The sequence below is a fragment of the Stenotrophomonas maltophilia genome (genome assembly GCF_900186865.1).
GTDB classification, from domain to species: domain Bacteria; phylum Pseudomonadota; class Gammaproteobacteria; order Xanthomonadales; family Xanthomonadaceae; genus Stenotrophomonas; species Stenotrophomonas maltophilia.
Genome location: NZ_LT906480.1, coordinates 1407498 through 1635401, shown reverse-complemented (window position 1 = coordinate 1635401; position 227904 = coordinate 1407498). Strand labels below are relative to the sequence as shown.

General features: G+C 64.1%; 209 protein-coding genes, 1 tRNA gene and 6 pseudogenes (1 of these 216 cut by a window edge). 79 read left to right on the top strand and 137 right to left on the bottom strand.

The genetic code is table 11. The features are described from left to right. Positions 1–94, top strand: the end of a protein-coding gene (locus tag CKW06_RS07865; protein ID WP_005408703.1) for an RNA-binding S4 domain-containing protein. It extends 128 nt beyond the left edge of the window; the window shows 94 of its 222 coding nt (coding positions 129–222); its start codon lies beyond the left edge, outside the window; it ends in the stop codon at positions 92–94. 11 nt (positions 95–105) lie between these two features. Here CKW06_RS07865 and ubiM read toward each other — a convergent pair whose 3' ends face one another. From ubiM to CKW06_RS07835, 6 genes are all read right to left on the bottom strand, one after another. Beyond that, entirely contained in the window at positions 106–1284 is a 1179-nt protein-coding gene (gene ubiM, locus CKW06_RS07860) for a 5-demethoxyubiquinol-8 5-hydroxylase UbiM (RefSeq protein WP_024956276.1), read from the bottom strand. Positions 1285–1363: 79 nt separating this feature from the next. Beyond that, positions 1364–1753 carry an MAPEG family protein gene (locus tag CKW06_RS07855; protein ID WP_005408701.1) on the bottom strand — a complete coding sequence of 130 codons (390 nt, stop codon included), beginning with the start codon at positions 1751–1753 and terminating at the stop codon, positions 1364–1366. 42 nt (positions 1754–1795) lie between these two features. Continuing rightward, positions 1796–1969 carry a hypothetical protein gene (locus CKW06_RS07850; RefSeq protein ID WP_197570734.1) on the bottom strand — a complete coding sequence of 58 codons (174 nt, stop codon included), beginning with the start codon at positions 1967–1969 and terminating at the stop codon, positions 1796–1798. Between the two features lies 1 nt (position 1970). Further along, positions 1971–2405, bottom strand: coding sequence for an SMI1/KNR4 family protein (locus CKW06_RS07845; RefSeq protein WP_224119399.1), 435 nt, complete (start codon positions 2403–2405; stop codon positions 1971–1973). A 24-nt stretch (positions 2406–2429) separates the two neighbouring features. Then, the gene (locus CKW06_RS07840; protein ID WP_005408699.1) at positions 2430–2975 is read right to left on the bottom strand and encodes a DUF4019 domain-containing protein; all 546 of its coding nucleotides are present in this window, start codon (positions 2973–2975) and stop codon (positions 2430–2432) included. 58 nt (positions 2976–3033) lie between these two features. Continuing rightward, positions 3034–4197, bottom strand: coding sequence for a COG3904 family protein (locus tag CKW06_RS07835; RefSeq protein ID WP_024956279.1), 1164 nt, complete (start codon positions 4195–4197; stop codon positions 3034–3036). Between the two features lie 582 nt (positions 4198–4779). Here CKW06_RS07835 and CKW06_RS07825 point away from each other — a divergent pair. The 3 genes from CKW06_RS07825 (at position 4780) to CKW06_RS07815 (ending at position 8416) form a co-directional block, all read left to right on the top strand. Further along, entirely contained in the window at positions 4780–6258 is a 1479-nt protein-coding gene (locus CKW06_RS07825; protein ID WP_024958165.1) for a DNA-3-methyladenine glycosylase 2 family protein, read from the top strand. Continuing rightward, positions 6255–6746 (top strand): methylated-DNA--[protein]-cysteine S-methyltransferase, encoded by a 492-nt coding sequence (locus CKW06_RS07820; protein WP_005412705.1) that lies wholly within the window; start codon positions 6255–6257, stop codon positions 6744–6746. The genes CKW06_RS07825 and CKW06_RS07820 overlap by 4 nt, the downstream gene beginning before the upstream one ends. Before the next feature lie 419 nt (positions 6747–7165). After that, positions 7166–8416: an alkaline phosphatase family protein gene (locus CKW06_RS07815; protein WP_024958164.1), complete on the top strand. Its 1251-nt coding sequence runs from the start codon at positions 7166–7168 to the stop codon at positions 8414–8416. A gap of 100 nt (positions 8417–8516) precedes the next feature. Here CKW06_RS07815 and CKW06_RS07810 read toward each other — a convergent pair whose 3' ends face one another. Both CKW06_RS07810 and CKW06_RS07805 read right to left on the bottom strand, forming a co-directional pair. After that, positions 8517–8696, bottom strand: coding sequence for a 30S ribosomal protein THX (locus CKW06_RS07810; RefSeq protein ID WP_004150462.1), 180 nt, complete (start codon positions 8694–8696; stop codon positions 8517–8519). 110 nt (positions 8697–8806) lie between these two features. Then, entirely contained in the window at positions 8807–9220 is a 414-nt protein-coding gene (locus CKW06_RS07805) for a MerC domain-containing protein (protein ID WP_008264835.1), read from the bottom strand. A gap of 135 nt (positions 9221–9355) precedes the next feature. Between CKW06_RS07805 and CKW06_RS07800 the strand changes: the two genes are divergently transcribed. The 4 genes from CKW06_RS07800 to CKW06_RS07785 all read left to right on the top strand — a co-directional run bounded on the left by CKW06_RS07800 (position 9356) and on the right by CKW06_RS07785 (position 15168). Next, the gene (locus CKW06_RS07800; RefSeq protein ID WP_024958163.1) at positions 9356–11563 is read left to right on the top strand and encodes a TonB-dependent receptor; all 2208 of its coding nucleotides are present in this window, start codon (positions 9356–9358) and stop codon (positions 11561–11563) included. A gap of 200 nt (positions 11564–11763) precedes the next feature. After that, complete coding sequence (locus tag CKW06_RS07795; RefSeq protein ID WP_019659167.1) at positions 11764–12330, top strand: TetR/AcrR family transcriptional regulator; 567 nt, start codon at positions 11764–11766, stop codon at positions 12328–12330. Then, the gene (locus CKW06_RS07790) at positions 12330–14003 is read left to right on the top strand and encodes an MFS transporter (RefSeq protein WP_024958162.1); all 1674 of its coding nucleotides are present in this window, start codon (positions 12330–12332) and stop codon (positions 14001–14003) included. The genes CKW06_RS07795 and CKW06_RS07790 overlap by 1 nt, the downstream gene beginning before the upstream one ends. A 10-nt stretch (positions 14004–14013) precedes the next feature. Beyond that, positions 14014–15168, top strand: coding sequence for an HlyD family secretion protein (locus tag CKW06_RS07785; RefSeq protein WP_024958161.1), 1155 nt, complete (start codon positions 14014–14016; stop codon positions 15166–15168). Between the two features lie 153 nt (positions 15169–15321). On the opposite strand, the gene CKW06_RS07780 is transcribed toward CKW06_RS07785, so the two are convergent. From CKW06_RS07780 to creB, 7 genes are all read right to left on the bottom strand, one after another. Continuing rightward, positions 15322–15813, bottom strand: coding sequence for a Fur family transcriptional regulator (locus CKW06_RS07780; RefSeq protein WP_004150412.1), 492 nt, complete (start codon positions 15811–15813; stop codon positions 15322–15324). 34 nt (positions 15814–15847) lie between these two features. Next, positions 15848–17251, bottom strand: a complete 1404-nt coding sequence (gene gltX / locus CKW06_RS07775) for a glutamate--tRNA ligase (RefSeq protein WP_024958160.1) — start codon at positions 17249–17251, stop codon at positions 15848–15850. A 153-nt stretch (positions 17252–17404) separates the two neighbouring features. Next, positions 17405–18982 carry a M20/M25/M40 family metallo-hydrolase gene (locus tag CKW06_RS07770; RefSeq protein WP_032964382.1) on the bottom strand — a complete coding sequence of 526 codons (1578 nt, stop codon included), beginning with the start codon at positions 18980–18982 and terminating at the stop codon, positions 17405–17407. Positions 18983–19151: 169 nt separating this feature from the next. Beyond that, positions 19152–19562, bottom strand: a complete 411-nt coding sequence (locus CKW06_RS07765; RefSeq protein WP_012479575.1) for a hypothetical protein — start codon at positions 19560–19562, stop codon at positions 19152–19154. Between the two features lie 10 nt (positions 19563–19572). Next, positions 19573–20892 (bottom strand): cell envelope integrity protein CreD, encoded by a 1320-nt coding sequence (gene creD, locus CKW06_RS07760; protein WP_005408686.1) that lies wholly within the window; start codon positions 20890–20892, stop codon positions 19573–19575. 81 nt (positions 20893–20973) lie between these two features. Then, positions 20974–22434, bottom strand: coding sequence for a two-component system sensor histidine kinase CreC (gene creC / locus CKW06_RS07755; RefSeq protein ID WP_024958158.1), 1461 nt, complete (start codon positions 22432–22434; stop codon positions 20974–20976). Between the two features lie 3 nt (positions 22435–22437). Beyond that, positions 22438–23163 carry a two-component system response regulator CreB gene (gene creB, locus CKW06_RS07750; RefSeq protein WP_005408684.1) on the bottom strand — a complete coding sequence of 242 codons (726 nt, stop codon included), beginning with the start codon at positions 23161–23163 and terminating at the stop codon, positions 22438–22440. 35 nt (positions 23164–23198) lie between these two features. On the opposite strand from creB, the gene CKW06_RS07745 reads away from it, so the two are divergent. From CKW06_RS07745 to CKW06_RS07730, 4 genes are all read left to right on the top strand, one after another. Further along, positions 23199–24056 (top strand): 23S rRNA (adenine(2030)-N(6))-methyltransferase RlmJ, encoded by an 858-nt coding sequence (locus CKW06_RS07745; RefSeq protein ID WP_024958156.1) that lies wholly within the window; start codon positions 23199–23201, stop codon positions 24054–24056. 95 nt (positions 24057–24151) lie between these two features. Then, positions 24152–24697: a GNAT family N-acetyltransferase gene (locus CKW06_RS07740; RefSeq protein WP_004150340.1), complete on the top strand. Its 546-nt coding sequence runs from the start codon at positions 24152–24154 to the stop codon at positions 24695–24697. 149 nt (positions 24698–24846) lie between these two features. Continuing rightward, positions 24847–28311, top strand: a complete 3465-nt coding sequence (gene mfd, locus CKW06_RS07735) for a transcription-repair coupling factor (RefSeq protein ID WP_005412695.1) — start codon at positions 24847–24849, stop codon at positions 28309–28311. Between the two features lie 44 nt (positions 28312–28355). After that, on the top strand, positions 28356–28973 hold the full coding sequence (locus CKW06_RS07730) for an HD-GYP domain-containing protein (protein ID WP_038645763.1): 618 nt from the start codon (positions 28356–28358) through the stop codon (positions 28971–28973). A gap of 276 nt (positions 28974–29249) precedes the next feature. Here the strand turns inward: CKW06_RS07730 and CKW06_RS07725 are convergent, their stop codons facing one another. Both CKW06_RS07725 and gpmA read right to left on the bottom strand, forming a co-directional pair. Next, positions 29250–31343, bottom strand: coding sequence for a M13 family metallopeptidase (locus CKW06_RS07725; RefSeq protein WP_038645760.1), 2094 nt, complete (start codon positions 31341–31343; stop codon positions 29250–29252). A 161-nt stretch (positions 31344–31504) separates the two neighbouring features. Further along, positions 31505–32254, bottom strand: a complete 750-nt coding sequence (gpmA, locus tag CKW06_RS07720) for a 2,3-diphosphoglycerate-dependent phosphoglycerate mutase (RefSeq protein WP_005408679.1) — start codon at positions 32252–32254, stop codon at positions 31505–31507. A gap of 94 nt (positions 32255–32348) precedes the next feature. Between gpmA and nfi the strand changes: the two genes are divergently transcribed. Continuing rightward, positions 32349–33023, top strand: coding sequence for a deoxyribonuclease V (nfi, locus tag CKW06_RS07715; protein ID WP_024958448.1), 675 nt, complete (start codon positions 32349–32351; stop codon positions 33021–33023). Between the two features lie 597 nt (positions 33024–33620). On the opposite strand, the gene CKW06_RS07710 is transcribed toward nfi, so the two are convergent. After that, positions 33621–34601 carry a cation diffusion facilitator family transporter gene (locus CKW06_RS07710; protein WP_038645755.1) on the bottom strand — a complete coding sequence of 327 codons (981 nt, stop codon included), beginning with the start codon at positions 34599–34601 and terminating at the stop codon, positions 33621–33623. Positions 34602–34822: 221 nt separating this feature from the next. Here CKW06_RS07710 and CKW06_RS07705 point away from each other — a divergent pair, with 221 nt between their 5' ends. Continuing rightward, positions 34823–35749, top strand: coding sequence for a hypothetical protein (locus CKW06_RS07705; RefSeq protein WP_005408676.1), 927 nt, complete (start codon positions 34823–34825; stop codon positions 35747–35749). Between the two features lie 45 nt (positions 35750–35794). Here the strand turns inward: CKW06_RS07705 and CKW06_RS07700 are convergent, their stop codons facing one another. Next, positions 35795–38044: a TonB-dependent siderophore receptor gene (locus CKW06_RS07700; protein WP_038645752.1), complete on the bottom strand. Its 2250-nt coding sequence runs from the start codon at positions 38042–38044 to the stop codon at positions 35795–35797. Between the two features lie 286 nt (positions 38045–38330). Here CKW06_RS07700 and CKW06_RS07695 point away from each other — a divergent pair, with 286 nt between their 5' ends. Beyond that, the gene (locus CKW06_RS07695; RefSeq protein WP_038646471.1) at positions 38331–39746 is read left to right on the top strand and encodes a GGDEF domain-containing protein; all 1416 of its coding nucleotides are present in this window, start codon (positions 38331–38333) and stop codon (positions 39744–39746) included. A gap of 95 nt (positions 39747–39841) precedes the next feature. Here CKW06_RS07695 and CKW06_RS07690 read toward each other — a convergent pair whose 3' ends face one another. Next, on the bottom strand, positions 39842–41059 hold the full coding sequence (locus CKW06_RS07690; RefSeq protein WP_038646467.1) for an MFS transporter: 1218 nt from the start codon (positions 41057–41059) through the stop codon (positions 39842–39844). A gap of 78 nt (positions 41060–41137) precedes the next feature. Here CKW06_RS07690 and CKW06_RS07685 point away from each other — a divergent pair, with 78 nt between their 5' ends. The 15 genes from CKW06_RS07685 (at position 41138) to map (ending at position 53778) form a co-directional block, all read left to right on the top strand. Beyond that, positions 41138–41587 carry a winged helix-turn-helix transcriptional regulator gene (locus CKW06_RS07685; RefSeq protein WP_038645749.1) on the top strand — a complete coding sequence of 150 codons (450 nt, stop codon included), beginning with the start codon at positions 41138–41140 and terminating at the stop codon, positions 41585–41587. A 73-nt stretch (positions 41588–41660) separates the two neighbouring features. Beyond that, on the top strand, positions 41661–42788 hold the full coding sequence (locus CKW06_RS07680) for a metallophosphoesterase (RefSeq protein ID WP_038645746.1): 1128 nt from the start codon (positions 41661–41663) through the stop codon (positions 42786–42788). A 131-nt stretch (positions 42789–42919) separates the two neighbouring features. Beyond that, positions 42920–43603 (top strand): response regulator, encoded by a 684-nt coding sequence (locus CKW06_RS07675; RefSeq protein ID WP_038645743.1) that lies wholly within the window; start codon positions 42920–42922, stop codon positions 43601–43603. Then, the gene (locus tag CKW06_RS07670; protein WP_005412674.1) at positions 43600–44979 is read left to right on the top strand and encodes a sensor histidine kinase; all 1380 of its coding nucleotides are present in this window, start codon (positions 43600–43602) and stop codon (positions 44977–44979) included. The genes CKW06_RS07675 and CKW06_RS07670 overlap by 4 nt, the downstream gene beginning before the upstream one ends. Before the next feature lie 79 nt (positions 44980–45058). Continuing rightward, positions 45059–45895 (top strand): alpha/beta hydrolase, encoded by an 837-nt coding sequence (locus tag CKW06_RS07665; protein ID WP_010483180.1) that lies wholly within the window; start codon positions 45059–45061, stop codon positions 45893–45895. 1 nt (position 45896) lies between these two features. Continuing rightward, a complete protein-coding gene (locus CKW06_RS07660) occupies positions 45897–46256 on the top strand; it encodes an EamA family transporter (RefSeq protein WP_038645740.1) in 360 nt (119 codons plus the stop codon). Beyond that, positions 46253–46651, top strand: coding sequence for a DMT family transporter (locus CKW06_RS07655; protein ID WP_005408666.1), 399 nt, complete (start codon positions 46253–46255; stop codon positions 46649–46651). The genes CKW06_RS07660 and CKW06_RS07655 overlap by 4 nt, the downstream gene beginning before the upstream one ends. A 10-nt stretch (positions 46652–46661) precedes the next feature. Next, on the top strand, positions 46662–47864 hold the full coding sequence (locus CKW06_RS07650) for a DegT/DnrJ/EryC1/StrS family aminotransferase (RefSeq protein ID WP_038645737.1): 1203 nt from the start codon (positions 46662–46664) through the stop codon (positions 47862–47864). A 174-nt stretch (positions 47865–48038) separates the two neighbouring features. Beyond that, positions 48039–48755 carry an MtnX-like HAD-IB family phosphatase gene (locus CKW06_RS07645; RefSeq protein WP_038645735.1) on the top strand — a complete coding sequence of 239 codons (717 nt, stop codon included), beginning with the start codon at positions 48039–48041 and terminating at the stop codon, positions 48753–48755. Positions 48756–48818: 63 nt separating this feature from the next. Continuing rightward, complete coding sequence (locus CKW06_RS07640) at positions 48819–50219, top strand: aspartate aminotransferase family protein (RefSeq protein ID WP_005408663.1); 1401 nt, start codon at positions 48819–48821, stop codon at positions 50217–50219. 29 nt (positions 50220–50248) lie between these two features. Continuing rightward, entirely contained in the window at positions 50249–51313 is a 1065-nt protein-coding gene (locus CKW06_RS07635) for a GNAT family N-acetyltransferase (protein ID WP_024958236.1), read from the top strand. 2 nt (positions 51314–51315) lie between these two features. After that, positions 51316–52200 carry a hypothetical protein gene (locus CKW06_RS07630; RefSeq protein WP_024958235.1) on the top strand — a complete coding sequence of 295 codons (885 nt, stop codon included), beginning with the start codon at positions 51316–51318 and terminating at the stop codon, positions 52198–52200. A gap of 145 nt (positions 52201–52345) precedes the next feature. Further along, positions 52346–52705: a bleomycin resistance protein gene (locus CKW06_RS07625; RefSeq protein WP_024958234.1), complete on the top strand. Its 360-nt coding sequence runs from the start codon at positions 52346–52348 to the stop codon at positions 52703–52705. A 67-nt stretch (positions 52706–52772) separates the two neighbouring features. Beyond that, a complete protein-coding gene (locus CKW06_RS07620) occupies positions 52773–52985 on the top strand; it encodes a ParD-like family protein (protein WP_005412680.1) in 213 nt (70 codons plus the stop codon). Between the two features lie 10 nt (positions 52986–52995). Then, complete coding sequence (gene map / locus CKW06_RS07615) at positions 52996–53778, top strand: type I methionyl aminopeptidase (protein ID WP_024958233.1); 783 nt, start codon at positions 52996–52998, stop codon at positions 53776–53778. Here map and CKW06_RS07610 read toward each other — a convergent pair. Then, entirely contained in the window at positions 53775–54389 is a 615-nt protein-coding gene (locus tag CKW06_RS07610) for a LysE/ArgO family amino acid transporter (protein WP_024958232.1), read from the bottom strand. The genes map and CKW06_RS07610 overlap by 4 nt on opposite strands. A 106-nt stretch (positions 54390–54495) precedes the next feature. Here CKW06_RS07610 and CKW06_RS07605 point away from each other — a divergent pair, with 106 nt between their 5' ends. The 5 genes from CKW06_RS07605 (at position 54496) to CKW06_RS07585 (ending at position 60173) form a co-directional block, all read left to right on the top strand. Beyond that, positions 54496–55392, top strand: coding sequence for a LysR family transcriptional regulator ArgP (locus CKW06_RS07605; RefSeq protein WP_024958231.1), 897 nt, complete (start codon positions 54496–54498; stop codon positions 55390–55392). 78 nt (positions 55393–55470) lie between these two features. Next, positions 55471–56871, top strand: a complete 1401-nt coding sequence (locus CKW06_RS07600; RefSeq protein ID WP_024958230.1) for a TolC family protein — start codon at positions 55471–55473, stop codon at positions 56869–56871. After that, the gene (locus tag CKW06_RS07595; RefSeq protein ID WP_038645731.1) at positions 56864–57877 is read left to right on the top strand and encodes an HlyD family secretion protein; all 1014 of its coding nucleotides are present in this window, start codon (positions 56864–56866) and stop codon (positions 57875–57877) included. The genes CKW06_RS07600 and CKW06_RS07595 overlap by 8 nt, the downstream gene beginning before the upstream one ends. Continuing rightward, the gene (locus tag CKW06_RS07590; RefSeq protein ID WP_024958499.1) at positions 57862–59049 is read left to right on the top strand and encodes an ABC transporter permease; all 1188 of its coding nucleotides are present in this window, start codon (positions 57862–57864) and stop codon (positions 59047–59049) included. The genes CKW06_RS07595 and CKW06_RS07590 overlap by 16 nt, the downstream gene beginning before the upstream one ends. Then, positions 59046–60173: an ABC transporter permease gene (locus CKW06_RS07585; protein ID WP_012479548.1), complete on the top strand. Its 1128-nt coding sequence runs from the start codon at positions 59046–59048 to the stop codon at positions 60171–60173. Before CKW06_RS07590 ends, CKW06_RS07585 begins: the two co-directional genes overlap by 4 nt. A 128-nt stretch (positions 60174–60301) precedes the next feature. Here CKW06_RS07585 and CKW06_RS07580 read toward each other — a convergent pair whose 3' ends face one another. The 12 genes and pseudogenes from CKW06_RS07580 to CKW06_RS07520 form a co-directional block, all read right to left on the bottom strand. Further along, complete coding sequence (locus CKW06_RS07580; protein WP_024958500.1) at positions 60302–60670, bottom strand: glycine zipper 2TM domain-containing protein; 369 nt, start codon at positions 60668–60670, stop codon at positions 60302–60304. Between the two features lie 166 nt (positions 60671–60836). Then, positions 60837–63059, bottom strand: a complete 2223-nt coding sequence (locus CKW06_RS07575; protein ID WP_024958501.1) for a methyl-accepting chemotaxis protein — start codon at positions 63057–63059, stop codon at positions 60837–60839. 210 nt (positions 63060–63269) lie between these two features. Next, a complete protein-coding gene (locus CKW06_RS07570) occupies positions 63270–63644 on the bottom strand; it encodes a hypothetical protein (RefSeq protein WP_219625513.1) in 375 nt (124 codons plus the stop codon). 80 nt (positions 63645–63724) lie between these two features. Beyond that, complete coding sequence (locus CKW06_RS07565) at positions 63725–64069, bottom strand: DUF596 domain-containing protein (RefSeq protein ID WP_024958502.1); 345 nt, start codon at positions 64067–64069, stop codon at positions 63725–63727. Continuing rightward, on the bottom strand, positions 64066–64479 hold the full coding sequence (locus CKW06_RS23550; RefSeq protein ID WP_141097972.1) for a hypothetical protein: 414 nt from the start codon (positions 64477–64479) through the stop codon (positions 64066–64068). Before CKW06_RS23550 ends, CKW06_RS07565 begins: the two co-directional genes overlap by 4 nt. Beyond that, positions 64460–66313, bottom strand: a pseudogene (locus tag CKW06_RS07560) (hemagglutinin repeat-containing protein); the annotation flags it as partial. The gene CKW06_RS23550 and the pseudogene CKW06_RS07560, both read right to left, overlap by 20 nt. 921 nt (positions 66314–67234) lie before the next feature. Next, positions 67235–67768, bottom strand: a complete 534-nt coding sequence (locus CKW06_RS07550; RefSeq protein ID WP_224119396.1) for a hypothetical protein — start codon at positions 67766–67768, stop codon at positions 67235–67237. A gap of 12 nt (positions 67769–67780) precedes the next feature. Beyond that, positions 67781–68128, bottom strand: a complete 348-nt coding sequence (locus tag CKW06_RS07545; protein ID WP_223846381.1) for a DUF596 domain-containing protein — start codon at positions 68126–68128, stop codon at positions 67781–67783. Between the two features lie 167 nt (positions 68129–68295). After that, entirely contained in the window at positions 68296–68868 is a 573-nt protein-coding gene (locus CKW06_RS07540) for a hypothetical protein (protein ID WP_143568566.1), read from the bottom strand. Positions 68869–69435: 567 nt separating this feature from the next. Further along, the gene (locus CKW06_RS07535) at positions 69436–69879 is read right to left on the bottom strand and encodes a hypothetical protein (protein WP_157740192.1); all 444 of its coding nucleotides are present in this window, start codon (positions 69877–69879) and stop codon (positions 69436–69438) included. A gap of 483 nt (positions 69880–70362) precedes the next feature. Then, positions 70363–82656, bottom strand: a complete 12294-nt coding sequence (locus CKW06_RS07525) for a hemagglutinin repeat-containing protein (protein WP_024958505.1) — start codon at positions 82654–82656, stop codon at positions 70363–70365. Between the two features lie 21 nt (positions 82657–82677). Beyond that, positions 82678–84355: pseudogene (locus tag CKW06_RS07520) on the bottom strand (ShlB/FhaC/HecB family hemolysin secretion/activation protein). A gap of 364 nt (positions 84356–84719) precedes the next feature. Here CKW06_RS07520 and CKW06_RS07515 point away from each other — a divergent pair. After that, a complete protein-coding gene (locus CKW06_RS07515) occupies positions 84720–85112 on the top strand; it encodes a barstar family protein (protein WP_024958506.1) in 393 nt (130 codons plus the stop codon). 371 nt (positions 85113–85483) lie between these two features. Here the strand turns inward: CKW06_RS07515 and CKW06_RS07510 are convergent, their stop codons facing one another. Continuing rightward, positions 85484–86266: a M15 family metallopeptidase gene (locus CKW06_RS07510; RefSeq protein ID WP_024958507.1), complete on the bottom strand. Its 783-nt coding sequence runs from the start codon at positions 86264–86266 to the stop codon at positions 85484–85486. Between the two features lie 253 nt (positions 86267–86519). On the opposite strand from CKW06_RS07510, the gene CKW06_RS07505 reads away from it, so the two are divergent. Then, positions 86520–88193, top strand: a complete 1674-nt coding sequence (locus CKW06_RS07505) for a hypothetical protein (protein WP_050426977.1) — start codon at positions 86520–86522, stop codon at positions 88191–88193. A 301-nt stretch (positions 88194–88494) separates the two neighbouring features. Then, on the top strand, positions 88495–88671 hold the full coding sequence (locus CKW06_RS23545) for a hypothetical protein (RefSeq protein ID WP_154699829.1): 177 nt from the start codon (positions 88495–88497) through the stop codon (positions 88669–88671). A gap of 114 nt (positions 88672–88785) precedes the next feature. On the opposite strand, the gene CKW06_RS07500 is transcribed toward CKW06_RS23545, so the two are convergent. Beyond that, positions 88786–89448: a hypothetical protein gene (locus tag CKW06_RS07500; RefSeq protein ID WP_143568535.1), complete on the bottom strand. Its 663-nt coding sequence runs from the start codon at positions 89446–89448 to the stop codon at positions 88786–88788. A 259-nt stretch (positions 89449–89707) separates the two neighbouring features. On the opposite strand from CKW06_RS07500, the pseudogene CKW06_RS23905 reads away from it, so the two are divergent. Continuing rightward, a pseudogene (locus tag CKW06_RS23905) lies at positions 89708–89881 on the top strand (GIY-YIG nuclease family protein); the annotation flags it as partial. A gap of 272 nt (positions 89882–90153) precedes the next feature. Here the strand turns inward: CKW06_RS23905 and mobF (CKW06_RS07490) are convergent. The 11 genes from mobF (CKW06_RS07490) to CKW06_RS07440 form a co-directional block, all read right to left on the bottom strand. After that, positions 90154–92988, bottom strand: coding sequence for a MobF family relaxase (mobF, locus tag CKW06_RS07490; protein ID WP_038645720.1), 2835 nt, complete (start codon positions 92986–92988; stop codon positions 90154–90156). 64 nt (positions 92989–93052) lie between these two features. Next, positions 93053–94924, bottom strand: coding sequence for a helicase HerA-like domain-containing protein (locus CKW06_RS07485; RefSeq protein ID WP_038645718.1), 1872 nt, complete (start codon positions 94922–94924; stop codon positions 93053–93055). Continuing rightward, complete coding sequence (locus CKW06_RS07480) at positions 94902–95660, bottom strand: ankyrin repeat domain-containing protein (RefSeq protein ID WP_231910902.1); 759 nt, start codon at positions 95658–95660, stop codon at positions 94902–94904. The genes CKW06_RS07485 and CKW06_RS07480 overlap by 23 nt, the downstream gene beginning before the upstream one ends. Positions 95661–95773: 113 nt before the next feature. Then, positions 95774–95860 (bottom strand) — tRNA-Tyr (locus CKW06_RS07475). Positions 95861–96011: 151 nt separating this feature from the next. After that, on the bottom strand, positions 96012–96215 hold the full coding sequence (locus tag CKW06_RS07470) for a hypothetical protein (RefSeq protein WP_024958846.1): 204 nt from the start codon (positions 96213–96215) through the stop codon (positions 96012–96014). Between the two features lie 137 nt (positions 96216–96352). Beyond that, complete coding sequence (locus CKW06_RS07465) at positions 96353–96877, bottom strand: hypothetical protein (RefSeq protein WP_024958845.1); 525 nt, start codon at positions 96875–96877, stop codon at positions 96353–96355. 87 nt (positions 96878–96964) lie between these two features. Further along, positions 96965–99958 (bottom strand): TraM recognition domain-containing protein, encoded by a 2994-nt coding sequence (locus CKW06_RS07460; protein WP_038645714.1) that lies wholly within the window; start codon positions 99956–99958, stop codon positions 96965–96967. Between the two features lie 23 nt (positions 99959–99981). Continuing rightward, positions 99982–100314 (bottom strand): hypothetical protein, encoded by a 333-nt coding sequence (locus CKW06_RS07455; RefSeq protein ID WP_012480689.1) that lies wholly within the window; start codon positions 100312–100314, stop codon positions 99982–99984. A 65-nt stretch (positions 100315–100379) separates the two neighbouring features. Beyond that, positions 100380–101567: a hypothetical protein gene (locus CKW06_RS07450; RefSeq protein ID WP_024958874.1), complete on the bottom strand. Its 1188-nt coding sequence runs from the start codon at positions 101565–101567 to the stop codon at positions 100380–100382. Between the two features lie 61 nt (positions 101568–101628). After that, entirely contained in the window at positions 101629–102264 is a 636-nt protein-coding gene (locus tag CKW06_RS07445) for a hypothetical protein (protein WP_038645709.1), read from the bottom strand. Between the two features lie 28 nt (positions 102265–102292). Beyond that, the gene (locus tag CKW06_RS07440) at positions 102293–102694 is read right to left on the bottom strand and encodes a hypothetical protein (RefSeq protein WP_024958672.1); all 402 of its coding nucleotides are present in this window, start codon (positions 102692–102694) and stop codon (positions 102293–102295) included. 766 nt (positions 102695–103460) lie between these two features. On the opposite strand from CKW06_RS07440, the gene CKW06_RS07435 reads away from it, so the two are divergent. From CKW06_RS07435 to CKW06_RS23540, 3 genes are all read left to right on the top strand, one after another. Continuing rightward, positions 103461–104552 carry an HNH endonuclease gene (locus CKW06_RS07435; RefSeq protein WP_024958775.1) on the top strand — a complete coding sequence of 364 codons (1092 nt, stop codon included), beginning with the start codon at positions 103461–103463 and terminating at the stop codon, positions 104550–104552. 5 nt (positions 104553–104557) lie between these two features. Then, on the top strand, positions 104558–105454 hold the full coding sequence (locus CKW06_RS07430) for an HNH endonuclease (RefSeq protein ID WP_032964850.1): 897 nt from the start codon (positions 104558–104560) through the stop codon (positions 105452–105454). A 118-nt stretch (positions 105455–105572) separates the two neighbouring features. After that, on the top strand, positions 105573–105719 hold the full coding sequence (locus CKW06_RS23540; protein WP_154699830.1) for a hypothetical protein: 147 nt from the start codon (positions 105573–105575) through the stop codon (positions 105717–105719). Between the two features lie 40 nt (positions 105720–105759). Here CKW06_RS23540 and CKW06_RS07425 read toward each other — a convergent pair whose 3' ends face one another. The 5 genes from CKW06_RS07425 to CKW06_RS23535 form a co-directional block, all read right to left on the bottom strand. Then, positions 105760–106866: a hypothetical protein gene (locus CKW06_RS07425; protein ID WP_231910899.1), complete on the bottom strand. Its 1107-nt coding sequence runs from the start codon at positions 106864–106866 to the stop codon at positions 105760–105762. A gap of 2 nt (positions 106867–106868) precedes the next feature. Continuing rightward, complete coding sequence (locus CKW06_RS07420; RefSeq protein ID WP_024958778.1) at positions 106869–107477, bottom strand: hypothetical protein; 609 nt, start codon at positions 107475–107477, stop codon at positions 106869–106871. Further along, positions 107474–108070 carry a ParA family protein gene (locus CKW06_RS07415; protein WP_024958779.1) on the bottom strand — a complete coding sequence of 199 codons (597 nt, stop codon included), beginning with the start codon at positions 108068–108070 and terminating at the stop codon, positions 107474–107476. The genes CKW06_RS07420 and CKW06_RS07415 overlap by 4 nt, the downstream gene beginning before the upstream one ends. Positions 108071–108184: 114 nt before the next feature. Further along, the gene (locus CKW06_RS07410; protein ID WP_024958780.1) at positions 108185–108649 is read right to left on the bottom strand and encodes a hypothetical protein; all 465 of its coding nucleotides are present in this window, start codon (positions 108647–108649) and stop codon (positions 108185–108187) included. Then, positions 108640–108813, bottom strand: a complete 174-nt coding sequence (locus tag CKW06_RS23535; protein ID WP_006375368.1) for a hypothetical protein — start codon at positions 108811–108813, stop codon at positions 108640–108642. Before CKW06_RS23535 ends, CKW06_RS07410 begins: the two co-directional genes overlap by 10 nt. A 166-nt stretch (positions 108814–108979) precedes the next feature. Here CKW06_RS23535 and CKW06_RS23795 point away from each other — a divergent pair, with 166 nt between their 5' ends. Continuing rightward, positions 108980–110767, top strand: coding sequence for a type 4 pilus major pilin (locus tag CKW06_RS23795; protein WP_076738323.1), 1788 nt, complete (start codon positions 108980–108982; stop codon positions 110765–110767). A 162-nt stretch (positions 110768–110929) separates the two neighbouring features. On the opposite strand, the gene CKW06_RS07400 is transcribed toward CKW06_RS23795, so the two are convergent. The 13 genes from CKW06_RS07400 to CKW06_RS07340 form a co-directional block, all read right to left on the bottom strand. Next, positions 110930–111691 carry an AbiU2 domain-containing protein gene (locus tag CKW06_RS07400; protein WP_024956683.1) on the bottom strand — a complete coding sequence of 254 codons (762 nt, stop codon included), beginning with the start codon at positions 111689–111691 and terminating at the stop codon, positions 110930–110932. Continuing rightward, on the bottom strand, positions 111688–112602 hold the full coding sequence (locus CKW06_RS07395; protein WP_024956684.1) for a hypothetical protein: 915 nt from the start codon (positions 112600–112602) through the stop codon (positions 111688–111690). The genes CKW06_RS07400 and CKW06_RS07395 overlap by 4 nt, the downstream gene beginning before the upstream one ends. An 87-nt stretch (positions 112603–112689) precedes the next feature. Further along, positions 112690–113130, bottom strand: coding sequence for a DUF6573 family protein (locus tag CKW06_RS07390; protein WP_024956685.1), 441 nt, complete (start codon positions 113128–113130; stop codon positions 112690–112692). A 260-nt stretch (positions 113131–113390) separates the two neighbouring features. Then, entirely contained in the window at positions 113391–113864 is a 474-nt protein-coding gene (locus tag CKW06_RS07385) for a hypothetical protein (RefSeq protein ID WP_024956686.1), read from the bottom strand. A gap of 25 nt (positions 113865–113889) precedes the next feature. Further along, the gene (locus tag CKW06_RS07380; RefSeq protein WP_024956687.1) at positions 113890–114144 is read right to left on the bottom strand and encodes a hypothetical protein; all 255 of its coding nucleotides are present in this window, start codon (positions 114142–114144) and stop codon (positions 113890–113892) included. A 359-nt stretch (positions 114145–114503) separates the two neighbouring features. Beyond that, positions 114504–114992 carry an ankyrin repeat domain-containing protein gene (locus CKW06_RS23530; protein WP_012480707.1) on the bottom strand — a complete coding sequence of 163 codons (489 nt, stop codon included), beginning with the start codon at positions 114990–114992 and terminating at the stop codon, positions 114504–114506. Further along, a complete protein-coding gene (locus CKW06_RS07370; protein WP_143568534.1) occupies positions 114985–115344 on the bottom strand; it encodes a hypothetical protein in 360 nt (119 codons plus the stop codon). The genes CKW06_RS23530 and CKW06_RS07370 overlap by 8 nt, the downstream gene beginning before the upstream one ends. A 13-nt stretch (positions 115345–115357) precedes the next feature. Continuing rightward, positions 115358–115579: a hypothetical protein gene (locus tag CKW06_RS07365; protein ID WP_024956690.1), complete on the bottom strand. Its 222-nt coding sequence runs from the start codon at positions 115577–115579 to the stop codon at positions 115358–115360. A gap of 38 nt (positions 115580–115617) precedes the next feature. After that, positions 115618–116115 (bottom strand): hypothetical protein, encoded by a 498-nt coding sequence (locus CKW06_RS07360; RefSeq protein ID WP_024956691.1) that lies wholly within the window; start codon positions 116113–116115, stop codon positions 115618–115620. A gap of 309 nt (positions 116116–116424) precedes the next feature. After that, positions 116425–116829: a hypothetical protein gene (locus CKW06_RS07355; RefSeq protein WP_024956692.1), complete on the bottom strand. Its 405-nt coding sequence runs from the start codon at positions 116827–116829 to the stop codon at positions 116425–116427. Between the two features lie 292 nt (positions 116830–117121). Beyond that, complete coding sequence (locus tag CKW06_RS07350) at positions 117122–117604, bottom strand: hypothetical protein (protein WP_024956693.1); 483 nt, start codon at positions 117602–117604, stop codon at positions 117122–117124. A gap of 59 nt (positions 117605–117663) precedes the next feature. After that, positions 117664–118026 (bottom strand): hypothetical protein, encoded by a 363-nt coding sequence (locus CKW06_RS07345; RefSeq protein WP_024956694.1) that lies wholly within the window; start codon positions 118024–118026, stop codon positions 117664–117666. Continuing rightward, positions 118023–118622: a hypothetical protein gene (locus CKW06_RS07340; RefSeq protein WP_231910895.1), complete on the bottom strand. Its 600-nt coding sequence runs from the start codon at positions 118620–118622 to the stop codon at positions 118023–118025. Before CKW06_RS07340 ends, CKW06_RS07345 begins: the two co-directional genes overlap by 4 nt. Positions 118623–119119: 497 nt before the next feature. Here CKW06_RS07340 and CKW06_RS24110 point away from each other — a divergent pair, with 497 nt between their 5' ends. After that, on the top strand, positions 119120–119404 hold the full coding sequence (locus CKW06_RS24110; protein ID WP_024956696.1) for a helix-turn-helix domain-containing protein: 285 nt from the start codon (positions 119120–119122) through the stop codon (positions 119402–119404). 389 nt (positions 119405–119793) lie between these two features. Here CKW06_RS24110 and CKW06_RS07330 read toward each other — a convergent pair whose 3' ends face one another. The 14 genes from CKW06_RS07330 to CKW06_RS07270 form a co-directional block, all read right to left on the bottom strand. Further along, positions 119794–120582 (bottom strand): DUF6988 family protein, encoded by a 789-nt coding sequence (locus tag CKW06_RS07330; protein ID WP_024956697.1) that lies wholly within the window; start codon positions 120580–120582, stop codon positions 119794–119796. After that, positions 120579–122057, bottom strand: a complete 1479-nt coding sequence (locus CKW06_RS07325; protein ID WP_024956698.1) for a competence protein CoiA family protein — start codon at positions 122055–122057, stop codon at positions 120579–120581. The genes CKW06_RS07330 and CKW06_RS07325 overlap by 4 nt, the downstream gene beginning before the upstream one ends. Before the next feature lie 100 nt (positions 122058–122157). Then, entirely contained in the window at positions 122158–122865 is a 708-nt protein-coding gene (locus tag CKW06_RS07320) for an HNH endonuclease (RefSeq protein WP_024956699.1), read from the bottom strand. A gap of 47 nt (positions 122866–122912) precedes the next feature. Continuing rightward, positions 122913–123056, bottom strand: coding sequence for a ribbon-helix-helix domain-containing protein (locus CKW06_RS24170; protein WP_108724046.1), 144 nt, complete (start codon positions 123054–123056; stop codon positions 122913–122915). 20 nt (positions 123057–123076) lie between these two features. Then, on the bottom strand, positions 123077–123274 hold the full coding sequence (locus tag CKW06_RS07315; RefSeq protein WP_024956700.1) for a hypothetical protein: 198 nt from the start codon (positions 123272–123274) through the stop codon (positions 123077–123079). Further along, positions 123271–123459 (bottom strand): hypothetical protein, encoded by a 189-nt coding sequence (locus CKW06_RS07310; RefSeq protein WP_024956701.1) that lies wholly within the window; start codon positions 123457–123459, stop codon positions 123271–123273. Before CKW06_RS07310 ends, CKW06_RS07315 begins: the two co-directional genes overlap by 4 nt. After that, on the bottom strand, positions 123440–123808 hold the full coding sequence (locus CKW06_RS07305) for a hypothetical protein (RefSeq protein ID WP_024956702.1): 369 nt from the start codon (positions 123806–123808) through the stop codon (positions 123440–123442). Before CKW06_RS07305 ends, CKW06_RS07310 begins: the two co-directional genes overlap by 20 nt. Before the next feature lie 222 nt (positions 123809–124030). Next, positions 124031–124603: a hypothetical protein gene (locus CKW06_RS07300; protein ID WP_024956703.1), complete on the bottom strand. Its 573-nt coding sequence runs from the start codon at positions 124601–124603 to the stop codon at positions 124031–124033. Positions 124604–124621: 18 nt separating this feature from the next. After that, a protein-coding gene (locus CKW06_RS07295) for an IS3-like element ISStma5 family transposase (protein WP_087944427.1) occupies positions 124622–125778 on the bottom strand; the annotation gives its coding sequence in 2 pieces (ribosomal slippage) (positions 124622–125538 and positions 125538–125778; 1158 coding nt in all). Positions 125779–125850: 72 nt separating this feature from the next. Then, a complete protein-coding gene (locus tag CKW06_RS07290; protein ID WP_024956704.1) occupies positions 125851–129048 on the bottom strand; it encodes an efflux RND transporter permease subunit in 3198 nt (1065 codons plus the stop codon). A gap of 8 nt (positions 129049–129056) precedes the next feature. Further along, entirely contained in the window at positions 129057–130007 is a 951-nt protein-coding gene (locus CKW06_RS07285) for an efflux RND transporter periplasmic adaptor subunit (RefSeq protein WP_024956705.1), read from the bottom strand. After that, entirely contained in the window at positions 130004–131281 is a 1278-nt protein-coding gene (locus tag CKW06_RS07280; RefSeq protein WP_024956706.1) for a TolC family protein, read from the bottom strand. The genes CKW06_RS07285 and CKW06_RS07280 overlap by 4 nt, the downstream gene beginning before the upstream one ends. An 87-nt stretch (positions 131282–131368) precedes the next feature. After that, positions 131369–131725, bottom strand: coding sequence for a hypothetical protein (locus CKW06_RS07275; RefSeq protein ID WP_024956707.1), 357 nt, complete (start codon positions 131723–131725; stop codon positions 131369–131371). Next, positions 131722–132339, bottom strand: coding sequence for a cation efflux transmembrane domain-containing protein (locus CKW06_RS07270; protein ID WP_024956708.1), 618 nt, complete (start codon positions 132337–132339; stop codon positions 131722–131724). Before CKW06_RS07270 ends, CKW06_RS07275 begins: the two co-directional genes overlap by 4 nt. Positions 132340–132444: 105 nt before the next feature. Here CKW06_RS07270 and CKW06_RS07265 point away from each other — a divergent pair, with 105 nt between their 5' ends. From CKW06_RS07265 to CKW06_RS07255, 3 genes are read left to right on the top strand one after another with little or no spacing between them, the layout of a single operon-like run. Then, a complete protein-coding gene (locus CKW06_RS07265; protein ID WP_014159616.1) occupies positions 132445–132858 on the top strand; it encodes a MerR family transcriptional regulator in 414 nt (137 codons plus the stop codon). Further along, positions 132855–134126: a site-specific integrase gene (locus tag CKW06_RS07260; RefSeq protein ID WP_024956709.1), complete on the top strand. Its 1272-nt coding sequence runs from the start codon at positions 132855–132857 to the stop codon at positions 134124–134126. Before CKW06_RS07265 ends, CKW06_RS07260 begins: the two co-directional genes overlap by 4 nt. 24 nt (positions 134127–134150) lie before the next feature. After that, positions 134151–137144 carry a Tn3 family transposase gene (locus tag CKW06_RS07255; RefSeq protein ID WP_024956710.1) on the top strand — a complete coding sequence of 998 codons (2994 nt, stop codon included), beginning with the start codon at positions 134151–134153 and terminating at the stop codon, positions 137142–137144. 100 nt (positions 137145–137244) lie between these two features. Here CKW06_RS07255 and CKW06_RS07250 read toward each other — a convergent pair whose 3' ends face one another. Then, positions 137245–137538 carry a helix-turn-helix domain-containing protein gene (locus tag CKW06_RS07250; RefSeq protein ID WP_005304583.1) on the bottom strand — a complete coding sequence of 98 codons (294 nt, stop codon included), beginning with the start codon at positions 137536–137538 and terminating at the stop codon, positions 137245–137247. 298 nt (positions 137539–137836) lie between these two features. On the opposite strand from CKW06_RS07250, the gene CKW06_RS07245 reads away from it, so the two are divergent. From CKW06_RS07245 to CKW06_RS07195, 9 genes are all read left to right on the top strand, one after another. Further along, positions 137837–138187 carry a DUF2958 domain-containing protein gene (locus tag CKW06_RS07245; protein WP_024956711.1) on the top strand — a complete coding sequence of 117 codons (351 nt, stop codon included), beginning with the start codon at positions 137837–137839 and terminating at the stop codon, positions 138185–138187. Positions 138188–138525: 338 nt separating this feature from the next. Then, on the top strand, positions 138526–139323 hold the full coding sequence (locus CKW06_RS07240; protein WP_024956712.1) for a DUF2285 domain-containing protein: 798 nt from the start codon (positions 138526–138528) through the stop codon (positions 139321–139323). Between the two features lie 75 nt (positions 139324–139398). Further along, positions 139399–139683: a helix-turn-helix transcriptional regulator gene (locus tag CKW06_RS07235; protein WP_024956713.1), complete on the top strand. Its 285-nt coding sequence runs from the start codon at positions 139399–139401 to the stop codon at positions 139681–139683. A 14-nt stretch (positions 139684–139697) separates the two neighbouring features. Beyond that, positions 139698–140567 (top strand): replication initiator protein A, encoded by an 870-nt coding sequence (locus CKW06_RS07230; RefSeq protein WP_024956714.1) that lies wholly within the window; start codon positions 139698–139700, stop codon positions 140565–140567. 265 nt (positions 140568–140832) lie between these two features. Then, entirely contained in the window at positions 140833–141471 is a 639-nt protein-coding gene (parA, locus tag CKW06_RS07220) for a ParA family partition ATPase (RefSeq protein WP_024956715.1), read from the top strand. Further along, complete coding sequence (locus CKW06_RS07215; protein WP_032963389.1) at positions 141468–141731, top strand: hypothetical protein; 264 nt, start codon at positions 141468–141470, stop codon at positions 141729–141731. Before parA ends, CKW06_RS07215 begins: the two co-directional genes overlap by 4 nt. Continuing rightward, on the top strand, positions 141728–142276 hold the full coding sequence (locus tag CKW06_RS07210; RefSeq protein WP_024956717.1) for a DUF2840 domain-containing protein: 549 nt from the start codon (positions 141728–141730) through the stop codon (positions 142274–142276). Before CKW06_RS07215 ends, CKW06_RS07210 begins: the two co-directional genes overlap by 4 nt. Beyond that, the gene (locus CKW06_RS07205; protein WP_024956718.1) at positions 142273–142872 is read left to right on the top strand and encodes a S26 family signal peptidase; all 600 of its coding nucleotides are present in this window, start codon (positions 142273–142275) and stop codon (positions 142870–142872) included. The genes CKW06_RS07210 and CKW06_RS07205 overlap by 4 nt, the downstream gene beginning before the upstream one ends. A 448-nt stretch (positions 142873–143320) precedes the next feature. Continuing rightward, positions 143321–145309: a relaxase/mobilization nuclease domain-containing protein gene (locus CKW06_RS07195; protein ID WP_024956719.1), complete on the top strand. Its 1989-nt coding sequence runs from the start codon at positions 143321–143323 to the stop codon at positions 145307–145309. 46 nt (positions 145310–145355) lie between these two features. Here CKW06_RS07195 and CKW06_RS23520 read toward each other — a convergent pair whose 3' ends face one another. After that, positions 145356–145550, bottom strand: a complete 195-nt coding sequence (locus CKW06_RS23520) for a hypothetical protein (protein ID WP_024956720.1) — start codon at positions 145548–145550, stop codon at positions 145356–145358. A gap of 89 nt (positions 145551–145639) precedes the next feature. On the opposite strand from CKW06_RS23520, the gene CKW06_RS07190 reads away from it, so the two are divergent. After that, positions 145640–145954 carry a hypothetical protein gene (locus CKW06_RS07190; RefSeq protein ID WP_143568593.1) on the top strand — a complete coding sequence of 105 codons (315 nt, stop codon included), beginning with the start codon at positions 145640–145642 and terminating at the stop codon, positions 145952–145954. A 275-nt stretch (positions 145955–146229) separates the two neighbouring features. After that, positions 146230–146868: a TetR/AcrR family transcriptional regulator gene (locus tag CKW06_RS07185; RefSeq protein WP_050426940.1), complete on the top strand. Its 639-nt coding sequence runs from the start codon at positions 146230–146232 to the stop codon at positions 146866–146868. 123 nt (positions 146869–146991) lie between these two features. Here the strand turns inward: CKW06_RS07185 and CKW06_RS07180 are convergent. The 3 genes and pseudogenes from CKW06_RS07180 to CKW06_RS07170 all read right to left on the bottom strand — a co-directional run. Beyond that, a protein-coding gene (locus CKW06_RS07180) for an IS3-like element ISStma9 family transposase (RefSeq protein ID WP_095052040.1) occupies positions 146992–148133 on the bottom strand; the annotation gives its coding sequence in 2 pieces (ribosomal slippage) (positions 146992–147896 and positions 147896–148133; 1143 coding nt in all). Positions 148134–148243: 110 nt separating this feature from the next. Further along, the gene (locus CKW06_RS23515; RefSeq protein WP_125892011.1) at positions 148244–148675 is read right to left on the bottom strand and encodes a hypothetical protein; all 432 of its coding nucleotides are present in this window, start codon (positions 148673–148675) and stop codon (positions 148244–148246) included. Between the two features lie 228 nt (positions 148676–148903). Further along, positions 148904–149125, bottom strand: a pseudogene (locus tag CKW06_RS07170) (transposase); the annotation flags it as partial. 46 nt (positions 149126–149171) lie between these two features. Here CKW06_RS07170 and CKW06_RS07165 point away from each other — a divergent pair. Beyond that, entirely contained in the window at positions 149172–150185 is a 1014-nt protein-coding gene (locus CKW06_RS07165) for a hypothetical protein (RefSeq protein ID WP_024956725.1), read from the top strand. 210 nt (positions 150186–150395) lie between these two features. Here the strand turns inward: CKW06_RS07165 and CKW06_RS07160 are convergent, their stop codons facing one another. The 5 genes from CKW06_RS07160 to CKW06_RS07135 form a co-directional block, all read right to left on the bottom strand. Beyond that, complete coding sequence (locus tag CKW06_RS07160; protein ID WP_006375896.1) at positions 150396–150752, bottom strand: hypothetical protein; 357 nt, start codon at positions 150750–150752, stop codon at positions 150396–150398. A gap of 119 nt (positions 150753–150871) precedes the next feature. Further along, a complete protein-coding gene (locus tag CKW06_RS07155; RefSeq protein ID WP_024956726.1) occupies positions 150872–151351 on the bottom strand; it encodes a hypothetical protein in 480 nt (159 codons plus the stop codon). Beyond that, positions 151348–151686, bottom strand: a complete 339-nt coding sequence (locus CKW06_RS07150; RefSeq protein ID WP_024956727.1) for a hypothetical protein — start codon at positions 151684–151686, stop codon at positions 151348–151350. The genes CKW06_RS07155 and CKW06_RS07150 overlap by 4 nt, the downstream gene beginning before the upstream one ends. Positions 151687–151984: 298 nt before the next feature. Further along, the gene (locus tag CKW06_RS07140; protein WP_024956729.1) at positions 151985–152317 is read right to left on the bottom strand and encodes a hypothetical protein; all 333 of its coding nucleotides are present in this window, start codon (positions 152315–152317) and stop codon (positions 151985–151987) included. Beyond that, positions 152317–152868, bottom strand: a complete 552-nt coding sequence (locus CKW06_RS07135; protein WP_024956730.1) for an outer membrane lipoprotein — start codon at positions 152866–152868, stop codon at positions 152317–152319. The genes CKW06_RS07140 and CKW06_RS07135 overlap by 1 nt, the downstream gene beginning before the upstream one ends. Positions 152869–153073: 205 nt before the next feature. Between CKW06_RS07135 and CKW06_RS07130 the strand changes: the two genes are divergently transcribed. Both CKW06_RS07130 and CKW06_RS07125 read left to right on the top strand, forming a co-directional pair. Then, complete coding sequence (locus tag CKW06_RS07130; protein ID WP_006375898.1) at positions 153074–153352, top strand: hypothetical protein; 279 nt, start codon at positions 153074–153076, stop codon at positions 153350–153352. 419 nt (positions 153353–153771) lie between these two features. Continuing rightward, entirely contained in the window at positions 153772–154491 is a 720-nt protein-coding gene (locus tag CKW06_RS07125) for a hypothetical protein (RefSeq protein WP_024956731.1), read from the top strand. Between the two features lie 77 nt (positions 154492–154568). Here CKW06_RS07125 and CKW06_RS07120 read toward each other — a convergent pair whose 3' ends face one another. The 11 genes from CKW06_RS07120 to CKW06_RS07070 form a co-directional block, all read right to left on the bottom strand. Then, a complete protein-coding gene (locus tag CKW06_RS07120; protein ID WP_006375900.1) occupies positions 154569–155594 on the bottom strand; it encodes an ArdC family protein in 1026 nt (341 codons plus the stop codon). A gap of 68 nt (positions 155595–155662) precedes the next feature. After that, positions 155663–155878, bottom strand: a complete 216-nt coding sequence (locus tag CKW06_RS07115) for a hypothetical protein (RefSeq protein WP_024956732.1) — start codon at positions 155876–155878, stop codon at positions 155663–155665. Between the two features lie 118 nt (positions 155879–155996). Next, the gene (locus tag CKW06_RS07110; protein WP_032963370.1) at positions 155997–157928 is read right to left on the bottom strand and encodes a DNA primase family protein; all 1932 of its coding nucleotides are present in this window, start codon (positions 157926–157928) and stop codon (positions 155997–155999) included. A 69-nt stretch (positions 157929–157997) separates the two neighbouring features. Then, complete coding sequence (locus CKW06_RS07105; RefSeq protein WP_141098938.1) at positions 157998–158180, bottom strand: ribbon-helix-helix protein, CopG family; 183 nt, start codon at positions 158178–158180, stop codon at positions 157998–158000. A 490-nt stretch (positions 158181–158670) separates the two neighbouring features. Continuing rightward, complete coding sequence (locus tag CKW06_RS07100; RefSeq protein ID WP_006375902.1) at positions 158671–158934, bottom strand: hypothetical protein; 264 nt, start codon at positions 158932–158934, stop codon at positions 158671–158673. A gap of 9 nt (positions 158935–158943) precedes the next feature. Continuing rightward, positions 158944–159195 (bottom strand): hypothetical protein, encoded by a 252-nt coding sequence (locus tag CKW06_RS07095; RefSeq protein ID WP_006375905.1) that lies wholly within the window; start codon positions 159193–159195, stop codon positions 158944–158946. Beyond that, the gene (locus CKW06_RS07090; RefSeq protein ID WP_024956735.1) at positions 159188–159844 is read right to left on the bottom strand and encodes a DNA N-6-adenine-methyltransferase; all 657 of its coding nucleotides are present in this window, start codon (positions 159842–159844) and stop codon (positions 159188–159190) included. The genes CKW06_RS07095 and CKW06_RS07090 overlap by 8 nt, the downstream gene beginning before the upstream one ends. Positions 159845–160079: 235 nt before the next feature. Continuing rightward, positions 160080–160313, bottom strand: a complete 234-nt coding sequence (locus CKW06_RS07085) for a hypothetical protein (RefSeq protein WP_024956736.1) — start codon at positions 160311–160313, stop codon at positions 160080–160082. Positions 160314–160483: 170 nt separating this feature from the next. Continuing rightward, positions 160484–161062, bottom strand: coding sequence for a hypothetical protein (locus CKW06_RS07080; protein WP_024956737.1), 579 nt, complete (start codon positions 161060–161062; stop codon positions 160484–160486). Then, positions 161059–161835: a helix-turn-helix transcriptional regulator gene (locus CKW06_RS07075; RefSeq protein ID WP_024956738.1), complete on the bottom strand. Its 777-nt coding sequence runs from the start codon at positions 161833–161835 to the stop codon at positions 161059–161061. Before CKW06_RS07075 ends, CKW06_RS07080 begins: the two co-directional genes overlap by 4 nt. A gap of 19 nt (positions 161836–161854) precedes the next feature. Beyond that, on the bottom strand, positions 161855–163582 hold the full coding sequence (locus tag CKW06_RS07070) for a tyrosine-type recombinase/integrase (protein ID WP_024956739.1): 1728 nt from the start codon (positions 163580–163582) through the stop codon (positions 161855–161857). A 177-nt stretch (positions 163583–163759) separates the two neighbouring features. On the opposite strand from CKW06_RS07070, the gene mutS reads away from it, so the two are divergent. The 4 genes from mutS (at position 163760) to CKW06_RS07050 (ending at position 170867) form a co-directional block, all read left to right on the top strand. Beyond that, complete coding sequence (gene mutS, locus CKW06_RS07065) at positions 163760–166375, top strand: DNA mismatch repair protein MutS (RefSeq protein ID WP_024956740.1); 2616 nt, start codon at positions 163760–163762, stop codon at positions 166373–166375. 199 nt (positions 166376–166574) lie between these two features. After that, positions 166575–168332 (top strand): hypothetical protein, encoded by a 1758-nt coding sequence (locus CKW06_RS07060; protein ID WP_024956741.1) that lies wholly within the window; start codon positions 166575–166577, stop codon positions 168330–168332. A 180-nt stretch (positions 168333–168512) separates the two neighbouring features. After that, a complete protein-coding gene (locus CKW06_RS07055) occupies positions 168513–170156 on the top strand; it encodes a catalase (RefSeq protein ID WP_005408605.1) in 1644 nt (547 codons plus the stop codon). A gap of 108 nt (positions 170157–170264) precedes the next feature. After that, on the top strand, positions 170265–170867 hold the full coding sequence (locus tag CKW06_RS07050) for a DUF937 domain-containing protein (protein WP_005408604.1): 603 nt from the start codon (positions 170265–170267) through the stop codon (positions 170865–170867). Positions 170868–170905: 38 nt separating this feature from the next. On the opposite strand, the gene CKW06_RS07045 is transcribed toward CKW06_RS07050, so the two are convergent. Together CKW06_RS07045 and CKW06_RS07040 are read right to left on the bottom strand one after the other, a co-directional pair. After that, positions 170906–171313, bottom strand: coding sequence for an RNA-binding S4 domain-containing protein (locus tag CKW06_RS07045; protein ID WP_024956742.1), 408 nt, complete (start codon positions 171311–171313; stop codon positions 170906–170908). Between the two features lie 9 nt (positions 171314–171322). Further along, a complete protein-coding gene (locus CKW06_RS07040) occupies positions 171323–171562 on the bottom strand; it encodes a hypothetical protein (RefSeq protein ID WP_024956743.1) in 240 nt (79 codons plus the stop codon). 62 nt (positions 171563–171624) lie between these two features. Here CKW06_RS07040 and CKW06_RS07035 point away from each other — a divergent pair, with 62 nt between their 5' ends. Further along, entirely contained in the window at positions 171625–173085 is a 1461-nt protein-coding gene (locus tag CKW06_RS07035; RefSeq protein WP_024956744.1) for an MATE family efflux transporter, read from the top strand. Positions 173086–173202: 117 nt separating this feature from the next. Here the strand turns inward: CKW06_RS07035 and CKW06_RS07030 are convergent, their stop codons facing one another. From CKW06_RS07030 to ffh, 10 genes and pseudogenes are all read right to left on the bottom strand, one after another. Continuing rightward, positions 173203–173610: a DUF1801 domain-containing protein gene (locus CKW06_RS07030; protein ID WP_024956745.1), complete on the bottom strand. Its 408-nt coding sequence runs from the start codon at positions 173608–173610 to the stop codon at positions 173203–173205. 38 nt (positions 173611–173648) lie between these two features. Further along, positions 173649–174084: pseudogene (locus tag CKW06_RS07025) on the bottom strand (DUF1801 domain-containing protein). A gap of 79 nt (positions 174085–174163) precedes the next feature. Continuing rightward, on the bottom strand, positions 174164–174544 hold the full coding sequence (locus CKW06_RS07020) for a DUF6404 family protein (RefSeq protein ID WP_024956746.1): 381 nt from the start codon (positions 174542–174544) through the stop codon (positions 174164–174166). Between the two features lie 82 nt (positions 174545–174626). Further along, entirely contained in the window at positions 174627–175028 is a 402-nt protein-coding gene (rplS, locus tag CKW06_RS07015; RefSeq protein ID WP_005408597.1) for a 50S ribosomal protein L19, read from the bottom strand. A 154-nt stretch (positions 175029–175182) separates the two neighbouring features. Next, entirely contained in the window at positions 175183–175941 is a 759-nt protein-coding gene (trmD, locus tag CKW06_RS07010) for a tRNA (guanosine(37)-N1)-methyltransferase TrmD (RefSeq protein ID WP_024956747.1), read from the bottom strand. An 8-nt stretch (positions 175942–175949) separates the two neighbouring features. Then, on the bottom strand, positions 175950–176462 hold the full coding sequence (gene rimM, locus CKW06_RS07005) for a ribosome maturation factor RimM (RefSeq protein WP_005408595.1): 513 nt from the start codon (positions 176460–176462) through the stop codon (positions 175950–175952). Positions 176463–176506: 44 nt separating this feature from the next. Beyond that, positions 176507–176767 (bottom strand): 30S ribosomal protein S16, encoded by a 261-nt coding sequence (gene rpsP / locus CKW06_RS07000; protein ID WP_005408594.1) that lies wholly within the window; start codon positions 176765–176767, stop codon positions 176507–176509. A gap of 98 nt (positions 176768–176865) precedes the next feature. Next, positions 176866–177678, bottom strand: a complete 813-nt coding sequence (locus CKW06_RS06995) for an aminotransferase class IV family protein (RefSeq protein WP_024956748.1) — start codon at positions 177676–177678, stop codon at positions 176866–176868. Continuing rightward, positions 177675–178751, bottom strand: a complete 1077-nt coding sequence (locus tag CKW06_RS06990) for an NAD(P)H-dependent flavin oxidoreductase (RefSeq protein WP_012479529.1) — start codon at positions 178749–178751, stop codon at positions 177675–177677. The genes CKW06_RS06995 and CKW06_RS06990 overlap by 4 nt, the downstream gene beginning before the upstream one ends. A gap of 91 nt (positions 178752–178842) precedes the next feature. Further along, positions 178843–180219, bottom strand: a complete 1377-nt coding sequence (gene ffh, locus CKW06_RS06985) for a signal recognition particle protein (protein ID WP_005408591.1) — start codon at positions 180217–180219, stop codon at positions 178843–178845. A gap of 122 nt (positions 180220–180341) precedes the next feature. On the opposite strand from ffh, the gene CKW06_RS06980 reads away from it, so the two are divergent. Beyond that, complete coding sequence (locus tag CKW06_RS06980; RefSeq protein WP_024956749.1) at positions 180342–181136, top strand: cytochrome C assembly family protein; 795 nt, start codon at positions 180342–180344, stop codon at positions 181134–181136. A gap of 99 nt (positions 181137–181235) precedes the next feature. On the opposite strand, the gene CKW06_RS06975 is transcribed toward CKW06_RS06980, so the two are convergent. The 4 genes from CKW06_RS06975 to radA form a co-directional block, all read right to left on the bottom strand. After that, a complete protein-coding gene (locus CKW06_RS06975; RefSeq protein WP_024956750.1) occupies positions 181236–181700 on the bottom strand; it encodes a YqhG/Tai3 family protein in 465 nt (154 codons plus the stop codon). A gap of 92 nt (positions 181701–181792) precedes the next feature. Continuing rightward, positions 181793–184099, bottom strand: a complete 2307-nt coding sequence (locus CKW06_RS06970; RefSeq protein WP_038645677.1) for a tetratricopeptide repeat protein — start codon at positions 184097–184099, stop codon at positions 181793–181795. 48 nt (positions 184100–184147) lie between these two features. Next, positions 184148–186004, bottom strand: a complete 1857-nt coding sequence (locus CKW06_RS06965; protein WP_024958884.1) for an ATP-binding protein — start codon at positions 186002–186004, stop codon at positions 184148–184150. 121 nt (positions 186005–186125) lie between these two features. Then, complete coding sequence (gene radA, locus CKW06_RS06960) at positions 186126–187502, bottom strand: DNA repair protein RadA (protein ID WP_005408586.1); 1377 nt, start codon at positions 187500–187502, stop codon at positions 186126–186128. A gap of 150 nt (positions 187503–187652) precedes the next feature. Here radA and CKW06_RS06955 point away from each other — a divergent pair, with 150 nt between their 5' ends. After that, positions 187653–189710: a putative bifunctional diguanylate cyclase/phosphodiesterase gene (locus CKW06_RS06955; RefSeq protein ID WP_038645674.1), complete on the top strand. Its 2058-nt coding sequence runs from the start codon at positions 187653–187655 to the stop codon at positions 189708–189710. 495 nt (positions 189711–190205) lie between these two features. Here the strand turns inward: CKW06_RS06955 and cyoD are convergent, their stop codons facing one another. From cyoD to cyoA, 4 genes are read right to left on the bottom strand one after another with little or no spacing between them, the layout of a single operon-like run. Beyond that, positions 190206–190547 (bottom strand): cytochrome o ubiquinol oxidase subunit IV, encoded by a 342-nt coding sequence (cyoD, locus tag CKW06_RS06950; RefSeq protein ID WP_005408584.1) that lies wholly within the window; start codon positions 190545–190547, stop codon positions 190206–190208. Further along, a complete protein-coding gene (gene cyoC, locus CKW06_RS06945) occupies positions 190547–191185 on the bottom strand; it encodes a cytochrome o ubiquinol oxidase subunit III (protein WP_005408583.1) in 639 nt (212 codons plus the stop codon). Before cyoC ends, cyoD begins: the two co-directional genes overlap by 1 nt. Next, positions 191182–193179, bottom strand: a complete 1998-nt coding sequence (gene cyoB / locus CKW06_RS06940) for a cytochrome o ubiquinol oxidase subunit I (protein ID WP_005408582.1) — start codon at positions 193177–193179, stop codon at positions 191182–191184. The genes cyoC and cyoB overlap by 4 nt, the downstream gene beginning before the upstream one ends. A gap of 2 nt (positions 193180–193181) precedes the next feature. Continuing rightward, complete coding sequence (gene cyoA, locus CKW06_RS06935; RefSeq protein ID WP_005408581.1) at positions 193182–194222, bottom strand: ubiquinol oxidase subunit II; 1041 nt, start codon at positions 194220–194222, stop codon at positions 193182–193184. Positions 194223–194575: 353 nt separating this feature from the next. Between cyoA and CKW06_RS06930 the strand changes: the two genes are divergently transcribed. The 3 genes and pseudogenes from CKW06_RS06930 to CKW06_RS06920 all read left to right on the top strand — a co-directional run bounded on the left by CKW06_RS06930 (position 194576) and on the right by CKW06_RS06920 (position 195921). Next, complete coding sequence (locus CKW06_RS06930) at positions 194576–195187, top strand: GyrI-like domain-containing protein (RefSeq protein ID WP_024957470.1); 612 nt, start codon at positions 194576–194578, stop codon at positions 195185–195187. Between the two features lie 40 nt (positions 195188–195227). Continuing rightward, positions 195228–195571, top strand: a pseudogene (locus CKW06_RS06925) (hypothetical protein). A 23-nt stretch (positions 195572–195594) separates the two neighbouring features. Further along, positions 195595–195921: a hypothetical protein gene (locus tag CKW06_RS06920; RefSeq protein ID WP_005412640.1), complete on the top strand. Its 327-nt coding sequence runs from the start codon at positions 195595–195597 to the stop codon at positions 195919–195921. A 26-nt stretch (positions 195922–195947) separates the two neighbouring features. On the opposite strand, the gene CKW06_RS06915 is transcribed toward CKW06_RS06920, so the two are convergent. Genes CKW06_RS06915 through CKW06_RS23900 form a run of 3 tightly spaced genes read right to left on the bottom strand, consistent with a single transcriptional unit; the run spans position 195948 to position 197855 of the window. Continuing rightward, entirely contained in the window at positions 195948–196544 is a 597-nt protein-coding gene (locus CKW06_RS06915; protein ID WP_224119353.1) for a hypothetical protein, read from the bottom strand. Beyond that, entirely contained in the window at positions 196545–196904 is a 360-nt protein-coding gene (locus CKW06_RS06910; RefSeq protein ID WP_024957469.1) for a TonB family protein, read from the bottom strand. Then, entirely contained in the window at positions 196905–197855 is a 951-nt protein-coding gene (locus CKW06_RS23900) for an RHS repeat domain-containing protein (RefSeq protein WP_024957468.1), read from the bottom strand. Positions 197856–198724: 869 nt separating this feature from the next. Here CKW06_RS23900 and CKW06_RS06900 point away from each other — a divergent pair. Beyond that, positions 198725–201517: an NACHT domain-containing protein gene (locus tag CKW06_RS06900; protein ID WP_143578645.1), complete on the top strand. Its 2793-nt coding sequence runs from the start codon at positions 198725–198727 to the stop codon at positions 201515–201517. A gap of 1047 nt (positions 201518–202564) precedes the next feature. Here CKW06_RS06900 and CKW06_RS06895 read toward each other — a convergent pair. Together CKW06_RS06895 and CKW06_RS06890 are read right to left on the bottom strand one after the other, a co-directional pair. Then, the gene (locus tag CKW06_RS06895; RefSeq protein WP_038645669.1) at positions 202565–203638 is read right to left on the bottom strand and encodes a bZIP transcription factor; all 1074 of its coding nucleotides are present in this window, start codon (positions 203636–203638) and stop codon (positions 202565–202567) included. A gap of 302 nt (positions 203639–203940) precedes the next feature. Beyond that, entirely contained in the window at positions 203941–204393 is a 453-nt protein-coding gene (locus CKW06_RS06890; RefSeq protein ID WP_024957465.1) for a hypothetical protein, read from the bottom strand. 115 nt (positions 204394–204508) lie between these two features. On the opposite strand from CKW06_RS06890, the gene CKW06_RS06885 reads away from it, so the two are divergent. Further along, the gene (locus CKW06_RS06885; protein ID WP_024957464.1) at positions 204509–205006 is read left to right on the top strand and encodes a MarR family winged helix-turn-helix transcriptional regulator; all 498 of its coding nucleotides are present in this window, start codon (positions 204509–204511) and stop codon (positions 205004–205006) included. 407 nt (positions 205007–205413) lie between these two features. Here the strand turns inward: CKW06_RS06885 and CKW06_RS23510 are convergent, their stop codons facing one another. Both CKW06_RS23510 and CKW06_RS06880 read right to left on the bottom strand, forming a co-directional pair. Further along, positions 205414–205755: a hypothetical protein gene (locus CKW06_RS23510; RefSeq protein WP_143568531.1), complete on the bottom strand. Its 342-nt coding sequence runs from the start codon at positions 205753–205755 to the stop codon at positions 205414–205416. A gap of 40 nt (positions 205756–205795) precedes the next feature. Then, positions 205796–206329, bottom strand: a complete 534-nt coding sequence (locus CKW06_RS06880; RefSeq protein ID WP_024957463.1) for a hypothetical protein — start codon at positions 206327–206329, stop codon at positions 205796–205798. Positions 206330–206415: 86 nt separating this feature from the next. On the opposite strand from CKW06_RS06880, the gene CKW06_RS06875 reads away from it, so the two are divergent. Beyond that, the gene (locus tag CKW06_RS06875) at positions 206416–206820 is read left to right on the top strand and encodes a helix-turn-helix domain-containing protein (RefSeq protein ID WP_231910894.1); all 405 of its coding nucleotides are present in this window, start codon (positions 206416–206418) and stop codon (positions 206818–206820) included. A gap of 5 nt (positions 206821–206825) precedes the next feature. On the opposite strand, the gene CKW06_RS06870 is transcribed toward CKW06_RS06875, so the two are convergent. Further along, positions 206826–208028, bottom strand: coding sequence for a site-specific integrase (locus CKW06_RS06870; protein WP_024957461.1), 1203 nt, complete (start codon positions 208026–208028; stop codon positions 206826–206828). A gap of 204 nt (positions 208029–208232) precedes the next feature. Between CKW06_RS06870 and CKW06_RS06865 the strand changes: the two genes are divergently transcribed. The 5 genes from CKW06_RS06865 (at position 208233) to CKW06_RS06845 (ending at position 214039) form a co-directional block, all read left to right on the top strand. Beyond that, positions 208233–208967 carry a hypothetical protein gene (locus CKW06_RS06865; protein WP_143568530.1) on the top strand — a complete coding sequence of 245 codons (735 nt, stop codon included), beginning with the start codon at positions 208233–208235 and terminating at the stop codon, positions 208965–208967. Positions 208968–209331: 364 nt separating this feature from the next. Next, positions 209332–210588: a tyrosine-type recombinase/integrase gene (locus CKW06_RS06860; protein WP_024957459.1), complete on the top strand. Its 1257-nt coding sequence runs from the start codon at positions 209332–209334 to the stop codon at positions 210586–210588. A gap of 192 nt (positions 210589–210780) precedes the next feature. Next, positions 210781–211542 (top strand): M15 family metallopeptidase, encoded by a 762-nt coding sequence (locus tag CKW06_RS06855; RefSeq protein ID WP_024957458.1) that lies wholly within the window; start codon positions 210781–210783, stop codon positions 211540–211542. Positions 211543–211607: 65 nt separating this feature from the next. Continuing rightward, the gene (locus tag CKW06_RS06850; protein WP_130519067.1) at positions 211608–213425 is read left to right on the top strand and encodes a YadA-like family protein; all 1818 of its coding nucleotides are present in this window, start codon (positions 211608–211610) and stop codon (positions 213423–213425) included. Between the two features lie 131 nt (positions 213426–213556). Continuing rightward, entirely contained in the window at positions 213557–214039 is a 483-nt protein-coding gene (locus CKW06_RS06845) for a GIY-YIG nuclease family protein (protein WP_024957456.1), read from the top strand. Positions 214040–214134: 95 nt separating this feature from the next. Here the strand turns inward: CKW06_RS06845 and mobF (CKW06_RS06840) are convergent, their stop codons facing one another. The 10 genes from mobF (CKW06_RS06840) to CKW06_RS06800 all read right to left on the bottom strand — a co-directional run bounded on the left by mobF (CKW06_RS06840) (position 214135) and on the right by CKW06_RS06800 (position 227009). Next, positions 214135–217062 (bottom strand): MobF family relaxase, encoded by a 2928-nt coding sequence (gene mobF, locus CKW06_RS06840; RefSeq protein WP_136191679.1) that lies wholly within the window; start codon positions 217060–217062, stop codon positions 214135–214137. A 62-nt stretch (positions 217063–217124) separates the two neighbouring features. Beyond that, the gene (locus tag CKW06_RS06835; RefSeq protein ID WP_024957454.1) at positions 217125–219035 is read right to left on the bottom strand and encodes a type IV secretion system DNA-binding domain-containing protein; all 1911 of its coding nucleotides are present in this window, start codon (positions 219033–219035) and stop codon (positions 217125–217127) included. After that, positions 219013–220032 carry an ankyrin repeat domain-containing protein gene (locus CKW06_RS06830; RefSeq protein ID WP_136191680.1) on the bottom strand — a complete coding sequence of 340 codons (1020 nt, stop codon included), beginning with the start codon at positions 220030–220032 and terminating at the stop codon, positions 219013–219015. Before CKW06_RS06830 ends, CKW06_RS06835 begins: the two co-directional genes overlap by 23 nt. Before the next feature lie 195 nt (positions 220033–220227). Further along, on the bottom strand, positions 220228–220350 hold the full coding sequence (locus tag CKW06_RS24075; RefSeq protein ID WP_255211731.1) for a hypothetical protein: 123 nt from the start codon (positions 220348–220350) through the stop codon (positions 220228–220230). A 260-nt stretch (positions 220351–220610) separates the two neighbouring features. Next, positions 220611–221141 carry a hypothetical protein gene (locus CKW06_RS06825; RefSeq protein WP_024957452.1) on the bottom strand — a complete coding sequence of 177 codons (531 nt, stop codon included), beginning with the start codon at positions 221139–221141 and terminating at the stop codon, positions 220611–220613. 85 nt (positions 221142–221226) lie between these two features. Beyond that, entirely contained in the window at positions 221227–224241 is a 3015-nt protein-coding gene (locus CKW06_RS06820; RefSeq protein ID WP_024957451.1) for a TraM recognition domain-containing protein, read from the bottom strand. A gap of 2 nt (positions 224242–224243) precedes the next feature. After that, positions 224244–224738 (bottom strand): hypothetical protein, encoded by a 495-nt coding sequence (locus CKW06_RS06815; RefSeq protein ID WP_024957450.1) that lies wholly within the window; start codon positions 224736–224738, stop codon positions 224244–224246. A gap of 64 nt (positions 224739–224802) precedes the next feature. Beyond that, positions 224803–225951, bottom strand: a complete 1149-nt coding sequence (locus CKW06_RS06810) for a hypothetical protein (protein ID WP_024957449.1) — start codon at positions 225949–225951, stop codon at positions 224803–224805. Between the two features lie 66 nt (positions 225952–226017). Beyond that, positions 226018–226635: a hypothetical protein gene (locus CKW06_RS06805; protein WP_024957448.1), complete on the bottom strand. Its 618-nt coding sequence runs from the start codon at positions 226633–226635 to the stop codon at positions 226018–226020. A gap of 35 nt (positions 226636–226670) precedes the next feature. Then, positions 226671–227009: a hypothetical protein gene (locus CKW06_RS06800; protein WP_136191681.1), complete on the bottom strand. Its 339-nt coding sequence runs from the start codon at positions 227007–227009 to the stop codon at positions 226671–226673. Positions 227010–227904: the final 895 nt, after the last annotated feature.

The window sequence follows — 227904 nt, the reverse complement described above, 5'->3', positions numbered from 1 at the left end:
CGGCGAAGTCGAACTGCGCAAGGCCTGCAAGATCCGCGCAGGCCAGGTGGTCGAGTTCGCCGACAGCCAGATCCGGGTGCTGGCCGCCGGCTGATGTGAGGCTGTTCAGGCTACGCGCTGGGTCAGGTGCGAAGCAATCAGCTGCCTGAACGGTGCCACGCCCTGCGCCAGGCGCAGGCCGGCCGCCCGCAGCAGCCGCGCCGGGCGGCGATCGTCGGTGTACAGGCTGGCGATCGCATTGGTGGCCTCGTACAGCGGCCGCGACGCCAGCCGATGACCCCGCTGGTAGCTGGCCAGCATGCCGGCGGCGGCAATGTCGGCACCGCGACGCTGCTGCGCGACGATGCCCTGCGCCAGCCGCTGTGCACTGGCCAGGCCCAGGTTGAAGCCATGCGCGGTGACCGGGTGCATGCCGACGGCGGCATCGCCGATCAGCGCCGAACGCTCGCCAACAAAACGGTGCGCGTACACACCTACCAGCGGATACGCCTGCGGCGTGGCCACCGGCTGCATCCGGCCCAGCCGATGTTCGAAGCAAGCACTGATGGCCTCGCCGAAGGCCACCTCGTCCATCGCCAGCAGCGCCTCGATCTGCCGCGGCGGCAGCGTGATCACCGCCGATGCCTGGCCCTCGTTGAGCGGCAGCAGCGCCATCGTGCGGCCGTAGCCGAACCATTCCCAGGCAGTGTGGCGATGGTCGCGCTCGACCTGCATGCGGCACACCAGCATCGACTTGCCGAAGTCGCGCATCTGCGCACCGATGCCGAGCATGCGGCGGGTGGCGGAGAAGCGGCTGTCAGCGGCCACCAGCAGCCGCGCATGCAGTTGGCTGCCGTCATCGAGTTTGACCACATGGCCCTGTGCATCGGCTTGCACGCCCTGCACCTTGCGCCCGTCGAACAGTTCCACGCCGTCCTGGCCCTGCACCGCATCCCATGCGGCACGGCGGATCAGATGGTTGGGTACCAGCCAGCCCAGCGGCTGGCCGTCGACCTGACTGCTGGCGAAGGTCAGCGCGAACGGCGAGCCGCCGTTCATCACCTTGGCATCGCGCAGTTCAGCGACTTCGGCCTGCGGCAGGCGCTGCCACAGACCCAGCTGCTCCATGCTCTGCCGTGAGGCATGGGTCAGCGCGATCTCGCGGCCATCGAAGGCGGCTTCGGCCAGGGCCTGGCGCGGTTGAACTTCGACCAGCCCGACCTGCAGCCCGCTGCCGGCCAGCGCGCGCGCGAAGCACAGACCTGCCGGTCCGGCGCCGACCACCACCACGTCCATCCTGCGCATGCGCGCCTCCTGCCGTTGATTCAGTCCGCGCCAGCATAGCGCCGCGCACCTGAGCGGCCTTGATCTGGATCAGGCCGACTTACAGAAGTGCGAACACCAGCGCCAGGATCGACAGCAGCGACACCAGCCACACCAGGCTCCGCACGTAGGGCACGCCTGCGGCGTACAGGGGCAGATAGACCACACGCGCCCAGAAGTAGGCCTGCGCCGCCAGTGCAGTGGTGTCGTTGCCGCGACCGGCCACGACCACCGCGATGGCGGCGGCGGCGAAGAACGGGAACGTCTCCAGGAAGTTGGCCTGCGCACGCTGCAGGCGCCCGGCCAGCGCGCTGACCGGCTTTGCGTCGCCATCGCGTGCCGAGGCATTCCACTTCATCCCGCGCTCGCGGGTGACCACGGTGGAGGTGGCGAAGATGTAAACGAAGCCGAGCACGGTCGACCAGGCCAGCATTGTCAGTTCAGTTGCCATTTGCTCATCCACGGGGCATCAGGTTGATCGGACGATCCTCAATTACTTCGATTCATTACGCAGACTGCTGATAATTCGATTCCAGTAGCGCACAGCCTCAAAATGCTGCTGTCTCGTCAACCACGTTTTATTCTCAGGACAGACCGGATCACCGCCAAGGATAACGGGCTTGATCTCAAACAATTCCATGCCCTTGGGGCGCGAATGCTTGTTCAAGTCAACCATCCTGTTCTGCCAGCTGAGCGAACAGATCGGGAATGTCCCTCGCCACCAAGATCGCATGCTGACGATCCATACCTATGAAAGGAACCCGAACCACCGGCATTGCCACATCCGATGTGTCAAACCCATACCCCTCGCCTCCGCCGTTGGAAGCGAACCAAAATATTCCCGGGGCATATGTCCCGACCTCATATTCACGGTTGAAATCGACTACTTCTTCGACTCTCCAGAAAATGATGTAGCCATCGCCAATGAATCCTTCACCACCATCGTGGGCCTTGAAGAATTCAATGTAACTTTCAGGGAGCGCAAATCCCACGCGCGTTGACAGACCATCGACCGCCGAAGCGGCAGCCGGGCCATTAAGCTGCCCTTCGGTCAGATGATATTGCGTCGTTGTTTTCCCAAGCATCTCTGCAAATGGCTCCACCAATGAATTACCTGCTACCGATCCTCAGGGTGCCGACGCACGCAGGCTGTAACCGGCCAGGCGCCACACCTGGTCCTCGTCGAAACGGAACGAGACCAGCTCGCGCACCGGCTGCGCGCTGTTGGCGAAACGGGTCGGGAAACTGACGTTGATGTACAGCCCTTCCGGCACCGCGGCACCTGCGCTGTACTTGACCCGGGTGATGGTGGGCTGGCCACGCCCGGCCAGCGCACCCAGGCGCGTGCGCTCGGTGGTCAGCTGGCTGACGAATGCGGCCTTCGGTACTGCACGGCGCGCGACGGCGGAGGCGCCATCCCACAGTTCGCCGGCGCGGTTGGCATCGACCAGCTGCGCGGCTTTCAGTGCAGCAGCGCCCATCTCGGCATCCTGTTTCTGCACCTGGGCCTGCTGTGCAGCGGTCAACGCCGGGGCACCGGCGGTGGCTGGCTTCGCAGCCGCTGGCGAGGCCGGGGCCGGGCGTGCCGGAGCCGGTGCCGGCGTGGCCGGCGCAGGTGCCTGCGCCAATGCGGTCAGGGGCAGCAGGGACAGCAGCAGGAGCACGCGCTTCATGGACACCGCCGGTTTTCTGGAGAGAACCGCAGTCTACGCCAGCGCGGTGACTATGCCGTCAGCGTGCCGGGGCGTTGCCCTCCACCGCTGCCGCATCAGCCTGCGCGGCGGGCGCGGCGGTGTTCACTGGCGCCTGTTCGGCCACCGGCGGCGGCTCCGACGGTGCCGGTGGCAGCGTTGCCACATCGATCTCCGACAGTGGGCTTTCTTCCGGGCACACCGCATCCGGGAAACCGAAGCGCTGCTTCAGTGCCTGGCCGCAGCTGTTGATCGATTCCATGTCGGCGCCTTCGCGCTTGCACTGCTGGTCGAAGGCAATCAGGAACGCGTCCTTGCGTTGCACGAAGTCGTCACCACAGGCCCGCATCTGCTTGATCCGTTCCAGATCGTCCTGCACCGCGTTGGTGCCGTCCAGGCCGTACTGGCGCAGCTCATCCTGCGTCAGCAGGCGCAGGCTGCGGTTGGGCACGGTCATCATCAGATCGGCCACACCCACCGCCACGCCGTTGCGCTGCAGGTAGTCCTTCACGTTGTCGTAGACCTCGTGCAGCTCGCGGTTGAGTTCCGCGCGCGAGGTGGCCTTGGAGCTGATCCGCATCATGCGGTGGATGCCGACCTTGCCCGACAGCAGGCGGTTGTCACCGGCAGCCAGCACGAACACGCAGGCGCTGTGGCAGATCGAGCCCTCGCGCACCCAGATCGTCCAGCCCGATTCACCGATGCTGTCGCCGGCGACGATCGCCGATTCCACCTGGCCGCCGCTGGAATCCAGGTCGAGGATGCGCTTGTGGATCTTCTGCTCGTCAGCGACCACGGCCAACCGCCACATCATCTCGGCAAAGCCCGGATTGATCTTGCCGGCGTAACGCACGCGCATCAGGCCACGTTCGGCGCACGGCGCCAGTGCCTGGGTGATCTGTTCGCGCTGCAGGCCCTCCAGCTCGACGCCATCGCCCGCCTCACCGGCGTACTCGGTACTGCAGCTGACCCAGGCGCGGCCATTCTCCAACTGCGCCTGCGGCCACGGCCGATCCGCCCGGCTGCGCGGCGGCGCCGGCGGTGGTGGTGCATCGGCGGCATTGATCGACACCATGTTCTCACCATCGCTGGCCGGCGCCCGCGCGGCCTTGTCGGCGGCGGTGACATTGCCCGGATTCTCCAGCTGGCTGCAGCCCGCCAGGGCCAGGCACAACAGGGGCAACCAGCAGAGTTTGGCGGACATCGGGCAACCGGTCTTCACGTGAGCAAGAGCCACAGTCTACCCGTCCGGGGCACGCATTCAGCGCGTGGCACTGAACCCCTTCTGACCCTTGGGAAAAGCGTGTCGACCAAGGTCGACACCCACCAACAGCCGCGCAGAACGCCGTCCCGACAGTTCGCAGGAACCTGTCGAAGGCGGGGTGGGTCCGGTTGCAGGGGCGTGAGCGCCATGGGCCCGAGGCATGCCTCGGGCGGGTTGGGCAGGACGCCCAACCCCGGTCTTGCCGTGTGCGCAGGACAGCGCACACGAGCAAGCGGCGACCGAGCTTACATGGGTGAGGGCGCTTTGCTTGCGAAGCACTGCTTCGCAAGCGCCCGAACGCACAGCCGCCAGCGGCTGGGCCGGGCCCCGGAGGGGTACTTGCAGCGTCCCCTGCAACCGGACCCACCCCGCCCTGCCGCAGGAAACCAGCTTCTGCTGTTGCCGTTGCCGGCCAGCGGCCGGCACTACCACGGGGGCAGGGCGCAGCCCGGCCTGGCCCCCTTCAGCATCCATGTCCGAATGTGGCGAGTATCCCTACCCGCACACGCCTAGACTGGCGCCATGGACACCGCCCTCGCCCTCGACACCGCCGCCTGCGACCGCGCCCGCCTGGCCCGTGACGCACGCTTCGACGGCGTTTTCTTCACCGCCGTGCGCAGCACCGGCATCTATTGCCGCCCCGTCTGCCCGGCGCCGCCGCCGAAGCCACGCAACATCACCTACTATCCGACCGCTGCCGCGGCCGCTGCTGCCGGCTACAGGCCGTGCCTGCGCTGCCGCCCCGAACTGGCACCGCAGGCCCAGCAGGCACTGGCCGGGCAAACCGTGCAGCGCGCCCTCGCCATCATCCACGGCGGCTTCCTGCAGGAGCAGCCCGTTGCAGACCTCGCGCAGAAGATCGGCCTCAGCGCGCGCCAGCTGCAGCGCCTGTTCGTCGAACATCTCGGCGCAACACCCGGACAGATCCATGCCACCCACCGCCTGCTGCTGGCCAAGCAACTGCTGACCGAAACCACGCTGCCGGTGACCGATGTTGCGCTGGCCGCCGGCTACAACAGTCTGCGCCGCTTCAATACCGCCTTCCTGCAGGGCTGCGGCATGGCACCGACGGCGCTGCGTCGCCAGCACCAGCCGCTGGCCGCCGATGACGGCGGCCTGGTACTGCGGCTCGTGTACCGCCCACCGTTGGACTTCCCGCGAATGCTGGCCTTCCTGCGCAAGCGCAGCCTGCCTGGCATCGAACTGATCGGCGAAGACAGCTACCAGCGCGTGCTCGGCACACCCGAGCGCCCCACCCTGCTGCGCGTCACCGCCGACCCGAAGCGCCCGGAACTGCGTCTGCAGCTGGGTGCGGTCGACCCGCGCCTGATCCCCGACATCGTGCGCCGTGTGCGTCGTGTGTTCGATCTGGACGCCGACCTGCAACAGGTGCACGCCGCGCTGGGCGAAGAACCCTTGCTGGCACGCGGCATCGCCGAACGCCCGGGGCTGCGCGTTCCGGGCGGCTGGGATGGCTTCGAGGTCGGCGTACGCGCCGTGCTCGGCCAGCAGGTCAGCGTCGCCGCCGCCACCACCTTTGCGCGGCGTCTGGTGGATGCGTATGGGGCGCATCTGCCGGGCATGCCGTCCGAGTTCGATCGCCAGTTCCCAGCGCCCGAGGTGCTGGCCGAGGCGCCGCTGGAATCGATCGGCCTGCCGCGCAGCCGCGCCGCCACGGTGCGTGCGCTGGCCGCTGCATGTGCCAGCGGCCAGCTCGACTTCGGACCCGGGCAGGCCCTGGAAGACTTTGTTGCGCGCTGCGTGGCATTGCCCGGCATCGGCCCGTGGACCGCGCAGTACATCGCCCTGCGCGGGCTCGGCCAGCCCGATGCCTTCCCCGCCGGCGACCTGGTGCTGCAGCAGGTGCTCGGCCACGCACATGGCCAGCGCCTGAGCGAACGTGCAACTGAAGCGCGCTCGCAACCGTGGCGTCCGTGGCGCGCCTACGCCGTGCTGCACCTGTGGCACTTGTCCGGCACGTTCGTTGGAGAACCGACATGACCCTGTTGTTTGATCGTTTCGACAGCCCGATCGGCGTACTGACCATCGCCGGTGACGAACGTGGCCTGTCACACGTGCTTTTCCCCGAAAACCGCCATCCGGCACGCGGACGCGATGACTGGCACTACGCACCGGATGCGCTGCCGGAAGCACGCGAACAGCTGCTGCAGTTCCTGCACGGCGAGCGCAACAGCTTCGACCTTGTGCTGGCGCCACGTGGCACGCCGTTCCAGCTGCGGGTGTGGCAGGCGCTGGCACTGATTCCGTTCGGCCAGACCTGGAGTTACCTGCAGCTGGCGCAGCACCTCGGCCAGCCCAGTGCGACCCGCGCGGTCGGCGCGGCCAACGGGCGCAATCCGCTGCCGATCATCCTGCCCTGCCATCGCGTGATCGGCAGCAACGGCGCATTGACCGGTTTCGGCGGCGGGCTGGAAACCAAGGCCGCGCTGCTGCGGCTGGAACAACGCCAGGCCCCGCTGTTCGGCTGAGAGGGCTGGCCGGGCTGCGCCCGGCACCCGCAGAGGCTAGAGCAACAGCAACAGCGGGCTTCCTGCGGGGAGGCAGGGTGGGTCCAGTTGCAGGGGACGCTGCAAGTACGTCCCTGTAAGCTCGGTCGCGCCATCCATGGCGCTCACGCCCCTGCAACCGGACCCACCCAGCCTTCGACAGGTTCCGGCGATCTGTCCGGACGTCATTCTGCGCAACTGTTGGTAGGTGTCGACCTTGGTCGACACGGTAGATCCACGCCATGCGTGGATGGAATCATCAGGGACATGTCTGGAGAAAGCCCCCTTCCTGTTGAAGGGGGCGCGCCGACAGGCGCGGCGATAAGGAAAAATGCGCGGACACGGGGCGCGATAGCGCGCCGTGTCTTGGGCGCGTCATTGCGCGGGCTTATCATGCGCGGATGACTTCCGTACGCCTGACCTGCGCGCTGGCGCTGCTGCTGCCATTGGCCGCCTGCACCACCGCGCCCGCCCCTTCCGCCTCCGTTCCCGGTTCCGCCGCTGCGGCTTCGCCTCCGAAGCTGCTGCTGATCTCCATCGACGGCCTGCGCGCCGATGCGCTGGACCGTGGGCTCACTCCGAACCTGCAGCGACTGATCGACGGCGGCGTGCGTGCACGCTGGATGACGCCGTCCTATCCGTCGCTGACCTTCCCCAACCACTACACCATCGTCACCGGCCTGCGTCCGGACCACCACGGCATCGTCAACAACAGCATGGACGATGCAACCCTGGGCCGTTTCGAACTGAGCAACCGTGACGCGGTCACCACCAGCGGCTGGTGGGGTGGCGAACCGATCTGGGTCAGTGCCGAGAACGCTGGCGTACGTTCGGCCACCACGGCGTGGCCGGGCAGTGAGTCTGAAATCCGCGGCGTGCGCCCCAGCAAGTGGCGCGTATACGACGGCAAGGAACCGCTGGAGCAGCGGGCCGGCATCGTGCTCGACTGGCTGGCGCGGACCGATGCTGATGCACCGCGCCTCACCACGCTGTACATGGAACACGTGGACAAGGCCGGCCACAACTACGGCCCCGGGTCGAAGCAGTACGCCGACGCCATCGTGCGCGCCGACCAGATCGTCGGCCAGGTGCTCGACGGGCTGCAGCAGCGCGATCTGGCCAAGACCACCAACGTGATCGTCGTGTCCGACCACGGCATGGCCAGCGTCGCCGACGGCAACGTGATCGCCACCGAGTCGATGGCCGACCCGGCCATTGCACGCAATATCAGCCAGGGCCAGTCAGTGGGTTTTGCGCCGGTCGCCGGCCGCGAAGCGGAAGCCGAACGCGCCCTGCTCGGACGCCACGCGCATTACGAATGCTGGAAGAAGGAGAACCTGCCGGCACGCTGGCACTACGGCACGCATCCGCGGGTTCCGGCCATCGTCTGTGTCATGGATGAAGGCTGGGATGCCCTGCACCAGGAGAAGATCGCCAAGCGTGCGAAGCAGGATCGAGGTTCGCATGGCTACGACAACGCACTGCCTTCCATGCGCGCAGTGTTCGTGGCCGGCGGCCCGTCGTTCCGCCAGGGCCTGGTGATCGATGGCTTCGACAACGTCGATGTCTATCCGCTGCTGGCCCACCTGCTGCAGGTACCGGCCGCGCCGAACGATGGCAATCCGGAAACGCTGAAGAAGACACTGCGCTGATGCGGTTGTAGAGCCGAACCCACGCTCGGCTCACCGGACAGGCATAAAAAAACGCGGCGCCAGGCGCCGCGTTTTTCATTGAACCGGTCGTTCGACCGGATCAGGCCTTGGCGACGGCCTTCTTCGCCACAGCCTTCTTCGCCGGAGCCTTGGCCACGGTCTTCTTGGCAACCGGAGCGGCGGCGCCTACGGCGACCTTGCTGGCGGTGTGCGAACGGGCGTTGCCATAGCTGGCGTTGTAGCGCTTGCCCTTGGCGGTCTTGCGGTCACCCTTACCCATGTCTTCAACTCCTCAAATGTGAAATCTGGTTACCCCGTACTGACACGGGTTCGGCGGGGCCGCCTTGCTGGGCGCCCCCGCGCACGATCGAAAATCCTATCACGGAGCGCCTAGTGCGCGCAGCTGGCGTCGTGCACGTGACCGTGGTTGAGGCGCAGGTTGACCAGATGGGCCACACCCACCAGCAGGCCACCGATGGTCATCACCACCGCGTGCGGCACCGCATTGTGGTGCAGCGGGTCATACAGCACGCCGGCCCACAATGCGACCAGGCCGGGAATCAGGAAGCCCAGCGCACGCAGCGCACCGTGCCGGCGGTAGCCCCAGACCAGGCTGAACAACCCCAGCAGGGTCACGAACACCACCAGCGCCTGTTCCACGCCGTCGCTCAGCCAGAACGACAGACCCAATGAAGGCGCTGCGGCCAGCAGCACCGGGATCACCGCGCAGTGCACCGCGCACAGCATCGAACCAGTGGCGCCGAAACGGTCGAGCAGGTGGCGCAGGCGTGAGGACAGGGACATGACTTCCAGCAGGGTCGGCGAATCGTTATGGAATAATATAACATCCCTCTCCGACCCGCACGGTTTCCCTCCCCCTGTCCCATCGACGGGATTCGTGCGCCCCGCGATTGATACATTGTAACAAAGGACCCGTCCATGCCCGCCCATACCCCACGGCTCAAGCCGCATTCCCTGGCCCTGGCGCTCGCCGCCCTGCTGCCGTCCGTCGCCTTTGCAGCCGGCCAGGACACCGCCCATCGTGACCGCCACCTGACCGAGCTGTCGTCGGTGCAGGTCACCGCGTCGCCATTGCAGGGTGATGCCGAATCGCTGGCACGCCCGGTGGAGGTGCTGGCCGGTGAACGCCTGGACGAGCAGAAGGCCGGCACCCTCGGCGATACCGTGGCCAAGCTGCCCGGCGTGCAGAGCACCTTCTTCGGCCCCGGCGTCGGCCGCCCGATCATCCGTGGCCAGGAAGGCCCGCGCGTGGCCGTGCTGTCCAACGGCATGGGCAACATGGATGCGTCCACGGTCAGCGCCGACCACGCCACCAGCATCGAACCGTTCCTGGCCGACCAGATCGAAGTACTGAAGGGCCCGGCCACGCTGCTGTTCGGCAGCGGCGCCATTGGTGGTGCGGTCAATGTGGTCGACGGGCGCATCGCGCGCGAGCTGCCTGAGCGGCCGCTCAGCGGTCGTGCCGAACTGCGCGGCAATTCGGTGAACAACGAGCGCAGCGGCATGTTCCGCCTCGATGGCGTCAGCGGCAACGTCGTACTGCATGTGGATGGCCTGGTCCGCAACGGCGACGACTACCGCATTCCCGGTTACGCGGTGATCGACAGCCTGGAAGACCACCACGACGACCACGACCATGACCACGCGGGCGAGGAAGGCGAAGAACCGCGCCGCGGCCGCCTCGACAACAGTTCGATCCGCACACGCGCCGGTGGCGTCGGCGCAACGTGGCTGGGCGACGGTGGCTACTTCGGCGTGTCGGCCAGCACCTACCGCACCAACTATGGCATTCCCAATGGCGCGCACGTGCACGCCGACGGTGATGATCATGGCCATGACCACGGTCACGACCATGGTGATGAAGAGGAAGGCGGCGACGAGCATGACGTGCGCATCGACATGGTGCAGAACCGCTTCGAGACCAAGGCCGGCATCTACAACCCGGTCTCGTTCCTGAAGAACATCAACGCACGCGTGGCCTACACCGACTACGAGCACGTAGAGCTGGAGGCCGGTACGCCGTCGACCCGCTTCACCAACCGCGGCATCGAAGCGCGCCTGGAAGCGGTGCAGCAGCAGATCGGCGGCTGGGACGGCGCCTTCGGCCTGCAGTTCGGCAACAGTGATTTCGGTGCCAAGGGCGAAGAGGCGTTCGTTCCGGATACAGGCACGAAGAACATCGGCCTGTTCGTACTGCAGGAAAAGCAGTTCGGCCCGTTCAAGCTGGAACTGGGCGGCCGCCACGACCAGGTCAAGCTGGACCCGACCGGTGACTACCGCCGCCGCACCTTCGGTGCCACCAACCTGTCTGCCGCTGGTATCTGGAAGCTCAACGATGCCGTTGACCTGCGCATCGGCGTGGACAGCTCCGAGCGAGCACCGACCAACGAAGAGCTGTATGCCGCCGGCGCGCACATCGCCACCCGTTCGCTGGAAATCGGCGACGCCAACCTGAAGACCGAGCGCGGCCAGCGCGTGGAACTGGGTATCCACACCCACAGCGAGCGCCTGGACTTCTCTGCGTCGGTCTACCAGACCAGGTTCAAGGACTTCATCTACCTGGCCGACACCGGCATCACCGAGGGCCTGCCGGTGCGCACCTGGACGCAGCAGGACGCGGTGTTCCGCGGTGCCGAGGCCGAAGCGCTGGTGCACCTGTTCGAGGGCGGCGCCGGTGACTGGGATCTGCGCCTGTTCGGCGACTACGTGAGGGCCAAGCTGGATGGCAGCGGCAGCCGCAACCTGGACATCGCCGTGCCGCATGGCGACCACAACCACAACTACACGGTGGAACTGGCCAACACCGGCTATCTGCCGCGTATCGCACCGGCCCGCGTCGGCGCCGACCTGCGCTGGTCGAAGGACGGCTGGCGCGCTTCGGTCGGTGCGGTGCGCTACAGCCGCCAGAAGGACGTCGCCCAGAACGAAGCCCCGAGCGACGGCTACACTCTGGTCGACGCGCATCTGGCCTACCGCTGGGATCGCAACGCCAGCAACAGCTACGAGGTGTTCCTGGATGGCAGCAACCTGACCAACCGCGAAGTGCGTCCGCATACCTCGCTGCTGCGCGACTACTCGCCGCTGCCAGGCCGTGGTGTCGCATTCGGCATCCGCGCGTTCTTCTGATCGCACACGGCGGGGTCGCAGCCCTTCTCGAAGGAAAGGGCTCTGACCCCCACGCCATTCCACGGGGGCCTTCGGGCCCCCGTTTTCATTTCGACCCAAGCCATCACACATTCGTCACAAAGATGTGCGTACCACAACAAGCGGACAATCCCGTCACCCAATGTCTCGCCAATCGGACACTTCTGTCCGAAAATAATTCCATGACTGCCCAACGTGCCGATGCTGCTGCCCGCCGTGCCCTCATCCTCGATGCCGCCGATCATGTGTTCGGCCAACACGGTGTCACCGCCCCGCTGGACCTGGTGGTCGAACGCGCCCAGGTAGGCCGCGCCACCCTGTACCGCAACTTCCCCGACCGCACCGCGCTGATCCAGGCGCTGCTGCAGCGCACGGTCGACCGCATCCGGCGCCAGGTCGAGCAGCTCGGCGACCGCGACGACGCCCTGTTCGAGGTGTTCGAAGGCATGGCCCAGCGCATCATTGATTCGCCGGCATTGGCCGATTACTGGCGTGCGGTCGATTCGGACGTGCCGTCCATGCGCGCCGCGCGCGAGACCGTGCGCGACCTGCTGGAGGAACCGATCGCGCGCGCCAAGGCCGCCGGGCTGTGCCGTGCCGACCTGGAAAAGACGGATATTTCACTGATCTCGGGCATGCTGGGTGCGGCCCTGCGCGGCAAGACCCGCGACGAGCGCGCCCAGTTGGCCGGGCGTGCCCTGCAGCTGCTGCGTGGGGGTCTCCAGGGAGCTGCCAGCGAGGCCCGTTGATGGTCCAGCCGTATCTGAAGCCGGTTCCGGATTGGGAGGAGCACGAAAAGCCGACCATGCCCGGTTCGGCATCGATGCCCTGGCACCCGCCGTATCGGCGCGCGGCCTATGCGCTGGTATCACTGCTGGTGGCGATCACCGGCGGCCTCGGCAATGCGCTGGTTACCGCCAACCTCCCGTTCCTGCAGGGCCAGCTGGCACTGACCCCGACCCAGGGCAGCTGGCTGGTGGCGGCCTATGCCATGGTGAATGTCACCGCCAACCTGTTGGCCTTCAAGTTCCGCCAGCAGTACGGCATCCGCCTGTTCGCCGAGATCGGGCTGGGCCTGTACGCGGCGCTGGCGGTGCTGCACCTGTTCGTCGGCAGCTTCGAGACCACGATGCTGACCCGCGCCGCCAGCGGCTTCGCGGGTGCGGCCTGTTCGACACTGGGCACGCTGTACATGCTGCAGGCGCTGCCGCGCCGCTTTACCGGCAACCTGCTGGTGGTCGGCGTCGGCCTTTCGCAGCTGGCGGTGCCGATCGCCTGGATCGTTTCGCCAGGCCTGGTGGATACCGGCCAATGGCACCAGCTGTATTCGTTTGAAGCCGGGCTGGCGCTGTGTGCGTTTGCCGCCGTGGTGGTGTTGAAGCTGCCGCCCGGCATCCAGGTGAAGGCGTTCGAACCGCTGGACTTCCTCACCTTTGCCCTGCTTGCACCGGCCGTCGCGCTGCTGGTGATCGTGCTGGCGCAGGGCTACACCCGCTGGTGGCTCAACACGCCGTGGCTGGGCTGGGCCCTGGTCGCCTCGATCGTGCTGTCCACCACCGCCTTCATCATCGAGCACTACCGGCGCAATCCGCTGCTGCAGACACGCTGGCTGGCCAGCCTGCCCGTACTGCATTTCATCGTCGGCGCCTTCCTGATCCGCTTCCTGACCACCGAGCAGTCCTACGGCGTGGTCAACCTGATGCGCACGCTCGGCATGGGCCCTGATCAGTTGCGGCCGCTGTTCGTGGTGATTCTTGCCGGCGTGATCACCGGTATCGCCGGCACTGCACTGACTTTCGGGCCCAAACGGCTGATCCCGCAGCTGCTGATGGCGATCCTGCTGCTGGGCGCCGCCGCGTTCTTCGACCAGCACCGCACCAGCATGGATCGGCGGCACGACTTCTACGCCAGCCAGTTCCTGGCCTCGGTCGGTGCCGGCATGTTCATGGGCCCGTTGATCATGCTCGGCATTTCCGCCGCGCTGAAACAGGGCGTGGACCACATGATCACCTTCCTGGTGACGCTGTCGATCACGCAGACGCTGGGCGGCCTGGCCGGCTCGGCGGTGCTGGGCACCTTCCAGCTGCATCGCGAGCAGTTGTATTCCAGCGCGCTGACCAGCCAGCTCGACCCGGCCGATCCGGTGGTGGCACAGCGCCTGCGCGTCCAACAGCAGCTGTACAGCGCCCAGATCACCGATCCGGTGCTGCGCAGCGCGCAGGGCAGCGCGCAGTTGGCGCAGACGACGCGCCGCGAAGCCAACGTACGCGGCTTCAATGATGTGTTCACGCTGAGCGGTTGGTTGGCCATCGGCTTCCTGTGCTGGTTGCTGCTGCTGTCGCTGCGCACCGCCGTGCTCAAGCAATGGCGCAAGCGCCACCCCACTTCCCCCGCTGTGGCCACGCCGGCCGCGCCCCGCTGAGTTCTCGACCATGCCTCCCGTCCCGCCCCGACCCGACGACGCCGACAACGTAACCCCACCGCCGCCGACCGACGCGGCGCCTGCCCCTACGCCGGTAGAACCCGCTGTCGCGCCGAAGTACCTCAAGCCCAGCGCGCGCAGCGTGGTGGTGATGGTGGTGGTGGCCCTGCTGGGCATTGCGCTGATCCTGCGCGCCTGGCACCTGTGGCCGTTCACCAGCAGCGTGATGGTGACCGACAACGCGTATGTACGCGGACAGATCACGGTGATGGCGCCACAGGTCAACGGCTATGTAACCGAGGTGCTGGTGAAGGACTTCCAGCACGTGAAGGAAGGCGAGCCGCTGCTGCGCATCGATGACCGCATCTATGCGCAGCGGGTCGCCCAGGCGCAGGCGACGCTGGACAGCGCACGCGCGGCCCTGGCCAACTCGGACCAGTCGCAGGCGCAGAACCGTGCACAGATTGCCTCCGCCCGCGCCACATTGTCGGCCGGGCAGGCGGAGCTGCAACGCTCACGCAACGAGACCAAGCGCTACGAAGAGCTGGCCGCGCAGCAGCTGGTATCGATCAACGACCGCGACAAGTTCCGCACCACCCAGGCCTCGGCACAGGCCAGCGTGCAGCAGTCGCAGGCGCAGATCCGCATCGCCGAGGAAACGCTGGTATCGACCCAGGTGGCGCGAAAGAGCCTGGAGGCCCAGGTGGAAAGCGCGCAGGCGCAGCTGGAACTGGCGCGCATCGATCTGGCCAACACGGTGATCCACGCGCCGCGCGACGGCCAGATCAGCGAAGCCAGCGTACGCGTGGGCCAGTACGTTGCCGCCGGTTCGCAGCTGCTGTTCCTGGTACCTGACACGCTGTGGGTGGTGGCCAACTACAAGGAAGGCCAGACGTGGGGGATGGCGATCGGCCAGCCGGCCACGTTCTCGGTGGACGCGTTCCAAGGCCAGGTGCTGCGGGGCCGCGTGCAGGAGATCGCGCCCGCCACCGGGTCGGAATTCAGCGTGCTGCGCCCGGACAATGCCAGCGGCAACTTCACCAAGGTGGTGCAGCGGCTGCCGGTGCGGATATCGATCAACAAAGGCCAGAAGCTGGCCGCGCAGCTGCGCCCCGGCATGTCGGTGATCGTGCGGGTGGATACGGCAAGCAAGCCCATGGACTAGGGCGCGACCCTGCAGGACTCGGCTGGGTAGAGACGGCTGGGTAGAGTCGACTGTTAGTCGACTATCGCGCAGCGCGGGGTGCTCGTGGGCTTCACGGAAGAGCAGTCGACTAACAGTCGACTCTACCGCCGACCGACTCTACCGCCGACACGATCAACCCGCGCAGCGCGCGCAGAGGCCATGCACTTCCAGGGTCTGCGCCTGCGGCTGGAAACCCAGCTCCTTGGCGCGCTTCTCCAGCTGGGTGACGATCTCGCGGTCTTCCAGCTCCACCGCGCTGTGGCAGCTGTTGCAGATCAGGAACGGCACCGAATGCGCGGCGCTGCTGGGATGGTGGCAGGCCACGAAGGCATTCACCGATTCCAGCTTGTGCACGAAGCCATTGGCCATCAGGAAGTCGAGGGCGCGGTACACGGTGGGCGGGGCATCAGCACCCACGCCCTTGCCGTTGCGCACCCACTCCAGCAGCTCGTAGGCCTTGACCGGCTTGCCGGCCTCGGCGATCAGCTTCAGCACGTTGGCGCGGATCGGGGTCAGGCGCAGCCCGCGTTCGCGCGAGACGCGCTCGACCACCGCCACGAAGTCCGATGCGTCGTGGACGTGGTGGTGCGGGGCGGTACAGGCAGTGGCGGTCTTGGCGGGCATGCGTGTTCTCCGGTTCGGGCCTGGCAAGGATGCCTCAGGCCGTTGCTACCTTGGTGATGGCCACATCGATGCGTTTCAAGGCCTGCTCGCGGCCGGCCAGGTAAACGGTATGGGAAATGTCAGGACTGACCTGGGTGCCGGTGATGGCCACGCGCAGCGGCTGGGCGACCTTGCCCATGCCGATTTCCAGCGCTGCGGCCGCCTCGTGCAGGGCGACGCCCACCGACTCGGCGGTCCATTCCGGCAGGGCGGCCAGCAGCTCGCGGGCCTTGCCCAGCGCCACCTCGGCACCGGCCTTGAAGTGCTTGGCCACCGCTGCTTCGTCGTACTCGGTCAGCGGCTGGTACCAGACCACGGCCTTCTCGGCCATTTCCTTCAGGGTCTGCACGCGTTCACGCAGGGCGATCACCACGTCCTCCGGGGCCGGGCCAGCGGCCACGTCCAGGCCCAGCTTCTGCAGCTGGTAGACCAGGTGCGGCACGATCGCGGACACGTCCTCGGTCTTCAGGAAGTGCTGGTTGACCCAGCCCAGCTTGGCCATGTCCAGGCGCGAGGCCTTGGAATTGCAGTCCTTCACGTCGAACAGATCGATCAGTTCCTGGCGGCTGAACAGCTCCTGGTCACCGTGCGACCAGCCCAGGCGGGCCAGGTAGCTCAGCAGCGCGTCCGGCAGGTAGCCGGCGTCCTTGTACTGCATCACGTCGGCCGCGCCGGTGCGCTTGGACAGCTTGGCGCCCTGCTCGTCCAGGATCATCGGCATGTGGCCGAACTTCGGCACCGGCGCGCCGATGCCTTCGTACAGGTTGATCTGGCGCGGGGTGTTGTTGATGTGGTCGTCGCCGCGGATGACCTCGGTGATGCCCATGTCCCAGTCGTCCACCACCACCGCGAAGTTGTAGGTGGGGTAGCCGTCCGGGCGGAAGATGACCATGTCATCCAGCTCGCTGTTGGCGATCTCGATACGGCCCTTGATCAGGTCGTCGAACACCACCGTGCCTTCCAGCGGGTTCTTGAAGCGGATGACGCGGTTCGGATCATCCCTGCGCGGCAGGCCCAGGTCACGCGCGGCACCGTTGTAGCGCGGCTTCTCCTGCCTGGCCATGGCAGCCTCGCGCATCGCGTCCAGCTCTTCGCGGGTCTCGTATGCGTAATACGCCTTGCCGTCGGCCACCAGCTGTTCGGCCACTTCCAGGTAACGGGCGACGCGGTCGGTCTGGTAGATCGGGCCTTCGTCATAGTCCAGGCCCAGCCACTCCATCGCCTCCAGGATCGCGTCGATCGCGCCCTGGGTGCTGCGTTCACGGTCGGTGTCCTCGATGCGCAGCACGAACTCGCCGCCACGGTGGCGGGCCTCCAGCCAGCAGTACAGCGCAGTGCGGGCACCACCGATGTGCAGGTAGCCGGTGGGACTGGGGGCGAAGCGGGTGCGGCAGGTCATGGACGGCTCGAGGAACGGGAATCCCCCGATTTTACCAGCCCTCCGCCCCCGACGGAAAAAGGGGACGGAGGGGATTAAGTCGCGATTGCCCAGCCTGGGGCGCTGCACCCGGGAAACGGAGGGGAGAAACGACTTAATCCCCTCCGTCCCCTTTTACGGTTCCACCTTGCGCGGGAACGGCTGCTCGCGCATCGCGGCGTTGTAGGCGAACGAGGCGACGATGGCTGCGGCCTGCTTGAGGTCCTCCGGTTCGGCGTGGTCCCAGGTGTCCAGGTGGCTGTGGTGGACATTGGTGAAGTAGTCCAGCCGGTCCTGGATGAACTGGAAGCCCGGCAGGCCGATGCGGTCGAAGCTGATGTGGTCGGTGCTGCCGGTGTTGCGGGTGGCCACGGTGGTGGCGCCCACGTCATGGAACGGCGCCAGCCAGGCTTCGAAGATCGGCATCGCCGCCAGGTTTTCCTGCGCATAGATGCCGCGGAAGCGGCCCGAGCCGTTGTCCATGTTGAAGTAGACCTGGAACTTGCCGTAATCGCGGGTCTTCTGCAGCGCGCCGGTGGGCTCGCGCAGCGAGGCCGGCAGCGCCTTCTGCGCCGGGTCGGTGGGTTCCGGGAAACGACCGAAGTGCTTGGCCACATAGGCCTGCGAGCCGATCAGGCCCTGTTCCTCGCCGCTCCACAGCGCCACGCGGATGGTGCGCCTGGGCTTGGCGCCGGTGGCCTTGAGGATGCGCATCGCCTCCATCATCACCGCCACGCCAGCCGCGTTGTCGGCCGCACCGGTACCGCTGTGCCAGGAATCCAGGTGCGCGCCGATCATCACCACTTCATCGGGCTTGCTGCTGCCACGGATCTCGGCCAGCGTGTTGTAACCGGGCTGGTCGGCCTCATCGGTGAAGCGTGCTGCCACATCCACGCGCAGGCGCACCGTCTGCTTGGCCTCCAGCGCGCGCACCAGCGGATTGAAGTGCTCGCTGATCATCGCCAGCTCGGGGATGCCCACCGACTCACCGGCCTTGCGCGAACCACCACCGGCAACCCGGATGATGCCGTTGTCCCAGCTGCTGATGCTGATCGAGGCCAGCGCGCCCTCTTCCACGAAGAACGCATTGACCTTGGTCGCCAGCTGCTGGCGTTCCTGATACTCCTTGACCCGCTTGGCACGCTCGGCGGTGGCGTCCTTGTCCTTGGGCAGGGTGAACTCCTGCAGGCCTTCCAGCGAGGTGGCGTCGTGGCGATGCGAATCCGCCTCGGTGCCGCGCTTGTACTCGCGCGCCTCGTCCAGCAGCAGGATCTTGCCGCGCAGCTTGCCGCGGTACTTCTCGATGTCTTCGGGCTTCTTGATCTCGACCTGGACCAGCTCGCCTTCAACCGGCCCCTTGGTGCCCGGCGTCCAGGCCTTGGGCAGTGCATGCAGCGGCTGCACGCGGTCGCCCAGCATCTCCACGCTCGCCGAAGTGAACTCCCAGCCGCGCCCGAAGTCGTCGAAGGCCTCGTCGTGGACGTTGTCCAGCTTCCATTCGTTGAACTTGCCGCGGGTCCAGGCGTTGGCGCGACCCATGGCCGGCGAGTTGGTCAGGCGCGGCCCGATGCGCTCGGTGAGATAGCTGAAGGTGTCCATCACCTGCGAACGGTGGAAGGCCTCCTGGCGGATGCGGCTGACCATGTCCAGGTCCACCGTCTCGCGCTGCTGCGCTCCTGCATTGCCACCCATCGCCAGCGCTGCGGCCAGCATGCCCCACTTCAACACATCGCACCCCTGCCCTTCGGCTCGATCATCAACTCGTCGAGTCTAGCCAGCGGGGGCGCGGGGATACCGTCCCATCGGTCATGGGCGGGAGCGTGCGAACCAAGGTTCGCACCCACAACAGTAGATCCACGCCATGCGTGGATGAACAGCCCAATCACCCGCTCCATCCCAACCACAACTGTGCCCGTTCCGGCAGCAGCAGCAACCAGTGCCGCCGGTCGATGCTGCTGCAGCCGTACACCGCCGCGTGTGCCGGCCAGTCATCCGGAAGGCCACCGATACCGATCTCGGCCAGCGCCTCCGCCCCGGCCTTCCATGGCCGGTAGCGCGGCACCCGGCCAGCCACCGCGCCGCGTCCCTGCCGCGCGCCCTGCAGCCAGCGCAATCCCTGCCCCTGCAATCCTTCGCAGGTCACCGCCGCCAGCTGGAAGCGGACCAGGCCGGGGGCGATCCGCGCCCCCGGCAGGGCCGCCAGCACGCCATGTGCCTGCAGCAGTGCATCCACTTCCAGCAGGGCCGGAATGCCCTGCCGTGCCCGTTGCCGCAATCCCTGGCGCCAGCCCATGGCCTGCTCCTTACTTCAGTTCCGCGCCGAGCGCGTACCAGTCGACCCGGCGGGTCACCCACATCGCCAGCGCCAGGATCACGAACAGCAGCAGCGAACCCATCAACAGCGCGTTGTTCTCCGACACCAGCAGGCCATACAGCGCGCCGTACAGCACGGTCAGCAGCGCAGCGAAGCCAAGGCCGCGCTTCCAGTGGCCCAGCACATTGGCCAGGTACACCGCCTGCAGGCCAATACAGGCCACGGCCGAGACCAGGTAAGCCTTCCAGAACGCGATGTGCTCGGACAGGCTGATCAGCAGCAGGAAGAAGATCGCCAGCGCCAGGCCCACCATCAGGTACTGCAACGGGTGGATGCGCAGCGACTTGATCAGCTCGAACAGGATGAAGCCGACGAAGGTGAGCAGCACGAACAGCACGCCGTATTTCGAGGCACGGTCGGCCTGGGTGTAGGTATCGACCGGATCGACCAGCGACACCGTCACCGCCTGCGATTCGACCGCACCATCATTGCGCAGCTGGCGCTGGGCATCGGAGGCCAGCGAGGACACCGCCCAGCGTGCATCGAAGCCCTGCGCATCAACGCGGCGTTCGTTGGGCAGGAACGCGCCGCTGAACGACGGATGCGGCCAGCTCGAACGCAGCGCGATGTGGGTGTCATCGCCCAACGGCACCACCGACAGCATGCGGCTGCCATCCAGGCGCAGCTCCAGTTCAACCGTGCTGGCAGCCAGCGTGCCGCCCTGATCCGCAGCGAAACCGGCCACCGGTGCGTGCAGGCCTCGCCCCACCTCGCTGGCCGCGCCAACGCCCGGCAGCAACCGCAGCTGCTTGCCATCCACGCGCAGGTTCGGCGTACCCACCAGGCCACGCACATCGGATACACCAACCGCGACATACGGCTGGCCGTAGCTGCGGCCGGCCTTCACCGGATAGTCGTCTGCGGCGAAGGTCGCCTTCATCTGGCCGTTCCAGCTGTACACCGGTACCTTGAACAGGCCGACTTCGCGCTGGCTCGGCAGCATCTCGCCGCCCACCTCCAGCGACGCCGGCATCTGCAGCCAGTGCCCCTCGGTGACCTGTATCTCGGTCTTCTTGACGCCCAGCGGGTCGACCAGTTCAACCTGCTTGCGTTCCACCCATGGCACCACCCGCACCGGGCCCACCAGCTGCTGTGCACCGGCGCGGCTGTCGGCCACCCGCGAGAACGCCTCGTCGCGGTACGCACTGCGTTCGTTGATGACCCCGCGGATCATGGTCAGCGGCACCAGCAGCAGCAGGATCAGCCCGCCGACAATGGCGAACCTCAGCAGCATCTTCAGGGATTTCATGGTCCATCCTCGTTGGAGAGGGCTGCAGGATGGACCGCGGTGGTGAGCAGGGTTTGTGGCGAATTTGAAGCGAGTGTGAAGTCAGCGGCGAGGGCGCTGGCCCGGCGCGCCCAACGGCAGCCACAGGCTGGCCACGGTGCCGCCGCCCTCGCGGACGTCGACACTGGCGCGCCCATCGTGCAGGCGCGCGACTTCCTGCACGAATGGCAGGCCCAGGCCGGAACTGCGCCGCCCGCTGCCGGGCCGCGCCAGCGAATAGAAGCGTTCGAACACCCGTTCGCGCGCATAGTCCGGGATGCCGGCGCCGCGGTCGGCCACCTGCAGGCGCACGCCCTTTCCATCCACCTCGGCCTGCAGCGCGATCTCCGCGCCGGACGGCGAGAAGGCAATCGCGTTGTCGATCAGGTTGTGCAGCGCCTGCCGCAGCAGGTAGCCGTCGCCCTGCACCCGCAGGTCGGGCACGTTGCCGATGTGGACCCGCACACCGGCCGCCTGCGCGCGCACCTGCGCGGCCGCGGCCGCATCGGCCAGCAATGCCGGCAATGCAATCGGGTCGCGGGTCTGCAGCCAGCCGTGCTGTTCCACTTCGGCCAGCGCCAGCAGCTTGTCGATGGTCTCGGTCAGCCGTTCCTGCTGATCGACAATGCTGCGCGCGAAATGCACGCGGTCCGCTTCGGGCAGCGGCTCCTGCAGCAGTTCGGCGGCACCGCGGATCGCCGCCAGCGGGCTCTTCATCTCGTGCGTCAGCGACTGCACGTACTGCTCGACGTAGGCCTTGCCTTCGAGCTTGCGGCGCATCGTTTCCAGCGCCTGGCCGAGATCGCCGATCTCGTCGCGACGGCGCCGTGGTGGTGGCACCGGTTCGCCCGCGCTGACCGCGCGTGCATAGCGGCTGAGCTGGCCGAGGCCAGTGGTCAGCCACATCGTCACCAGCACGCCGACCAGCGCCGACAATCCGATGAGCCAGGCACCGCGCTCGATGATGGCGCGCTGGCTGGCAGCGATGAACGGATCGATGCTGCGGTTGGGCTGGGCCAGGCTGAGCACGCCGATCAGGGTGCGGCCATCGGCCGGGTCGTATACCGGCGCCGCCACATGCATCACCGTATCGCCTTCCTCGCCCGGAATCTCGGGGCTGGAACGGGCACCGTACTCGCCACGCAGGGTGCGGTAGACATCATTCCAGCGCGAATTGTCGCGGCCAAGGTCACGGCCCAGCGAGTCGTAGATGACGATGCCCTTGGCATCGGTGATGGTCACCCGGTAATCCAGCGAGCGCTTCGGGAAACGCCAGACCATTGCCTTCAGGTCGCGCTGCCGTGCCTTGGCCAGGTTGCGGGTGAAGCTGCCGCTGCCGATGGTGCCGTCCTTGACGTCGGCGGCGGCCATCTCGGCCAGCACGTTGGCCGCATCGACCAGGGTCGATTCCATCGCCTGGCGCACACCCGGCTTCACTTCGTTGACGAACACGCGCATCACGAAGAAGGCCGCGATGCCGGTGATCAGGAAGAAGCCCAGGAACAGCTTCAGCACCAGGCGCATCGGCTAGACCTCCAGCGCGTAGCCAAGGCCACGGTGGGTGCGGATCGGGTCGTCGCTGGCACCGGCCGCGCGCAGCTTGGCACGCAGCGTCTTTACATGGGTATCGACGGTGCGGTCGGCACTGTCGGCGCTGCTGTCCCAGCCACGGTCCATCAGCTGGGCACGGCTGAGGATGGCACCGGGTCGCTGCAGCAGCGCCTCCAGCAGCGCGTACTCGTAGCGGGTCAGGTCCAGTGCCTGGCCACGGAAGCGGATGCGCCGGCCTTCGCGGTCGATGGCGAACGCGCCATGTTCCTGCCAGCCTGCATCGGCGCTGGGCGCTGCGATGACCGGCGCCGCACGGCGCAGGCGTGCACGCACCCGCGCCACCAGCTCGCGCGGCGAGAACGGCTTGGTCATGTAGTCGTCGGCGCCCAGCTCCAGGCCGAGCACGCGGTCCACTTCATCATTGCGGGCGGTCAGGAAGATCACCGGCAGCTGCGCCGCCGGCCCGGGCTGCGCGCGCAGGCGCCGGCACACCTCGAAACCGCCCAGGTCGGGCAGGCCCACGTCCAGCACCACCACGTCGATATCCCCGGCCTGCAGCCGCTGCAGCGCCTCCCCGCCCAGCAGGCAGTGGCTGGCGGCATAGCCCTCGCTGCGCAGCGCATAGAGCACGGTTTCGGCGATGGCGGCTTCGTCCTCGACTACCAGGACATGGGCAACGGGAGCTGTCATGGCGCGCAGCATAGCCGCTGCGGCCGCCGCCCCGTACACTGCCGCCCATGAACTATCGCCACGCCTTCCATGCCGGCAACCACGCCGATGTGCTCAAGCACATCGTGCAGCTGGCCCTGATCGACAGCTTCAAGCGCAAGGACAGCCCGTTCTTCGTGCTCGACACCCACGGCGGTGCCGGCCGCTACCTGCTGGCCAGCGAAGAGAGCCGCAAGACCCTGGAGGCCGAATCCGGGATCATGCGGCTGATGGCCCAGCCCAAGCTGCCGGAGGTGGTCGAGCGCTACCTGAAGGCGGTCCAGGCCGACAACCCGGTCGGCGCGCTGACCAACTACCCGGGCTCGCCGCTGCTGAGCGCACAGGCGATGCGCGCGCAGGACCGGATGGCGGTCTGCGAGCTGCAGGAAGCCGAAACGGCCACGCTGAAGGCCCTGTTCGCCCATGACAGCCGCGTCGATGTGCGCGCTGGCGATGGCTATGCCCTGCTGCGCTCGCTGCTGCCGCCGAAGTTCAACGGCAGCAAGATCGGTCGTGGCCTGGTGCTGATCGATCCGCCGTACGAGGCGCAGGACGCCGAATACCAGGCCGTTCTGGCCGCCCTGGCCGAGACCCTGGCACGCTGGCCGCAGGCCACCTGTGCGGTCTGGTTCCCGATCAAGCAGCGCCGCACCATTCTGCATTTCCTGCGCAAGGCCACTGCCCTGCCGGTCAAGTCGGCGATGACGATCGAGTTCCTGGTGCGCCCGGACGACTCGCCGCTGCGCCTCAACGGCAGCGGCATGCTGCTGCTCAACCCGCCGTGGCAGTTCGACCGGGTGGTCGGCCCGGCCCTGCCGGCGCTGCGCCAGCACCTGGGCGAACCGGGGGCCAGCACCCGCCTGGATTGGCTCAAAGCCCCCGAATAACGGCCTTCACGAGGCTGTACCGCCGTGAGCCTTTCGTTCACGGAATGCAGCCCCGGTGATGCCACAATCGATGGACCACCAAGGAATCACCCGGTATGGCCACTCGCAACCGCATGCCGCCCTGGCATGAGATCTTCAAGGCTCCCAGCGGCCACGAGCTGCTGATCCGCCCCATCCGCCCGGAAGACGGCGCACCGCTGCAAGCGGCGTTCAGCCTGTTCGGGCCGGAAGAAATCCGTGATCGTTTCCTGCAGGCGGTGACCGAGCTGTCGCCGGAAACCACCCAGCGCCTGACGCACCCCAATCCCAAGACCGAGATCACCCTGGTCGCAGCCGAATCCCTGCCCGCTGGCGAAGCGGTGGTCGGCGCGGTCGCCCGGGCCTCGATCATCCCTGGTACCCGTGAAGCCGAGTACGCGATCCTGATCAGCCGCTTCCTCATTGGCCAGGGCCTGGGCCGGCAGCTGATGCGCAAGCTGGTGAAGTGGGGCCGCGGCAAGTACCTCGACCGCCTGTACGGCGACGTTGCCGCCGAGAACGAGCCGATGAAGCAGCTGGCCGCCTCGCTGGGCTTCAAGCCGGTGCCGCACCCGACCGGTGCCGAAGGCCTGGTGCGGATGGTGCTGGAGCTGGACAACTGACGGATGCGCCGGGCTTTGCCCGGTGATGCATTCGGGTAGTGCCGGCCGCTGGCCGGCATTGCGTTACACCAACGGCACATGAGGCTGCCGGCAAATGGCCGGCACGACCCACCGGGCTTCGATCGGGCTTCTGCTAAAATCCGGGGTCCATGTCGCGTACCTCATACCCCGCCCCGCCGCTGCCGCGCGCCGGCCAGCTCCGCGCCTGGTGGCGCGCCCCCGCCTCGCCGACCGCCCTGGCCTGGTACCTGGCCCAGGCCGCGCGTGCGCATGACGCCCCGCTGCTGGTGATCGCCCGTGACAACCACGGTGCCAACCAGCTCGAAGCCGACCTGCAGACCCTGCTTGGCGGTGACCCGGCCCTGCCGGTGGTCGCCTTCCCGGACTGGGAAACCCTGCCGTACGACCGCTTCAGCCCGCATCCGGACATCATCTCGCAGCGCTTGTCCGCCCTGCACCGCCTGCCGGCGCTGAAGCGCGGCCTGGTGATCGTGCCGGTGCAGACCCTGCTGCAGCAGCTGGCCCCGCGCAGCTATGTGATCGGTGGCAGCTTCGACCTGAAAGTGGGCCAGCGCCTGGACCTGGAAGCCGAGAAGCGTCGCCTGGAAAGCGCCGGCTACCGCAACGTGCCGCAGGTGATGGACCCGGGTGACTTCGCGGTGCGCGGCGGCCTGCTCGACGTGTTCCCGATGGGCGCCGACGAGCCGCTGCGGGTAGAACTACTGGACGAGGACATCGACTCGATCCGTGCCTTCGATCCGGAAAGCCAGCGTTCGCTGGACAAGGTCGAGGCGGTGCACATGCTGCCTGGCCGCGAAGTGCCGATGGACGAGGCCAGCATCGCACGCGTGCTGGCCACGCTGCGCGAGCGTTTCGATGTGGATACCCGGCGCAGTTCGCTGTACCAGGATCTGAAGTCCGGGCTGGCCCCGGCCGGCGTCGAGTACTACCTGCCGCTGTTCTTCGAACGCACCGCAACCCTGTTCGACTACCTGCCCGACGGCAGCCTGCCGGTGGTCTGTACCGGTGCGTATGAAGCGTCCGTCGCGTTCTGGGCGCAGACCGCGGACCGCTATGAGCAGCGCCGCCATGATGTGGAGCGCCCGCTGCTGCCGCCTTCGGCGTTGTACCTGTCGCCGGAGCTGCTGCGCGAGCGCCTGAACGATGCCCCGCGCATCGAGGTGTGGTCGGCTGACCACGCGCGCATCGCCGATGCCCATGCGCTGGGTGACCAGCCGCTGCCGCCGCTGCCGGTGGCCGCGCGCGAGGCCCCCGCTGGCGACGCGCTGAAATCCTTCCTCGGCCACTATCCGGGCCGGGTACTGATCGCCGCCGATTCGCCCGGACGTCGCGAGGCCCTGCTGGAAGTGCTGCAGGCCGCCGAGCTGAAGCCGCCGGTGGTGGCCGACCTGCCCAGCTTCCTCGCCGACGATGCGCGCTTCGCGATCGCGGTGGCACCGCTGGAAGATGGCTTCGCACTGGACGATCCGCGCATCGCGGTGCTGACCGAGCGCCAGCTGTTCCCCGAGCGCGCCGGCAGCACCCGCCGCACGCGTCGTGCCGGCCGCGAGCCGGAAGCGATCATCCGCGACCTCGGCGAACTGACCGAGGGTGCACCGATCGTGCACGAGGACCATGGTGTCGGCCGCTACCGTGGCCTGATCGCGATGGACGTCGGCGGCATGCCCGGCGAGTTCCTCGAAATCGAATACGCCAAGGGCGACCGCCTGTATGTGCCGGTCGCCCAGCTGCACCTGATCAGCCGCTACTCCGGCGCTTCAGCGGAAACCGCGCCGCTGCATTCGCTCGGTGGCGAACAGTGGAGCAAGGCCAAGCGCAAGGCCGCCGAAAAGGTTCGCGACGTCGCTGCCGAACTGCTGGAGATCCAGGCCCGTCGCCAGGCGCGTGCCGGCCTGGCACTGCAGGTGGACCGTGCGATGTACGAGCCGTTCGCAGCCGGATTCCCGTTCGAGGAAACCCCCGATCAGCTGGCCGCCATCGACGCCACCCTGCGCGACCTCGCCAGCAGCCAGCCGATGGACCGTGTGGTCTGCGGCGACGTCGGTTTCGGCAAGACCGAGGTGGCGGTGCGTGCGGCATTCGCCGCCGCCAGTGCCGGCAAGCAGGTGGCCGTGCTGGTGCCGACCACGCTGCTGGCCGAACAGCATTACCGCAACTTCCGCGACCGCTTCGCCGATTACCCGCTGAAGGTCGAGGTGCTGTCGCGCTTCAAGAGCACCAAGGAGATCAAGGCCGAGCTGGAAAAGGTCGCTGCCGGCACCATCGACGTCATCGTCGGCACCCATCGCCTGCTGCAGCCCGACGTGAAGTTCAAGGACCTGGGCATGGTCATCGTCGACGAAGAGCAGCGTTTCGGCGTGCGCCAGAAGGAAGCCCTGAAGGCGCTGCGCGCCAACGTGCACCTGCTGACCCTGACCGCCACGCCGATCCCGCGCACCTTGAACATGGCCATGGCCGGCCTGCGCGACCTGTCGATCATCGCCACGCCGCCGCCGAACCGGCTGGCGGTGCAGACCTTCATCACCCAGTGGGACAACGCGCTGCTGCGCGAAGCCTTCCAGCGCGAGCTGGCACGTGGCGGCCAGCTGTACTTCCTGCACAACGACGTGGAAAGCATCGGCCGCATGCAGCGCGAGCTGTCCGAGCTGGTGCCGGAAGCGCGCATCGGCATCGCCCACGGGCAGATGCCCGAGCGCGAGCTGGAAAAGGTGATGCTGGACTTCCAGAAGCAGCGCTTCAACGTGCTGCTGTCGACCACGATCATCGAATCGGGCATCGACATCCCCAACGCCAACACCATCATCATCAACCGCGCCGACCGCTTCGGCCTGGCCCAGCTGCACCAGCTGCGTGGGCGCGTGGGCCGTTCGCACCACCGTGCCTACGCCTACCTGATCACCCCCGACCGCCGCGCGATCACCCCCGACGCTGAGAAGCGCCTGGAAGCGATCGCCTCGATGGACGAGTTGGGCGCCGGCTTCACCCTGGCCACGCACGATCTGGAGATCCGCGGTGCCGGCGAACTGCTCGGCGAGGACCAGAGCGGGCAGATGGCCGAGGTCGGCTTCAGCCTGTACACCGAGCTACTGGAGCGCGCGGTACGCAGCATCAAGCAGGGCAAGCTGCCCGACCTGGATGCCGGCGAGGAAGTGCGTGGTGCCGAGGTCGAACTGCATGTGCCGGCATTGATCCCGGAAGACTACCTGCCGGACGTGCATACCCGCCTGACCCTGTACAAGCGTATTTCCAGCGCGCGCGACAGCGATGCGCTGCGCGAACTGCAGGTGGAGATGATCGATCGCTTCGGCCTGCTGCCGGATGCGGCCAAGCACCTGTTCGCCATCGCCGAGCTGAAGCTGAAAGCCAACGCGCTGGGCATCCGCAAGCTGGACCTGGGCGAGAACGGTGGCCGCATCGTGTTCGAGTCCAAGCCGAACATCGATCCGATGGCGGTGATCCAGCTGATCCAGAAACAGCCAAACCTCTATGCCATGGAAGGGCCCGACAAGCTTCGCATCAAGCATCCGCTGCCGTTGCCGGAGGACCGCTTCAACGCGGCCCGCGCCCTTCTGACCACCCTCGCCCCGGGTTGATCGCCCCCGAACACCCCGCACCGGTCCCCACCCGGTGCGGGCGGATGACCATGTTTCCTGACGCCGTACCCGCCCCCGACCTGCTGCATGCACAGGCCTGCCTGATCGATGCCCTCTCGATGTCGCTGCAGATGCGCGACGCTTATACCCGCCACCATTGCGACCGCGTTGGCCTGCTCGCGCAGCGCCTGGCCACGCACTGCGATCTGGATGACGAGGCCAGTGCGCAGATCGGTCTGGCCGCGCGCTTCCATGACATCGGCAAGATCGGCATTCCCGATGAGGTGCTGCTGGCCCCGCGCCGGCATACCGATGAGGAGCGCGCGATCATGCGCGAGCATCCGGTGCGCGGTGAACACATCTTCCTGGCCACCGGCCGCAGCGATGCGGCACCGGTTGCGCGGCTGATCCGCGCCCATCACGAGGCGTTCGATGGCAGTGGCTATCCCGATGGGCTGCGCGGCGAGAGCATTCCGTTGGGCTCGCGCATCGTCACCGTTGCTGATGCCTACGATGCCATGACCAGCGTGCGCCCCTACCGCGCGGCGATGGAACGCGAGACTGCGTTGCGCATCATCGAGGAGCAGTCCGGTGGACTGATCGATCCCTACGTGCTGCAGCGCTTTCATCGCATGCTGGCACGGGAGCCCGAGCTGGCGTAGCTGCCTGCCGCCGGGCATGAACTGACGCGCCCGCCGACGCACCTGTAGAGTCGACCGTTGGTCGACTGCTCTTCGTCCAGATCGCCAAAATCCCGCCGATGCACCTGTAGAGTCGACCGCTGGTCGACTGCTCTTCGTACTGATCGCGAAAATCCCCCGCTGCGCGCGATAGTCGACTAACAGCCGACTCTACCAGTCCGCTCCTCGCTACCGGTCTGGAAGACAAAAGGCCCGGCGTTCGCCGGGCCTTTCGCATCACGCATCACGTGCGATCGATTACCAGATCACCACGCGCTTGTCGTCGGCACGCACCATCGCATCGCCGGTCTTGCACTGGAATGCAGCGGCATAGGACGGCATGTTCGACGGTGCACCGTTGGCACGGAAGTTGGCCGGCGCATGCGGGTCGGTGTTCAGGCGGACGCGCAGCTCACCATCGGTGAAGTTGCGGCGCCACACGGTGGCCCAGTTCATGAAGAAGCGCTGGTCCTGGCTGTGGCCATCAACCTCGACATTCGCCTTCGGGTCTTCCTTCAGCGCCATCTGCAGCGCGTCGTAGGCCACGGTCAGGCCGCCCAGGTCGCCGATGTTCTCGCCCAGGGTCAGCTTGCCCTTCACAAACACGCCCGGCACCGACTCATAGCCATCGAACTGTGCGACCAGCTGGTCGGTACGCTCGGTGAAGGCCTTGCGGTCGGCGTCGGTCCACCAGTTGTCGAAGTTGCCGTTGGCGGCGAACTGGCTGCCCGAGTCGTCGTAGCCGTGCATCATCTCGTGGCCGATGACCGCACCGATGCCACCGTAGTTCAACGCCGGATCGGCCTTGGCGTCGAAGAACGGCGCCTGCAGGATCGCCGCCGGGAACACGATCTCGTTCTTGGTGGCGTTGTAGTACGCGTTGACGGTCTGCGGGGTCATGCCCCACTCGGTCTTGTCCACCGGCTTGCCGATCTTGTCCAGCATGTAGCGGTAGTTGAACGCACGTGCCGCCTGCATGTTGCCCAGGTAGCTGTCACCGTTGGTCTGCAGGCCGGTCCACTCACGCCACTTGTCCGGGTAACCGATCTTCGGGGTGAAGCTGGCCCACTTTTCCAGCGCCTTCTTCTTGGTTTCTTCGCCCATCCACGGCAGCTGCTCCAGGCGCGCCTTCAGCGCCTGCGACAGGTTCTCCACCAGGTGCTGCATGGCCACCTTCGACTCGGCCGGGAACACGGCGTCGACGTACAGCTGGCCAAGGGCTTCACCCATGCCACCGTTGACCGACTCCAGCACGCGCTTCCAGCGCGGCTGCATTTCCTGCTGGCCGCGCAGGGTCTTGCCATAGAACTCGAAGTTGGCCTTCTCGAACTGGCTGCTCAGGTACGGCGAGGCGTCGTCGATGGTGTGGAAGCGCAGGTAGGCCTGCCAGGTGCTGGCCGGCACATCGGCCAGCATCTTGTCCATTTCACCGAAGAAGCCCGGCTGGGCCAGCGAGAACTTCTGTGCGGCCGGCACTTTCAGGGTGTCGAACAGCGCGGTCCAGCTGAAGTTCGGGGTCAGCTTGTCGGCGTCTGCGGCGCTGAGCGGGTTGTAGCGCTTGGCCGGGTCACGCATTTCGATGCGCGACATCGAGGCCTTGGCCAGGCGGGTTTCAAAGGCCATCACGGCCTTGGCCTGCTCGGCGGCCTGCGCGGCGTCCACGCCGGACAGGGTCAGCACCTGCGCGATGTAGGCCACGTAGGCGTCGCGGATCTTGGCCTGCGCATCGTCGAAGTAGTAGCCCTTCTCCGGCAGGCCCAGGCCGCCCTGGCCGACGTAGGCGATGACGTTGGCCGAATCCTTGTAATCAGCATTGGCAAACAGCGAGAACAGCACGCCCTTGCCCTCGGCCTGGCTGTCGCGCAGGTACTGGGTGATGGCGGCGGTATCGTTCAGCGCGGTGATCTTGTCCAGCTGCGGCTGCAGCGGCGCGAGGCCGGCGGCTTCGATCTTGGCTTCGTCATTGCCGGTCTTCCAGATGTCACCGATCTTGGCTTCCACCGAGCCGGCCTTGGCCTGGCTGGCGGCGGCCTGCTGCACCAGCGCGTGCTGCACTTCCAGCGAGCGCTCGCGCAGGATCTCGAAGCTGCCCCAGGTGGTCTGGTCACCCGGCACCGGGTTGGCCTTCAGCCACTTGCTGTTGACGAAGCCATTGAGGTCGGTACAGGCCGAGATGGCCGGATCGAGGTCGGCGCTGTTGAGCGAGATCAGCGGCGTCTTGATCTGCGACAGGTCGAAGGCCGGTTTGGCGTCGGCACCGGCCGCCGGTGCGGTTTCGTTCTTGCCACAGGCCGCCAGCGAGGCAGCGATGGCGATGGTCAGGCCCAGCGGGACCAGGTTGCGGACGTTCATGAGGCTCTCCTGCGGGTAATTTCACAGGGTAGCCGGGGAGGCCCACGACAGGGACCGGCCAAAGGTCACAGGGGGAACGCCCGTGGTCGCAAGCGGGTGTGTGCGGACCGTTGGTCCGCACACACCCAGCAGAAGAATACCCACCAACGGTGGGTATCTACTTATTTCGCCTTGCCCTGGTTGGCCACGGCTTCGGCGGCCTTGCGCGCCGCTTCCGGGTCGCCCAGATAGCGGAACGACTGCACCGTCAGGTCGTCGTTCAGTTCGAACAGCAGCGGGATGCCGGTCGGGATGTTCAGCTCGAGGATTTCCTCGCGCGAGACATTGTTGAGGTACTTGTACAGCGCGCGCAGCGAGTTGCCGTGGGCGGTGACCAGCACGGTCTTGCCGTCCTTCAGCTGCGGCGCGATCGCGTCGTGCCAGTACGGCAGCACGCGATCCAGGGTGGTGGCCAGCGACTCGGTGCCCGGCAGCGCGTTGCGGTCCAGACCGGCGTAACGGCGGTCATGGATCGGGTGGCCCGGATCTTCCAGTTCCATCGGCGGCGGCGGGATGTCGTACGAACGACGCCAGACCTTGACCTGCTCTTCGCCGTGCTTGGCCGCGGTCTCGGCCTTGTCCAGCCCCTGCAGGCCGCCGTAGTGCCGCTCGTTGAGGCGCCAGGACTTGTTCACCGGCAGCCAGTCCTGCTCCAGCTCGGCCAGCGCACCCTGCAGGGTGTGGATGGCACGCTTGAGCACGGAGGTGTGGGCGACGTCGAACTGCAGGCCTTCCTCGCGCATCAGGCGACCGGCGGCGGCCGCTTCCCGGCGTCCCTGCTCGGTCAGGTCGACATCGACCCAGCCGGTGAAGCGGTTGTCCAGGTTCCACTGGCTCTGGCCATGGCGCAACAGTACGAGTTTACGGGTCACTGCAGGGTCTCCAACGCGAGGAAAGGCAGGCCGCCATTGTAGCCCCGGCGGCCGCTCACCGTGCCGTGGCGCCGCGCATGCGATGCTGCAGCCAATGAATACGGTGATCGACCCCGGGCGCTGGGAAGGCAGCGTCACCGCTGCCCGCGCGCAGCAGACCCAGCTTGCCAGCCGCGTGGAGCGCCAGGACCGCCTGCCCAACGACGTGCGCTGGCTGGCCGGGCTGGATGTGGGCTTTGAGGACAACGGTGCCACCACCCGCGCCGCAGCGGTCCTGCTGGATGCGAAGACATTGCAGCCCGTGGCGCAGGAAATAGCGCGCATTCCCACGGTGATGCCGTACATCCCCGGCCTGCTCAGCTTCCGCGAGTTGCCAGCTCTGCTGGCCGCACTGGCGCTGCTGCCACGCACGCCGGAACTGGTGTTCGTCGATGGCCACGGCATCAGCCATCCGCGCCGGCTGGGCGTGGCCGCGCATCTGGGCGTGGTCACCGACCTGCCGAGCATCGGCGTGGCCAAGTCGAAACTGGTCGGCCGCTTCGTCGAACCGGGCGCCGAAGCAGGCGCGCATACGCCATTGATGGACGGTGACGAGCAGCTCGGCTGGGTGCTGCGCAGCAAGGTGCGCTGCAAGCCGCTGTTCGTGGCCGGCGGCCATCGGGTCAGTGCCGATACCGCGCTGGCCTGGGTGCAGCGCACGCTGCACGGTTACCGGCTGCCGGAGCCGACCCGGCTGGCGGATCGGCTGGCCTCGCGACGGGACGAATGACCTTCGCTGTTCTCGACGGATGCAACCTGCGCGGTCGTGTCGGGACGACAGGGTAGAGTCGATCGTCAGTCGACTATCACGCACAGCGCGGGCTTCGTCGCAGCCTCGCTGCGAGAGCAGTCGACTGACAGTCGACTCTACCAAGGCGGTCCCACCCCGCTGGTTTCGTAGCAGACTCTGCATGGCGGCCTCCTGCCGGAACCCACCCATCTGGCCTCGCGACAGGGTAGAGTCGACTGTCAGTCGACTAACGCGCGCAGCGCGGGCTTCGTCGCAGCCTCGCCGGAGAGCAGTCGACTAACAGTCGACTCTACCAAGGCGGTTTCGCCCCGTCGGTTTCGTAGCGGACTCTGCATGGCGGCCTCCTGCCGGAACCGACCCACCTGGCCTCGCGACAGGGTAGAGTCGACTGACAGTCGACTAACGCGCGCAGCGCGGGCTTCGTCGCAGCCCCGCCGGAGAGCAGTCGACTAACAGTCGACTCTACCAAGCCGGTTTCGCCCGGTCGGTTTCGCCCGGTCGGTTTCGCCCGGTCGGTTTCGCCCGGTCGGTTTCGCCCGGCCGGTTTCACCCGATCCGCGTGACGGCATATCCCATTCAACGATGCACGTGACCGCGATGGCCCTGCGCGTCCTCGTCGTGGTCATGACCTTCATGGCCCTCATGCTCGCCGCCCTTCACCGGCGCCGGCTCACCACAGGCTTCGCCGCAGTGGTCCGCTTCAAGCTGCAGTGTCACGTGCTCGATGCCGAAGTCATCGTGCAGGCGCCCGCTCAGCTCACGGCGCAGCGCATCGGCATCGGTGCCGTCGCGCGTAACGACATGCGCGGTCAGCGCCGGCGTGCTGGAGGCCAGCGCCCACACGTGCAGGTCATGCACGTCCATTACCGCGGCGTGGCTGGACAGGCTGTCGCGCACCTTGGCCACGTCCATGCCCTTGGGCACGCCTTCCAGCAGCACGTTGATCGCCTCGCGCATCAGCACCCAGGTGCGCGGCAACACCCACAGGCCGATCAGCACCGCCAGGATCGCATCGATCGGCTTCCAGCCGGTGAACTGGATCAGCACCGCACCCGCAATCACCGCCACCGAGCCGAGCATGTCCGCCCACACTTCCAGGTAGGCTCCCTTCACGTTGAGACTCTCGCCGCTGCCGGCCTGCAGCAGGCGCATCGAGATCAGGTTGATGACCAGGCCGGCCGAGGCGATCACCAGCATGCCGGTGGAGGCGATCTCCTGCGGCTTGCTGAAGCGCCCGACGGCTTCCCACAGGATGTAGCCGGCAACCACGAACAGCATCGCGCCGTTGATCATTGCGCCCAGCGCTTCCAGGCGCGCATAGCCGTAGGTGCGACGCGCATCCGGCGGGCGCCGGCTCAGCCGCACCGCGACCAGCGCGATCATCAGGGCCAGCGCGTCGGTGGCCATGTGTGCCGCGTCGGACAACAGCGCCAGGCTGTTGGTCCAGAACGCGCCCACCACTTCGACGACGAGGAAGGTGGAGGTCAGGCCGAGCGCCCACCACAAGGGTTTCTCGTGGCGGATCTCGGATGGCAGGTGATCGTGGTCGTGGCCCATGGCAACAGCTCCTTTGCGATGGAGGCAGGCTACGCCGGCGACCGTGGGGAAACTATCACGGTGTTTATAACATTGCAGACTGCACGTCGCGGCTCGCCGCAGCTTGCGCCCGTGCCGGGCCACACTATGATGACCACATCCCCTCTGGATGGGGAACGGGCAGCCGGATCGCTTCGGCGTTGCGGCCCGCAATGGACACCCAAGCACAAGGAATCCGGAACATGTGGACTACCAAGACCCCCTGGGTCGCCGTCGCCGTGGCCTGCGCGCTGGGCACGGCCGCAAGCGCCTCGGCCAAGACCTGCCAGCAGAATTTCCAGGCGGTAGGCGATCCCCGCAATGGCCAGTTCTTCACTTCCGAAGTCACCCTCCCCGGCCTGAAGCCCCGCAGCGCCCTGGGCCAGCTGCGCAAGGCAGCGCTTGATGAGGGCAACAACTTCGTCAGCGGAGATGTCATCACCGAGACCGAAGGCCAGATGTACGTGCTGCAGACCGACACCAAGATGCCGCTGGTCAGCATCATCACCGCCTCCAATGGCGGCAACGTGGTGGTCGGCACCAAGCTGTCACGCGGGCAGACCGCCAAGGAAGAGGACGCACGCAGCGCGCTGTGTGGCTGGCTGGACAAGCTCAAGACCGGCCCCGAAGGCGAGGCGATCGCAGAAGCCGTGCGTGTCTCCAGCGGTTTCGACAAGCCGATCCAGGCCACTGCGGTCGGCATGTCCACCGAAATGGGCAAGGACGCCAAGCGGCTGCAGCGGGAAATCAACACCGCACCGCTCAGGGCGCTGTTCTCCGGCACCAGCACCCCGCCGGATACCGATGCGATGTACCAGCCGTTGCTCGTCAAGTATTTCGGCCGTCGTTTCATCATCGATGGCCAGGTGTATACCGCCCAGCCCAACCGCTTTGCCAAGACCTTCGAGGTGGGCTATCTGGTCACCAAGATGAAGGGCATCGGTGGCATCGGCGGACGCCAGTCGAACGACGACAACAATGCCAACTTCACCGTGCACTGTGCGCTGGCGCCGGATCAGATGGCGCTGGGCGCCACCCTGCGCGAGAACGACTGGGTGAAACTGGAAGGCGTGGTCGACAAGATGGACACCGGTGGCGTCCACCTGCGCGATTGCCGGCAGGTGAAGTAGCCTTCAGGCTGCGCCGGGGAACGCCCCGGCGCAGGCCTCATCGGGTCAGAACCCGAAGCGCAGGCTGGCCCAGTACGCGCGGCCCGGCTCGTTGTAGGTCGCCGCGCCGGCATCGCTGCTGTTGGCCTCGCGGAACAGGCGCTTGTCGGCCAGGTTGTTCACGCCGAAGCCGAAGCTGACCGTCTCGGTCACCCTGTAGCGCGCGCTCACGCCCCAGATGTTGTACGCACCGCGATCCTGCAGTGCGATCGATGGGTCGCAGGTGCCGGTGCAGCGCGGATCATTGTTGATGTTGGTAGTGGCCGGCTTCTGCTTGCCGTAGAACGTGCCGGTCAGCAGCAGCGACAGCTTGTCGGTGGCCTGCCAGTCCAGCATCGTGTTGACGGTGTACTTCGGAATCACCGACAGCGGCTGGCCGGTGCGCTTGTTCTCGTTCTCCACCATGTAGGTGAAGTTGTTGCTCCACTTCAGGCGGTTGCCCTGCTCGCCCAGCAGCGGGATCACCAGGTTGCCTTCCAGCCCCTGCACGATCGCCTTCGGCGCGTTCTCCCAGCGGAAGATGCGGCCCCTGGTGTCGGCAGTCAGGCCGATCTGGGTGTAGCCGGCCTGGATCTTGTCCTTGTAGTCGTTATGGAAGTACGTCAACGATGCCTGCCAGCCACTCTGCGGTGCCCACTCGATGCCGAGTTCCTTGTTCAGGCTGGTTTCCGCCTTCAGGTCCGCATTGCCGCGCATGTAGCAGCCGGCGCCCAGGCTCGGCAGTGCATTCGGGCAGCCATTGCCACGGGTGTAATACAGATAGTCCGGATTCGACTGGTACAGGTTCGGCGCCTTGAACGCCCGGGCGATGCCGCCCTTCACCACCCAGTCGCCGTTGATGCGGAACTGCGCGTTGAGGCTGGGGCTGGTGTTGTTGCCGAACTGGCTGTGGTGGTCGAAGCGCAGGCCCGGGGTAACGATCCAGCGCTCACCCAGGTAGATGTTGTCTTCGACGAACACGGCGGTGGTCTGCGCATCGGCCTTGCCCCGCGCACGATCGGCCGACAGCCCCGGGATGCCGCCGCCGCTGCTGCTGGACTGGCTCATCGAGTACGGGTCGGTCAGGCGGCTGTCCAGGTATTCAAAGCCAAGCGTCCAGATGTTCTCGGCGCCGCCCAGCGTGGTCGGGAAACTCACTTCGCCATCCAGCTGGTAGTTGCGCAGGCGCGAGGTCGACCAGTCGGTGCCGTTGAAGCTGCCCTCCGGGCCACCGGCCAGGCCTTCGTTGATGCGCGAGTTGTTGACCGCCTCCACCGCGGCCGTCACCCGCGAGGTCACATCGCCCCAGCGGCCACGATGGGTGATCGCGCCGGTGTTGCGGTACATGCGGTTGGTCTCCGCTTCGCCCTCGGCCAGTGCCGCCAGGTCAACGCCGGTCGATGTACCGGTGGTGCTGACCGCGCGGTCGCCAGCGTAGATGTTGCCCTGGCGGCTGGTGCCGGCTTCGAACTCCACCACCTGGTTGGCAGTCACGTCCCAGCGCAGCAGCGCGTTGATGTCGCGGTTCTTGACGCCCTCGCGGCCGGCCGGCGGCACCGCGTTGGGGTTGGTAGCGTACTGGCGGTTGAGCTCCAGCGAGTCCGCGTCGGTCTTGTTGAGATTGCCGTACAGGCGGAACGACAGGGTGTCGGTCATCGGCCCGCTCAACTGCAGGCCGACGCGCTCGCTGCCGCCTTCGGCGCTGTGCTCGGGCACCAGGCCATACAGGTCGACCGCACCGGTCAGGTCGCCGGTCGGGCGCTTGGTGATGATGTTGACCACGCCGCCAGACGCACCCGAGCCGTAGCGTGCCGCCGCCGGGCCGCGCAGCACTTCGATGCGCTCGATCATTTCCGCCGGCACCCAGTTGGTGTCACCGCGGGTATTGCGCTCACCACTGCGCCCCATGCGCACGGCATCGCGTGCGCCGATGCGCTTGCCATCGACCAGGATCAGGGTGTTTTCCGGGCCCATGCCACGCAGGTCGATCTGGCGGTTGTTGCCGTACTGGCCCGAGGCACTGTTGCCGGTCAGGTTCACGCCCGGCATGGTCCGCAGCAGCTCGGCGATGTCGTTGGCCGGCGGGCGCCGGGCGATGTCCTCGGCGGTGATGGTCGAGGTACCCAGTGCCTGGCGCGCGATCTGCGAGGCGGTGACGTGCACCGTGTCGATATCGGTGGCGTCGGTTTCGGCCTGGGCGGTCAGGGCGCTGCCCGCCAGCAGGACGGCAACGGCAAGCGCCAGCGGGCGCGGCGAAAGGACAACGGCAGGAGACATGATCAGGACCTTCTGGCAGGGCTACGGGGCCTCTGGCAAAGGGCTTGAGGCAACGACGAGGGGGAGGCGGAGCAGTCCTGCAGGCACCTGCAGCCCGTTCCGTGCGCGCATTCTCCCATTAATGCGATTGATTCTCAAATGCGTTCACTCATTGCCGCAGCGGCGCCGCTGTGGTTTGCGCACCGTGCAATCCTGCACCGCGCGTAAACTGGCCGGCTAACCCGCCATCAACCGTATGCCGCCGCGGCCGATACCCGTGGTTTGCCGTACGCAGTCAGAGATCGACGTGGAACCACCCCAATTGGACGATGCCAGCCAGCCGCTGGCCGAGGCCTGGCAGCACTGCCTGCTCCAGGCCGGCCCTGCCGCCACCGCGCTGCTCAAGGCCGCTGCCACCGATGCCCCACCCGCGCTGGCCCAGCGCTTTTACGAAGTGCTGCTGCAGGACGGGCGTGCACGCCGCTTCCTGTCCCACGACCAGGTCAAGCAGCGCCTGCAGCCGGCCATGCAGCGCTGGCTGGTGCAACTGCTGACCACCGACGCCTCCGGCATCGCCACCACCGTCGCCTCGCAGCGGGTGATCGGCGACGTACACGCACGGGTCGGCATCCCGGTCGACCTGGTCACCCGCGGTGCGCGCGTGCTCAAGCACGAGCTGTTCGTGCGCCTGCGCGACGACGCGCCCGACAGCGCGACCGCGTTCGCCGCCATCGACTGCCTCAGCGCGATCATGGACATCGCCATGGAAGGCATGACCCTGGCCTACACCCATGCGCGCGATCGCTCCACCCGTGCCGACGCCGCCTACCGGCTGTTCTCGCTGGTACAGAACGTCGGTACCGAACGCGAGCGCCAGCGCGCACTGCTGCTGGACTGGGAGAACGCCCTGCTCTACGCACTCGCCGGCCACGTGCAGGCCAGCGACAACGCCAGCCTGGCCACCTCGGAGTTCGGCCTGTGGTTCACCCATAAGGGCATCCCCAGCTTCGGCGAAAGCAGCGAAACGCAGCAGGTGGGCCAGTTGATGGCCCGTATTGACGGCCACCTGCAGCGCGCCAGCGGCGATGCACCGGCGCAGCGACTGGCGGTACTGCCGGCCATCCGCGAGGACCTGGCCGCCATCCGCACCCTGATGACACTGCTGTTCGAGCGCATCGGCGAACTGGATGCCGGCAGCGACGCGCTGACCAACCTGCTCAACCGTCGCTTCCTGCCCACCGTGCTGCGCCGGGAAATCGAGCTGGCCACGCGCAACCGCACACCGTTCTCGCTGCTGCTGCTCGACCTGGATCACTTCAAGGCAATCAACGACGGCCACGGCCACGATGCCGGCGACCGCGCGTTGCAGCATGTGGCCGGCCTGCTCGGCCAGCTCACGCGTGGCAGCGACTACCTGTTCCGCTATGGCGGCGAAGAATTCGTGGTGGTGCTGGTGGCGGCCAGCGAATCACAGGCGACCGTGATCGCCGAGAGCCTGCGCCGGCAGATCGCACAGTCGCCGGTAGCGCTGGCCAATGGCCAGGTGCTGGAACTGACCGCCAGCATCGGCGTGGCCGGTCACGATGGTCATCCGGATTACGAGCGGCTGATGGCACGTGCCGACGCCGCGATGTACGAGGCCAAGCGCAGCGGCCGCAACCGCGTGGTGGTGGCCAGCGAGGCATTGCAGGAAGCCCCCGGGCGGCGTGCGCTGCAGCGATGACGGCAGGACAGGTAGAGTCGACCGCTGGTCGACTATCGCGCGCAGCGCGGGATTTTTCGCACGCGGGGCGAAGAGCGGTCGACTGACAGTCGACTCTACCGACAGCCGGCTCGATCGATACGCCGCCCAGCCGCTGCTTTCACCGCACCCACCCGCCACGCTGCCCACCACAGCAGCGCCAGCAACGCGATGCCTGCCCCCAGCAGGCACACGGCAGGCCAGCCATGCCGCACCTGCATCCAAGGCCCCGCCGCCGCGCCTGCACCACTGCCCAGCGCATAGAACAGCATGTACAACGCCACCAGGCGCCCATGCTGTTCTGCCGGTGCACGCAGCAACAATGCCTGGTTCGAGACATGTAGTGCCTGGCCGCCCAGGTCGAGCACGACCACACCCAGCAGCAGCAAGGACAGCGACTGCGGCAGGCCCAGCAGCGGCCACCACGCGACCAGCAGCAACAACAGCGCGCCGAGGCTGACCCGATGCGCGAAACCACGGTCCATCCAGTGTCCGACCCGCGCCGCCATCAGCGCACCGACCACGCCGGCCAGGCCGAGCGCGCCGATGGCTGCGGTTGACCAGTGCAGCGGCGGTGCCGACAGCGGCAAGGGTGCCGCCGCCCAGAACACATTGAGGCCGGCAAACAGCAGCAATGCCAGCGGCCCGCGCTCGCGCAGCGTTCGATCGCGGCGCAGCATGCCCTGCATCGAGCCCAGCAGCTCGCGCCAGCGTGGAGGGACCGACGGCACCGGTACTGCGGGCAGGCGCCGCCACAGCAGCGCAGCCAACGCTGCCATCACCACCGCTGACAGCAGGTAGACCCTCTGCCAGCCAAAGGCCGCCGCCACCGTACCGGACACCACGCGCGCCAGCAGCAGGCCGATGAACACGCCGCCCTGCACCACACCGACCACGCGACCGCGCTGCTCGGGCGGTGCCAGCATGGCGGTATAGGCAATCAGGCCCTGGGTCAGCGCGGTGCCCAACAGGCCTGCCAGCAGCATGCCCGACAACAGCCAGCTCGCCGTGCGTGACGCCGCCAGCCACAACAGGGCCAGCACCAGCGCGATCAACTGCAGCCGCAGCAGGCGTCGCCGGTCGCCGCGGTCCGCCAGCGGCAGCAGGCCAAGCAACGCCAGCACGCTGCCGGCCTGGGTGGCAGCCAGCACTGCGCCGGCCACGGCCCGGTCCATCGCAAAGGCGCGTGCAAGCTGATCCAGCAGCGGCTGCGCGTAGTAGACGTTGGCGACGCTGGCGCCGGCGGCAGCCGCAAGCAGGACCAGCAGCGGGCGGGGAAGCGATATGGCACTCATCATATGGTTGCAATTTGAAACCAGATGCAGGCTATCGCCATTGGTTTTAAACTGCAACCACATTCGGAGATACCCAGCATGCACGCCGACAGCCCCTGCCCTGTAGCCCGCAGTGCCGACCTGCTCGGTGACCGCTGGGCATTGCTGGTGATCCGCGACGCCTTCGACGGCATCACCCGCTTCGGTGATTTCCAGCGCAGCCTCGGCGCGGCGCGCAACATCCTCAGCGACCGCCTGCGCCGGCTGGTCGAGGCCGGCATCCTGCAGCTGCAGCCGGCCTCCGATGGATCGGCCTACCAGGAGTACGTGCTCACCGCCGCAGGCCTGGAACTGTTCCCGCTGCTGGTCGCACTTCGCCAGTGGGGAGAGCGCCATCGCTTCGGTGCAGGTGAAGCCCATTCACAGCTGATCGAACTGGCGACGCGGCGGCCGCTGCCCTACATGCAGCCGCGCGGGCGCGACAGCCAGCCGCTTCAGCCCACCGCCACCCGCGTGCGCAAGCTCAGGGACGACGAGCGCGACACCTGATCCGCCCATTCGCGCACACCGACGAACGCCCTCGCCGGTTAGCATCGGGTCTTTCCGCCGCCGGATGCCCCCGATGTCGCGCTATCGCCCCTCCCTGCTGACCGCCCTGCTGTTGCCGTTGCTGGCCTGCGCCACAGCAACCACGCAGGCCCGCGAGGTTGCCGCGCCCGCCGACCACGTGCAGGCCGATGGCCCCTATGTGTTCCGCCAGGGCAACCAGCTGCAGGCCAAATGGATCTGCGACAACAAGGTCGAGTCGCACACGCTTGCCACGCAGGCCGCAGGCACCGACATCGCCCCGCGTTGCGGCTACGAACACAGCATGCATGTGGCTGCCCCGAACGCGCCTTCGGTTTCCGTGCTGCCGGCCGTGCCGCGCATCGTCGCGCTGTCCGACATCCATGGCCAGTACGGGCTGCTGGTGCGCCTGCTGCGCGCCCACCAGGTCATCGACGCACAGGACCGCTGGGCGCTGGGCAAGGACACCCTGGTCATCGCCGGCGATGTGTTCGACCGCGGCCCGCAGGTGACCGAAGCGTTCTGGCTGCTGTATGGCCTGCAGCAGCAGGCGGCCGCCGCCGGTGGCGCAGTGCACTTCGTGCTCGGCAACCACGAGACCATGGTGCTGTACGACGACCTGCGCTACGTCAACCCGAAGTACCTGCGCAGCGCCCAGCTGCTCGGCCGCAGCTACCCGCAGCTGTACGGTGCCGATTCGGTGATCGGGCAGTGGCTGCGCACCCGCCCGGTGCTGCTGAAGATCGGCGACACCCTGTTCCTGCACGGCGGCATTTCGCCCGAGGCGGTGCAGCTGGCGCTGGACCCGGCACGCACCAACGCGGCCTATCAGGCCTCGCTGGGCCTGCCCAAGGCCGAAGTGAAGGCCGACCCGGCCACCGCACCGCTGTATGACGGCAAGACCAGCCCGATCTGGTACCGCGGCTATTTCGATGGCCGCCTCGACACCGCGGGTGTGCAGGCTGTGCTCGACCGCCTGCAGCTCAAGCGCATCGTGGTTGGCCATACCTCGATGCCGCACGTCAGCAGCTTCCACGGCGACCGCGTGATCGCCATCGACAGCAGCATCAAGAACGGCGAGAACGGCGAACTGCTGTTCATCGAGGGTGGCAAGCTCAGCCGTGGCCTGCTGGATGGTTCGCGGGTGCCGCTGGCGCTCGGTGAGCCGGGCCTGCAGGACTGAATGGAGAGACAGCGCGACGGTGCCGGGAGGTGCCGGCGCGCTCCACCTGCAGCCGGTTTGCGGCTACCCTCGGCAGCCGAGAGGCCCACCCCGTCCATCCGGTGGGCCTGACCGTTACAGGAGCCCCGCGCATGCGCGTTCTGATTGCTGAAGACGACCCGGATATCGCCTCCGGCCTGTGCGCCTCGCTGCGCCGGCAGGGGCACGTGGTCGACCACGTCGACAACGGTGCGCACGCCGATGCTGCACTGGGCTCGACGCAGTACGCGCTGCTGGTACTGGACCTGGGGCTGCCGCAGCTGGATGGCCGCGACGTGCTGCAGCGCCTGCGCCAGCGCGGTGATGGCCTCGCAGTGCTGGTGGTGACCGCCCGTGACGGCCTGGCCGAGCGCGTGCGTGTGCTCGACCTGGGTGCCGATGACTACCTGGTCAAGCCGTTCGCGCTGGACGAGTTCGAAGCGCGCGTGCGCGCCCAGCTGCGCCGGGTCACCAGCAATGGCAACCCGGACCTGCGCATCGGCCGCCTTCGCATCGACCTGGCCGGGCATCGGGTGTGGATCGACGACCAGTCTCTGGAACTGACCGCACGCGAATTCGGCCTGCTGTCGGCGCTGGCGGTTCGCGCCGAGCGCATCGTGTCGCGCGCGCAACTGGTGGAAGCGCTGTGCGACTGGGGCCAGGATCTCACCGACAACGGCCTGGACATCGCCCTGCACCGCCTGCGCCGCAAGCTGCAACCCGGCGGCATGGGCATCCGCACCGTGCGCGGGCTGGGCTACATGCTGGAAGACGCGCAGGACGAAAGCGCCTCGTGATCAGTGGACCACCCAGCCTGCGTCGGCGCCTGCTCGCCTTTCTGGCGCTGCCGATGCTGGGCCTGCTCACCTTCAACACGATCCTGGCCTATTACGTTGCGCTGGACTATTCCAACCGCATCCACGACCGCAACCTGATCGACGACACGCATTCGTTCGCGCAGATGCTGAGCACCATGCCGGTGACCAGCGACCTGTCTCCGCAGGCACGCTTCCTGATCGAGTACGACCCCGACGGCCATCGCTACTTCAACGTCGACAGCAGCCGCATGGGTACCCTCAGCGGCAATGCAGACTTCAGCCCGTACGCCCCTTCACAGGACTGCACCGGCGTGCATCCGGCGCTGTACGACGGCAACCTCAATGGCCAGCAGGTGCGCATGGCCACCGTCTGCACGCAGGCGATGAACGATCCACAGGACCAGCTGGCGGTGACCGTGGCCGAGAGCATGGCCGACCGCCGACAGCGTGCGCGCGAGATCCTGATGATCATCATCCCGCTGATGACCATGCTGGCGCTGGGCACTGCCGCGCTGGTCTGGTTCGGCGTGACCTACGGCCTGCGCATCCTGACCCCGCTGAGGACCCGCCTGGCGCAGCGCCGCGGCGAGCTGGCACCGATCTCCGATGCCGATGTACCGGAGGAGATCCAGCCACTGATCAGCACCATCGACGATCTGTTTGCCCGCCAGGCGGAAATGATCACGTTGCAGAACCGCTTCATCGCCGATGCCGCGCACCAGCTGCGTTCGCCGCTGGCCGGCATGGCCCTGCACGTGGACCAGGCGCTGGCACACGGTGACCCCGATACGGTGCGCGAGGCGCTGCAGCACATCCGCCGGCTCAACCAGCGCACGGCCCGGGTCAGCACCCAGCTGCTGGCGCTGAGCCGGGCGCAGACCGTGCCCGATACCGTGGAGGCACTGGATCTGTGCGAGCTGGTGCCGCAGTGGGTCGGCATGCGCGTACCGGAGGCGATCCGCGATGGCATCGATCTGGGCTACCGCGGCAGCCCCCATCCGCTGCGTGTACTCGGCAACGGCGCCATGCTGCAGGAGGCGCTGGACAACCTGATCGACAATGCCCTGCGTTATGCCGGCCGCAATGCAACCGTCACGGTAGGCGTGCACGCGTTGGACGACAATGATGTCGAACTGTATGTGGAAGACAACGGCCCTGGCGTGCCCGACGACGTGATGCCACGGCTGGGCGAGCGCTTCTTCCGGGCGCCGGGCACCGCTGCCAGCGGCACCGGCCTCGGCCTGGCCATCGCGCACGAGGCGGTGGAGCACTTCGGCGGCCGCCTGAGCTTCCTGAACCGCCCCGGTGGCGGACTGAAGGTCGCCATCACGCTGCCGCTGCTGAAGGCGCCCTGACCCGGCCCGGGGCGCTGAAAGGCTGGCGAAAATCGCGCTTGCGATCCTGCCATCCCCACTGCCGTCCCGGAGCCGCCAGGTGACCGAATCGCACGACTTCTTCCTCCCCGGTGGCCCACAGGGCGTGCTGCTGGTCCATGGACTGACCGGCACTCCGGCGGAAATGCGCATGCTGGGCAAAGGGCTGAACAACGCCGGTTTCACCGTGCACGGCGTGCAGCTGCCCGGCCATTGCGGCAGCGTGGATGACCTGCTGGCGACCACCTGGGAACAGTGGTACCAGGGCGTGGAAGATGCCGCGGCAACCCTGCGCGGCAAGGTTGACCAGCTGTTCGTCGGTGGCCTGTCGATGGGCGCGGTGCTGTCACTGGCGCTTGCTGCACGTCGCCCCGAGTGGGTGTCCGGGGTCGGCGTATACGGCGCCACTTTCCGCTATGACGGCTGGAACATCCCCGCCGTGGCCCGCTTCTCGTTCCTGCTGCCGTGGTTCAAGCGCTTCAACATCGGCCGCGACCGCATGTTCATGGAAGAACCGCCGTACGGCCTGCGCGACGAGCGCCTGCGCGCGCAGGTCAGCGCCGCCATGCTGTCCGGCGACAGCGCCGCCGCCGGCCTGCCGGGCAATCCCTGGCATGCGCTGGCCGAGATGCGTGCGCTGAGCAACTGGACCCGCCGCCACCTGCACCAGGTCACCGCACCGTGCCTGGTGATGCACGCCCGCGAAGACGATGTGGCCAGCATGGGCAACGCTGAGCTGGTGATGTCGCGGGTCAGCGGCCCGAAGGAACTGGTGGTGCTGGAAGACAGCTACCACATGATCACCATCGATCGCGAACGCCGCGATGTGATCCGTCGCAGCGCGCGCTTTTTCACCGAGATCGGTGAACGCACGGGCGTGCTCAAGGCGGTGGCCTGAGATGGGGGCACTCGCCACCCTGCTGTGGCTGGCCAATGTGGTACTCGATACCGGTGGCCAGCTCGCCTTCAAGGCCGCCGCCAGCGATCCGCAGGAAGGCGAAGGACTGCAACGCTGGAAACACATGCTCAGCCGCCCTTGGCTGTGGATCGGCATCGCCTGCTACGTGCTCGAGTTCGTGGCCTGGATTGCGTTCCTGTCGCTGGTGCCGCTGTCCAAGGGCGTGCTGCTGGGCTCGATCAACATCGTTGCGTTGATGATCGCCGGTCGTTTCCTGTTCCGCGAGAAGCTCACGCCGCTGCGGGTGACTGGCATGCTGCTGGTCACCGCAGGCGTGGCGATGGTGGGGGCCGGCTCATGAGGCGCCTGTATGTGATCGGTTTCCCGCTGCTGATGGCCTTCGACACGCTGGCCCAGCTGTGCTTCAAGTACGCCGGTGACGCCGCGCTGCCGGTCGAGGCCAACACCGCCTGGCTGCTGCGCGTGCTGTCGCAGCCGTGGGTGTACGGCGCCATCCTCGGCTACGTGGGTGCGTTCTTCACCTGGATGAGCCTGCTGCGCCATGCGCCGATCGGCCCCGCGTTTGCCGCATCACACCTGGAAGTGATCAGCGTGCTGCTGCTGTCGGCGTGGCTGTTGAACGAGCCACTGACCCTGCACCATCTGCTCGGTGCGGTACTGATCGTGGCCGGCATCGTCTGCCTCGGCCGCGCTGAAGCGGACGACCCGCACAGTCCCGCCGAAAGCGCGTCGTGAGCGGGCTGCGATGAGCCTGTTCGCGCGCGAACTGCCACCTACCGCTGGCCTGCCGATTCAGGCCAGCGATTTCCTGCCCGGAGGTGGCGACCTGCGCGAAGTCCTGGCCAGCCAGCTCGGCACACCGCCACTGCAGCTGACCTGTTCCGGCACGCATGCACTGCTGATCGCGCTGCGTACGCTGCGCAAGCGCGCGCCAAGGCGCGACACCGTGATCATGCCGGCCTATACCTGCCCGCTGGTGCCGATCGCGGTGCACAGCCTGGGCCTGCGCGTGCAACTCTGCGATACCCGTCGTGGCCACTTCGACTTTGATCCCGGCCAGCTCAGGCGTCTGGCCGATGCGCGCACGCTGGCGATCCTGCCGACCCACCTGGGCGGGCGCATCGCCGATGTCGAACTGGCCTGCGAAGTCGCCCGCAACGCCGGCGCCTGGGTGATCGAGGACGCCGCACAGGCACTCGGCGCACGGGTCGGCAACAGCAGTGTCGGCCTGCGTGGCGATATCGGATTCTTCAGCCTGGCTGCCGGCAAGGGCCTGAGCCTGCATGAAGGCGGCCTGCTGGTCAGCCGTGACGACGAACTGCGTGCTGGGCTGGCCGAACATGCCGTCCAGCACGTTCGCTCCAGCCTGCACTGGGAGCTGCTGCGCAGCGTGCAGTTGATCGGCCTTGCTGCCTGCTATCGCCCTTCGCTGCTGTCGCTGGTGTATGGCAATCCATTGCGCAGTGCGCTTCAACGCGACGATCTGGAAGAAGCGGTCGGTGACATTTTCCCGCTTGATATACCGCAGCACCGGGTCAGCCACTGGCGGCAGAACATCGGCGCGCATGCCGCGCGGCGCTTGCCGGCGTTCCTGCAGGCCGGTCGCCTGCGTGCGTTGCAGCTGCGCGTGCAGCTGGCACAGCTGCCAGCCGTAGAAGTGGTCGACGGCCTCGCCGGTAGCGGTGGCACCTGGCCACTGCTGATGCTGCTGCTGCCCAGCCAGCGCGCCCGCGATGCCGTACTGAAGGACCTGTGGCCACGTGGTCTCGGCGCCAGCCGCATGTTCATCCATGCCCTGCCCGGCTACGCGTACCTGCGCGGCATCGTGCCGCAGGACGACATGCCCAATGCACGCGACTTCGCCGCACGCATGCTGACCCTTGGCAACAGCGCCTGGGAGACCCGCGAAGAGACTGCCGAAATACTGCAGGTCCTGGCCCGCGCCTGACCCGAACGTGCACGCGTGGCCTGCCCTCCGCGCATTCATCCGTGCACCTTCCTGAACGTTTTCCCAGCCTGTCAGAAGAGCCTTTCAACAGGAAAGGAACGAGAAAGGCGGCCTGCCTACATTGAGCCTGCCCCGGCATCGGGCCGGGCGTTTCTTTCATCGACGGACCTGCCCATGCACTGGAGCATCCTGTGTGACTTCGACGGCACCATCAGCCTCGAAGATGTCATCGACTCGCTGCTGGAAAAGTACGGCCAGCCGGGCTGGCAGGAACTGGAAGACCAGTGGAAAGCGGGAAAGATCGGCTCGCGTAAATGCATGCAGGGCCAGGTGCGGCTGCTGAAGCTGGACCCGGCCACGCTCGACGCGCACCTGGACCAGGTACAGATCGACCCGGGCTTCGCCGCCTTTGTCAGCCGTGCCGAACAGCTGGGCCTGCCGCTGCGCATCGTCAGTGACGGCCTGGACTATGCGATCCACCGCATCCTGGCCAACCACGGCCTGTCGCAGCTGCCGGTGGTGGCCAACCACCTGCGCTGGTGCGAAGACCATTGGGAACTGGAGTCGCCCTACCAGGCCGAAGGCTGCCGCAGTGGCACCTGCAAGTGCACCTGCGCCGCGCAGGCGCGCGCCAACGAAGCACCGCGCGTGCTGATGATCGGTGACGGCAGCTCGGATTTCTGCGTGTCCGAAGACGCCGACTTCGTGTTCGCCAAGCGCCGCCTGATTACCCATTGCACGAATGCCGGCATCGAGCATGCCGCCATCGAAACCTTCCACGATGCAGTCGCACTGTTGCCGCGCCTGCTCGATGGCAGCCTGCTGCAGCCACGTCGCATCGACGCCCGCCCGCAGCCCGCCGCACTGCCCCCGCTGCTGGCCACCGCCTGAGTACTCCCTCCAAGCACGCTCCCCCGTCGCCCCTTTCGAACGTCCTTCACGGAACCGAACTGCATGAACATTTTTGACAAGAACGCCGACGCCGCTGCCTCCGACGCGCAGCTGCTGGCCGACGAAGCCCGCTACAGCTCCTTCGGCGATACCGTCCACTACGTCGACCCGCCGAAGATCTTCCAGCGCGGCGAAGGCAGCTACATGTTCGACGGTGCGGGCGTGCCCTACCTCGATCTGCAGATGTGGTACTCGGCCTGCAACTTCGGCTACAGCAACAAGCGCCTGAATGACGCGCTGAAGGACCAGATCGACACCCTGCCGCAGGTCGCCAGCCAATACCTGCATCCGACCCGCGTGCAGCTGGCCAAGACCATTGCCGTGGACATGCACGAAAAGTTCGGCCTCGACGGTCGCGTGCATTTCAATGTCGGCGGCGCGCAGGCCATTGAAGACTCGCTGAAGATCGTGCGCAACGCGCGCGGCGGCAAGAGCCTGATGTTCGCCTTCGAAGGCGGCTACCACGGCCGCACCCTGGGTGCCTCGTCGATCACCTCCAGCTACCGCTACCGCCGCCGCTACGGCCACTTCGGCGAGCGCGCGATGTTCATCCCGTTCCCGTACCCCTTCCGTCGCCCGAAGGGCATGACCCCGGACGAGTATTCCGACCACTGCGTGTGGCAGTTCGAGCGCCTTTTCGAAAGCGAGTACAACGGCGTGTGGGACCCCAAGGTCGGCCAGGCCGAGTACGCCGCGTTCTACGTCGAGCCGATCCAGGGCACCGGCGGCTACGTCATTCCGCCGCGCAACTTCTTCACCGGCCTCAAGCGCGTGCTGGACAAGTACGGCATCCTGATGGTGGTCGATGAGATCCAGATGGGCTTCTGGCGTACCGGCAAGCTGTGGTCGATCGAGCATTTCGGCGTGACCCCGGACGTGCTGGTGTTCGGCAAGGCGCTGACCAACGGCCTGAACCCGCTGTCGGGCCTGTGGGCACGCGAAGAGCTGATCAACCCGACCGTGTTCCCGCCGGGTTCCACCCACTCCACCTTCAACTCCAACCCGCTGGGCACCCGCCTGGGCCTGGAAGTGTTGAAGCTGGGCAAGGAAATGGACTACGAGCGCACCGTACCGGAAAAGGGCGCGTACTTCCTCGACGGCCTGCGTGGACTGCAGAAGCGCCACCCGGAAATCGGCGACGTCGACGGCCTGGGCCTGGCCCTGCGCGCCGAAATCTGCCAGGCCGACGGCTACACCCCGAACAAGGAACTGCTGGACCGCATGGTCGACATCGGCCTGGCCGGTGACCTCCTGCACGACGGCAAGCGCATGGGCCTCGTGCTCGACGTGGGTGGCTGGTACAAGAACGTGATCACCTTCGCGCCGTCGCTGGACATCAGCTACGAAGAGATCGACCTGGCGATCACCCTGCTCGACCAGGCGCTGACCAAGGCCAAGGGCTGAGGCTGGATGCGCTGCCGGTTCCCGTGCCGATGGAGATGACGTCACGCGCATCCAGCACCGCGCTGGAACCGGCCGCGCTGCTGGAGGGTTTCCTGGCCCACCCGCCGCTCGGATTCGAGGCAGGCCGCCTTCCCAGTGGCCTGCCGACCTTCCGTGCGCCGCTGGACCTGACCACCACGATGGACGACGCGCTGCGCAGCAAGCTGCTCGGCCTGCCGCTGTCGCGCCTGTGGCGGCCATGGATCACCTGGAAGACCCGTTTCGTCGGTGCCACCAGCACCGAGTACACCCCGCTGCCGGCGCACGTGGCGCCGGAGGCGCTGGCCGAGGACGTGACGCGTCACGCGATCGGCGATACCCGGCTGCTGGTGGTCAAGGACCTGGCCATCGATTCACCGCTGCTGGACGACGCGGCCAACGCGCACAGCGCGGCGTTCCTGCAGGCCTTGCTGGCGCGCGGCTTCGTTGAACTGGAAGGCATGCCGCTTGCCTGGGTGGCGATCGATTTCGATTCGCTCGATGGCTACCTCGGCCGCCTGTCGCCCTCGCGCCGCAAGAACATCCGGCGCAAGCTCCGTTCGCGTGATGACCTGCAGATCGACTGCATCGCCACCGGCGATCCGGCCCTCGCCGACCCACGGCTGCAGGCCGAGCTGTATGCGCTGTACCTGGGCGTGTATGCGCAGAGCGCGGTGCATTTCGACCAGCTCGACCTGACCTATTTCCAGTACCTGCTGGCCGACAGCCAGGGCCAGGGACGAATGTTCCTGTACCGCCACCAAGGTCAGCTGATCGGCTGGAACCTGTGCTACATCCACGCCGGAAAGCTGGTGGACAAGTACATCGGTCTGGCCTACCCGCAGTCACGCGAGCACAACCTGTACGCGGTGAGCTGGATGCACAACCTCGAGTACGCGCTGCTGCACGGCCTGAGCCACTACGTGGCCGGCTGGACCGACTCGCGGATCAAGGCCGAACTGGGCGCCCGCTTCACCTCCACCCGGCACGCGATCCACGCACGCTCCCCGCTGCTGCGTGCCGCCCTGCGCCGCCTGGCCCCGTACCTGCAGGGCGAACCTGATGGAGGCGGTTGAACATGCCGTTGCGTTCTCCGTTGATCCTCGACCTGGACGGTGGCGTGCTGCCGCTGCCCCAGGCGCAGACCCTGGCCTTGCCGCAGTGGCACGACCCGCTGCGCTTCGCCTGCAGCAATGCCACCCTGCACCGTTTCGCCGCCGAAGTGCTGGCGCCGCTGCCCGCGCAGCTCGGCACCGTGATGCTGGGCAGTGGCGACTTCCATCATCTCAGCCTGCCGCTGTTGTGCCGCATGCGCACACAGGCGCCGTTCCAGCTGGTAGTGCTGGACAACCATCCGGACAACATGCGTTTTCCGTTCGGCGTGCATTGTGGCTCATGGGTGAATGCAGCCAGCAAGCTGCCGCAGATCTCGCACATCCATGTGCTCGGCATTACCTCCAGCGACATCGGCCTCGGCCATGCCTGGGAGAACCACTGGCGCCCGCTGCTGGGCGGTCGCTTGACGTACTGGTGCATGGACGTGGATGTCAGCTGGGGCCATCGCCTCGGCATGGGCCACGCGTTCCGCCGCTTCGAGCACCCCGAAGCGCTGGTGGCCGCGTTCGCTGCCGAACAGGCCAAGTCGCCGCAGCCGGCCTACCTGTCGATCGACAAGGACGTGTTCGCCGAGGACGTCGCGCGCAGCAACTGGGACCAGGGCCGATTCCAGCTGGAAGACGCACTGGTGGTGATCGAGGCGCTGCGTGCCGGCGGCCTGGTCGGCAGTGACATCACCGGGGAAGTGTCGCTGGCCAACTACCAGAGCCGCTTCAAGCGCTGGTTGTCGTCGCTGGATGGCCAACCGGACATCAGCGCCGAAGATCTTCCTGCCTGGCAGGCGCGTCACCAGCAGGTGAACCGCGAACTGCTGGCGGCAATCGCCGCCGTACCGACGGCCTGCTGACCGCGCCGGTAATGCCGGCCGCAGGCCGGCGTGGCTCCGGTAGTGCCGGCCGCTGGCCGGCAATGCCAACCAAGGTTGGCACCTACCAGACCAATGCCGGCCAGCGGCCGGCACTACACTGGACTCCCGTCCCGGAGCCCTCGCCATGCCCCAGACCGTCATCCCGCAACTGCGCATGCGCCACGCCGACACCACCCTGCCGTTCTACGTGCAGGGGCTGGGCTTCGTGGTCGACTGGGAACATCGCTTCGAACCCGGCTTCCCACTGTTCGCCCAGCTCACCCGCGACGGCCAGACGATCTTCCTTACCGAACACAGCGGCGACTGCGAGGTCGGCGGCGCGGTGTACTTCATCGTTGACGACGTCGACAGCCTGCACCGCGCCTTCGGTGCCGCCAACGTCCCAATCGAGCAGCCCCCGCATGACACCGAATGGGGCAGCCGCGAAATGCTGCTGCGCGACCCGGATGGCAACCGGCTGCGCTTCGCCACCCACACGGACTGAATGACGCTGGCTTGAGATGGATATACGAAACATTTACGATTCGTATATTCATACTTCGAGGCCATCCATGGGCATCGTCAACATCGATGACACCCTGCACGACCAGCTGCGCCGTGCCTGCACCGTCTCCAGCCGCTCGATCAATGCCCAGGCCAACTTCTGGATCCGGGTCGGCATGCTCTGCGAGCTGAACCCCACGCTGAGCTTCCAGGACATCGTCGCCAGCGAGCTGCGCGCGGCCGGTGTGCAGCCGCCGCTGCTGCCCCCGGGCCAGGTCTGAGCCGATGGGCATCATCAAGCGCCCCGACGAGATCGTGCTGATGGCCGAATCGGGTCGCCTGCTGGCCCAGGTGTTCGCCGCACTCGACCAGCTGCCGCTGCAGGGCCGCAGCACGATGGAGGTCAACGATTTCGTCGAACGCATGATCGTCGATGAACTGCAGGCGAGGCCGGCCAGCAAGGGCCAGTACGGCTTTCCCTACGTGCTCAATACCTCGATCGACAACGTGATCTGCCACGGCGTTCCCAGCACCACCGACGTGCTGCGCAACGGCCAGATCGTCAACCTCGACATCACCCTGGAGAAGAACGGCTACATCGCCGACTCCAGCACCACCTACCTGGTCGGTGAGGTCGACTACGCCGCGCGCCGGCTGGTGCAGACCGCCTACCAGGCGATGTGGAAAGGCATCGCTGCGGTCCGCCCCGGCTCGCGCCTGGGTGACATCGGCCACGCCATCGCCCGCCACGCGCGCAGCCACGGCTACAGCGTGGTGAAGGAGTACTGCGGCCACGGCATCGGCCAGGAGATGCACGAGGAACCGCAGATCCTGCACTACGGCCATCCCAACACCGGCATGGTGCTGGAAGAAGGCATGGTGTTCACCATCGAGCCGATGCTCAACCAGGGCAAGCCGGCCATCCGCCAGCAGCCGGACGAATGGCCGGTCTACACCCGCGACGGCAAGCTGTCGGCGCAGTTCGAGCATACCGTCGCGGTCACCGGCAGCGGCGTGCGCGTGCTGACCCTGCGCCCGGGCGAAACACCGTTGTGCGCGGTGGATGCCGCCTAGAGCGGGCGCAACAGCAACAGCATGGCAAGGCAGAGCATGAACATCGCCACGCCGGCATCCAGCACCCGCCACGCAGACGGCCTGCGGAACACCGGCTGCAACAGGCGCGCGCCATAGCCCAGCGTGCAGAACCAGGCCACGCTGGCGAGGCAGGCACCCGCGGCGAAGGCCCAGCGCAGATCGCCCGGATAGCGCGTGGACAGGCTGCCCAGCAACACCACCGTATCCAGGTAAACGTGCGGATTGAGCAGAGTGAAGGCCAGACAGGTCAGCAGCACCTGCCGTCGATCGCCACCGTCCACGTCACCCGCCGCCAGTGCGCTGCCACCGCGCCACGCACGCATCCCGGCCTGCAGGCCATACCAGAGCAGGAAGACCGCACCACCGATGCGCAGCACCTGCAGCAGCAGCGGCCACTGCAGCACCAGCGCGCCCATGCCGCCCACGCCGGCCAGGATCAACGCGATATCCGCGCCGGCGCAGGCCAGCACCACCCTGCCCACATGACGTTGTTGCAGGCCCTGGCGCAGCACGAAGGCATTCTGTGCGCCGATGGCGATGATCAGGCCGGCGCCCGCGAAGAGGCCGGCGACGGTAGCGGCAATCCACATCGGGACAGGCCAGGCAGCGAGGGGACGCGCAGGGTGCGGCCAACAGCGTTGTTTAGACAAACTGATTTTTCTTTATCCTGCGCAGGAAAACTGAAGAGGCACCGGCATGGACCTGGTACACCCGCAACTGGCCGCGTTTGCCGCGGTGCTGGAGGAAGGCAGCTTCGAGGCTGCGGCACGCCGCCTGTCGATCAGTCCATCAGCACTGTCGCAGCGGATCAAGGCTCTGGAAGACCGGCTCGGGCAGGTGCTGGTGGTGCGCCAGGCGCCGTGCCGCCCCACCGCCGCCGGTGAGGCGCTGCTGCGCCGGGTGCGACCGATGCAGGCGCTGGAAGCCGAGGCATTGGCCGAGCTGCTACCCGAGCGTGGCAGCAGCGACGCTGCGCGCACCCCGATCCCGCTGGCGGTCAATGATGATTCGCTCGATACGTGGTTCGTGCCGGCCATCGCCGACCTGCACCAGCGCCATGGCTACCTGTTCGACCTGCGCATGGACGACCAGGACCACACCCTGCGGTTGCTGCGCGACGGCAGCGTGGCGGGTGCGGTCACCGCCGAAAGCCAGCCGGTGAAGGGCTGCAACGTGCACCCGCTCGGCGCCATGCGCTACCAAGCGATTGCTTCGCCCGGCTTCGCCCGCCAGTACTTCAGCGATGGCATGGACGCCACGGCGCTGGCACGCGCGCCGATGCTGGTGTTCAACCGCAAAGATGAACTGCAGTGGCGCTTCGTGCGTCGCCTGACCCGCGCGCGGCTGCAGCCGCCGCTACACTACCTGCCCTCCTCCACCGGTTTCGTCGAAGCCGCCGCGTGCGGACTTGGCTGGGGCCTGGCCCCGGAAACCCTGGCCGCGCCCGCTGTGCGCGCCGGCCGCGTGGTGGTACTGGAACCCCGCCGCTGGTTCGATGTGCCGTTGTACTGGCAGCATGCCGCCGTGCGCTCAAGCACGCTGCAGCGCATCACCCAGGCGCTGCGTACTGCGGCCAGCGGCACCCTTCGTTGAGGAAAGACCGATGACCGCAGACCCGGGCTTCACACGATGCGCACTACCGTTTGCGCACTTCTTTACCACTGGGACGGCATGGGCGTGATCGGCCGACGTACAAGGATGCACCGCGCGAAAGTTGCGTTGACCCTGGCAGCCTGCCTGCCGCTTGCGGCGGCAGCGCAGAGCAGTGCCGATGCACCCGCACTGGACTGGGAACAGGCGCGGCAACGCCTGGAGCAGGTCTCCGATGCGCTGGCCGCTGCCGATGCAGCCGTTCGCAACAAGCAGGACCTGCAGGACGCCACCCGGCTGCTGCGCCTGCCGGAGATCACCGGCGAAGTGCGCCGCCTGCAGTTCCAGAAGACGCTCACTCTGCCGCTGGGCTCACTGGCGCCGGTGGCTGAAGCCTTCGGAATCGATTCGCCGCTGTCGTTCACCGAGCGCGACTGGCGCACCCGTCCAGTGGTCACCGCGGTGCTGCCGCTGTACACCGGCGGCGTGATTCCGGCCGCGCAGCGTGCGGCCAGTGCCGCCCACGAACAGGCCAGCGCCGAGCGCGAAGCACAACGTCAATCGCTGACCGTGCAGCTGGCCCAGGCCTACTTCGGGCAGCGCCTGGCCGAGCAGGCGGTGGACGTGCGCCGTGACGTGCGCGATGGCCTCAACCGCCACCTGTCCGATGCAGAGAAGCTGGAACGCGAGGGTTTCGCCACCCGCGCCCAGCGCCTGCAGGCCACCGTGGCCCGCGACAAGGCCGAGCGCGAATACCAGAAGACGGTGAACGACCTGGCAACGCTGAAGGCCGCGCTGGCCACGCTGCTGCGCAGTGGTGGCGAGGTGCAGCCGGTTTCGCCGCTGTTCGTGCAGCGCGTGCCGCTGGAACCGGTGGCCAGCTTCGAGCGTACTGCGCAGGCGCGCCAGCCGCAGATCGCACGCCTGCGGGCCATGGTGGCGCAGGCCGAACAGGGCGTGCGCGTGCAGCAGGCCAAGCTGAAACCGCAGATCTTTGCCTTCGGCCAGTACGACTTCCGCCGCCGCGACGAAATGCTGACCGATCCGGACTGGGCGTTCGGTATCGGCCTGAAGTACACCTTCCTGTCGCCGAACTCGCGGCCGGCACAGATCAGCGCCGCGCGCGCGCAGCTGGACCAGGCCGAAGCGGGCCTGCGCGAGGCCGAGAACCAGGTCGCGCTGGGCGTGCGCAAGGCATGGAACGAACTGGAGACCGCGCGCCAGCAGTACGTGCTGCTCGACAGCAGCATCACCCAGGCACAGGAAAACCTGCGCCTGCAGGAGCTGGCGTTCCGCGAGGGCCAGGCCACCTCGCTGGATGTGATCGACGCGCGGCTCGGCCTCGGCGGTGCCCGTGTAGAGCGCGCACAGGCCGCCTACCAATACGATATTGCGCTGGCGCAGTTGCTGGAGGTCAGTGGACAGATGGACCGTTTTGAAGAATTCCGGCGCCGTGCGGACGAGGTGATCGACCATGAGTGATGTGCTGCACGACGATGCGACAACACCCCCGGCCAAGCGCCGCCTGGGCCCGATCCTGGTAGTGGCGCTGCTGGTCGCGGTGGTGCTCGGCCTGTGGCTGGCCTGGCGCAGCCCGGCCGACCAGATCCAGGGCATGGCCGACGCGGACACCATCAACGTGGCCGCCAAGATCACCGCCCGCGTGGCGGAGTTGAAGGTGCGCGAGGGCGACCGCGTGCAGCCCGGGCAGGTGCTGTTCCTGCTCGACAGCCCCGAAGTGACCGCCAAGGAACAGCAGGCCCACGGCGCGTTGGCCGCCGCACAGGCGGTGGCCGACAAGGCCGACGAAGGCGCGCGCAGCGAAGACATCCGCGCCGCCGAAGCGAACTGGAAGCGCGCCGAAGCCGGTGCGACGCTGGCCGAAGCCACCTACCAGCGCGTGCAGAACCTGTTCAACGAAGGGGTGATGACCCGGCAGAAGCGCGATGAAGCGCATGCCCAGGCCACCAGTTCGCGCGAACTGGCCCGTGCCGCGCGCGCGCAGTACGACATGGCGTTGGCCGGCGCACGCGAGCAGGACAAGCGTGCCGCGCAGGGCCAGGTGCAGCAGGCGCAGGGCGCGGTGGCCGAAGTCAACGCCGCGCGTGCCGAAGTCGAAGGACGCGCGCCGGTGGCGGGCGAGATCAACAAGCGCATGGCCGACCCGGGCGAGCTGGTGCCGGCCGGCTACCCGGTATTCACCCTGGTCGACATTGATCGCATGTGGGTGGCGATGAACCTGCGCGAATCGCAGATGCAGGGCCTGAAGGTCGGCAGCAAGCTGCGGGGCAGCGTGCCGGCGCTTGGCCAGGAAGGCGAGTTCGAGGTCTATTTCATCAATCCGGCCGGTGACTATGCGACCTGGCGGACCACCCGCCAGTCGTCCGGCTACGACGTCCGCAGCTTCGAGGTGCGGGTGCGCCCGGTACGCCGCATCGAGGGCTTCCGCCCCGGCATGAGCGTGCTGTTCGCATGGCCCCAGCACTGAGCCCGGACCGCAACGGCTTCGCTGCTTCGTGGCGGCGCGAGCTGCAGTCGCTGCGCGGCAACCGTGCCGACCTGCTGCTGGTCACCGTGCTGCCCCTGCTGATGCTGGCGGTGATGGCGTGGATGTTCTCGCCGTCGGTGATGCGCGACATCCCCATTGCCGTGGTCGACCTCGACCACAGCAGTGACAGCCGCCTGCTGCTGCGCATGCTCGATGCCAGCCCCGGCGTACGCATCGCCAGCCAGCCGGCGGACCTGGAGGACGCGCGTTCGCAGCTGCGCAGGCTGGACGTGTTTGCCATCGTACTGGTGCCGCGCGATGTCACCCGGCAAGCGCTGCGTGGACGCCAGGGCACGGTGTTCGCCTATTACAACGCCACCTACATGACCACCGGCCAATCTGCGTCGCGCGATATCGGCGACGCAGTCTCGGCCTGGAACGCACGCCTGCTGCGCGAACGCATCGGCCTGCAGGTCGGCCCCGGCAAGCTGCGTGCGGCACCGATCGCGGTGCAGTCGGACATCCTGTACAACCCTGCGCGCAGCTACGAGTTGTTCCTGCTGCCGCTGATCTTCCCAGCCGTGCTGTCGCTGGTACTGGCACTTGCGGTGGCCGGCAGCCTCGGCCGCGAGATCCGCGACGGCACCCTGCCCGCCTGGCTGGATCGAACGCCGTGGTCGGCGATTGCCGGCAAGGTCGCGCCGTACATCCTGCTGTTTTCGCTGTATGGCGCGCTCGGCATCGGTTACCTGGCCTGGCTGCGCGGCGATGGTGTGGCCGGCAGCGTGCTCCTGCTGCTGCTCGCACAGCCACTGTTCTACCTGGCCACGGCCGCCTACGCGTTGTTCTTCGTCGGCGTCACCCGCGACATGGGTACCGCGCTGTCCGCGGTCGGCCTCAGCATCGGCACCGCACTGGCGTTCTCCAGCGCTACCTTCCCGGTGCTGGATGGCCCCCTGTTCACCCGCATCTGGCATCAGCTGCTGCCACTCAGCGCCTACATCAAGCTGCAAACCCAGCAGCAGTTCATCGGTTCGCCGCTGCAGGTTTCGGTGTGGCCGTTGGCCACATTGCTGCTGATGGCGGTGGTGGCAGGAGGCATTGGCGGCCTGCGCCTGATCGTCTTTGCGCGTACGCCGGAAGCCGCGCAGCCTGAGGGAGCCGACGCATGAGCGCACTGTGGCGCAGCCTGCGGCAGACCCTGATGGCGGTGCTGTGCGACCGCTACGCGATCGTTGTGATGGTCGGCGCGGTGATCCTGTATTCGTTCTTCTACCCGGCCGCGTACCGTCACCAGGTGGCCGGCAACCTGCCGGTGCTGGTGGTGGACGAAGACCACAGCGCGACCAGCCGCGAGCTGCTGCGCAAGCTCGATGCGCTCCGCGTTGCACGCGTGGTCGGGCAACCGGCGGACATCGACAGTGCGCGTCAGCAGCTGGAAGCCGGCCATGCCGAAGGCATCGTGCTGATCCCGGCCAACCTGGAGCGCGACATCCTGCGCGGCCACCCGGCCAAGCTGGTGCTGCTCGGCAACGGCGCCTACCTGGGCCGTGCCAGCTGGGTGCTGGGCAGCGTGGCCGACGCACTGGGCGCGTTCGGGCGTGACGCCGTGGTCGGCCAGGCCGCCTTCATGGGCGCGCCACAGGCGCCGCCGGTCACCCTGGTGCAGCGCCCGCTGTACAACACACAGGAAGGCTATGGCAGCGCCATCGTGCCCGGCGTGGCCGAGCTGATCGTGCACCAGACCCTGCTGATGGGCATCGGCGTGCTGCTCGGTGGTCGTCGTCTTGCACTCGGCCGGCGCCTGCGCTTCGACCTCCCGACCCTGGCCGGCATGGCGATGGGCTTCGGCCTGATCGGCCTGTTCGGCCTGTTCTGGTACGCCGGGTTCACCGCCTGGGTGCAGGACTATCCGCGCGGCGGAAACCCACTGGGCCAGCTGCTGGGCGGCACCCTGTTCATCGCCGCTACCGTGGTTTTCGGCCTGTTCGTCGGCAGCTTCTTCCGCACCCGCGAACGCGCCTTCCAGTACATCATCGCCACCTCGATCCCGCTGTTCTTCCTGGCCAACCTGTCGTGGCCGGCAGTGATGACGCCGCAACCGCTGGTCTGGCTGGCGCAGCTGCTGCCTACCACCTCCGGCATCAACCTGATGGTGCGGCTGAACCAGATGGACGCCAGCCTGGCCGACGTCAGCCACGAACTGATCACCCTCACCGTCCTGCTGCTGCTCTACGGCAGCCTCGCCACCTGGCGCCTCCTCGCAGAAAAGGGGACGGAGGGGATTAAGTCGTAAACGGCCGGTTTGGGGGATTGCGACTTAATTCCCTCCGTCCCCTTTTTCCTGCAACGAAGAACGCCGGCGTGGGGCCGGCGTTCGGGTACTGCGGTGTGGAAGGGGAAACGGGGACTTTCGGCGATCGATCAGCGATAGACGCGTTCGCAGCGACGTTCAACCACGCGGTCACCGTTCTTCTGCTGCTGGTTGCCTTGGATCTGGCGGCCGGCCGCACCACCGGCCACGGCGCCGGCCACGGTTGCAAGCTTCTTGCCGTTACCGCCGCCCACCTGGTTGCCCAGCAGGCCGCCGATCACTGCGCCGGTAGCGGTACCCGTGATGCGGTTCGGATCGCGCGAGTTGCGCTGCACTTCCACGTTCTTGCAGACCACGCGGCTGCCGTCATTGAACTTGCGTCCCTCATCGCGCGGCCCATACATCTGCGCACCGGCCACCGACGAAGCCGCCAGCAGCGTGCCCAGCACAAGCAATCGGGTCGAGGTCTTCATGGCCATCTCCTGAGTTCCGGTATGGCGCAAGTGTCCACCTGCGGTTGGCAACCGGAAGTGAAATGCGCGTGTCCGCCGCCTCATCGGCCATCGCGCGTTCAGGAAGAGAATCCGCGCCCATCACGATCAGCCATCGTGATGGGCGCCGTCTCCCTACCGGCGTGCTGCCTTGCTAGAACTCTTCCCAGCCACCCGCATTGGCAGCCAACGTCGGCTCGATGCGCGGTGACAGCACCGCCGGGCGTCTCACCGGCGTGACCGAGGCCGCTACCGCCGCAAGCGCGCGCGGGACCGATACGGCTGCCGCGGCTGCACCGGTGCGGAACACCGACACCGCTTCGGCCAGCAGGTTGCCCTGCTCCTCCATGGAGCGTGCCGCCGCGCTGGCTTCTTCCACCAGCGCCGCATTCTGCTGCGTGGTCTCGTCCATCTGCACCACCGCCTGGTTCACCTGTTCGATACCCGAGCTCTGCTCCTGCGAGGCGGCAGAGATATCCGCCATGATGTCGGTCACGCGCTGCACCGAGGCCACGATCTCGCCCATCGTGGTGCCGGCCTGACGAACCAGCGCCGATCCATCGGCGACCTTGCCGACCGAATCCTCGATCAGGCCCTTGATCTCCTTGGCCGCACCGGCCGAGCGCTGCGCCAGCGTGCGCACCTCACTGGCCACCACCGCAAAGCCCCTGCCCTGCTCGCCGGCACGAGCAGCTTCCACCGCCGCGTTCAAGGCCAGGATGTTGGTCTGGAACGCGATGCCGTCGATGACGCTGATGATCTCGGCGATCTTCTTCGACGAGGCTTCGATGGCCGACATGGTAGTGACCACCTGGCCGACCACCTCGCCGCCCTGTGAGGCGACGCCATGCGCACCGATGGCAAGCTGGTTGGCCTGGCGTGCGTGCTCGGCGTTCTGTTTCACGGTGGAGGTCAGTTCCTCCATCGACGCAGCCGTCTCTTCCAGGTTCGCCGCCTGCTGCTCGGTGCGCCGCGACAGATCGGTGTTGCCCGAAGCGATCTCGCCTGCCGCCAGGTTGATGCTGGACGCGCTGGACTGGATACGGCCGACAATCTGCTTGAGCTGATCGACGGTGGCGTTGCAGTCATCACGCATGCGGGCGAACACGCCGTGGAAGTCGCCCTGCATGCGTACAGTGAGGTCACCGCGCGAGATCGCCTGCAGCAGGGTCGACACCTGCACCAGGTTCTCGTCGGTGGTCTGCATCAGGCGATTGAGCCCGGCCACCATGTCGCGGAAATCATAGGCGAAGCGATCTTCATCGCCGCGCAGGCTGAAGTCGCCGGCGGCTGCGGCCGTCGCCAGGCGGCGGATCTCACCGTTGATCGCCGACAGGCTGGTCTTGGTTTCGTCCATGGCCTGGGTGATTGCGGCCTTCTCGCCCGGCAACGGATCCATGTCCACTGACAGATCACCGCGGGCGTAATGCTTCATTACTTCGATCAGCCGGTTCTGCACCTGCACATGCGAGCCGACCAGCGCATTGGTCTCGTGCACCATGCGCCCGTAGTCGCCAGGAAAAGCACTCTCGTCCATGCGATAGCTGAGGCTGCCCGCGTCGTGCTGGCGGGCCAGCTCGCCCTGCGCCGCCATCACCGACTGCAACTGCGCCTGCATGCGCTGCATCGACCTGAGCAGCTGCGTCACCTCATCGTTGCCGGACGCGTCGATGCTGTTGTCCAGCCGCCCGTTGGCGATGCCGTCGGCCAGCTTCACCGCACCTTCCCGCGGGCGGGTCAGGCTGCGGGTGATGGCCCACGCGGCCAGCGAGCCCAGTAGCAGGCTCAACGCGCCGAACACGATCGACAACGTGCCGGTCCAGGATTCGGTTGAACGGTATTCCTCGCGACTGCGCTCGGTCAGTGTCTCCTGATGCCGCAGCAGGGTCGAGATCGCCTCATTCCATGCGGTGGCCAAGCCGTGCTCGGCGAGCAGTTCCTTGGCCGCGCCGTTGAAATCACCGGCCTTCATGCGCTCGTGCAGATGCTGGGTGGAGGCGTCGGTGGCCTTGCGTGCCGCGTCGATTTTCGCCACCAGGGCATCACCAGTGGCGTCGCGTGGAATCTTGATGTACTTGGCCCAGATACCGTCGTAGGTCTGCGACAGCTCCTGCGCCTTCTGATAATCCTTGTCGAAATCCTCACCGCGCTTGATCACCATCAGCCGGCGATGCATCAGCACCGCGTTGTTGGTATCCAGCATGTCGTTCAACAGCCGCATCTTCACCATGTTGACGTCCACCACTTTCTCGAACTGGGCGGACTTCAGGTGGTTTCCGTACAGCACGAGGCCAACGATGGCCACGATGAACAGCAGCAGCAAACCGAACCCGGCACCCAGCCGGGATCCCACTCGAAGGTTGCGTAAGGCGAGCATCTCAATTCCCTTGATCATGGCCGTATGATCGATGGCGGCGCAGGCAGGGGAAACTTTATGGGTCGATATTATTATATCGATCTAAAACTGTGGAACTGTGCAGACAGGTGTGAAATCAGAAAACCCACGAACGCGTTATATCCATAAGGTATATCGCCATGTGTACCGAGAATGGGATCAGGCCCGGGCCTGCCGCCCCGGCATCCAGCATTACGGAGCAGCAGGCCCCGGGAAGACCAGATCCTTCCCGAGCCTTGCCGCATGGACGCTCTCGAACTGGAAGGAGAGCACAAACCGGAACCCGCACGTCGCGGCGTAGAGCTTGATGAAGCGGCAGATTTCCCCCCAGGCGCTTTCAAACCCGCTCGCACGGAAATGAAACGAGCCGAGCAGGCCCACCTGCCACTCGGCTTCAATCCCTTCCGCTACGACAGCTTCCGGTGGGTCGACGATGCTGAATCCGAAGCCGGTGTTGGATGCTGGAAGAGATCCACGCAGGCCGTCGGCACCGTCGGAGTACGGCCTGGATCGAGTCCAGAGCGCGCAGCACAAAACCCAGATCGGCACCGGCTTCGACTCAAGCAAGCTTCATCAAAGCTCGGTGTCGTTACAAGCCCTGACCCATTCGTCAGGATCATCGGGCGCCACCGACATGAATCGGACTACTACGTCCACTGTTCACGGCCATCTGCGCCGATCCAAACCAGACCCGCCGGAGCATCGGTCAAGAACCAGAGGCCGAATCCATCGATATCATCTTCGCCAGGATTTTCGGGCCAAGCGTTTGAGATTAGCGTCAGCTGCTCCCTCCAGTCGCCTTGCAAGAACACCCCGTCCGTTGCAAGCCTCACTTTCCCTTCCCTCAACAAACGACCCATCAACTCGAAGAACGCGTCTTTTCTTTCGGAGATCCCAACACCTCCCATTTCCATCGTCATGTGCTGCCAGACGGCACCCATTGATAACCCAAACGAAGAAGTCACCACTGCACAATGAATCCCGTCTTTCATTTGAACTTCACCTCTACTCGCTTTCCATTATTTATGGATTTATCCTGCACATCAATTGTCCAACTAGCACCAGTCTTCTGCGCGCTCGTTGAAAAATCTCTAAGAGTTATCTTTGCACCAGAGCTCGTGGTTGCCGTATAAAGAAGACCCTTTCCAGGTACGACCTTCGCGACAGGCATGCGATCAGTTCCAGTCAGCTGTCTGAAATACAGCATGACATCGGATGTGCTTGCACCAATATAAACCGGAGCACCCGTACTGACTTGAGCATCGGCCTTCAAGACCTTTGAACCAAGATTAAGCTGAAAATCCTTAGGATCCAATGACTTGCTATTGTATTGGTGTGCGAGGTCATCAATTCGCTTTTGCGAGTACGCCTGAAGAACGGATTCAGGTTGTTTGAGAGACAAATCGGGCAGTTCCCGGCTTGGGCGCCCAGCCATCCATCTGCCCGCCCGCACCACCACTGATGCTGCCGGAGCTGGCCGTATAGTCCATGTGGTTCTGCAGGTCGGTGAATGTCAGCGAGCCCGCAGTCAGTTCACTGTCGCCTGCATTAGTGCTGGCAATCGCCCCGCCCACCAGATTCACGTGGCCGGCATCCACGCGATAGCCACCGTTTCCTGCAAACAAGCCGCTCTGCTGGCCGACGCCCTGGTAGTTGCCCTCGGCCTTGCCTGCGCTGGCGTAGCCATCGGCGTTCCACGCGTTGCCGAAGGCCACCTGCACGCGGCCGCCCACCTGGCTGTTCCTGGACATGCTCTCGGCAATGTCCTGCAGCGATTCGATGGTCAGCGTGCCGCCGGTCTTGACGTCGATGCGGTCAGCCGTGGCGGTCGCGCCGCGCAACGTGGTGTCACCCTCGGCCTTCAGCGAGATGTTCTGGCCGGTCAGCGTGGTGTTCTGCCAGGTATTGCTGTCCGAGTTCGCCTTGCTGCTGCCCACGCTGGCTTCGGCATACACATACACGCCCGTCTGCGCCCCCACCACAACGCCAACGCCCACTTCGGCGCCGGCATTGCCGCTCTTGCTGCGGTCTGCCACGTGCGCCTTGCCTGCTTCCAGCAGAATGTCGCCGGCCGAATCCAGGCTGAGGGTGTTGCCTGCACTCAGGTTGCCCTGCACCACATGGATGTCGCCCTGGGTGCTGGTGAGGTTGACGTTGCCGCCGCCCTGGATGATGGAGCCACGCGAAACCATGCTGCTGCCATCTGCACTGCTGTTGGCGGTCTTGAAGCCGATGCCTGCTTCAGCACGGAACAGTTCGCCACTGCCGCCACGGCCGGACAGTGCCGAGATCGCACTGGCTGCCTGATCCGCGTTGGCGCCCGCTGCCATGCCCTGCATCTTCTGCAGGCGATCATCGGACTGACGGGCCGCGTCCACGTTGTTGATCAGGTCGATCAACGGCGACTTCACCCGCGCGAACACGCCGATCTTCAGGTCCTTGTCGCTCTGCGAGTAGTGGCCGCTTTCGTCGGCGGTCAAAAGCTCGATCTCGGCAGCGGTGATGTTCACGTCCTTGGTCGCCACCACGTTGCTGGCGGTCTGCGTGTACTTGCCGCCAGCCGTCAGGTTTACGCTGCCGCCCAGGCTGCCGATGCTGCTGGCCACCTGTGACACCTGCGCGCTGTCGTCCTGGTGCTGCTCGCGGTGCCAGCCGGAGAACTTCTCGGTATCCGATATCTGTACCGTGCCGATCGCCTTGCTGTCCGACGTATTGGCGTTGCTGACCGTATCCTGCCCGCTGCGGACCCGCGGATCACCGGCCGCACGGATGTTCACGTCCTTCTCGGCGGCGATGTTGGCTGCGGTCAGGCTGATGTTGCCCTCGGTGGTGGCCATGCGCACGCCGCCGCCGACCGACAGCTGCGTGCCAGTGATGGTGTCACTGCTACCGCTGCCCTGGCTCTGCGAGTTGTTGGTACCGAACGGTAGGCCGCTGGTGTTGTTGGCAAAGCCCCAGCCCTTGCCGCGGCTGCTGCTGTCGCTGCGCTCGGTGTTGTGGGCCACGTCGAACACGATGTCCTTGGTGGCCAGCAGCACAGCGTTGCCCTCGGCCGACATCTGCGTGCCCTGGCTGAGGATCGAGCCGCCGTTGGCAATCAACGTGAGATCGCCGCCTGCAGCCAACTGGCTGACGCGGGCATCACTGGTCGAATGGCTCTGTTCGCTGTTGGTGCGCTGGCTGCCGGCAGTCACCACGGTCGAAGTGGTGGCCGCGCGCAGGCCGGAGGCTGCGCCATATATTCATAAGGTATATCGCCACGTGAAGCGAGGTGAAATCAGGCTAGGAGCTGCGACCGGGTTGTCGGGCGTTACGGGCAGCAGGCCCCGGGAAGACCAGATTCTTCCCGAGCCTTGCTGCATAGGTACTCTCGAACTGGAAGGAGAGCACAAAGCGGAACCCGCACGTCACGGCGTAGCACTTGATGAAGCACACAGGACTCCATCTGAGGTCGTACCTACTTCTTGCTCATACGCGGCTTGCGGCTTGCTGCATCCAGCCACTGTCAAATGGCCCACCCTGTATCAGTGCCGACCCATGCTCCTGCTGTTTCACCAGATAAAAACCGTCGCGTGCATCAAGGCATCACAGGCGCCTCCACGGAAATTGACTCCCAAGATGGAGCAATTGAATTCTCCTCAAGATAGGTTTCAAGATCCCGGAACGGAGAAACGCCGATGTCACTCAAAGAAAACCATACAGCATCACATTCGTCGCAGACAAAAATCTGAACCGCACTCTCCTTGACGCGAGCCTCAAGTATCTCACCTTGCTCGCAACGCGGACAAATCACGAAACACCTCACTGTACGGGATACGCAGATATTATTTTATTGGCGCCAGGCTTAACAATAATTCTTATGTTCTTCTCGCCGGCAACGCCAATCACTCGCCCATTGGGACGATGAACGCCCCCGGATCTCCAGGCACCGCACGCCCTTCATCCTCCAAGCCTCGTCGATAAGAGAGATCAACTTGGATCTATCCTCAACGAAAACCGAATGCGTGGCCTTTGCGGGGTTTTGAACCGTATGTGCCAATATGTACCTGATACGATTTCCATGTATAGAGCCCATCCCGTAGCATCCCGGCCATTGAGGTGCGCTTGCCTGTCAAGCGCGGCTTTTCACGAACTCAATGCAACGACCAGAAACACCCTCAAGCCACAACGCAGATTGCAGTCACGACCTGCTCCGGCTCATCCTCGAGCGGCACACCCCAACCGGAAATTTCGAGGACCCCGTAATCACCTCCGCTACAGAACCACTCCTCCGCCTCATCGAAATGCAACTCGGTAAAAACAAGAAAATCAGAAACCAGACTACCCAGGCCAATTGATCCTGCCGCAAGTCCACGATAGGACTTACGTGCAACAACATCCCACGGCATCCCCAATGCGTAAACCTTGAGCGCCCGCACAACCCAGCCCTCGATCGTAATAGAGAGCGCAGCCATGTCACCAGCGCGATCACCGCCAGGCAGGGAGAACAGAAGCCCGCCATTTCCATGCTCGTCAGGACCATACCTTTCCAGACGAAGATCAGGCCCGCCCTCAAACCTGTAAAGCCGAGCATCCGCGTCAATCAGATATGCAGCGATAACCGCGTCCAGATCATCGTATGCCGCATGCAGCGGTATAGCCGCCATGGCTAAGCCAGGAACAATCGACGCATCCCACTCAATGGAATTCACATCGCTGCTAATTCACGTCCAACAAAGCTCACCATTATCAAGAACCCATACAATTCCTGCGGGAGCTGCAATCAGGAACCAAAGGCACAGATCAGATTCCAACTCTTCCCTGGTCGACGGCCAAGCCCTCCGAAGAAGCTCGACCTGCTCTAGATTTGAACCATCTAAAAGCCGACCGTCAGACGCCAATTTAGCCTTTCCGGATTCCAGAATATCAAGCATAATTTCGAGAAAAATATCCCGCTGCGCGGCAAAATCGACTGAAGACCCCGCAAGGGCACCATTTAACGCCTGCCACATTGACACCATGGAATACCCAAAGGAGTGCTCCACGACATAATTAGTGTATCCTTCGGTCACTTGAACTTCATCTCCACCGCACCGCCATTATTAATTGATGGATGAACAACATCCACCGTCCATTTTGCGCCAGTTTTTCCCGCAGATGATGAAAACGCTCGCAGGCGAATTATCAAGCCATTTGGCCGCTGAATTACATAAAGCTCACCCTTACATCGCCCAAAACCCTACGCCCTGACCTTTCCAACCGACCCCACCCACTCAACCCAGACAGAGGAATCATTCAGACAACCGGAATCACTTAGAGGCGACATGAGGCGTCCAACAACTTCGAACAGCTGGAGATCCTCACCAGATCGATCAAGAATCCCTTCGAGGAATACCATCATCACCGAGAATGCATCCAGCAACGCCAAGTGTCCATCCGATAGATTTACTTGCGCTCTACAAAATTCAGAATTAAGAGCACTCCCAGCGGTGGTGGCCTCTGCATATGCGTCGCGCCAGTCATCCCACATTACCGGGTCGTTAGGCAAGCCATTCGCCCACAAAAATGAGCCCGCCGAAGATAATAGATCAACGAGAGTATCCTTCCCGCCCCCCCTCTCTACATACTTCTGCAGGAAAGCGCACATCAACACATATGCAGCCTGAACGGAAACTTCCCCGAAACCTCTCATATCGCTCATACTCATCACGCCGCCCTCTTCTGAACTGGCTCTTGTCCGCACTTCCTTCCGCGACGTCCGGGATGCTTTGGGTCCGCCACGCTCTGTAGCCAGCTCTGCTACTTCCTTCAACACATTCTTTCTGCTGCTCGTGCAGCAGCGCTGCCGCCAGCATACGCAGCAGTCGCGATGCCGACCACGGTCATGAATCCTGCATCGAATGCGTCGACACCGACCACCTCGAGGCCGGTCACGGGATTTGTCCCTGTCCATATACCCAAGGTTTGCCCAAGCCCGATCAACGAACTCGCGAGAATTCAAGGACTGGCTCCGCTCCCCGGGATGAACCACCCCATGAATGCAGAATTATCCATTGCAACCTCTGCAAACAGATGCAAGGCACCCGACTGAGTTAGCCTCACCCCAGGTTGCGTAACGACTACGGACTGGACATCTTCCCATACCTCTGCCAACAACAACTTTCGATCGCCCCCATCGCAAATGGAAAAAATACCGCCTAGACATCTAGCTCAATAGCGAACTCATTTCAGCCAGAAGGCGGCAGACAAGACCGACTCCTGATTGGACACCAAACCCCAAACCATACCATTTATTTCCACACCCACATTTCACTCAAAAGATAACGAATAAATCTCGAGGAAAGCCAAACTCCAGGCGTGCGAAACAACACCACCCCACTCATGCACTCAGCACCGCCTTTACTCGCCCCAAGTCGCGCAAGAAATCTACGAGCTCGGCTCCACTCAGCGCCTGAGAGGCATTCCCGACGCTGTCGTCCGCACAACTTCTTGCAAACTGAAATGGAATCTCATCCTCAGCTTCATAAAGCAACAAAGCCCCCCCCCTATCCAATATGCAAGCAAGAAGCGCAGTTAGCGCAAAAATATCTTCCTCGGGAAAATTCTCCAACTTCAACTCTAGAGAAGAATGTGCAAATAGAATAGCCTGACCAAAATCATAACCCAACTTATCCATACCCTCCTCTACATCAGAGCTTACAGACTCACGTAATCCCCATAACCCCAACGTTTCATCATCACTTCCTGCTATAAACATATAGCTGCCGTCGGCCTTGCTTGCACTGGTGTGACCGTCGGCATTCCGCGCGGTGCCGGGCGACACCTGTACATACGGATCGCCCCCCCCCCGCCCGATAGCAAAGCAATCGGGCCGAGTGCCAGCAGTTCGGAAACCAGAAGGCGAGTGCTGTTCATGGGCAGATTGCCACCATGGACCATTGTCACGATTCGACACCGCTTTTAACAGACGCCTCCGGTCCGCCCGATGCGTCGACGCGCGACGGAAGCACAGATCAACAGACCATTTTCTGAGAAGCGTCGAGGTGGCAGACTAGTCAGAGGCAATGACTCTTAAGAATCAGCCCAGAAAGAAAGACCAAGGAAATACCTAGCACTAAGCGTCATCACCGAAATAGAACAGCACACACTTCCCTCCATCTTTCCCAACCAAGCTTATCGGCCGAACGGTATCACCACCATCAACTGAAATCTCTACATACATGCCTTGATCCTCAAAAGTCATAAGCTCCTCAATTAAGTCCTTGATCGTCTTACCACGAACTACCCAAGAAGACCCACTCAAAGTTCACCCCCCTATCCTTTTCAAACTGGAATCAAACGTACCAAGCCGGGTATCCCGGCTACCTAGCGCCTTCACCGATTTCGCTGCCTTCCAAGCACCACCATTATGGCCATCCACATCCCTTGAAATAAATATCTTTCCATTAGTAAAGACAAGCTCACCATCGTGAGCAGTCTCCTTTACACGCCTAAAGCCCAAAGCCGTGGCAGCAGCAGTCGCTTCCTTATTCGTTGCATAGACTGGCCCAGACGTCGCTCGCGGCAGTGCTTCGGAACTGCCCGCCTTCGCCCCCTTCCCGAAGCCTCCGCTCCCTTCGATTATGGTAACAGCGCCATATTTTCGAAGCAGTACCTTCGCAAGTCCAAGCCCCAGCTCAGCTGACGATTCCTTCGAGAAGAGGCCGTACTGATCGATCGTCCTGTCAAGATTTCCGGTCCACTCCGCCAGTGCAGCTACAGTGTGTTCCTGAGGCAGGATATAGACCGGCTGGATCCCCCCGTTCTCAAATATCAGCTCACGATAGGCACGTCCATTCATGGAGTGGGCAAACGAAGAAAGCGCCTCGCTGCTGCGGCCAAGATCATCGAACAGCCCAAGCTCTCCGGGCCACGAGCCATACTTGTAGGAAACGGCCGCATTCACAAACGCCTGACACGCAGGGCTCGCCGAGTTCGCTGTACAAACCGAGAGCAGCTCATAGTCCATTCGCTCTGACAGTTGCTTGGCAACGTCACGCACCATCTTCTGGCATGACGTGTCGCTGCCGCACTCGTCGAGTTGCTGCTTCATTACTCGAGCCTGATCCTCGGCAAGGAAGTTGTTCTCAACCGAATTCTTGGCGATCCCTGCATTCAACGCGATCCCAGCCAGATCCTGCCCTGACAAGCCACCCGCCAGTGCACCCACCGCCTGCGACAGCGCCAGCACCATCTCCTTCTGTTCCTGGCTCAGCCTGGAAGGATCTCCCCCGGTCAACGTATTGGTCAGCACCTTCGCAGCCAACTCGCCGCCTGCCGCCGAAACGGCACCGGTCCCCGCATTGCCACCATTGGCTTCGGCTAGCAGCGCACCCAGCACCGCATGCGACAGCAATTGCAGCGTCGCGTTCGGGTCACTGCCATGGTTCGGGTCAAGTGTGCTGCCGATGAAGTAGGCGGCATATGGCGCCAGTGCATTGGAGGCGACCTGACCGGCACCTTGCCCCGCTACGCCTCCCACAAGCGCGGTCGTCACCGCGTTCAATGCACGGTTGTAATCGCCGCCCGTGCCCCACTTCTTGGCATTTTCGTAGGCTGGGCTGTTTGCCGTCAGCACCGCATCGCGTTGTTCCGCACTCAGCGCGTTGAACGCCTTCTTCTGTTCCGTTGACAGGCCGTCGTAGTACGCCTGGGTTGCCTTGTTGCTCTGATAGGCCTGCACATCCACGGCGACCTGCTTGCTGGTGGCAAGCACCGTGCTGGCTGCGTTCGCCATCGCCTGTTGATCGGCCAGCAACTTGTTGGCATCAGGCATCGTGTCCAGTGCACGGTGTGCAGCGGCTGCATCGGTGTTGACACCCAGCTCGGCCGCCGTGGTCTTCCTGCCGCCAATGGTGATGTTGCCCTCGGTCAGCGTCGCACGCGTGCTGGAGCTGTCGCTGCCGCTCTCATGCATGGGCAGCCCGCCCCCCATTGAGACACCCGTCGGCCCCTCCAACTTGCCCGTCACGATGCTCGTGCCGATGCCCTTCAGCTGCTCGCCGGCCCCCACGCCCTTGCCGGCCGGTCCCTTGCCCCCGTTGCCGAAGCCCCCACTGATGCTCCCCGACGTGGCCTTGTAGTCCATATGGTTCTGCAGGTCGGTGAAGGTCAGCGAATCAGCAGTCAGTTCACTGTTGCCCGCATTCGTGCTGGCGATCGCGCCGCCCACCAGGTTCACCTGGCCGGCATCGACGTGGTAACCGCCATTGCCGGCAAACAGGCCGCTCTGCTGGCCAACGCCCTGATAGCTACCGTTGGCCTTGCCTCCGCTGGCGTAGCCGTCGGCATTCCACGCGGTGCCGAACGACACCTGCACGCGGCCACCCACCTGGCTGTTCTTGGACATGCTCTCGGCGATGTCCTGCAGCGATTCGACGGTCAGCGTGCCACCGGTCTTCACGTCGATGCGGTCGGCGGTGGCGGTCGCGCCACGGAGAGTGGTATCGCCCTCGGCCTTCATCGAGATGTTCTTGCCGGTCAGCGTGGTGTTCTGCCAGGTGCTGCTCTCGGCGTTGGACTTGCTGCTGCCGACGCTGGCTTCGGCGTAAACGTACACGCCGGTCTGCGCGCCCACTGCAACGCCCACGCCGACTTCGGCGCCGGCATTGCTGCTCTTGCTGCGGTCGGCCACATGCGCCTTGCCCGCTTCCAGCAGGATGTCACCGGCCGAATCCAGACTGAGCGTGTTGCCCGCGCTCAGATTGCCCTGCACCACGTGGATGTCGCCCTGGGTGCTGGTCAGGTTGACGTTGCCGCCCCCCTGGATGGTGGAGCCGCGCGAGACCTGGCTGCTGCCATCGGCACTGCTGCTGGAGGTCTTGAAGCCAACGCCGGCCTCGGCACTGAGCAGTGCCCCGCCTCCGCCCTTGCCGGCCATGCTGGAGATGGCACTGGCAGCCTGATAGGCATTGGCACCAGCAGCAAGCCCCTGCATCTTCTGCAGGCGGTCGTCGGACTTGCGGGCGGCGTCGACGTTGTTGAGCAGATCGATCAACGGCGATTTCACCCGCGCGAAGGCACCGATCTTCAAGTCCTTGTCGCTCTGCGAGTAGTGACCGCTTTCGTCAGCGGTCAGCAGCTCGATCTCGGCGGCAGTGATGTTCACGTCCTTGGCCGCCACCACATTGCTGGCGCTCTGCGTGTACTTGCCACCGGCGGTGAGATTGACGTTGCCGCCGAGACTGCCAACGGTGCTGGCCACCTGCGAAACCTGCGCGCTGTCATCGCGATGCTGCTCGCGATGCCAGCCGGAGAACTTCTCGGTATCGGCGATCTGCACGGTGCCGATCGCCTTGCTGTCCGAGCGGTTGGCATTGCTGACCGTGTCCTGCCCGCTACGGATCGTCAGGTCGCCCGCAGCGCGGATGCTGACGTCCTTTTCCGCCGCGATGTTGGCGGCGGTCAGGTGGATATCGCCCTCGGTGGTGGCCATGCGTACACCACCACCCACCGACAGCTGTGTGCCGGTGATGGTGTCGCTCTGGCCGGCGCCCTCGCCGCGCGAATTGTTGGTGCCAAACGGCAGACCGGCGGAGTTGGTGGCGATACCCCAGCCCTTGCCACGGCTGTCGCTGTCACTGCGCTCGGTGTTGTGCGCGACATCGAACACGATGTCCTTGGTGGCCAGCAGGACAGCATTGCCCTCGGCCGTCATCTGCGCACCCTGGCTGGTGATCGAGCCGCCGTTGGCAATCAGCGAGAGATTGCCGCCTGCATTGAGGTTGCTGACCCGCGCGTCACTGGTGGAGTGGCTCTGGTTGCTGTTGGAGCGCTGGCTGCCGGCCGTGATCGCCGGCAGCACTGCCGCCGACACGCCGGCCGCGACACCTTCAGCGGTACGCGTGATCCGGCCCATCATCGTGCCGCTGTCGGCCATGCCTTCGGTGGCGTTGTCGCGTGCGGTGCGGTACGCCTTGGCCGGGTCATAGGTGACGCCCACCGAGAACCCGCTGGACTTGCTCGACTGGCTGGCCTGGGTGTCCACCGTGTCCTGGCGGGCAATCAGGTTGATGTCCTTGCCGACCAGGGTTAGGTCCTTGCCTGCTGCCACGTCGGACGCGGCGATCGTCAGCTGGTTGCCTGCGTTGATCAGCACGCTGCCTTCGCGTGAGGCGATGGCCGAGCCGACCTGGGTGGTCGACTGCTCGGCAGAACTGCTGCTGTTCTTCGAGCTGCCGTAGCCGATCGAAGCGGTTCCATTGGAGAAGCCACCGGTGAAGCCGGACTTCTTCCTGCTCTCGCTGGACTCGCTGCTGTGATGGTCCTCCGCAGAAGTGATCAGCACATTGTTGCCCGCACCGAGGACCACTGTGCCGGTGGCGTCAACCACCGCGCCTACGGTGGTCAGATCGCGGCCGGCGGTGACGCTCACGCTCTCGCCCATCAAGCCGGTGCCAATGGCGTAGCTGTCGTTGCTCTCGGCGTGGCGGGTGGTGGTGGTGCTCGACAGGGTTTTCTTTTTCTTGTCGTAGCTGTCCAGGCTGAAGTCATGCGTTTCGTTGGCCGAAAGCAGGTTGAGGTCGCGACCGGCCGCCACGCTGAGCGTGCCATCCGAGCTGGCGACCTGGGTGGCGTTCAGATTGACGTCGCGGCCTGCGGTGAGCAAAACGTTGTCACTTGCCTGCAACTGACTTCCACGCACGGTCTCGTCGGACCGGGTGACCTGCCGCGAACTACGCTTGCTGGCTACGGCGCTGTCGAAACTACTGCTGTCCACCAACGCCAGGCTGTTGATGTCCCCGCCGGCCCGCAGCGCCATGCCACCGTCGGCCTTAACCTGGGCCCCGGCCAGCGTGATGTCCTTTCCTGCCGAAAGCACCACGTCACCGCCGCCCTGCACCGACGACACGGCGTGGGTGGTCTGGCTGCCGCGCTGATGGTTTCGATCATCGAAAGTCGCATCCTGGCGCTGATCCAGCGTCAGCGCTCCGAGCTCGATGTTGCCGCCGGCCACAAGCTGGGTGATGCCCTCCTTTCCGGCGTTGTGGATCTGCGCCGCCTTCAAGCTGATGTCGCCACCCGCCGCGACTGACAATGCACCATCACCACTTGGGTTGGTCACATACAATCCGGCAACCCGATCAATGCGGTTGGTCTCGTACTGGTAGGTGCCACCGCCCCGCTGTGTCTCCACCGTGGAGGCCACCGTGACATTGCCCGCGGCCTTGACCGACAGCGCATCGGTGGCCGTCACGGCGGCACCGGCAACGCGGATGTCCTTGTCCGACGACAGCCCGACATACTGGCCGGAAATGCTGCCGCCAAGGTGCTCGATGTTGCCTGCATCGATGGTCACCAGCTTGCGGCCGGCGATGTTGCCGGTGTTGACCAGGCCATTGCCCAGCTTGATGTCGACATTGGCGCCGGCCAGCAGTGCACCCTGCCCGTCCAGATCGCCCGGGCGCAGGCGCAGGTAGACCTGCGGCACCAGCGCGGTGGTGGTGCTGCCATCGGCCAGGGTGACGGTCTGCTCGACCAGCCAGACGATGTCGCTGGTCAGCTGTGCCATCTGCGCTTCGGTCAGCGCCACGCCGGGCCGCAGGCCCCATTCGCTGGCGACCGTGGCACCGGCCTCCAGCAGAGCACGGTACTGCGCCTCGTCACTGGCGTAGCCGTCGAGGAAGCGGCGACCGGTCAACTGGCCGATCTGCTCACGCACCATCTTCTGCTCGTAGTACCCATCACCCAGCCGCTTCTGCACGGTATCGGGCGAGTAGCCCATCTGGCCCAGCAGGTGGTCCGAGCTCAGCCAGGTCTTGTGGTCGGTAAAGCGCGGATCGGTCTCGACCAGGTAGTGACCACCGTTGGGATTGACGTTGAACAGGCTGGCGCTCGGCGCGCGCGTGTCCGGTGCGCCCATCGCGATGCGATCCGGCGATCCGCCACTGGCCGCGACTACGCGCGGCCCGGACGTGCCGGTGTTGCCGCTCACGCCGCCGACGTTGCCGCCCTGCTGGGTACCGGCGGCATCGGCCGCCTGTGCCAGCGCGCGTTCGGCACCGGTGCCGGTGGACTGGCCGGGCCCCTGCGCACTGCCATGGCCCGACCCATCCGGCAGCGCCTTGGGCCTCTGCACGTTGAGGTTGGCCATGGCCGAACCGTTCTGCACGTTCGGTGCGTTGCGCCCCTGGTTGAGGTTGCTCAGGTCACCGACATCGATGCTCAACGTGCCGTTGGCGGTAATCTGGCCCCCCAGCTGGCCGATCTTTTCGGAGATGGGCTCGGCGGTCCATTGCGTTCGGGTGCCGTCGTAGGCGATGGAGGTGTTGTTGAAGGTATGCGTGCGGAACAATTCGAGACCGACGTTACTGACACGGCTGTCGGCGCCGTGACCGACGATCTGCAGATTGCCGCCCGCAGCAATCTGCGCGTAGCGGTTGTTCAGCTCGTCCACCGACAGGCGCATGTTGCCGCCGGAACGGATCACCGCATCGGCACCGGCACCGGGCTGCAGCTGGTCCTCATGGGCCACGTGGTGAGCAACGCGCTTTTCTTCATTGAGGCCGTGTTCCTGCGTGTGCTGGCGGCGACCGACGATGGTCGCATCGGGATTGCTCAACGACGCCGGGGTGATGAACTGGATGCAGGTAGTGCTGCAGGTACCGTAGGCGCTGGAGAACGTCAGGCGGTCGTTCTGGTAGGTGAACTTCTCCTTCGACTTCAGCACGTCGAACGGATCGCCGCCCGGCACCTGGTCCGGATTGGCGGCGGTACCCTTGCTCACGTAATAGATCGTGACGGTACCGGTGACCGGATCCATGCGCCAGCGCTCACCGCGCACGTCATAGCCCAATCCACCAGAGCCGAAGAAGAAGCGCGAGGTGTTCGCGGTCAGGCGAACCACCGCCTTGCCCAGGCGGGTGCCGTCCGGAGCGATGTAGGGCTCGTCCTGCAGCACGTCTTCCGGCGCGATGTAATAGAACTCCCAGGCCTTGTAATTGCTGGTATCGCTGACCGTGCCTGCGGTGTTCTTCGAGTTCTTCTGCCATGCCGCCACCATCATGTTGACGGTAGTGTCGATGGTCTTGACCTGGGTCGGGGCGATCGCCACATTCTCGCGGATGTTGTTGACCACCTGCGCATCGATGGACAGGTTGCCACTCACATCGATGACCGAGCTGATGTTGTCGATCCGCCCGGCAATGCCGCTGGCGATCCGGTCGGCGCCGAGCGCGCCACCGATGGCCGCATCACCGCCGCTGTAGATCAGGCCCTTGCCGGTGTTCTGCAGTTCGCGCACACCCAGGTCCAGCCGCTCGCGTGCGGCCACGGTGCCGACGCGGGTGGCACCACCGGCCTCTTCGGCGCGGTTCTTCAGCACGCTGGTGGAGATCGCCACGTGGTCACCGTAGATGCGCCCGGTGCCGAGATTGTCGATCTCGCCGGCCTCCAGGTGCGTCAGCGCGCCATCGATCAGGCCGCGGTTGGTCAGCTGGCCACGGGCATTGAGGTGGGTCGTACCCTGGCTGGAGATCTCACCCGAGGCTGCGTTGGTGATGTTCTGGGCGTTGAGGTCGAGGTTGCCACCGCGCACGACACCCTGGTTGTCGAGGTCGCCGGACAGGTTCAGCGACAGCGTGCCGTTGGCGATCCATTCGCCACGATGGCGCATGCCCTGCTGCAGGGTAAGGCCGAGGTCACGCTGCGCATGCACTTGGCCGTCTTCGCTGAGCACACGTGCCACCAGGGTCTGGCTGCCATCAGCGCGCAGCAGGCCACCGCTGTTGGCGACGTTGTCCGCCTGGCTGTCCAGGTTGCCGCCGGTGCTGATCATGCCGCCGGTGTTCTGCAGCTGGCCGTTGATCTGCAGCCGCGCACTGCCATCGGTGACGACCTGGCCCTGGCTGTTGTCCAGCCACTGTGCACCGAACTGCAGCTGGCCCGCCTGCAGCCCACGCGTGCCGTCGCCGCCACGGGTGTTGCGGTTGTCCACGCTGGCGGCCGTGAGGGTCAACCGCTGGCCGGCCGCGATCGCGCCGGCGGCGTTGTCCAGGTGCCCGTCCAGGGTCAGGTCGAGGTTGCGTCCGGCCTGCACGCGACCACCGGCATTGGCCAGGCTCGCCGCCTGCAGCGAAAGATCCGCAGCGCTGGCAAGTGTTCCACCGGCACTGTTGTCGACGCGGGCCAGCAGCAAACGCGCATCGCCTTGTGCATTGACTGCGCCGCCACGGTTGTCCAGCACACCGCCTTCCAGCTGCAGCTTCCCGGCCGCCAGCAGCCCACCGCTGCCGGCCGTGAAACGGTTGTCGATGTCCTGCCCAGCCGTGTTGATGGTCAGGTCGGCCGCCGACTGCACGCGACCGCCCTGGTTGTCCAGAACGCCACTGCGCACACTCAGCGCGCCCTTCTGTGTACCCAGCGTGCCGGCGCGGTTGTCCAGCCGCTGGCCGCGGGTATCGATGTCCAGCTGGCCACCCAGCAGCGTGCCCCGCTGGTTGTCCAGGCCGTTACCCTGCAGCTGCAGCCGTTCGGCGGCCTGCATCGCGCCGTCGCTGTTGTCCACGCCTGCCGCCGTGGTCACCGTCAGGTCCTTGCCAGCGACCAGGGCGCCGTGGCGGTTGTCGAGACTGCCGGCGTCCAGGGTCACCGTGCCGGTGCTGGACAGCAGGCCCTGTTCGCCATTGTCGAGACGACCGTCAACGCCCAGCACCAGCGTGCTGCCGCCCGCGTGCACTGTGCCACCCTGGTTACCAAGGCTGGCCGCGGTGACTGTGCCGGCACCGCCGAGCAGGATCCGGCCCTTCTGGTTGTCCAGCGCCTGGCCGATCGCCAGCGTGGAGTGCCCGGTGCCTGCGCCCTGCAGCGTGCCCTGCGCATTGTTCAGCTGCTGCGCGATGACATCCAGCGCGCCATTGCTGGCGAGTGAACCGCCGCGATTGTCCAGCATACCCTGTACGCGCAGGCGCAGCGCATCTTCACCGGTTGCGGTGAGCGTGCCACCGGCGGTGGTCAGGGTGCCGGCGCTGATGGCGACGCGACGCGCCGAGGTGGTCGCTCCACTCAGATCGAGCGAGGCGCCATCCAGCACGAAGCTGCCGTTGCTGAGCATGCTGCCGCCCTTGCCCAGCAGGGCCTGCGCCGAGACCTGCAGCTGGCCACTGCCGGCGTGCTGGATCCTGCCTGCACTGTTGTCCAGCGTCCGGGCCAGCAGGGTCAGGTCGCCATTGCTGGCCAGCGTGCCACCGGCATTGCCCAGCGCCGTCGCCTTGACGCGACTGGCGCCTTCGCCGCTGGCAATAATGCGGCCACCGGCGTTGTCGAGCGTGGTGGCCTCCAGGTCGAGGCGATCGGCGCCCAGCGTCGCGTCACGATGATCCATGTCGTCGGCGCGCAAGGTCAGTGTGGCCGAGGAGACCAGCGTGCCCTTGCTGCCGTCCAGGCGGCCGGTGGTGATGTCCAGGCCCTGGTTGCCGGCCTGGCGGATACTGCCGCCACTGTTGTCCAGCCGTGCGGCGGCGATCGTCAGGCGGTTGGCGTTGCTGGCGATCGTGCCTTCGTGATTGTCCAGCGCACCGACGATCTGCAACGTGCTGTCGGCCGTTCCGGCGCCGCTGAGCGTGCCCGTGCGGTTGATCAGTTCACCGGCCTGCACATCCAGTGCCCCGTTGCCGGCGATCGTGCCGCCACTGTTGTCCACGCCCTGCGCCACGTGCAGCCGCAGCGCGTCGTTGCCGGTCGCGCTGAGGTTGCCGCCGGTGTTGTCCAAGCGCTGCGCATCGATGGCAATGCGCTCTGCCTGGGTAGTGCTGCCGGCCCCCAGCAGCAGGTCGCCGCCCTCAAGTTCCAGCGCCGACTGGCTGAGGACGCGGCCGCCCGCACCCTGCAGGCTGTCGGCGCGGATCTGCAACGTACCGTCGCCGGCGTGTTCGATTGCACCGCTGCGGTTGTCCAGGCTTGCCGCCTGCAGCCGCAGATCACCGGTACCGGCCAGGCGGCCGCCGTTGCTGTTGTCCAAGCGCTCTCGGGCCTGCACCTGCAGCGCGCCGCTGCCTGCCGCCAGCACCTTGCCGCCCTGGTTGACCAGGCTGCCAACCTGCAGCTGCACCTGGCCATTGCCGGAGATGCCGCCGCCGCTGTTATCCAGCGTGTCGCGCACCGTCAGCGCCACGCCCTGCGTTCCGGCCGACTGCAGCGTGCCCTTCTGGTTGTCGATGCGACCGGCGTCGATGCGCAGGCCGCCGTTGCCGACGATCTGGCCGCCCTGGTTGTCGAGCGCCTCGCGCACGTCCAGTGCCAGCTCCGAGATACCCTGCGAGACGATCTGGCCCTGGCGGTTGCGCAGCACATCGGCGTGGATCTGCACACTCTGCGCCGACGTCGTACCGCCGCTCACATCCAGCTCGCCGCCGGACAGCACCAGTGCACCGTTGCTGAGCAGGCGCCCCTCGCTGCCATGCAGCGTATCGGCCTGCACGTTCAAGCTCCCAGTGCCAGCCTGCTGCACCAGGCCCTTGCTGTTGTCCAGCGTGGTCGCGGCCACTATCAGGTCGCCGTTGCCGGCCAACGTGCCACCTGCGCCGTTGTCCAGGTTCGACGCCTTCACCGAACTGGCACCGGTTCCGAGCGACAGCAGGCTGCCGCCGCGGTTGTCCAGCATGCCAGCCACGATGTCGAATCCCGCCGCACTGAGCGCACCGTTGCGCAGGTCGGCGCTGCCAGTCGTCCAGTGCAGGCGCCCCACCGTGCTCAGCCGTCCACCGGGACCAGCCCAGTCACCCGTGTCCAGCGTGAGGCCACCCTCACCGGCATGTTCAATGCGGCCATCGGCATTGCCGACCTGGCCTGCTTGCAGCGCCAACTGCGCGGCGTTGGTGGCCAGCAGGCCGCCGTCATTGTTGAACAGACCCTGCACCGTCCACGACGATGCCGCCTTGCCGGCGTGCCGCAGTTCACCCCCGCGGTTGTCGAGCGACTGCGCATCCAGCCGCAGGCCGCCGGCTACGCTCAGCGCACCCTTCTGGTTCGACAACAGGCCCACATGCAACGCGGCATCGCCATGCACCTGCAGCGTGCCGCCATCATTGCGCAGCTCGCCCCCAGCCTGCAGCGCGCTCACTCCCAGGCGACCGCCGCTGTTGTCGAGTCCGGCACGTGCGACGAGCGATACCGCACCACCATTGGCGATGCTGCCGCCGTCATTGTCCAGCATGCCGGCGATGGCGATCAGGCCCTCGGCCATCGGTACCACTGGCGAGGTCGGCGTGCCGGTCGAGCCGCCGCCGGTTCCCGGCGTTCCTCCGCCGCTGCCCGGCGACGTGCCGCCCCCTGGGCCACCGCCGTTGCCACCGGACGCGACGGCATCCAGCGCACCCAGCAGACCGTTGCTGCGGTTGCGGGCCGCTTCGGCCTTGAGCGCCAGCGCCTGCACACCAGTCTGTTCAATGGTGCCGCCATGGTTGCGCAGGCCCTGCGCCTCGACCTGCAGGCGCTGTGCGTTGAGCTTGCCGCCGCTGTTGTCCAGCGTGCCGCCGGTGGTGATCGCAACCTCGCGCGTGGCGGCGATGGTGCCGGCATTTGCAAGATCACCGTGCACCTGCAAGCGCACGTTCTGCAGCGACTGCAGTGCGCCGGTGTTTTCCAGGCGGCCGTCCACCGTCACCACCAGCTCACCGACCTGCGCGCCGATGCTGCCGGCATTGCGCACGCCCACACCGTGCTCGTTGCCGACCAGCCAGATCTTGTTGGCGAACATGCCGCCGAGAGCGCCCACGTCCAGCGCGAAGGTCGGTGCCTCGCCGTTGGCCGGGATCAGGCTGGCCTGGCTGTGGTCGGCATTGACCACGGTGTTGCCCAGCGTGGCCTGCAACTGGTTGGCCCAGATGCCGGCGTTGACCTTCAGTGACCGGGTGATCAGGTCGGTGTAGTCAGCGCGGCTGGTGTCCAGACCCTCTCCATCGATCTGGATCGCACCACCGGTGACGCGGTAGCCCTCCAGTGCCCCAGCACCCGTGAACATCGGCGTGCCGGTGGTCAGGGTCACGCGGCTGGCGTTGAGGAAGCCGCCGCCGTTGACCTGGATGCCGGCCGGGTTGGCGATGATCACCTCGGCGCGCTGCCCGGCCACTTCCACGTAGCCGTTGAGCCGGCTGGCCGGACCGTTCACTTCATTGAGGATGACCCGCGCACTGCCGGTGGCAAGCCACGGATTGCCCTGCACCCAGCCCCCCAGCTGCGTCTGCACCTGGCCGCGGGCGTTGTTGAGGATGACGCCCTCGCGTCCGACATCGAACTGCGAATAGCGGTTGCGCGACACACCCGCCGCCGACGGCGTGGTGATGTTCACCATCGGCACACCATTGGGGGCCGTCACCATCGTCGGCCGTTCACGGCCCGGCGCATTGGGATCGGAAATGATGCGCGCATCGGACTGCGCCAGTGCAGGGGTTACCATGCTGACCCAGCCCAGTGAGCACATCAGTGCGAAGCCCAGCGGCGACAGCGCGGCGCTCTGCCGGCCCGGCACATGGCCGACCAGGCCACCGCCACCCTTCACCAGCTCCGACGCCACCTGCCAGACGCGCAGCGCGCGGTTGAAAACCAGACGATAGATAGTGTTCATGTCACGTGTCCTTGTGGCAGATCAGTAGCGCCAGGCCAGGCTGAAGCCGAATGTGGTGTAGTCGGTGGGGAAATGGGCGGGCTTGTGCAGTGCCGAACCGACGAAGCCATCCCAGGAAAGCTGCTGCCAGCCGCCGCGCAGGCCCAGCGCCATGCCCGCCAGGTCACGGCCGGACTGCCACTGCGCGGATGGGCCGCCGATGCGGCCGTAGTCGGCGGCGACGTAGAACTCCTGGCCACCGCCGATGCCCAGCGAAAGATCGTTGCGCAGCGACCAGCCGCGCTCACCGCTGAGCGAGCTTTCACCATCGAAACCGCGCACGGTATAGCGGCCGCCGATGGCGAAGCGGTCCTGTGGCGAGAGCGGCGTGCGGTTCCACTGCGCCCGCCATGCGGCGGTGTAGCGCAGGCGCTGCCTGCCCAGCTGGAACGGCACGCTGAACTGCGCGTCGGCGGTGATCAGCTTCATCCGCGAGGTCCCTTCCAGCGGCAGCGTCGGATCCCACTGCTGCGCCATCTCTTCTGGCGAGCGCAAGGCGTGGAAGGCCCCCGTGCCACGCCGGTAGGCCACGCTGGCATCGAGCGTGGCGTTGCCGATGAACTGCTTGTGGGTCAGGCCCAGTTCCCAGCCCGCGGTGCGGCGGCGCTGTACTTCGATCTCGGTATCGTCGATGTAGTTCTTCGACTCTCGCTGCCAGCCGCGCGCGTAGGCGCTGAACTTGACCTTGGCATTGCGCAGCAACAGCCGGTCTACCCGCGCTTCGGCGTTTTGGCTGCGGCCGCTGTAGTCATAGCTTTCAAAGGCACCCACCACGTTCTGGCTGTAGTCGAAAGCGCTGGCGGTGGCACCGAACAGCCAATACCCGTAGGGCACGTCGTAGTGCGCGGTCCAGCTGTTGGTGTCCTTGCCTCGGCCATTGAACACGCCACGGCCGGCGCTGATGTAGAACAGCTCGTTCAGGCCCAGCGGATTGTCCAATGACAGCGTGGCATTGGCCTGCAGCTTGCCGGTGCCGCGGCTGCCGGCATCGTCCAGGGTGACGCTGGCGCGCACCGGTGAGCGCTGCGTCCAGTCGATCTGCAGGTCGCTCTGGCCTGGCGCCGCGCCCTCGCCGTCGGCCGGCGCGATCTTGATGTCGGCGCTGACGGTGGGCACGCGCTGCAGGTTCTCCAGCCCCTTGCTCGATGTCGCGCAGGTTGAGCAGGCCGCCGCTGCGGATCGGCAGTGCATTGGCGAGGGCCGGATGCCGTCCCTGCGGGTCGGAGAACACGGCCTCGCGGAACCGGCCTGGCACCACCGACAACGTCAGCGTGCCCTGGTTGAGGTCCTGCGGTGCCGACAGCACCCGCGTGGTGACATAGCCGCGGGCGATGATCGCGTTCTGCACGCGCTTCATCACCACGTTGATGCCTTCGGTCCCCAGGCAACGGCCTGTGGCCGGATCGTCGACCGGGTCGGCAGCCGCCAGTGCCCAGCCGAAGCGCTGGCTGTCCTCGCCTTCCAGCACGATGCGATCGATGCGCACGCAGGGGCGCTCCTGCGCCGGCAGGCGGTCGCCCTCCTTCTGCGCGTTCTGCTCCAGGCGGACGTCGGGGCGTTGTTCCTGCTGCTCGCGCAGCACGCGTTCGCGTTCCTTTTGCCTCAGCAGTTCCTGCGCGGCTGGATCACCGGTCTGCTGGGCGGCAACACCGAAGGTCATGCCAAGCAACACCACCCACCCACCACCACGGCACGCCTGTCGTGCCTGCTTCTTCCCTGACCGCACAGTGTTTTCCTGATATTGATGCAGGCCGTCAGGCGCTCTGTCCGGAAAAGGACAATGCATCGACGTGCCGGCTTGATTCGGGTCTGCCGACGCACAGGCGACAGCACGCCGCTACGCGAAGCGCAGAAAGGCGCAAAGGGTATCGGCCGCCTCAGAAACTTCTATAGGAAAGATTGCAAATTCAGTCGACTGCGGGGCAACACACCGCAAACGCCCGGGACGCTGCGCGTTCGGGCCATGGTGCGAACCCTGGTCCTACAGCACGCCAGCTTTCGCCTGCTGACGCTACAGTCGCCGCATGACCATCGTCCTACAGATTGAAGGCGCCGCCATCAATGACATCCCCAGCCTGTACGCGGAGATCAACCGCGTGTTCATGGCCGGCGAGAACTGGCAGCTCGGGCCAAGCCTGGACGCCCTGGATGACCTGCTGCATGGCGGCTATGGGGTGTTGGCCGGCCACGACCGGGCCACGGTGATCTGGGGTGATATCGAGCACAGCCGCGCCGCACTGGGACGAACTACCACATGTCAGTGGCTCCAGTCCAAGCTGGAAGCCCCGGGCACCTTCAATACGCGGACCATTGCGCTCCAGCTGGACGCCCTGCAACGAGGCCTGGGCCAGACCTACTTCGAGATCGTAATGGAGATCTTCGCAAGCCACCGGCAGATCACCCTGGTTCCGGCCTGACTGTGTGCCCCGCACGGGCAATGCCCACCAACCGCAGCGGCGCCCACCGGCCCCAGCAGTTACCATGGACGGCCCTGTACCCGCTCCGCTGCCGCTGCCGCCCGGCGCGGCCGGACGCCCTGATCCACGAGTCCCATGTCCAAAGACAAGTCCGCCGAGCACACCCCGCTGATGAAGCAGTAGCGGCGTGCGACTCTTTGGCAGAATCAATTTATTGATTTACAACAGATTGCCAGAGCCTCATCGGATCGTTCGTGGATTTGGCTACCCTTTGGCGACCTACGCAACCCCCTATTGAAAGACTTTTTGCGCAGCCCCTAATGCCGACTGCGGCAGCCTCGGAGCCATGAGCGGAGGAAGCCACTCATGCGCTATGACGGCCAAAAAACGTCGCTTGCCGGGCACTGAAACGACGCTTCCGACCGCGTGCTTTGCACGCCCACCAATCCCCCCATCGGGGCGCTCGCCACGGACAGGCTCCAGTCCCACCGCCGGGCGCACATCCAGCCCTCGCAGGGCGTGGCCGGCGTGATCGCCAGCGGCATCAGCCCGGGCCACATCGGCGCCAAGGGGACCACCGGTTCGGGCACCACCTCGGCCACCAACATGGGCTGGCCGGCGCGGTAGGACCGGATCGCCACCAGGCACTCGCTGCGCATCTCGACGTGGGGCATGTCCTGGAATCTCTTCCAAGCGCCACCCCACCTCAAACCCGCCTGCTGGGCCAGCTCACCGAAGCGCTGGTAGCCCTGCCGCACCTGCTCGTCCCTCAGGTCCCAAGAAGGGCGCCCGCGCTTGTAGATGACCATATCCGCCGCCCAGCCGTGGTTGTGGCAGCTGCTGCCAGGCCCTACTTGGGTCACGCCCTTCTGGCTGGCGAGCAACGCAGCCTGGCGCTGTTCAGAGCGGTAACCCTCCATCAGGCGCAGGTCGTAGCCCTCGCCCTTCATTTGCAAAGCGATCCGTTCCAGTGTTGAGCGAAGCTCGGGCTGGACACCGTCCCACTGCGGGGCGTCCTTGTGGCGGTGGAACAGGCGTTTGAAAAACCCTGGCTTCTTCCCGTGGACCTCAACGGAATCGGTGGCTGGCACGTGAGCGTGGACCAAGATGGGGGCGCTGACCAATGCGAGCGCGAGCAACAAGCGTTGAAACATGAGTAGGCCTCCTTACTCACATGAGCGATACATCCATGCAAGCGGAGAATCGAAAACGCGCAAGGGGGCTTGCGGAATCTTTTCCCTGACGTAGAAGAACAGGGGTGGGGAAAAGTCGGCCCCACCGCTTCCCGGCTCAACGGTCCTCCTGCCGTTGCGCCGGGAAGTTTCGTTGGGGGGGCTTGCGCATTCCAGGATCTGATCTATTCGTGAGTGCACACACTCACTCAATTCAGAGCCAGGAGGCCACCCTATGAAACGCTCCCTCATCCACTGCGCTTGGTTGGCAGTCCTTGTAGCGGGTTTAGCAAATGCTCAAACCCAAGTTGGCAACAACGCCACTGCCACAGACTCTGAAGGCACCTCCGCCGGTGACGACTCGACCGCCTACAACAATTGCGTCGCAGTGGGAAAGGGCTCCCTCGCTGGAAGTCCCAATGCAGCATTCGGCGACTGCATCGCAGTGGGAGCGGACAGTGTCGTTGGAACTGGTTCGATTGGCTTCGGAACTCGGGTTCGAGCCCTCGCCGGCGGCGTCATTGTTATTGGAAACGACGCGTTCGCGCCTGCTGGCGCGGTGAGCGGCACGGTCGTCGTTGGCCACAACAGCAACGGAGACAACGCAACCATCATTGGCAGCAACAGCCAAGTCAACGGCAACCCCTCCAATAGCAATGAAGGAGGGGTTGGCGTAGGCAAGAACATTCGAGCTACTGGCGCAGGCACTGTGGTAGTGGGCGATGGCGGCCGAGCTCTCAATTCCAATCATTTGGGGGCCAAGGCCGCGACAACCGCGCTGGGAGCCTTCACCAACGCCGACGCTGATGGCTGCGTAGCCCTCGGCGCTACCAGCGACTGCGGCCGCGAAGCCAACACCGTCTCCGTGGGTAACGCTACGCTTAAGCGCCGTGTGTCCAACGTGGCCGACGGCCTCTACGACACAGACGCTGCGACAGTCGGGCAATTAAATCCTATTGCTGGTGCACTGGGGGCCGGTGCACGTTACGTCAATGGACAATTCATCGCTCCGACGTATGTTATGCAGAGCGGCAACACTTACCACACGGTTGCTGACGCGCTCTACGACATCGACGGACGACTTCACACCATTGAGAACAACCCCGGCGGCGGCCAAGGTCCAGCAGGCTCCGATGGTGCCAGTGCCTACCAAGTGGCCGTGAACAATGGCTACCAGGGCAATGAGCGCGAATGGTTGGCGTCGCTGAAGGGAGATAAAGGCGAGCCAGGCCCGGCAGGATCGGACGGACAAAGCGGAACACCAGGGCCAGCAGGCCCCCAAGGTCCGGCTGGACAAGATGGAGAGGACGGCAAGGATGGCGGTGGCAGCTCTGCGGTGGCCGGGGCCAACATCGAGGTCACGGACAACGGGGACGGCACCCAAACCGTTGCCTTGAAAGACACCATTGAGCTTTCCGAGCAGGGCTCGGTCCAAGTGGCCAAGGCCATCCACAACAGCGACGGCTTCACTGTCCAAGGCGGCCCATCGGTCACCCGATCCGGGATCAACGCCGGCAACCAGCGGGTAACTGGGGTGGCTGCAGGGGCGATCGCTCCTGGGTCCACGGACGCGATCAACGGTGGCCAATTGTGGGACTACCAGCGGCAGCAAGACGACCGCTGGAACCTGACGGACCGCCGTTTCCGCCAGCTCGACAAGCGGGTGAGCGGTGTCTGCGCCATGGCCCAAGCCAACGCCCAGATGGCCACCTCAACGTCGGCCATCCATGGGGAGAACCGCAACCGCCTGGCCGTGGGCGTCGGTGGCTGCAGCGGCCAAGCCGCCATTTCCATCGGCTACACCCGCGACGTGACCACCCCACGCGGATCCCCATCGGCTTTCTCGATCGGGGTTTCCCGCAGCGGACAGGACACGGCCGTGGGCGCAGCCTGGGCCATCGGTTGGTAACGAATCTCAGCGGCGAAAAGGAGGTGATCGTATCTCGGCAAGGGCCCTTCGGGGCCCTTGTTCGCGAACTCCAAGCACAAAAACAATTCAAATACAATTGTTTTCGTTGAAAATCTTCCTCTTTCGCCGTATAATCGCCTCATCCGAATTTGTGGACAGTTCCGGGTGCAAGTCCTGGGTTGTCGCAATGGTCGTAACGTCGTTTGCCATCGCTCTGAAAGCCCTCAGACGATGGGTGGTTAACCTAAAGGCAAAGGAAGAAGTCAAATGTGTTGATAAAAAAAATTACAAGGAACCAAAAATGAAAAAGAAGAATGTTGTAAGCAAGGCAATTGAAAGCTTCAAGAGCACGATTTATCGCTTAAAGAAGCATCCGCTTGGTGTCGCTATCGGCGTGGCACACGAAGTGGTGTATCAGACGACCATTGCGGTAGCGGCTAGCCAGCTGCCCACCGCACACCCGGTGAACGCGCGTTGAGCCACGCTCCCCGTTGACCGATATGAAAAGCCCGGGCCCAGCCCGGGCTTTTTCTTTGGAACGCTGCTGCTATCGCCAGCCCCTCCGCTCCAGAAGAGCCGAAACCACCCAAACCTAGCCCCGTCCTTTCTCCGTTGCCACGAACGCACCATCGGAATGAAGGACCGCGAACGTATTCCCCTGGACGTGCTCTGGCCAAACCTGTCCCGGCAGGCCCACGAACTCCAGCGGGAGGTTCGCCTCTTGGTCTGGCTCGAACCCAGCGAACGGGTCAAAGCTCTGCGGCTGCCGGTCTTCGAACTGAAAGTCCCTGTTCCAGACCATTGCAAAGGCCAGCGGATAGGCCTTCAGGACATAGATCGCCGAACTGCCTTTCCCGCCCAAGATGCCCAGCCCGAAGTCGCGAAGAACCGTTCTCCCGCTGTAGGGATACACCCAGTAGTGAAGCCGAACCTGGCGTAGAAGATCTGACCGGTCATCGAACAGGTGCTGGCTGTGGCGTTCGTCGTAGCGATTCAAGCCCACCGATGACATGTGGCCCAGAACTCCCCTTGCCACAAGCTGCGGCTGGATGCGGATGCTCTGGTAGTAGGTGACCTTGCTTCGATCACGCAAGATCTCCGTCACCTGCCGGCTCATCGATACAAGCGCCTTGTCGTATCGAGAAAGCACCGAGCCGTTGCAGGTCCGGCAGATGCTCCTGAAGCAAACGCCATTGGGCATCTTGTGCGACCGCGGCTTCTTCTCTCCACTGATTGCATCGGCGACGCTGGACACCCTCAGAGCGATGCCTTGAGCCCACGCCTTGGGTGGCACGTGATTTTCGGTCAGGTCGGTTTCCAGCCCGCATATGTTGCAACGTCCCTTGGATGGTCCAACCGGAAACTTAAAGGTCACTTGCCAGCCCCATGCTTGCCATGAACTGCGAAGAGATTACACGCAAGCGACGCGTGGCCTCTAACGTCCTTCGCAGCAGGCTTGCCAACTTCAAATTCTGATCTATTCGTGAGTGGGTCGTTTTACTCACGGAGAGACCATGACCCATCGCCACAACCTGGGACGCAGCGAGAAGTATCACGCCCTGCCCCGCACCCTTTACGCCCTGCTGTTCGACGACGGGGGCTGTTACATCGGCCAAAGCTCGAACCCGCAGCAGCGGGAGAAGCAGCACCGCTCCCCCAAAGGCGGCTGGCACCGTCCCTTCCGGTTCCATGCGCTGGAGGTGGTGACAGCCACCCGGGCGGAAACCGAGGCGTATGAGCAGGCGTGGCGGGTGAAGGCCTCCCGGGAGGGATGGCGCATCTACGCCAAGCCACCGCCGTTGGTGGGCCAACCCGCACCGGCGGGCCACGGCCCACGTGCGCGGGTTGGCCCACCAACGGCGGTGGCAGCTGGGAACACCGGTGAAAGCCCCCTCCGAACGCGTGGGGTGGTGGCCATGGGTAGTGGTGGTGATCAGCGTGTTGGCGCTGGCCCGATGCGTCACCGGGTAAGCCTCATCTCGCGCCGTTCCGCGTTCGAGATTGGCACCTCGGTTTCGGATTTCAACCCGGCCAGCAGCGCTTCCACTTCTTGGACCAGGTTGCGCACCGGGTCCGCCTGCTTGCTGGACAGTCCCACGCTCAGCGCCATTTCCTTGTGCCGTTCGGTGCCCAGCCGCTCGGCCATGCGATCCATCATCTCGTCGGTCGTAAACATGCGGTAGCTGCCTTTGGTGAGGCGAGTGAACGCCACCAACGCCGACTGCTGGTCGAGCATTCCCATGTTCGTGGCCAAGTGGTAAACCTCGGATTTCCCCTGCCCCTGCGCCTTGTGAACGGTCATGGCATACCGGTGGGCCAAGGCGTTGTGCTCGCTGGTGTTGAACTCCAGGATGCGTCCTTCTTCATTCGGGTTCGAAGAGTCGATGCGCACCACCAGGTCGTAGCCACCGGATTTGTCCTTCCGAATACTCTCCACCGTGCCCTCGGTGCCGTTGATGACACCCAAGTCGTTGTTGGTCGCCGTGAACATCACACGGTCGCGGCGGGAGAGCGTCAGGTCTTCCCATTGGCCTTTCACGATCGATCGGAAGGTGAACTCCTCTTTGTCCAGCACGCCTTGCTCCTGGAGCCCCGTTCGGATGCCCGTGGTAAGCGCTTTGACTTCAGAGCGCGTGTGGGCCAAGACCAGCTTCTCGTCCATGGGCGTCCTGTCTTTCAAGTAATCCTCCACCAACGCTTTGATGGCCTGGCTTTCCGTGCCAAAGTCGTCGATGCAGTTGCGTTGCTTGAGGTTGTTCAGGATATCTTCGCCCATATCGAATGTGCCTTTGCGGCTGCGGTGTCCGCGGCGCATGTCCTTGACCTCTCCCTCGTCATCCCGCTCGTAGAAGCTGTTGGCGGTGACCAGGTCATCAGCGTTCCTCTGCCGGCGGATTTCGGTCAGTTTCTTGTCCCCCAAGGCCATCTTCGCCAGCTCAAAGCCGTTGCCCGCAGCGATGGGCTGAAGCTGGTCACTGTCTCCCTGCATGACAAGCTTGGCGCCCACCCCCTGGCAGTAGGTCATGAGCTTCAAGGTGTCATCGGTGGCCACCATGCCGGCTTCATCGAGCACCACCACAACGTTCTTCGTCAGAGCAACCTTGCCCTGCCGGAGCTGGGAAAAGAACTTTGCAACCGACATGCAGGGCATTCCGGACTCTTCTTCTAGCTTGGCCGCGGCTTTACCCGACACGGCCAAGCCCATCAACTGCTTTCCTTCGGCTTCGAAGCACTGTTTGTAGACCTCGGCCACGGTGGTCTTGCCGGTGCCGGCCAACCCCGACATGACCCCCACACCGGCCGTGCCGTAGGTGAGGTGACCGATGGCGGCTTTCTGCTCCTCTGTGAGGGTAAAGCCCTTGCGCTTCTCGTAAGCGGCGATCTCCCGATCCACGGTGGAGCGGAACAGCTTGAGGTCCGTCTCGTTCTCCCGCTCTTTCGAGCGGCGGATGATCTCGGCCTCCCATTCGACCATCCAGGTGGCGCAGAAGCGATCCTCCCGGTGCTTGCGCGCCAACCGAACGCCCCGGTCGTCTTCGTGGAGGTATTCGGCTTTCACGCGCACCAGATCGTCCTGCTCGGTGAACTCATTCACCATCCTGAGGATTTCTTCTGAATTTTTTTGTCCTGCGAACTCCATCCCCAACTCCCGGACCAGGTCATGCTCGCAGAACATCGCCTCGTTTTCGTGCATGCGCTGCAAAACCTCGTCAAACGTATGCGGGTCCAGGTGTTGGCCTTTCGTCTGCTTGAGCGACTGGGTGGTGGGAACCAGCTCCGGGTGCTCTTTAGCGATGTTGGCGAAGGTTTGCTGCCAGTCCTTGACGACCTGCTCGAAGGGCGGTTCTTCCTTTTTTTTGCGGGTGGCCTTGCAGGCCTCGTCGTGGCTGGCGTTGGGGTGTTCCTTGACGTAGTCCAGGATTTCTTGGCGGCGGGTCTTCGTCTGAAGCACCAGCTCCCGGTCGATGCCGGCAATCGTGGTGAGAGTCTGGCCCGTTTCGTGCCCCATCACGTCCACCTCGCGTTCCCGCTGAATCCCATAGCCCAGCGCTTTCATCGCGGCGTAGAGCTCGACTTTGTAAAGGTGATCCGCGGCGTGCCGGTGACGGTAGATTTCGATGGCGTCGAAGGTGCCCCACTGACCGTCCTCGCCCATCGAGATCCCGTAGACCAGGTGATGGGTGTGCAGGTCGGGTTCCACGTTCCGGTTGCTGACATGATCGGCGGCTGTCCATACCAATCCCGCCGTGCCTATAACGTCTACGCCTCCTTGTCCGCGCCGGGTCTCCACTTTGCTTTCGATGTAGCGCATGGCCACGGCGCAGGCCTGGCGGTGGGCCTCCAGGATGGCCAGCTTCTCGCGATCATCCGCCAGCGCAAACGCCACGCTCACGTCCCCCGGGGCGGAGATGGTCAGATCAAACCCGACCCGATGGCCGCCCTCCCACTTCTCCATTGGCTTGCCATCGTCGTCCAGTCGCACGTTGCCCATGCGATCCGTCTTGATGACCAATTGGGGCTCCTCTCCCGCGTTTTTGCACAACGGCCTTCCGGTGGGTGAAAAGCCCTTGCCCAGCAACTCCATCACCCTTCGGGTGACCGGTTGATCTTCCAGGTCGAGTTCGGCGGCGAGCTTGCCGCCCCAATTGAGCGTCTGCCGCGGATCGGGACCGCTGCCGGCGTAATAGGCCACGGCGCTGTCGATGGCCAGGCGCTCGGTGGCCAGCATGTAGTCGAACATGTTTCCGTTGTTCTTGTTGTGGCCGCGGGCATCGATGCGGGTGCAATTGATCATGGGGCTCCCTTAAAGAACGTTGACTGTTCCAAGGTCCCAGAAAACGGAGAGTTGGCAAGGCCGATCACCGCTTGAAAAGCGCGTCGATTTCCTCGGGTGTCATGGTCAGCACCCGCTGGACCGTGTCGATGCCTTCTGCGGTGGTTGGGAAGGCCAACGCGTCACCGGTCAAAGGGGGCAATTCAGCTTCTCCCACCACACCGGCCGGCTTGGTGGTCCACGCGGCGGCCACCTGCCCTTCGCGAACCGTTGGATGGCTCCTGCCGGGCCACGTCAGCAACAGCACGTCCCCGCCCATTTGGACGATCGCCTCGATGCCCCACTTCTCGGAACCGTAGCGATTGCCTTTGCGGAAACCCAACCGGTCGGTGAGCTCACCGCTGGAAACCAACGCGCGGCTCTCTTCGTGAATCTGGGCCTTGTCTTCGTGCCCACGCCAGGCGATTCTCCGCTTGCCGAGCTGGCTGGCCAGCTTGTCCCGGGTCGCCCCCATCTGCACTTGGCACACCACGTGGGTGCCCACCAGCGATGAGAAGGCCTGGGCGGTCTTGTCCCCATAAACCAACTCAATCTGGGAGTGATCCTGGACCGCCATGATGGCCACCACGCCTTTGCTGCGTCCCAACGCCAACAAGGGATCGATGTTCAAGCGCCCGGCGCTGGTCAGCTCGTCGAACACGAAGTAGAGCCCACGCCCGCCCTCGTTGTCCGGCAAACCTGGCCCAATGAGATCTGGCACGGCCACGTTGATCATGGCGGCGATGTAGGCCTTCGTCAGGGTTGGGTCGGGTCCGGATTGAACGATGACCTGCTTGCGCCCGGTGTAGTCGTCCCGTATCCACTCGGTCATCGAGAAACGGCGCTTGCCAACCTTGGGCCATGCGGTGGCCAGGTCGTCGATGAGGCGGGTGAAGCCCCCGAGGGAAGACAGCACGCTGGACGTGGTTTGGCTCTCCGGATCACGCACCAGTGCGGCGCCGCGGGGGTAATGCGGGCGCATGCCTGCGGCCATCTCTGCAGCCGGGCGGCGCACCAAGGCCGCCAGATCGGGCCACCCCCACTGGCCAGGCCGGGTGTTCTGGAGTTCGCGCACGCACCCGATCAACAGGTCTTGCGCGGCCATCGTCCAGAACTTGGCGTTCCCGTCGCCCTCCGGGATGATCGAGGCAGCAAACGCCGCCGCCTGGGTCGGGGTCCGCACGTCGGCGGCGACGTCCCACACGTGGGAGCGCGCATCGAAGGGCGACACGATGATGGGCCTTTTAAAGATCGACGTGAAGTCGCCTTTGATGTCGTAAAGGAACAACTTTGCGCTCTTCAGTCGCGTTAGCTGTTCCAGGATGTGCTTGAGGATGACACTCTTGCCCGACCCCACCGAACCGGTGATCAAGACGTGGCGCGCCCAGTGCTTTTTTGACAGCAACAGATCGGGGTGGAGGGACAGGGCGAAGGGATCCGCCTCGGCGTCTTTAGGGGCTATCGAGCGGTGCCGGGCTTCGTCCACGGCCTCCTTTCCTTCCAATAGCCGCGGTCCGGACAGGTGCCAAGTGTTGCTCACCGGCTCAGCTGCCTTGAGGAACATGCGAAGGCCAAGGCCCACCGCCAGCAGAAGCGACACCCCGATCCGGGACCACGTCGCCACTGGGTGGTGGTAGGACACCAGTTCGATGAACTCCCGTGCCGGAGCCCGAGCCGAGATGCCGACGGTCAGGAAGTGGTAGGCGGTCACCAGTCCGCCTTTTAAGGCATCGGCAAAACGGATGAGCGAGCCATCGGGATTCGGCAAGAGCCAGGCAACGCCCATGCTCCCCACGTAGGCCAAGCCAAAAACGAATGCACCGGCAAGAACGGCGCGGTGCCAGTATCGGACCGGCTGGGAAGGCGCAACGCTGCCGGGCACGTCGCCCAGGGCATCAAAGGGCTTGGGTTTGCTCATGTCGGTGCATGCGCGTCGGGGGCCGCCCTCGCCACCCTGGCTGCTCTGGATTGGCGCCGTGGGCCATCAGGTGGAGGCAGGCCCGGGCGTGCTTGTGAAGGGCGGCAAGGTGGAGCGGTGCCCACCCGTGGGCGTTGAGGGCCGCCACGTCGGAGCCCGCTTCAACCAGAGGCGTGACCAGCGAGGCGTGACCAAACCGGGCCGCGTGGTGCAGGGGCGTGTTGCCGCTGGCATCGGGCAGCCGGGCGTCCGCTCCCATGCCGATGCAGGCCAGCAGTGCTGCTTCGTGGCCCGCCCGGGACGCCCCCACGAGCCAGCCCTGCCACGGTGCGTTCTCCCGCAACCGGTTTGCATCGGACTTCCGTGCCCGCGCTTCCTCCACCGCCATCGCCATGCCTTGGAAGAGCGAGGCGTGCTCTGCCATGGACAACCCAGCCACCCTCTCTGCCAAGGTGCTGTAAACCATCGGCTCGTCACGGTCTGCCAAGCGCCTCCCGTAAGCACGCACCAGGTCCCGGGTGGAGGCCCGCGTGGGCGCGTCGAACCCCAGGCGATACAAGCCCCAGCGCAGGTCCACTTGGGGTGCATCATCGTGCTCCCGCTGGCGCACCTGCCAAACCAGATCGCCCAACCGACCCTCAACAGGGGCAACGCTCAGTGCGTGGGCGCGCGCCAACACTTGCGAATCGTGAAGGCCTTTGGATGCGCCGGGTTCGCGAGCGAGCGCGGCCGCCAAGGCCTCCGCTCGTTGGAGGTCCAGGGGACGCAAAAGGCGCAACAGGGATTCTTGAGTGTCCATCCCCATGGTTGTAGCGTTGAATCGCTGGCCGTCAAGCCAACACGCAGAAATGGTGGGTCAGGCAGGACTTGAACCTGCAGGGGAGTGAACCAGCAGTTTTACAGACTGCCCCGGCTTCGTTACCGGACTACTGACCCGAACGCTAAACGCTGTCGGGTGGGCCAAAGACGATCCAGCCCAACATGTAGAAAATCAGCGCGGGGTAGAACCAGAAATCAAACCCATCCCAGTCAAACCGGCGCCAACGCTTCCTGCACCTTGCACGCAGCTTGAGCCAGCGCCGGCTGCTCACCGGAAGGAACTCTGGACCACCACCCCGATGGTCACAAAGCCCGCCACCGCCATGGCCACCACTTTGAGCAGAACCGGAATGGCCGGGGGGTAGACGAGAACAGCCGCTGCGAAGGCCGCGGTCAGCAGGAACAAGCCGGTCAGCAGTGGAACCGCGTTTTCGAAAGCGAAGTCTTTGAGGGCATTGAACAACGTGGACATGGCGGCTCTCCTTTTGGTTTTATGAGTAGGTCTACCTACTCTTTACAAAACCAGTAAAGCACCATCAAACTGGACGTCAAGACGCAAAAATGCCCGATTCTGCGAAGAACCGGGCAGATTTGAACATCGGTGAAAAATTACTGTCGGAAGACGTTCGGTTGGGCCTGCTTCTGGTGCTTCTCCCAATTGTAATTGGCAGCGTAGTCCTTCATGAAAGCCGCCTCCTTCAACGAACTGCGGGCGTAATCGGCGTATCCCAGGCGCCCAGGTCCGTTCTCCATCCGCTGCTCACGGGTCAACATGGGAGGGGTCTCCTCCCGCTGGGCCCCGCGTTGCTGCCGCCACTGCGCAACGGTCGCATGAACCACCTGCTCGTGCTTGTCGTCCGGCTTTGCATCACGAACGGCTTTGTCGGCCTCCTGGATCTTTGCCTGGAGCGCGGCGATCTGATCGGGCGAGGCCTTCTCTGCCCACTCCAGAACGCGCTGTCGGCGTTGCTCGATGGCGTCTTGGTCTTGGGCCACGTTCTGCTCGAAGTCCGCCCGTGCCGCGCTGTCCTTCTGGGGCGGTGGGCGATCGCCCAGAAGCCGCTCGTTGCGCTGCGCCTGGAGTGCTCGCAGCTCGGTCATTTCTTCGATGGGTTGGGAAGGGGTGTCGCTCATGTTTGTTTCCTCCGCTGGGGTGAATGGGTTCATCGTTGATCAATCCGTGGGTTTGGCAAGGGGGGCGAGCCCCCTTGCCTATCCGCATCAATCCGCATCGGGCAGCAGCTCCGCCAAGTCGATTCGCTTGATGCCGGCACGGTTCAGCGCCACGATGGCGTGACCACGGGGCTCAAGAAGGGCGGAGTATTCTTCCTGCAGGAAGAGCGGCTGCACCTCGCGCTTGCCCCCGGTGGGCATGTCAATGTCGCGCGCGATCTCGTCTTGGCCCAGCGTGTCCTCCGACCCAATCCGCCAGCGGCGCCCCGTCACGGCGTCGATGCGCGAGGCCGTCAACCGCCCGGCCCCTTCCATTCGCATCTTGTCGTAGGCGGACGCGTAGGCATGATCCGGGTCGTTGAGCACGGAGTGGCGCCAATTGTTCATGCCGCCTTGGTAGTCGATGCCCCGGGTGCGCTGTTTGAACGTGGTCAACGTTGCCTGTCCGAACCGCTTTTCCAGGTATTCGTGGGTGTTGTGCGAGCACTTCAGCGCGATCACCGATTGCATCGTGTTGGCCATCAGCTCCGCCTCGTTGACTGACCCAAAGGCGTTGACCAAGCTTTCAAACCCTTGCGTTGCAAGCACGGGCATCAACCCCAGCGAGCGCGAAACGGAGAACAGGTTGATGTCATCGGCCGTCAACAACAGGTGGGCCTCGTCCATCATCAACATCACCTCGGTTTGCCCAGGCAACGCTTCGCGCCACTTTTCGCCGAATGCACCACGCGCCTTGATTCCGTTCATGACCCGCTGTTTGAGCAGGCGCATCATCATTTCACCCGCTTCACCGAATTGGGTCGGGGGCAAGAAGAGGCCTACCATGGCTCCATAGAGCGCGTCGGACACATCCACCTCGCCCGTCTCAATCGAATGCCAAGGCATGTCCGTCTTGCTGTCACGCAGCTTTTCGCCTCGCAAGAGCTTCTCCAGCAGCCCTCGTGAGTTGAGCGTGAACGATTGCCTCTGTTCCGGATGCATCGCGGGAATCTCCAGGAACGCCCATTCCAGCGAGCTCTGCAGCTGAGACATGGGACGGAAGAGATCCGGGTGGATGGTCTGCGGAGCGCTCTCTTGACGAAGGCGGTGCTGTTGCAGGTAGGCCGCGTAGGCCAGGCGCCCTTCTTCGTCATGGCTCGTGTCCGCCTCTTCCAGGCCCAAGTATTTCACCACCTCCATCAGCTTTGCATTGGCACGAGGCGCGGGGCTGGCGGGAATCACGCGTTCCACAATGGACAACAACTTGGCGTGGTGGAATGGCGTGTATTGCCATTGCCTGTCGTCGCTCACAGGGATTCGATGGATGGCGATCTGTTCGGCGATCCGCTCGAGCAATGCCTCAGTCTCGGCCACGTCCTCGTCCAGCTTGCGCTGTTTGACCAGCTCAAGCTCCGCATCCAACTGTGCACGCTCCAGCCCTTCCAGCTTGGCCGAACACCAAGACCTGTAAGCCATCTCGTGATCCACTAGCGCACGAAGAATGATGCCGGTGTGGTAAAGGAACGCATCGCCACCATCCGTCCAAAGCTTGGATTTCTCGTCCACGCGCCCACCCGATGCGCCGCGCAATGCCCGGACGATTTGATCTGGCGCCAACCCTTCGTATGGCGCCACCCGCATCCCGGGTTTGACGACGATATCGAACAATCCCTCCAAGTCCGAGATGATCGCCCCGTCTTTGCCGTCGGCGATGAGCGCGCCACCGCCGGCAAGCTTCTGCTGCTTCAAGCGCTCCCTTGCATCTGCGTGGCCTGGCGCCACACATGCCATCGCCAACGCGGCTCTACGGAACCGACGAGCGATGGGTCTCAGCGCGGCGAAGGATTTGCCAGATCCGATGGCTCCGAATACCAGCAGGCCCTGCTGACAATCCCTCCACGAGAACATCATCACGGTGCCCAGGTCGGGCGAGTAGCCATAGCCCTTGTCGGAAAGGTGTCCCGTGGCGCGCCCAATGGTGATCAGCGGGGTCTTGTCCCGCAGGGCCGCCTCGGCTTGCTGTTCACGGGCCTTGACGTGTGAGTTGATCAACGCCCCCTGGGTGGCCAGGTTGTTGTCGTTGTTCTGCAGGTAGAGCCGGGCGGCGTTCTGGACAAAGTTGCCTTCGGCGTATTGCATCGCATACATGCACGCCAGCACGTAAGGTGCCGCCTCGCCCAAGCCAAACGGCAGGACCTTGGCGACAACCAAGGTGGCAAAGATGAGCCCCACCCACTTCATCGCTTGAATGAAGCGCGCGGCCGTCCCGCCGATGACGCCCCGGTGGGGGTGCGAGGCCGCGGACACAAAGCAAACCACAAACAGGATGCCCACAAAGCCAAAGGCCAAGCCAAGGGCCCACCAAAGATAGGTCTTGGCCATCTGGGCATACACAGCCATGCCGCCGGCTTGCATTGCCACCTCGGTGCCGCCCTTGCTGTCTCCAACTATGAACTGAAGCGCCATTGGAACCCACTGCAAAAGCACCAGGGCCTTCAGTGCCTCCTTCATGCCCTCGCCTTGCTTGAGGGCAATGAAGTAAGGAATGGTCAGCAACAGAGCTGCCCAGCCTGCCCAGCCGATGAGGCTCACTAGGAAGGTCGCCAGAACGCCGATCACGGGGAAGGCAAGATACATCAAGGGAGTGGCCAGGCTGTCGCCGCCCTGCCCCATGTCGTTGCCCTGCAGGAAGCCCTCGGCACGCCGTCCAAGCTTCGTCGTGATGATCCGCGATTGGGTGTCCCGCAAATCTTCCGGAACCTTCGGCCACCACTCCTGGAATTCGTCCTCGTTGCGTCCGTCGGGCACCTTGAACACCTGGGCGTTCTCGTCCCAGACCGCGCCGCACTCCAGCGCGAAATCCCGGTCAGCCTCTGGCACATCGAGCTCTCGACTGCGAACGCGATCGGTCACGTCAAAGCGCCCCACGAGGTTTTCATACTCCTCGTGGGATTTGACGATGATTTCTTCCTTCACGCTCGAAGGCTCGCCGCTCTTCCGGCGGAACTTGCGCCCCAGGCCGCTCGTCCAGTCAAGCACGTTGAACAAACTGATTGCTGCCATCTCTGTCTCCCTCCTCTGTCAAATCAACGAAGCCAATGCGCCAAGACGGCAAGCACCAAGCAAAGCGGCGCGCACGCCAGAAAGCCCGCTTTGGCCACCCAGCGCTCTGCGACCTGCTCAACCTTGCTCGCGTAGAGCCGATCCTTGGTCCATGCGTCATACGCGGCGTCGTCTCTGACCGGCGGTCTGCGATCGGCGCGTAGGTAGTAGAAAGTGCGGCGGACGCCTTCGCTCAGGTGGCCCATGCCAAACGATTCAGGGCTGCCGAGGAACAAGCGCCCGTGCAGGTTCAGCCACTTTGATCCGAAGTGAAGTTTTCCGGGTTCCCGGTATTGCGTGAACAGCCACTTGAACATGCTTCCCCCTTATTCGTGAGTAGGTCACTTCTTTCTAGATCGAATCCGCGGATGCGCAAGGGGGATCAGTCGATCCCCGACTTCTTCGCCCAAGCGTCCAGGTCTGCATTGGCTTTTTGCTGCCAGTCGTTCCGCGGTTCGGCGGCGGGTGCGGGTGCCTTCCTCGGCAACGGGGCGGTTGCACGTTTCGGCGAAGGCTTGGGCTGGGTCGCAATCGGAGCTGACGCTTTCACATCGGGAGTGGCGACCGGATCTGGCTTCTCTATCGCAGGTTCTGGCTCGGCCCGCTCTGGAAGCACTGCTGGAGCAGGCACAACCACGGGGGCTTCCACTACCTCGGGCAACTGCTCGGGAGCGGCTGGAGTGGCGACCGGTGCCACGGGCTGCGGTGTGCTCGGCGGCACCTGATCGCTCTTCCCAAGTAAGAAGTAGATCGCCCCCACGACCAATGCCACCGCCACTACGCCGGCCAAGACCCAGGGCCAACGAGAGCGGGGCGTGGAATGCAGTGACGCTTGCGCTGCCTCTGGAGCCTGGGCGTCGGGTGAGGGGCCAAGCTCCTCTGCGGCAGTGGCGGCCAACTTTCCCTGCCCTGTCGAAACGTCATCGGTCACCTGCGGCTCTTTGACAGCATCTGCTGGCTGATACGAAGGGGCGTCCGCCTCCGGTGCAAATCTGGCGGCTTCCACGACAGGCCGCTGTTCCGTCACTCCTGGCTCAAGATTCGTTTCGCTCACGCCAACCGCTTCGGCTTCGACGGCAATTGCCGCTGGCTCCCGGGCGGACAACGCATCGACCAGGTCCTCGGCTGCCATTTCGGCGAAGGGTGCTTTGCCCTCCCCCACCTCCCCATCAACAAGCACAAGGTCCTGAGCCATTCCGTCAACCACGAGAGAACCCGCGTCCTCTCCCTTCAAAGACTTTGTCGCCACCTCGGCTTCGGTCGGCTGGACGGTGGGGCCAGACTCGGCTTCTGTTGCCTGAACTCTTTCCTCTGCGCTTCTTGCCCGCTTGGCGTCTACGGTCGCCTTGACCTCCTTCGCCTTCTCTGCAGCGGCAGCAACGCCCTTCTGGGTCAACTCGGCAGTGCGCCTGCTGATCACCCCGGCCCAGTGACTGGCAGCTTTCAGGTTTTCTTTCATGCCGTCGGAAACCAACCGCTCTTCCTGCGTGGGCGAAGCGGTCGGGGTTGCGTTGGCACGCTTCAGCAATTCTTCGCGCTTGCGTTGCTGGATTCTTTCTTCTGGGGTCATGTGGGCTCCTGGGAATGGGGGAAGGAAGCCCGGGCATCGCAAGACACCCGGGCAATTGGCGTCAGCGGACGTCAGGCACCGGGGTAACGACGATCACGGGCTCACCGCTGCCGCAGCGGTCGTCCACCGTGACCTTGGACAGCGCGCCACGCTTGGCCAGCTCCACGATGGGCACTTGGCAGGCGGCCTTGTCGGCTCCTTGGAACACCACCGTCAACCCGTTGCTGGACTTGTTCAACAGACCCGCGAACTTGTCGAGGAAGGCCCGAGTGTCGCTGTCCAAACGCTTCATGTCGGTGGGGTTGTAGTTCAAGCGCAACGAATCCAGGACGGCTTCCTGCTTGCCCTCCACGGTTTCGGTCTTGGTCACCACTTCGGCCCTCATGCCAGCCGCACGGGCGGCGTCGGCGGCCTGCTCGGCGTGCTCCCGCTGCTGCGTCACGTAAGACGCCGAAGCGCCCACTGCGGCACCCGCGGCGCAAGCGCCCAAGGCCTTGTCTTTCTTGCCCGTGAGCAAGGCGATGGCTCCGCCGGCCACGCAACCGATACCACCGGCTTTGAACAGACGCTTCTTGTCGGCCTTGGGCTTGCTATCGTCCTCCGCGGCATGGACCGCATCAGGGGCGGCCTGGGCGGAAACGTGAAGCGGCATGAACGCCGCCAGGCAGATAGTGAGAGGAACGGAAAAACGTTTCATGGGATGGATCTCCTGCTGTTGGGGAAAGTTAGGTGCGTGGAGCAGTCATGGGTCCGGTTGCGGGCACCTTGGCCGCACCAGAGCCTTTGGGAGAGGGTTGCGAGAGGGCCGCCGTCACGACCTTGCGAAGCGCTTCTTCGTAGCGCTGAATGGCGCTGTCCTGATCCGCCTTCGTTTCGTCTCGCAGCCGCCGCAGGTCTTCCTGGAGCGCACTGCGAAACAGCGCGTTCTCTTCCCGCAGATCGTCGATGAGGCGCTCCAGCTGAGCGTTGGCGTTCTCCAACACGCTCACCACTGACGTGGCGGTGTTGTGTCGCTCCAGCGCCTCTCGCATGTAAGCGCTGAACCCACTGCCCGATTCACGGGCAAGCCGCTGAGCAAGTTTCAGTTGCCGAGGGTCGAGGTTTACGTTTTGACGAACGAACGCCATCGGTCGAGTAACTCCGTTTCGGGATTACTCCACCGATACCGCGAATCTCGGAGTTGGCAAGGCCCCACGTCAGGAGCCTGAAAAACATGGGCCAAACGAGCTAACAAGCACTGACACTGTCTCCATTCGGTGGTGACATGGTCAGGCCTTGATTGCATTGAGGTTTCGGCTGGCGTTACAGCGATTCTTGGGCGAAAAACGCACTCCCACTTCAGTGCGTCATGTGTATGACGACTCTGGGGAACCGTCCGGGCTCCTGCTTCTCTGCCACTGCCGACAATGCTTCTACCCACGTTGGGCTCTTGCAGTTGCTTTTCGGCGGCCCCTTGCGTGTTGCCCCAGCTGCGCTATTGGTGGTCTACGCCCCCTCGCCCCACAGGACCGCCGCCCACGCCATGCTCACGCTACGCTCCCGCTCTTCCCCCCCTCACGCCCACCGATGCCCCACCCCGGGAATCCGTGCAAAGTTTCTCAGCCCACCCTTTCGCATTGCCCCGGATCCCCAGGACAGGTTGCCCTCGCCCACCCGCCGCACCACCCCACGACACCCAAGCCACGTTGGTTTTAGTCAAACGTGTGCAATGCCCTTGGATACACCGACACCGTGTTTTCCGAATCGCAAGTGGGTAGCCAAAGAACCCTTGGAAGGAAAGCGCGGAGCCCTCGCCCCATTTCGTTTTAGTCAAACAAGGGTGCGCGCCATGGCCGTCATTCACCGCCATTGGCCCATCAATGATCCACCTGCTTTCGTTTCAGGAGCGCTCCCATGACCGCCGCTGACGTGGACGCGTTTGCCCGCCGCGTGCTGGCCTTCCATGCCGCCCGTGGGCCTGCCACCCCACGCTGGGCGCTGGACGTGGCCCGCCGCTCTGAGAACCCCGCGTGCGCTTTCTGCACCGCCCCTTTGAACGTGGATCATCGCCATTCGTGGGGGCTTTCACCCCTCGTTCCGTTGAACCAGGGCGGCCCGGCGGACACCGAAAATCTGCTCATGGCCTGCAAACGCTGCATCGTTGAACGCGGCAGCCGAGACCTGTTGGCCTGGCCCGAGTTGAGCCAACGGTTGCCCCCAGCCATGCTGGATGCCCTGCTGGCCGACCGGCTGTTTGTCCTGCAGCGCTCCGACAACCACCTGGTCGAGGTGGGGCGCTTTGCGAAGCCGGCCACCGTCCTTGCCCAGCTTCAAGAGCGCTGGAAACAACCCCGGTTCGTCGTTCACGCCGAACGGCATGCGGACGGCTGGATGCTGGGCTGGCCACTGGCCCAGCGTGCCCATCTGACGCGAAACGACTTGGCCGCGCTCTTGCGCAACGTGCACCGGGGCGAATGGCTGGAACACCCCGAGGTGGCGGCCTTCCGGTTGACCGAGGATGTTTTTCAATCGGCGGTGTGGCAACTGATCGCCCTCCACGCCTTGGTCATCCCCCTGCCTCTGGGCACTGACACTCCTTCCGACCGCTCCTTTGAGAACCGGTGGATGGCCCGGTATCCAAGCCTGCGCCAGATCCAACTGCGGCGACAGGGCACGCACGAAGCACCCTGGCCCAGCCAAGGCGAAGACCACGTCCCCGCATACAGCGACAAGCCCAACGCGGTTCGCATGCGAACCCAGCGCCAAGCCGCGCGTGAGGGGGAAACGAAAGCCCGGTGGTTGGAAGCAAGGCGGCGTTTGGCGAAGCGAGACGCGGGCGTGGCAAGTGGGACGCTGAGGGCATGGTTGCCCGGGGAGCGGGCCGCGCTGCAGGCCGACGTGGACGATCTGGCGGCGGCGTGGTTGAAAGCCCGTAAGCGACAGTCGAAAGGGCGCCCGGACACCAAGGATCCCTTACCATTGAGGCAAGCTCAGACAATCAATTGACCGACATGGACGAAAAGGATCAGGACAAGGAAAGCGACGGTAAGGCTAACCGGAGCCGGCCGAAGCCTCAGCGGCGAAAGAAGAAGTGGAAGGAGCAATTCAACAAGCCTTTCAGCAGCCTGTTCACCATTCGCGATAACGAAGATGGAAACCCGCCGGAGCTGGAGGAATACCTGGTTCGTCAACACCTGCAAAAAGGGCTGAGCCACCTCCGGATGAGCAGCCGTGATGTTAGGTCAGCGCTAAAGGTCTTGAGCTTGGGCGAGCTGAACCAACTTTGGAGCATGCGCGAAAAGAAACTCAAGTATGTGGAGGACGCCGCCCTTCTGTTGGCGCACATCCGGCACCGGTCCGGGATTGACCTTCAGTTGCGCCCGGCATCGGAGCTTTTCAGTCACGATGTGATCCAAGCCCTTCAGGGCGTCCTTGAGGAGAGCGGGCGATTAAGGCTAGAAAAGCCACTGCCGCCGGCTCCTGATGCTGTCGCAGCAGAGGGAAAGCGAATGGAGCAGGTCCTCCGGGTGATCCGAGAGGGCCAGGCCGAGTTTCGCAAGCGCCTAGTCGCTCACTATGGAGCGGTGTGCATGGTCACCGGGACCGCCCTGGCCAGCGTTATCGACGCCGCTCACATCGTCCCTTACAACGGAGCTTCCACCAACGCTCTGAACAACGGCCTATTGCTACGAAAGGACATCCACGCGCTGTTCGATGCAGGCCTGTTGACCATCGGGCCGGACCTGGTCGTTTACGTCAGCGCGGGGGTGGACGATCCGTTCTACCGTTCGTTGGACGGAAAGGAGCTCACGCTGGACGCCCCAGCCAAGATGTCCAAGGAGGCGCTGAGAAAGAGGCTGAATGGGCACGAGTCATCCGAGTTGAGCAACACGTCCCTACTGAAGTGAAACCCTGTCTTGGCCCTGATGTCTCAGGAGCTGATCAAACTCCCAAGATTTCTAACCAACTGTCCTGGCTCTCCCTTCTAGGCTGACCGCTCACCCAGCCTCCTGGAAGGAGAACACAATGAGCAACAGCAAGAAGACCCCAATGACACAGGCCGCCCAGCGACGCATCCAAAGCGCGGTGGATCGCCAACCCAACCCCTCTCCTCAACAACGTGCGTTCAAGGCCAAAGCAGCCTCAGTTGTTGCGAAGCGGAACGGCAAGTGAGCTATGGCGGCTTTACCTCGAAGTGAGGGGAGCCGCTTCATCACCTGCTTTGCGAGAACTGGGACCAGTAGGGTTGGACCCATGGGGTCTTCACCCGCCCCTGGTTGCACAGAGCGTTCCACCATTGGTTGTAGCGCTCACCGGCCAGCATTACTGCCTCCACACCCTGCTCTTCCACCCGTCCCCAAGCTTGGGCAGCGACATAGAGACGTCGCATCGTCCATGACACGTCTTTCCCCGTAGAGTGTCCGACGTGCGCGATCACCGATAGCACATCCTCTTCCCGAAGCGCTTTGGTTCCATTGCGCCAACGCACCACCCAGGACTGGCCACCGGATTCGGGCGGGCCGCCCATGAGCACGTCCTCAATCTCTCGGACCTTCGGCAAGCTCTCTGGCAGGTCACGCCCGGCCGCAGCAAGCGCCAGGGCGTAATAGATGTCCAAAAGTCGGTGCTGAACCCGCTTCCTCGCCCCACTCCCAGGCGCATCAATCAACAGTGCCACCAAGCTGTTGATCTCACCCGCGTTAGCCATCAGAGGAGTGGTGAGGTCGTGATCCATCTGAGCCAATAGCAGGAGCAACGCATCCAAGCCTGGATCCAGCCGGCTATCCGGCTGCATAGCTCCCGCGGGCAGTCCAACCACTTCTGCTGCCGCTTTGACCACTGCCGCTGACATACTGTCCCTGGACAACCGCCCATGCAGGACGTCGGCGGAAACCTCGTCGAATGCAACCGCCAGTGCTTCCAGCCTATCTCCGCCTGCGATACCAAGCGTGTGGTGGAAGAAGTTACACGGGGGGAGCGTTGGATGTTCGGACAGAGCGCGTGCACCTCGCTCCATCGCACGGGCTTGGCGCTCCGCACACTCCGGTATCAGCTCAGCGTGGCTTTGCCGGACGTAAGCAACCAGGCCATCACAGACCTGCTGCCGCTTCTTAGGCCTGCGCGGAATCCCAGCCTCCCAAGTTTTGGCGGACACCTTAAAAATCTTGATTAACCGATCGGAAAGCGTGCGCTTGTCTGCCCAGATTCCCGTCGAGTGAAGCAGCCAACCGGTCAGCGGTTGAGCCGTCATGCCTGGGACGCGCCAGATTTTGGCCCAAATGGCGTGCTCTTCATCAGCAGTCAGAGGGCCAAGTGCCACGCTCAGTAGATCTTTCCGTTCTTGCTCATCCCCAGATTCCGCACCGCCACCCTGGCGGCCTTGCGGTCCTCCGCGTGTTCGTCCTCGGGCGAGCTCACGATCAACAGCGTCTTGTCCTTAATGAGCGACGCGGCCGCGTAGTCGGCCAACGCCACCATGGCGGTGGTCAACGCGACTTCACTGCCGGCGTCTTCCGAATCGTCGAAGCCGAACAGCTTGGCGATGTTCTCGCGGAGCTTTGGCGGGATCGTCACCATGGCCCGGTGGTGGCGCAGCCCGTCTTCCCGACGGCGGTAGTCGTGGAGGGTCACCGATCGGGGCATGACCATGTGAACCCGCTTGCCTCCCACGTTGCCTGCCTTCTGGCTGTCGTCGTAGTCAAAGTAGGACTTGCGCTCCGGGTAGTCGCCCGGCCCCAGCAACAAATGCTCCGGGATGTGGGCAACAGGCAGACTGTCCGCTTTGCTGGCGCGGCGGGGCTTGGCATGGGTCACGTCCTTGACGTCCTCCAAGGTGCGCTTGCCGGCCTTCTTCGTAGCAGCCTTCTTGGCAGGAGCTTTGCGAGTGGCCATGGGTAGGTCTGGAAGGGAAACCAAGGGAAGCTCCATCATGCCGCAGCCCTCCGGCCTGCACCAGCGGCCAAGGTATCGCGCACCCGGACAGCCAGGGCGTGAATCTCCTCCTGGGCCACCCGGGCCCAGCGGCCGTTGGCGTCGAACACGGTCTTTCCCTCCTCGTAGCAGTCCGCAAACAACGCTCGGTCCCGCACCAGGACGGCGCCCGACATCTTGGGGTGCTCCAGGCGGCGGCGATGGGCTGCCCGCTTCTCGTTGGCCCGGTTGGCGATGGGCAGGTAACGCTTTCCCTTCTTTTCAAGAACATCCACGGTTCGCAGAAAGATGAGAAAGCTGGCCCCATCGAGCAACGTGGGCACCAGGTAGAGATCAGCCTCGGGGATCACTTCGTTGTCCGGCAGGCGTGGTGGAGTGTCGGTGATCTCCACGTCGAAGCCAGGGGAGCGCGAGCGCCCGACACTGAACGGTGTTTCGTCCGACAGTGAGGCAAACGCACAGGCTCCGCCTTGGGGGTCCCGGTCGTTGACCAACACACGCAGGCTGGGGTCACGGGCATAGCACCCGGCAAGATTCAGGGCCAGCGTCGTGCGGCCGACGCCACCCTTGAGTGAGAAGTTGCACAGTCGCATAGGGCATCCTTTCGTGAGTAGATAGGGGTTCCCTCCGAATCTACCCCGACGCCGCCATTGCGCAAGTGCATGTTTTTGCAACCCTTTCGGGCCGTTCAGCCCTTGGATTCTTTTCTATTCTTCCAGCGAGGCGACTGGACGACGGCCGTCCCACCGAATCGTGTGGGCGGTGTTTGACGCAGAGCAATGCAGATCGAACGGTTGAGAGGCCATCCATGCTTTGACAGACGGCGGCGCAGCCCCATGCAGCGCTTCAATGATCGTCCAGCGTTGCTTTGCCGGGCCGAACTCCGCAAACACGTCCGCCCCGGCTTCGGCCAGCATTCCGGCCATCTTGTCGTAGCACTGCCGTTCGTGCAGGTCATCCTGGTTTACGTGCCACGCCATGCAAGCGACGTGGAAAGCGGTTATTCCGTTGGGCCCCACCGGGTGGTCCAAGGACGGGAAAGCCGTCAGGCCCCTCCAAGCCTTCAGACGTGCCTCGTGGATGGCCGCAATGGTTCTTTTCAAAGCCTGTGGGTTGCGGTGTTCGATGGCCTCCAGAAGCCGTTGAGCGCGCCGATCGGTGGTCATTTCCATTTCAGCTCCTTGCGCAGTTGGCGCTCGAAGTGGCGTTGCTGGCGCGCCAGCCGGGCTTGCCGGCGAAGCTTGCCTTCGGGCAGGAACGCGGGAGCCGTGGGTGGGATGTGCGCGAAGGGAAGGCCAGCAATGGGGCGGGCCGAGCGGGTGGGGCTTTCAATCATGGCGGCGGTCTCTTGGGTTATTTAAAGCGGATTTCGTGAGTAGGTCGCCCCACTCCCTTAACCCCATGCAACCAGACCACCACGCAATGTCAAGATGAAAAATCCAACTTTTTTTTGACTAAAAACAGGGGCTTGCGGAATCCAAGGTGCATCGCATGCTGAATGCATGACGCACACGACCCGCCCCCGCTGTTCGCCTACCCTCACCCGCCTTTCCAAAGGCGTGCGCAGCGCGCTGGGCTTCACCCTCACCGAGGCCTTGCTGGCGCTGGGCGTTGTGACCGCCGCCACGGGCACGATGTTCCTGTTCTTCGGGCAGGTCGATGCAAAGGCCAAGCTGGCCAGCGAAACGCGCAACCTGCGCGAGCTATCCCGACGCATCGAGAGCAGTTTTGGGATGGTGGGGACATTCCGCGGGGTGAGCACCACGGCCATAGTGGTCGATGGTTTGGCCCCTGATTCCCAGCTCGGCGCCGGGGAAAGCGTCTTGACCAACGCGTGGGGCGGCGCGGTGAACGTCCAGCCCTACACCGTCGAACGCTTCGGGGATTCGTTCTCCGTCAGCTACGCCGGCCTTCCTCGTCAAGCGTGCGTGGCCCTGGTCGCGGCCAACGCGGGCGGGGTGTGGGACGCGCAGGTGTCGGACGTGTCGGTGATTCGAAACACCGGCGGCCAGCTCGACGTGGGGTTGCTGGGTAGCACGTGTGCGGACAAATCGCGCGTGGTCTTCGTCTACCACAGCGGATTGTTGGGGGGCGAATGGACCGGATCGCCGCTGGTGTTGCCCCCCGTCACCCCCTCGGTCACGCCTCCCGTTTCTCCACCCGTGGGAAGCCCCGTAGGACCCGTGGGACCGGTCGCGCCTTCCCCGCCGGTGTCGCCCCCAACCGCCCCGCCACCAAGCGTTCCTCCCATGACGCCCCCACCAGTCACTCCGCCCGCTCCCCCGGTGAGCGTGACGCCTCCGGCCCCGCCCACTTCACCGCCGGTCACGCCGCCGCCGACAAGCACGGTGCCGCCGTGTCAGGAGTGGAGCGAGAACCGAACCATCAACTGCCCATTGGGCCAAGTGGGCCAGGTGTTCCAGAGCCGCCGTCACCACTGCGGAACCGATCCGAGCGTTTACGAGGCGTGGGCTGGCTCGACGACGGCCGGCAGTTGGACCACGACCAACAGCACCTGCACGCCGTGCCCTGCTCCCGAGACCCGCAACGTGGGATGCCCTGCAGGTCAGTTTGGCTCGATCGGCCAGCGGCGGACCTTCTCATGCACGGGCACCGGTTCGTGGGACGCTTGGACGCAAACCAACACCACCTGCGCGGCTTGCCCAGCGCCTTTCCCACAAGCGGAAACCCAGTGGGTCACCACGGCGGCCGCTTGCCCGGCGGGCCAGAGTGGATCGCACACGTGGCAGGCCGAGCAGCGGCGGACGAGGATCGGCTCTTACAACTGCCCGGCCACCACGTGGTCGCTGCCAAGCTCGACGTTCACCACTTGGACAAATTGGGCGGAGACGGGGGTTCGTCGCAACGAGGCCAATACATGCACCCCCAACGCACCACCTCCGACGTTTCCCGAATACACCGGGCGATCTTGGCATTCGTGGGGAGACGGAGGGCACTACGGCTGGGCGATCTTCTGCAACGCTCCCCGGACCCTGGCCGAGCTTCAAGCCACCTCGTTGGCATGCACTTGGCAATACGAAACGAACGACACCCCCACGTTTACGCCAGAGCCACCTAGCGTGACCCGCCCAACACCGGCTTTGGAAGCCTGTGTCTACGCGCTGCGCGCCAACTTAACTCCGATGCCAGGTTACGGCTTCGTCAACCACCCCGGCACCGCGGTTTGGCCGGCGGCTTGCTCGTGCAGCGTCGTGGGTCCAGGCGCACGGTTCTACTGGCAAGACCTGGGAGCGAGCGACTGGGTGGGCTTTGAATTCAAATGCCCCTGACGGCAAAGAAGGCGGGGGGCATCCCTCACGTTCGAAGTGGCAAAGCTTCGGATCTCCAAAACCGACCGGAGGCAATGCCCTCGCACCAAGCGTGCTTTTCAGAAGGCAGGTGGCTTGGCCACCTGCGGCGGCTTCTGGGCTCTTCGCTGTTGTGCCTCGAAGTCAAACCCCAGCCAAGGTTTTCCACATCGCCTTGCCCTGGGCTTCGTGAACCGATGCGTATTGCTGTGGATCCCAGCTGGTCCCGGTCAGCAGCAGCCCCAGCTCTGCCACGATGGCCTGACAGCGATCGCCAAAAGCCAAGACCTCATTGAAGGTCAACCCAAGCGTGTTGATGTCAAACGCGCCAGGCTCCTCGTCCAGCTTGCGCATTTCCAGGTGGGCGTGGTGCTTGTCCCGTAGGGTCTTGATTTTCGCTGCCACGGGATCAGCCGAAAGGATCACCATTTCATTGGAGACCTTTTCCCAGCCATTATCGAAGCGCGAGTAATTTTCGTCCCGATCGCTCTGTCTGAACTTCTCCTGGAAAACAGCCGAGCTTTCGGGCGGCAGGTCACTGATCGGTTCGTCGTGGAAGTGATCGAACATGCGCCCATAGCGCTCCCGGTAGTGCTCCTTGATGGCTGGATCTGCTTGCAGCTTTCTCCACAGGTTGGTCAGGCTACCCGACCTGAGATCGTTGTCCAGAAAAAGCCGTGACTGATCGCGCACCAGGTCTTGCCCAAGAAGCGGAGCCAAGTGGTTCCAGGCATTGGCACCCGGCGTCTTGTCCAGCTTGGCTTTGAGCCCTGCCTGGATCGCGGGGTCTTGAATGAGTGGGGACAAAATGTGCCGGCGCTCGTCGAGGATGTGGCACTCCTGCGTGAGCACCCGAACGAATCCATCGATTTGGCGAATACGTTGTTCCAGTTCCTCAGGCTTCATTCTTGCTCCGCCTCCAGCGGCACCTGCTGGAACCGCACCTGCAGCCGCTTGATGAGCGCCCGGGTTTCCTTGTTGGGCGCACGCGTGCAGACCAAGATCGCCTCCCCGTTGGGCACGTGGCGGATGGCTTTCTGTTCGGCCCGGACAATGGCGCGGTATTTCACCACTTGGTAGACGCCGCGCTGGAGTTCGTCCTCGCTGCACCGGCTGGTCTTCACCTCCACGGCCAGACGCTGCTTGCCGTTGTCGAAGTGGGCATCCAGTCGGTCGCCGGAGCTCAAGAGCTTCTCGTTCGTGCCCGCAGTGAAATCGCCGTAATCCATGAAGTCTTCCGGATGGTTGGCCACCCAGTGCTTGAGGGCTTGGTGTTCGGCGCTCTCTGGGCCGCCTCCCTGCTGGACCTTGGGGAGCGGGATGACGCGCTGCGCCTCGTTCTGAGGCTTCTCTCCAGCATCAGGCTCCACAACGGGGGCGCCCAAGGCGCGGGCAACCCTGTCCCAGTGTGGGTAAGTGAAGACATCCTGCTTGGCTTCTTCAAACAGCGCCTTGCGATCTTCTTCGGTCGCCATGGGCTTGCCATCGAAATACGCCGGAACGATGGTCACCGCCCCATCGCCCGGAACTCCCTTGTTCTTGTTGATCACGATGGTATGCAAGGGAGGAATGGGTTCCCCCCATTTTTTGCTCAACCATTCGATGGCCTGCGCCACCCCACCCGCCACCCGTCCGTAGTTCAGAACATGCTTGATGGAGTGGCCGTTGCGGTCGTGGAGCTCACGGGCCAGGTCGGTGTAGGTGTGATCGTCGCCCTCCTGGGCCCACCGGAGGAGAATGGGCAACGCGTCGGGCACCAGCGGCCCCAGCTTCTCGCTCTGCGCCAACGGAATCAGTTTCCAGCTGAACTTTTCCATCCCCTACCCCTCCCTTGTCGTCCCGCCATGGTAGCGGCGGGACCAGCACGGGAAAACGATGAGGGCCGGTTTCCCGGCCCCCCTTTCTCAATCCTCGTCGGGCAGCATGATGGTGACCACCGGCTCCAGGGCGTCCCCGGGCCCACACAGTGCTTTCAAGGTGACAAGGCGATGGGTCGACCGCGTCAGGCCAGACCCGGCCTCCGGGTGGGCTTCGTTCGACAACCAGTCGCCGGCATCGGGCAGAGCCACGTGGAGCTGATAGTGGATCTCCGAACCCTCGCCCTGTTGCCGCTTGATGGCCACGTGGAGCATGAAAAGCACATCCCAGAGCCGGCCGTCCACCGACTGGCCGCGCAGTTCCAACCCTCTGGGCACTTCGACGTAGCGTGCCCACGCAGCGCGGGTGATGGCCACGGGCAACTTGAAACCGGCTTCTTTGGCCACGTCGGACACGTCCACCAGGACGCCGTCGTCGATCGCCTGGGCCCGGGTGTAGGAATGGATGAGATCAGAAGGTTCGAACATGCGCAGTTCCTCTTGTCAGTGATGGCCCGCCCAGGGCATCCGGTCGGGATGTCCTGGAATGGGGAACCCACTGCCCCACCGACAGGCACGGTCAAGGGAGGAAATGGAAGGGCTGGCGCGGCCCGCAGCGCAGCGAGGACACGGGCCCTGGAATGTCCCTTGACCGGAGAAGCTGGGCGATGGGGCGGCGCGCAGCGCACAAAGCTTTGAGAGCGTGCCGCGTTCGGCACACCGATTCAGGGTTGAACTTGGGAATGCCGTCACGCCTGGGTGCAGGTCACAGGGACCCGGTCCATCCACGCGCTCTGTCCTGCCGATGCTTGAGCGGTGAGCGGGCCCAAACCTCGGATGAAGCGAAGAGACGCAAGTTGGACATCGTCTTGGGGCCAATACGGGCCATCCGGCGAGAACACGAAGTGGTCCCCTTGAAGGGCCCCACAGGTGGTGCAGTGATGGGCCAGGTAGGTTTGCCCTGACGTTCGAGTAGTGGCGAAACGAAGCCAGGGCGCGTGGCCCGCCACGAAAGCGACAGTGTCCTCGTCCAAACGCTCGATGTAGCGCAACACGGCACCCTCCCCCTGATCCACCAGACCCTCGTCGTCGTGCTCCTCGAACGAGGGCACCCAGATCGCGGCGGTGGGGGTCGGGGCGTGGCAGAAATGGCACTCGGTGTGGCCGAGCAGCAGGCCGTAGGCCGGAGCCTGAAGGGTGGATGGAGGGGCAGCGTGGGTCATGAAGCCATTTTGCCCTGCCTGGGTGTCAGCCGGTGAGACGAGCCTGCGTTGAATCATGGGTGTTTCGGAGCGTGCCCCGCTGTGAACCCAGCCACGCCATTTGCTTGTATTCGTCTTTGCTGAGCAACTTGGACACTCCCAGCCACTGCACCAGGTGGTAGTGCGCAATCGTTCGTGGGTAGCGCTGAATCCCCTCGTGCAACAGTTTTGGCAGGTAACACACAGAACCATCGCGGCGCTCGTATGCGTAATAGCGGTGGCGGGCGGCACGCGTGGTCATGGCGTTTCCCTCAGTGCGCCCAAAGGGCACGATCGATGCAGCGTTCAAGGCGCTGGGCCAACCTAACGCTGAAAGGAAGGGCGATGGGGGCAGCGATGGCGAGAAGAGAAAGGGTCATGTCGGCGGTTCCAGTCGGTGGGTAGAGCGTTGCGTTCTTCCTGATCCCAACGTAGACCGCCCTGGAAATTTGTCCACGGTTGTAGTGGACAGAATCTTGACAAAAAGTAAAAACTGCGGAGCTAAGGCCGCAGTTATTCCTAACATCCCTTCTCGCGCCGAAGGCGTCACCTGCTCTTTTCCACCGCTGCTTCTACAGATGCCGGCGCGCAGCGACCGGTGGCGGCGTTGGGCCGTTGGCTCTACAGCCTTGCCCGCTTTGCACTGACACTTCCCCGGGCTGCCCATGCATGCTCCAGGTGGACCGCGCGTTGTTCGGCTTCCACCGTGGCCACCACGTGCGGCATCGCCGCCTTCAGCGATGGCGTGTTCCAGAACGGGCTGCCCCGGTGAGGGTTGCCGCCCAGCCGCAACAGCAGCAACGCCGTCTGTTCAAGTCGGCTGCGCTCGTCGGCGTCGTCGCTCAGCTGGTAGTCCGCCGCCAGCTTTTCCAGCGGGCGCTCGCACCAGTGGTTCCTCTCTTGAGGGTGCGCACCAGCTTGCAGGAGGGCTTCGACGATGCGGGGCCAGGCAAGTGCGGAATGGAGCGCGGGACCTTCGTTGAGGCGCCACGCGTTGGGGTTGGCGCCCTGCCGCAGGGCCTGTAGAGCGCCGAAAAGGCTTCCCTCGACGCACGCGTGAATCAGCTCAGCGCTCGGACTTCCTGGCGGTGGTGGGTGGCGGTCAGCCATGGCGGCTGCCCCGAACCTGGTTCCGAATGAGATGTCCTTGGACGTAGTCTCGGATGATCTGGCGCACCGCTTCTGCGGTGGAAATCCCAGCGTTCACCGCGCCCTGCTCCACCGCCTCCAAGACGCTGCGCTGCAGCGGAAGGTAGGCCAGCCGCACGTCCCGTTCCCCACCCAGCCGACGCTTGCTCAGTGGGTAAGGTTTGGCGGCATACATGGCGAGCACTTGGCGCACGGCCTCGTTTCGGGTGACCTGCGCGCGCGCGGCGGCCGCCTGCAAGCGCTCCAAATCACGGGAGTAGCCCCGGGAGGACGGAAGGGTGACAAGTTTTGGGGAAGGGACAGGTTGAAGCACGTCGCGCTCCGGCTTAGGACGCCGCGTCCAACGGCTTGGCAGCCGCCTCTCGGACCACCGCGATGGCACGCCAACGGTTGATCGCAGCGCCGGCGAAATACAAGGCGTCCACCAGTTCTTGCGCGGCCCCCTTCTCAAGCAGGGCCCGGTTGCAGGAGGCGAACCCTGCAAGGATTCCGTAGCGGTCCGCGTCGTCTTTGGCTTTGTTCATGGCTTCCGCAATTTGAACGTTCATGTCGAATCTCCTGATTTTTACTGGTGGGTGATCGGCGGTTACAGGCGCACGCGCTGACGGGGAGCTCCGAGAACAGCCGCCGGAGCTTCGCTGTGCGCCTCTTGCCGTCGGTTCCAGACCTGCCCACCGATGACCATGCTCGGACCGCCTACAGCAGGAAGGACCTGCGAAAGCCTGGCTTGTTTCGCCGCGGCGTTGATCGCACGCACGGTGCCCTCTTCCATGCCTTTGGCTTCGTAGATAACCTGCGCCTCCAGGTGATCCCGCGCTTCGTCCACAAGGGCGGCAAGGGTTCGACCGAACTTCGACTTTGGTCCTTGGTTGCGAGCATCGGCGTCCCAACGCTCGATCACTTCGAACGTCTTCTCATGACGATGGCCAGACTTGTTGAGTTCTTGGAGCACCGCTTCGGCGTCTTTCACGTTGAAGCGAATGGCGGAGAGCTTCACCGGGTGCGCGTAGCCACCGCCACTCGAAGCCGATTGCGTGATGGCGACCGCTTGGTTGCCGTCGCTGACGAGGTGATGAATTTTCATGTCGATTTCCTTGATGGTTTTCGGAAGGCGCGATTGCCTATCCACAAATTCAAGGTAGATCGCCCCATGATTTTGTCCACTGCTTGAGTGGACAAAACTTTGACTAAAAGCAAAAACTGCGGAACTAAGGCCGCAGTTATTCCTAACATCACTTCTCGAGCCGAAGGCGTCACATACCATTCTTCCATCGCCGCTTTTCAGAAACCTGCGCGAAGCGACCGGCGGTTGGTTTTTTGCACAAAAAAGGCCCCTCGCGGGGCCTCAAAGGACATGAATTGTTCTTACGCGATCAGTTTTTGTCAGCACGCCTTACTCCGCGCACTCCACGCCGATCCATTCTTCATCGAACCATTCGTCCAGCGTCGCCAGGTCCTTGACCTTGCAATTGGTGCCGTAATCCGACCCTTCCATGTCGAACACCACCTCATAAAGGAGCTGCCCGTCCTCTTGGCGCTCCACGTTGACGGAGACGGTTTGGTCAGCCAACAGCTCGTCGTCTTCGCATCCCAGCTCTGCCGAATTGCGGTTCAGCAGGAAAGCCAGCAATGCGTCCTCAGCGGAAGACTGGAACGCGGGATAGAGATAGCCCGCCGCGCCGGTCGAAAAGGTATACCCAGACAACTGGTCAAACAAAGTGCTGGCAGCGGCATGCGCAGCTTCGTGAGCTTCCTTGATGGTGATGGTGTCGTTTGTGATGAGCATCGCGTGGTTCATGGCGAGATCCTTGTTTGTCGGTTGGCACGATTGCCTTCCCATGTATCCAAGGTAGATCACCATGAAAATTTGTCCACGGTTTCGGTGGACAAAATCTTGACTAAAAGTAAAAACTGCGGGGCTAAGGCCGCAGTTTTTCCTAACATCACTTCTCGCGCCGAAGGCGTCATCTGCTCTTTTCCCACCACCGCTTTTACAGAAGCCGGCGCGAAGCGACCGGCGGTGGCTCTGGGCTTTGTTCTTTGAAAAAAAAAGGCCCCCTCGCGGGGGCCCCAAAGGACATGGACTGATCTTACAGGCTGGTGGAGCGCCAGAGCTTGCCTGCGATGCCACCCACGATTAGCGCCACGGGCATGAGCGCCGTCAGAGCCATCGGGGGCACGGAGGTGAAGAAGTTTCGCTCGCCCTCTTCCAGGCCCGGGTAGAGCAGGCCCACGGCAACGCTGACCAGCTGCAGGGCAACGACGAAGAGCAAGCCCACCAGGGCGCCCTTTCCAAAGCCACCTTTGCGCGGCGAAACCGGGAGCCCGCTGGCCCTTGCCGCGCGCACGCGGGCCGCGCGCCAGTTCAACACGTAGAGCAGGAGCAGCAAGAGCAGCACGGCTGCCCCACCAGCGGCCGCCAGGCCGGCCTCCCAGCCGTAGCCCATGTTCTCGCCGATCTCTTGGGCTCCGGCAAGAAACAGCAGGCCTGCACCACCGAGGATGACGGTGCCCGGTGCCAGCAAGCCCCACTGCATGTGACCGCCGGGGGTGTGGTGAGCGTTGTAAGACATGGGACCTCCTTGAAGTGGTGTTCCCTCAATGCATAGCGCGATTCCGCGCCTTGGCAAGGTCAGCCCTTCTTCTGGGCTCCGACCGGCACCCAGCCTGTGGGTTGCTTCTCAAAGATGAAGTCGTAAGCCGACGGCACGGGAACGGGATCGGGCTTCAACTGCTGCCCGCCCTGGAACCCGACCACGTCCAGCGTTCCACCGGTCACGCACGTGGCCCGCTGGGGACCACTGGAGGTGCAATCCGCGGTGAGGTCTTTCCAACCTCGAACCTCGATTCGTTGGCCCATTTCGCTAGAGAGGTTGGCATTGGCATGCGCCTCGTAAGCTTGGGCAACTTGTTCAACGGTGGGCAAATCCGCCTTACTGCTGCAGGCGGCCAACCCTGCGGTGATCAGGGTGAGGGAAACGAGGGTTGCTTTCATGCCGGAGCTCCTTGCGTATGGGTTAAATCAACGTCGATGGTTTCGTCGCGGTATCCGAGCCGAACCCTCTCTATCGTCACGTCCATCTTCGGCACCGTGCTGTCCACCCAGACCCGGTTGACGGAGAACACCACCAGATCGTCTCGGTAGCTGCGACCTTGTCGCGCCAGGTTGGCAGCCTCTTGGGCGTCCATTCGGACCAGCAGGTGGAAGCGGCCGGCGTTCGGTGGGCTGGACACCCCCGTGGAGGTGCGGTGAACCCACGGCACAAAGCCCTTGCCGGTGACGCTTTGTCCCGCCGCGGACACCTGAGGCATCGGGATGAACCCTTCCAGCACCCCACGGTCGGCCCGATAGGCGACATCGCCCAGGGCTTGGAACGTGGGACGAACGGCAAACCGTCGGATGGCCTTGAAGCGCTGCAGGCGCGCGTCGAAGGCCGGGCCATAACGGCGCTCGATGGCAGCCGGATCATTGCCTGAGACCCCGTTGGCGCCGTGGGCCTTCGTGTCCATCAGCCACCACTGCCTCAGGCACCATTGGCGTTTGTCGGCGTCGATGCGATAGGACGAATGGGCCATGGCGAGCAGCTGCATGTCGCAAGTGTCCACGCCGCCGCCACCCACAGCCGTCACCCCGGCCCGCAGGTGCTGAGCCCCTTCCAAGACGTCCTGATCCAGGTCCCAGTAGGTCCCGGTCGGCTCAAGGTAAGGGCTCCGCGACCTATCGCTGACCACCTTGGGCGTGCCTTGGATGGCTCGGCCGATTTGGCGAAGCAGATCCGATCCAGTCCCCGATTGCGCCTGCGCTCCAGCCGCCGCAGTCAGGGCAAACGCCCCGGTCAGCACGGCCCTTCTAACTCCCTTCATGGAACCCCCTGTTCCCACCAATGGATTTGGGATCTTGCAGCCAACTTACGCGACACGTAGAGTCTACCCGGGGCGTAGCCTCTGGGTCATCCTGTCCGCATGCCTGCATTGCATCCGTTCAGCCCGTGACCGCCGCCCCGCCCGCTCCCCGAGCCGTGGTGGCCGCGCGTCTGCGCCAAGCCCGCGTCCTGCGGGGCTTGAGCCAACGCGAAGTCGGAGTGCGGATGGGGATGGACAAGGACACGGCGTCGGCCCGAATCTCTCGGTATGAATCCGAGGGCATGTCGATCAGCTTGGAAGCCCTCTTCGAGCTGGCCCAAGCCTTGGAGGTGCCCCCAGCCTATCTTTTGGCGACCAGCCCAGCGATGGCCGATGCGATCTTGGCTTTGGGCGAGCAGAGCGCGGCTCAGCAGGAACGGTTTGCCGAACTGCTGGGCGTTTTGGGTGAGCTGTCGGCGAAGAAGCGCAACGCACTCATCGAAAAAGTGTTGTCGCCCACCAAGGACTAGGGCATCGGCGAACAAGGACGAATCGACCCCATGTGGACATGGATCACCAACCTTTGGCGCGGCAAGCGGACGGAGCCCACCCGGTCCCCTGTTGCCATGACGACGCTGATCGAACTGAACATGCTGGAGCTCAACGCAGCGGAGGCCAGCAGCCGCGCTGCACTGGCCCCACCGGGGCATGAAGCAGCACTCCTTGAGAGATTCAAGGCATCGGCCCAGCTTGTCCTTATCGAAAAGCCTCCGTCCGACGCAGCAGACTCAACCTGGGAATCCCTTGGTCAGAAGGCACGCCGCCTAAACCGAGGATTCGCAGACCTCCGATTGCAACTCTCCCCGCCAGCGATCGTTGGTGGGGATACAGAGCCGCGCGACAATGCGCGTCCGGTCCTTTAAGGCGGCCAGGCCAGCTCTTCCATGCGAGCTTTCCTCCGTTGCATGTAGTGCAACATTCCGCTGGCGCACTGCTCAACAACGGGGCTTTCCTCAAAGGCCCCAACCCCAACCGCTGTCAGTGCTGCAATGACGCACAAGTTGGTGGTGGCCACCGCGTTGACGGTGGTCTGAAAAAGAATGGCTGCCGGCACGTGCGCCCCGATCTGCCCATTGGGATCTTGATACATCACCCGAATGGCCTTCCCGCCATGGACCAGTCCGCACAGAGGGTCCCACGAATTGGTCACCGTCCGAGCCAGCTTCTGAGGCTCATCGTCCTGCCCGATGCGTGCAATGGCCTGCTCCACGTCCGCGGCCAGGTCTTTGAGGGCAATAGCCACCCACTTTCCTTTCTCGTTCTTCTTTCGGGGGCCGCGATCTTCCTGGAGAAAGTCCTCCAGCTGTTCGTCGTCGGCAAGGAACTGGACAAACACCGCCCGCAGGAATTGCTCAATCTGGGAGCGGTGCATCGCCAAGGCCACCGCTGGAAGATCGATGGGATGGGTCTCCAGGAGGAACAGCAACGCACGGCCGTAGTCCATCGATGCCCTCAACAGCTGGAAGGTCACCCGGTGGCGCTCACTGCCGGCGGGGACAGTGATGCGGGCCATGCAGGACATGTTCGATTCCAGGCTGGCCTTGGCCTCTCTGGCCTCCTGTGCGATGTCCAACGCCGTGGGCTGGCGCTTGGCAGCACGAGCGTCCAGCGCCGATTGGATCCCGTGGCTCAACCGGTCTTCCTTCATGCCATCGCCTCTTGGGGTTTCTTTGCCTGCTGACGCGGCTGCAAGGCATCTGTCGCCACCTGCCTGGGATCGGCCAACCACAAAAGCGCCACCTCGGGGAACAGCCGGAGCATGAGGGGATCCCAGGACCGGTGGGGCGCAAAGGTGGTCTCCCCCCGGGCCAAACTGGTGAGCACGCCTTTCATCTTTGCCTGGAGCTTTCCGGTGCGATCTTGGGACACGACCGTCTTCAATTGGTGGTGTGCACGGAGCATGCAACGGTAGAACCACAAGCTCTTGGGCCAGATTTTGTGGGCGTGGTGGCCCAGCTCGGCCAGCGTTTCAAAGCCGATGCCCATCGGGCGCCCTTCGCCGTGCTTGATCGAATAGCCAATCACCAGCAGTCGGTCCAAATCGGGGGCTTCCTTGGCATAAGCCGGCAGCGTGATCCCCACCGGGGAGAACAAGCGGCGCAAGTCTTCCCAACGGCGATCGCGCTCCTTGTAGTCGGTGATCTCTCCCCGCAGCAGGGCCACGTAGAAGGTTTCGAAAGCCTCTCGCCGATGGCTCCAGACCTGCTCCTCCTGCCAAGCCATTCGGTCCTTTTCTGCTTGGGCTTTGTGCCCTTCGTAGTCGAAGGCGTAGGCCCGAGGGATGCCCCGGCTACACGTGTCGAACGTGAGATCGTCGAAGCAAACCTCCCGCCGCACCTCTACGTCGCGGATCGTGCCGCCCTCCCGGCGCGGCTCCAGCCAAACGCCTTCCAAGCAGAAGCGGCCCTCGCGCTGGGAGCGGGCCACGGTGGCGGGGGTGACGCGAAACGCGTTGCGGTTGTTGGCGAAAAACAGATCGTCTTCGGACAGTCGGAACTGGTCCAGATCCAGGTCCTTGAAGAGCCACAGCATGCGCCCCCCGTTCTTTCGGTAATGCCGCATCCGCTCGGCGATGACGTGAACGAAGGTGGTGGAGAGTTGGATCTCGATGGCCCACCGCTGGCCGTCCCGCTGCGTCTGCACGTCGGGCTGGCGCCACTTCACGCCCTCGATGTCCCACCAGCGTTCTTCCAGCTTGGTCTCCTGGAAAGACGGATCAGCGTCCAGGCTGTCCCTCACCCACTCCTTGAACGCCTTGTGGAGCGCGCCCTCCTTACACAGCCCAAACCGGCGTGCCAGGATGGCTTGGGGCGAATGCCCCTTGCGCCCGGTGCAGGTTTCGCGGTGGCGAGCCGTGAGGTGATCGAAGTAGAAGCGGAACTCGGTTCGGGCGCGGATGGCTTTGGACCTCACGCCCATGGCGTCCTTGCAATAGGGGCACTTGAACCGAGGTGCGCCGTCGAGCACCTCCAGTTCGGCCGCCAGCCGCCCATCCCGGACGACCTCTCCGTAATCCCGGCCTTCCATGAAGGCCTCCAACGTCAAGCACTCGCCGCCGTCCCGATCCCAGACCAAATCGTGGGATCGCTTCGCAGCTGGCACGTAAAGGACGGTTTTCTCCATGGAACTACTTTAGTCAGAACCTGTCTCGCCAGATGAGACGCTGATCCGAAAGGCATTGGCATCAATACATCAACGCCGGCAGGGGAACAGCAACCCAGGGTCAATCGTCGCCAGCATCCACCACTACCTCAACCACCAAGCGAAAAGCGTGCGCTGCTCGGTTCCGGTGGATACGCAACAATTGACGGCGTCTCGCCAGCGTTGCTTGCCCGAGCGCCTCCCGAACGAAATCGTCCCCATGCAGATCCGATTTGCGCGAGTTGCAACTCACACATGCCAACACGATGTTGGAGATGAAGTGGCTCCCCCCGTGATGCAAAGACACGTAGTGATCCTCGTGGCAACTGGTGGGCTCGCCTGGGCCGTTTACGGCACCACCCGGTCCCTCGAGGGATCTGTAGCAGTAGTAGCAGCGACGCTCCTGGAGTGCCAGCAGCGTCCTAATCTGCTCTGCGGTGCGCGAGCCCGGCGCCGCCTTCGACTTCAGGGCCCGGTGAAACGATGTTCGTCGACGTGTCTCTCGGACGCGGACTTTCCAATGTGCATGAAAGGTATCCAAGGGCAAGAGCACCTCCAGATCGGAGGACTGGAAGAAACGGCGAGCACCTGCTTTGCACGCCTCGTGAATGCTCCAATCCTCCAGCGTTCCGTTGCAGCGTGCGCATCGCCCATGTTGGGCAAAAAACTGCCTCAGCTCGTTGCTGATCCCAAAACGTGCATTGAGGTCCACACGCTGAAACCGGCAACCGATCATGCCGTCGGAAAAGACCTGATCTCCCAGGCGTTCATAGGGATAGCGACGGACCATGCCCCACCCCGCCTTTGTCAGACACCCGAGAATGGTGCCCGCTTTCCCTACCGGCTGCCAGCAGAGGTCGCCCGTGGCTGGTCCAGACCTTCTCGCAGCAACAGCCGCACCAACTCGCTGACGTGAACCCCCTCCCGGTCAGCCACCTGCTCCAACAGGTCTTTCAGCTCCTGTGGCACGCGAACGGCCATCTGCACGTAAGGTGGCCGGCTCACGTGGACAGCCTCGCCAGGGTGAGCACCCACGCCAACGCCAAACCGGCCAGGATTTGGGCACGCAAACGGTAACGCACACGAAGCGCCCCGCTGGCGTGCCGTGCATTGACCCAGAAGATGCCAGCCAGGCCCAACACGGTGGCCAGGAACGCTGCAGCCAACATGGCGGCCAACACCGCGCCCACGGTGGTCATGCCAGCGCCCCGGCCATGGTGGCCAGGACGAACCACTGTCCAGCGATGAGGGCGTAGCCAATGAGCAATCCCTCCAAGCCCGCCCAGCGCTGGCCCGGGGTGCACAGCAGCGCCGCGCTGTCGTTGAGCAAGGACCACCCGGAGAGGATGGACAGCCACTCAAAATCAATGGTCGTAGCGGTCATAGATCGAGCCCTCCCCTCCAGCGGAATTGATGGTGGAGGGCAACATGACCTCCTCGTTTTTCACGCGTCCGAACACGCTGGCAAACACGTCCAACAGCGAGGTGCTTTGGGCCGCGTCCCGTTCGGCCTGGCGCGCATACTCGTCCAACCCAGACGGGAAAACCTGGCGTGCGCCGTTGACGGCGCCGCGCAATCCGCTGGCGTTGGGCATGCTCGCCCCAAAGGTGCGGTTCCACGTATCGGAAAACCGGTCCAAGCCGTCCATGCCCATAAACAGCAATCGCGCCAGCATCAGGACAACCACGGCGTTGACGACAAGCCGCTTCGTCAGTCTGAATCCAATGAACATGTTCCCCCCTTTCGTTTCGTTGGTCGGTGTCAGACGCACGCATCGCGAACGTCATACGTTTGGGATACACCGACACGCGAAACCCACAAGGGGGTTATTTTGACTAAAGCTAAAAATTGGGAGAAAAGCCCGATCACGCTGCAGGCGCGGCTGCACTTGCCCGTCAGCCGGCGCTCGACTGGGGCATTGCTTTGAACGGTTCGACTGACGAAATTGGCAGGGCTAAATCGGGCCCAAGTCTTTGACCACCGCCTGGCCAGGCTTCAAAAAGCCCAATAGCAACCGTCCGCCGGCGACGGTCCGCCTCATGCTGGCGTTGAGGTATCGAGCCTGGAGCTGCGCTGCCACCAGCAGGTCCTGGGTGGCCATGCTGGGCGGCCGCTCCCTGAGCGGATCGCCGGGCGACGCCAGCTGTCCTCCTATGGGCTGGACAACCGCTGGAACGGTCAAGTCGTGCTTGGCATAGGCCGTGGCCATCATCCGGCCGTTCTTGGGCGACCAACCACCCAAGACCAACTCCGTGGTGCAGTGTTCCGCCGGCAACCCAGCCTCGGCAACGGCCTTCATGTAGTTGGGCCAAAGCTGATCGATCACGAGCCCGAGCTCAGCACTCAGTTGCTCCATCGTGAAATCGGCCCGAAAACTTGCCTCCAGGCACAGTTGGTAGATGCGAAGGAAGAACTGGGCTGACCCACGGGTCGCCAGCAACAGTTGGTGCTGGGGAATGAGGAGCAGTTTGGCTCCCGCCGAAGCTTGTCCGCTGTGCGCGTTTTCGGCCCATGTGTCCACGGTCACAACCAGCTGGTTGGGGTTCTACCCCGAAATCACGGACGGTTGTAAAAGGGCTGAGAACTTCTGGTCTTGCCTGGCGACCCTTCGTCGCATCCTCGGGTTGTGGAACCGCTCGATGTATTCGAACACATCCGCCCTCGCGGCATCGAGCGTTGGGTAGGTCATGCGGTAGACCCGCTCGCGCTTGAGCAGGCCGAAGAAGCCTTCGCACGCGGCGTTGTCACCGCAGTGGCCCACCGCGCTCATCGAGCACACCAAGCCGTTGGCCGCCAGGTAACGCTGGTAGTCGCCGCTTCGGAACTGGCTGCCACGGTCGGAGTGCAGGATCAGTGGATGGCTGCCTTGGCGCTGCCAGACCGCCATCTGCACGGCCCTGATCACCATCTGACGATCCTGACGATGATGCATTGACCACCCCACCACCCGCTGGTCAAACAGGTCCAGCACGATGCACAGATACAGCTTGCCTTGCCGGGTCTTGAGCTCGGTGATGTCGGTGACCCACCTGGTCTCCGGCTCCAACGCGGTGAAGTCCCGCTCCAGCAGGTTGCGCACACCCGGCGGCGTCAGCGCCGGCTTGCCGCGCTGGCCTCGCCGCTTCGGTCGCGGCCAACCCTGCAGGCCATCGGTCGCCATCAGACGCGCCACCCGGTTCAGGCTCGCCGTCTCGCCTTCCTCGGCAAGGTCTTCATGCATCCGGCCGGCGCCCAATGTGCCCCGGCTGTCCTCATGCAACTCACGGATCCGGCCGAGCAAGCGCTGGTTGTCGCGCTCCCGGGCACTGGGCAAGCGCTTACTCCAGTCGTAGTAACCGCTGGCCGAGACCCGCAGGCAACGACACATCAGTCGCACTGGAAACTCATCGCGGCAACGTTCGATCACCTGATACCTCAGGATGATCCCTTGGCAAAGAACGTCGCCGCTTCTCGCAAAAAATCCCGCTCCTTCTTCACCCGGGCCAGCTCGCGCTTGAGCCGCGCCAGTTCCTCGTCCCGGGGCGTCCCGGTGCCACCGAAGGCCACCTGGCCCCGGCTCTGGGCCTCCCGCTTCCAGCGGGTCAGCAATGCATCCCGGATCCCCAGCTCCCGGGCCACCTGGGCACAGCTGACGCCCGGCTGGCTGGCCTGCTCAACCGCACCGCGCTTGAACTCGGTGCTGAACTTCCTTCGCTTCGACATGAACACTCCTCATGGCCTTGATCGGCCTTCTCGTAAGTGTCCGTGAAAACGGGGGTGAACCCTTGAGCTCGTTCATGGTGCCGAAGACTCCAAAGCAGTGCTGCCGGCGCGGGGAGCGCGGTCGCGATGCAGCCAACGATAAAGCACCGGCAGCACCAACAAGGTCAATGCGGTGGATGAGACGATGCCGCCGATGACGACGGTGGCCAGCGGCCGCTGCACCTCCGAGCCAGCACCGACATTCAAGGCCATGGGCAGGAACCCAAGCGAGGCTACCAGGGCGGTCATCAGCACCGGCCGCAGCCGGCCAAGGGCGCCGTCGCGTACCGCCTCGTCCAGCGGATCACCCTGTTCGCGCAAGCGGCGAATGAACGCGATCATGACCAGGCCGTTGAGTACGGCCACGCCCGACAGTGCGATGAAGCCCACGCCGGCCGAGATCGACAGCGGAATCCCGCGCAGGGCCAGCGCCAGCACACCGCCGGTCAGCGCCAGTGGCACACCACTGAACACGATGGTCGCGTCCTTGGCCGAACCGAAGGCCATGAACAGCAGGGCGAAGATCAACGCCAGCGTCACCGGAACGACCACCCCCAGGCGTTGGGTGGCCGAGATCAGCTGCTCGAAAGTGCCGCCGTAATCGATCCAGTAGCCCTCTGGAAGCGTGACATCTTGGCCGATGCGCGTGCGCAACTCGCCGACGAACCCGCCCAGATCGCGTTCCCGCACGTTGGCGGTGATCACCACGCGCCGCTTACCGTTTTCGCGATTGATCTGATTGGGCCCGCGTTCCACCTGGATCTTCGCCACTTCCCGCAGTGGCACCGTACGAGGCCCTCCATTGGCGCCGGCGGCCAGACGGCTGGACTCGTCGACACTGGTGCTTGCCGGCAGCGGAATCGGCAAATCTGCCAGCACGGCCGGGTCTTGGCGCTGCGATTCGGGCAGGCGCACCACCAGGTCGAAGCGACGGTCCCCTTCAATCAACTGGCCTGCGACACTGCCGCCAATGGCGGTGGCCACCGTTTCCTGCACATCGCCCGGGTTCAGGCCATACCGTGCCAATGCCGCCGGATCCGGCGTGATGGTCAGCAGCGGCAGGCCCGAGACCTGCTCGGCCTTGACGTCTTCGGCGCCGGGGACGCTGCGCATGACCCGCTCGACCCGGCTGGCCAGGCGCGTCAGCTGGTCCAGGTTGTCACCGTAGACCTTGACCGCCACATCCGAACGGACGCCGGAGATCAACTCGTTGGTGCGCATCTGGATGGGCTGGGTGAACTCGTAGTTGCTGCCCGGGATTTCCTTGGCCGCCTCCTCCAGCTCTTCCACCAGCTCGGCCTTGGGCTTGCGCGGATCGGGCCACTGGTCGCGGGGCTTGAGCATCAGGAAGGTGTCGGCCATCGATGGCGGCATTGGGTCGGTGGCCACCTCGGCGGTGCCGATCTTGGAGAAGATGTTGGCTACCTCCGGGAACTGGGCCAAGCGCTTCTCCAGCGTTTCCTGCATGGCGACCGACTGCTCCAGGCTGGTGCCGGGAATACGCATGGGCTGCAAGGTGATGTCGCCTTCATCCAGGCTCGGCACGAACTCCGAGCCCAGGCGGGTGGCCAGCACGCCACAGCCCACCACCAGCACGGCCGCGCCGGCCAGCACCACCACGCGCCGACGCAGCGCCCAATCCAGCAGCGGCCTATAGCGGGCCCGCGACCAGCGCATCAGGCGGTTGTCGTGCTCAGCCACGCGGCCGCGCAGGAAGGTGGCGATCGCTGCCGGCACAAAGGTCAGCGACAACACCATGGCACCGGTAAGGGCCAGCACCACCGTGATCGCCATCGGGTGGAACATTTTTCCTTCCACCCCGGACAGCGCGAAGATCGGCAGGTAGACCGCCGCGATGATGCCCAGGCCAAACAGGCTGGGACGGATCACCTCGGCGGTGGCCGAGGCGGTCAGGTCATAGCGCTCTTCATCGTTGAGCTGGCGGCCCAGCGCGTGCTGCGCCTCCCCGAACCGGCGCAGACAGTTCTCGATGATGATCACCGCCCCGTCCACGATCAGGCCGAAGTCCAGCGCACCCAGACTCATCAGGTTGCCCGATACGCCGCCACGGACCATGCCGATGATGGTGAACAGCATCGCCAGCGGAATCACTGCGGCGGTGATCAGCGAAGCGCGCACATTGCCCAGCAGCAGGAACAGCACCACCACCACCAGCAGCGCGCCCTCGATCAGGTTCTTGGACACCGTGCTGATCGTGCGGTCCACCAGCGCGGTGCGGTCATACACGGCCTTTGCATGCACGCCCGGGGGCAAGCTGGCGTTGGCGGCGTCCAGCTTGGCCGCAGCCGCTTGGGAGACCTCCCGGCTGTTGGCGCCGAACAGCATGAAGGCGGTGCCGACCACGACCTCATGGCCGTTCTGGGTGGCCGCGCCCGTGCGCAGCTCCTTGCCTTCCCCGACGCTGGCCACATCGCGCACCCGAATGGGCACGCCATCGCGCCGGTCCAGCACGATGTTGCCGATCGCCTCCAGATTGGCCAGCTGGCCGGGCACGCGCACCAGGAACTGCTGGCCGTTGCGCTCGATGTAGCCGGCGCCGATGTTCTGGTTATTGCGCATGACCGCGGCGACCACGTCGTTCAACGTGAAGCCCAGCGCCACCAACTGGGCCGGGTCGGGGGTGATGTGGATCTGCCGCTCAAAGCCGCCGATGGTGTTGACCTCGGTGACGCCGGGCGTGGTGCGCAGCTGCGGCCGGATCACCCAGTCCTGCAGGGTGCGCAGATCCGTGGCCGTGTACGGGGTGCCGTCGGGCTTGCGAGCGTTGGGCTCGGCCTCCACGGTGTACATGAAGATCTCGCCCAGTCCGGTGGAGATAGGCCCCATTTCCGGGTCCAATCCTTCGGGCAGCTGGGAAGCGATTTGCTGCAGGCGCTCGGCGACCTGCTGGCGGGCAAAGTACAGGTCGGTGCCGTCCTTGAACACGACAGTGACTTGGGAGAGCCCGTAGCGTGACAGTGAGCGGCTGTAGTCCAGCTTGGGCAGGCCGGCCATGGCCGTTTCGATGGCAAAGGTGACCCGTTGCTCGGCCTCCAGCGGTGAGTAACCCGGGGCCTGGGTGTTGATCTGGACCTGGACGTTGGTGATGTCCGGCGTGGCGTCGATTGAGAGGTGACGGTAGCTCCACACGCCCAGCGCAACAAGCGCAGCGGTGAACACCAGCGTCAGCCAGCGATGGCGGATGGACAGCCCAATGAGGCGTTCGAGCATGGCGGGCCTCAATGGTCTTCTTCGACGGTGGATTTTTCGATGTCGGCCTTGATCAGGAAGCTCTGGGCCACCACCACCTGTTCACCGGCCTTGAGCCCTTCCAGCACTTCGGCGCGCTCAGCGTCGCGGCGCCCCAGCTTGACCGACCGGGTGTGGTAGGTCTCTCCCTGCTGCACGTAGACCACGTCCTGGTCTTCTGCGGTCTGCAGCGCGGTGATCGGCACCACCAGTGCCGCCGACTGGCGATCCACGGTGACCCGCGCCTTGACCGCCGAACCCGGCCGCCACAGGCCATCGGTGTTGGCCACGGTGGCGCGCGCAATGGTGCTTTGGCTGGCCGTGGCGGTGCCGGGCAGGACGCGCTCCAAGGTGGTCTGCGCGGTGACGCCATCGCTCAAGCGGGTGACCGTCACCGGTACGCCGGCACCGATGTGCTGGACGTCGGCCCCAAAGATGTGCAGGTCCACCCACAGGGTGGACAGGTCGGCGACCTCGAACAGTGGCGCGCCCTCAGCAGCCGCCATGCCCACAGCGGCCGTACGCGCCATGACCACGCCACTGATCGGCGCGGTGACGGTATAGGTGGTCAGGCTCAGATTGCTCTCTACCGTGGCCAGTGCCTGGCCGGCCCGTACCTGATCGCCCACGCCGGCTCGCACGGAGCGGACCGGTCCGGGGAAGCGTGCAGTGACCTGCGCGATGCGCCCATCGATGGGGGTGAGCAGCCCTTGCACCTCATGCTCGTCAGCAATCTCACCGGGGCCTGCCGGCGCGACCTGGATACCCGCCGCCTGCGCCGCCTTGGCGGCAATCTTGGTTTCCAGCGGCGCTTCCTCGTGCTCGCCGTGCTCTTCGCCCTCAGCGGCGGCGCCGCCCTCAGAGGCTTCGTTGGGGGTCGACGCGTTGCAGGCGGCCAGCATCAGGGCCATGCCCAGTGCGGTCCAGGAAAAGCGATTCATGGGGTCTCTCCGGTGGAAGCGGCCGCCGGCGGCGTGACAAGCGCCTGGCCGGTCAGTCGTTGAATTTCGATCAGGGCGCGCTGCGCATCCAAGGCGACGTCAAGCTGCTGCTGGGCCATGGCCGTGCGTTCGGATTGCAACTGTGCCCATTCCAGATAGCTGATCGCGCCGGCGCGATAGGCCCGCTCGGCAGCCTGCTCGGCCCGGGCCAACTTCGGCAGTACGTCTCCTTGCAGCCGCGCCACCTCGGCCTGCGCCACGGTGTAGCGGCCATGGGCCTCGACCAGCGTGGAGTACAGCGACAGGCCCTTGGCCTCGCGCTCGATCGTCAGGACCTCCAGCTCGGCTTCGCCGGCGCGGATCTCTGGCTGTGCGCGGCTGCGGCTGCCCAGCGGTATGGACATGCTAGCGACCAGTGCAGTGTCGTCGGTCTCCTGCAGGCGGCGCACGCCGAGCTGCCAGGACAGGTCCGGTGAGGCCGCTGAACGTGCCAGCTGCAGTCGTGCCTGCGCGATCCGTCGGGCGTCGGCAAACTGCGCCAGTTCCGGAGTCCGCTCCAGCTCATCGGCCAGCGTCTGCATGGAGGCGATCGCCGGCAGGGCCATCGGATCGGCCGGAGCCACCTCGAAGGTGGGAGTACGTTCGCCCCACAGCGCGGCCAGATGCTGACGGGCGGCCAATCGCTGTTGCTCGGCCCGATCACGCGTCAGCTCGGCCCGCGCCAGCGCTGCCTGCGCGGTGAGCAGCACCGATTCGGGTGAAGCGCCGGCCTGCAGGCGTTGCCGGGCAGCGGCCACGGTTCGCTGGCGCTGGCCAACATCCATGTCCGCCAGGCTGTGTTGCCGGTCGGCACCGACAACGGCCAAATAGCGCTGCGCCGTCTCGGCGAGCAAGTCCAGCCGCCCGGTCTCGCGCTGCACGGCCAGTGCATCAATCCGGCTTTGGGCCAAGGTGCGCCGGGCGTCGAGCTTGCCGCCGCGCTCCAGCACCGAGCTCAGGCTCAAGGTCAACTCGGCGCTGTCCAGACCGCGGGCCGCGCCAGTGCCCAACGCATTTTCGACCTCGGCACCGAGCGTCCACGGTGGGCGCTGCACCGCCTGGTCGCGCTCGGCAGCGAGCACGGTGGCCCGCGCATCGACCAAGCGCAGCTCGGGGTGGGTTTGGGCCACGCGCGCGAACGCGTCGTCCAAGGTCATCAGTTCGGCCGCTGCCGCCGGCGTTGTCGCCGCAGTCAGCAGCAGCCATGCGGCCAAGGCCGCCAATCGCACATGCATGGAAGTACTCCGAAGGGTTTCGACATCAACAAACGATCACCAACCGCGCACAGCAGCAGGTCGCTAGGCCGGCGCTGCCGGCGGAGATCACCCTGCGATCGGAGGCCGGAACGGCGCGACCGGCTGCTCGTGCGGATACGGGACCGTGTTGACGTGCATCACCGACAAATGCCGGCCGATGTCCGCAACGGACAGCAGGATCTCAGGGGGCTGTGCGGCTTGGCTGCAGCACAGCGCCAGCTGGTGAAGCCGGTGCAAGGCGGCGCCGATGCCACGCTCAGGTGCTGGTGCGACCACTGCCGGCCCATGGGCGGCAATGGTCGGATGGATGTGAACGTGCAGTTCGCTCGCCAGACCCAAGACCGGCTGGACTAGCAAACCCATCGCCAGCTGCGCCAGCAGCAGCCAGCGTAGGCCCGTCCGCAGCCGGCCACGGGCGGTCATGCAGGGGTCTTGCGCGCGTCGGCACGTGCCCGGCGGGCATCACCCAGGATCTCGAAGGCTTCCTTGATCACATACAGACCGATCAGGGCGCCGATCACGAAATCCGGGTACGGGCTAGCCAACCACCACACCAACAGGCCGGCCAGGATCACCCCAACATTGGCCACCACATCGGCGCGGGTGAACAACCAGGTCGCCCGCAGGTGCACCTCGCCGGACTTCAGCGGCGCCAGCATGCGCAGCACCGTCACGTTGACCACCAGCGACAGCAGGGCGGTGCCAATCATCCAGCCGCTGACCGGCTCGGCACCGAACATTACGCGGCGGCCGACCTCGGCCAACACGCCCACACCCAGCACAAGCAGCACGCTGCCGCTGACCCACGCGGCATTGGCCTTGAAGCGCGCCGTGCGCCCGATAGCGACCAGGCCAATGGCATAGGCGGTGGCATCGGACAGCATGTCCAGAGCGTCGGCCAGTAGGCCAGTGGAATGGGCAATCCAGCCGGCGATGCCGCCGATCACGGCCATCGCCGCGTTCAATGCTAAGGCGATCCAAAGGACGCGCTGCTCCTGCGCATTCTTGGCCTCGTGGTGGCAGCCACAATCACTCATCGGAACATCTCCATTCGCAAGGAAGCCGGGCCCGGGCGGGACGCTGGCATGACACAGCCGGTGAGGGTAAAGTCCGTAGCTACTACGGAGTCAAGCGTACTACGAATGAAAATCAGTGAGGCTGCCGACGCCAGTGGGTGCCATCTGGAGACCATCCGCTATTACGAGCGGATCGGCCTGCTGCCGCGCCCGGGGCGCTCGGGCAATGGCTACCGGGTCTATGGCCCGGCCGACATCGAGCGACTGCGCTTCATTGCGCGCGGCCGGGACCTGGGCTTCAGCCTGGAGGAGGTCCGCAGCCTGCTGCAGTTGGCGGGCGATGAAGAGCTTTCATGCGGGGACGTGGATCGGCTGGCCCGCAGCCATCTGACCGACGTGCGGGCGCGCATGGCCGACCTGCAGCGCATGGCAAGCGAGCTGGAACGGGTGATTGCCAGTTGCCACGGCGGGCAGCGGGCTGAATGCACCATCCTGTCAACGCTGCGGCAGCCGGCCTCGGTGGAGGCCACGCGCCAGTGACCGAACTGGACCGCTACCTCGATGCGGCCACGCGCCAGAACACGGTGCGCAGCTATGCGTCGGCGCTGCGGCACTTTGAAGTCGAGTGGCAAGGACACCTCCCAGCGACACCGGACAGCGTGGCCCGCTACCTGGCCGCGTATGCGCAGACCCTGGCCACCAGCACCCTTCGCCACCGGCTGGCCGCCATTGCCTCTTGGCACCGCGACCACGGCTTTGTCGACCCGACCCGGTCGCCGCTGGTGCGCAAGGTGCTCAAAGGCATCCAGACCCTGCACTCGGGCCAGGTCAAGCAAGCCGCGCCGCTGCAGATTCGGCGGCTGGTCGAGCTCGATGACTGGTTGGCTGCCGCGATCGCTGCGGCGCATGCCCGGGGCGATGGAGCGGCAGCGCTTCGCCACCAACGGGACCGAGCGCTGGTGCTGCTCGGATTCTGGCGTGGCTTTCGCGGCGATGAACTGCTGCGGCTGGAAGTGGCCCATCTCACGCTGGTGCCGGGACAGGGGATGACCTGCTTCCTGCCGCGCAGCAAGGGCGATAGGCAGGCCGCCGGCGTCACCTACAAAGTGCCAGCGTTGTCGCGGCTGTGTCCGGTGGAGGCGACCCAGACGTGGCTGCAGGCGGCCGACCTGCACGAAGGGCCGGTGTTTCGGGCGGTTAACCAATGGGGCCAGGTGAGCGCCGAGGGCCTGCATCCCAACAGTTTGGTGCGCTTGCTGCGCGAGTTGCTGGCCAGTGCCGGGTTTGCCGATGCTGGGCTCCACAGCAGCCACTCGCTGCGCCGCGGGTTTGCCAGCTGGGCCAACGACCAAGGCTGGGATATGAAGGCGCTGATGGAGTACGTGGGCTGGCGCGATGTGCACTCGGCCATGCGTTACCTGGACGGGCGTGACCCGTTCGCCCGGGATCGCATTGAAGCGAGCCTGCCCAGCCCAACCGCGCCAGCTCCGACGATGGTGCTGCCGGCGCCCGAGGGCAAATCTGCCCTGCAGCTGCGCCTACGCCTGGTGCTGACCCCGTTTGCCCGCGCCGGCCGCGGCGCGGCCAGGGCCCGAGGCCGGATCGAAGAGATCTGCTTGGCCCCGTTCCAGGCTATGCGCCTGAACACCGCCAGCAGCGAGTACCGGTTGACTGTTCCCACCGATCCCGACCGGGATCTGGATGAAATCCTGGCCACGTTGCTCGATGACATGCACCGCATGGCCGATACGCACCAGTGTTTCCTGGAAGCGTCACTCAGTACAGACGACGGCCGGCACTGGGACTGATTCCCCTCACAACCTCCGGATCCAATGGCTACCCTTCACGAGACCGCTTACCCGCGACTGAAGCCTGATCCCACCGCCAAGGAACTGGAGGAGGTCTATACCCCTACCGCAGCTGAAATCGCCTTTGCCAAGCAGCTGACTGCCCAGCCGGGTCCGCAGCTGGCGGTACTGATCCATCTCAAGCTCTTCCAACGCTTAGGCTACTTCACGCTGTTGGCGGAGGTGCCTGAGCGGATCCGGCAGCACATCGCCAAGGCCGCACGTCTCGGCCGGGTGCTGGCCTCCGACCAGCTCGAACGCTATGACGTCTCCGGCAGCAAGCGCCGGCATATGCCACAACTTCGGAAGTTCATTGGGGTACGTCCCTTGGACAAGTCGGGGCTGGCTTGGCTGGATACGGTGGCCACCGCCGCAGCCCAGACCAAGCACACCATCCCAGACATCGTGAACGTCCTGCTTGAAGAGCTGGTGCACCATCGCTACGAACTGCCTGGCTTCCGCACCCTGGAGCTGGCCGCCATCGGTGCCCGCGAGCGGGTCAATTTGGGGTACTACCGCAGCATCAGCCATGCACTGACGCCTGCCACGCGCACGCTCATTGATGAACTGCTGCGCGCACCGGAAGGGTCCAGGTTCACCGGCTGGCACTCGCTCAAGCGCGAGCCTGGCCGCCCGACCAACAAGGAGGTCCGGTTCTATCTGCAGCACATCCGCATGCTGCAGCAGTTGGCCGAGCAACTGCCTCCCATCGATGTGCCGGTGCCCAAGCTCAAGCAATTCCGTGCAATGGCTCGTGCGTACGACGCCAGCGAGTTGGCCGAATTGGCTCCGGACAAGCGCTATGCGTTGGCCACCATCTTCATTCGCGCCCAGCATGCCAAGACGCTGGATGACGCAGCCGAGCTGTTCATCAAGCAGGTGCGCGGGCTGGAGAACACGGCCCAGCAAAAGCTGCTGGCCTACCAGCTCGAACATGCCAAGCGGGCCGACTTCCTGATCGGCCAGCTCAAGGAAATCCTGCAGGCCTATCAGCTCGACGGCAGCGATAGTCAGCGCGTGGATGCCATCGATAACAGTCTGGAAGCGGAAGTGTCGACCTTGTTGGCCGAATGCGAAGAACATATGGCATACGCAGGAAAGAACTATCTGCCTTTCATGCTGCAACCCTACGGCGCGGTCAGGCCGCTGCTGTTCAATGGGCTGGAGCTGATGAACTTGCGGGCAACCAGCCACGATGCCGGCATGGAGCCGTTGATTGCAGCGGTGCTGTCGCTGCGCAACCAACGCCGTGAGCTGATCGAGGTCGCATCCCTCGGCCTGGACCCGGAAAAGGACTTCGATTGGATGTCCAAGCTCTGGCGTCAGCACGTGTTTGGCAAGCGGGCCAGCGCGGCAGGCGCCGGCTGGATGCACCGTAAGTACTTCGAGCTGGCCGTGCTGGTGCAGGTCAAGGACGAACTGAAGTCGGGAGATCTCTTCATCCCGAGCAGCGAACGATTTGACGACTACCGCGAGCAGCTGGTCGATGAAGCCACCTTGGCCCAGGAACTGGAAGCCTATGGCCAGGTGTCAGGCTTGCCCACCGACGCTGCGACTTTCGTGGCCGGGTTGCGCGCACAACTGACCGACTTGGCCGACGAAGTTGACGAGCGTTTCCCCGAGAATGTTCATGCGGACATTCTGGAAGGACGCCTGGTACTGCGGAAGGGGCAACGCGCCGAGGTCTCAAGCGCCATTGCCACCGTGGACCGCCTCATCGCCGAACGGCTCCCGGAGTCCAGCATCGTCGATGTCCTGATCGACGCCAGCCAATGGCTGGATCTGCACCGATTCTTCCGTCCGATCGCCGGCACCGAGAGCCAGGTTGAAGATCTCCCTCGACGGGTGATCACCACGCTGTTTTGCTATGGCTGCAACTTGGGTCCGACGCAGACGGCGCGGTCGATCAAGGGCTTCAGCCGTCGCCAGGTCGCTTGGCTCAACCTCAAATACGTGACCGAAGATGTCCTTGAGAAGGCCATCGTGGAGGTCATCAATACCTACAACAAATTTGACCTGCCGGGCTATTGGGGCAGCGGCAAGAGCGCGTCAGCAGATGGCACCAAGTGGAGCGTGTACGAGGACAACCTGCTGTCGGAGTACCACATCCGCTACGGCGGCTACGGCGGCATCGGCTACTACCATGTGTCCGACAAATACGTGGCGCTGTTCAGCCACTTCATTCCCTGTGGCGTGCACGAGGGCATCTACATCCTCGATGGCCTGCTGGCCAACACGTCCGACATCCAGCCCGAGATCGTCCATGGCGACACGCAGGCCCAAAGCTATCCGGTCTTCGGTTTGGCCCACATGCTGGGCATCCAGCTGATGCCCAGGATACGAAACATCAAGGATCTCACATTCTTCCGGCCTGAACCTGGCAGGACCTATAAGAACATCCAGGCACTGTTCGGAGACAGCATCGACTGGCAACTGATCGCCACCCATCTCCACGACATGCTGCGGGTAGTGATCTCGATCCGATTGGGGAAGATCACCGCGTCCTCGATCCTGCGCCGGCTGGGCACCTACAGCCGGAAGAACAAGCTGTACTTCGCCTTCCGGGAACTTGGCAAGGCCGTCCGACCGCTGTTCTTGCTGCGCTACATCGATGACAACGAGATTCGGAAAACGATCCATGCTGCGACCAACAAGAGCGAGGAGTACAACGGCTTCGTAAAATGGGTGTTCTTTGGCAGCCAGGGGATCATTGCTGAGAACGTCCAACACGAGCAGCGCAAGATCATCAAGTACAGCCAGCTGGTCGCTAACATGATCATCCTCCACAACGTAGAAGGCATGAGCCGGACCTTGGCTGAGATGCGGAAGGAGGGAGTTGAACTGACGCCCGAGATCCTGGCCGGACTGTCGCCGTTTCGGACCAGCCACATCAACCGCTTCGGCGACTACCATCTCGACCTTGATAGGGAAGTGGCGCCGCTGAGCTATACAGCGAAAGTCCTTGAACAGGCCCCATAGACGGGGAGATGCGCTATCGGGACAAGGCAATTATCATTGCGTTTCAATCGCTTAGGTGGTTTTTGGCCCTGTACGTAACGATTCCCTGCCGACCCTCAGCCTACGTCTCGGACACGGACGCGAGCTGGCTTTCCGTCGCGGCCATCAGCACGGCGGTACTGCAACTAAGCGCGCTGGCGATCTTGAAGATGATCGCCAGCGTGGGCATGTGCTCGCCACGCTCGACCTTGCCCATATGGGAACGCTCGATGCCAGCTAGGTTGGCCAGCGATTCCTGCGCAATCCCGCGTTCCATCCGCAGCGCACGCACCGCCGCGCCGAAGGCTTGCGCCAGCTCGGCATCGAAGGTGGTGGCACCGGCCGGTCGGCCGGGTTGAACGGATCGCTTCTGCATGGACAGAAGCGTCCAGTCGCGGGACAATTAAAACCACGTTATCTTTAACTCATGGCAGTAATTTAGTCCGCTTCCGTGCTTTTGCTGAAATCCGCAACTGCGGATTTCACCGGAACCGGGGAGTCGCATCCGTGTCTTTCCTGACCTGCGTAATTCCGCTTCTGCGTTTCCGTGCATGTACGCATTCGATGGCTTGCGCCTTCGTGCTTTCCCGCCAAAGCACGCATCCGCTTCGGCGGTTCCGCGCTTCGATGGAAAATCGTATCCGTGCATCCTCGGATGCGTGGGGATTCGGGCCATGACCCAGCCGCTCGTCACCGCTGAACAGCGGGCGCAACTGCTCGCCGTCGGCGCGGCACGCGCCGCTGACCGGGGCATCGACCCGATGCCGGCGGTGCGACTGTTCACCCCTGACGCGCACGCCACCTGGCTGCTGGCCGCGCTCGACCCGGCCGATGGCGATACGGCATGGGGACTGATCGACCTGGGAATAGGCATGCCCGGCCTGGGCCATGTGAAGCTGTCCGATCTGGCGTCCATCGTTGGGCCGCACCAGCAACCGGTGATGCGCGATCGCTACTTCCAGCCGGCGCGGCCGCTGTCGGAGTACCTGCGGCTGGCCGAGGAAAACGGCTCGATCACCGACTAACCAACCCCCAGCCAACGACAGCGCATTCTGACTATTTCAGTCTTACCCAAGACCTGATTGGTCTGAATCCACACTCTTGCACCGAAGTGGTGCGCTTCTGATGCAAACAGTCATGATCTTTGGCGCGGGCTGCTGCACGGTGCTTCATGCTGCGCGCCATTTTCGTGGCGGCGCAGCCGTCGCATTCAGACGATTTCCGCAATGCCCTGGAGCGAATCAGTCTTGACACCAGCAGTTACAGCTTATCCCGATTTCGATGACGACTTGATGGCGACTCGATAGCTCCCGCACGGCGGAATCCGTGGCGACGTTCCTGCTGAATGACAGGAGGCTGCGTCATGGCTGACCCGAGCGCCGAACACTGGTATCCGACCGCCGCGTATCTCTACACGCTGCACCTCGACGGCCCCGCGCTGGCGTGGGAATACCTGCGTCGCCACCCCGACTACCGCCGCGACTGGCTGCGCCGGCGCCGCCGGCCAGAGGCCGCCGGGCGCTGGGGACTGCGCCTGCTGGAAGATCCCGCCCTGGATGCGCGCGACGCGCATCCGGCCTGGTTCCCCGATCACGATGCGGTGGTGCAGCTCTACCCGGACGCCGACCCGCCACCCGACGCGGTGGCCTTCGCGTTCTGGCGCCTCCCCGGCCAGAAGCACCTGATCCACGATGGCAAGCGCCTGGTGCTGCTGACACGCTGGCCGGGCTGCTGCCTGCGGCTGGTGATCGCTCCCGGCCTGGCCGACGGCATGGCTTACGCCTATGCCATTCGCGCCTGCGCCGCATCCTGCGGACGCTATCAGGCGCTGGCGGCCGAACTGGACAAGCTGGCCGCCGCTGGCGATGCAGCGCCGGCGGGAACGGCACGGTCGCGGCCGACACCCACTGCGCTGCTGGAGTTGAACACGCTCCAGGCGCTCGATGGCACCCTTGCGGGCGCATCCCTGCGCGACGTGGCCGAAGGGCTGTTCGGCGTCGATGCCGTCGCCGACGACTGGTACGCCGACAGCGCCTTGCGCGCCCGCGTTCGCCGGCTGGTACGCCGGGGCGATGCGCTGATGCGCGGCGGCTACCGCCGCCTTGCACAGCTTCCGCCCGTTGCACAGGGACGCGCTGCATCCCCTGCAAAACGTCCCTGAGCAGGAAGCCTTGCTTTCTTGAAAGTGCCTCTATCCGGCCGCGTGGTGTGGCCGGGCTTGATGGAGGTACATCCCATGCGACCCGCTCCCTTGCGGCCTGCCGCCGCTGCTGTCGCTGCGCCCGTGCAGCCCCAACGCTACCTGACCAACGACGAAGCCGCCGAATACTTGCGGCTGTCGCCGCGCACGCTGGAGAAACAGCGCGTGATGGGCGGCGGCCCGAAGTTCCGCAAGTTCGGCCGCCGCGTCATGTACGCGGTGGCCGACCTCGATGCCTGGGCCGACCAGCGCAGCTACGAGGCCACGTCCGACCCGGAATATGCCGAGCGTCATGCGGGCGACTACCGTGATGGCCGCTGATCGTCGGCTCGCCGGTGGCCATCGTCATGTCCAGCCCATCGCTGCCACCGGGGCAGCGATCGCAGCAGCGGGAACAGCTCGACCTGTTCCGTGCGCTACCGGGCGACGGCATGGCGCCGCGCGACAGTCAGGACTTGATGGCCTTTCCGTTCTTCTCGTTGGCGAAGTCGCGGCGCACCGCGCCGATCGACTTCCGCAGCGGGAACATCACCATCCGCGTGGAAGGCACGGCCGAGCATGGCATCGCCACGATATGGGATGCCGACGTTCTGATTTGGGCGGCCTCGCAGATCGTGGAGGCGCGCGACGCGGGCATTCGCCCGTCGCGCTTGATACACGCCACGCCCTACGAGATCCTGCGCTTCATCGGGCGCGGCACGTCCCTCAACGACTATCAGCGCTTGAAAGCTGCACTCGACCGGCTGCAATCGACCAGCGTGGCGACTTCCATCCGCGAAACCACCGGCCGGCGCTTGCACCGCTTTTCGTGGGTGAACGAATGGCGCGAGCTGGCCGACGCCAGCGGCACGCCGCTGGGCATCGAGCTGATCCTGCCGGACTGGTTCTATGCCGGCGTGCTCGACGCCGCCCTGGTGCTGACCATCGACCCGGCCTATTTCCGCTTGAAAGGCGGCATCGAACGCTGGCTGTACCGCCTCGTGCGCAAGCACGGCGGGCGGCAGGAACACGGCTGGCAATTCGACTTCCGGCACCTGCACCGCAAGTCCGGCAGCGCGGCGCGCTTCTCGGACTTCGCCTACGACCTGCGCGTGCTGGTTGCGCGGCAGTCGTTGCCCGGCTACGTCCTGGGCATCGAGTCGATGCCGGACGAAAAGCTGGAACTGCTGACATTCCGGCCCGTGCCTTCAACGGCACGGGGATAACTGCGGTAAAAGCTGTGGACGGCCTCGTGCTATCAGGAGTACCGGGTATCGTGCTATCAGGAGTACGACCCTCGTGCTATCAGGAGTACGAAAACGCCGCAAAGCCAGTAACGGCGCGGGTTTGCGTCCCCTCTAACTTACCTAACTATAAATCTCTAACTTTTAGTAGAAGCGCGCCGCTTCGGTGGACAACCACCAGACGGCACGGCGGACAGCGTTTCGCACGGCAGGCAAAGCCTGGCTTTCCAGCGTGGAGGGCCACGCAATGATCGTCGCGCTGCTGAACCAGAAAGGCGGCGTCGGCAAGACCACACTCGCCACCCACATCGCCGGCGAGCTGGCGATGCGCGGTCTGCACGTCATCCTGCTGGACGCCGACCCGCAGGGTTCCTCGCTGGACTGGACGCAGCGCAGAAGCCAGCAGGGCTTGCCACGGCTGTTCAGCGCCGTGGGCCTGGCCCGCGAAACGCTGCACCAGGAAGCGCCAGAACTCGCCCGCCGCGCAGATCACGTCATCATCGACGGGCCGCCACGCATCGCCGCCTTGGCGCGCTCCGCGCTGCTGGCGGCCGAGCGCGTGCTGATCCCGGTGCAGCCCAGCCCTTACGACTTGTGGGCCAGCGCCGAGATGGTGGCGCTGATCCGCGAGGCGCAAGTCTTTCGGCCTGCGCTGCGCGCGGCCTTCGTCATCAACCGGCGCGTCAGTACCACCATCATCGGCAGGGAAGCACGGCAATCGCTAGCCGAACAGCCGCTGCCTGCGCTGCGCAGCGAAGTGCGCCAGCGCATCGTCTTCGCCGACAGCGTGGCCGCTGGCCGGCTCGCCCGCGAAACCGCGCCCGACAGCGCCGCCGCACGCGAGATCGCCGCGCTCACCGATGAACTGCTGCGGTGGCCGACATGAGCGGCCCGCGCAGCAAGCGCGTCGGCATCGGCTCACGTCCGCCCGCGAATCCGCACGCCGAGGCGTGGATTCGCCAGGGCGATGCCGATGCGCTCAACAAAGGCGACCTCTACACCGCACGCCTGACGCTCGACGTGACGCCTGCGCTGCGCGCGCGCATCAAGATCGCAGCCTTCGGCCAGGGCGTGACCGTGGCCGAACTGCTGCGCGGCCTGCTGGAGCGGGAGTTTCCCGAGAACCGCATGGAGAGCACGCCATGAACGCATCCCTCGCGACCGCCGCGAACGCGGCCACGGCTACGCCGCCGCATTCGCTTCCAACACTCGCCGGCCGACCCGGCAACGTGCCGCTGACCCGCGTATCGCTCGCCTACATCGAGCCGCGCTTCAAGCTCTATCTGCGCTTCGGCGAACCTGCGCGCACGCTGCGGCTCGACCACTGGCGGCGCTGCGCGGTGTTCCTGCCGGGCGCGATGTTCTGCCGCATCCGCTGGGAAGCAAACGACTACGGCACGATCCGCTGGCAGCTCATGGTGATGCAGGCCGGCACGCCGCTGGACGACGTGCAGCGCATCCCCGGCGTGCGGCCCGGCGCACGCTTGCTGCTGCACGCCGAAGGCGAGAACGCTGTGCGTGCCGTGCTGGAACGCATCGACGGCATCGACGACGCGCAAGGCATCGCCGCCATCGACGTGTCGCCCGCGTACTGGCGCACGCTGGGCAACCGTCTGGCGGCCCGCCTGGCGCTGCCCGAATACACCGCCGAGCGGCACGCCGCCTGGCTGGCCGGGAGGGCGCTGCCATGACCGCTGATTCCAGCATCGCACGCACGCCCGAAGCCGCGCCGCTTCCTCGCTCGCGCCTGCGCGCTCGCATCGTGCTGGCGGGCTTCGCCGCCGTCGGCCTCGCTGCGCTGGCCTGGGCGGCTTTTGTGTCGCCGCTGCCGCGTCTGACTTACAACCCGTCCGACAGCGTGGCGGTCGGCTGGTATCGCATCGAACCGTTCGACCCGCGCACCGCCTCGCTACCACGTCCGTTGTCCGTGGACAGCATCGTGCTGGTGCCGCTGCCCGACAGGGCCGCCACGCTGGCTGCGAAGCGCGGCTACCTGCCGACGCGCGTGCCGCTGCTCAAACGTGTGGGCGCAGTCGCGCCGCAACACGTCTGCATCGTCGCCGGGCAGGTACGCATCGACGGCGTGCCTGCGGCCGCCGCGCTGCCTGCCGACCGGCTGGGCCGGCCGCTGCCATCCTTGCAGCTTTGCCGCCGCCTCGAACCGGGCGAGCTGTTCCTGTTGAGCGTGACCAATCCGGCGTCGTTCGACAGCCGCTATTTCGGCCCGGTCAGCGCATCCGCCGTGATCGGCGTCGCGCATCCGGTCTGGCTGGAGACACGCCCATGATGGCCGCCGATTCGCCGCACGTTGCCGTGCCTCTCATCGTGCCATCGAGCATGCCGTTCCGGCTGCTGCCGCCGTGTCGTCGCGCGTGCAGCGCGGGCGCATCCGCGCCGCACTTCGCGCAACATCCGGCGCAGCCGTCCAACGTACAGGCGTCTTGCCTCGAACGCGCCCGGCCTGCGGCCATTGGCGCGTTCGCCGGCGAGCTGGCTGCAAGCAGCGCAGCGCCGCCGGGCCGCCGATGCCCGGAGCGACAGCGAGGGGCAAAGGCGGAAGGCAAGACAAAAGGACGCGGCACCGGGCCGCGTCGAAAGCCTGTCTGCACATGGGGGTGGCGCGGCACGGAGCGGCTTTGCCACCGTGCCGCGTGGGGCGCGAGGCCCGCGCCAATGCAGGCATGTCCGCGTGCTTTGCACGACAGGACACGCCGTAGCTTGCGGGGAGCGCAGCCATGACCGACCGCCGCGACGACGATTTCCGCGTGCATCCCAGCGCCCCGAAGAACCGGGGCAAGGGCCAGGGACAGAGCTTCGTTTCCAAGGTGCTCAAGCAGGCTGGCAAGGCCAGCGGCGGCAAGTCCTCGATGCGCCATTCCGCAGCCGGCGGCGCACGCGTCGGCCAGCGGCCCGGCTCGCGCCTGGGGCGCGGCCACACGGCGGCGCGTTTCGCCGGGGCGAAGCTGACGCCCATGTCTCGGCGCGTGACCATCAAGACCCTGCTGGTCAATCAACGCAATGCCAGCCCGCAATCGCTCGCCAAGCATCTGCGCTACATCGAGCGCGACGGCGCCGGCCGCGATGGCGAACCTGGGCGGGCCTACGGGCCGCAGACCGACGAAGCCGACCTCGATGCCTTCAAGGAGCGGGCCGCCGACGACCGGCATCATTTCCGCTTTATCGTCTCACCGGAGGACGGCGCTGAGCTGGACGACCTGCGCACCTATACCCGGCATCTGTTGAACCGGATGGAAGCCGACCTGGGGACGCGGCTGGATTGGGTGGCGGTCGATCACTGGAACACCGACAACCCGCACACCCACCTGATCGTGCGCGGACGCGACGACACCGGCAAGGACCTCATCATCGCGGGCGACTACATCGCCCACGGTTTCCGCCATCGCGCCGCCGAGCTGGCGACGGAATGGCTGGGGCCGCGCACCGAACTGGAGATCCAGCAGATCTTGCAACGTGAGGTGGAACAGGAGCGGTGGACGAGCCTCGACCGTACCCTGCAACGCGAGGTCGACGAGGATGGCCTGGTGCAGATCGAACGCTTTAACCAACCCCGGCTGCAACGCCAGCGCCTGCTGCTGATCGGCCGCCTGCAACGCTTGCAGCGCCTGGGCCTGGCCGACGAGACGCAGCCCGGCACCTGGGCCGTCCATGCGGACGCGGAGAAGACCTTGCGCGCCCTGGGCGAGCGTGGCGACATTATCCGAACGATGCAGCGTGCCATGAGCGGCCAGCCGCGCGAGCTGGCGGTGTTCGAGCCGGGCGACGACGGCCGCACCATCGTCGGCCGCGTGTCTGCCAAGGGGCTGGCCGACGAACTGCATGACCGCGGCTATCTGGTCATCGACGGCGTGGACGGCAAGGCCCACTACGTCGCGTTGAACGCCCGCGACGAGCTGGCGAACTATCCCACCGGAGCCGTGGTGGAGGTACGCGGTTCCGCCGAGGTGCGGGCGGCCGACAAGAACATCGCCGCGCTGGCGAGCGATGGCCTGTACCGCACCGATCACCACTTGGCGATCGAGCAAGGCCGGGCCAAGCTCGGCCGCGACCCGCAGGAAGTCGTCGCGACCCACGTCCGCCGGCTGGAAGCCCTGCGCCGGGCCGGCATTGTGGAACGTGTGGCGGACGGACTATGGAAGGTGCCGGACGATCTGGCGGAGCGTGGCCGCCAGTACGACGCCCAGCGCCTGGGCGGCGTGGCGGTGGAGCTAAAATCGCACCTGTCCATCGAGCGGCAGGCCCGCGTGATCGGCGCGACCTGGCTGGATCAGCAGTTGATCGGGGGCGGCAAGGGGCTGGGCGACTTGGGCTTCGGTGGCGACACCAAGCAAGCCTTGCAGCAGCGTGCCGATTTCCTCGAAGAACAGGGGCTGGCCCAGCGGCGCGGGCAGCGCGTGATCCTGGCGCGCAACCTGCTAGGCACGCTGCGCAACCGGGAGCTGGCGCAGGTCGCCAAGGACATTGCCGCCGAAACTGGCCTGGAGCATCGCCTGGCGGCGGACGGGCAGCGGGTCACCGGTATCTACCGGCGCTCGGTCATGCTGGCGAGCGGGCGCTACGCCATGCTTGATGACGGCATGGGATTCAGCTTGGTGCCGTGGCGGCCGGTGATCGAGCAGCGGCTGGGACAGCAGCTTATCGCGACAGTGCGCGGCAGTGGCGTGTCGTGGGAAATAGGTCGGCAACGGGGCCCGTCGCCGGGTTGACTCGCCCATTTATGCGATCGAGAAACCGAACGAAGATACGCTTGGATCATCCTGCATAGATGTGCGCGCAAAGCCTGTGTGGATTCAACAGACGCATCCTCTTCAGGGCCTGCACCGGGCCGATCATGGCGCTCATCGTCAGCAGGCTGACCATGTTCAGCTCATCAAAGTGGGCATCGGTGGCTGTGCCGAGCATCAAAGCCACCCCTTTGTGCATGCGGGCCTTCGCGTGTGCGGCCAAGCTCGCACCTCCATGGCCTTCAGCCACCGCATAAAGGAACGTTCCGCGTGTGTTCTCAGCGTTGGAACAGGCCCGCGGCAGCGCGGAGGATGCTGTCTCTGGATATCACAGGCCGCGCATTGCGTTACTTGATGGTGCCAGCGCGGCTATCTGCATTGATGGCGTTGTGCCGACAGGATGACCTGGAAATCGTCGCTGGGGTTCCCGAGGTTCCACTGTTGCAGCAGATCAAGGGACTGAATGAAGATCTTTACGACGTCGGGTTCGCGCAGTCGTATGAAATGGGCGACGGCATCTTAGCCGAACTTACATGGAGTATGCCTCTGCGTGCTGCCATGCCGGCACCGCCTCTCTTGACGGCGTACAAGCGCGTCCCACTTGATAAGTGCCGCGCTATCCGCTGATGGATGTGATCCAGAGTTCTGCGGCTGCTAGAAGTCGCTAAATCGAGCAAGAAGCTGATTCCGTGCGGTGTCGTGCAGCGGCGAACTACACGAATACGCGGCCGGTGTCGGGCTCAGACTGCGCAATCAAGCACGGGGTTCATTGCTTCCCAAGACGTCGGATTCTGCGAACGACGCAGACGAAATCAGCAGCCACGAGGCTTGTAATTACGAAACGGTACGTATAGTATAGTGATAGTGGCGTAAGTCAATTCTTTGGGTGAGAGCGACTGTCTATGAACAGCCTGAAATATGAAGGTGCATTGAACCAGGCGCCGTCGCGCAGCCCTGGCCGCCCGCGTAGTGAAGCTTCGCGAGTCGCTGTGCTAAACGCGACGAGCAAATTGCTCGAAACGTCGAAGGTACGCGACTTGAGCATTGAGGCGATTGCCAGTGAAGCGGGCGTGAGCAAGGCAACCATCTACCGTTGGTGGCCGAATAAGAACTCAGTGGTCATCGACTCATTTATCGGCCAAATGCACCCAAGCACTCCAGAGCCCAGTGGCCGCTCAGCCATGGACACTCTGGCTGAACATCTGACAGTGCTAGTGAAGCAGTACGGGGGGGCGTTAGGTCGATTAGTTGCTGAGATACTGGCGGAAGGCCAGTCGGACCAGGTCCTTTGCAACGCGTTCCGAGAGCGCTTTTTCTTGCTCCGCCGCGCAGCCGTTCGTGCAGTGATAGAAAGAGGTGTTGCTACGGGCGAGTTTGTGGCTCGCCTCAATATTGACGCCACATTGGACGCGCTATATGGCGCGGTCTACTTCCGGCTGCTCATGGGTCACGAGCCACTTGATGCAAGATTTAGCAAGGCGCTGATTACGACCGCACGCACACTCCTGACATGTACACTCTTCAAAGGAGAGAGAGCTTGAACTCGTATCAACTCTTCTGCCGCGGTGAATCCGGCAACTCCTACAAAGTGGCCTTGATGCTCAACCTCCTAGGGGTTCGGTGGGAGCCTCGGTTTGAATCGCCCAGGGTTTTCTAGACAGTCGTCAGCCGTTTAGTGCGTACTGCTTCTCGAACTCTACCGGGGACAGCCCGTCGTTGGAACTGTGCCGCCGTTTTGGGTTGTAGAACATCTCGATGTACTGGAAGACGTCGGCCCGTGCCTCGTCGTGATTGCTGTAGATCCTCCGCTTAATACGCTCCCGCTTCAGTAGCTGGAAGAAGCTCTCCATCGCTGCGTTGTCATGGCAGTTTCCTCGTCGACTCATGCTGCACACGATGTCGTGCTCGCGCAGGAAGCTCTGCCAGTGTTCGCTGGTGAACTGGGTTCCCTGGTCGGAGTGAAGCAGAAGCCCGGGGCTTGGCTTGCGCCGCCACACTGCAGCCAATAGCGCCTGCAAAACCAGGTCCGTATGTTGAGTTGGTCGGGTTGCCCATCCAACGACCTGACGCGAAAACAGATCAAGCACTACCGCCAAGTACAGGAAGCCGTCGTACGTGCGGATGTAGGTGATGTCCGTGACCCACGCGCGATTTGGCTCACTGACTTTGAAGCCGCGAGCCAGAACGTTCTTGGCGACTGATCCAACAGGGCCGCTCAATGGGCGTGGTCGCCGACCGTAGCCGACCATTGCCCGCAGCCCCTCGCTCTTCATCAAGCGTGCCACGCGATGACGACTACACGTCTCGCCAAGCTCGCGCAGATCTGTGGTCACTTTGCGGTGGCCATACACAGAGCCGCTTTCCAGCCAGCTGTGCTTGATTAGGCCGAGCAACCGCTGATCGTCCTTGTCGCGAGCGCTTGCCGGCTCTTTTAGCCAGGCGTAGTAGCCACTGCGATGGACGCCAAGCATCCGACACATCGCCGCGAGGCCGAACTCATCTGCGTGTTGCTTCATGAAGGCGTACTTTGCTCTTACCCCTTTGCAAAGTACGCGGCGGCTTTTTTTAGGATGTCTCGCTCTTCAGTGACCCTGCGTAGCTCAGCCTTGAGGCGGCGCACTTCCGCGTTCTGGTCCTGCTCGACACGCCGGCCAACATCGCCTTTGCCTTGTTGCCGCTTCCAGCCGTAAAGACTATGGATCGACACGCCCAGTCGCTCGGCAACCTCCGCTACCGGACGGCCGTACTCAACGATCTGTCGGACCGCCTCGATCTTGAACTCATCGGTGTACCGCTTCGTGCTCATAACCACCTCCGCCTAAGCCATAGTTTATGGCTGCGAGGTGTCTACGGAACCCTGGGCGATTCAATTTTGACCTCCCACCATTAGCAGAAAATCAGAACCTCGCAAGGGAATTAAATAGAAGAAGACGGCTCTTGCCGCCTTTCTTTTTCCATGTCAAAACCGTTGTCGGATTCGAGGCTTCTGGCTTCCCTTTCCTCACCCTGGGCTTTCATGGCCGCACCGACTTGACGTTTGGCGTCGGCCCCAAATCCGCCTTCCGGTGGCTTCCAAGCATTGGCAGCGGGAAGGAGCTCGTCAAAAAGCTTGGATCGGTTGTGGGCACGAATGACCTGATCGGATTGATCATTACCTGGCCGCCCCAGAAGATCCGTGGGCGTTGTTCCTTCTAAATCGGGATCCTGAGGCGTGCGTCCAGCCTTTAGCAGGTCACCGGCCCATTCTGCATCGCCGCATGCAACAGCGAAGTGGAGCGGATACTCGGTCGCGGCCGTCAGGAAGGCCTCGTAGTCTTGCCGCTGTCGATGCGGGCGTCCTCCTTCCACTCATCTTAATTTGTCTCGTCGTCCCAATGCTCGTCAAAAGCGGCCTGGCGGAGCTCGTCGGGTAATCCCCCCATTTTTAGCAGCGGCCAAAAGTAGAAATAGGGATGGTCTGATCAATTCACACTGAGTCGTGGGTTTTCAGCGCCGGAGTCATCCTGGGCCTTCAGACGCGGCGGACTGCCATGTTTTCCGCTCTCGAAGTGCCCTTGCGGGCACCTCAAGACGGAGTTACCCCTGTGCCGCCAACAGCTTCCGGCGCACCATCCACAGGTTGGACAGCGCGAACAGGGTGAGCACCTGTGCCGTGTTCTTGATCAAGCCGAGATAGCGCACCTTGGTGTAGCCGAACTGCCGCTTGATCACCTGGAACGGATGCTCGACCTTCGCGCGCAGACTAGCCTTGCAGCGCTCCCAGCGCTCAACCTGTTCGAGCTCACGCGCGTTGCCAATGGGGAATTCAACCGGAGGATTGAAGAACGGGCTTGAAGGCTTGAGGATGAGCTACCTGGACCCGCAAACCGTCACGAGACCCCGATGGACTACCCTGACCTTGCCCCCCCTGGAGGAAATCTCCGGTCCGTTCGCCCTTCTTTCGAAGGGCCCAAAATTCATCGCCGCCTGGCTTGCCAAGCGCACTGAGGAGCGCTACCGGGAGTTCACCCGTGCCGCGCTTGAGGGTCAGGTGTTCCCCGAGAACGCGGAGGCCATGACCTCGGAAGATTTTCTGGCCATGCTGCGGGCATTGGAGATGGACATCGAGGCCGAGAAGGCCACCGTCTATGGCCGCCTTGCCTGTTCAATCGCTACCGGCAAAACCGCAGGCCATCTCAAGCGCCACTTCATTAAGGCGCTGAGCGACCTGTCGTTTGGCCAGGTCGATCTTCTGCGACGCGCTTTAATCACCGAGCGTCACCACGTGTTTCCTGGCACCGGCGGGGGTAACCTGGACCCAAAAGAATTCCTTGGACTGCAGTCGAAAAGCAGCATCAATCGCCAGACCTTTGAACGCTGGGGCCTGATCGAAGAGAAAGGACTGAGCCTCGCAGGCCGACGGTTCGTGGAGGCTTGTTTTACCAGCGATGAGTTGGCGCCCTCCTCAGTGGGCTTTCAGGAATGGGCCAAGGGTCGCATCCACATCGTTTGCAACGAGATGGGCGCGCCGAGCTGCCACAGCGTCCTGGTCCAACTGACCGAAGATGGGCACCGCCGGGCCATCCATGTCCACAACAGCGCAGCACTTCGGGGACGCTCCAACCGCCTGCTGACACCCGGCCCCGTCATGGTGGTCCTTCTCACCGATAAACCCCAGCGTCTCGCCGACGAATGGACCACGGTGGAAGACACCATCCGAGGAAGAGTCCTGGCCGTGGTGGCCACGACCGATCCGAATGCGCCGTTGCCCGTCGCCATGACGGGCTTGGAACGCATAGATGCGTCACCGGACCGTGCCGCAGAAGCCGTGACGGCGATACTGGAGCGCTTTGAAGCAAAAGGGTTACGGGGCACCTGAGACCGCGATGTTAAACCCGATTCGACCGGTCATTGGAAGTGGCCGCCAACTTTATGGCGGCCAACGAGCACTACTTACAGACCAAACGAGGCTTCACGGACAGCGACTTGCATGCCGGACAGAAGAGCCCCAAGTTGATCTTCCGCTGAAAGTGATGACTGCACTTCTCGCAAACAAAAAGGTAAGGCGCCCCTGGAACGAAGCCGGGCATCACTTTCCTTCCTTGCGCTTGAAAATGACCTTTCCGCCAGCCTCGTATTCCACATCGTAGCCTTTGTAGATTGCGAGGATCAAAGAGAGACCAAGGCTTGCGGCGGTGATGATGCCGATGATCTCGACTCCAGTGACTGTCGCGACCGCCCCCAGGCTGAGCGTGCTGAGCCCAGCCGTTACTGGAGCGAGCCCAACTGCAGCAACGATTGCTGCAACACCGACGGCACCAAGCTTGGCGAACTTGCGCGTCTTCTTCAGGTCGTCTGCCAACTTGCCCACAACCACAATCTGCTGCGCCTTTGCATTCTTGGCCGCTTCCAGCTCATCCCGCGTCCTTACTGTCACGCTTGCCATAACGCCCCCTGTTGTTAGCAATACCAGTGATGGATACCCTGGGCAGGATAGCCGAAGGGAACACCGTGTTCCTAGCAGCAATGATGGTGCCCAACTGTCTCTCCAGCTGAGACACGAACTCAACGCATCCGCTGCCACGGGTCGTCCTTGGGAGCCTCCACCGTAACCTCGGCAACGTCGTCTTCAGCGCGCCATGCCTTCCCTTCGAGCACCATGGTGGGACCCCTGGAACGTGCGATGGCGGCCTCTTTGGCGGTCGGCGGGTTCCATGACCGATGCTCCTCTAGGTAGCGCTCCGTGGACGGCCTCAACGGCAGGCCACCGCTCGGCAATGGCAACGTCCGATCATGGCGTTCGTCTTGCTGACGGGCATAGGCGACTTGCTCGGGCTCCCCAAGCGCCTCTCGGTGGGCATCCAGCAAGCGATCGACAGCGTCCACGTCCCCGCGGGCGTGGAGCGATTCGGTGTGAAGCGCCCGAAGCAACGGGTCGCGCTCTTGGTGAACCTCTTCGCCCGTGCCTTCGCCTTGGAACAGCCCGTCGTCGCGAGGGCGGGCGTCGACGGGGTCTGGGCGCACCCGGCCATGGCTGGTCCTCATGCTCGCCTCCGGGCCAGCCCGCTACCGTGAAGCAGCCCACATGCCATCGAATAGACGACAAGAGCCAGCGAGGATGACAAGTATGGGTTGGAAGGATCCAACCAGACCCCGGTCACCAGGTGCTGGAGTTGGTAGGCCAGCAATGCCAAGCACGCGTAGAACAGGGCCAACCGCCACAGCAACGCAGCCACGGATGGGGCGTCCTCTTGGCCGGCTTGGAACGCCTCCCAGCCGCTGCGTGCGCTGCGTGCCTTGGAGGCGCACAGCCATGCGATTCCGAAGGTGATCGCAAACATGACGAGCTTAAACAGCACGACCACCAGAAAAACGGTCATGGGATCCTCCTCTGGGTTCGGAGCAGGCCATGGGCCTGCAGGTAAGCGTGGACTGCCTGTCGGGTCACGCCGAGGCGCTTGGCAATTGCAGGGCCGTTGCTCCCCTGCTCCAGGAGGCGCACCACCAGGGCGTGTTGGTCAGCCAGTGGGCGCCGGGGCTTTTGACGCAACCCCAGGTGAGCGAGGTCGGCGCTCACCACGGGCGACGGAACGCCCAGGGTTTGGGCGATGGCCGCCCGGCGGTGTCCCTCTCGAAACATCCGGGCGACCTCGGAGCGGCGGTGGGTAAGGTCTCGGCTCAACCCTGGCTTCTCAGTGCTGCCCGGCTCCACCCTTTTTGGAAGAGCAGAGCGTCCACAAGGACAACTGCGAGTAGAACAACCACTTTGGGAGCTGAGATTTCCGTTTGCGCCCCTGAGAACAAGACCAACCAGATTCCGAGCAAGAACAACACGCTGAGCAGCCCAGCCAAAGCATTGAGAACGACGACCGTGGAGATTCCCTTGCGTCGTCGGCGCAGTCCGTCCCACACCAGTCGGAAACGGTGCCCGGCCCAGATCGGCGCAAACGCGGTTACGTAGGCAAACGCGCCAAGGAACAGAACAGCAAGGATGGGGTTCGCGATGTCCATCAGCGCATGTCCCCTAAACTCACGCCACAAGCGCCCACCCCGCACGCACTTGCGTTCTCGGCACCATCCCACACTTCAACCCGCGCCATCGGCACCACCCGGGTCTTCTTACCCTTCCCCACCAGGAACACCCGATCACCTTCGCGCACGTCCACATCGGCGTCTTGGACCACCGCGAGGATGCGCTGGCGGCGATCGGACAGATCGCGCACATAGATCTCCACCGCACGCCGGCCGCTGAGGCCCTTTTGAACCGCGGTTCCGGCAGCCGCACCGATGACGCCACCGGTCACCCGGGCTGCATTGCGGTATTCCCGGTTCTTGACCTGGTTAGCAGCCCCATAACCAACGGCCGACCCGATGGCGGAGCCGGCGTTCAGACGCTGGTCGGACGTCAGTTGAACCGTGCGAACCATCAGGACCTCGCCCAGTCGGGCGTCCTGGACGGATAGGGCCTCGGACGAACCGTAACGGCGAGCGGAGGTGGAATCGGCGGCAAAGGCGGCCGGAGCAGACAACGCCAATGCAAGGGCCAGAACGATGGGTTTCAAGGTGCACCTCCATTTCGTGAGTAGGTTCACCTATGCATAGATCGATTCTGGGAATGCGCAAGGGGGGGGGGGCTTCGGAGCGCGGTTACACAGACTGCAGTCCGCGTCATTAAATTGACGGAAAAGCGACAAAATGAAGCATATGGACAGAGATTGATGCTCAGGCGATGATTCTGCCCACAACTCAAAACCAACAGGGAAATGTATGGCAAGGAAGAAGAGTTCATCGGCCGCAGGTGCCGCGATTTCGACCGGCGGCGGAGCCGTCGCTGGCGCAACTTCTGCGATCCTCGGCGTAACCAGTGGTGCAGCGGCCGGGACCGCCGGTGCAGCCGCCGTGACCTCCGGCTTGGCAACCGTCGGGAGCGTTGTGGGCGGTGGCATGCTTGCTGGACTGGGGGTGGTCGCGGCTGCACCAATTGCGGGTGGTGCGGCGATGTTCGGCGTCTACAAGCTCTACCAGCGCATGGCATCCAAGAAGTAACCGCTCTGCCTGGCCCACTGCCACAAGCGGTTTCCCTCTACGTCGCGCAGGCTTCGTCAATGTCTGCAAGTGGCCATCCAAGCTAGCAACCTTGGTGGCCGCTCTTACCAACTTGTGGCTCAAGCCCTTGGACCAAAAGGCCACGTTGACCTCAATGCCCCGCTGGCGCAGCCAGAGTGCGGCGTGACGCTCAAACCCGAGCGCACTGAGGCCGTTCATGCAGGGCTAGCAGCCGGCGGAGTGCGGTGCAGTCCGCGCCTACACGTTGGGATGCACGATGGGTTCGCGCATGCTCGATAGCACACGGATCGGAATTTCTGTTACTGCACGTAGATCAGACTGGCCATTTCTTCCCCTTTCTCTCTCGCCCCTCCGCGTCTGGCAAGGAATCTGAAACCGGCAAGCTCTCCTGTCGTGCAATGTTCCTGATCGACATTCAACCTGTGATGATGTGGGAACGCTCTCCCTCAACCTGCCAAACCGTCTACGGAACTGGCAAAATTGCAGGATCACTCACAGGGGGAAATTGGATGTCCGACACAACCTACAGCCACCGCATCCTCAAGACTTATGGCCTGCTGGTGGACTTCGAAGGTAAACCACGCCTCAAGAACGTTCCGTCGCCTCTAACCGGTCAAAAGAAGGCAAAGGAGACGATGGAAAAGTGGACGCAGCGAGTGCTGGGGGATGAGGTCAGCAAGGTCCGCGTCTACCGACCGGCACGCGTTAAAAGTGACACACTCATTGCCAGCCTTACAGACACGCACGACGCCAAGCTGGTGCGTGACATTGTTCGCGGCGCCGTTCGCAAGAAGAGCAAATCAGCGAAAGCAAAGATTGAAGAGATCAAGGTGGAGCACGCCGCCGAGCTTAGAAAGCGCGGAGCCACCGCGAGAGAACTTCGGAAGGCACACGAAGAAGACCTGTCGGGAAAGCTCGATGATATCTTGGCTGCGACGGCCTATCTGCCGTTAGACGACCTTCAGGACTTGGTGGTGGAACTGGGAGAGGACTTGAGCCCATCGGTCCGCAACTGGGCACTTGCCCTGGCTCCGGCCAAGGATGCTGACGAGGTTTCCGTCATCGACGTTCTCAAGCAGATGCTCCTGCGCATGGACGTGCTGTCGAAGAATAAATAACCAGAATTTGTCAGCCACTGTCGCGCACCCTGCTGCCTCCCGACAGGCGGGTGCGCGTTCAGTCGCTTGTTCACGAATCAAACTGCCAAGTTCAGGCGCGCCCCTCTTGCCTTGAAGCGCGATCGAGACCGGTCGTTGGCAGCATGTTTTTCGATCTCATGCAGATTGGCCGCCACGGACTGCCGCTGCTGCTCAACCTTCTGGAGCGGCTCTCGAACCAACTCGGGCACCTTCAGGAACTCCACCACCCGCTCGGCCGCCGCCGCGGCTCGGAAGAGCTCCCGGGGATCGTCCCGGAGGATTTGGATCCACGACTTCACGTAAGCCGCGTGCTGGGTGGGATCGTGGCCAATGCCCAGGCGTTCGCCCATCAGCATGGATGACACCTCCGCGACCAGTTCTTCCTTGGCGTAGTCGATGCTCCCAAAAGCCCCTTTCTGATCGCGGTTGAGGCGGGTGGGAAAGCCGGTCCAGTGGCCCAGTTCGTGCAACGCGGTGGCGTAGTAGCCGCTGGCCGAGTGAAAGGTGTTGCGCTGGGGCAAGTGGATGCTGTCGGTCATCGGACGGTAGAACGCTTGGTTGCCCCCGTCGTGGTGGATCTCGGCTCCGCTGTCTCTCAGCACCGCTTCGCAGGCCTGGTGAATGTCGGGCTCTGGGCGCGCGGCTGGCAGGACCAGTGCCGGCAACCCATCGATCTGCATCGCGTTGAACACGCGTGGGAAGAAGACCTTGGGGTGGGCCTTGGCGATGAGGTCGGGGTCCCCGCTCTTCTTGGCCTCCTCCACCCGCGACCAATCCCAATACTCAATCACGCTGGCCTTCTCGCCCTTGCGCACCTGAGCGCCCACGGCCGCGGCTTGCTTGTAAGTCATCCACCGGTTGTCCTGGGTGTCCCAGGCGCTCTGAAGGGCCCACAGGTGGAGCAGGTTTCCGCCCCGGTAGCTCTTGCCAGTCGTGGGGTTCATGGGCAACCCGAGGTCCACGCGGGCGTCCCAGGGTTTGAGAAAGGGACCGGTGCCCTCCTCCATCTGGCGGATCAAGCGCTCGACGACGTCGCGGGAATGGCGCTGAAGGAAGCTTTCGTTGGGGGTGGCATCGGACACGGGCAGGCTCTCCTGGAAGGCAAGGAAAGGCGCCTGTCGGCAACGCCAAGGGGGTTAGGCTGGAAACTTCAATCGTGAATGGTGACGGCGCGTCCCTGCTCCAACAGGTTCTCCAGCAAAGCCAAGGCCCGTTCGATGGTCAAAGCGGTGCCGGGGCCCCCGTCGCCCTCCTGGAGCTGCACGCGGATGCCCTCGGGGGTTCGTTGCACGGTGAAACGGGGGGACGCCGCCAGGGAGTCCTGGCGGTCCATGCTGTCGTCTACAAAGGCATCGGAAGGGGTCATGGTTTCAGCATGCGACAGGATACGGATTTGGCAAGTCCGGGCTGGACCGTTAGCGTCACCGACCAATCCATTGGCTAGAGCTGATACGGAAGATGGGAACACGGATTTGGCCCCGCCTTTACGACCGCCGTTGGCGCGCATCCCCATCTCCCACCTTTCCGCCACCTTGGGTTTCGATGCTTTCTCGGCCCGCCAACGGCTCACCGAACAGCGCACGAATCTCCAGTTCATTGATACGTTCCTGCAGCTGGAGTTGGATTGCCTTGGCTCTGGTGCGCCCTGCCTCCTCCCTCAACGCATCGGCATGGAGAGCTCCCATCTCAGCCGCCTGCTGCTGAGCGCTCAAGCGGTCGAATCGACGCTCCATCTCTTCCTGCCGAGCCCCTTGCTGTTCGAGGGTGGGCGTCACATCGGTTTCCCAAGGCTCCAAAGACTGAGAGCGCTCCTGCGCCACGCGCAGTGCTGTCACGGTCGCCGATGATCTCAACGGCAGATCGCCACAGGCCTCGCCGACGGTGGCTGCTCCGTTGATTCGCAGGCGCACGCATTCTTCCTGTTTGCCATTGATGCGACGGTTCGAGCGGGCGCCGTCGTCCAGGCCCATCTCTTTCAAGCCTCGCCAGAACTGGCGACCGGTGAGGAGATCGATGTCCGCCAGCCCTTGTCGGTAGCCCCAGTTTTTGTAGTTCTCGTAGACCTGCCGCATGGAAAGCGTGCACTCATCCGTCTCAATGCGCACCACGCGCTCGGCTTGAGCCCAAGCCATGACCTGGTCGCTGCCATGGCGGGCGGCCAGCTTCGCTGCGCGCACGGCTTCGGGCATGTCGGCGTCGGTGTCGGACAACGCCCTACCACGGGCCACGATGCGTCGGGCGCCTTCGAGCATCCAGTCCAGCACAAGCTGGCCTTCCTCTGCCAGGATGTTCTTGACCAGATCAGGGTCGTGCTGGTTGACCGGTACCGCCTTCTTCCAGTGCACGACGGTGAGGCGGCGCCACACCCCGTTGCTCTTGTCGCGGATGAAGGGGGCCGAATTGGACGTGATGATCCACTTGGCCGTGGAATGGTAGCTCGCCAGCTGCTTCTGGTTCTTCCGGTCGATGCCAATGCCATTGCCAGAGACCATCGTCTTGAACCGACCTTCGGCCCACTTCTCGCACTCCACTTCGTCCACCAGGATCAGGCTGGCGCCAATCATGGGTTCCAGGCTGAAGCGGTCGCCCAAAGTTTCAAGGTTGCAGCGGGCCACCTGACGGTGCATCGCTTCCACGATTTCCGCCAGGGTGGATTTGCCAGAACCTGCGACGCCGTGCCACCAGGCGGCCTGGCTGTAGACACCCGGCAACAGGGTCATGCCGCACTGCTCCTGGAGCAGGTCGATGACGCGCGGGTCGTCGTGGGCTTGGCGGAGGAACTTGGCGAATCGCGAGTCAGCCGGCAAAGGCTGGGGCTTGTATGCATGGCCCTGCCTGCCACCACAGGCCACCCTGACCGCGTGGGTCATGCCCAAGGCGGGATCAGGAGCGAGCACATGGAAACCGCCGGGAAGGATTTCCACGTAGCCGTCTGCCACCGGCACGATGGCCCGCTTGGCTTGGGCTGGCATGGGGTTTTTCTGGCGCAACCGAAGGGAAGCCATGTCCCAGCAGTCCTTGGCGAGCTTGGGGCTGCCCGCGAAATCGGCGTTGCGGTCGATCCAATCGGATGCCACACCCACACCTTCCGCGTCGCTGATCGCTTGCCAGTAGGTACCGTTCCAATGGTGTACGATCTCGCCGGTGCCGCTGGTGGCTTGGCACGCCCACAAGCGATCGACGCATTCGGTGGTGCGGCGGGCAAACAGGATGGGGAGCGACGGTGGCTTGCGCTGGCCCTCTCGATCAACCGAGTGGCGGTAGAGCTGCTTGTGCTCCTCTGCCTCCAGGTTGACCTTGCGGGCGGAGGCTTCCGCACCCAGGAAACGCGACGCTTCGAATGGCACGATGTTGCTTGGCTCTTCCGTCGTCGGGTTGACAGCCTTCCCTTTTGGGGACACATTGGTTGTAGACATTGTTGTTGGCTCCTCTCAAACCCTCGCCCTGGCCGGTGGGGGTTTGTCGTTGTGGGGGGACAGGCTTGCTCAGGCAGCGCGCGGGAGAGCGGTTTCCAAGGCGCGGCGAATGAACTCGCTCTCTGTCATCTCGTTTTCGGCCGCGGCGAGACGAAGGCGTTCGGCCAAGGGGCGTTTGATCCGAACGTGCTTTTTCACGCTGGCGCGGATGCTGTAAGTCGGCGGCGACGAGGGATGGGTGGCGGCGTTCACGGTGGCAACTCCGAAGGTGAAAGGTTTGGTGTGTCCCACATGGGGGACACTTCCACTCAACCACTCCAGGAGCTTTCCGCAACCCACGGTTTTTGACTAAACACGAAAACTGCGGAATCTCTCGCACTTTTTCCGGAAGCCCTGTTCTGCTGGCTTTCCCTTCCCTGCTGGTCTTCCATTAGCCAGCAGAAAGAGAAGACCAGCAGGAAGACCAGCAGCTACAAACCCTTGATTCCAAAAGCTTTGCATTCATAGAAAACCGTTCCGCTGGTCTGCTGGGTCAAAAAAGAATCGGTTTTGAAATTTGAGATACCAACACTTTCCATGCGATTTGGACGCATTTGCACAGGGGAGTTGAATCGAAAGCCAGCAAGCCAGCAGCGCACTTTTAGTCGCAGAAATCCCTTGGGATTCAACGACCTTGCACTACTGGTCTTCCTGCTGGCCTTCGATCGCTGCTGGCTAGTGGAAGACCAGCAGCCGGAAGTTCCTACTCATTTTCGGCCAAACACTCCAGTTGCTCGCGCTTGCGATCGGTCAAGAACGGATGCTGAAACTCCCTCCCGCTTTCCACCTCCGTCACCACCACGTGTTCTTCAATCGTAAGGGCGCCATGGTGCCAATCGATGGCATCCAACTCCGCCAAGGACAGTCGCGCGAATGCCTCCATTGCCTCGGACTGGGTCTGGGCAAAGACCTCAATCACCTTGCTCACCAAGTAGTCACCCCGGACGACGAATTCGTAAGTTCCCATCGGCTCCTCCTAATAGTTGAGGTGGTGGCGCATGGTTGGACAAGGCCAGTTGAGATCTTCGCGTTCGGAACCATCGGGGCTGATGACCTCCACAAAGCCGTAGATCTCCTCCAACTCGGTACGCCAGCCACCGGCATGAATGTCAGCCACTCCCATCGAGTTCAGAATCTCCAAGGCTGCCGCCTCTGAGTCCGCGTCGATTCGGATTTCCAATTCGGCCGTCGCGCGGCCCAAGACAACAACGTTCCAGCGATCAGCCATTGGAGCTCTCCTGGTTCGCCGTGGCCACCTGCCCTACCCGCTGGATGGCAAAGAACTTCCCGTGCAACGCACCGCTCGCCTGCGCTTGCTGAAGGTGATCGGCGGCGCGCTTGCCGTAAGTCACCACCAACGATCCCGACGGCGCTGCCGTGCCGGTGGTTCCGTCGGGACGCACAAACCTCAGCCTCCCACGGGTGAACAGAATCGCCGTCGCGTTGGGGTGGGAAAGCACGCAGTCGTGCATCCATCCCGTCTCCATGCTGACCGGCACCAGGGCGATACCGCCGCCGGGGTGGTTGGCCAGCTTGCTCAACCACTTCTCCATCCCTTTTCCGTAAGGCGGGTTCATCCACACGAATGCCTGCATCGGCCACGGCGTTGCCAAGCCGTCCTGGCTCGGCGGGATCATTCGGCGGGCCGTGGGCGCCGGCAGCCGCGACGGGTCTTCGGGCGTGCAAGGATCGAGATCAAAGCCGCGCTTTCCTCCCAGCGCCTTGACGATGGCAGGCGGGGTATACCAATCGACGCTCGTGTGGGCCTTGTCGCTTGCCTTGTAGCAAACGGAGGTGAGCCGGGTAGGCTTAGACACTGCGAGGCGGTTGGGGCCGTTGGCAGTCTTGAACGGCACAACATTGGTTTTGGGTTGCATGAGAAATCTCCAGGCAAAGCTCCGCCAGCACGGCTGCGTTGCCGCGTTGAAAGATTGGGTTTAGAGGGTTGGGCTCGAATGGGCCCGAGAAGAGGGATGCCCCGTGGTCTGCTATTGCGACGTGCTCACGCGCGCCTCCTCGCGTCGATGCACATCACGCGTGCAGGGCTCAAACGCTTTTTTGAGCCATGGCCAGATTGCTGAAGCTTCTGCGGACGAGTGTTGGCGGTCGCGCTCATGCGACCCCCTCCCCATCCACCATCTCTTCCATGCGCAGCAGTTCGAGGTCGTCTTCATCAAGATCACCCACGAAATGCATGCCGGGTCCGAAGTCCCAAAACACCTTATTTTCCCAATCCGACTCAAGAACGAGATCCTTCGCACCAGCTTCGTCTTCGGACTCGACACTGATCTCGCCAATCATCAAGACTTCTGCAGCCTTGACCACCTCGAAAGTGAATTTCTTCATTGCTGTATTCGCATATCGTTCCCAATCGGAACGGACACGAGATTGCAGTTCTGACCCTGTAGGCCATCCACGCGAAAACGCCGTTTTATCGGGACAATTGTCCCGACAACGGCCACAGTGCATTGGTGCGCTTCGCTTGGATGTTTCCCGATAAAAAGCGGGAACAAGGATCAATCGGCGGCTTTCGCGGCGCGTTCGGCCGCGGAATGGAGCACGCCCATGGCCCAGTCGTGGAAGGGCTGACGTGCTTCGCTGCTCACCCACGGGGCATCCAAGGCTTCAAGCACCGTGAGCGCACGCGCGGGCAGTTGTGGGTGAAGGGAAGCAAACCCCACCAGGCGATCGGCGCGGTTGTAAGCCCAGGGAAGGTCCTTTTCCAGGCCTTCAAGGCCAAGTTTCTTCAGCGCGGCCACGACGTCGTCGAGGCGTTGCGCCAGGACGTCGGATTGAATGCGTTCGGCACCGGCGCAACGCACCACCGATGACCACCGGTATTGCGCCCCTTGACGATTGCTCTTGACCGGTTTGTGCTCCGGGACCAGCCCTTCGTTTCGTTGCCGGCGCTTCTTCAGCGCGTCTTTTGAAATGCCCAACACGTAGGCGGCCACCCCAGGGCCGACCCATTCCAGCTTGCCTGACCTTGCTTTGGAAAACTCGTCCTCTTCAGCCGCTGTCAACGCCAGGGGCTTGGGATCCTTCGATGGCCGGCCAGGACGCCCTCCCAGAATGTCTGGATCACGCGGGCTCATAGCCTTCCACTTCCTTTATCGAACGGCCGCACTGGCTTTGCCTCGTGGGTGGCACTGTCCCACCGTTCTTCCAGATCACTGGCAAGCTGCCGCGACCGTGCCGCATTGATCAGGTGCTGTGTGCTGGTGAGCACGGCCACGAAGGCGTTCTGGTAAACCTCACGTGCCTCCGTGCTTGTCCAAGGCTGGGCCAACGCTTCTTCCAAGGTTCCTTCCCACTGGTCCTCATCGGCGGCGTTGAACGTGGTGTCGTCCACCGCCCATGCGTGGCCTGCGATGCGCCCACCCAGGGTGACCCAAGGCTGGATCTCCAGCACGTCGGCCAGCGAGGCGTAAGCCACCACGCCCAACCGCCGCGCCCGGGCCCGGGCCTTGGCCAACCGGTCCTCAGCCTCTTTCAGCGCGATCAAGGCTTCGATGCGTTCGGCTTTGCGGACCACGTCGTCCGCGTCGGTGCGTTTGCCGCGCGTGATGGGTTCACCGCTGCGGCTGGCCAAGAACGCGTCCAGCGCGTCCAAGCTGAAACCCAGGTGCTGGTTTCGAGCCATCGTGCCGGCCTTTGCCGGGTTCTGCATGGGCTGGGGCCCTTGGCCTTCGCGCACCCACTCCCTCAAGGTTGTGTGGTGCACGCCGACGTAGTGCGCAGCCGCTTTGGTGCTGATCTTGGCTCGCAACCCTTGTTTGGCCTCGGCAATCTCCTGGCGCCATTTATTGGCGTCGGTGACCGGCGAGGCGAGATCGGGATCACGTTGTAAGGGGAAAGAGCCATCCATGGCCCCATTCTATCGGTGGCTATTGTTGCGGAGTAGCCGTGTCGTTGCGCGGAGGGAGCAGCGGCCAGTCCACCGGTTTGAGCATGTTGTAGAACGCGGGCGAACTCGACGCCATCAACTGCTCCACCCGCTGCAGTGCATCCTGGAGTTCAAACCATTCCGGTTCCTGGTAGCGCACCGAGGACTTGGAACCCTCGTCCTCGCCGTCCTTCTTTTGCGGAAGGTGATTGAACAGCCGGCTGGTGATGCGGTTGGAGATCCCAACGCGCGTTGCATAGCGCCCCAAGGTCCGCCGCAGGTCGTGCGGGGTGGGCCCAAATTCCACCGACAGCTTTTCCCCCAAGCCTTTCATGATGGCCTTGCTGTCTTTGTAGTGCCCTTCTGCCGCCCGCGAGCTGCGCGCCGGATACACCCACCGCCCCCGGGGTTCGTCCACCGGCAGGCGTTGATCAAACCGACGCTTGATGAGCTGGAGCGAGAACGGGCCCAACGGCATGCTGTGGTCGCGCTTGTTCTTCGTTTTTGCAAAATAAACCTGCGGGCCAGGCTTCTTGGTGAGCGGGTTCACCGACACGCGCCCCTCTCGCCGGGCCTTGGGGTCCATCTCATCCAGCCACACCCAGGACTGGGTTTCCCGCTCGACCGGGGTGAGCCGGTCGAACCACGCCAGCTTTGCCGTCTCGTTGCGCCGCGCGCCCAGGAACAAGGTGGTGAGCAGGTAGTAAACCCCGCTTTCGTTCTGCCCCCGCTGGGCTTCTCGCCGGCTCCACAGGTAGTCGATGGCCCGACCCAGCGTGTTGTCTTCGCTCCCCAGCGGGTTTCGGACGCGGGCCTTCTCGTAGTAGACGTGAAGGCCCGCGGCGTCGCGCATCCGCCCCTCCTCCCACAGCACGCCAAAGTCGTTTCCGAACAGCACCGCCTTGCGCTCGGCCTTCTTGGCAGCGCGGGCCTCTTTGTCCACCGCGTAGTTAATCGCCCGAAACGCGGTGGAGAAGGTCTGTTCGGCCGCCGACACCCCCGCCGCCCGGATGCGGGTGCGCATGGCCTCACTGTCAACGCCCACCTTGGCCAGCTCTTCGTCGGTGAGCTCCACCCGCCCCGTCCGCGCCATGACGTCCTTGATGGCCTGGGACAACCGGTTGGAATGCAAGGCGGCCGACAGGCGGGTGGCCTCGAAGGCTTTACTGACCTTGTCTTCGTCCAGTTCCATGATCGGGGTGTGGCCGATGCCCACCTCCGGCCGCTCCAAGCGGGCCATGGAATTGGTCAACGTCTTGAGGGTGCCCGCGGTCGCCGGACGGGTCCGACGGGCCAGCATGTCGTGGTAGAGCTGGATCGCTTGGTTAACGGTCAGCGCCTTGGTGGCTTGGATCGACAGTTCCTTCTCCGCCAGTGCCTTGGGGTGCTGCCCCTCCTTCTTGGCCCCGGCCACCTTCACCCCGGCCAGGTCGTGGGCGTCCTTGAGGGCCAGTTCGCTGGTGTCCCCCACGCTGATTCGCATGACCTTGCCACCGATCTTGCGCTGAACTTCATAAGTGGATTTGAGCTTGCCCACGAACACCCCAAACCCAATGGGCGCGCCTGGGGATCCATCGAGGAACCGCCATTGCTTGCCGTCGGGGTTGGGTTCGAGCACCGCATACCCCTTGGCGTTGGTGACGACCGCACCGCTCTTGTCTAGCTTCGGGCGCAGGGTGCTGCGAAGCTGTCTCAGCTGTTCAGGGGTGAGCTTCAGTCGGAATGCCATGGCGACCACTGTCCTTTGGATGAATGTCGCGGCACGCTGCCCGGTGCCGGGTAGCCAAATTCTGGCATGAATCGGCCCCTGCAGGGATTTGGCTACCCTTGGCTACTACAATGGTCTCCAAACCCTTCCACTAGCACCTACTCACCACCACTTCCGCTTTGTGAAAATACGCTCTAAATGACTGATAAAAAAGAACAATCCAAAAAATCAACGGTCTCGTCAGAGCATACGCCACTCATGAAGCAGTTCTTCGCAGCCAAGTCCGACTACCCGGACCTGCTGCTGTTCTTCCGCATGGGCGACTTCTACGAGCTGTTCTACGACGACGCGCGCAAGGCCGCGCGGCTGCTCGACATCACCCTGACCCAGCGTGGCAGCTCCGGCGGCGCACCGATCCCGATGGCCGGCGTGCCGGTGCATGCCTACGAAGGCTACCTGGCACGGCTGGTGGCGCTGGGCGAGTCGGTGGCGATCTGCGAGCAGATCGGCGACCCGGCGCTCGCCAAGGGCCTGGTCGAACGCAAGGTGGTGCGCATCGTCACCCCCGGCACGGTCACCGACGAAGCGCTGCTGGACGAGCGCCGCGACACCCTGCTGATGGCGTTGTCGCGCAGCAAGCAGGGCTACGGCCTGGCCTGGGCCGACCTGGCCGGTGGCCGCTTCCTGGTCAACGAAGTGGAGACCGACGACGCCCTGGAAGCCGAGCTGGCACGGCTGGAGCCGGCCGAGCTGCTGGTGCCCGACGAGGAGAACTGGCCGGAGTTCCTGCGCCAGCGCACCGGCGTGCGCCGCCGTGCGCCGTGGCTGTTCGACGCGGACAGCGGCCGCCGCCAGCTGCTGAACTTCTTCAAGCTGCACGATCTGAGCGGCTTCGGTATTGATGACAAGCCCCGTGCCACCGCCGCCGCCGGCGCCCTGCTCGGCTATGTCGAAGAAACCCAGAAGCAGCGCCTGCCGCACCTGACTTCGATCGCGATGGAAACCGCCGGCGAGGCGATCGCGATGAACGCCGCCACCCGCCGCCACCTGGAATTGGACACGCGTGTCGACGGTGATACCCGCAATACCCTACTGGGCGTGCTCGACAGCACGGTGACACCCATGGGTGGGCGCCTGCTGCGCCGCTGGCTGCACCGCCCGCTGCGCTTGCGCGAGGTGCTGGTGCAGCGCCACCACGCGGTGGAAACCCTGATCGATCGCGGTGCGGACGCCGACATCCGCGAGCAGTTCCGCCGCCTCGGCGATCTGGAACGCATCCTCACCCGCGTCGCGCTGCGCTCGGCGCGCCCGCGCGATTTCTCCACCCTGCGTGACGGCCTGGGCCTGCTGCCGGCGGTGCGCGAAGTGCTGGCCCCGCTGGACTCGCCGCGCCTGCAGGCCCTGCATGCGGCGCTGGGCGAACACGACGCGTGCGCGCAGCTGCTGGCCAGCGCCATCGCAGAGATGCCGCCGCTGAAGCTGAGCGACGGCGGCGTGCTGGCCGATGGCTTCGATGAAGAACTGGACGAGCTGCGCCGGCTGTCCACCCATGCCGACCAGTTCCTGGTCGACCTGGAACTGCGCGAGCGCGAGAGCAGCGGTATTCCCACCCTGAAGGTGGGCTACAACCGCGTTCACGGCTACTACATCGAAATCAGCAAGGGCCAGTCCGATCGTGCGCCGGTGCACTACACCCGCCGCCAGACGCTGACCAATGCCGAGCGCTACATCACCGAAGAACTGAAGGCATTCGAGGACAAGGTGCTGTCCGCGCGCGACCGTTCGCTGTCGCGCGAGAAGTACCTGTACGAGCAGCTTCTGGACACCCTTGGCGGGCAGTTGGAACCGCTGAAGCAGTGTGCCGCTGCGCTGAGCGAACTGGACGTGCTGGCCGCCTTCGCCGAACGCGCGCAGGCGCTGGACTGGGCGCGCCCGGAGCTGCAGGCCGAGCCGTGCCTGAAGATCGAACGCGGCCGCCATCCAGTGGTCGAAGCGGTACGCGAACAGCCGTTCGAACCCAATGACCTGGACCTGCATCCGGACCGTCGCATGCTGGTCATCACCGGCCCGAACATGGGCGGTAAATCGACCTACATGCGGCAGAACGCGCTGATCGTGCTGCTGGCCCACATCGGCAGCTTCGTGCCGGCCAGCCGGGCGGTGATCGGCCCGATCGACCGCATCCTGACCCGCATCGGCGCCGGCGACGACCTCGCCCGCGGACAGTCGACCTTCATGGTCGAGATGGCCGAGACCAGCTACATCCTGCACCACGCCACCGCCCATTCGCTGGTGCTGATGGACGAGATCGGCCGTGGCACCTCCACCTACGATGGCCTGGCGCTGGCCGACGCGGTGGCCCGCCACCTGGCCTACCAGAACCGCTGCTACACGCTGTTCGCCACCCACTACTTCGAGCTGACCGCGCTGGCCGACGAACAGCACGAGGGCGGCCGCAGCGGCATCGCCAACGTGCACCTGGACGCGGTCGAGCACGGCGAAGCGCTGGTGTTCATGCACGCAGTGAAGGACGGCCCGGCCAACCGCAGCTTTGGCCTGCAGGTGGCCGCACTGGCCGGCCTGCCGCGCGCCACCGTGGCGCAGGCACGGCGTCGCCTGGCCGAGCTGGAACAGCGCGGCGCTGAAAGCCACGCCGCCGAGCTGGCGCCGCAGGCGCTGGATGCCCCGCAGCAGTTCGGGCTGTTCGCGGCACCGTCCAGCAAGGCGCAGGAAGCGCTGGCGGCGATCGATCCGGACGAACTGACGCCGAAGCAGGCGCTGGAAGCGCTGTACCGGCTGAAAACGCTGCTGTAAGTGCGCCTGGCCAGGGGGCACCATGCCCCCCTGGAAGCCACCGCGGAGAATCCTGCATACTCGGCCACGCAGACCGCCACAGGGGAGCTGGGGCGCCGTTCCGCACAGTCACTGAAACTGCGATCCCAGCGGCATGCAATGGGGCCGGGCAACATGCCGCGGCATCGAAGCGAGGGGATTCGATCACGAGGGAACGAACATGCGGCGTACGGTTCTAGCGTTGTTGCTGGTGTGTGGCGTGGCCGATGCACAGGAATTCGTAAGCAGCGAGCGTACCTACGACGAACGCCTGCGGGGTGCGCGGGTCGCGGCGCTCGGCGATGATCTGTTTGGTGATTCCCTAAACAGGAAGGATGGCACGCTGCAGTTCTCGCAGACCGATGTCGTGGTGCCGACCAGCAGTGGAATGCGGGTCGCATTCACCCGCACAACGCCGAAGCAGAAACAGGGACTGGATCGCGCTGCCGCCCCGCTGGGGGCGTCCTGGGAGATCGATGCCCCCTACATGATGGGCTCCTACGATCAACGCCGGGGCTGGAATGCGGCGGGCGGCGGCCGCTGCAGCGGCAGCAACCTGTCCCCGACCGAGTGGGTGGGCCCGTCACCGGACTTCAACACCCGGGTCATCCCGAAGCACACCTATTGGAGCGGCATCTTCATCAACCTCCCTGCGGTCGGTTATGAATCCCTTTTGCTGAAGGAAGCAGGGGCAAGCCTGCCCCAGGATGGGGCAACCTACATTGGCACCTCGGCCAGCCATTGGCGCGTCAGCTGCCTGCCAGCCATCAGGAATGGAACCGGCGAAGGTTTTGTGGTGCGGACCACCGATGGCACCCGTTACTTCTTCGATTGGATGGCGGTCCGCGACCAGCACGACGTGCTGGCCAACGAGTACTATCGTGATGGCAATGGCAATGGCACATCGCAGCCCTACCTGCTGGTTCCGGTCGTCGATGTCTTCCTCTACGCGACACGTGTCGAGGACCGCCACGGCAACTGGGTCAGTTACAGCTACGACGGTGCCAACCCGACCCGCCTGCTGGCGATCATTTCCAATGACGGAGCCCGGATCGATATCGACTATGACGCGCAGGGCAAGATCGGCGCCGTCCGGGCCGGGGATCGCACCTGGCGTTACAACTACGTCGACAGCTACTGGGGGCGCACGCTCAACGAAGTCGTACTTCCCGACCAGTCGCGCTGGACCTTCTCCACCGACCGCCATGTGGGCGCCATGCCGTGGACGATGGTGCCCCCCGTCCTGAATCCAGGCTTCTACATGAATTCCTGCGCGCAGAATGCAACGGGATTCCGCTCGGAAGATGCCGGCGACCCGGCCTTCAACGATGTGATCACCATGCGCCATCCCAGCGGCGCACAAGGGGTGTTCTCGCTTCGCCAGTTGATCCACGGATCGGACAACACGCCTGGCAGCTGCGGCATCATCGGCACTAGTTCCTCCAACTTCGGGTTTGGCTCATTCGGCATTCCCAATGCCTACATGGCCAAGTCGCTGGTATCCAAGACCCTGTCCGGGCCCGGCATCCAGCCCGCCTCCTGGACGTACACATACTCACCACACTGGTCATTCACCGGTGGCTGCACCTCCAACTGCGTTTCAACAACCTGGGAAAACCGACCCGACGGCGTGCAGGCCGAGTATGTCTTCGGCAACGACTACACCGCCAACATCGGCGACCTGCAGATCGAGCGCCTTCGCCGTGCCGGCCTGGTGGTACAGGAAACCCGGTATGTGAAGGCAGCCGCATCGGGGCCCTACCCCGCACGCTATGGAACGCAACTGGCGCCACGCGGGAATCCGCTGACCACCCAGATCCGGCCGATGCAGGACACCCAGCTGCGCCGGGACGGGATGCTTCATCGTCGTTATGTGGATGCATTCGACGGCCTAGCGCGCCCGGTGCGCATCGTCGAATCGAGCACTGCTGGCCCATGATCGGAGCGTGTCGGGATGCGAGCCGCCGGGCGACCGGAACAAGGCCCCGGCAATGAATTCCCGACAATCGATAGACAGAAGCTATAGAAGTGAATGATTCATTCGATTATTCATTTCATCTGGCCATAGCTAAAGTCGAGTGAAGATGTTCCACCCCGCCTTCACCCGCAGGAGCCAGCCATGAGCCAGTCCGATAACAACAGCCCCAAGTGCCCGTATCACACCGCGCCGTCGCCTGCGGAAGGCGCCCAGCAGCAGCGTGAACTGAGCACCACGCCCAAGCAGAAGCACGGCGATGATCCGGTCACGCCGATGACCACGGCCTTCGGCGCACCGGTGGTGGACAACCAGAACAGCAAGACCGCCGGCCCACGTGGCCCGCTGCTGATGGAAGACGTCTGGCTGCTGGAGAAGCTGGCCAACCTCAACCGCGAGATCATTCCCGAGCGCCGCATGCACGCCAAGGGCTCGGGCGCGTTCGGTACCTTCACTGTCACCCATGACATCAGCAAGTACACCCGCGCCAAGCTGTTCGAGAAGGTCGGCAAGCAGACCGAGATGTTCGCCCGCTTCACCACCGTGGCCGGCGAGCGTGGCGCCGCCGACGCCGAGCGTGACATCCGCGGCTTCGCGCTGAAGTTCTACACCGAAGAAGGCAACTGGGACCTGGTCGGCAACAACACGCCGGTGTTCTTCCTGCGCGACCCGCGCAAGTTCGCCGACCTCAACAAGGCCGTGAAGCGCGACCCGCATACCAACCTGCGCAGCGCGCGCAACAACTGGGACTTCTGGACGTTGCTGCCCGAAGCCCTGCTGCAGGTGACCGTGGTGATGAGCGACCGCGGCATCCCGCGTAGCTTCCGCCACATGCACGGCTTCGGCTCGCACACCTACAGCTTCACCAACGCCGACAGCGAGCGCTTCTGGGTGAAGTTCCACTTCGTCAGCCAGCAGGGCATCGAATCGCTGACCGACGCGCAGGCGCAGATCCTGGTCGGCCATGACCGCGAAAGCCACGGCCGCGACCTGTTCGCCGCAATCGAGAAGGGCGACTTCCCGAAGTGGAAGCTGTTCATCCAGGTCATGCCCGAGCTGGAGGCGGAAACCTACCGCATCCATCCGTTCGACCTGACCAAGGTGTGGCCGAAGAGCGACTACCCGCTGATCGAAGTGGGCCAGTTCGAACTGAACCGCAACCCGGTCAACTGGTACCAGGACGTCGAGCAGTCCGCGTTCGCACCGAGCAACCTGGTGCCGGGCATCGGCCCGTCGCCGGACAAGATGCTGCAGGCACGCCTGTTCGCCTATTCCGATGCGCAGCGCTACCGCCTGGGCGTGAACCACCACCAGATTCCGGTGAACGCCGCACGCTGCCCGGTGCACAGCAACCACCGCGACGGTGCGATGCGCGTGGACGGCAACTACGGCGGCCTGCCGCACTACGAGCCGAACAGCTACGGCCAGTGGCAGGAACAGCCGCAGTACCGCGAGCCGCCGATGAAGATCCGCGGTGACGCCGACTTCTGGAATTTCCGTGAGGACGACGCCGACTACTTCAGCCAGCCCGGTGCGCTGTTCCGCAGCTACAACCAGGCACAGAAGGACCGCCTGTTCGCCAACACCGCCCGCGCCCTGGGCGATGCGCCGGACTTCATCAAGCAGCGCCACATCGACAACTGCAGCAAGGCCGACCCGGCCTATGGCGCTGGCGTTGCCGCAGCGCTGAAGGCGCTGGCCAGCCAGCCTTCGGATCCGTTCAAGCCGGCGCAGCCGGAAGCGGACTTCCCCACCGCGACCCCGGGCGCCGAAGACATCGAGCTCTGATCGCCCTGCCCCGTGAACAGCACGCCGCCTCCCCGTGAGGCGGCGTCGCCGTTTTAACGGTCCGCGTCGTACCTTCTGCACGCCCCACCCCAATCAAGGATTCCGCAGATGAGCCTCACCGACGAACTTCTCGCCAAACTGCAGGGCGCCCCGCTGCAGCAGGTGTCGCAGCAGCTCGGCATCAGCGACACCCAGGCTTCCGGTGCGATCAGTGCCGCGCTGCCGGTGCTGATGGGCGCGCTGGGCAACAACGCCTCGCAGCCGCAGGGCGCGCAGGCGCTGCTCGGCGCGCTGCAGAACAACCACAGTGGGCTGGACCTGGGCAGCGTGCTCGGTTCGGTACTGGGCGGCGGTGGCGGTGGTGCCGCCAGCGATGGCGCCGGCATCCTCGGCCACATCTTCGGCGGCAACCAGCAGAAGGTGGAAACCGGCCTGGCCCAGGCCACCCAGCTCGACAGTGGCCGCACCAGCCAGCTGCTGCAGATCCTCGCACCGATCGTGATGGCTTTCCTCGCCCAGCGCCTCGGTGGCGGCCAGGCCGACGCCGGCTCGCTCAGCCAGGCCCTCGGCCAGGAAAAGCAGCAGGTGCAGCAGCAGGGCGGTCTTGCCGGCGGCCTGCTCGGCAGCCTGCTGGACCAGGACGGTGACGGCCAGCTCGGCGTGGGCGATCTGCTGAAGATCGGCGGCAGCCTGCTGGGCGGCAAGCGCTGAGCCAAGGGGGCGCCGGATCCGGTCTGGCGCCCTGCTGCTTACAACGCGTCGATATCGCCGAGCGCGCGGATCAACCGCCGTGCGCGCTTGTCCGGCTTGTGCTCCGGCGGCTGGAAACCATCGCGCGCCGCGATGCGCAACGCGCGCTGTTCGGCACGGCGCGCCTTCGAGGCCTCACTCTCGGCATACAACTGCTGCGCCGTCGGCGCCGGCCCGCGCTGGTCGCTCAGGCCCAGCACCTGGATCTCGAAATGCTCTTCGCCGCGGTCGACCTGCAGCTGCTCACCGACGCGCACTGCGCGTGAGGATTTCGGGCGCTGCCCGGCGACGCTGACCTTGCCGGTCTCGATGGCCTGCTTGGCCAGGCTGCGGGTCTTGAAGAAACGGGCCGCCCACAGCCAGATGTCCAGGCGGACACTGGGCGACAGCGCGGAAAGCTCGGTCATCGGCAGGGACTACTCCGTTCGCTTGTTCAGGGGACGCGGGTTGTCGGGGTCGGTGCGGCAGCCACTGCCCCCGATCAGGGTGGGAACGTCGGCGGAAAGATCCTGGCGCTGGCTGCCGACCAGGCACTCGGGGCGGTCGGTTGGCCGCACCTGGGTATCGCCCAGCCGGTCACCTGTCGAACATGCGGCCAGCGCGGCGCCGATCAAGGCCAGCGCCAGCCTTCGCTTCACCTGCAGTCGTTGACGCATTGCCACATCCCGCAAACCGGCTTGGTGCTAGTGTGCGCCTCCCGGGATTCGATCACCACTCCATGGCCAAGGCGCCGCTTGACCTGACCTCCGGCCCGATCGGCCGCAATCTCCTGTTGTTTTCCCTGCCGATCCTGGCCGGCAACATCGCGCAGTCGCTGAACGGTTCGGTGAATGCGGTCTGGGTCGGGCGCTTCCTCGGCGAGGCGGCACTGACCGCCACCGCGAACGCCAACAACATCATGTTCTTCCTGATCGGCTCGGTGTTCGGCTTCGGCATGGCCTCGACCATCCTGATCGGCCAGGCGATCGGCGCGCGCGACATCCCACAGGCGCGGCGCGTGGTGGGTACCAGCGCCACCTTCTTCATCGGCCTGTCGGTGATCATCGCCATCGTCGGCTGGTTCATGGCCCATCCGCTGCTGGCGGCGATGGGCACGCCGGCCGCCTCGCTGCCATTGGCCGAGGCCTACCTGCAGATCATCTTCCTGGCGATGCCGACGCTGTATGCGTTCGCCTTCCTCACCGCCGCGCTGCGCGGTGCCGGTGACTCGCGCACGCCGTTCCGTTTCCTGATGGTGTCGGTGGCACTGGACATCGTGCTGAACCCGGTTCTGATCTTCGGCATGGGGCCGTTCCCCGCGCTGGGCATCGCCGGCTCGGCCTGGGCCACGCTCGTCGCGCAGACGCTGTCGCTGGCCGGCCTGCTGCTGTACATGCGGCACAAGCGCCACACGTTGTGGCTGGGCCGCGCCGACATGCGCCTGTTCAAGCTCGACCTGACCATCCTGAAAGCGTTGGTGCTCAAGGGCGTGCCGATGGGCCTGCAGATGGTGCTGATCTCGCTGTCGGTGATCCTGCTGATGACCATGGTCAACCAGTACGGCACCGACACCGCCGCCGGTTACGGCGCTTCCCTGCAGCTGTGGAACTACCTGCAGATGCCGGCGATGGCGATCGGCGCGGCGTGCTCTTCGATGGCGGCGCAGAACGTCGGTGCACAGCGCTGGGACCGCGTACGCGGCACCGCACGCCAGGGCGTGCTGTTCAATTTCCTGCTGACCGGCGCGCTGATCCTGCCGCTGGTGCTGTTCGATCGCCAGCTGCTGGCCCTGTTCCTGCCGCCGGCCAGCCAGGCGCTGGACATTGCCCGTCACCTCAACCACGTAGTGATCGGCTCGTTCCTGTTCTTCGGCGTCAGCTTCGTGATCTCCGGCGTGGTGCGCTCCACCGGTGCGGTGATCCCGCCGCTGCTGATCCTGGCTGGTTCGCTGTGGGGCGTTCGCGTGCCGTTCGCCGAGCTGCTGCAGCCGTACTGGGGCGCCGATGCGATCTGGTGGAGTTTCCCGGTCAGCTCGCTGGTGTCGATGCTGCTGTCGCTGGCGTACTACCGCTGGGGCGGCTGGCGCAAGGCGAAGATGATCAGCAAGCCCTCGCACGCCGAGGAACTGGCCACGCCGTCGGAAATTCCGGCCTGCCCGCCGTCGCCGGTGGCCGACCCGGATGCCGCACCGCTGCGGTAGTGCCGGCCGCTGGCCGGCAACCTCATGGGCCAGTGAACGCCACGGTAGTGCCGGCCGCTGGCCGCCAACCTCACACCTCTCCAGCAGCATCGCGGCACAGCCGGCCAGCGGCCGGCTCTACCGCTTCTTCTTCGCCGCGTTGAACATGGCCGCCGCGCGCATCAACGCCTTGAACGCGGCGGCATCCGGCATCGCGCCTTCATGGATATCGATCGCGCGCCGCGTGTTGCCCTCCAGGCTGGCGTTGAACAGGCCTTTGGGGTCGGCCAGCGTCGCGCCATTGGCAAACGTCAGCTTCACCGCCTGCTTGTAGGTCTCGCCGGTGCACAGGATGCCGTTGTGCTCCCACACCGGTGTACCCCGCCATTTCCAGGTTTCCTGCACGTCGGGCAGCGCCTCATGGATCAACGCACGCACGCGTGCCAGCGCTTCGCCACGCCAGTCGCCCAGTTCGGCGATGCGCGCATCGATCAGTTCGGCGGCCGGGGTTCCGGCATCAGCCGGGTTGGGTGCATGCGTGGCCATCAGCGGCTCTCGTCGGCAAGGAGATCAGAACGGTGGGCTTACATGTGTTCGCCGGGCAATGCCGCGGCCTGGCGCACCCAGTCAAGAAACCGGGCTTCATCCAGTACGCCATCCTGTGCAATGTGCAGGTAGCGCGTATCGGCACTCCTTGGACGGCTCCGGCGGCACCGGTTTCAGCGCAGTGCCGCGGAAGAACGCCACCTTGATATAGCGGGTGAAGCAATGGAAGCTGAGGAACCAGCCTTCGCCCGCGGCCACCGCATACATCGGCGAGTTCCACTTCACCGCCTTGTGCACCCCGGGTACGGCCTGTTCGACCAGCGCATCCAGCCGTGCGCCGATCGGCCGCTTCCAGTCCGGCATCGCCGCGATATAGGCCTGTACCGTGGCATCGCCCTCGCCCTTGGCGATCTGCGGATTGCCGCCTGACAACAGTTTGGGCGCAGCGGAAGGTGCGGTTCGCTTGGCAGGCATCGCACGGCACGTCCATCGGGATGACACTGCAGCCTACCGCGGCCTGTGCCGGGCGGTCACGGCGCAGTGCGCCATCGGCTCAGTCCGCCTGCCCCGCGCGGAACTGGCGCCACTCCGGCAATTTGCGGTGACGGCGCAGCGAGCGCATCAAGCCGGCCATCACCACGCCGAACAGCGCACCAGCCAACAGGCCGGCCGCCAGCAGCAAGGCCAGCGGACGCTCGCTGCCCTGCCACAGCATCAGCCACATCAGTGCGGTCCAGAACAGCCCGAACAACAGGCCCTGCACCAGCGCATTGGTACCGAAGCCGGCCAGGATTGGCGGTGGCAGTGCGATGCCCATGCACCACAGCAGGCGATGCAGCAACGGCGCCGACTGCACACGCGCCAGCCCCTTGCCGTCGAGGAAGCGCAACGCCGACTGGATCACGGCGGGATAGCGCGGGTTGATGTCGTTCATCACCTGATCGTGGCCGATGCGATGCCGGAAACGCAAACGGCCACCCGAAGGTGGCCGTCGCGGCAACAACCGAAGTTGTTTATCAGGCCTTTTCGGCCAGACGGGCAGCCTTGGCGGCAGCAGCGGCAGCCAGGTCTTCCTTGATGCGGGCAGCCTTGCCTTCCAGGCCACGCAGGTAGTACAGCTTGCCGGCGCGGACCTTACCACGACGCTTCACTTCGACCGAGTCGATGATGGCGCTGTGGGTCTGGAACACGCGCTCGACGCCGTAGCCGTGCGAGATCTTGCGCACGGTGAACGAGGAGTTCAGGCCGGCGTTCTTGGTGGCGATGACGACGCCTTCGTAGGCCTGCACGCGCTCGCGGCTGCCTTCCTTCACCTTCACGTTGACGACAACGGTGTCGCCCTGGCTGAACTTCGGCAGTTCACGGGTGATCTGGGCGGATTCAAATTCCGCGACGATGGACTTGTTCAGCTTGCTCATGGGTTACACCGATTCTTGTTCGGGTGGGCGTGTCATGTAGACAACGTGGGCTCATGCAGTCACCGGACTGTGCTGCACGTTTGTTGTGGGTACTGCGCGCGCCGGCCTGGGCTGGCGGTAATTGGCCATGATAGCCGATAAAGCCGGCCCTGCGCTAGGGGTCGGCCTTCTGCTTCTGGGCCTGACGGCCCTGTTCCAGCAGCGTGCGGTCGGCCTTGCCCAGCGCCTGTTCATCCAGCAGGTCCGGGCGCCGCTGGGCGGTACGGACCAGCGACTGCTGGCGGCGCCACGCGGCGATGGCCGCATGGTTGCCTGAGCGCAGCACGTCCGGCACGTCGCCCAGAGGGTGCTGGGCCGGCTGGCTGTAGTGCGGACAGTCGAGCAGGCCCAGATCACCTTCGAAGCTGTCCTGGGCCGCTGATTCAGCGTCATTCAGGGCCCCGTCCTGCAGGCGGGCCACGGCGTCGATGATGACCGCGGCACCCAGCTCGCCACCCGACAGCACGTAGTCGCCGAGGGAGATTTCCTCGTCGACATTGGCTTCCAGGAAACGCTCGTCGATGCCCTCGTAGCGGCCACAGAGCAGAACCATGCGCGGCAATGCCGCCAGTTCCCGCACCTTGGCCTGGGTCAACGGCGCCCCCTGCGGGCTGAGGTAGATCACCCGCGCCGGGGTCGGATCAGCATCGCGGATCGCCTGCAGGCAGGCCTGCAACGGCTCGATCAGCATCACCATGCCCGGGCCGCCACCGAATGGACGGTCGTCCACCCGGCGGTAGTTGCCTTCGGCGTAATCACGGGGATTCCAGCCATGCAGGCTGAACAACCCCTTCTCCTGCGCGCGCCCGACCACGCCCAGTCCGGCGGACTGGGCGAGGAACTCGGGGAACAGGGTGATGACGTCGAAACGCATGCTCACACTCAGAACTCGGGATCCCAGTCGACCACGACCAGGTTGGCCTCGAAGTCGACCGACTTGACGAAGTCCGGCTGCACGAACGGGATCATCCGCTCGCGGTCACCCCGGACCACCACCACATCGTTGGCGCCGGTGCTGAACAGGTGCGAGACCTGGCCCAGGGCAACGCCCTCGGTGGTCTTCACGTCCAGGCCTTCCAGGTCCACCCAGTAATACTCATCGGGCTTCGGCGGTGGCAGGGCACTGCGGGCCACGTAGATCTCGGTGCCGCGCATCGCTTCGACGGTATCGCGGTCCTCGACGCCGGGGAACCGGGCGACCAGGTGCTTGCCACTGTCGCGGCCACGCACACCTTCAATCGTGGTTTCCACGCCGGACGGGCTGCGCACGATCCACGGCTGGTAACGGAAAATGGCGGAACGTGGCTCGGTCCAGGACTCGAGCTTGATCTCGCCGCGCACACCAAAAGCGCCGACAACCCTGCCCAGCAGGATGCGGCGCTCGATATCTTTCATCTGCTTCAACCAAGAGGGCCACGCCGAAGCGTGGCCCGTCAGGATCAGGCCGCAGCGGCCTGGGACTTGGTCGCTTCCTTGATCAGGTTGCGGACCTTGTCGGTCGGCTGGGCGCCGTTCTTGACCCAATGGTCAACGCGGGCCAGGTCCAGCTCGATGCGCTTCTCGCCGCCCTGGGCGACCGGGTTGTAGAAACCAACGCGCTCGATGTTGCGGCCGTCGCGCGCACTGCGCACGTCGGTGACGATGATGTGGTAGAACGGACGCTTCTTGGCGCCGCCGCGGGTCAGTCGAATCTTGACCATGGTGTTTTTCCTATTGCCCAGTCGCCAGGATGGCGAGGTAAGCGGGCGATTATAGCGGCAGAGCCCGGCCGAGCCAACCCCGGGGGGTTCGCTTGGGGTCAGATCCCTTTTGCGGCGCAAAAGGGATCTGACCCCAGCCCCTGCCAAGCCACCGCCGCCAGCACCGCCCTGCCCTGTTCAGCCAGCGCCTGCGAGCTTGGCAGGAGATGCCCGTCGATGGCCTCCAGCGCCCACAGGCCGCTGGCGTTGCAGGCAACAGCGGCCTTCACACTGCCCAGTTCAGCCAGCGCCAACGGCCGCGTCAACTGCGCATCGGGCCAATGCCGCTTCAGCAGCGCTTCGGCCGTACCGCGCAGGGCCGGCGCCTGCGGCCAGAGCAGCCGTTCACCATCGTGCACGGCCAGGTTCCAGGTGCTGCCTTCACTCACGTCGCCATCAGCGGTCACGAACAGCACATCGTCGAATCCTTCGGCCATCGCCGCGCGGCGCTCGGCGAACAGGCCAAACGTGCCCACGTGCTTGATCTGCGGCATTTCGCGCTGCCAGACCACGCTGCGCACGCGCTTGGGCGCGACCAGGGCCACCGGCGCTGATACTGCCACCAGCACGTCCACCGGCACCGCCGCCAGCGGGTTGCGGAAATCGAACCGGCGCGAGTACACCGTCACCCGCAGCGAGGCATCGGCCAGGCCGGCCTGTTGCAGGGCCTGTGCCATCCAGGTCTGCACCTGCACCGTATCCAGCTCGCTGCCGAACAGTTCACGCGTCGCCTGTGACAGCCGCGCCAGATGCAGGTCCAGTCCCTGCACCGCGTGGTCGCGCACCTGCAGCGAGGTGAAATGGCCGTAGTTGACCAGCGCCGGCAGCAGATCCTCGACCTGTGCCGGCAGGCCGTTGCAGGTCACCGTCATCGCAGCAGCGCCTGCGCCTGGCTCCACATGCCGCGCAGCACGTCGGCGGCCGGCTGTGCCGGCGCCATCCACGCCGACTGCCCGGCCCAGGCCTGCATCGCCGCCAGGCGGTTTTCCTGCGCGGCCTGCTTGCGCATCGGCGCGGTCAGCCCGCGCTGCACCGGGTACGGGCGTGGCGCCGGGGCGCCTTCTGCGGCAGCGGCGCGCACATAGGCGGTCGCCAGGCCGCGGCCCAGGCGGCCGCTGAAGGCGCGGGTCGGCCAGGTGTCTTCCGGTTCGCTGGCGGCCAGCCCATCGGCCCATGCCGAGGCGATCGCTGCTTCGGGCGTGCGCAGGAACGCGGTGCCGATCTGCACCGCGCTGGCCCCCAACGTGAGCGCGGCGGCGATACCGCGGCCATCGGCGATACCGCCGGCGGCAATCACCGGGATCTGCAGGTGATCGGCCAGGCGCGGCAGCAGCGCGAACAGGCCGACCAGCTGGCGCTCGGCCATCGCCGGATCGAACGCACCGCGATGGCCGCCCGCTTCCATGCCCTGCGCCACCACCGCATCGGCACCGGCGTCCTGTGCTGCACGCGCTTCGGACAAGGTGGTCGCGCAGGCGATCCAGGCAATGCCGGCATCCTTCAACTGCTGCACGTGGCGCGGCAGCAACACACCCATGATGGTCGAGGCCACCGCCGGGCGTGCGGCCAGCAGTGCGGCGAACTGTTCTTCGAAGTCGGCGGGCGTGGCATCGGCGGCGCTGGCCGGCACGTCCGGGCCCCACTGCGTCAGGAAGGCGCGGCTGGCAGCCTCGGCGGCAACGTCACGGGTCGGCACCGGATCCGGCACCCACAGGTTCACCTGCGCCGGGCCATTGGAAGCGGCGCGGAAGTCATCCATCCAGCGGCCGATATCGGCGGCCGGCGACAGCACCGCACCCATCGCGCCCATGCTGCCGGCATTGGCCAGCGCGGCCGACAGCGGCACCGGGCAGGCACCGGCCATCGGTGCCAGCAGGATCGGAAGCTGCAATGAAAAACGCCGACAGAAGGTGTCGGCGCGTTCAAGAATCGGCGATGCATTCACGCGACATACCTGTTGGAGAAGTCGCCATCCAGCATACGCCAGTCATTGTGACCGGGGCCGCGTCGCAATGCGCGCCGGCCCCGTCGCTGCATCAACGGAACGGCATGCCGCGGCCGCCCATGGCGCCCATCATGCCCTTCATGCTGCGCAGCATGCCCTTCATGCCGCCGCCGGCCATCTTGCTCATCATCTTTTCCATCTGCATGTACTGCTTCATCAGCTTGTTGACGTCAGCCGGCGTCACGCCCGAGCCCTTGGCGATGCGCGCGCGGCGCGAGCCGTTCAGCAGGTTCGGGTTGCGCCGTTCCTTCTTGGTCATCGAGCTGATGATGGCGATCATGCGCGGCACTTCCTTGCCCTGGCTGACCTGCTGCTTCAGATGGTCGGGGATGTTGCCCAGGCCCGGCAGCTTGTCCATCAGGCCGCCGATGCCGCCCATGTTCTGCATCTGCTCGAGCTGGTCACGCATGTCGTTCAGGTCGAACTTCTTGCCCTTGGCGACCTTCTCGGCCAGCTTGGCCGCCTTGTCCTTGTCGACCTGCTGCTCGACCTGCTCGACCAGCGACAGCACGTCGCCCATGTCGAGGATGCGGCTGGCGATACGGTCCGGGTGGAACACGTCCAGGCCTTCCGGCTTTTCGCTGACGCCGACGAACTTGATCGGCTTGCCGGTGATGTAGCGCACGCTCAGCGCGGCACCGCCACGGGCGTCACCGTCGGTCTTGGTCAGCACCACACCGGTCAGCGGCAGGGCGTCGCCGAAGGCCTTGGCGGTGTTGGCCGCGTCCTGGCCGGTCATGGCGTCGACCACGAACAGGGTTTCGGCCGGGTTCACCGCAGCGTGCAGGGCCTTGATCTCGGCCATCATCGCTTCGTCGATGGCCAGGCGGCCGGCGGTATCGACCAGCAGCACGTCGACGAACGACTTGCGCGCGTCGTCGATGGCGGCACGGACGATGGCTTCCGGCTTCTGGTCGGCACTGGACGGGAAGAACAGCACGCCGACCTGCTCGGCCAGGGTCTTCAGCTGCTCGATCGCGGCCGGACGGTAGACGTCGGCCGAGACCACCATCACCTTCTTCTTGCGCTTTTCCTTCAGGTGCTTGGCCAGCTTGCCCACCGTGGTGGTCTTGCCGGCGCCCTGCAGGCCCGCCATCAGGATGATGGCCGGCGCGGGCACATTGAGGTTCAGGTCGCTGGCTTCGGCGCCCATCACCGCGGTCAGCTCGTCGCGCACGACCTTGATCAGCGCCTGGCCCGGGGTCAGCGACTTCAGCACTTCCTGGCCGACCGCTCGTACCTTGATGCGCTCGATCAGGGCCTGCACCACCGGCAGCGCAACGTCGGCTTCGAGCAGCGCGATGCGCACTTCGCGGGTCGCCTCGCGGATGTTCTCCTCGGTCAGGCGGCCACGGCCACGCAGGCGCTCGATGGTGCCGGAAAGGCGCTGGGTCAGGGACTCGAACATGCGGCGCAACCTGTCTGAAAGCGGGGGACAATAAGGCAGACAGTATAACGGGTCCGGCTGTCTCCCCGGACTGCGGCCACGGGGCCGTCGCCACCACCGCAGGGGTGTGCGAAACTGCAACGATGACAATCGTTCTCATCGCCGTCCTGCTCTACCTGGCTGCCAGTGCCCTGCTGGTGCGCGCGCTCGGCCGCGATGAAACCACCGGCTCGCCCACCTGGCTGTGGCCGGCCCTGCCGGCGATGCTGCTGCATGGCAGCTACCACGTGATGGTGGCGATGCGCACCAACGGCGGGCCGGACATGCACTTTTTCGCCGCGCTGTCGCTGGTCGGCCTGGGCGTGGCCTGGCTGACCTCGCTGGTCGGCGCGCGCGGGCGGATGTCGGCGCTGGGCGTGGTGGTGTTCCCGCTGGCTGCCGTGCTGCTGCTGGCCTACCACGGCTACGGCCACGAACCGAGCAAAGTACTGGGCTGGCGCCTGGCCAGCCACGCCTGGCTGGCGCTGCTGGCCTACGCCACGCTGAGCATCGCCGCGCTGCTGGCAATCATGCTGTGGCTGCAGGAACGCGCACTGCGTCGCCGCGAGTTCCGGCCTTGGCTGCGGGCGCTGCCGCCGCTGGCCGACCTGGAATCGCTGCTGTTCCGGGTGATCACCGTCGGCTTCGCGCTGCTGACCCTGACCCTGGTCACCGGCGTGCTGTTCGTCGACGACCTGCTGGCACAGAAGCTGGTGCACAAGACCGTGCTGAGCGTGCTGTCCTGGATCGTGTTCGGCGTGCTGCTGATCGGCCGCCGCCGCTACGGCTGGCGGGGCATGAAGGCGGTGCACTGGACGCTGGCGGCAATGCTGTTGCTGCTGCTGGCCTTCTTCGGCAGCCAGTTCGTGATCGAACTGGTGTTCGGGCATACGCGATAGAAGCGTGCCGCCCAACGGTCGGCACCCACCCAACATCACCTGGTAGTGCCGGCCGCTGGCCGGCAACTGGACCGCACCCTGCGTGGATGCTGCCGCCGGTCAGGGCACCGGCTGCGCCAGGCTCTTCCGCACCGAACGGCCGCTGTTGGTGAGGATGTCATCGACCTGCCAGCAGCCCTGGCCCTGGCGCACCATCGGCAACCGGGTCACGTAGGCCTTCTTCCAGACCAAATAGCGCATTTCTACCTGGCCGGTGGTCGCCGAGGCCTCTTTCCAGCTGTAACGCACGGGGCTGTCGATGTCGCCATCCTGCGCATCCAGCCACGGATCGGAATCGATCGTGCAGATGCCCTCCTCGCGCTGCTGGCAGGCACGCTCATCACGCAGCGCCTTGCCGAAGGCCGCGCTGACCAGCGCGGCCGGCGGATCCAGCAGATCACCGTTGCCAGTCGTCGCCTCGTAGAAGGCGCGGGCCACAGCCGCAGGCTCCCGGCAGGCGGGAGCAGCCTGCACGGTGGGGGCCAGCAGCAGCCCGGTGATCACGAGCATCCCTGTCTTTCGCATGTATTTCTCCTTGAGGGAGTGCCGGCCGCTGGCCGGCACTACAGGATATCCCGGTGCTGCCGGCCAGCGGCCGGCACTACCCGATACCCGGCTTACAACCCGTAACGCTCGATCACGTCCAGGTGCGGCTGGCGATCCTGGTTGCAGGCTTCGGCCAGGCGCAGCCAGCAATGCGGATGCGGCCACGTCGCGGTCTGCTGCTGGAGGAAGCGGTGCAGCGCCAGCGGTGCATGGTCCTGCGGCTGGGCCACGGTGAACAGCAGGCCGGGCAGCGTGCCGTCTTCCACATCGGGGTCGGTGACGGTGTAGTCCGGGCGGCTGTGTGACCACACCTTCCAACCCTGTGCTTCGGCCGCCTCGACGAAGACGTTCCAGGCCTCTTCGCCCGGGTGCGCGCCATCGATCATCCAGCTGCGGGCGTAGCCGCCGCGTTCCAGCACATGCACCTGCGCATAGGTCGGGATGAAATGCTCGCGTGCTTCCTCCTCCTCGGGTGCCGGATGCACCAGCGCGGCATCGAACACCACCCAGTCGCCCACCTGCTGGGCGCGGTTGGACGGCGCGTTCTCGACGATGCGCGCGGTCACCGGTCCGCTGCGACGGGCGTAGTACTCCATCGGCTCACCGTTCTCTTCGCTGCGGATGATCACCCAGCCCCACGGCTCTTCGACCACGCCTTCCTGGCTGGACAGCTCCATGCCGATCGCCTTCGCCGAGCGACGCACGGCGTCCCAATCCCGCGCCGCGCTGGCGGCACTCATGTGGTCCCAATGCGCGGCATTCGGCTCTTCCAGCAATTCAACCAGCTGCGCGTAGCAGGCCTGTGCTTCGCTGAAGCGGCCGGTTTCCATGTACATGCGCGCCAGCGTGCCACGAGCACCGTGCGAACCCGGAGACAGCTCCAGCAGGGATCGGGCCGCCTGCTCCAGCGCCGGCCAGTCGGACACGCGGCGTGCACGCTGCACCTCGCACCAGTGCGCGAACACCGGCACGCTGCCACGGTAGAGATCGGCCAGCTGGCGCAGGCCATCGTCGTCGCCCTGCTCGGCCAGCCAGCGCATCAGCGTGTAGGCCGCGGGACCATCGTGCTGCGCATGGCCGCGTACGAACCGCCACAGCAGCGCGCGCGCCTCGAGCTGTGCGCCGCAGGCATTGAGTGCGCTGGCCGCCATCTCGGCCAGCGCCTCGTCATCGGGCAACTCGGCATGCGCCTGCAGCAACCACTGCGCTTCGCGCTCGGGATCGCGCGACTGGCTCTGTTCGCCCTGCGCGTCCAGCCATGCCAGCAGCTCGCCCGCCGGCACCGGCAGCGGTGCGACATCCGGCAACGCGTCGATGCGCGCGGCCAGGCCGGCCACCAGCGCCGCAGCACCACGATCCTGGCGCAGCTGCGCCAGATGCGTGCGGGCCAGTTCCAGCTGCCGCAGTGCCACCCAGCGCGTACCACGCTGCAGCGCCAGCTCCAGGCTCAGCGCTGCCACTTCGATCAGCAGGCGATGCGATCCGACCCGGGCAAAGTGCTCGATGATCGTGTTGAAGCGCGTGCCCAGATCCCAGGTGTTGCGCGCAGGATCCCGCTGGCAGAGCGCGGCGGCGGTGTTGGCCCACAGGCGCCAGTAGTTCGGAGTCAGCTCGCCCCACGGCACCAGCTGCTGCAGCGCCTCTTCGTCGCGGCCCAGCTGGGCCAGCGCCCAGGCCTTGGACAGGCGGCGCGGCACCGTGCAGTTGGCCGGCTCGTACTCTCCGGACGCCGCAACTTCGGCCTCCCGCTTTTCGATCAGTGCCAGTGCCTCATCGGCACGGCCCATTCCCAGCAGGATCTTGATCTGCATCTCCGGGAAGCTGTCGAACACTTCCTTGCCACAGGCCTCCACGGCATCGGCCTGCGCCTGCAGGTAATCCAGCGCCGCCTGGCCACGACCGTCATCGAGCAGCGCATCGGCCTTCTCGCAGCTCAGGCACTGGAAACACGCCCAGCTCGGGTCGATGCGACCCAGTGTTTCATCGCAGACCTCGATGCGCTCGGGCACCCAGCCCGGGCCATCGATGTTGCCATAGCAGGCAGCCAGATCCTGGGTCACGCAGATCGACTGCGGGCATTCCAGCGTGTCCTCACGGTGCGCACGTTCGAACAGCGCCACCGCTTCGCCCAGCGCGCTCTCGCCTTCGACGCGGTTGCCGACGCGGTTGCGCAGCGCCCAGTGGCCGACATAGACGTCGACCCACGGGTTGTCCAGCGCCTTGCCCAGCGCACGCGCTTCGGGCAGCAATGCATCGACGCGGTCGATCTGCAGTTCACTCACCTCGTCGGCGAGACGGTTCAGCAGGTGCGCGTTCTGCGCCTGGCCGGCCTGGCGCAGGTCACCCTGCAGTTTTTCGACCCAGTTCCAGATGTCCATGGGGTAAGTGCTCCTGTCTAGCGAAGGCTGGATGAGAAGGTACGGTGCTCAGCGCAGCATCTGCTGCAGGGCACCGGCAATATCGGTAAAGGCGCCGTTGAGATCCGGGCCGGGCGTAGCGTTCGCGCGTGCCAGCGGGCGGCCCTGCGCGGCGACGATGATCTTCAGTGAGCGCAGCAGACGGGCTGCGGCTTCGGCCTGTGGATGCCCCTCGCGCTGGGCGCGCAGCAGCGCCTGCACTGCCGGGTTATCGAGATTGAGGTACAGCCGCGACGGCGCGCGCGACTCGATGCGTGCGGTGAACTGCCGGGCCAGGCGCAGCGCGGCCATCGACACGCGCTTGTCGTTCTCGTCGTCTTCCAGGCGCTGCTTCAGCTCGGCTTCGCGGTCGGGCACCACCACCACCGGCAGCGACTCGGGGCTGAAGCGTGCCGGCAGCAACTGTTCGCCGTCGCCCAGCTGCTCGCGCAGCCATGCCAGCTGCGCCTCGTCGAGGCTGTCATCGCTTCGGAACAGTGCACGGTTACCCTGCTCGGTCCCCAGTTCAACCAGGCGCAGGCCCTTGGCCTGGGCCCCGCGACGCAGGAACGGCACGACTGCATAGCGGTGGCCGTGCGCGACCGGTACCCCCATCGCGCGGAACAGCATCTCCTCGAAGCCACCGCCATTGTCAAGAATCACATGCACGGCACCGCGCGCCGGCAGCGCACTGGCCGGCAGGTCGCCCTGCGAAGTCGGCACGCGCACGTGCTCCAGCAGCAGGTCGAACAGGCGGTCATCGCACAGCGCCGCGCCCAGCAAGGCCTCATTATGGCGCGTGAGAACGCGTCGCCAGGCTTCCGGCTGCTGCCGTGCGACGTCGGCCAGGCCATCAATCAGCGCCTCCAGCAGCGCGTGCTGCACGGCCCGGTACTGGTCATCGCGCTGCAGGTCTTCGCGGCTGGCGGTGGGCGTCAGCCGCGAGGATTCGATCACCCCGCCGATGAAACCGGCCCACGGCGGCAGCAGGTCGCGCGCATCGTCATCCAGCAGCATGCCGCGCACGAACACCGAAAGATTGCGGTTGTCACTGGTGCCGTAGGTAGCGCCGTCCTGGACCCACAACAGGCCGGTGGCATCGCTGTCACCATCCGCGCGCAGTGGCACGGTGACGATCGGCTCGAAATCGTGCTCGAAGCGCGCAGCGAACTGCAGCGCCTGGCGACGCGCCTGTACCGGATGCACGACGACGTCACCCTGGCTGCGCCACGGCGGCGGCTCGGGGTTGAGCGCCTCGGCCGCAGCACCGATGAAGATCGGCTCGGACAGCAGCGCGCAATAGCGGCCCAGCACCTCGTGCAGGCGCGCCTCGTTGGCCAGCGGCAGGAAATCCGGATGCAGCTCCAGTTCCACCTCGGTGCCAACCGCGCGCGTCGGCATTTCGCTGACGGTGTACTGCTCGGCATTGCTGGACACGTACAGATGACCCAGTTCCGGCGTCTGGTACGAGGTGGTACGCACGCTGACCCTGCGCGCCAGCACGAAGGCCGACAGGAACCCGAGGCCGAACATGCCGATCAGGCCTTCATCGTCCTCCCCGCCCTGGCGCAGGCCCCGGGTGTAGCCGACGCCCACGGTAGCCAGGTAGTCATGGATTTCCTGGCGGGTCAGGCCGGCACCGGTATCGGTGATGCGCAGCACGCCGGCAGCGGCATCGACCTGCACCGAGATGCGCGACGGCACTTCGATGCCAGGCTGCTCGATGCGGCGACGGATGATCGAGTCATGCGCGTTCTGCACCAGCTCACGCAGCGCCACCACCGGGGTGGAATACAGGTGCTTGCCCAGCACCGTCATCAATCCATTGAGATCGACCCCTGCGCGACGGATTTCGGCGTTGGGGGCGGTGAGCGTGGTGTCCTGCATGTAATCGTTTACTCCTGGGCACGGAAAGACGCCAGAGGGCGCCTTCGTCGAGCGGGAAAAACTAGCACAGGCAGGCTGACCGCTGCCGTATACGACGCTTGTAGAGGCAGGGCCCCGCGCATCACGCCGCGTCGATGGCCTCGGACAGGCGCTCCACCGCGATCACTTCCATGCCCTTCACCGAACCGCCCTTGGGCGCATTGGCCTTGGGCACGATGGCGCGCTTGAAACCATGGGTGGCTGCCTCGCGCAGGCGGTCCTCGCCGTTGGGCACCGGGCGGATCTCGCCGGACAGGCCAACCTCGCCAAAGGCAATCGTCTTTTCCGCCAGTGGCCGGTCCTGCAGCGAGGACAGCACCGCCAGCAGCACCGGCAGGTCGGCCGCGGTCTCCTGTACGCGGATACCCCCGACCACATTGACGAACACGTCCTGGTCGCCGACCAGCACGCCGCCGTGACGGTGCAGCACGGCCAGCAACATGGCCAGGCGGTTCTGCTCCAGGCCGACCGCGACACGGCGCGGGTTCGACAGCGGCGATGCATCGACCAGTGCCTGCACCTCCACCAGCAGGGGCCTCGTGCCCTCGCGGGTGACCATCACGCAGCTGCCCGGCTGATGGGTGCTGCCGCCGGACAGGAAGATGGCCGATGGATTGGAGACTTCCTTCAGGCCCTTGTCCCCCATCGCGAACACGCCGAGTTCGTTGACCGCACCGAAGCGGTTCTTGAACGCGCGCAGCAAACGGAAGCGGCTGCCGCTCTCGCCTTCGAAGTACAGCACCGCATCGACCATGTGTTCGAGCACGCGCGGGCCGGCGATGCCGCCCTCCTTGGTCACGTGGCCGACCAGGAACACGGCGGTGCCGGTCTCCTTGGCGAAACGCACCAGCCGCGCCGCGCTCTCGCGCACCTGGCTGACCGAACCCGGCGCGGCGGTCAGGCTCTCGGTCCACAGGGTCTGCACCGAATCGGCCACGATCAGCCGCGGGCCCGCCCTGGAGGCATGCTGCAGGATCGACTCGACGCCGGTCTCGGCCAGCGCGTTGACCCCATCCAGTGGCAGTTCCAGCCGGTGCGCACGACCGGCCACCTGCGCCAGCGACTCCTCGCCGGTGACGTACAGCACCGGCAGTTCGGCCGCCATCTTCGCCACTGCCTGCAGCAGCAGGGTCGACTTGCCGATGCCCGGGTCACCGCCGACCAGCACCACCGCGCCCTCGACCAGGCCACCGCCGAGCACGCGGTCGAACTCGCCGATGCCGGTGCTGACCCGGCGGTGCTCGGTCTGCTCCACGTCCTTCAGCGCGGTGATCTTCGGCGGATCGATCTTGCCCGCCCAACCCGCCCGGCGCGACGCCGGCGCCTTGGCCGCCGCCGCGCTCTCCAGCACGATTTCCGACAGCGAGTTCCAGGCGTTGCACTCGGTGCACTGGCCCTGCCACTTGCTGAATTCGGCGCCGCATTCATTGCAGACGTAGGCGGTGCGGGCTTTGGCCATCGGATGATTTCCAGCAACGGGAACAGGCGTGGCAGGATAGCCGAGCCGGGTCGCAGGTGCTGCGACCGCTCAAGTCCCGCCTGCCCGCGCCGATAGCTGTCGCGGGCGTGCGCCTTGCGGGCGCCCCCTCCCTCCCCCTCTGGATTCAACATGACTGGCAGTTACAGTCAGAGCCTGGTCGCCATCTCCCTGCTGGTGGCCATTCTTGCTTCGTACACGGCGCTGGACATGGCCGGCCGCCTGGCCACCGCCGAGGGCCGCGTGGCCCGCTGGTGGCTGGCCGGCGGCGCGGCGGCGATGGGCCTGGGTATCTGGTCGATGCATTTCATCGGCATGCTGGCCTTCGACCTGCCGATTCCGGTCGGCTACGACCTCGGCATCACCCTGTACTCACTGGCCGTGTCGGTCGGCGCCTCGGCCTATGCGCTGTGGCTGGTGTCGCGGTCCAGCCTGCCCTGGCGACGTCTGCTGGCCGGCGCCGTGCTGATGGGCCTGGGCATTGCCACCATGCACTACCTGGGCATGGCCGCGATGCGCATGCAGCCGGGCATCGACTATCACCCGGGCTGGTTCGCTGCCTCCATCGCGGTTGCCATCGGCGCCGCCGGTGCGGCGCTGTGGATTGCCTTCCGCCTGCGTGCCGAGCAGCGCAACACCACGCGCCTGCGCCTGCTCGCCTCACTGGTGATGGGCCTGGCCATCGTCGGCATGCACTACACCGGCATGGCCGCGGCGCGCTTCCCGGAGGGCAGCATCTGCGGCGCGGTCGGCAGCGGCGGCATCGACACGCGTTGGCTGGCGGTGCTGGTGATCGTCACCACGGTGGCGACCCTGGGCATCGCCCTGGTGGCCTCGCTGTTCGACCGGCAGATGCGCGTGCGCACCGGGCTGCTGGCCGATTCACTGGCACACGCCAACGACAGGCTGATCCAGGCCGCCCTGCACGACCCGCTGACCCAGCTGCCCAACCGCATGCTGCTGCAGGACCGCATCGAGCAGGCCATCGAGAAGGCGCGGCGGCGCAACCAGGCGGTGGCGGTGATGTTCTGCGACCTGGACGGCTTCAAGGCGGTCAATGATGCCTATGGCCACCAGCTCGGTGACCGTTTGCTGGTGGCAGTGGCGCAGCGCATCGGCGGCCTGCTGCGGCCGCAGGACACCTTCGCCCGCCTCGGCGGCGACGAGTTCGTGATCGTGCTGGCCATCGATGTTCCCGACGATGCAGTGGTGGTCGCCGAGCGGATCATCGCGGCGGCGGGCGAACCATTCCTGCTGGACGCAGCCGAGCTGCAGGTCAGCGCCAGCCTGGGCATCGCCCTGTATCCGGCTGATGCCGACAACGAGCGCGAGCTGATGGCACACGCCGATGCGGCGATGTACCACACCAAGGAGACCGGCCGGAACGGCTATACGTTCTTCACCCCCTCGATGCAGCTCAGTGCCAACCGTCAGCTGCGCCTGCTGCAGGACCTGCGCAAGGCCATCGCCCGCGACGAGCTGGTGCTGCACTACCAGCCCAAGTTCCCTGCCGCCGGCGCACCGGCCACGGGCGCCGAAGCGCTGCTGCGCTGGCAGCATCCCGAGCTGGGCCTGCTGGCGCCGGATGTGTTCATTCCCATCGCCGAACGCAGCGGTCTGATCCTGCCGATCGGTGACTGGGTACTGGACCGTGCCTGTGCACAGCTGCGCGCGTGGCACGATGCCGGACATTCCGAATGGTCGATGGCGGTGAACCTGTCACCGTTGCAGTTCGCCTCGCCGGCGCTACTGGACAGTGTGCGCGAGGTGCTGCAACGGCACCGCATCGAGCCGGCGTGCCTGACCCTGGAGATCACCGAGACCACGGCGATGAAGGACGTGGACGCCAGCCTGGCGATTCTCAACGACCTGACCGCGATGGGCGTGCACATTGCCATCGACGACTTCGGCACGGGCTATTCCAGCCTGCTCTACCTGAAGCGCATGCCCGCCACCGAACTGAAGATCGACCGCGCGTTCGTGCACGATCTGGAATGCAATGAAGAGGATGCCGCCATCGTCTCGTCGATCATCGCGCTGGGGCGCACCCTGCAGCTGCAGGTGGTGGCAGAGGGTGTGGAGACGCAGGCACAGCGCGAGTACCTGAGCGAACTGGGGTGTGATCAATTGCAGGGTTACCACCTGGGCCGACCAATGGACGCCGAGGAGTTCCTGCGCCGGGTGGGGTGAGACCCCATCCACGCATGGCGTGGATCTCCTGGTAGAGCCGGCCGCTGGCCGCCTTCCCGCAATTGCCGGCCAGCGGCCGGCACTACCATCCTGTGCCGGCCATGCCAGGCGGGATGAGGCCGATGGCTTTGGGGTCGGATCCCTTGCTGCAGGCAAGGGCTCTGACCCCGTCCACGCATGGCGTGGATCCTGGTAGAGCCGGCCGCTGGCCGGCTTCCCGCAACTGCCGGCCAGCGGCCGGCACTACCCCCCTATGCCGGCCATGCCGGGTGGGATGAGGCCGATGGCTTTGGGGTCGGATCCCTTGCTGCAGGCAAGGGCTCTGACCCCATCCCCGTACAGCGTGGATCTCCTGGTAGAGCCGGCCGCTGGCCGGCTTCCCGTAATTGCCGGCCAGCGGCCGGCACTACCACCGCGCGTGCCATTCCCGGTGGGCGCGACAAACAAAAAGGCCGCCCGAGGGCGGCCTTTCTGCGTGGCAACGTCGCGCGGACGTCAGTGCATCATGTGCACGTTCATGTTGTGCATGACCCACAGGGTACCGACCACGATGATGCCGATCACCACCACGGTGAAGGCCGCAGCGTTGACGTTCCAGCGGCTTTCCGAAGAGCGGTCCAGGTGCAGGAAGAACACCAGATGGACCAGCATCTGCAGCACCGCGGTGATGGCGATGACCACACCGTTGACGGTGCGCGAGAAATCGCCCGACATCACCATCCAGAACGGGATGACGGTCAGCACCACCGCCAGCACGAAGCCGATCAGGTACGACTTCACGGTGCCATGGCTTTCGCCGCCGGTGCCGTGGTCGTGTGCATGGTTGTCATGTGCCATTACAGCGCTCCATTGAGGTAGACGACGGAGAACACGCCGATCCAGATCAGGTCCAGGAAGTGCCAGAACAGGCTCAGGCACGCCATGCGGGTCTTGTTGGTCGGGGTCAGGCCGTACTTCTTCAGCTGTACGAACATCACCAGCAGCCACAGCAGGCCGGCGCTGACGTGCAGGCCGTGGGTACCGACCAGGGCGAAGAACGCCGACAGGAAGGCACTGCGGTCCGGACCGTAGCCCTGGTGGATCAGGTGCTGGAACTCCCACACTTCCATGCACATGAAGCCGAAGCCCAGCAGCCAGGTGATGCCCAGCCACAGGTACATCTGGCCCATCTGCTTGCGGTGCATGGCGATCATGCCCAGGCCGAAGGTCAGCGAGGAGGTCAGCAGCAGCGCGGTTTCCCATGCCACGAACGGCAGTTCGAACAGGTCCTTCGCGGTGGGGCCACCATCGGTGCCGCCTGCCAGCACCACGTAGGTGGCGAACAGCGAGGCGAAGATGAGGCAGTCGCTCATCAGGTACACCCAGAAACCGAAGACGGTGTTGCCGCCGGTGTCGTGGTGCTCGTGGTCGTCATGGCCATGGGCCGCCGCATGCGCGGCGTGCCCGTGGCTCAGGGTCGAGGTATTGGTGCTCATGCCTTCAGCTCCGACTTCACCAGGCCCTGGGCTTCCAGGTGCTTGCGGTGTTCGTTCTCGATGCGTTCCACCTCGGCGGCCGGGACCCAGTAATCCACGTCCTGGTCGAAGGTGCGGTAGATGAACGTGGCGATCATGCCGACGAAGCCGACGATGGCCAGCCACCAGATGTGCCAGATCATCGCGAAGCCGAACACCAGGCTGAAGGCACCGATGACAACGCCCGTGCCGGTGTTGCGCGGCATGTGGATGTCGGTGTACTTGGCCGGCTTCGGCCAGGCTTCACCACGCTGCTTGCGTTCCCAGAAATCGTCCAGTTCGGTGACTTCCGGCAGGGTGCCGAAGTTGTAGAAGGCCGGCGGCGAAGAGGTTTCCCACTCCAGCGTACGGGCATCCCACGGGTCGCCGGTCAGGTCGACGGTCTTCTTGCGGTCGCGGATCGACACGGCCACCTGGATGATCTGGCACAGGATGCCGGCACCCACGATGAAGGCACCTGCGGCGGCAATCAGCAGCAGCGGCTCGTAGGCCGGGTTGACGGTGCTCTGCAGGCGACGGGTCATGCCCATGAAGCCCAGCACGTACATCGGCATGAAGGTCACGTAGAAGCCGATGAACCAGCACCAGAACGCGCACTTGCCCCAGAACTCGTTGAGGCGGAAGCCGAACATCTTCGGCCACCAGTAGGTGATGCCGGCGAACATGCCGAACACCACGCCGCCGATGATGACGTTGTGGAAGTGGGCGATCAGGAACAGGCTGTTGTGCAGCACGAAGTCGATGGCCGGGATCGCCAGCATCACGCCGGTCATGCCGCCGATGACGAAGGTGACCATGAAGCCGATGGTCCACAGCACCGGGGTGGTGAAGTGCACGCGGCCGCGGAACATGGTGAACAGCCAGTTGAAGATCTTCACGCCGGTCGGGATCGAGATGATCATCGTCGTGATGCCGAAGAAGGCATTGACGTTGGCACCCGAGCCCATGGTGAAGAAGTGGTGCAGCCACACGATGAACGACAGCACGCCGATGCAGGCGGTGGCGTAGACCATGCCCTTGTAGCCGAACAGCGCCTTGCGCGAGAAGGTCGCGATGACTTCGGAGAACACACCGAACGCCGGCAGGACCAGGATGTACACCTCCGGGTGACCCCAGATCCAGATCAGGTTGATGTACAGCATGGCGTTGCCGCCACCGTCATTGGTGAAGAAGTGCGTACCCAGGTAACGATCCAGGGTCAGCAGCACCAGGGTGATGGTCAGCACCGGGAAGGCAGCGACGATCAGCACGTTGGTCACCAGGGCGGTCCAGGTGAACACCGGCATCTGCATCAGCTTCATGCTGGGGGTACGCATCTTCAGGATGGTGATGAAGAAGTTGATACCGCTCAGCGTGGTACCCAGGCCTGCGACCTGTAGACCCCAGATGTAGTAGTCCATGCCGACGCTTGGACTGTATTCGATGCCCGACAACGGCGGGAACGCCAGCCAGCCGGTGGCAGCGAACTCACCGATCCACAGCGACAGCATGATCAGCACAGCGCCCGACACGAACAGCCAGAAGCTGAGCGAGTTGACGAACGGGAACGCGACGTCGCGCGCACCGATCTGCAGCGGCACGGCCAGGTTCATCAGGCCGGTGATCAGCGGCATCGCCACGAAGAAGATCATGATCACGCCGTGGGCGGTGAAGATCTGGTCGTAGTGGTGCGGCGGCAGGTAACCCTCGGACCCGCCGACGGCGAGCGCCTGCTGGGTACGCATCATGATCGCGTCGGAGAAGCCGCGCAGCAGCATGACGAAGGCGACGATGAGGTACATCACGCCGATCTTCTTGTGATCCACCGAGGTGAACCACTCCTTCCACAGATAGCCCCACAGCTTGAACTTGGTGATCAGGGCCATGACGCCCAGGCCACCCAGCACCGCGCCGACCAGGGTGGTCAGCACGATCGGATCGTGGGGGATCGACTCAAGAGAGAGTTTTCCCAACATGTTCATTCTCCCGAACCCGCGTGGCCAGCATGGCCAGCGTGTTCGTGTTCGGTGGCATCCAGGTTTTCACCCGATTCCTTGGAATCATGCGCGTCACTGGGGGCATGCCCCTCGTGCGCTTCATGGCTGGCGGCATCGGCAGCGGCGGCACCGGCGTGCGAGTGCTTCATGCCGTAATGCTTGTTGTCGCCCATGTGCTTGGCGATGACCCAGTCGAACAGGCCTTCTTCGGTCTTGCCGAAGTAGGTGACCGGATACCACTCGGCGTTGCGTGCTTCACCCAGGGCCTTGAACGAGGCCTTGTCCAGGGTCTGCTCACCGGCACGGACCTGGTCCAGCCACTGGCGGTATTCGGCATCGGTGACCGAGTAGGCGGTGAAGTGCATCTTGGCGAAGCCTGCGCCACTGTAGTGCGAGGACATGCCCGGGAATTCACCGGTCTCGTTGGCGATCAGGTGGAGCTTGGTCTCCATCGCAGCCATCGAGTAGATCATGCTGCCCAGGTGCGGGATGAAGAAGGCATTCATCACCGAATCGGACGTGATCTTGAAGTTCAGCGGCGTGTTGACCGGGAACTTGATTTCGTTGACGACCGCCACCTTCTCTTCCGGATAGATGAACAGCCACTTCCAGTCCAGCGAGATCGCCTCGATGGTGACCGGTTTGACGTCCGATTCCAGCGGACGATACGGGTCCAGCGCGTGCGACGAACGCCAGGTCAGGACCGCCAGCACCAGCACGATCATGCAGGGAATGGACCACACCACCACCTCGATCGCCGTCGAGTGGGACCACTTCGGCTCGTAACGGGCCTTGGTGTTGGAGGCGCGATACTTCCACGCGAAGGTCAGGGTCATGATGATGACCGGGATGACGACCAGCAGCATGAGCACGGTGGCCGTGATCAGCAGGGTCTTCTCATCCTGGCCGATCTGGCCCTTCGGACTGAGGATGGCCACGGCATCGCAGCCGGTGAGCATCACCAGCAACGACAGCAGCAGGCCCGGGCGCAACCAGCGCCCAAGGGTTTTCAACGGAATCATCGGTCGATCCAATTGCGAGGGAATGCCGTTCCCCGTCCTGCCTGTTCCGGCCAAAGCCGGTCCCACCGGTCCGGAAGACAGGTAGGGAGGTGGGTCGAGTCAGCCTTTCAATTTTAGGCCGTCACCCACCATTTAAGAAAGGCATTGACATTGATCGAGCGCAGGAAAGGCCCGATTCTGGCTGCGACACGTTGTCGCACCGCGCGGGCATGACGGGGCGCATGACCCAGGGCGGCATTCCGGCCCTGGACGTTCGCGGGCCGTTCGCCCTCGTTCGGCAAAGTCACCTGAATCGGTTCAGGCGTGCTGACGGGTGCCTGGCATGGGATGCTCGGCACAGGAGGAAGACCCCGATGGACAAGATCGACTTCAAGAAGCGCGACCGGGCACTCTATCACCCGCCCGCCGGCCAGTTCGTACCGGTCGATGTACCGCCCCTGCCCTACCTGATGGTCGATGGTCGCGGCGACCCGAACACTGCCACGGCCTACCTGCAGGCGGTGCAATGGCTGTACTCGGTGAGCTATGCACTGAAGTTCGCCCTGAAGGCCGGGGGCCAGGACTACGTGGTGCCACCGCTGGAAGCGCTTTGGACCGCCGAGGATCCGTCGAGCTTTGTGGCACGCCACAAGGATGAGTGGAGGTGGACGGCGATGATCCGCACGCCGGATGGGATCCGTCCAGCGCAGTTGGAGGCTGCCATTGCCAAGGCGGCGAAGAAACTGGGCGACGTTCCGGCCAGCCTTCGCCACGAAATTCTCGAAGAAGGCCTCTGCCTGCAGACGCTTCACGTAGGCGCCTACGATGACGAGGGTCCGGCCCTGGCCCATCTGCACGACGAACTGATGCCCGCACTGGGTTACACCTTTGCCGGCCCCCATCATGAGATCTACCTGAGCGACCCGCGCAGGACCGACGCGACGCGGTTGAAGACCGTGCTGCGGCAGCCCGTCCGCGCGGAATGACCGCCTGCGAGCACCGCTCTGACAAGGGAGCAGAAGATTCATGCCCCTGATTGATCGTTTACTGCGCTGGACCACCCTGCCCACCGGGCGCCGCGCCTTCGCGCTGCTGTGCAGCGTGTTGTTGCTTGTACTGGCCTGCAATCCCGACCTGCTGCCGCTGCTGTCGCTGATCGATGCACTGGGGATGGATGTGGTGGTGTTGCTGCTGGCTGCACAGGTAACGGTGGTACTGCCCTGGCTACGGGAACACACGGGCGATGGTTCCGGCTGGCCATGCGGATCGCGGCCGGGGTGCTGGCCGGGGTGATCGGCGGCTATCTGCGGCAACTGGTGATGCTCGTGCTCATCAGATCCGGCACCTGCTGCGCTATATATAGGGCTTGATGCCCCGGGCCTGCAGGGAAGACATGAAACAGCTCGCTATCACACTCGGTGCACTGCTGCTGTCCGGCAGCGCATGGGCCGATACACACCAGACCGGAAAAATCACCAAACTGGTTGTCGAATCCACGTTCGTTTCCGTGTGGCTGGAAGGCCAGCCCACCAACAACGAGTGTGCTTCCGACGGGCGCTGGACAATCGATCTGGCCAGCGACAAATCCGGACGGGAAAAGTACGCGGCCATCCTGTCGGCGGCGTCATCGCGGACACAGATCGGCTTCCACGCACTCACCAGCGAAGGTTGCGGCGTGTTCGGAGCAAAGAAGATCTACTATTTCGACCTTGCCTATTGAGGCAGCACTCCGCGCAGACGTGCTGCTCAGCGCCTCGGGACCGGATCTGCGATGCAGACCTTCTCCCCAAGGCGCAGAGTTCTGCCGTCCCCGTGCCCTGCGGGTGAACGATCAAGCGGCCAGAAGCAGACACTGATACCGGAAAGGTCATTGCCATAGTCTTCGGGGATGCCGGTCATGGCAATGCCCATGACTTCATTCCAGCCCGGCGCGCCACACTTCAGGCAAGCTGCCGCGCTCGCCTTGGCTTTGCCTGGTGTCCATCGCGCGGGCGGAAGGCCCATTCGCCCAGCTTTCCATTCGACATACCGGGAATGGAAGCCAATTGAAAATCCACGCCCCATGTCCACCGTTGTCGTCGAGGCGTCTGCGGGAACCGTCGATTCAACCCGGATCATCACCGGCCGGTCGGGCAACGTGGCGCCGACCTCAATGCAGTAGGTCGGCGCGCAGGCCTGCGGCACAGAGACAGGTGGCGCAGCGGATGCTGCAGCCGGCAGCGAGGCGGCCAGAATGACGACTGAAGAAGCAATCCGCATGATCATTTCCTCTTGTCGTCCTCGATGAGGGTCTTCAACACCTGCTCGCTGCCGTTGCTGTTTCAGCAGGTTGACCGGGCTCATTCAATCCAGACGTTGGAAATCGAATGTGACCTTCCTGGTGCAGCGGGATGGGACCGGAGGGAAACGCCACTTCGCCACGGCAACCAAGGCTGCGCGCTCATAAGCAGCATTGTCGACCCTCCCCCGGTCCAGCGCTTCAAACTGTGACCGCGTGATGACGGGATTTGTCACCCGCCCATCCTCTTCAACGACGACGGTCGCCACGACAGAGCCACGCACCTGCATCTCGGTCGCGGCGGAAACGACCGGCGCAATGGACTCCACCGGACTGCTTGCCGCCTGGCAAGGCCCAGGGAGCTCCTCACCGGCACGACATGAGGCACTGGACAAGGCCAACGCAAGCATCAGAACGCGGTTCATTCAACACTCCCGATTGCTGGTGGGGGAGCAGACATTAACCGTGCCGTTCGTGTCGCTGTAGCTCTTCCGGGCAGGCTCCCCCAGCTCACGCGCGGCCCGGGTCTCCACCCCCGTAGCCCGCGCCTCCTCCGAAGATACGCCGACTCGGATCTGCATCACGCCGTTGCTCTCCGAGTTGGACTGTGGCGCAACAAGCGAAGCCTGGAAAGCGGACAATCCAACCCGATCATGCTGGGCAGCATGGCTCACCTCGTGACCGCCCCCCAGAGCAGGAGACTGGATCTCCCCGGAGGATTTGACGCGAAGTCCAGAGGTGACATCAATGCTGATGATTCTCTTGTTCTCGTCATATCCAAAATCACCATTGCGATTGAACTGTATGGTGTAGGTCTCATCGGATAGGAGAATCTGCTTCAGTTCAGAGCTGATGGTTTCTGACTTCATCCAATGGTTGAGCACGGCAGCACCATCACGCAGCGTCGCTCCGCCTTCAAATGCGTACTTGACGATTCGCCCATCCGGATCCGTGAACCTGTAAGGATTCCCGTTCGCATACCTATACCGGTTGAACTGCCCCACCGGCTGCTCATACGCCGTGACCGGATCAACCGACAGGAACACACCCAACTGCGGATCCATGTAGCGCTGCTGCATGTAGATCAGGCCCGTTGCCGAGTCGCTCACGTGCCCGGTATACCCCGGCCCGTCCGTGACCTGACCACCGACCACGGCCCCGTAGGGCTCGTAGTCATAGCGCTTGATCACATTGCCGTTGGCATCGCTCTCAGCCACGACCGAGCCCAGGGCGTCAGTGTGGATGTACGTCACAGTGGTCTGGGCGATTGCGGATGGCGACAGACCAAGGCCGATCAGCAGCACACAACACAGCCAAGCGCCTGATGCCCCCAGCTTGCGAATTCGATCTCCACATCTCCTGAAGCGGGTAAACACGCCGCCTGCAGTTCCCCCGAACCTGCGCATCCTTCCAATCTCTGAAAGAGCCTTGAAGCAAGGCTGGGTATTCATAGCACAGGAATGACCGGCTGCAGTTGCCAGGTCAGGAACTGTGCAAGGAGCCATGCGCCTGGGAAGGCGGAGGGGCGGGTAGATCGCGAGGCTCAGAAATCGCGACCTGCCAGCCATGGGCTGGCACTCCTGGGGTTGCCGGCCAGCGGCCGGCACTACCAGAGCATAAAAAAAGCCCCGACCAAGGCCGGGGCTTTTCTACAACTGGTGCCGGAAACAGGAGTCGAACCTGCGACCTACGCATTACGAACCCAGCCTAGTGACCCCAACTAGCGACCCAAGCGACTCGCAGCTTAGCGGATGAGCCCGACTCCGGCGGAGCGGACCGGCATGGACCGTTGCCAGCGGCACGCTGTAAGGGCCTCGACTGGCAATTTGCCAAAGGGTGTTCCTAAGGCTGACCGGAACTGACCCGACTGACGGTAAGCGCCAACTAAGCCTTGGGCTGCGGACAGACCCACCCCACCAGCCCCGCTACGGACGAGGATGAGGACACTCCTCACCTACGGGGGCACCTCAGCGCTGAGACCCACGCCTAGGAGCGTCGCACTAGTCATGCGAGAAGCCTGCTGCGCTCCAGCTTTAAAATCAACAACATAGGGAGCGCGATAAGCGGGAAAAGCTCCTCGTAAGTCAGGAAGCTAGCCGCTAGGCAGGCAGTCGACCGCATCACTTGATATATAGCCTCCTCTAGCGCAACTGCCCCGCATTAGGTGACACTCTGGAATCATCACAGGGAGGGGAATGAAGTGAAGAAAGTCTTTGTGTCGTACAGCTGGGAGGACGACAGCCACATGAACTGGGTCACCAAATTGGCCGGCGACCTGGAAAAAAACCCAGACATACACGTTGTCCTTGATCGGTATGACCTCAGTAGCACCATGGACAAGAACAAGTTCATGGAGGACGCTATCTACGACTCTGAGATTGTTGTAGTTATCGCCACACACGGGTACATGCGCAAAGCCAATGAGCGAATTGGCGGCGTAGGAATCGAAAGTGCACTAAACGCACAGAAGTTTTGGGAAACCGTGGATACTCATGGCACATCCAATACACTAGTCGTTTCCCGCGAGCCCGGCAGTACCCCTAGGTATCTCAAGCAACAGTTTCATATCGACTTTAGCGCAGACGACGCATACGAGAAAAACCTACACACCCTCCTGCGCGAGATTCGCGGCAAGAAAATGGTAGAACGTCCAGCTAAAGTCTATAAACCAGAGAAGCGTGCCTATGAGCTGACACTTGTCAGCAAGCTGATTGGCCTAAGCTCCAAAAAACGGAAGGAGCCAGTCTCCATCCGAAACGGCACCGACTATTCCGGAGCCAATAAAATCAAATTCGAGGTATGGGAGACCAACACACCTGCACCGAACCATATAATCGCCCTCCACAATAACGTCAACATAACGCAATCCCTAAGCCGAGCCGCAGAGTCGATCCTATCCCAAGGCTCAACTCCAAAATACATCACAATACTCAGGGATCGTCCAAGATCTAAGTCTGCAAGCTACCCAACCACGCAAGCATGGAAGAACCTCACAAAAAATGCCCAGATTAACGACACTAGTTATACAGACTACACCTGGGAGTACTGTATTGAGGATAGCTTTAAGTCCGAACCGCCACCGCATAGTATCGATTTCTACACAGAGCAAGATATAGCCTCGGGCGAAGAGCTGCACGCGAACGCGGCACTCCATCTAGCTAGCATTCTTACAAGTACTTCAGACTGCTCGCCGATTTTGGTTAGGGGCGGAGGAGGCATTGGCAAGACGTCGCTTTGCACTGCCCTCGTCAGCCACCTAATGAAACACCATAACAAACACTTTATTTGCTACCTAATTAGATCAGAGGATATTCGGCGACATCTAGATGGCGGTCCTACGCCTTCAGTCGATGGCATCTACGATCTTTACCAGTTGCAGGCAAGTTATCTTGGACAAAGCAACATTCTTGACCGGGACACATTTGAGCTATCCGTCTTGAGTGGGAACCTGATCATCGTCATTGACGGACTGGATGAGTTCCCTTCGATCCTCAAAGATAGCTTCAACCCCCAATTGCTCCTTGAGTCGATAACTCATCTTCAGCAACAGCTCGGCTTCGGAAGAATCCTCATTACATCCCGCCCCAGCGCGAGCGGATTGGACTCCGCATTTGCGTCATCCGGGTTCGACATAATGGATTTGCTCGGCTTCGACACCAACAGTCGGGAGCGATACCTAAGCAAACGGTTCAGGTCATCCAATGAAAAAGAGTCGATAATTAGGAAAATAAATGCACATATCGACGGAACGCCTCTATCCGACGACAACCGCATCCTGCCATTCTTTATCGACGTACTATCGTGCGTCTATGAAGAAGCAAGCGAAAGCAAACCATCCAATCTGAAGATCGAGTTTTCACCAACCCCATACCCATCACTCAACGAATTAACTGACCACATAATAAGTGCAATCATTACACGGGAATCAAATCGACACAATAATCTGATTTCCGAAGGAAATTTCGTCGAGTTCTTCAAAGAAATAACACAGTCACATGATGGAGTTCTGTCCAACGCAGAGCTAATGGAGACGATTCAACTGCTCTTTGACCAAAACCACGATGAGATTGTAGAACTAGTAAAAAAGAACCCACTCATCCGCTGCCTACCCGACGGCATAAGTCTAAAGTATGACTTCTTGACGTCTTACTTTAATACTATTTTTATTCTCAGCGGAACGGTAGAGGATTTTAATAGGTCGTACGTGATGGCGCTATCACGAGCGACCACTGATAGCACGGAGTTCAAAGAGATCGCACGCTTCTTCAAACGTGAGGACTTTCAATCTTTCTCCAGAAAATGCGCCCATTTTCTACAACAGGCACTACTGTCCTCACAGTCCGATGACAGACGGTATAATTCAGCACTTGGAGCAGCATCTGAGAACTTGGCAAGCCTTATTGCGGCGGTTAACGCCCAAACTAAGGAACAGTTCACTTCCGCCATCCTAGATGCGTACTCGGATGGCGCACAGGACCGAGTTACATGTCTTTACTTGAAAGGCGACGTTCCGCCATTTGATTTCCGAAACAAGAAGATTAGTAAAAGCAGATTCAGATCTTACACAAGATTTTTGGAATCAGACTTCTCAGAATCTAAGTTTAGCCATTGCTCTTTCGAGAACTGCCACAATCCGTCTATAAAAAGTTCATCATTCCTTACTGCTGAGCTGGACCCACAGAGCTGTAACCTCGGAGATCTTTCGGACTCAACTGCTATGCTAGACGCCGAAGCAGCTAAGGACGAAGTCCTACTTAGGCGTGAGGTCACGCGCTTTCTCAGCGCCTTCTATAAAGGCGCCAACTTTAGGGAGCTGCGCACATCGCATATCAAGTTCTCCATACATATAGACGCGCTTTCATCGACCAACCTCTCCAGAGTTTGTAGCAAAAATTACATATTCAAGAAGGCAAGCAAAGAAATCGATGATTTTTTTGCCATATCTCCTTCATTCCAAGGAAGCGTCCGTCGCCTACTTAATGACGGATACATCGATGGACAGATGAAGGGCTTCTTCGACTTCGCGCGAGGAACGTAGTAACTATACTTAACGCGACGTAGTGACCGTAAAGGCTCCCATTCGGGAGCCTTTACGTGCTTAATACTACGGAGCACAGCGCGGCACTCACTTGCAGCGCGCAAGCAGCGAAGGTAGCTGCGCCCCCCCCCCCCCCTCACGGCCAAATACCGCCAGCAGTCGGCCTCACTTCTAAGGATTCTCCATAAAGCGGCTTAGACGGCCATCCCGGAGATCGTTCGCTACGACCTTGAGCATATCGGTCGCAGGGGATGAGACTTGAAGGGCACACATTTTTTACCGCCCCTACAAGGCAGAACACCACCGTACACTTCATACATGGCCACCAAGTCTTGCGGTTGCAGGCAGTGGCAGCTTCGCCGCCGCCCGCATCTTGCATGTTTAGCCCCGGCCGCATGCGGTTCAGTAGCGCTTCGTATGGGGCAGATGGCTACATACATGGCAATTGGGCAACGGTTTTTCGGCTAAGCCCGCAAACAACCCGACGCAGCGAAGCGACTAGTGACTAGGTGTAGCACCGTTCGATAAGCTTGCGGGAAACAACACACTGATGTCCTCGCTACAGGAGCCACCAAACTGCGCATGTGTCATGTAGATCGTCAGAAACACTGCATACTTGTGCGAGCAATCTGTACGTCAAAGCAATCTCCGGAACGTTGCAACCATATGGCGCTCATCAAGTGCACGCCAGACCGCACCAGAAGCTCGCTGAGCGCGCCGCAGGCGCGACCAGCGGCACCCCTGCACGAACACCGGACAGGTTCGACTAAGAGGCTCACAGAAGTTCCAGTAAATATCTAACTAACTACTCTCAGTATAATCCCGGAAATATTCTTTTTGCGCGTCCCCGAAGGGGCGCGCCTCTGGACCCGAGGTGCGAGGGCCGAAGGCCCGAGTACCGATGGGACCAGTCACGGGACATCAACGTTGTCATGCCAGTAATATATCTACCTTCTCGAAGAGAAGGTAGTTGCTCTTGATTTATAGCTCTTATGGGGCTGCTGACAAGCAAGCTCGTTTGCGAGCGTGGGACCTTGATGGAGCGCGCTATGCAGCCGATTGTCGCTGTTTCTTCTCGCGATGCCTGCGCTGGCTGTCCCGGTTCTGCTCACGCCTCCTATCAGCGCGGGGATCGCCTGAGCTACCTGCGGCATGCAGCGCGCGCGTCACCTTTCGCTTTACGCCCGAGCACTGAGCCACGAATGGACAGCTGTGACAAGGCATATCCCGCACGTCGTTACGATTGCCGAGGCACGCCGGAACGTATCCTTCAGGCGCGTCAGTGACCGTCGCAGGCACAGCGACCGTCGCCAGCGCGTCCCGGACCATATCTGCTTCAAACATCGCCTTGGCACGTGCCTCTGTCAGCGGTCCACCGGCCCCGAGATATCGGGCCAATTGGGCGGGACGGTCCTTTGCATGCAGAACATCGGCACGCAATGCCCGCATTGCCGCAGCATGCACAGGATCTTCGCTGGACGGCTCCATAAAGAAGCGCCGATCCCAAACGGGCAAGTACAACCGTTCACTAGCCTCAGCCCAGGTCGGGTGTCCTCGCATCCATGCGTCGAACAACTTCCCGGAAAGCAGCTGGTTTGGTAATGGTGGCTGCTTGGCCTTACGGCCGGACAACCAGCGATCAAGTACGATTTCGCAGAACAGGTCGTACGGCATCCCCAGTTCGTCAGCCTTCTGACGGGCCTGCCACAAGCTGGTAATAACTGACCTGTCGTTCAATGCGAGACTTGGCGCACAGGGCTGCTTGTGCTGCCCCTCGGAAAGGTCAAAGTGACGCGCCCAAGCAGCACGGTACGCGGCGATGTATGCTTCCGTGAACGCCTGCGTGGCCTGCACCGGGGACATGTAGCGGTTCCCGACCCAACGGGTGTGCAGCAACAATGCCTCTTTAGCAAGCAGGCCTTTATCGATGTACGTGCGCTGGAAGACCAATTCTCCCATCTGTCGCCCCAATGGATCAGTCGACTTCAGCGCGCGTTGATACGCGGCGTCCCTGCTCTGCGCCTCCACCATGTTCTTCGTAGACGTCTTCTTTCGGGCAGGATTAGGCCGCTTAGCCTTTGCCGTTGCGCCCTTCGCCTTTGACTTTTTGTTCCGAGCCATTTTCCTGCCCTCCTCGATAAAGACAGTGTTATACCGACCGGGTCGATGAAATCGCCGGTCTTCTTATGTTCACTAGCGCACGGCGCGCCCGAACGCTTCCGCTGCGGGCGCGCAATGGATTGACGCGAGTCAGATGAGGGAACGCCCCCAAAGCGGTTGAATGGCGCTATCGCCAAACGTGACAGCCTGAACTTCACCTGGTCCCAGGCCATCCCTAGCCGTCACGCTCCTTAGTGCCGTTAGGCGCAGAGGGGCCCCTCCGCACCCAACATGGTCGGCAAGGGCCGCTACAGGCTCGGACCTCAGCGACTGACGGCGTCGAGCTCCATCACGTGCAGCTGCACGTCAGCAGAGACAAGCATTGCGGGAGTGATGCGCTTCTTGCCGCAGTGGCGCAGGTAGGTCGCAGCACGCTGAACGTAGTCGCGGTAGTTGATGCCCGTCATGTCAACCAGCTGACGGGCCCTCCAGATAGCGCGAAACATCGGTTCGTCGCAGACACGCAGGTCGTAGCGACGATCAGCGGCACCCGTGTTGAGCTGGATCACCTTGGCGAACTCCAGCGTTGCCTCAAAAGCAGTCATGTCGCGACACGCAGAATCCCGTCGCGCCTTGCAGCAATCTTCCGCAGAAAGCGATTCCGGACCCATGATTTCCTCAGCAATGCTGTACTGTGCGACGCGAGATGCCTCGTTACCTTCGCGCTGCGCAGCAAACAGGCGGGTCGAGCGCTCGATGCAACTATTCTTCTTCATTGAATCTTCCCTTCTTTTGTCGCGGTTGCCGGCGGCATCCGTCGAAAGCAATATTGAAGGCGAATAGTTTGGGGGACTCATTGAAGTCGAATAGTCCGCCAACCTAAAATGCGGTATGGCGACCGCACCCTACACCCCCCTATCGCATGCTGAAGTCAAGGAACTCCTGATCCTTGCTAATGACTTGACCGGCGAGTTGGATGCAGAGCTATTGCTATACAAGCCCATCACGCTCTCCACCCCCTCGTTAATGGTGCTAGATGCGATAGCTCGGGCCGATTCCTCCAAGGCAAGACCACTGACCCGAGCCAGCTTGGCCCGGCTCATGAAAGTTGCGCCTTCGTCGATGTCGTCTCTCGTCGCCCGATTGATCAGAGAAGAACTTCTAGAGGAGAGGCCGTTGGATGACCGGTCTCGTGGACTTCAAATCAGGCAGGAGGGGCGAGCCCTGCTTGCCCAGGCAGCTGCTGACTGGAAGACTTGCTTTGAAAGGGCCAAATGCGATCTGTCGCCACTAGAGTGGCAACAATTGTTCGAGATGATCAAAAAGCTCAACACTGCACGCGAGAAAAGGCGGATTGAGGAGAGGGCAAAGTACATGCGGGCACCCTGATGTCACAGGCATACACGTAGCAGGCGATCGCACGGCAGCGAGCACGGTGCGTCATGCTATGTATGGAGTAATTCTGCAGACGACGCCACTTCGCCGCTTATGCACTGCGATTTTTGCGCACCACCTAGGACTTCGTGTTTTGGACGCAACTCATCCGCATCCTCACTAAAAGCCCGATGTCTGCCAATGCGCACCAATCGCTGCACAAAGCTCGCCTGGTGAAGCAGCTACACCCCTGCATCGACAGTCCTCGGACAGCCCCATATTGATCGGTAGCGCGATCCTAGAGCGCCTACTCGATGCTGCTAACCCGGCGACTGAGACAGCAGCCAGATAGTGCATCAACTGACATAGAAAGGCCCGCTGACGTTGCCATCAGCGGGCCTGGTTGCGGCAAATCTAGTTGCTCAGCGAGGGCGAATCCCCAAGCCCAGCATCACAGCCCCAGCGATTGTCAGGGCTTGCCCCACTGCGAGCGCATGCATGTTGGCAATGTTGCCGTAACCGCTTGCTGAGGGGTTGATCAGAAAATAGAGCCCAATGGCAAGTGCGACTAGCCCCAATGCCACACACGCCGATGTCGAGCCACGCTCTTCCCGGGCGTTCGCGCTCGCACGATTCGATTCAACAATTGCCTTGGGCAGGTCGGCATAGCACTTAGGACACTTCGCGGATGATCTGCCCGAGGGGATCGCAGCATGACAAGCCGGGCATTGATAGAGATTAATCGCTGAATCGCTGGCTTGCATGTTCTCTCCTCCATGATTGGATGTATTTGGGTTTCCGACTTCAGTCACCGGTTGAATTACCTATCTGAGCATCATTGACCAGATCCCGCAGCGCAGCGCGCTGCTCATCATCCAGGCTGTATTCGGTATCGCAGACACGGACCTCGATCCTCTTGGCACCGGCGAGGGCCCCTGCTTCTGCCAAGGTCATCTTCTTGCCGAACGATAGGATGGCGTACTCGTATCGATTGAAAGCGGGCATGTCGCTGGGAAGCGAAACAGCCTTTCCATCCACGAGCATGTCAAAGCTCGTACCGGCACAGCGAACGTCATAGGACATGTTGAAGGTGACGATAGCCGAAACGGTGAAAGAGTCCGACTTCGTTACAGCGCGGTCTCCGTCTACCACGCTCTTCAGGCTCAGAGAAATGCCCCTGCTGGTCTTGGACAGCTCCGATAGCTCCACTTTGGCCTCGTAGGAAGTTCGATCCTTGAAACGGTCGTATGACCGCTGTTGTTGAGCCACTACCTCCCCGGGAACAACAGCCGTCAGCACCAATGACATGACGGCAACATGCGTAATCCGGTTGTTCATTCCAACGTCCCCGACTGAGCGCTGACGGGCCCGGCCACCCCTTGCGGCCAGTCATACCTCGCCCAACGCTATATACTGATATGGTAATGACTTCTACTGATCAGGTATATGGCCCATGCTCCTGCAGGTTCACTCACCGTTACCTCCGCGTGCCATCGCCCACAGTCATCACTGCTACGTTTTCCAAACGGTTGTCCGAAGCTCGAGCACTGCGCGGGCTGTCCCAGCGCGCGCTGGGGGCGCTGGTGGATAAGGATCAGGACAAGAACCGGGGGGCCGTGCTTATCAACAGGTACGAGCGCGAACGAAACCAAGCCGACATGACCAAGGCTGCCGAGTTGGCCAAGGCATTGGATGTACCGGTCGCCTACCTATTCGCTGAGGACGATGACCTAGCTGCGGCGATCTTGGCTTTCGCCAAGCTTCCCTCTGCGGATCGCCAAAGGATGCGGGAAGAGCTCGAGCGCCTAGCAGGTCAGCAGTCGGTTTAATCGGCTCATGCCGCCAGCTTTGCGACAGCCGCCGCCAAGGTGTCCGGGGCCAGATGTGCATACCTCAGTGTCATAGTGATGTCTGCATGGCCTAGCAGTTCGCGCACAGTGTTTAGGTCCACCCCTGCCCGCACCAGGCGCGATGCGAAGTGGTGCCGCAGGTCATGGAATCGGAACTGTTCGATGCGGGCGTCGGTGATCAGCTTGCCCCACCCCTTCTTGATGTCACCCACCTCGAATACTTTGGCAGCACGTCGCTCGCCTGCTTGACCGGCCCAACGCTGCAGGACTTCCATGGCTTCGACATTCAAGGGGATGTGACGCTGTCTACCGGACTTGGCGTTCTCGGCACGAATGGTCAGCATCTTGGCTTCCCAGTTGATGTCGGCCCACATCATCGACAGCAGCTCACCGCGCCTCATGCCGGTATTGATGGCTGTAAGGACCACCGGCGTTAGGTGATCCACATACCCGTCCATCGGCAAATCAGGCAGAACCGCCTGCCGATACCGGCGACGAGCAGCATTGGCGTTCGCCCTGCCCTCTACACCAGCAAGATCGCGCGCTGCGAGCGCGGCCCGGAGCATCGCCTCCTCATCAGGGGACAAGAACCGTACGACCTTGCGACTCGCGGCTGATCGCTGACGCATGCCCATCAAGGGGTTAGTCTCGATCAGCTTCCACTCAACGGCCCGAGACAACGCAGACCGAAGGCAAGCAAAGTCGCGCGCTGCGGTAGCCTTGGTGACGGCATCAGGGCCAGTGACACGGCCGCGCCACCATCGCTCCATTGTGGCCACGTCGATTTCGATGATCTGACGGCGTAACAGCCACGGGAACACTGATCGAATTCGGTCTGGGTACTGACGACCACCCTTGAGCTCAGCAACCGCCCAAGGCTCGAAGTGATCGTTGAGCAGTGTTTCCAGCGTGCAACTAGTGGGCTTGGACTTTGCGAGAGCGGGCAAGCCAGACTGAACGTATTCAGCTACAGCCTGCCTGGCCTGGTCGCGGGCTTGATCAAGCGTCAGGTGCTCGACCGACCCCAATGTACGTCGCTTACCGTGCGCCCAGGTCACGATCCAAGCTTTGTGACCTGATGGCTGCACTCGTAAGATCAGGCCACGAACCTGAGCGTCCCTGATCTCGTAGGGGCGATCTCGGGGCTCCGCCGTGAGAACGATGCGTTTGGTGAGCGCGGATGACATGGATCGGTGTCTCGTAAGTGGCGATAAGGCCAACTTAGGACAGGATGCGAGCCGGTGTTCGGATGCGGATCGTCCGCGTCACGCTCGGCTTCCAGCAGAACGTCAGTCAGGGGCCGTCGCGCCCCTTTCATGCTGGCGGACATAGCCCAAGCCGTGATGCAATACATTGATGCGGCACTAGTACGATTTCGAACGGGCCAAGGAATGAAGACCAATAGCGCATCTCGTATACACGGCATCATGTCTAGCTGGAAAAGCGTCAAGCCGGATCTTCCGGCCCTAAGCGGATGGCAGCAAGTTCTAAGCATTGAAAGCAAGAACGGGACTCGCGAGTTCATTCGTGCGTCAGAGCGGATTCACATCTTGGTAGATGAAGTGGACCTACTGCGGGATAAGCTGCACATGCGCGGGATTTCAGCCAGCGTCTATGGGCCCGCTCTTATGAAACTTGAGAACGCCTTATCGCCCCAACTTCTTGTTAGGCAGGGCGTACATGTTCAACAACACCTAACCGATGACGTCTTCACAGCTCTCGCGTTCTGCAGCGAAATCCTACCCGTCGAAGAAGACGGCATTAGTACTGAAGATTTCGCGGACGTTGTCAGCGTTATACATGATCTAGAGCTCCTCCTAGCCGAGAACTCAATGCCCTCGGAGTTGACCGCTCTGCTGCGAAGGCATATACGCTTGGCCGAAATGGCCCTTGCAAGCTACCCATTGAGGGGTGCCTCAGCGATCAGGGACGCAGTGAAGGCCGCGACCGGCGATATTTTTCTCAGCGAGTCCGAAGTGTCCAGCCTCCCGGTCGAACAGCGAAAGACGCTAAGCGGACTCTGGCGCAGGATGAATTCCCTGGCGGACAAAGCCATCAAAGTGGACAACCTCGTTCAGCTCACTGGGCGTGTTGCGACCTTTCTTGAGAACCTTGCGAATGATTGATCGTCATAGGTGGGGCCACCACTGAATGGTTCGCCTAAGTAGCAACGAAGCCGGATCATCAGCACCAGCGAAGTAAAGGTGCGGACACAAGCCGTCCGCAACCAACAACACTGAAGCCGGACCAGTCACGAGCTAGGCAGCAAACCCCCTGACCAATCAAAGAGTTCCAACGCCCCGCCCAAAAAAAAGCCCCAACCAAGGCCGGGGCTTTTCATTGCAACTGGTGCCGGAAACAGGAGTCGAACCTGCGACCTACGCATTACGAATGCGAACGATTCTCATTTTAGTCATTTAAAAACAATGACTTATTGAACTCAAGGGAAAACCTTGGGAAAATCCATTCTTCTAATCAAGGACTGAACGAATGGCCCGTCCCAAAAAAACCGCCCGCACAAAGGGCGTCTACGACCGCGGTTCGGCGTTCCAAGTGAAGATCAAGCGCAAGGATGCAGCGGGCAACCTGCACGCCATCAACCGCACTTTCCCTTACAGCGAAGCGACCCGAGCCAAGGCCCTCGCCCAGGCCGAGGCGTTCGCTTCTGCAGAGCGCGCCGCGCTCCACGAAGAGAAGCAACCCGCCTCCAACCTGATGAGCAGCCAGAGCCTGGGGGTCTGGATCGAGCGCTACATCGCCGAGGTGCTCTCACTCAAGGCCAAGGATGGCAAGAAGAAGGGGAGCGACAACGATGCGCGCCTCTTGCGCCTGCTCGCCAAGCGCTTCCCCGCCACCTTCAGCAAGCCGGTGGACAAGCTCACGCCCCAGGACTTCGGCCTCGCCAACGGCGGCATGGCCCGGTCTTTGGAAGATGACTACTACCTCGCCCCGGCCACCATCACTCGCCAACTCGCCGTTCTCTCCAGCGTCTTCACGGCAGCGATCAAGCGCTGGGGCTTCAAGATGGACAACCCCATCCACGCCACGCTCAAGCCCAAGGTGAGGAACGAGCGCGAGCGGGTGGTCACTGATAAGGAGTGGGCGGACATCCTGACCGCCCTTGCCCCCATGTCCGCGGCCACCCGGGGCGCCATTGCCTTCCTGCGCTGGACCGCGGCCCGCCGCAGCGAAGCCATCAAGCTGCGCTGGGAAGATTTGGACTACAGCAAGCAGCGCCCCGAGGCCACGTTCCGGGACACCAAGAACCCCAAGGGTGGCAAGCCCATCCATCGGACCATCTTCCTCACTCCTGAAGCGGTTGCGGTGCTGGACACCCTGACCAAGGAGCTCCACGCCGCCAAGCTGCGCAAGGATCGCATCCCGCCCTCTCCCCAGAACCCGCCCGCCGTGCGCCCCAGCTCCGGTTTTGTCTTCAGCTTGGACGAGGGCAAGACCTCGATTGCCTCGGACACGCTCACCCAGGCCTGGGGACGCGCCCGCGAACAAGCGGGGGTGACCGACGCCACCCTGCACGACCTGCGCCACACCCGCATCACCGAGCTGGCCAACTTGCTGCCCATGCACCAGGTCATGCAACTCTCGGGGCACAAGACCACCCAGATGCTGACCCGTTACTACAACCCTGACATGCAAGATTTGGGCGAGCTTTTTGAGGTCACGAAAGCAGCGGCTGAAAAAGCCCAGCGGGACTACTTGAAAAAGACGAGGAAGAAAAAAGGCAGTTGACTTCGCCTTGGTGTGTGCTATGGCTTTCAACGGGACGGGGTTTCTTACTCCTTTTTCCCTGCCCCACTAAGCCCCCGAGCTGCAGGCCTCCTCCCCCGGTTGTTCGGGGGCTTTTTTTGTTTTCGCCCGCTTGCGCTTTTCCGAAAATCCACTACCCCTGAAAGCATCCATTGTTCTTTCTGGGAGGAAAGCATGCAGCCCCGCTTCACCATCGCCGCCGTTCTGGCTTGCCTGGCCTTGGCCGGGTGTTCGACCGTTCAACCCAAATCCAAACCCAAGCCCAGCAGCCCCTGGGTTTTCCAAACCCCGAAGCCGCACGGCGCCATTTACCGATTCTTCCACCCGAAAAGCGAAAGGACGTGGAAAGGGGTTTCCCCAGCGCTGCGGGAAAAGGTCGAAGCCGTCCAAGCCCAACTGGCCGCGGAAGGGTTTGATGTGCGGCCCGTGGAAGGGTATCGAAGCCCCGAGCGCCAGGCGGCCCTGCTTGCCTCCGGGTCTGGCGTGACCAGCGTTGGGGCATTCTCCAGCTGCCACAACTTCGGACTGGCCTTGGATGCCGCCGTGTTCGTCAATGGGGAGCCCAGCTGGAACTTGGACGATGCCCATGTGATGGCCGGCTATCAACGCTTTGGGGAGCTGGCGGAGATCGTGGGGCTGAACTGGGGCGGCCGATGGACCAGCCCGAAAGACTATCCGCACGTCGAGATGAAAGCCGAGTGCGGCCAAGCCAAGTGGGCCTACCGGCAGGGGCGCAAGCCGGGCGCGTTTCCTTCGGTGACCGGAGAGCCCTCTTCGGAAGTGCTGGCCCGTGCGCTGGCGCCGGCTTGGTGCCCTGCGGGGATGGAAACGTCGTGTCTGGCGTGGGGCAATGAAAACCGGATGACCTGGAACTGGACGCTCCCGGCTCGGGTTTGTGTCGGCACCTTCCCTAACACCTTGAAAAAGATCGCCTGATCGCCTTGCGGAAATGCAATCGCCTGCTATGGATGAAGTATCAATCCATACTCGGGAGGGTTTTCATGTCTTCGCTTCGCATTTCGATCTTAACGGCTTTGATGGGGGCCTCGTTGTTTGCCTCCCCATCGTTTGCTCAAACCGCCACGGGAACCGGGGCCACGGCTTCGGAACCCAACTCGACGGCGACCGGGGAATACGCCCAAGCCTCAGCCCCGAATGCCACTGCAACGGGGGCCTATGCCAATGCCTCCGGGAACGGGGCCATCGCCACGGGCGTTCAAGCCAACGCCTCCGCAGACAACTCGACGGCGACCGGGGAATACGCCCAAGCCTCAGCCCCGAATGCCACTGCAACGGGCGCCTATGCCAATGCCTCCGGGAACGGGGCCGTCGCCACGGGTGTTCAAGCCAATGCCTCCGCAGACAACGCGGTGGCGTCGGGGACGAATGCCCAAGCGTCCGGCGCGAACTCCATTGCGACGGGCCAAGCCGCAAATGCCGCGGCGGTGAGCGCCGTCGCGGTAGGCACGCTGAGCTACGCGGGGGGCGAAGCGTCCATAGCCCTGGGCGCGCAATCCGCGGCTACCGGAGCCCATTCCTTGGCGGTTGGTGTCCAGTCACAAGCCAGTGGGGATCTTTCCATGTCCTTTGGCTACTTCAGCCGTTCGCGGGGCAATGCATCGATTGCTCAAGGCATCTTGGCAGAGGCAAACGCTGACCATGCAGTCGCCATAGGCAGTTCTGCCGTTGCCGATGCATTTCAGTCACTTGCACTAGGCGTTGGGGCTGAGGCCCGAGCGCAGGATTGCGTCGCTTTGGGTTCTCATAGCCGTTGCTGGGCCAGCGACGAAGTCAGCGTGGGATCCACTTTTGAGGACGGAGGCCAGAGCACCCGCCGAATCACGAACGTTCGGGCCGGCACCTCAGACACCGACGTCGCAAACCTCGGTCAGGTCCGTCAGGCGGCCCAAGCGTTGGGCGGCGGCGCCACGTTCGTCAACGGCAACTTTGTCGCGCCCATTTATCAGTTCCGCAGCGGTGCCACGCATCAAACTGTGGGAGCCGCTTTGGACGACCTAGATGGACGGGTGACTTTCCTTGAACAAAACCCAGGCAGCGGTTCGGGCACGCCCGGCCCGCGCGGCGCAGATGGGTTAAGCGCCTACGAGGTGGCGTTGGCCAACGGCTTCCAAGGCAATGAACAAGATTGGCTGGCAAGCCTGAAAGGGGAGCCAGGGGTCCAAGGACCTGCCGGCACCGATGGGGTGGATGGAACCGCCGGGACCGGCGCGGGCTCGACTGTAAGGGCGGGCAAGAACGTCGAGGTGACCGACAACACGGACGGCACCCAAACCGTGGCGGTCAGCGACAACGTGCAACTGTCTGACGCGGGCTCCGTCCAGGTCGGCACCACCACGCTCAACGGCCAAGGCGTGACGATTCAAGGCGGCCCTTCGGTGACGACTGCGGGCGTCAACGCGGGCAATCAGCGCGTGACCGGCGTGGCTCCGGGGCGCATCGAACGCGGGTCCACGGATGCTGTGAACGGTGGGCAGGTCTACGAAATGCAGCAGGTGTGGGATGACCGCTGGGTCGATACGGACCGCCGTTTGCGGCACCAGGATCGCCGCGTCAACGGCTTGGGCGCACAACTCGGCGCGATGAGCCAGATGGCCACCGCTGCGGCCCAGAACGGGGGCACGGCCGTTGGCCAGGTGAACCTGAACGTGGGCGTGGGATTCTCGGGGGGCAGTGCTGCAATGGCCGTGGGCTGGGGTGCTCGGGTGTCTGAGCGCACCAGTATTTCTGCTGGCCTGTCCTTTGGCTCTGGCAACAAGCCGGTGGCCGGCTTCGGGTTGAGCATCAACTTGGGGCGCTAAACGATTGCGTGGTGGAAAAGGAGGTGATCGTATCTCGGCAAGGGCCCTTCGGGGCCTTTGTTCGTGGCGAGCCTTGACGAATCGGATCTTTCTTTTATGGGTATGTAGGTATACCCATCTTGGGAGGACCTTTGAACTGGAAACGCAATCAGAAATACCTGTCCCGCCCACGCCATCTCTACGGCTTGTTCTTTGACAACGGGTGCTGCTACGTGGGGCAGACCGTCGACTTAAACCAACGCGAGCAGCAGCACCGCAGCGCTCGTGGGGGCTGGCAGGGGCGCCGATTCTCGTTCGTGCCGCTGTCGAGCATGACGGGCACCCAGGCCGATGCGGAGGCTCACGAATACGCTTGGCGTTACAAAGCCTTTCAGCATGGCTGGCGAATCTATAGCAAGCCACCGGGCATTCTTATCCGCGATCCCCGCAGGCGCACCACTGGTTACATGAAGTCCTTGGCGGCGGGGTATGCGTGGCCCGAGGCGGTTCCGCGCCGCTCGGCGGGGGCTCCGTCGTCCCTGGCTTGGGGGTTCTTCAAATGGCTGTTCCTCTACCCCTTCCTTTTCGGCGTGGCGGTGATAGTGCTGCAGGCCGTGGTCATGGCCACCCTGTAAAGCAAGGGCCCCGGCGGAAGCCGCGGGCCGCCCCTCCAAGCAAAAGCGGTTTGGAGAGAAAAGCACATGGGCGGCATGGCCGCCCAGCCTGCTGCTCACAACGAGAAGCCCTGCGTGTGTTTCGGGGACTGCGCCGGCAGCTTGGGAGACGCCTTGCGCGCCCGCCGCAACGGCTCCAGCACTTCCAGCAGCCAACGGGCCTTGCGCTCGCCCTCGCTCCTCTGCGGTTTTGGGCGTTCCGCGTGCTCCTTCAGCAGCGCGTCGAGCTTGCCTTGGATGCGCGTTCGCTGAGCGGCTGGGCGTTGAGCGGTGGGGCGTGCAGCTGCCCCAAGGCGCTGGACAACCGGCCGTTGCGGATCGTCTTTTAGCCCCGCGTCCAGAACGGTCGCCTTCAATCGCTCCAACCCCAAGCGGGTGTTGAGTTGCTCCACGTCATCGTAGGTGCCATACAGCTTGTAGCTCCCTTTAGTCAAACGGGTAAAGGCCACCAGCGAACTGGCGTTGTCCATCATCCCAAGGTTCATAAGGTGGAACACTTCGCGCTTGCCCTGCCCTTGGCTCTTGTGGACGGTCACCGCGTAGTCGTGGACCACCGCCTTGTGCTCGTGCGTGTTCCACACCACCTTGCGCCCATTCTCCTTTGGGTTCTCCGAACGCAAGGTGCCGACGATATCGTAGCCGCCAGAGCGCGACGCTTTGATGGATTGGATGGTGGCCTGGGTGCCATTGACCACACCCAAGTCCTTGCGTTTGGCTGTGAACATCACCCGATCTCCCTCTACCAAGGCCAGATCGAACTTTCGTCCATTGACGCGCCCCTCCACCACCACCTCATCCGTGCCGATCTCGCCGCGTTCTTTGAGGCCTTTTCGAATCCCTGCGTTGAGAGCGCCGACCTCGGCCCGGCTGTGGGCCAGCACCAGCTTGTCGTCCAGCGCCGCTGGATTCTTGAAGTAGTCGTTCACCAGGCGCTCGATGCATTTCTCCTGCGAGTGGGCTTCCACGATGGAGTCCATCAGGCGCTCCTTCTGCTCATCGCCCAGCTCCAAGGTTTCGCGCCGGCTGCGGGTGCCCTTTTTCAGATCGACCACTTCACCGTTCTCGTTTTTGGCGTAGAACCCCATCGCCGTCTCGCGGTCCTCCTGCCGCGCCTGTCGGCGAATCTCGGTCAACTTCACATCGCCCACCGCTTGCTTGGTGAGCTGAAAACCGGACCCGGCCCCGATGGGCTGCAGTTGCTCGGCGTCGCCTTGAAGGATGACCTTGGATTTCGCCTTCTCTGCGTAGGCCAACAAGGCTCGGGTGTCCCGCGTGTCCACCATGCCGGCTTCGTCAATGACCAGCACGTCGTTGGGCTGGAGTTCGCGCTTGCCTTCGGCCAAGTCGTGAAGCATCTGTGCCATGGAGGTTGAGGGCATCCCTGATTCCACTTCCAACTTCTGGGCGGCTTTGTTCGACACGCACACCCCCAGCAGCACCATCCCCTCAGATTCCAGCGCTTCCTTGTAGAGCTCGGAAATCGTGGTCTTGCCGGTGCCTGCTAAGCCGCTCAAGTTTGCCACCCCGCCACTGCCGCGACAGATGTGGTTCACGGCCACCAACTGCTCTTGCGAGAGCTGGAAGCCCTTGGCTTTCTGGTAGTCCTCAATGACGCGATCCACCGTGGCCTGCGAAGCATGGTGCTGGGTCTCGTTGGCCCGGCGGTTGGCGATGTCCACCACCGCTTGCTCCGCTTGCAACATCCATGGCGCGCAGAACCGGTCTTCCGTGTGCTTGCGGGCCAGTGTCTGCCCCCGGTCTTCGTCTGCCAAGCGCTCGGCGTTGACCAGCACCAGCCCATTGTCTTGCTTGAACTGCTCAATGCGGGCATGGAGTCCGGCCGCGTCCAACTTGCCGGCGTATTCCATTCCCAGCACCCGCACCAAATCAATGTCGTTGAACACGGCTTCGTTCTCGTGGAGCAGTTCCAGCAGCTCGGCGTCGCTCTTGTGTTCCACCTTGTTCAGGTTCCCCCGCGCTGCTTTCAACGTCTCCGGCGTCAGCTCGAAGTCCTTCAAAGCCTCCTGCCAGTGCTCGACCAACTCCGTGTAAGTGGGCTCGTTCTTGTGCTTCCGCGTGGCCTTGTTCGCCTGTTGGGTGCTGACCCCATGCTGCTCCGCGTATTCGAGCAGGGCCTTCCGGCGCTTGCTGAAGTGGTCGATGACGTCCTGGTCGATGCCCGCAAGGCGTGCGTAGGATCGGTTGGTCTCCTTGCCGTCGTCGTCCAGTTCTCGGACGTGCTCGACCTGATAGCCCAACCCTTGAAGGTTCTTGTAGAGCTCCAGCTTGTAGATTTCATCCATGGCCCGGGCATGGCGATAGATTTCGACGGCATCGAAGGTCGATTCCTTGCCATCGGCTCCCAGCGCCACCCCATAAACGAGATGGTGGGTGTGCAGATCCATGTCGAGGTCACGCCCGGCGAAGTGCTGGTGGCTTGACCACACCAGGCCCTTCACGCCGATCACGTCCTTGCCGCCCTTTCCCCGTCGAGTCTCAACCATCTGTTCCAGCCGGTTCATCGCTTCTGTAGAGGCGGCTTGGTGCGCCTTGAGCACGGCATCGCGCCGTTCTGGCGACTCCATTGCAAAGAGAATCCCAACGTCCTTGGGCGCCGACACCGTGACGTCGTAGCCGACCCGGTGGCCGCCGACCACCACGACCTCGGGCTTGCCTTGGGCGTCCAGGACGGGATCCCCGTTCTTGTCCACCTTTGGCCGCACCTTGCCTTTCTGGCCTGCGTTCTGGCAAAGCGCCCTCCCTGTCTGGGGGTCGAATCCTTCGGCCAGCTTGCTCATGCTCTCCCGTGTTACCGCCGTGGACAAGAGATTGAGGTGCGCGGCCATCTTGCCGCCCCAGGCCATGGTGCCCTGCGCGTTCCCGTCTTTGTCGAGGTAATACTCGGTGAGCATCAGATACTCGACCACCGCCGCGCCGGACTTGCTGTCCGTGCCTTGAGCGGTCAATGCGGTGACGTTGAACATGGAGTTCTCCAGGAATGGGTATCCCTTCAGATCTACCAAAACCCAGCGACTCCACAACCCCACTACTTGCGGAAGATGGCTTCCAGTTCGTCGTCTGAAACGGCGCGGAGCTTCGGCGGCGTGGCACCACGTTTTCGCAGCTCCGCGGCGGCCTGGTCGGCGGTCATCTTCAAGACCCGCTGGACCTCTGCAGCGCTCTGCGCGTCGCTCGGTGGCATGGGCTTTTGCTCCACCGGGCGCGCCCCCTGTTGGGTCCACGCGGCGCGTTCCTGGCCGTCGCGCGCGTGCGGGTAGCTGACGCCCGGCCAGTCCAGCAAGAGTGGGTCCCGGCTTGTCTGCACAATGGCCCGGATGCCCCAACTCTCGGAGCCATAGGCGCTGCCATTGCGTGGGCCCAAGTCGTCAGTGAGCCGCCCCGGCGGAACAACGGCTTTCGACTCCTCGTGGACGGTCGCCTTGTCATCATGCGTGCGCCACGCCACGGTGCGCTTGCCCAGGTTCCGGGAGACTTTTTCCCGGGTCTCGCCGATTTGGAGATGGCAAATAATGTGTGTGCCGACCAACCCTGAAAAGGCTTGCGCGGTCTTGTCCCCATAGACCCTCTCGACCTGTGACCAATCCTGCACGGCCATGCAGGCCACCACGCCTTTTGAGCGTCCCAAGGCCAGCAACAGCTCGATGTTGAGCTTGCCGGCGGAGGTAAGCTCATCGAAGAAGAACCCCAGGAATCGCCCGGTTTCGTCATCTGGCAGCGAGGGGCCGATGATTTCCGGCACCGCGACGTTGATCATGGCGGAGATGTAGGCCTTGGTTAGCACCTCATCAGGACCTGATTGAACAATGACCTGCTTGCATCCCGTGTAGTCGTCCTTGATCCAGTCCAGCATGGAGAACATCTGCCCAGGCGTGCGCTCGGGCCATGCCAAGGCTAGGCGCTCGATAACCGCGGTGCCGTTGGCGAGCACGGCGATACAGCTGCTGGTGGTGTTCGAATCGGGATTGGAAATGAGAGCGGCGGCTCGGGGGTAGTAGAGCGACAGTGCTTTAGCCATCGGTTCAGCGGGACGGGCAACCAACGCGGCCAACTCTGCCCACCCCCAGTTCTTGCCCTTCGTGGCCTGGAGTTCGCGCACGCACCCTTCCAGCAAGGCTTGCGCCGCAGACGCCCAGAATGCGCCGCTGCCCTCCTCCGGGGGGATGATGCTTTGGGAGAACGCGGCGGCTTGGGCTTGCGTCGCTACGTCCCGGCCCACGTCCCAGATCCAGCTTCGCTTGTCGAAGGGGCAGACGATCACCGGGCGCTCGAAGATCGACGTAAAGTCTCCTTTGATGTCGTAGATGAAAGCCTTCTTGTCGAGCCGAACAACCTGTTCCAGCAGGTGCTTCAGGATGACTGACTTGCCCATTCCCACGGCTCCATAGATGAACATGTGACGGGCCAGCAGCTTCTTGCTGACCACCCAAGCCGGATGTAGTGACAACGCATGCCGCTCGCCCCTCTGCTCCTTCTTTGTAAGCGAACGACGCCGGGCTTCAGTCAGGGCCTCTTTCCCCTGCAACAGTTGAGCGCCGGACACATGCCAGGTATTTGAGCGCGGGATGAGCCCACGCCGCGTCGCCCAAATCGACGCCCACCCTGCCAAGCCCGCCGCAACGCCGACCCGTGCCAACGTGCCAAACGTTGCCTGCTCCTTGGCCACCTCCCAGAATGCGGCGGCAGGCTCTCGGAATGAGATCGTGCCGGTGGCAAGGTTCCCCAGCGCCGCCAGGCTGCCAGTCAGTGCCTGACCGAAGTTCATCAGTGAATGTGATGATGGGATTTGCCAGCCCAGCCAGAGAGCCGCGGGATAGGTCAGCGCCGCGACGCATGCCCCAGACAGCAGGGCCTGGGGCCAATAGCGGACGGCCCGGCTTGGCTCGATGCTCGACGGGACCGTCCAGCTCCAGCAGTCATAAACCGTGGACTTGCTCACGTGCCTTCTCCCGGTGAGCGTCGCCCGGCTTGCGCCCCTCACGATCCAACTGCCCAGGGTCCGCGCCTGCGGCCATGAGCTCCAGGCAGCACTGCGCGCGTTTGTGTTGGGCCGCCACATGCAGGGGAGTCTCCCCGCGGGGGTTCCCCAACGCTGGATCCGCGCCGGCCTCAATCAACCGACGAACGATGCCGGGGTGGCCGTGGCGCGCGGCGAGGTGTAGCGGCGTCTCGCCGTTGGCGTCGGGCACATTGGGCTCGGCCTGCATGCGCAAACAGGCCTCCACCCCATCCAGGTTGCCGGTCGTTGCGCTCTCGCAAAGCCACGTCTGCCAAGGGGCTCCGTATAGCCCCAAGTGCGGGGCATGCGCATGGGCTGCTGCCAGCACCTGGCTACCATGCATTGTGGTTAGCGCTTCTCCATAGGTCGCCTTGATGTGGTCAGCCGCCAAGCGGGCTTGGGCATCGGGGACCTCAAACCGCCGGAGCAGTTGGGCGATGTCCAGAGGCGGCTGAGACGGCACCGGCAGTTCAGGCAGGGCTCGGAGGGCCTGAAGCTGCTTCGCTGCGGAGCGGTTCGACTGAACCTGGCCGATGGATTCCCTCAGTTCTCTTAACAGCCCATCCCGCTGCTCGGCCGGGAGCAAGGCGTAGGCGGAGGCTAGGGGCTTGTGGCCCAGCACGCCGGCATGGATGGCTGCGTCGAGCGGGTGAGCGGACAGGTCCGGATCGACCTGAAGCAACGCGGTGTGGCCACCCTGCCCCAGCTCCAGGGAAATGCGGTTGGAGAAACGGCTGGGGGTCATCACCCAGTCAAAGCCCGCGTCGGTGTGGGTGTCCAACCCGCAAACCTGGGCCTCTCGGCAAAACCGCGTGGCCAGGTCCAACACTTCCCGCGCATCGGCGGCCGCGGCGGCCTCGTGATGCTTCCCGTAGAACTGGGCCAGCGTCAGGGGGTGGAGGATGGGATGAAGCAACGGCTCGTGGGGACGATTCAAGAAATCGCCCCCACCTGGGTTGCCTGCTGGGTTGTCGTGTTGGGGTTCCATCCCCTTTGCATACCGTCTTTTTCGGTTTTGGCAATCAGCAAGCGATCTTGAGGATGAAAGCCGCGCCGACCAAAACCCCGGTTTGTAGGAAAAGTGAGACGGTGTGCAGATCCATCTGCTCTAAATCCTCCCTCAACCAGGCCATCATGCCAGCAACCCTGCCACGTTGGCGGCCACGTAGCTCACCACCGAAAACGCACCCAACGTCAACAGCAGGTTCCCCACGTTGTCCACGGCGAACTCGTAAGCATCGGCAAAAATATACATAGGGGCCTCCCCCGGTTGTGTTTGAATGATTACAGTCAACCACATCTCACAAAACTGGCAACCCTAAAAATCTCGATTGATCGACACTTTTGATGTTTAGTCAAAACCTTTCTTCTCTTTTCCAACCCCCATCCCGCCTCTTGCTTTGAGCCGCGTTTGACGTTTGCTTTTATGGGTAGATCGATCCACTCACAAACAAGGGAACGTGCCCAACAAAAAGGGCCCCGAAGGGCCCTGGATGCGACACGGGGAATGGACCGTCATTGACGGTAGATGTTCTTCTGGACTTGGGCCTCGTGCTTATCCCAGTCGAAGTTTGCCTCATAGCGCTTCATGAAGTCCGCTTCCTTCTTCGCGCTGGCGGCGTAGTGCGCGTAGCCCAACTTACCAGGCCCCATGGTTTGCTGCCGCTGGGCCGCAGTCAGCATGGGGATGTTTTCCCCCAAGGATTGCCCCCCGTCCTTCTGCTGGCGCTTCTGTCGCCATTCGTCCACGGTGCTGAACACCACTTGGGCGTGCTTGTCTTTGGGCGCGTCTTCAGCGCGCTGCTGCACCTGTGCGTGCAACCGCTCTCGCGCGTCGGTGATCTCGTCGGGCTTGGCTTGCTTGGCCCAGTCCAACACGGCTTGTTGCTTCTCCTGGATATCGGCCTGGTCCTTCGCCAGCGACTGGTCGAAGACGGCTTTCTTCTGCGGTTGGTGGTCGTTTGGACGCTCTCCGGCCAGCTTGGCTCGCCGTTTATCGCGAGCGCCCAGCAGGTCGTTGAAGACGTCGAAGTGGGCATTGCTCATAAAGTCCTCCTTCAAGGAAATGGATGGTTAGGTCAGCATTGATCGATTTTGGAAAAGGGCAAGGGTTGCCTTGCCCTTTTGGGGCTCAGTCGTTGGGCATCATCTCGGCCAAGTCCGTGCGGCTCACGCCTGCTCGGCAGAGCGAGACAATCGCATTGCCACGTGCAGCGGTCAGGGCCGGGTATTCCTCTTCCAGGAAGAGCGGCAGGACCTCCCGCTTGCCCCCTGTGGGCATGTCGATGTCCCGTGCCAGCTCCTCTTGGCCCACCGTGTCTTCAGCCCCGACGCGCCATTTGCGCCCCGTCGCCGGATCCACGCGAAGCGCGCTCAAGCGGCCTGCGCCCTGCATCAGCATTTGCTCGTAGGCCGCTGCGTAGGGGTGGTTCGGATCGTTGAGAACGCTGTGGCGGAAGTTGGTCAAGCCACCCGAGAAATCGATGCCACGCGTCGGCTCCTTGAAGGTGGTCAACTGAGCCTTGCCCAGCCGCTTCATCAAGTAGTTGCGTGTGACAAACGAGTGGTTGAGCGCGACGACCGATTGCATGGTGTTGGCCAGCAAATCGGCTTCGTTCTCCGACCCGTAGGTGTTGATAAGGCTGTCGTGGCCCTGCACCGCGATCACCGGCATCAACCCCAGGCTTCGGGAGGTGCTGAAGAGCAGCACATCGTCCGAAGTCAGCAGCAAATGCGCCTCGTCCATCATCAGCAGCACGTCGGTTTGGCCCGGCAGCATTTCGCGCCACTTGTCCCCGTGCGCCCCACGTGCCCGAATGCCGTTCATGACACGCTGCTTGAGCAACCGCTGCATCATGTCGCCCGCTTCGCCGAACTGGGTGGGGGGCAGGAACAAGCCCACGAACTTCCCGTAAAGCGCCTGAGAGACGTCCACTTCCCCACGTTCGACGGAATGCCACGGGATGTCATCCGCCGTCCGGAGCTTTTCACCCCGAAGCAGTTTTTCGATGAGCCCCCGCGAGTTCAACGTGAAGGACTGGCGCTGCTCCTTATGCATTGCGGGAACGCCCAGCAATGCCCATTCCAGCGAGCTTTGCAGCTGGGACATGGGACGCAGCAAGTCGGGATGGACGGTCTCGGACCGGGTGGCCAAGCGGTTGTGGTAGTCCCGGGAGTAGGCGGCATAGGCCTCACGCTCTTCGTCCGTGCTAGACGTATCCGGGCGCTCCAACCCCAACCAGTTCACCAACTCCAGCACGCGAGCGCTGGCAATCTCCCCGCCACGCGGCGTCGGCACCACCTGCTCAACCATCGCCAACAGCTTGGCATGGTGGAATGGGGTGTAGAACCAGTTCCGGGAAGCCTCCGCCACAATCGCGTAAGTGCCCATTTGCTCTTCCACGCGAGCCAGCGCCGCTTCCAGGTCTTCCAACCCCAAGCCACGCTTCTCCAGCTCCTCCCGCTCCAGCAGCATCATCAACCGGGCGTGCTCCAACCCTTCCAGCTTGGCGATGCAGAAGTCTCGGTAGGCCTGCTCGTGCTCGCATGCGGCCTTCAGGACGATGCCGGTGTGGAAGAGGAAAGCGTCGCCGCCATCGCTCCAGAGCTTGGACTTCTCATCGACCTTGCCACCGGTCGCGCCGCGAAGGGCCTTGGTGATTTGATCCGGCTCCAGGCCCTCGTAGGGGGCCACCGACATGCCTGCGCGCACGACGATATCAAACGCGTCCTTGCCCAAATCGGAGATGATCGCGCCGTCCTTCGCGTCGAGGATGAGTGCTCCACCCCCGCTGCGCTTCGCATCAAGAACGGTCTCGCCCGCGGCGCTCCCCTTCAGTTCATTCCGCAGTCCTACGGCCAATGCGGACTCGCGATAGCGACGGGCCAACGGCCGCAGCACGCTGAAGGACTTGCCCGAACCGATACGCCCGTAGACGATCAGGCCTTGGGTCAGGTCGCGCCAGGACAGCATCATCACCGTGCCCTTGTCCGGCGCAAAGCCATGGCCGCGGTCGTTCAGGTGACCAGACGCTCGACCCACCTTCAAAAGCGGGGTCTTGTCGCGCAACGCTTCGGCAGCCTGCTGCTCGCGGGCCTTCACGTGGGACTTGGACAGGGCCCCCTGGGTCGCCAGGTTGTTGTCCAAGTTCTGCAGATAGAGGCGAGCGGCCGTTTGAACGAAGTTGCCTTCCGTGAACTGCAGGGCATACATGGCCGCGATCACAAACGCCACGGCCACGCCTATTCCGTCCGGGAGAAGGGAGCCAACCCCAACAAGGGCCAAGATCACCACCATCCACTTCATCATCTGAATGAAGCGCTCGGCGGTCCCCCCCAGCACGCCCCGGTGGGGATGCGAGGCCGCACTCAGGAAGGCCGCAAACAACAGCAGGCCAGGAATGGTCAAGATCAGAAGAACGATGCCCGCCATTTTGGCAAAGCCCGCAGCGACCGCCATCATCCCCGCTCCCGTGTTCATCGGGTCAACCGCTGCTTGCCCCATGCTGGCCGCGTCCACGTGGAGCGCGGACGACAACGCCGCCGAAGCGGTTGCAATCAGCACGGGCAGCACCATCAGGGCCAGGCCCTTGAAGGCTTCCTTCATCCCTTCCGCTTGCTTCAACGCAACAAAGTAAGGAATGGCAGCCAGCAGCACCACGTAACTAAAAACGCCAATGAGCGAGCCCAAGAAGTATTGAACCGCACCAATCAGCGGGAAGGCCAGATACATCAGCGAGGTTGCAGTGCTGTCGCCGCCCAGCGCCATGTCGTCCCCCAGCACGAAGCCTTCGGCACGACGTCCTTCCTTGGTGATGATCATGCGGGCCTGGGTGTTGCGCAGATCCTCCGGAACCTTCGGCCACCACGGATGGAACTGGTCCAGATCCAGTTCTTCGGGCACAACCAGTGCCATCTCTTTCTCGTCGAAAACCGCGCCCGCTTGGACCGCCATATCTACATCCTCTGGGGGAACGTCCAGCACGCGGCTCTTCACGCGGTCGCTCACGTCAAAGCGCCCGACCAAGTTTTCGTAGCGGTCATTGCCGTCCAGAATGATTTGCTCCAGCGTGCTCGACGCTTGATCGTCCTTCTTGAACAGCTTGCGGCCAATACCGACCGTCCAATCCATCAGCGATAGCAACATGCTCAGTGCCTCCCGTTGTTGTTGTTGTTGGTTTGAGATAGCGCCTGACACGCCACGATTTCCTGAGGCGTGATGGTGCCGCTCGTCCATTTCTTTTTGCACTCGTTCAACGACAACGAGGGCGCGAGTTGGATCGCCGCCGGCGAAGGGCGTGTTCCTTTCACTTTGTTGACGACCAATGCCCCAAAGCAAAGGGCCACGCACGCGGCCGAGGTGACAAGAAAGCCGGCTTTGGACACATGTTTTTCGCTGGCGTGCCGAACCTGGCTGGCGCGCAGGGCGTCCATCCTCCAGGCATCAAAGTCCCCATCGTTTGCCACCGGCATCTTCCGGTCCGCCCGCAGGTAGTAATACGAGGTCAGGACGTTCTCTCGGCAATCGGAGAGCCCAAATCTTTCTGGGTTACCAATGAAAAATCGCCCATGCAGGTTGAGCCACTTCGATCCGAAGTGGAGCTTTCCGGGCTTTCGATACTGCGTAAACAACCACCCAAACATTTTTCCTCCCATCTTTCATGGATACACATTCTTTCTAGCAAGGCTTTCGATAAGCGCAAGCACCTCACCTGATCTTTTCTGCCCACGCGTCGATATCGCTGTTGGCTTGGTCCTGCCAATCGTTTTTCGGCTCGGGTTTAGCAACAGGCTTGGGGGCCGGCTTGGGCTTTGCAGCTGGTTTCGAAACCGGCACCGGCTTTGACGCCGGGGCAGTTGCCGGGGTCTGGGCCTTAGGTGGCTCTGCCAGCACCGGGGCTTCCACAACCGGGGCAGCGACCGCGGCCTTCTCTTCCACCGGGGCAGTCACGGGCTTGGGCTCCTCGACCTGGGGCGGCGCGGATACAACCGGAGCAACTGGCACGGCGACGGGGGCCGGGGCAGTCACTGCTGCAGCCGGTTTGTCTTGGAGCGGAACGGTTTCGCTGGAGCGGTGAGTGGTCCACCACGCCAACGCCCCACCCAGCACAAGGACGGCCACGCCCGACCCAGCCAGAAGTTGCCAGCCCTTCTTGTTGCTGGCCTTCGCCGACGCCTCACCGGCCGGATTGGCCTTGAGGGCTTCCGGTTTCACCGGGGCCCGGGTCGACGTCGCCTTGGGGGCCGGTGCCGGGGCTTGAGCTGACTTGCTCGGTTCGGGGTTCGGAACAGACGGGGCCACCAGCTCGGCCGGCACTGGAGCGGCAGGCGTTGCGTCCACGGCTTCACTGACGGCAGGCGCAGGAGCGCTGACCGGCTCTTTGATGACAGGCGCGGGGCCTGCTTCTGGTTCTGGTGTCGGCTCGGGAACCACCTCCTCAACAACCGGCTCGGGCGCTTCGGGAGCGGAATCGGTTTGAACGGGCTCGGGCTCAACCACCCGCGGCTCGGGCTGGGCAGTCGCTTCTTGCTCGGCCAACGCCTGGGCGCGCTCGACTTCCAGGCGCGCGTTCTCTGCGGCTTCGGCTTCCTTGCGCGCCTTGGCCTCTTCCGCACGCCGGGCCAACGCTTCTTGCGCCTCTCGCCCCTTCTCAGCGGCGACCGAGGCCGCTTGCTTGGTTTTGTCTGCCAAGGCTTTGCCAAAACTTGCAGCTAGCCGGCCTGCGGTTTTCAAGTTTTCTTTTGTCGCATCGCTGACGAGCTTCTCCGCGTCCGTGGTCGCGGTGGTCTTGGCTTGTGCTGCTTTGGCGAGCAGCTCGCGCTGCTTGCGTTGTTTGATGAGTTCTTCGGGTGTCATGGTTCCTCCCAGGCGCTTGAAAAAGATTTGAGCCAGGGGGCTCTCGCCCCCCAGCTCTCGGTTGGCTTAGCGAACGTCGGGGATCGGCGAAACCGTGATGGCGTAATCGCCCCGGCCGCACTGGTCATCGACCGTGGCGTTCTGAAGCGCGCCGCGCTTTGCCAGCTCAACGACCGGCACCTGGCACACGGCGGCATCGGCACCACTGAAGCCAACCGTCAGCTTTTCTTTGCTCGCCTTGAGCAACGCGGCCAGCTTGTCCAGCGTGGCAGCGGTCTTGGCACTCACCTGCTGCATGTCAGCGGCCGGGTAACGGATGACCAGCTTGTCCAGGGCCTCAACCGGGCCATCGTTGTCGTTGGCCTGGACGATCTTGGTATGCACCTGGGCGTCCAGCCCCGCAGCGCGGGCGGCGTCTGCCACTTCCTGGGCTTCCTGGACCTGCGCGCGATACGACGCAAAACCGCCAACGACCGCGCCTGCAGCGCACGCCGTCAGGGCCTTGTCTTTCTTGCCGGTCAGCAGAGCGATGCCTGCACCGGCAGCGCAGCCAATCCCGCCCGCCTTGAACAGGCGCAGCTTGTCGGTCTTCTTCTGGGGTTCGGGCTGGGGGGTGTCCTGGGCAAACGAAAGCCCCGGAGCCAGCAACGCGGCGATGGTGAGAGTGAGGATGAAACGCTTCATGGGTATGCCTCCTTATGAGGTAGTTGGGAAAGGGGTTAGTAGGGCTTGGGAGGCAGGAACGCCGGATTGGCTACCGGCCCACGGCTTGCTGCTTTGGTGGCCGGTTGCTTGGAGAGGGTTTCGGCGTCGGGTTCTTGCTGCGCCAGGAACTGGGAAAACGCTTGAAGGGTTTTCACCACCAGGTCCTCGTTGGCCTGAAGCGCCGCGCTCTGCTCCGCTCGCAAGTCCGCCAGCGCGCTTTCTAGGGCAAGGGCATTCCGCGTTTCGGATTCGCGGACCGTGGCTCGGATGTCGCCCAACGCATCGGACGCCTCCAGCCCCTGAACCACGCCCCGGTTCTTTTCCAAGACCGCCAGGCGCAAATACTTGTTCAAGGAAACGCCTTGCTCTTTCGCGCAATACCGCGCGCTCTCCAACTCATCGGGAGCGATGCTGAAAGATTTGGTTAGAAGCGACGGACGACCCACTTAACCCCCTGCAATGAAAATCCATACCCAATGGATTAGCAGGAGTTTTTTGAAGCGCAAGGGGGCTAAGCCGGTATTCCTTTGTTTTTCTGCGCTTCCCGCACTTTTTCAGCCGAACGGTTGGCCAAGTTGTTAGCCAAGACTGAAAACAAGGCGCAGCAAGGCTTGGGCGGGTGGAAACGCGCAGCGTTTCTAGCCAAGCCGGAACCCATCGGAGGTGCGACTTGTGTATGGCCTACTCACTTCACCCTTCGGACAACCCTGAACGGTGAATGGGCAGCCAACATCTTCCCCCGCAGTCCCTCCCCAGTTTTCGCTCCCCTGCTCTTGCCCTTCCGCTTTTCCCCGGTAGAAGTTAAGGAAAGCCCCAATCCTCAACCCAACCGGAGACCCCTATGCCCCTCGCCCCCGCCACGCCCCGCCGCTCAAAAAAGTTTTCGCCAACCCCCGTAGCCTGCCTCCCCACCCATCCAGCTCCCCACCTCTCCACCGACGCCGCACCCCCTGTCTCAGAAATCGGGGACCGCCGTTTCCCCCACGCCCCAGCCCTGTCCCAGTTCGTTTTAGTCAAGCGGAGGCCAGCATGGGATCGCGTGAGTGGTTGGGTTCAGTCACGCTGCTCGGGTGTTCTGAAAGCCCTGCCTCCATCTGTTTTAGTCAACTTTGCTCGGGGGTTCTGGAGGACGACTGCAGGGGCTATTGGTTTTGGTTCGGGTGCCTGGAAAGCGTTGACCCCATCCGTTTTAGTCAAGCGAGTGGCCTCGGTTGAAGTTCACTGCCCCCCGGTATTCGATCAGCGGTT

What these genes read in the sequence shown, in the direction of transcription:
- ubiM (WP_024956276.1), bottom strand. Translation starts at nt 1,284, where the DNA reads ATGCGCAGGATGGACGTGGTGGTGGTCGGCGCCGGACCGGCAGGTCTG.
- CKW06_RS07855 (WP_005408701.1), bottom strand. Translation starts at nt 1,753, where the DNA reads ATGGCAACTGAACTGACAATGCTGGCCTGGTCGACCGTGCTCGGCTTC.
- CKW06_RS07840 (WP_005408699.1), bottom strand. Translation starts at nt 2,975, where the DNA reads ATGAAGCGCGTGCTCCTGCTGCTGTCCCTGCTGCCCCTGACCGCATTG.
- CKW06_RS07835 (WP_024956279.1), bottom strand. Translation starts at nt 4,197, where the DNA reads ATGTCCGCCAAACTCTGCTGGTTGCCCCTGTTGTGCCTGGCCCTGGCG.
- CKW06_RS07825 (WP_024958165.1), top strand. Translation starts at nt 4,780, where the DNA reads ATGGACACCGCCCTCGCCCTCGACACCGCCGCCTGCGACCGCGCCCGC.
- CKW06_RS07820 (WP_005412705.1), top strand. Translation starts at nt 6,255, where the DNA reads ATGACCCTGTTGTTTGATCGTTTCGACAGCCCGATCGGCGTACTGACC.
- CKW06_RS07815 (WP_024958164.1), top strand. Translation starts at nt 7,166, where the DNA reads ATGACTTCCGTACGCCTGACCTGCGCGCTGGCGCTGCTGCTGCCATTG.
- CKW06_RS07810 (WP_004150462.1), bottom strand. Translation starts at nt 8,696, where the DNA reads ATGGGTAAGGGTGACCGCAAGACCGCCAAGGGCAAGCGCTACAACGCC.
- CKW06_RS07805 (WP_008264835.1), bottom strand. Translation starts at nt 9,220, where the DNA reads ATGTCCCTGTCCTCACGCCTGCGCCACCTGCTCGACCGTTTCGGCGCC.
- CKW06_RS07800 (WP_024958163.1), top strand. Translation starts at nt 9,356, where the DNA reads ATGCCCGCCCATACCCCACGGCTCAAGCCGCATTCCCTGGCCCTGGCG.
- CKW06_RS07795 (WP_019659167.1), top strand. Translation starts at nt 11,764, where the DNA reads ATGACTGCCCAACGTGCCGATGCTGCTGCCCGCCGTGCCCTCATCCTC.
- CKW06_RS07790 (WP_024958162.1), top strand. Translation starts at nt 12,330, where the DNA reads ATGGTCCAGCCGTATCTGAAGCCGGTTCCGGATTGGGAGGAGCACGAA.
- CKW06_RS07785 (WP_024958161.1), top strand. Translation starts at nt 14,014, where the DNA reads ATGCCTCCCGTCCCGCCCCGACCCGACGACGCCGACAACGTAACCCCA.
- CKW06_RS07780 (WP_004150412.1), bottom strand. Translation starts at nt 15,813, where the DNA reads ATGCCCGCCAAGACCGCCACTGCCTGTACCGCCCCGCACCACCACGTC.
- gltX (WP_024958160.1), bottom strand. Translation starts at nt 17,251, where the DNA reads ATGACCTGCCGCACCCGCTTCGCCCCCAGTCCCACCGGCTACCTGCAC.
- CKW06_RS07770 (WP_032964382.1), bottom strand. Translation starts at nt 18,982, where the DNA reads ATGCTGGCCGCAGCGCTGGCGATGGGTGGCAATGCAGGAGCGCAGCAG.
- CKW06_RS07765 (WP_012479575.1), bottom strand. Translation starts at nt 19,562, where the DNA reads ATGGGCTGGCGCCAGGGATTGCGGCAACGGGCACGGCAGGGCATTCCG.
- creD (WP_005408686.1), bottom strand. Translation starts at nt 20,892, where the DNA reads ATGAAATCCCTGAAGATGCTGCTGAGGTTCGCCATTGTCGGCGGGCTG.
- creC (WP_024958158.1), bottom strand. Translation starts at nt 22,434, where the DNA reads ATGCGCCTGGTGCTGAAGCTGTTCCTGGGCTTCTTCCTGATCACCGGC.
- creB (WP_005408684.1), bottom strand. Translation starts at nt 23,163, where the DNA reads ATGCTGCGCGCCATGACAGCTCCCGTTGCCCATGTCCTGGTAGTCGAG.
- CKW06_RS07745 (WP_024958156.1), top strand. Translation starts at nt 23,199, where the DNA reads ATGAACTATCGCCACGCCTTCCATGCCGGCAACCACGCCGATGTGCTC.
- CKW06_RS07740 (WP_004150340.1), top strand. Translation starts at nt 24,152, where the DNA reads ATGGCCACTCGCAACCGCATGCCGCCCTGGCATGAGATCTTCAAGGCT.
- mfd (WP_005412695.1), top strand. Translation starts at nt 24,847, where the DNA reads ATGTCGCGTACCTCATACCCCGCCCCGCCGCTGCCGCGCGCCGGCCAG.
- CKW06_RS07730 (WP_038645763.1), top strand. Translation starts at nt 28,356, where the DNA reads ATGACCATGTTTCCTGACGCCGTACCCGCCCCCGACCTGCTGCATGCA.
- CKW06_RS07725 (WP_038645760.1), bottom strand. Translation starts at nt 31,343, where the DNA reads ATGAACGTCCGCAACCTGGTCCCGCTGGGCCTGACCATCGCCATCGCT.
- nfi (WP_024958448.1), top strand. Translation starts at nt 32,349, where the DNA reads ATGAATACGGTGATCGACCCCGGGCGCTGGGAAGGCAGCGTCACCGCT.
- CKW06_RS07710 (WP_038645755.1), bottom strand. Translation starts at nt 34,601, where the DNA reads ATGGGCCACGACCACGATCACCTGCCATCCGAGATCCGCCACGAGAAA.
- CKW06_RS07705 (WP_005408676.1), top strand. Translation starts at nt 34,823, where the DNA reads ATGTGGACTACCAAGACCCCCTGGGTCGCCGTCGCCGTGGCCTGCGCG.
- CKW06_RS07700 (WP_038645752.1), bottom strand. Translation starts at nt 38,044, where the DNA reads ATGTCTCCTGCCGTTGTCCTTTCGCCGCGCCCGCTGGCGCTTGCCGTT.
- CKW06_RS07690 (WP_038646467.1), bottom strand. Translation starts at nt 41,059, where the DNA reads ATGAGTGCCATATCGCTTCCCCGCCCGCTGCTGGTCCTGCTTGCGGCT.
- CKW06_RS07685 (WP_038645749.1), top strand. Translation starts at nt 41,138, where the DNA reads ATGCACGCCGACAGCCCCTGCCCTGTAGCCCGCAGTGCCGACCTGCTC.
- CKW06_RS07680 (WP_038645746.1), top strand. Translation starts at nt 41,661, where the DNA reads ATGTCGCGCTATCGCCCCTCCCTGCTGACCGCCCTGCTGTTGCCGTTG.
- CKW06_RS07675 (WP_038645743.1), top strand. Translation starts at nt 42,920, where the DNA reads ATGCGCGTTCTGATTGCTGAAGACGACCCGGATATCGCCTCCGGCCTG.
- CKW06_RS07660 (WP_038645740.1), top strand. Translation starts at nt 45,897, where the DNA reads ATGGGGGCACTCGCCACCCTGCTGTGGCTGGCCAATGTGGTACTCGAT.
- CKW06_RS07655 (WP_005408666.1), top strand. Translation starts at nt 46,253, where the DNA reads ATGAGGCGCCTGTATGTGATCGGTTTCCCGCTGCTGATGGCCTTCGAC.
- CKW06_RS07650 (WP_038645737.1), top strand. Translation starts at nt 46,662, where the DNA reads ATGAGCCTGTTCGCGCGCGAACTGCCACCTACCGCTGGCCTGCCGATT.
- CKW06_RS07645 (WP_038645735.1), top strand. Translation starts at nt 48,039, where the DNA reads ATGCACTGGAGCATCCTGTGTGACTTCGACGGCACCATCAGCCTCGAA.
- CKW06_RS07640 (WP_005408663.1), top strand. Translation starts at nt 48,819, where the DNA reads ATGAACATTTTTGACAAGAACGCCGACGCCGCTGCCTCCGACGCGCAG.
- CKW06_RS07635 (WP_024958236.1), top strand. Translation starts at nt 50,249, where the DNA reads ATGGAGATGACGTCACGCGCATCCAGCACCGCGCTGGAACCGGCCGCG.
- CKW06_RS07630 (WP_024958235.1), top strand. Translation starts at nt 51,316, where the DNA reads ATGCCGTTGCGTTCTCCGTTGATCCTCGACCTGGACGGTGGCGTGCTG.
- CKW06_RS07625 (WP_024958234.1), top strand. Translation starts at nt 52,346, where the DNA reads ATGCCCCAGACCGTCATCCCGCAACTGCGCATGCGCCACGCCGACACC.
- CKW06_RS07620 (WP_005412680.1), top strand. Translation starts at nt 52,773, where the DNA reads ATGGGCATCGTCAACATCGATGACACCCTGCACGACCAGCTGCGCCGT.
- CKW06_RS07610 (WP_024958232.1), bottom strand. Translation starts at nt 54,389, where the DNA reads ATGTGGATTGCCGCTACCGTCGCCGGCCTCTTCGCGGGCGCCGGCCTG.
- CKW06_RS07605 (WP_024958231.1), top strand. Translation starts at nt 54,496, where the DNA reads ATGGACCTGGTACACCCGCAACTGGCCGCGTTTGCCGCGGTGCTGGAG.
- CKW06_RS07600 (WP_024958230.1), top strand. Translation starts at nt 55,471, where the DNA reads ATGGGCGTGATCGGCCGACGTACAAGGATGCACCGCGCGAAAGTTGCG.
- CKW06_RS07595 (WP_038645731.1), top strand. Translation starts at nt 56,864, where the DNA reads ATGAGTGATGTGCTGCACGACGATGCGACAACACCCCCGGCCAAGCGC.
- CKW06_RS07590 (WP_024958499.1), top strand. Translation starts at nt 57,862, where the DNA reads ATGGCCCCAGCACTGAGCCCGGACCGCAACGGCTTCGCTGCTTCGTGG.
- CKW06_RS07585 (WP_012479548.1), top strand. Translation starts at nt 59,046, where the DNA reads ATGAGCGCACTGTGGCGCAGCCTGCGGCAGACCCTGATGGCGGTGCTG.
- CKW06_RS07580 (WP_024958500.1), bottom strand. Translation starts at nt 60,670, where the DNA reads ATGGCCATGAAGACCTCGACCCGATTGCTTGTGCTGGGCACGCTGCTG.
- CKW06_RS07575 (WP_024958501.1), bottom strand. Translation starts at nt 63,059, where the DNA reads ATGCTCGCCTTACGCAACCTTCGAGTGGGATCCCGGCTGGGTGCCGGG.
- CKW06_RS07565 (WP_024958502.1), bottom strand. Translation starts at nt 64,069, where the DNA reads ATGAAAGACGGGATTCATTGTGCAGTGGTGACTTCTTCGTTTGGGTTA.
- CKW06_RS07525 (WP_024958505.1), bottom strand. Translation starts at nt 82,656, where the DNA reads ATGAACACTATCTATCGTCTGGTTTTCAACCGCGCGCTGCGCGTCTGG.
- CKW06_RS07515 (WP_024958506.1), top strand. Translation starts at nt 84,720, where the DNA reads ATGACCATCGTCCTACAGATTGAAGGCGCCGCCATCAATGACATCCCC.
- CKW06_RS07510 (WP_024958507.1), bottom strand. Translation starts at nt 86,266, where the DNA reads ATGTTTCAACGCTTGTTGCTCGCGCTCGCATTGGTCAGCGCCCCCATC.
- CKW06_RS07505 (WP_050426977.1), top strand. Translation starts at nt 86,520, where the DNA reads ATGAAACGCTCCCTCATCCACTGCGCTTGGTTGGCAGTCCTTGTAGCG.
- CKW06_RS23545 (WP_154699829.1), top strand. Translation starts at nt 88,495, where the DNA reads ATGAAAAAGAAGAATGTTGTAAGCAAGGCAATTGAAAGCTTCAAGAGC.
- mobF (WP_038645720.1), bottom strand. Translation starts at nt 92,988, where the DNA reads ATGATCAATTGCACCCGCATCGATGCCCGCGGCCACAACAAGAACAAC.
- CKW06_RS07485 (WP_038645718.1), bottom strand. Translation starts at nt 94,924, where the DNA reads ATGAGCAAACCCAAGCCCTTTGATGCCCTGGGCGACGTGCCCGGCAGC.
- CKW06_RS07470 (WP_024958846.1), bottom strand. Translation starts at nt 96,215, where the DNA reads ATGTCCACGTTGTTCAATGCCCTCAAAGACTTCGCTTTCGAAAACGCG.
- CKW06_RS07465 (WP_024958845.1), bottom strand. Translation starts at nt 96,877, where the DNA reads ATGAGCGACACCCCTTCCCAACCCATCGAAGAAATGACCGAGCTGCGA.
- CKW06_RS07460 (WP_038645714.1), bottom strand. Translation starts at nt 99,958, where the DNA reads ATGGCAGCAATCAGTTTGTTCAACGTGCTTGACTGGACGAGCGGCCTG.
- CKW06_RS07455 (WP_012480689.1), bottom strand. Translation starts at nt 100,314, where the DNA reads ATGTTCAAGTGGCTGTTCACGCAATACCGGGAACCCGGAAAACTTCAC.
- CKW06_RS07450 (WP_024958874.1), bottom strand. Translation starts at nt 101,567, where the DNA reads ATGACCCCAGAAGAAAGAATCCAGCAACGCAAGCGCGAAGAATTGCTG.
- CKW06_RS07445 (WP_038645709.1), bottom strand. Translation starts at nt 102,264, where the DNA reads ATGAAACGTTTTTCCGTTCCTCTCACTATCTGCCTGGCGGCGTTCATG.
- CKW06_RS07440 (WP_024958672.1), bottom strand. Translation starts at nt 102,694, where the DNA reads ATGGCGTTCGTTCGTCAAAACGTAAACCTCGACCCTCGGCAACTGAAA.
- CKW06_RS07435 (WP_024958775.1), top strand. Translation starts at nt 103,461, where the DNA reads ATGACCGCCGCTGACGTGGACGCGTTTGCCCGCCGCGTGCTGGCCTTC.
- CKW06_RS07430 (WP_032964850.1), top strand. Translation starts at nt 104,558, where the DNA reads ATGGACGAAAAGGATCAGGACAAGGAAAGCGACGGTAAGGCTAACCGG.
- CKW06_RS23540 (WP_154699830.1), top strand. Translation starts at nt 105,573, where the DNA reads ATGAGCAACAGCAAGAAGACCCCAATGACACAGGCCGCCCAGCGACGC.
- CKW06_RS07420 (WP_024958778.1), bottom strand. Translation starts at nt 107,477, where the DNA reads ATGATGGAGCTTCCCTTGGTTTCCCTTCCAGACCTACCCATGGCCACT.
- CKW06_RS07415 (WP_024958779.1), bottom strand. Translation starts at nt 108,070, where the DNA reads ATGCGACTGTGCAACTTCTCACTCAAGGGTGGCGTCGGCCGCACGACG.
- CKW06_RS07410 (WP_024958780.1), bottom strand. Translation starts at nt 108,649, where the DNA reads ATGGAAATGACCACCGATCGGCGCGCTCAACGGCTTCTGGAGGCCATC.
- CKW06_RS23535 (WP_006375368.1), bottom strand. Translation starts at nt 108,813, where the DNA reads ATGATTGAAAGCCCCACCCGCTCGGCCCGCCCCATTGCTGGCCTTCCC.
- CKW06_RS23795 (WP_076738323.1), top strand. Translation starts at nt 108,980, where the DNA reads ATGACGCACACGACCCGCCCCCGCTGTTCGCCTACCCTCACCCGCCTT.
- CKW06_RS07400 (WP_024956683.1), bottom strand. Translation starts at nt 111,691, where the DNA reads ATGAAGCCTGAGGAACTGGAACAACGTATTCGCCAAATCGATGGATTC.
- CKW06_RS07395 (WP_024956684.1), bottom strand. Translation starts at nt 112,602, where the DNA reads ATGGAAAAGTTCAGCTGGAAACTGATTCCGTTGGCGCAGAGCGAGAAG.
- CKW06_RS07390 (WP_024956685.1), bottom strand. Translation starts at nt 113,130, where the DNA reads ATGTTCGAACCTTCTGATCTCATCCATTCCTACACCCGGGCCCAGGCG.
- CKW06_RS07385 (WP_024956686.1), bottom strand. Translation starts at nt 113,864, where the DNA reads ATGACCCACGCTGCCCCTCCATCCACCCTTCAGGCTCCGGCCTACGGC.
- CKW06_RS07380 (WP_024956687.1), bottom strand. Translation starts at nt 114,144, where the DNA reads ATGACCACGCGTGCCGCCCGCCACCGCTATTACGCATACGAGCGCCGC.
- CKW06_RS23530 (WP_012480707.1), bottom strand. Translation starts at nt 114,992, where the DNA reads ATGGCTGACCGCCACCCACCACCGCCAGGAAGTCCGAGCGCTGAGCTG.
- CKW06_RS07365 (WP_024956690.1), bottom strand. Translation starts at nt 115,579, where the DNA reads ATGAACGTTCAAATTGCGGAAGCCATGAACAAAGCCAAAGACGACGCG.
- CKW06_RS07360 (WP_024956691.1), bottom strand. Translation starts at nt 116,115, where the DNA reads ATGAAAATTCATCACCTCGTCAGCGACGGCAACCAAGCGGTCGCCATC.
- CKW06_RS07355 (WP_024956692.1), bottom strand. Translation starts at nt 116,829, where the DNA reads ATGAACCACGCGATGCTCATCACAAACGACACCATCACCATCAAGGAA.
- CKW06_RS07350 (WP_024956693.1), bottom strand. Translation starts at nt 117,604, where the DNA reads ATGTCTTACAACGCTCACCACACCCCCGGCGGTCACATGCAGTGGGGC.
- CKW06_RS07345 (WP_024956694.1), bottom strand. Translation starts at nt 118,026, where the DNA reads ATGAAAGCAACCCTCGTTTCCCTCACCCTGATCACCGCAGGGTTGGCC.
- CKW06_RS07340 (WP_231910895.1), bottom strand. Translation starts at nt 118,622, where the DNA reads ATGCAGCTGCTCGCCATGGCCCATTCGTCCTATCGCATCGACGCCGAC.
- CKW06_RS24110 (WP_024956696.1), top strand. Translation starts at nt 119,120, where the DNA reads ATGGGGATGGACAAGGACACGGCGTCGGCCCGAATCTCTCGGTATGAA.
- CKW06_RS07330 (WP_024956697.1), bottom strand. Translation starts at nt 120,582, where the DNA reads ATGAAGGAAGACCGGTTGAGCCACGGGATCCAATCGGCGCTGGACGCT.
- CKW06_RS07325 (WP_024956698.1), bottom strand. Translation starts at nt 122,057, where the DNA reads ATGGAGAAAACCGTCCTTTACGTGCCAGCTGCGAAGCGATCCCACGAT.
- CKW06_RS07320 (WP_024956699.1), bottom strand. Translation starts at nt 122,865, where the DNA reads ATGGTCCGTCGCTATCCCTATGAACGCCTGGGAGATCAGGTCTTTTCC.
- CKW06_RS24170 (WP_108724046.1), bottom strand. Translation starts at nt 123,056, where the DNA reads ATGGCCGTTCGCGTGCCACAGGAGCTGAAAGACCTGTTGGAGCAGGTG.
- CKW06_RS07315 (WP_024956700.1), bottom strand. Translation starts at nt 123,274, where the DNA reads ATGACCACCGTGGGCGCGGTGTTGGCCGCCATGTTGGCTGCAGCGTTC.
- CKW06_RS07310 (WP_024956701.1), bottom strand. Translation starts at nt 123,459, where the DNA reads ATGACCGCTACGACCATTGATTTTGAGTGGCTGTCCATCCTCTCCGGG.
- CKW06_RS07305 (WP_024956702.1), bottom strand. Translation starts at nt 123,808, where the DNA reads ATGTTCATTGGATTCAGACTGACGAAGCGGCTTGTCGTCAACGCCGTG.
- CKW06_RS07290 (WP_024956704.1), bottom strand. Translation starts at nt 129,048, where the DNA reads ATGCTCGAACGCCTCATTGGGCTGTCCATCCGCCATCGCTGGCTGACG.
- CKW06_RS07285 (WP_024956705.1), bottom strand. Translation starts at nt 130,007, where the DNA reads ATGAATCGCTTTTCCTGGACCGCACTGGGCATGGCCCTGATGCTGGCC.
- CKW06_RS07280 (WP_024956706.1), bottom strand. Translation starts at nt 131,281, where the DNA reads ATGCATGTGCGATTGGCGGCCTTGGCCGCATGGCTGCTGCTGACTGCG.
- CKW06_RS07275 (WP_024956707.1), bottom strand. Translation starts at nt 131,725, where the DNA reads ATGACCGCCCGTGGCCGGCTGCGGACGGGCCTACGCTGGCTGCTGCTG.
- CKW06_RS07270 (WP_024956708.1), bottom strand. Translation starts at nt 132,339, where the DNA reads ATGAGTGATTGTGGCTGCCACCACGAGGCCAAGAATGCGCAGGAGCAG.
- CKW06_RS07265 (WP_014159616.1), top strand. Translation starts at nt 132,445, where the DNA reads ATGAAAATCAGTGAGGCTGCCGACGCCAGTGGGTGCCATCTGGAGACC.
- CKW06_RS07255 (WP_024956710.1), top strand. Translation starts at nt 134,151, where the DNA reads ATGGCTACCCTTCACGAGACCGCTTACCCGCGACTGAAGCCTGATCCC.
- CKW06_RS07250 (WP_005304583.1), bottom strand. Translation starts at nt 137,538, where the DNA reads ATGCAGAAGCGATCCGTTCAACCCGGCCGACCGGCCGGTGCCACCACC.
- CKW06_RS07245 (WP_024956711.1), top strand. Translation starts at nt 137,837, where the DNA reads ATGACCCAGCCGCTCGTCACCGCTGAACAGCGGGCGCAACTGCTCGCC.
- CKW06_RS07240 (WP_024956712.1), top strand. Translation starts at nt 138,526, where the DNA reads ATGGCTGACCCGAGCGCCGAACACTGGTATCCGACCGCCGCGTATCTC.
- CKW06_RS07235 (WP_024956713.1), top strand. Translation starts at nt 139,399, where the DNA reads ATGCGACCCGCTCCCTTGCGGCCTGCCGCCGCTGCTGTCGCTGCGCCC.
- parA (WP_024956715.1), top strand. Translation starts at nt 140,833, where the DNA reads ATGATCGTCGCGCTGCTGAACCAGAAAGGCGGCGTCGGCAAGACCACA.
- CKW06_RS07215 (WP_032963389.1), top strand. Translation starts at nt 141,468, where the DNA reads ATGAGCGGCCCGCGCAGCAAGCGCGTCGGCATCGGCTCACGTCCGCCC.
- CKW06_RS07210 (WP_024956717.1), top strand. Translation starts at nt 141,728, where the DNA reads ATGAACGCATCCCTCGCGACCGCCGCGAACGCGGCCACGGCTACGCCG.
- CKW06_RS07205 (WP_024956718.1), top strand. Translation starts at nt 142,273, where the DNA reads ATGACCGCTGATTCCAGCATCGCACGCACGCCCGAAGCCGCGCCGCTT.
- CKW06_RS07195 (WP_024956719.1), top strand. Translation starts at nt 143,321, where the DNA reads ATGACCGACCGCCGCGACGACGATTTCCGCGTGCATCCCAGCGCCCCG.
- CKW06_RS07190 (WP_143568593.1), top strand. Translation starts at nt 145,640, where the DNA reads ATGCTGTCTCTGGATATCACAGGCCGCGCATTGCGTTACTTGATGGTG.
- CKW06_RS07185 (WP_050426940.1), top strand. Translation starts at nt 146,230, where the DNA reads ATGAACAGCCTGAAATATGAAGGTGCATTGAACCAGGCGCCGTCGCGC.
- CKW06_RS07165 (WP_024956725.1), top strand. Translation starts at nt 149,172, where the DNA reads ATGAGCTACCTGGACCCGCAAACCGTCACGAGACCCCGATGGACTACC.
- CKW06_RS07160 (WP_006375896.1), bottom strand. Translation starts at nt 150,752, where the DNA reads ATGGCAAGCGTGACAGTAAGGACGCGGGATGAGCTGGAAGCGGCCAAG.
- CKW06_RS07155 (WP_024956726.1), bottom strand. Translation starts at nt 151,351, where the DNA reads ATGAGGACCAGCCATGGCCGGGTGCGCCCAGACCCCGTCGACGCCCGC.
- CKW06_RS07150 (WP_024956727.1), bottom strand. Translation starts at nt 151,686, where the DNA reads ATGACCGTTTTTCTGGTGGTCGTGCTGTTTAAGCTCGTCATGTTTGCG.
- CKW06_RS07140 (WP_024956729.1), bottom strand. Translation starts at nt 152,317, where the DNA reads ATGGACATCGCGAACCCCATCCTTGCTGTTCTGTTCCTTGGCGCGTTT.
- CKW06_RS07130 (WP_006375898.1), top strand. Translation starts at nt 153,074, where the DNA reads ATGGCAAGGAAGAAGAGTTCATCGGCCGCAGGTGCCGCGATTTCGACC.
- CKW06_RS07125 (WP_024956731.1), top strand. Translation starts at nt 153,772, where the DNA reads ATGTTCCTGATCGACATTCAACCTGTGATGATGTGGGAACGCTCTCCC.
- CKW06_RS07115 (WP_024956732.1), bottom strand. Translation starts at nt 155,878, where the DNA reads ATGACCCCTTCCGATGCCTTTGTAGACGACAGCATGGACCGCCAGGAC.
- CKW06_RS07110 (WP_032963370.1), bottom strand. Translation starts at nt 157,928, where the DNA reads ATGTCTACAACCAATGTGTCCCCAAAAGGGAAGGCTGTCAACCCGACG.
- CKW06_RS07100 (WP_006375902.1), bottom strand. Translation starts at nt 158,934, where the DNA reads ATGGGAACTTACGAATTCGTCGTCCGGGGTGACTACTTGGTGAGCAAG.
- CKW06_RS07095 (WP_006375905.1), bottom strand. Translation starts at nt 159,195, where the DNA reads ATGGCTGATCGCTGGAACGTTGTTGTCTTGGGCCGCGCGACGGCCGAA.
- CKW06_RS07090 (WP_024956735.1), bottom strand. Translation starts at nt 159,844, where the DNA reads ATGCAACCCAAAACCAATGTTGTGCCGTTCAAGACTGCCAACGGCCCC.
- CKW06_RS07085 (WP_024956736.1), bottom strand. Translation starts at nt 160,313, where the DNA reads ATGAAGAAATTCACTTTCGAGGTGGTCAAGGCTGCAGAAGTCTTGATG.
- CKW06_RS07080 (WP_024956737.1), bottom strand. Translation starts at nt 161,062, where the DNA reads ATGAGCCCGCGTGATCCAGACATTCTGGGAGGGCGTCCTGGCCGGCCA.
- CKW06_RS07075 (WP_024956738.1), bottom strand. Translation starts at nt 161,835, where the DNA reads ATGGATGGCTCTTTCCCCTTACAACGTGATCCCGATCTCGCCTCGCCG.
- CKW06_RS07070 (WP_024956739.1), bottom strand. Translation starts at nt 163,582, where the DNA reads ATGGCATTCCGACTGAAGCTCACCCCTGAACAGCTGAGACAGCTTCGC.
- mutS (WP_024956740.1), top strand. Translation starts at nt 163,760, where the DNA reads ATGACTGATAAAAAAGAACAATCCAAAAAATCAACGGTCTCGTCAGAG.
- CKW06_RS07060 (WP_024956741.1), top strand. Translation starts at nt 166,575, where the DNA reads ATGCGGCGTACGGTTCTAGCGTTGTTGCTGGTGTGTGGCGTGGCCGAT.
- CKW06_RS07055 (WP_005408605.1), top strand. Translation starts at nt 168,513, where the DNA reads ATGAGCCAGTCCGATAACAACAGCCCCAAGTGCCCGTATCACACCGCG.
- CKW06_RS07050 (WP_005408604.1), top strand. Translation starts at nt 170,265, where the DNA reads ATGAGCCTCACCGACGAACTTCTCGCCAAACTGCAGGGCGCCCCGCTG.
- CKW06_RS07045 (WP_024956742.1), bottom strand. Translation starts at nt 171,313, where the DNA reads ATGACCGAGCTTTCCGCGCTGTCGCCCAGTGTCCGCCTGGACATCTGG.
- CKW06_RS07040 (WP_024956743.1), bottom strand. Translation starts at nt 171,562, where the DNA reads ATGCGTCAACGACTGCAGGTGAAGCGAAGGCTGGCGCTGGCCTTGATC.
- CKW06_RS07035 (WP_024956744.1), top strand. Translation starts at nt 171,625, where the DNA reads ATGGCCAAGGCGCCGCTTGACCTGACCTCCGGCCCGATCGGCCGCAAT.
- CKW06_RS07030 (WP_024956745.1), bottom strand. Translation starts at nt 173,610, where the DNA reads ATGGCCACGCATGCACCCAACCCGGCTGATGCCGGAACCCCGGCCGCC.
- CKW06_RS07020 (WP_024956746.1), bottom strand. Translation starts at nt 174,544, where the DNA reads ATGAACGACATCAACCCGCGCTATCCCGCCGTGATCCAGTCGGCGTTG.
- rplS (WP_005408597.1), bottom strand. Translation starts at nt 175,028, where the DNA reads ATGAGCAAGCTGAACAAGTCCATCGTCGCGGAATTTGAATCCGCCCAG.
- trmD (WP_024956747.1), bottom strand. Translation starts at nt 175,941, where the DNA reads ATGCGTTTCGACGTCATCACCCTGTTCCCCGAGTTCCTCGCCCAGTCC.
- rimM (WP_005408595.1), bottom strand. Translation starts at nt 176,462, where the DNA reads ATGAAAGATATCGAGCGCCGCATCCTGCTGGGCAGGGTTGTCGGCGCT.
- rpsP (WP_005408594.1), bottom strand. Translation starts at nt 176,767, where the DNA reads ATGGTCAAGATTCGACTGACCCGCGGCGGCGCCAAGAAGCGTCCGTTC.
- CKW06_RS06995 (WP_024956748.1), bottom strand. Translation starts at nt 177,678, where the DNA reads ATGACGGTGACCTGCAACGGCCTGCCGGCACAGGTCGAGGATCTGCTG.
- ffh (WP_005408591.1), bottom strand. Translation starts at nt 180,219, where the DNA reads ATGTTCGAGTCCCTGACCCAGCGCCTTTCCGGCACCATCGAGCGCCTG.
- CKW06_RS06980 (WP_024956749.1), top strand. Translation starts at nt 180,342, where the DNA reads ATGACAATCGTTCTCATCGCCGTCCTGCTCTACCTGGCTGCCAGTGCC.
- CKW06_RS06975 (WP_024956750.1), bottom strand. Translation starts at nt 181,700, where the DNA reads ATGCGAAAGACAGGGATGCTCGTGATCACCGGGCTGCTGCTGGCCCCC.
- CKW06_RS06970 (WP_038645677.1), bottom strand. Translation starts at nt 184,099, where the DNA reads ATGGACATCTGGAACTGGGTCGAAAAACTGCAGGGTGACCTGCGCCAG.
- CKW06_RS06965 (WP_024958884.1), bottom strand. Translation starts at nt 186,004, where the DNA reads ATGCAGGACACCACGCTCACCGCCCCCAACGCCGAAATCCGTCGCGCA.
- radA (WP_005408586.1), bottom strand. Translation starts at nt 187,502, where the DNA reads ATGGCCAAAGCCCGCACCGCCTACGTCTGCAATGAATGCGGCGCCGAA.
- CKW06_RS06955 (WP_038645674.1), top strand. Translation starts at nt 187,653, where the DNA reads ATGACTGGCAGTTACAGTCAGAGCCTGGTCGCCATCTCCCTGCTGGTG.
- cyoD (WP_005408584.1), bottom strand. Translation starts at nt 190,547, where the DNA reads ATGGCACATGACAACCATGCACACGACCACGGCACCGGCGGCGAAAGC.
- cyoC (WP_005408583.1), bottom strand. Translation starts at nt 191,185, where the DNA reads ATGAGCACCAATACCTCGACCCTGAGCCACGGGCACGCCGCGCATGCG.
- cyoB (WP_005408582.1), bottom strand. Translation starts at nt 193,179, where the DNA reads ATGTTGGGAAAACTCTCTCTTGAGTCGATCCCCCACGATCCGATCGTG.
- cyoA (WP_005408581.1), bottom strand. Translation starts at nt 194,222, where the DNA reads ATGATTCCGTTGAAAACCCTTGGGCGCTGGTTGCGCCCGGGCCTGCTG.
- CKW06_RS06930 (WP_024957470.1), top strand. Translation starts at nt 194,576, where the DNA reads ATGGACAAGATCGACTTCAAGAAGCGCGACCGGGCACTCTATCACCCG.
- CKW06_RS06920 (WP_005412640.1), top strand. Translation starts at nt 195,595, where the DNA reads ATGAAACAGCTCGCTATCACACTCGGTGCACTGCTGCTGTCCGGCAGC.
- CKW06_RS06915 (WP_224119353.1), bottom strand. Translation starts at nt 196,544, where the DNA reads ATGAGCCCGGTCAACCTGCTGAAACAGCAACGGCAGCGAGCAGGTGTT.
- CKW06_RS06910 (WP_024957469.1), bottom strand. Translation starts at nt 196,904, where the DNA reads ATGAACCGCGTTCTGATGCTTGCGTTGGCCTTGTCCAGTGCCTCATGT.
- CKW06_RS06900 (WP_143578645.1), top strand. Translation starts at nt 198,725, where the DNA reads ATGAACTGGGTCACCAAATTGGCCGGCGACCTGGAAAAAAACCCAGAC.
- CKW06_RS06895 (WP_038645669.1), bottom strand. Translation starts at nt 203,638, where the DNA reads ATGGCTCGGAACAAAAAGTCAAAGGCGAAGGGCGCAACGGCAAAGGCT.
- CKW06_RS06890 (WP_024957465.1), bottom strand. Translation starts at nt 204,393, where the DNA reads ATGAAGAAGAATAGTTGCATCGAGCGCTCGACCCGCCTGTTTGCTGCG.
- CKW06_RS06885 (WP_024957464.1), top strand. Translation starts at nt 204,509, where the DNA reads ATGGCGACCGCACCCTACACCCCCCTATCGCATGCTGAAGTCAAGGAA.
- CKW06_RS23510 (WP_143568531.1), bottom strand. Translation starts at nt 205,755, where the DNA reads ATGCAAGCCAGCGATTCAGCGATTAATCTCTATCAATGCCCGGCTTGT.
- CKW06_RS06880 (WP_024957463.1), bottom strand. Translation starts at nt 206,329, where the DNA reads ATGAACAACCGGATTACGCATGTTGCCGTCATGTCATTGGTGCTGACG.
- CKW06_RS06875 (WP_231910894.1), top strand. Translation starts at nt 206,416, where the DNA reads ATGACTTCTACTGATCAGGTATATGGCCCATGCTCCTGCAGGTTCACT.
- CKW06_RS06870 (WP_024957461.1), bottom strand. Translation starts at nt 208,028, where the DNA reads ATGTCATCCGCGCTCACCAAACGCATCGTTCTCACGGCGGAGCCCCGA.
- CKW06_RS06865 (WP_143568530.1), top strand. Translation starts at nt 208,233, where the DNA reads ATGAAGACCAATAGCGCATCTCGTATACACGGCATCATGTCTAGCTGG.
- CKW06_RS06860 (WP_024957459.1), top strand. Translation starts at nt 209,332, where the DNA reads ATGGCCCGTCCCAAAAAAACCGCCCGCACAAAGGGCGTCTACGACCGC.
- CKW06_RS06855 (WP_024957458.1), top strand. Translation starts at nt 210,781, where the DNA reads ATGCAGCCCCGCTTCACCATCGCCGCCGTTCTGGCTTGCCTGGCCTTG.
- CKW06_RS06850 (WP_130519067.1), top strand. Translation starts at nt 211,608, where the DNA reads ATGTCTTCGCTTCGCATTTCGATCTTAACGGCTTTGATGGGGGCCTCG.
- mobF (WP_136191679.1), bottom strand. Translation starts at nt 217,062, where the DNA reads ATGTTCAACGTCACCGCATTGACCGCTCAAGGCACGGACAGCAAGTCC.
- CKW06_RS24075 (WP_255211731.1), bottom strand. Translation starts at nt 220,350, where the DNA reads ATGTATATTTTTGCCGATGCTTACGAGTTCGCCGTGGACAACGTGGGG.
- CKW06_RS06825 (WP_024957452.1), bottom strand. Translation starts at nt 221,141, where the DNA reads ATGAGCAATGCCCACTTCGACGTCTTCAACGACCTGCTGGGCGCTCGC.
- CKW06_RS06820 (WP_024957451.1), bottom strand. Translation starts at nt 224,241, where the DNA reads ATGTTGCTATCGCTGATGGATTGGACGGTCGGTATTGGCCGCAAGCTG.
- CKW06_RS06815 (WP_024957450.1), bottom strand. Translation starts at nt 224,738, where the DNA reads ATGTTTGGGTGGTTGTTTACGCAGTATCGAAAGCCCGGAAAGCTCCAC.
- CKW06_RS06810 (WP_024957449.1), bottom strand. Translation starts at nt 225,951, where the DNA reads ATGACACCCGAAGAACTCATCAAACAACGCAAGCAGCGCGAGCTGCTC.
- CKW06_RS06805 (WP_024957448.1), bottom strand. Translation starts at nt 226,635, where the DNA reads ATGAAGCGTTTCATCCTCACTCTCACCATCGCCGCGTTGCTGGCTCCG.